General features: G+C 70.1%; 194 protein-coding genes, 3 rRNA genes, 8 pseudogenes and 1 riboswitch (2 of these 206 running past the window's edge). Of the genes and pseudogenes, 129 read left to right on the top strand and 76 right to left on the bottom strand.

What is annotated here, in order from left to right; translation table 11 throughout:
- The 6 genes from dacB to folE all read left to right on the top strand — a co-directional run.
- Positions 1-1,475: the 3' portion of a D-alanyl-D-alanine carboxypeptidase/D-alanyl-D-alanine endopeptidase gene (gene dacB / locus ACSYGN_RS17690; protein WP_460396709.1), read on the top strand. The gene continues 187 nt to the left of window position 1, outside the view; 1,475 of the gene's 1,662 nt are visible here — the last part of the coding sequence; its start codon lies beyond the left edge, outside the window; its stop codon occupies positions 1,473-1,475.
- 243 nt (positions 1,476-1,718) lie between these two features.
- On the top strand, positions 1,719-2,843 hold the full coding sequence (locus tag ACSYGN_RS17685) for a zinc-dependent metalloprotease (protein ID WP_460396707.1): 1,125 nt from the start codon (positions 1,719-1,721) through the stop codon (positions 2,841-2,843).
- A gap of 194 nt (positions 2,844-3,037) precedes the next feature.
- Entirely contained in the window at positions 3,038-4,123 is a 1,086-nt protein-coding gene (gene tilS, locus ACSYGN_RS17680; protein ID WP_460396705.1) for a tRNA lysidine(34) synthetase TilS, read from the top strand.
- 64 nt (positions 4,124-4,187) lie between these two features.
- Positions 4,188-4,748 carry a hypoxanthine phosphoribosyltransferase gene (gene hpt, locus ACSYGN_RS17675; RefSeq protein WP_460396703.1) on the top strand — a complete coding sequence of 187 codons (561 nt, stop codon included), beginning with the start codon at positions 4,188-4,190 and terminating at the stop codon, positions 4,746-4,748.
- Positions 4,749-4,933: 185 nt separating this feature from the next.
- Positions 4,934-6,973: an ATP-dependent zinc metalloprotease FtsH gene (gene ftsH, locus ACSYGN_RS17670; RefSeq protein ID WP_460396701.1), complete on the top strand. Its 2,040-nt coding sequence runs from the start codon at positions 4,934-4,936 to the stop codon at positions 6,971-6,973.
- Between the two features lie 177 nt (positions 6,974-7,150).
- Positions 7,151-7,756, top strand: coding sequence for a GTP cyclohydrolase I FolE (gene folE, locus ACSYGN_RS17665; RefSeq protein WP_460396699.1), 606 nt, complete (start codon positions 7,151-7,153; stop codon positions 7,754-7,756).
- Between the two features lie 92 nt (positions 7,757-7,848).
- Here the strand turns inward: folE and ACSYGN_RS17660 are convergent, their stop codons facing one another.
- The 6 genes from ACSYGN_RS17660 to ACSYGN_RS17635 form a co-directional block, all read right to left on the bottom strand.
- Positions 7,849-8,337, bottom strand: a complete 489-nt coding sequence (locus tag ACSYGN_RS17660; protein WP_460396697.1) for a DUF3180 domain-containing protein — start codon at positions 8,335-8,337, stop codon at positions 7,849-7,851.
- Between the two features lie 95 nt (positions 8,338-8,432).
- The gene (gene folK, locus ACSYGN_RS17655; RefSeq protein WP_460396695.1) at positions 8,433-9,044 is read right to left on the bottom strand and encodes a 2-amino-4-hydroxy-6-hydroxymethyldihydropteridine diphosphokinase; all 612 of its coding nucleotides are present in this window, start codon (positions 9,042-9,044) and stop codon (positions 8,433-8,435) included.
- Positions 9,041-9,400 (bottom strand): dihydroneopterin aldolase, encoded by a 360-nt coding sequence (gene folB, locus ACSYGN_RS17650; RefSeq protein WP_460396693.1) that lies wholly within the window; start codon positions 9,398-9,400, stop codon positions 9,041-9,043. The genes folK and folB overlap by 4 nt, the downstream gene beginning before the upstream one ends.
- Positions 9,401-9,723: 323 nt before the next feature.
- Positions 9,724-10,227: a nuclear transport factor 2 family protein gene (locus ACSYGN_RS17645; protein ID WP_460396691.1), complete on the bottom strand. Its 504-nt coding sequence runs from the start codon at positions 10,225-10,227 to the stop codon at positions 9,724-9,726.
- Complete coding sequence (folP, locus tag ACSYGN_RS17640; RefSeq protein WP_460396689.1) at positions 10,224-11,177, bottom strand: dihydropteroate synthase; 954 nt, start codon at positions 11,175-11,177, stop codon at positions 10,224-10,226. The genes ACSYGN_RS17645 and folP overlap by 4 nt, the downstream gene beginning before the upstream one ends.
- A gap of 163 nt (positions 11,178-11,340) precedes the next feature.
- The gene (locus ACSYGN_RS17635; protein ID WP_460396687.1) at positions 11,341-13,119 is read right to left on the bottom strand and encodes a phosphatidylglycerol lysyltransferase domain-containing protein; all 1,779 of its coding nucleotides are present in this window, start codon (positions 13,117-13,119) and stop codon (positions 11,341-11,343) included.
- A gap of 261 nt (positions 13,120-13,380) precedes the next feature.
- Between ACSYGN_RS17635 and ACSYGN_RS17630 the strand changes: the two genes are divergently transcribed.
- Both ACSYGN_RS17630 and ACSYGN_RS17625 read left to right on the top strand, forming a co-directional pair.
- Positions 13,381-14,508: an alpha/beta hydrolase gene (locus tag ACSYGN_RS17630; protein WP_460396685.1), complete on the top strand. Its 1,128-nt coding sequence runs from the start codon at positions 13,381-13,383 to the stop codon at positions 14,506-14,508.
- Between the two features lie 144 nt (positions 14,509-14,652).
- Positions 14,653-16,062: a hypothetical protein gene (locus ACSYGN_RS17625; protein WP_460396683.1), complete on the top strand. Its 1,410-nt coding sequence runs from the start codon at positions 14,653-14,655 to the stop codon at positions 16,060-16,062.
- A gap of 174 nt (positions 16,063-16,236) precedes the next feature.
- On the opposite strand, the gene ACSYGN_RS17620 is transcribed toward ACSYGN_RS17625, so the two are convergent.
- Both ACSYGN_RS17620 and ACSYGN_RS17615 read right to left on the bottom strand, forming a co-directional pair.
- A complete protein-coding gene (locus tag ACSYGN_RS17620) occupies positions 16,237-17,559 on the bottom strand; it encodes a PH domain-containing protein (RefSeq protein ID WP_460403535.1) in 1,323 nt (440 codons plus the stop codon).
- A 41-nt stretch (positions 17,560-17,600) separates the two neighbouring features.
- Positions 17,601-18,209: a PH domain-containing protein gene (locus ACSYGN_RS17615; RefSeq protein WP_460396681.1), complete on the bottom strand. Its 609-nt coding sequence runs from the start codon at positions 18,207-18,209 to the stop codon at positions 17,601-17,603.
- A 31-nt stretch (positions 18,210-18,240) separates the two neighbouring features.
- Here ACSYGN_RS17615 and ACSYGN_RS17610 point away from each other — a divergent pair, with 31 nt between their 5' ends.
- Entirely contained in the window at positions 18,241-19,392 is a 1,152-nt protein-coding gene (locus tag ACSYGN_RS17610) for an NADH-quinone oxidoreductase subunit D (RefSeq protein ID WP_460396679.1), read from the top strand.
- A gap of 31 nt (positions 19,393-19,423) precedes the next feature.
- Here the strand turns inward: ACSYGN_RS17610 and ACSYGN_RS17605 are convergent, their stop codons facing one another.
- Positions 19,424-20,560, bottom strand: coding sequence for an SAM-dependent methyltransferase (locus tag ACSYGN_RS17605; protein ID WP_460396677.1), 1,137 nt, complete (start codon positions 20,558-20,560; stop codon positions 19,424-19,426).
- Between the two features lie 118 nt (positions 20,561-20,678).
- Here ACSYGN_RS17605 and ACSYGN_RS17600 point away from each other — a divergent pair, with 118 nt between their 5' ends.
- Together ACSYGN_RS17600 and ACSYGN_RS17595 are read left to right on the top strand one after the other, a co-directional pair.
- Positions 20,679-21,884, top strand: a complete 1,206-nt coding sequence (locus ACSYGN_RS17600) for a sensor histidine kinase (protein ID WP_460396675.1) — start codon at positions 20,679-20,681, stop codon at positions 21,882-21,884.
- A gap of 138 nt (positions 21,885-22,022) precedes the next feature.
- Positions 22,023-22,697: a response regulator transcription factor gene (locus ACSYGN_RS17595; protein ID WP_460396673.1), complete on the top strand. Its 675-nt coding sequence runs from the start codon at positions 22,023-22,025 to the stop codon at positions 22,695-22,697.
- A 69-nt stretch (positions 22,698-22,766) separates the two neighbouring features.
- Here ACSYGN_RS17595 and ACSYGN_RS17590 read toward each other — a convergent pair whose 3' ends face one another.
- A complete protein-coding gene (locus ACSYGN_RS17590) occupies positions 22,767-24,056 on the bottom strand; it encodes a threonine aldolase family protein (protein ID WP_460396671.1) in 1,290 nt (429 codons plus the stop codon).
- A 531-nt stretch (positions 24,057-24,587) separates the two neighbouring features.
- Between ACSYGN_RS17590 and ACSYGN_RS17585 the strand changes: the two genes are divergently transcribed.
- The 11 genes from ACSYGN_RS17585 to ACSYGN_RS17535 all read left to right on the top strand — a co-directional run bounded on the left by ACSYGN_RS17585 (position 24,588) and on the right by ACSYGN_RS17535 (position 37,448).
- Positions 24,588-25,610, top strand: coding sequence for a Rossmann-like and DUF2520 domain-containing protein (locus ACSYGN_RS17585; protein WP_460396669.1), 1,023 nt, complete (start codon positions 24,588-24,590; stop codon positions 25,608-25,610).
- Positions 25,607-26,608 carry a pantoate--beta-alanine ligase gene (gene panC, locus ACSYGN_RS17580; protein ID WP_460396667.1) on the top strand — a complete coding sequence of 334 codons (1,002 nt, stop codon included), beginning with the start codon at positions 25,607-25,609 and terminating at the stop codon, positions 26,606-26,608. Before ACSYGN_RS17585 ends, panC begins: the two co-directional genes overlap by 4 nt.
- Positions 26,605-28,323: an L-aspartate oxidase gene (locus ACSYGN_RS17575; protein ID WP_460396665.1), complete on the top strand. Its 1,719-nt coding sequence runs from the start codon at positions 26,605-26,607 to the stop codon at positions 28,321-28,323. Before panC ends, ACSYGN_RS17575 begins: the two co-directional genes overlap by 4 nt.
- A gap of 5 nt (positions 28,324-28,328) precedes the next feature.
- Positions 28,329-29,333: a carboxylating nicotinate-nucleotide diphosphorylase gene (gene nadC, locus ACSYGN_RS17570; RefSeq protein WP_460396663.1), complete on the top strand. Its 1,005-nt coding sequence runs from the start codon at positions 28,329-28,331 to the stop codon at positions 29,331-29,333.
- Between the two features lie 5 nt (positions 29,334-29,338).
- On the top strand, positions 29,339-30,136 hold the full coding sequence (locus tag ACSYGN_RS17565; protein ID WP_460396661.1) for a type III pantothenate kinase: 798 nt from the start codon (positions 29,339-29,341) through the stop codon (positions 30,134-30,136).
- 737 nt (positions 30,137-30,873) lie between these two features.
- Complete coding sequence (locus tag ACSYGN_RS17560; protein WP_460403533.1) at positions 30,874-31,662, top strand: hypothetical protein; 789 nt, start codon at positions 30,874-30,876, stop codon at positions 31,660-31,662.
- 289 nt (positions 31,663-31,951) lie between these two features.
- Complete coding sequence (locus ACSYGN_RS17555; protein WP_460396659.1) at positions 31,952-32,116, top strand: hypothetical protein; 165 nt, start codon at positions 31,952-31,954, stop codon at positions 32,114-32,116.
- Between the two features lie 184 nt (positions 32,117-32,300).
- Entirely contained in the window at positions 32,301-32,678 is a 378-nt protein-coding gene (locus ACSYGN_RS17550) for a BlaI/MecI/CopY family transcriptional regulator (RefSeq protein ID WP_460396657.1), read from the top strand.
- 9 nt (positions 32,679-32,687) lie between these two features.
- The gene (locus tag ACSYGN_RS17545; protein WP_460396655.1) at positions 32,688-33,221 is read left to right on the top strand and encodes an amino-acid N-acetyltransferase; all 534 of its coding nucleotides are present in this window, start codon (positions 32,688-32,690) and stop codon (positions 33,219-33,221) included.
- Positions 33,222-33,527: 306 nt separating this feature from the next.
- Entirely contained in the window at positions 33,528-33,863 is a 336-nt protein-coding gene (locus ACSYGN_RS17540) for a histone-like nucleoid-structuring protein Lsr2 (RefSeq protein ID WP_460396653.1), read from the top strand.
- A gap of 1,059 nt (positions 33,864-34,922) precedes the next feature.
- Positions 34,923-37,448 carry an ATP-dependent Clp protease ATP-binding subunit gene (locus ACSYGN_RS17535; protein ID WP_460396651.1) on the top strand — a complete coding sequence of 842 codons (2,526 nt, stop codon included), beginning with the start codon at positions 34,923-34,925 and terminating at the stop codon, positions 37,446-37,448.
- Positions 37,449-37,546: 98 nt separating this feature from the next.
- Here the strand turns inward: ACSYGN_RS17535 and ACSYGN_RS17530 are convergent, their stop codons facing one another.
- Positions 37,547-38,230 carry an HAD family acid phosphatase gene (locus tag ACSYGN_RS17530; protein ID WP_460396649.1) on the bottom strand — a complete coding sequence of 228 codons (684 nt, stop codon included), beginning with the start codon at positions 38,228-38,230 and terminating at the stop codon, positions 37,547-37,549.
- 141 nt (positions 38,231-38,371) lie between these two features.
- Complete coding sequence (locus ACSYGN_RS17525) at positions 38,372-38,971, bottom strand: TetR/AcrR family transcriptional regulator (RefSeq protein ID WP_460396647.1); 600 nt, start codon at positions 38,969-38,971, stop codon at positions 38,372-38,374.
- Between the two features lie 149 nt (positions 38,972-39,120).
- Here ACSYGN_RS17525 and ACSYGN_RS17520 point away from each other — a divergent pair, with 149 nt between their 5' ends.
- On the top strand, positions 39,121-40,737 hold the full coding sequence (locus tag ACSYGN_RS17520) for an MDR family MFS transporter (RefSeq protein ID WP_460396645.1): 1,617 nt from the start codon (positions 39,121-39,123) through the stop codon (positions 40,735-40,737).
- Between the two features lie 309 nt (positions 40,738-41,046).
- Here the strand turns inward: ACSYGN_RS17520 and cseC are convergent, their stop codons facing one another.
- The 5 genes from cseC to ACSYGN_RS17495 form a co-directional block, all read right to left on the bottom strand.
- Positions 41,047-42,414 carry a two-component system sensor histidine kinase CseC gene (gene cseC / locus ACSYGN_RS17515; protein ID WP_460396643.1) on the bottom strand — a complete coding sequence of 456 codons (1,368 nt, stop codon included), beginning with the start codon at positions 42,412-42,414 and terminating at the stop codon, positions 41,047-41,049.
- A gap of 16 nt (positions 42,415-42,430) precedes the next feature.
- Entirely contained in the window at positions 42,431-43,132 is a 702-nt protein-coding gene (cseB, locus tag ACSYGN_RS17510) for a two-component system response regulator CseB (protein ID WP_460396641.1), read from the bottom strand.
- A 176-nt stretch (positions 43,133-43,308) separates the two neighbouring features.
- Entirely contained in the window at positions 43,309-43,971 is a 663-nt protein-coding gene (locus ACSYGN_RS17505) for a hypothetical protein (RefSeq protein WP_460396639.1), read from the bottom strand.
- The gene (locus ACSYGN_RS17500) at positions 43,959-44,498 is read right to left on the bottom strand and encodes a SigE family RNA polymerase sigma factor (RefSeq protein ID WP_460396637.1); all 540 of its coding nucleotides are present in this window, start codon (positions 44,496-44,498) and stop codon (positions 43,959-43,961) included. Before ACSYGN_RS17500 ends, ACSYGN_RS17505 begins: the two co-directional genes overlap by 13 nt.
- Positions 44,499-45,043: 545 nt before the next feature.
- Positions 45,044-45,976: an HhH-GPD family protein gene (locus tag ACSYGN_RS17495; RefSeq protein WP_460396635.1), complete on the bottom strand. Its 933-nt coding sequence runs from the start codon at positions 45,974-45,976 to the stop codon at positions 45,044-45,046.
- A gap of 359 nt (positions 45,977-46,335) precedes the next feature.
- On the opposite strand from ACSYGN_RS17495, the gene ACSYGN_RS17490 reads away from it, so the two are divergent.
- Positions 46,336-47,175, top strand: a complete 840-nt coding sequence (locus ACSYGN_RS17490; protein WP_460396633.1) for a hypothetical protein — start codon at positions 46,336-46,338, stop codon at positions 47,173-47,175.
- A gap of 216 nt (positions 47,176-47,391) precedes the next feature.
- On the opposite strand, the gene disA is transcribed toward ACSYGN_RS17490, so the two are convergent.
- Together disA and radA are read right to left on the bottom strand one after the other, a co-directional pair.
- Positions 47,392-48,516, bottom strand: a complete 1,125-nt coding sequence (gene disA / locus ACSYGN_RS17485; RefSeq protein WP_460396631.1) for a DNA integrity scanning diadenylate cyclase DisA — start codon at positions 48,514-48,516, stop codon at positions 47,392-47,394.
- Positions 48,517-48,596: 80 nt separating this feature from the next.
- On the bottom strand, positions 48,597-50,006 hold the full coding sequence (radA, locus tag ACSYGN_RS17480) for a DNA repair protein RadA (protein ID WP_460396629.1): 1,410 nt from the start codon (positions 50,004-50,006) through the stop codon (positions 48,597-48,599).
- 638 nt (positions 50,007-50,644) lie between these two features.
- On the opposite strand from radA, the gene ACSYGN_RS17475 reads away from it, so the two are divergent.
- Complete coding sequence (locus tag ACSYGN_RS17475; RefSeq protein WP_460396627.1) at positions 50,645-52,378, top strand: BACON domain-containing protein; 1,734 nt, start codon at positions 50,645-50,647, stop codon at positions 52,376-52,378.
- A gap of 365 nt (positions 52,379-52,743) precedes the next feature.
- Here ACSYGN_RS17475 and ACSYGN_RS17470 read toward each other — a convergent pair whose 3' ends face one another.
- Positions 52,744-53,577 (bottom strand): hypothetical protein, encoded by an 834-nt coding sequence (locus ACSYGN_RS17470; RefSeq protein WP_460396625.1) that lies wholly within the window; start codon positions 53,575-53,577, stop codon positions 52,744-52,746.
- Positions 53,578-53,661: 84 nt separating this feature from the next.
- Between ACSYGN_RS17470 and ACSYGN_RS17465 the strand changes: the two genes are divergently transcribed.
- From ACSYGN_RS17465 to ilvD, 4 genes are all read left to right on the top strand, one after another.
- The gene (locus ACSYGN_RS17465) at positions 53,662-54,621 is read left to right on the top strand and encodes a Ppx/GppA family phosphatase (protein ID WP_460396623.1); all 960 of its coding nucleotides are present in this window, start codon (positions 53,662-53,664) and stop codon (positions 54,619-54,621) included.
- Positions 54,622-55,085: 464 nt separating this feature from the next.
- A complete protein-coding gene (locus ACSYGN_RS17460) occupies positions 55,086-55,916 on the top strand; it encodes a sugar phosphate isomerase/epimerase family protein (protein ID WP_460396621.1) in 831 nt (276 codons plus the stop codon).
- Positions 55,913-56,518, top strand: a complete 606-nt coding sequence (locus ACSYGN_RS17455; protein WP_460396618.1) for a TetR/AcrR family transcriptional regulator — start codon at positions 55,913-55,915, stop codon at positions 56,516-56,518. The genes ACSYGN_RS17460 and ACSYGN_RS17455 overlap by 4 nt, the downstream gene beginning before the upstream one ends.
- Positions 56,519-56,749: 231 nt before the next feature.
- Positions 56,750-58,603, top strand: coding sequence for a dihydroxy-acid dehydratase (gene ilvD / locus ACSYGN_RS17450; RefSeq protein ID WP_460396616.1), 1,854 nt, complete (start codon positions 56,750-56,752; stop codon positions 58,601-58,603).
- 143 nt (positions 58,604-58,746) lie between these two features.
- Here the strand turns inward: ilvD and ACSYGN_RS17445 are convergent, their stop codons facing one another.
- Positions 58,747-60,873 (bottom strand): serine/threonine-protein kinase, encoded by a 2,127-nt coding sequence (locus ACSYGN_RS17445; protein WP_460396614.1) that lies wholly within the window; start codon positions 60,871-60,873, stop codon positions 58,747-58,749.
- 202 nt (positions 60,874-61,075) lie between these two features.
- Here ACSYGN_RS17445 and ACSYGN_RS17440 point away from each other — a divergent pair, with 202 nt between their 5' ends.
- The 6 genes from ACSYGN_RS17440 (at position 61,076) to proC (ending at position 65,660) form a co-directional block, all read left to right on the top strand.
- Positions 61,076-61,414: an SH3 domain-containing protein gene (locus tag ACSYGN_RS17440; protein WP_460396612.1), complete on the top strand. Its 339-nt coding sequence runs from the start codon at positions 61,076-61,078 to the stop codon at positions 61,412-61,414.
- A 63-nt stretch (positions 61,415-61,477) separates the two neighbouring features.
- Positions 61,478-62,011 carry an EamA/RhaT family transporter gene (locus ACSYGN_RS17435; RefSeq protein ID WP_460396610.1) on the top strand — a complete coding sequence of 178 codons (534 nt, stop codon included), beginning with the start codon at positions 61,478-61,480 and terminating at the stop codon, positions 62,009-62,011.
- 41 nt (positions 62,012-62,052) lie between these two features.
- Positions 62,053-62,967 carry a class I SAM-dependent methyltransferase gene (locus tag ACSYGN_RS17430; protein ID WP_460396608.1) on the top strand — a complete coding sequence of 305 codons (915 nt, stop codon included), beginning with the start codon at positions 62,053-62,055 and terminating at the stop codon, positions 62,965-62,967.
- 87 nt (positions 62,968-63,054) lie between these two features.
- A complete protein-coding gene (locus ACSYGN_RS17425) occupies positions 63,055-63,942 on the top strand; it encodes an ABC transporter ATP-binding protein (protein WP_460396606.1) in 888 nt (295 codons plus the stop codon).
- Positions 63,939-64,676, top strand: a complete 738-nt coding sequence (locus ACSYGN_RS17420; protein WP_460396604.1) for an ABC transporter permease — start codon at positions 63,939-63,941, stop codon at positions 64,674-64,676. Before ACSYGN_RS17425 ends, ACSYGN_RS17420 begins: the two co-directional genes overlap by 4 nt.
- A 171-nt stretch (positions 64,677-64,847) precedes the next feature.
- Positions 64,848-65,660: a pyrroline-5-carboxylate reductase gene (gene proC / locus ACSYGN_RS17415; protein WP_460396602.1), complete on the top strand. Its 813-nt coding sequence runs from the start codon at positions 64,848-64,850 to the stop codon at positions 65,658-65,660.
- Positions 65,661-65,721: 61 nt separating this feature from the next.
- Here proC and trpS read toward each other — a convergent pair whose 3' ends face one another.
- Positions 65,722-66,747, bottom strand: coding sequence for a tryptophan--tRNA ligase (gene trpS, locus ACSYGN_RS17410; RefSeq protein ID WP_460396600.1), 1,026 nt, complete (start codon positions 66,745-66,747; stop codon positions 65,722-65,724).
- A gap of 729 nt (positions 66,748-67,476) precedes the next feature.
- On the opposite strand from trpS, the gene ACSYGN_RS17405 reads away from it, so the two are divergent.
- From ACSYGN_RS17405 to ACSYGN_RS17350, 12 genes and pseudogenes are all read left to right on the top strand, one after another.
- Positions 67,477-69,002, top strand: a 16S ribosomal RNA gene (locus ACSYGN_RS17405).
- A 303-nt stretch (positions 69,003-69,305) separates the two neighbouring features.
- Positions 69,306-72,426: ribosomal RNA gene (locus tag ACSYGN_RS17400) — 23S ribosomal RNA — on the top strand.
- Between the two features lie 88 nt (positions 72,427-72,514).
- A 5S ribosomal RNA gene (rrf, locus tag ACSYGN_RS17395) occupies positions 72,515-72,631 on the top strand.
- Together the 16S, 23S and 5S rRNA genes form the textbook arrangement of a ribosomal RNA operon.
- 73 nt (positions 72,632-72,704) lie before the next feature.
- Positions 72,705-73,349: an HAD family hydrolase gene (locus ACSYGN_RS17390; RefSeq protein WP_460396598.1), complete on the top strand. Its 645-nt coding sequence runs from the start codon at positions 72,705-72,707 to the stop codon at positions 73,347-73,349.
- Between the two features lie 219 nt (positions 73,350-73,568).
- Positions 73,569-74,174, top strand: a complete 606-nt coding sequence (locus tag ACSYGN_RS17385) for a VC0807 family protein (RefSeq protein ID WP_460403531.1) — start codon at positions 73,569-73,571, stop codon at positions 74,172-74,174.
- 120 nt (positions 74,175-74,294) lie between these two features.
- A complete protein-coding gene (locus ACSYGN_RS17380) occupies positions 74,295-75,557 on the top strand; it encodes an MFS transporter (RefSeq protein ID WP_460396596.1) in 1,263 nt (420 codons plus the stop codon).
- Positions 75,508-76,680 (top strand): acetoin utilization protein AcuC, encoded by a 1,173-nt coding sequence (locus ACSYGN_RS17375; protein WP_460396594.1) that lies wholly within the window; start codon positions 75,508-75,510, stop codon positions 76,678-76,680. Before ACSYGN_RS17380 ends, ACSYGN_RS17375 begins: the two co-directional genes overlap by 50 nt.
- A 606-nt stretch (positions 76,681-77,286) precedes the next feature.
- A pseudogene (locus tag ACSYGN_RS17370) lies at positions 77,287-77,676 on the top strand (phosphatase); the annotation flags it as partial.
- Positions 77,677-77,805: 129 nt separating this feature from the next.
- Entirely contained in the window at positions 77,806-78,018 is a 213-nt protein-coding gene (locus ACSYGN_RS17365; protein ID WP_004984898.1) for a helix-turn-helix domain-containing protein, read from the top strand.
- A 239-nt stretch (positions 78,019-78,257) separates the two neighbouring features.
- Positions 78,258-78,356, top strand: coding sequence for a 30S ribosomal protein bS22 (locus tag ACSYGN_RS17360; protein ID WP_003948845.1), 99 nt, complete (start codon positions 78,258-78,260; stop codon positions 78,354-78,356).
- 334 nt (positions 78,357-78,690) lie between these two features.
- Complete coding sequence (locus ACSYGN_RS17355) at positions 78,691-79,755, top strand: NAD-dependent epimerase/dehydratase family protein (protein WP_460396592.1); 1,065 nt, start codon at positions 78,691-78,693, stop codon at positions 79,753-79,755.
- Between the two features lie 14 nt (positions 79,756-79,769).
- Positions 79,770-80,843 (top strand): lysophospholipid acyltransferase family protein, encoded by a 1,074-nt coding sequence (locus tag ACSYGN_RS17350; RefSeq protein WP_460396590.1) that lies wholly within the window; start codon positions 79,770-79,772, stop codon positions 80,841-80,843.
- A gap of 158 nt (positions 80,844-81,001) precedes the next feature.
- Here ACSYGN_RS17350 and ACSYGN_RS17345 read toward each other — a convergent pair whose 3' ends face one another.
- From ACSYGN_RS17345 to ACSYGN_RS17335, 3 genes are all read right to left on the bottom strand, one after another.
- A complete protein-coding gene (locus ACSYGN_RS17345; protein WP_460396588.1) occupies positions 81,002-82,225 on the bottom strand; it encodes a DUF5667 domain-containing protein in 1,224 nt (407 codons plus the stop codon).
- A gap of 248 nt (positions 82,226-82,473) precedes the next feature.
- On the bottom strand, positions 82,474-83,256 hold the full coding sequence (locus ACSYGN_RS17340) for an ECF subfamily RNA polymerase sigma factor, BldN family (protein ID WP_460396586.1): 783 nt from the start codon (positions 83,254-83,256) through the stop codon (positions 82,474-82,476).
- Positions 83,257-83,940: 684 nt separating this feature from the next.
- A complete protein-coding gene (locus tag ACSYGN_RS17335; protein WP_460396584.1) occupies positions 83,941-84,921 on the bottom strand; it encodes an HAD family hydrolase in 981 nt (326 codons plus the stop codon).
- A gap of 392 nt (positions 84,922-85,313) precedes the next feature.
- On the opposite strand from ACSYGN_RS17335, the gene ACSYGN_RS17330 reads away from it, so the two are divergent.
- The 6 genes from ACSYGN_RS17330 to ACSYGN_RS17305 all read left to right on the top strand — a co-directional run bounded on the left by ACSYGN_RS17330 (position 85,314) and on the right by ACSYGN_RS17305 (position 92,926).
- Positions 85,314-86,738, top strand: coding sequence for an IS4 family transposase (locus tag ACSYGN_RS17330; RefSeq protein ID WP_460396581.1), 1,425 nt, complete (start codon positions 85,314-85,316; stop codon positions 86,736-86,738).
- A gap of 200 nt (positions 86,739-86,938) precedes the next feature.
- Complete coding sequence (locus tag ACSYGN_RS17325) at positions 86,939-87,238, top strand: glutaredoxin family protein (protein WP_460396579.1); 300 nt, start codon at positions 86,939-86,941, stop codon at positions 87,236-87,238.
- A 285-nt stretch (positions 87,239-87,523) separates the two neighbouring features.
- Positions 87,524-88,336: a redox-sensing transcriptional repressor Rex gene (locus tag ACSYGN_RS17320; RefSeq protein ID WP_460396577.1), complete on the top strand. Its 813-nt coding sequence runs from the start codon at positions 87,524-87,526 to the stop codon at positions 88,334-88,336.
- On the top strand, positions 88,333-90,198 hold the full coding sequence (locus ACSYGN_RS17315; protein ID WP_460396575.1) for a glutamyl-tRNA reductase: 1,866 nt from the start codon (positions 88,333-88,335) through the stop codon (positions 90,196-90,198). The genes ACSYGN_RS17320 and ACSYGN_RS17315 overlap by 4 nt, the downstream gene beginning before the upstream one ends.
- The gene (gene hemC, locus ACSYGN_RS17310; protein ID WP_460396573.1) at positions 90,195-91,205 is read left to right on the top strand and encodes a hydroxymethylbilane synthase; all 1,011 of its coding nucleotides are present in this window, start codon (positions 90,195-90,197) and stop codon (positions 91,203-91,205) included. Before ACSYGN_RS17315 ends, hemC begins: the two co-directional genes overlap by 4 nt.
- Entirely contained in the window at positions 91,202-92,926 is a 1,725-nt protein-coding gene (locus ACSYGN_RS17305) for a bifunctional uroporphyrinogen-III C-methyltransferase/uroporphyrinogen-III synthase (protein ID WP_460396571.1), read from the top strand. The genes hemC and ACSYGN_RS17305 overlap by 4 nt, the downstream gene beginning before the upstream one ends.
- 53 nt (positions 92,927-92,979) lie before the next feature.
- Here ACSYGN_RS17305 and ACSYGN_RS17300 read toward each other — a convergent pair whose 3' ends face one another.
- Positions 92,980-93,186, bottom strand: a complete 207-nt coding sequence (locus ACSYGN_RS17300; protein ID WP_460396569.1) for a DUF397 domain-containing protein — start codon at positions 93,184-93,186, stop codon at positions 92,980-92,982.
- The gene (locus ACSYGN_RS17295; protein ID WP_460396567.1) at positions 93,183-94,016 is read right to left on the bottom strand and encodes a helix-turn-helix domain-containing protein; all 834 of its coding nucleotides are present in this window, start codon (positions 94,014-94,016) and stop codon (positions 93,183-93,185) included. The genes ACSYGN_RS17300 and ACSYGN_RS17295 overlap by 4 nt, the downstream gene beginning before the upstream one ends.
- 162 nt (positions 94,017-94,178) lie before the next feature.
- Between ACSYGN_RS17295 and ACSYGN_RS17290 the strand changes: the two genes are divergently transcribed.
- A complete protein-coding gene (locus tag ACSYGN_RS17290; protein WP_460396565.1) occupies positions 94,179-94,628 on the top strand; it encodes an ATP-binding protein in 450 nt (149 codons plus the stop codon).
- A gap of 154 nt (positions 94,629-94,782) precedes the next feature.
- Here the strand turns inward: ACSYGN_RS17290 and ACSYGN_RS17285 are convergent, their stop codons facing one another.
- Entirely contained in the window at positions 94,783-95,778 is a 996-nt protein-coding gene (locus tag ACSYGN_RS17285) for a hypothetical protein (protein WP_460396563.1), read from the bottom strand.
- Complete coding sequence (locus ACSYGN_RS17280) at positions 95,778-97,637, bottom strand: DUF6571 family protein (protein ID WP_460396561.1); 1,860 nt, start codon at positions 97,635-97,637, stop codon at positions 95,778-95,780. Before ACSYGN_RS17280 ends, ACSYGN_RS17285 begins: the two co-directional genes overlap by 1 nt.
- A gap of 14 nt (positions 97,638-97,651) precedes the next feature.
- On the opposite strand from ACSYGN_RS17280, the gene ACSYGN_RS17275 reads away from it, so the two are divergent.
- A complete protein-coding gene (locus ACSYGN_RS17275; RefSeq protein ID WP_460396559.1) occupies positions 97,652-98,020 on the top strand; it encodes an ATP-binding protein in 369 nt (122 codons plus the stop codon).
- Here ACSYGN_RS17275 and ACSYGN_RS17270 read toward each other — a convergent pair.
- The gene (locus tag ACSYGN_RS17270) at positions 98,005-98,358 is read right to left on the bottom strand and encodes a hypothetical protein (RefSeq protein WP_460396557.1); all 354 of its coding nucleotides are present in this window, start codon (positions 98,356-98,358) and stop codon (positions 98,005-98,007) included. The two genes, ACSYGN_RS17275 and ACSYGN_RS17270, sit on opposite strands and share 16 nt — an antisense overlap.
- Before the next feature lie 427 nt (positions 98,359-98,785).
- On the opposite strand from ACSYGN_RS17270, the gene ACSYGN_RS17265 reads away from it, so the two are divergent.
- The 3 genes from ACSYGN_RS17265 to aspS all read left to right on the top strand — a co-directional run bounded on the left by ACSYGN_RS17265 (position 98,786) and on the right by aspS (position 101,933).
- A complete protein-coding gene (locus ACSYGN_RS17265; protein ID WP_460396556.1) occupies positions 98,786-99,925 on the top strand; it encodes a helix-turn-helix domain-containing protein in 1,140 nt (379 codons plus the stop codon).
- Positions 99,918-100,292: a hypothetical protein gene (locus tag ACSYGN_RS17260; RefSeq protein WP_460396554.1), complete on the top strand. Its 375-nt coding sequence runs from the start codon at positions 99,918-99,920 to the stop codon at positions 100,290-100,292. Before ACSYGN_RS17265 ends, ACSYGN_RS17260 begins: the two co-directional genes overlap by 8 nt.
- Before the next feature lie 327 nt (positions 100,293-100,619).
- Positions 100,620-101,933, top strand: coding sequence for an aspartate--tRNA(Asn) ligase (gene aspS, locus ACSYGN_RS17255; RefSeq protein WP_460396552.1), 1,314 nt, complete (start codon positions 100,620-100,622; stop codon positions 101,931-101,933).
- Between the two features lie 770 nt (positions 101,934-102,703).
- Here aspS and ACSYGN_RS17250 read toward each other — a convergent pair.
- Positions 102,704-104,317 carry a hypothetical protein gene (locus ACSYGN_RS17250; protein WP_460396550.1) on the bottom strand — a complete coding sequence of 538 codons (1,614 nt, stop codon included), beginning with the start codon at positions 104,315-104,317 and terminating at the stop codon, positions 102,704-102,706.
- A gap of 141 nt (positions 104,318-104,458) precedes the next feature.
- Here ACSYGN_RS17250 and hemB point away from each other — a divergent pair, with 141 nt between their 5' ends.
- Both hemB and ACSYGN_RS17240 read left to right on the top strand, forming a co-directional pair.
- On the top strand, positions 104,459-105,451 hold the full coding sequence (gene hemB / locus ACSYGN_RS17245) for a porphobilinogen synthase (RefSeq protein WP_460396548.1): 993 nt from the start codon (positions 104,459-104,461) through the stop codon (positions 105,449-105,451).
- A gap of 240 nt (positions 105,452-105,691) precedes the next feature.
- Positions 105,692-106,594, top strand: a complete 903-nt coding sequence (locus ACSYGN_RS17240) for an SAM-dependent methyltransferase (RefSeq protein WP_460396546.1) — start codon at positions 105,692-105,694, stop codon at positions 106,592-106,594.
- A 91-nt stretch (positions 106,595-106,685) separates the two neighbouring features.
- Here ACSYGN_RS17240 and argS read toward each other — a convergent pair whose 3' ends face one another.
- Positions 106,686-108,458, bottom strand: coding sequence for an arginine--tRNA ligase (argS, locus tag ACSYGN_RS17235; protein ID WP_460396544.1), 1,773 nt, complete (start codon positions 108,456-108,458; stop codon positions 106,686-106,688).
- 145 nt (positions 108,459-108,603) lie between these two features.
- On the opposite strand from argS, the gene lysS reads away from it, so the two are divergent.
- The gene (lysS, locus tag ACSYGN_RS17230) at positions 108,604-110,355 is read left to right on the top strand and encodes a lysine--tRNA ligase (protein ID WP_460396542.1); all 1,752 of its coding nucleotides are present in this window, start codon (positions 108,604-108,606) and stop codon (positions 110,353-110,355) included.
- A 241-nt stretch (positions 110,356-110,596) separates the two neighbouring features.
- On the opposite strand, the gene ACSYGN_RS17225 is transcribed toward lysS, so the two are convergent.
- The 3 genes from ACSYGN_RS17225 to ACSYGN_RS17215 form a co-directional block, all read right to left on the bottom strand.
- Positions 110,597-112,024 (bottom strand): DUF2637 domain-containing protein, encoded by a 1,428-nt coding sequence (locus tag ACSYGN_RS17225; protein WP_460403529.1) that lies wholly within the window; start codon positions 112,022-112,024, stop codon positions 110,597-110,599.
- Positions 112,025-112,142: 118 nt separating this feature from the next.
- Positions 112,143-113,165, bottom strand: a complete 1,023-nt coding sequence (locus ACSYGN_RS17220; protein ID WP_460396540.1) for a DUF3558 domain-containing protein — start codon at positions 113,163-113,165, stop codon at positions 112,143-112,145.
- Between the two features lie 118 nt (positions 113,166-113,283).
- The gene (locus tag ACSYGN_RS17215) at positions 113,284-114,111 is read right to left on the bottom strand and encodes a DUF3558 domain-containing protein (RefSeq protein ID WP_460396538.1); all 828 of its coding nucleotides are present in this window, start codon (positions 114,109-114,111) and stop codon (positions 113,284-113,286) included.
- Between the two features lie 240 nt (positions 114,112-114,351).
- Here ACSYGN_RS17215 and ACSYGN_RS17210 point away from each other — a divergent pair, with 240 nt between their 5' ends.
- A complete protein-coding gene (locus ACSYGN_RS17210) occupies positions 114,352-115,545 on the top strand; it encodes an RtcB family protein (RefSeq protein WP_460396536.1) in 1,194 nt (397 codons plus the stop codon).
- A 56-nt stretch (positions 115,546-115,601) separates the two neighbouring features.
- Here the strand turns inward: ACSYGN_RS17210 and ACSYGN_RS17205 are convergent, their stop codons facing one another.
- A complete protein-coding gene (locus ACSYGN_RS17205) occupies positions 115,602-116,381 on the bottom strand; it encodes an SDR family NAD(P)-dependent oxidoreductase (protein WP_460396534.1) in 780 nt (259 codons plus the stop codon).
- 94 nt (positions 116,382-116,475) lie between these two features.
- A complete protein-coding gene (locus tag ACSYGN_RS17200) occupies positions 116,476-116,814 on the bottom strand; it encodes a YnfA family protein (protein ID WP_460396532.1) in 339 nt (112 codons plus the stop codon).
- Between ACSYGN_RS17200 and ACSYGN_RS17195 the strand changes: the two genes are divergently transcribed.
- The 4 genes from ACSYGN_RS17195 to ACSYGN_RS17180 all read left to right on the top strand — a co-directional run bounded on the left by ACSYGN_RS17195 (position 116,813) and on the right by ACSYGN_RS17180 (position 121,005).
- Entirely contained in the window at positions 116,813-116,989 is a 177-nt protein-coding gene (locus ACSYGN_RS17195; RefSeq protein ID WP_460396530.1) for a hypothetical protein, read from the top strand. The genes ACSYGN_RS17200 and ACSYGN_RS17195 overlap by 2 nt on opposite strands.
- A 128-nt stretch (positions 116,990-117,117) precedes the next feature.
- A complete protein-coding gene (locus tag ACSYGN_RS17190; RefSeq protein WP_460396528.1) occupies positions 117,118-117,858 on the top strand; it encodes a response regulator transcription factor in 741 nt (246 codons plus the stop codon).
- A 276-nt stretch (positions 117,859-118,134) separates the two neighbouring features.
- The gene (locus ACSYGN_RS17185) at positions 118,135-119,592 is read left to right on the top strand and encodes a sensor histidine kinase (RefSeq protein ID WP_460403528.1); all 1,458 of its coding nucleotides are present in this window, start codon (positions 118,135-118,137) and stop codon (positions 119,590-119,592) included.
- Between the two features lie 108 nt (positions 119,593-119,700).
- Positions 119,701-121,005, top strand: a complete 1,305-nt coding sequence (locus ACSYGN_RS17180; protein WP_460396526.1) for an ArgE/DapE family deacylase — start codon at positions 119,701-119,703, stop codon at positions 121,003-121,005.
- A 197-nt stretch (positions 121,006-121,202) separates the two neighbouring features.
- Here ACSYGN_RS17180 and ACSYGN_RS17175 read toward each other — a convergent pair whose 3' ends face one another.
- The 3 genes and pseudogenes from ACSYGN_RS17175 to ACSYGN_RS17165 form a co-directional block, all read right to left on the bottom strand.
- Positions 121,203-122,174, bottom strand: coding sequence for a M56 family metallopeptidase (locus tag ACSYGN_RS17175; RefSeq protein WP_460396524.1), 972 nt, complete (start codon positions 122,172-122,174; stop codon positions 121,203-121,205).
- Positions 122,175-122,223: 49 nt separating this feature from the next.
- On the bottom strand, positions 122,224-122,637 hold the full coding sequence (locus ACSYGN_RS17170) for a BlaI/MecI/CopY family transcriptional regulator (RefSeq protein WP_460396522.1): 414 nt from the start codon (positions 122,635-122,637) through the stop codon (positions 122,224-122,226).
- Between the two features lie 135 nt (positions 122,638-122,772).
- Positions 122,773-123,950: pseudogene (locus ACSYGN_RS17165) on the bottom strand (RNA-guided endonuclease InsQ/TnpB family protein).
- Between the two features lie 170 nt (positions 123,951-124,120).
- Here ACSYGN_RS17165 and ACSYGN_RS17160 point away from each other — a divergent pair.
- From ACSYGN_RS17160 to ACSYGN_RS17150, 3 genes are all read left to right on the top strand, one after another.
- The gene (locus tag ACSYGN_RS17160; RefSeq protein ID WP_460396520.1) at positions 124,121-124,957 is read left to right on the top strand and encodes an undecaprenyl-diphosphate phosphatase; all 837 of its coding nucleotides are present in this window, start codon (positions 124,121-124,123) and stop codon (positions 124,955-124,957) included.
- Between the two features lie 91 nt (positions 124,958-125,048).
- Complete coding sequence (locus ACSYGN_RS17155; RefSeq protein ID WP_460403526.1) at positions 125,049-126,179, top strand: MFS transporter; 1,131 nt, start codon at positions 125,049-125,051, stop codon at positions 126,177-126,179.
- A 290-nt stretch (positions 126,180-126,469) separates the two neighbouring features.
- Positions 126,470-127,405, top strand: a complete 936-nt coding sequence (locus ACSYGN_RS17150; protein ID WP_460396518.1) for a hypothetical protein — start codon at positions 126,470-126,472, stop codon at positions 127,403-127,405.
- A 15-nt stretch (positions 127,406-127,420) separates the two neighbouring features.
- On the opposite strand, the gene ACSYGN_RS17145 is transcribed toward ACSYGN_RS17150, so the two are convergent.
- Together ACSYGN_RS17145 and ACSYGN_RS17140 are read right to left on the bottom strand one after the other, a co-directional pair.
- A complete protein-coding gene (locus ACSYGN_RS17145; RefSeq protein ID WP_460396516.1) occupies positions 127,421-127,693 on the bottom strand; it encodes a hypothetical protein in 273 nt (90 codons plus the stop codon).
- Positions 127,694-127,718: 25 nt separating this feature from the next.
- Positions 127,719-128,357, bottom strand: coding sequence for a TetR/AcrR family transcriptional regulator (locus ACSYGN_RS17140; protein ID WP_460396514.1), 639 nt, complete (start codon positions 128,355-128,357; stop codon positions 127,719-127,721).
- A gap of 100 nt (positions 128,358-128,457) precedes the next feature.
- Here ACSYGN_RS17140 and ACSYGN_RS17135 point away from each other — a divergent pair, with 100 nt between their 5' ends.
- Positions 128,458-129,120: a class I SAM-dependent methyltransferase gene (locus tag ACSYGN_RS17135; RefSeq protein ID WP_460396512.1), complete on the top strand. Its 663-nt coding sequence runs from the start codon at positions 128,458-128,460 to the stop codon at positions 129,118-129,120.
- 4 nt (positions 129,121-129,124) lie between these two features.
- Here ACSYGN_RS17135 and ACSYGN_RS17130 read toward each other — a convergent pair whose 3' ends face one another.
- Positions 129,125-130,489, bottom strand: a complete 1,365-nt coding sequence (locus ACSYGN_RS17130) for an MFS transporter (RefSeq protein WP_460403524.1) — start codon at positions 130,487-130,489, stop codon at positions 129,125-129,127.
- Between the two features lie 142 nt (positions 130,490-130,631).
- On the opposite strand from ACSYGN_RS17130, the gene ACSYGN_RS17125 reads away from it, so the two are divergent.
- On the top strand, positions 130,632-130,991 hold the full coding sequence (locus ACSYGN_RS17125; protein WP_460396510.1) for an ArsR/SmtB family transcription factor: 360 nt from the start codon (positions 130,632-130,634) through the stop codon (positions 130,989-130,991).
- 140 nt (positions 130,992-131,131) lie between these two features.
- Here the strand turns inward: ACSYGN_RS17125 and ACSYGN_RS17120 are convergent, their stop codons facing one another.
- From ACSYGN_RS17120 to ACSYGN_RS17095, 6 genes are all read right to left on the bottom strand, one after another.
- Complete coding sequence (locus ACSYGN_RS17120) at positions 131,132-131,431, bottom strand: zinc-ribbon domain-containing protein (RefSeq protein WP_460396508.1); 300 nt, start codon at positions 131,429-131,431, stop codon at positions 131,132-131,134.
- Positions 131,432-131,616: 185 nt separating this feature from the next.
- Positions 131,617-133,020, bottom strand: a complete 1,404-nt coding sequence (locus ACSYGN_RS17115) for an isopeptide-forming domain-containing fimbrial protein (protein ID WP_460396506.1) — start codon at positions 133,018-133,020, stop codon at positions 131,617-131,619.
- Between the two features lie 698 nt (positions 133,021-133,718).
- Positions 133,719-134,174 carry a phosphotransferase gene (locus tag ACSYGN_RS17110; RefSeq protein WP_460396504.1) on the bottom strand — a complete coding sequence of 152 codons (456 nt, stop codon included), beginning with the start codon at positions 134,172-134,174 and terminating at the stop codon, positions 133,719-133,721.
- Between the two features lie 101 nt (positions 134,175-134,275).
- A complete protein-coding gene (locus ACSYGN_RS17105) occupies positions 134,276-135,100 on the bottom strand; it encodes a hypothetical protein (RefSeq protein ID WP_460396502.1) in 825 nt (274 codons plus the stop codon).
- 152 nt (positions 135,101-135,252) lie between these two features.
- On the bottom strand, positions 135,253-135,732 hold the full coding sequence (locus tag ACSYGN_RS17100) for a nuclear transport factor 2 family protein (protein WP_460396500.1): 480 nt from the start codon (positions 135,730-135,732) through the stop codon (positions 135,253-135,255).
- Between the two features lie 313 nt (positions 135,733-136,045).
- Positions 136,046-137,056 (bottom strand): NADP-dependent oxidoreductase, encoded by a 1,011-nt coding sequence (locus ACSYGN_RS17095; RefSeq protein WP_460396498.1) that lies wholly within the window; start codon positions 137,054-137,056, stop codon positions 136,046-136,048.
- A gap of 111 nt (positions 137,057-137,167) precedes the next feature.
- Between ACSYGN_RS17095 and ACSYGN_RS17090 the strand changes: the two genes are divergently transcribed.
- The 3 genes from ACSYGN_RS17090 to ACSYGN_RS17080 all read left to right on the top strand — a co-directional run bounded on the left by ACSYGN_RS17090 (position 137,168) and on the right by ACSYGN_RS17080 (position 139,434).
- Positions 137,168-137,734: a TetR/AcrR family transcriptional regulator gene (locus tag ACSYGN_RS17090; RefSeq protein WP_460396496.1), complete on the top strand. Its 567-nt coding sequence runs from the start codon at positions 137,168-137,170 to the stop codon at positions 137,732-137,734.
- 708 nt (positions 137,735-138,442) lie between these two features.
- Entirely contained in the window at positions 138,443-138,919 is a 477-nt protein-coding gene (locus ACSYGN_RS17085) for a hypothetical protein (protein ID WP_460396494.1), read from the top strand.
- Positions 138,920-139,011: 92 nt separating this feature from the next.
- On the top strand, positions 139,012-139,434 hold the full coding sequence (locus ACSYGN_RS17080) for a hypothetical protein (protein ID WP_460396492.1): 423 nt from the start codon (positions 139,012-139,014) through the stop codon (positions 139,432-139,434).
- Positions 139,435-139,535: 101 nt separating this feature from the next.
- Here the strand turns inward: ACSYGN_RS17080 and ACSYGN_RS17075 are convergent, their stop codons facing one another.
- From ACSYGN_RS17075 to ACSYGN_RS17060, 4 genes and pseudogenes are all read right to left on the bottom strand, one after another.
- Complete coding sequence (locus tag ACSYGN_RS17075; RefSeq protein ID WP_460396490.1) at positions 139,536-139,940, bottom strand: hypothetical protein; 405 nt, start codon at positions 139,938-139,940, stop codon at positions 139,536-139,538.
- The gene (locus ACSYGN_RS17070; protein WP_460396487.1) at positions 139,937-140,785 is read right to left on the bottom strand and encodes an IS5 family transposase; all 849 of its coding nucleotides are present in this window, start codon (positions 140,783-140,785) and stop codon (positions 139,937-139,939) included. The genes ACSYGN_RS17075 and ACSYGN_RS17070 overlap by 4 nt, the downstream gene beginning before the upstream one ends.
- 258 nt (positions 140,786-141,043) lie before the next feature.
- Positions 141,044-143,302 (bottom strand): nSTAND3 domain-containing NTPase, encoded by a 2,259-nt coding sequence (locus tag ACSYGN_RS17065; protein WP_460396485.1) that lies wholly within the window; start codon positions 143,300-143,302, stop codon positions 141,044-141,046.
- A 266-nt stretch (positions 143,303-143,568) separates the two neighbouring features.
- Positions 143,569-143,928: pseudogene (locus tag ACSYGN_RS17060) on the bottom strand (hypothetical protein).
- 61 nt (positions 143,929-143,989) lie between these two features.
- Here ACSYGN_RS17060 and ACSYGN_RS17055 point away from each other — a divergent pair.
- Positions 143,990-144,800, top strand: a pseudogene (locus ACSYGN_RS17055) (IS5 family transposase).
- A 47-nt stretch (positions 144,801-144,847) separates the two neighbouring features.
- Positions 144,848-145,117: pseudogene (locus ACSYGN_RS17050) on the top strand (site-specific integrase); the annotation flags it as partial.
- Positions 145,118-145,184: 67 nt separating this feature from the next.
- Here ACSYGN_RS17050 and ACSYGN_RS17045 read toward each other — a convergent pair.
- Positions 145,185-145,814 (bottom strand): hypothetical protein, encoded by a 630-nt coding sequence (locus ACSYGN_RS17045; RefSeq protein WP_460396483.1) that lies wholly within the window; start codon positions 145,812-145,814, stop codon positions 145,185-145,187.
- A gap of 492 nt (positions 145,815-146,306) precedes the next feature.
- Between ACSYGN_RS17045 and hemL the strand changes: the two genes are divergently transcribed.
- The 8 genes from hemL (at position 146,307) to ACSYGN_RS17005 (ending at position 154,979) form a co-directional block, all read left to right on the top strand.
- Positions 146,307-147,623, top strand: a complete 1,317-nt coding sequence (gene hemL, locus ACSYGN_RS17040) for a glutamate-1-semialdehyde 2,1-aminomutase (RefSeq protein WP_460396481.1) — start codon at positions 146,307-146,309, stop codon at positions 147,621-147,623.
- A 50-nt stretch (positions 147,624-147,673) separates the two neighbouring features.
- Positions 147,674-148,321 (top strand): histidine phosphatase family protein, encoded by a 648-nt coding sequence (locus tag ACSYGN_RS17035; protein WP_460403522.1) that lies wholly within the window; start codon positions 147,674-147,676, stop codon positions 148,319-148,321.
- Positions 148,322-148,554: 233 nt separating this feature from the next.
- Complete coding sequence (locus tag ACSYGN_RS17030; protein ID WP_460396479.1) at positions 148,555-149,865, top strand: polysaccharide deacetylase family protein; 1,311 nt, start codon at positions 148,555-148,557, stop codon at positions 149,863-149,865.
- A 76-nt stretch (positions 149,866-149,941) separates the two neighbouring features.
- A complete protein-coding gene (locus ACSYGN_RS17025; protein ID WP_460396477.1) occupies positions 149,942-150,691 on the top strand; it encodes a TlpA family protein disulfide reductase in 750 nt (249 codons plus the stop codon).
- A 10-nt stretch (positions 150,692-150,701) separates the two neighbouring features.
- Entirely contained in the window at positions 150,702-151,475 is a 774-nt protein-coding gene (locus tag ACSYGN_RS17020; RefSeq protein ID WP_460396475.1) for a cytochrome c biogenesis CcdA family protein, read from the top strand.
- A gap of 4 nt (positions 151,476-151,479) precedes the next feature.
- Positions 151,480-153,369: a cytochrome c biogenesis protein ResB gene (gene resB / locus ACSYGN_RS17015; protein ID WP_460396473.1), complete on the top strand. Its 1,890-nt coding sequence runs from the start codon at positions 151,480-151,482 to the stop codon at positions 153,367-153,369.
- On the top strand, positions 153,366-154,499 hold the full coding sequence (gene ccsB, locus ACSYGN_RS17010) for a c-type cytochrome biogenesis protein CcsB (protein ID WP_460396471.1): 1,134 nt from the start codon (positions 153,366-153,368) through the stop codon (positions 154,497-154,499). The genes resB and ccsB overlap by 4 nt, the downstream gene beginning before the upstream one ends.
- A 72-nt stretch (positions 154,500-154,571) precedes the next feature.
- Positions 154,572-154,979 (top strand): SRPBCC family protein, encoded by a 408-nt coding sequence (locus ACSYGN_RS17005; protein WP_460396469.1) that lies wholly within the window; start codon positions 154,572-154,574, stop codon positions 154,977-154,979.
- A 22-nt stretch (positions 154,980-155,001) separates the two neighbouring features.
- Here ACSYGN_RS17005 and ACSYGN_RS17000 read toward each other — a convergent pair whose 3' ends face one another.
- From ACSYGN_RS17000 to ACSYGN_RS16990, 3 genes are all read right to left on the bottom strand, one after another.
- Positions 155,002-156,552: a type 1 periplasmic-binding domain-containing protein gene (locus tag ACSYGN_RS17000; protein ID WP_460396467.1), complete on the bottom strand. Its 1,551-nt coding sequence runs from the start codon at positions 156,550-156,552 to the stop codon at positions 155,002-155,004.
- Between the two features lie 88 nt (positions 156,553-156,640).
- Positions 156,641-158,848, bottom strand: a complete 2,208-nt coding sequence (locus tag ACSYGN_RS16995; RefSeq protein WP_460396465.1) for a hypothetical protein — start codon at positions 158,846-158,848, stop codon at positions 156,641-156,643.
- 144 nt (positions 158,849-158,992) lie between these two features.
- Positions 158,993-160,381, bottom strand: a complete 1,389-nt coding sequence (locus ACSYGN_RS16990; protein ID WP_460396463.1) for a condensation domain-containing protein — start codon at positions 160,379-160,381, stop codon at positions 158,993-158,995.
- A gap of 309 nt (positions 160,382-160,690) precedes the next feature.
- On the opposite strand from ACSYGN_RS16990, the gene ACSYGN_RS16985 reads away from it, so the two are divergent.
- The gene (locus ACSYGN_RS16985; protein WP_460396461.1) at positions 160,691-161,458 is read left to right on the top strand and encodes a CDP-alcohol phosphatidyltransferase family protein; all 768 of its coding nucleotides are present in this window, start codon (positions 160,691-160,693) and stop codon (positions 161,456-161,458) included.
- A gap of 70 nt (positions 161,459-161,528) precedes the next feature.
- Here the strand turns inward: ACSYGN_RS16985 and ACSYGN_RS16980 are convergent, their stop codons facing one another.
- Entirely contained in the window at positions 161,529-162,023 is a 495-nt protein-coding gene (locus ACSYGN_RS16980) for a PLD nuclease N-terminal domain-containing protein (protein WP_460396459.1), read from the bottom strand.
- Positions 162,024-162,112: 89 nt separating this feature from the next.
- Between ACSYGN_RS16980 and ACSYGN_RS16975 the strand changes: the two genes are divergently transcribed.
- From ACSYGN_RS16975 to ACSYGN_RS16940, 8 genes are all read left to right on the top strand, one after another.
- Entirely contained in the window at positions 162,113-163,564 is a 1,452-nt protein-coding gene (locus ACSYGN_RS16975; RefSeq protein ID WP_460396457.1) for a menaquinone biosynthesis decarboxylase, read from the top strand.
- Between the two features lie 106 nt (positions 163,565-163,670).
- The gene (gene mqnP, locus ACSYGN_RS16970; protein WP_460396455.1) at positions 163,671-164,573 is read left to right on the top strand and encodes a menaquinone biosynthesis prenyltransferase MqnP; all 903 of its coding nucleotides are present in this window, start codon (positions 163,671-163,673) and stop codon (positions 164,571-164,573) included.
- A 101-nt stretch (positions 164,574-164,674) separates the two neighbouring features.
- Positions 164,675-165,325 (top strand): UbiX family flavin prenyltransferase, encoded by a 651-nt coding sequence (locus ACSYGN_RS16965; protein ID WP_460403520.1) that lies wholly within the window; start codon positions 164,675-164,677, stop codon positions 165,323-165,325.
- A gap of 188 nt (positions 165,326-165,513) precedes the next feature.
- Positions 165,514-165,969, top strand: a complete 456-nt coding sequence (locus ACSYGN_RS16960; RefSeq protein WP_460396453.1) for an Lrp/AsnC family transcriptional regulator — start codon at positions 165,514-165,516, stop codon at positions 165,967-165,969.
- 38 nt (positions 165,970-166,007) lie between these two features.
- Positions 166,008-167,171, top strand: coding sequence for an aminofutalosine synthase MqnE (gene mqnE / locus ACSYGN_RS16955; RefSeq protein WP_460396451.1), 1,164 nt, complete (start codon positions 166,008-166,010; stop codon positions 167,169-167,171).
- Positions 167,172-167,190: 19 nt separating this feature from the next.
- Positions 167,191-167,712, top strand: coding sequence for a GNAT family N-acetyltransferase (locus ACSYGN_RS16950; RefSeq protein WP_460396449.1), 522 nt, complete (start codon positions 167,191-167,193; stop codon positions 167,710-167,712).
- 169 nt (positions 167,713-167,881) lie between these two features.
- Entirely contained in the window at positions 167,882-168,181 is a 300-nt protein-coding gene (locus ACSYGN_RS16945; RefSeq protein WP_460396447.1) for a DUF4229 domain-containing protein, read from the top strand.
- Positions 168,182-168,235: 54 nt separating this feature from the next.
- Complete coding sequence (locus ACSYGN_RS16940) at positions 168,236-168,880, top strand: TetR/AcrR family transcriptional regulator (protein ID WP_460396444.1); 645 nt, start codon at positions 168,236-168,238, stop codon at positions 168,878-168,880.
- Positions 168,881-168,986: 106 nt separating this feature from the next.
- Here the strand turns inward: ACSYGN_RS16940 and ACSYGN_RS16935 are convergent, their stop codons facing one another.
- The 3 genes and pseudogenes from ACSYGN_RS16935 to ACSYGN_RS16925 form a co-directional block, all read right to left on the bottom strand.
- On the bottom strand, positions 168,987-169,592 hold the full coding sequence (locus ACSYGN_RS16935; RefSeq protein WP_460396442.1) for a hypothetical protein: 606 nt from the start codon (positions 169,590-169,592) through the stop codon (positions 168,987-168,989).
- 162 nt (positions 169,593-169,754) lie between these two features.
- Positions 169,755-171,050: pseudogene (locus ACSYGN_RS16930) on the bottom strand (DUF6716 putative glycosyltransferase).
- Positions 171,051-171,246: 196 nt separating this feature from the next.
- Entirely contained in the window at positions 171,247-172,242 is a 996-nt protein-coding gene (locus tag ACSYGN_RS16925; RefSeq protein ID WP_460396440.1) for a MaoC family dehydratase, read from the bottom strand.
- A 313-nt stretch (positions 172,243-172,555) separates the two neighbouring features.
- Between ACSYGN_RS16925 and ACSYGN_RS16920 the strand changes: the two genes are divergently transcribed.
- Positions 172,556-174,505, top strand: coding sequence for an AMP-dependent synthetase/ligase (locus ACSYGN_RS16920; RefSeq protein WP_460396438.1), 1,950 nt, complete (start codon positions 172,556-172,558; stop codon positions 174,503-174,505).
- A gap of 46 nt (positions 174,506-174,551) precedes the next feature.
- Here the strand turns inward: ACSYGN_RS16920 and ACSYGN_RS16915 are convergent.
- Positions 174,552-174,750 (bottom strand): annotated as a pseudogene (locus ACSYGN_RS16915) (DUF397 domain-containing protein); the annotation flags it as partial.
- Between the two features lie 205 nt (positions 174,751-174,955).
- Here ACSYGN_RS16915 and ACSYGN_RS16910 point away from each other — a divergent pair.
- The 3 genes from ACSYGN_RS16910 to ACSYGN_RS16900 all read left to right on the top strand — a co-directional run bounded on the left by ACSYGN_RS16910 (position 174,956) and on the right by ACSYGN_RS16900 (position 178,403).
- Positions 174,956-175,366: a hypothetical protein gene (locus ACSYGN_RS16910; protein ID WP_460396435.1), complete on the top strand. Its 411-nt coding sequence runs from the start codon at positions 174,956-174,958 to the stop codon at positions 175,364-175,366.
- A 158-nt stretch (positions 175,367-175,524) separates the two neighbouring features.
- Complete coding sequence (locus ACSYGN_RS16905) at positions 175,525-176,118, top strand: ABC transporter ATP-binding protein (protein ID WP_460403518.1); 594 nt, start codon at positions 175,525-175,527, stop codon at positions 176,116-176,118.
- Positions 176,115-178,403, top strand: coding sequence for an FtsX-like permease family protein (locus tag ACSYGN_RS16900; protein WP_460396433.1), 2,289 nt, complete (start codon positions 176,115-176,117; stop codon positions 178,401-178,403). The genes ACSYGN_RS16905 and ACSYGN_RS16900 overlap by 4 nt, the downstream gene beginning before the upstream one ends.
- A 157-nt stretch (positions 178,404-178,560) precedes the next feature.
- Here ACSYGN_RS16900 and ACSYGN_RS16895 read toward each other — a convergent pair whose 3' ends face one another.
- Together ACSYGN_RS16895 and ACSYGN_RS16890 are read right to left on the bottom strand one after the other, a co-directional pair.
- Complete coding sequence (locus tag ACSYGN_RS16895; RefSeq protein WP_460396431.1) at positions 178,561-178,746, bottom strand: DUF397 domain-containing protein; 186 nt, start codon at positions 178,744-178,746, stop codon at positions 178,561-178,563.
- On the bottom strand, positions 178,743-179,600 hold the full coding sequence (locus ACSYGN_RS16890; protein ID WP_460396429.1) for a helix-turn-helix domain-containing protein: 858 nt from the start codon (positions 179,598-179,600) through the stop codon (positions 178,743-178,745). Before ACSYGN_RS16890 ends, ACSYGN_RS16895 begins: the two co-directional genes overlap by 4 nt.
- Positions 179,601-179,733: 133 nt before the next feature.
- Here ACSYGN_RS16890 and ACSYGN_RS16885 point away from each other — a divergent pair, with 133 nt between their 5' ends.
- Both ACSYGN_RS16885 and ACSYGN_RS16880 read left to right on the top strand, forming a co-directional pair.
- Positions 179,734-180,192, top strand: coding sequence for an ATP-binding protein (locus ACSYGN_RS16885; RefSeq protein ID WP_460396427.1), 459 nt, complete (start codon positions 179,734-179,736; stop codon positions 180,190-180,192).
- 74 nt (positions 180,193-180,266) lie between these two features.
- On the top strand, positions 180,267-181,400 hold the full coding sequence (locus tag ACSYGN_RS16880) for a sugar ABC transporter substrate-binding protein (protein ID WP_460396425.1): 1,134 nt from the start codon (positions 180,267-180,269) through the stop codon (positions 181,398-181,400).
- A 400-nt stretch (positions 181,401-181,800) separates the two neighbouring features.
- Here ACSYGN_RS16880 and ACSYGN_RS16875 read toward each other — a convergent pair whose 3' ends face one another.
- Entirely contained in the window at positions 181,801-182,004 is a 204-nt protein-coding gene (locus ACSYGN_RS16875) for a cold-shock protein (RefSeq protein WP_003992177.1), read from the bottom strand.
- 296 nt (positions 182,005-182,300) lie between these two features.
- Here ACSYGN_RS16875 and ACSYGN_RS16870 point away from each other — a divergent pair, with 296 nt between their 5' ends.
- The 5 genes and pseudogenes from ACSYGN_RS16870 (at position 182,301) to ACSYGN_RS16850 (ending at position 187,805) form a co-directional block, all read left to right on the top strand.
- Positions 182,301-183,149: a menaquinone biosynthetic enzyme MqnA/MqnD family protein gene (locus ACSYGN_RS16870; RefSeq protein ID WP_460396422.1), complete on the top strand. Its 849-nt coding sequence runs from the start codon at positions 182,301-182,303 to the stop codon at positions 183,147-183,149.
- 125 nt (positions 183,150-183,274) lie between these two features.
- Positions 183,275-185,122, top strand: a complete 1,848-nt coding sequence (locus ACSYGN_RS16865) for a serine/threonine-protein kinase (protein ID WP_460396420.1) — start codon at positions 183,275-183,277, stop codon at positions 185,120-185,122.
- Between the two features lie 136 nt (positions 185,123-185,258).
- Positions 185,259-186,458 carry a cyclic dehypoxanthinyl futalosine synthase gene (mqnC, locus tag ACSYGN_RS16860; protein WP_460396418.1) on the top strand — a complete coding sequence of 400 codons (1,200 nt, stop codon included), beginning with the start codon at positions 185,259-185,261 and terminating at the stop codon, positions 186,456-186,458.
- 113 nt (positions 186,459-186,571) lie between these two features.
- A pseudogene (locus tag ACSYGN_RS16855) lies at positions 186,572-186,949 on the top strand (acyltransferase family protein); the annotation flags it as partial.
- Positions 186,950-187,109: 160 nt separating this feature from the next.
- The gene (locus ACSYGN_RS16850; RefSeq protein ID WP_460396416.1) at positions 187,110-187,805 is read left to right on the top strand and encodes a demethylmenaquinone methyltransferase; all 696 of its coding nucleotides are present in this window, start codon (positions 187,110-187,112) and stop codon (positions 187,803-187,805) included.
- 84 nt (positions 187,806-187,889) lie between these two features.
- Here the strand turns inward: ACSYGN_RS16850 and ACSYGN_RS16845 are convergent, their stop codons facing one another.
- Both ACSYGN_RS16845 and ACSYGN_RS16840 read right to left on the bottom strand, forming a co-directional pair.
- The gene (locus ACSYGN_RS16845; RefSeq protein WP_460396414.1) at positions 187,890-188,210 is read right to left on the bottom strand and encodes a PASTA domain-containing protein; all 321 of its coding nucleotides are present in this window, start codon (positions 188,208-188,210) and stop codon (positions 187,890-187,892) included.
- Positions 188,211-188,395: 185 nt separating this feature from the next.
- A complete protein-coding gene (locus ACSYGN_RS16840) occupies positions 188,396-188,902 on the bottom strand; it encodes a GNAT family N-acetyltransferase (protein ID WP_460396412.1) in 507 nt (168 codons plus the stop codon).
- Positions 188,903-188,949: 47 nt separating this feature from the next.
- Here ACSYGN_RS16840 and ACSYGN_RS16835 point away from each other — a divergent pair, with 47 nt between their 5' ends.
- On the top strand, positions 188,950-190,320 hold the full coding sequence (locus tag ACSYGN_RS16835) for a geranylgeranyl reductase family protein (protein ID WP_460396410.1): 1,371 nt from the start codon (positions 188,950-188,952) through the stop codon (positions 190,318-190,320).
- A 276-nt stretch (positions 190,321-190,596) separates the two neighbouring features.
- Here ACSYGN_RS16835 and ACSYGN_RS16830 read toward each other — a convergent pair whose 3' ends face one another.
- Positions 190,597-191,403 (bottom strand): C40 family peptidase, encoded by an 807-nt coding sequence (locus tag ACSYGN_RS16830; protein WP_460396408.1) that lies wholly within the window; start codon positions 191,401-191,403, stop codon positions 190,597-190,599.
- A gap of 777 nt (positions 191,404-192,180) precedes the next feature.
- Between ACSYGN_RS16830 and ACSYGN_RS16825 the strand changes: the two genes are divergently transcribed.
- The 14 genes from ACSYGN_RS16825 to nuoN are packed head-to-tail and all read left to right on the top strand — an operon-like array spanning position 192,181 to position 208,144.
- Positions 192,181-192,540: an NADH-quinone oxidoreductase subunit A gene (locus tag ACSYGN_RS16825; protein WP_460396407.1), complete on the top strand. Its 360-nt coding sequence runs from the start codon at positions 192,181-192,183 to the stop codon at positions 192,538-192,540.
- A 13-nt stretch (positions 192,541-192,553) separates the two neighbouring features.
- A complete protein-coding gene (locus ACSYGN_RS16820) occupies positions 192,554-193,108 on the top strand; it encodes a NuoB/complex I 20 kDa subunit family protein (RefSeq protein ID WP_055493096.1) in 555 nt (184 codons plus the stop codon).
- Complete coding sequence (locus tag ACSYGN_RS16815) at positions 193,105-193,887, top strand: NADH-quinone oxidoreductase subunit C (protein ID WP_460396405.1); 783 nt, start codon at positions 193,105-193,107, stop codon at positions 193,885-193,887. The genes ACSYGN_RS16820 and ACSYGN_RS16815 overlap by 4 nt, the downstream gene beginning before the upstream one ends.
- Positions 193,884-195,209, top strand: a complete 1,326-nt coding sequence (locus ACSYGN_RS16810) for an NADH-quinone oxidoreductase subunit D (RefSeq protein WP_460396403.1) — start codon at positions 193,884-193,886, stop codon at positions 195,207-195,209. The genes ACSYGN_RS16815 and ACSYGN_RS16810 overlap by 4 nt, the downstream gene beginning before the upstream one ends.
- Before the next feature lie 32 nt (positions 195,210-195,241).
- Complete coding sequence (gene nuoE, locus ACSYGN_RS16805) at positions 195,242-196,063, top strand: NADH-quinone oxidoreductase subunit NuoE (RefSeq protein WP_460403516.1); 822 nt, start codon at positions 195,242-195,244, stop codon at positions 196,061-196,063.
- Positions 196,063-197,412: an NADH-quinone oxidoreductase subunit NuoF gene (nuoF, locus tag ACSYGN_RS16800; protein ID WP_460396401.1), complete on the top strand. Its 1,350-nt coding sequence runs from the start codon at positions 196,063-196,065 to the stop codon at positions 197,410-197,412. Before nuoE ends, nuoF begins: the two co-directional genes overlap by 1 nt.
- Positions 197,409-199,913 carry an NADH-quinone oxidoreductase subunit G gene (locus ACSYGN_RS16795; protein ID WP_460396399.1) on the top strand — a complete coding sequence of 835 codons (2,505 nt, stop codon included), beginning with the start codon at positions 197,409-197,411 and terminating at the stop codon, positions 199,911-199,913. Before nuoF ends, ACSYGN_RS16795 begins: the two co-directional genes overlap by 4 nt.
- The gene (nuoH, locus tag ACSYGN_RS16790; RefSeq protein WP_460396397.1) at positions 199,910-201,271 is read left to right on the top strand and encodes an NADH-quinone oxidoreductase subunit NuoH; all 1,362 of its coding nucleotides are present in this window, start codon (positions 199,910-199,912) and stop codon (positions 201,269-201,271) included. Before ACSYGN_RS16795 ends, nuoH begins: the two co-directional genes overlap by 4 nt.
- On the top strand, positions 201,264-201,866 hold the full coding sequence (gene nuoI / locus ACSYGN_RS16785) for an NADH-quinone oxidoreductase subunit NuoI (RefSeq protein WP_460396395.1): 603 nt from the start codon (positions 201,264-201,266) through the stop codon (positions 201,864-201,866). The genes nuoH and nuoI overlap by 8 nt, the downstream gene beginning before the upstream one ends.
- Positions 201,863-202,705 (top strand): NADH-quinone oxidoreductase subunit J, encoded by an 843-nt coding sequence (locus ACSYGN_RS16780; protein ID WP_460396393.1) that lies wholly within the window; start codon positions 201,863-201,865, stop codon positions 202,703-202,705. Before nuoI ends, ACSYGN_RS16780 begins: the two co-directional genes overlap by 4 nt.
- Positions 202,702-203,001, top strand: a complete 300-nt coding sequence (gene nuoK, locus ACSYGN_RS16775; RefSeq protein ID WP_460396391.1) for an NADH-quinone oxidoreductase subunit NuoK — start codon at positions 202,702-202,704, stop codon at positions 202,999-203,001. Before ACSYGN_RS16780 ends, nuoK begins: the two co-directional genes overlap by 4 nt.
- Before the next feature lie 14 nt (positions 203,002-203,015).
- On the top strand, positions 203,016-204,911 hold the full coding sequence (nuoL, locus tag ACSYGN_RS16770; RefSeq protein ID WP_460396389.1) for an NADH-quinone oxidoreductase subunit L: 1,896 nt from the start codon (positions 203,016-203,018) through the stop codon (positions 204,909-204,911).
- A 6-nt stretch (positions 204,912-204,917) separates the two neighbouring features.
- Positions 204,918-206,489, top strand: coding sequence for an NADH-quinone oxidoreductase subunit M (locus ACSYGN_RS16765; protein WP_460396387.1), 1,572 nt, complete (start codon positions 204,918-204,920; stop codon positions 206,487-206,489).
- Positions 206,486-208,144: an NADH-quinone oxidoreductase subunit NuoN gene (nuoN, locus tag ACSYGN_RS16760; protein ID WP_460396385.1), complete on the top strand. Its 1,659-nt coding sequence runs from the start codon at positions 206,486-206,488 to the stop codon at positions 208,142-208,144. Before ACSYGN_RS16765 ends, nuoN begins: the two co-directional genes overlap by 4 nt.
- Before the next feature lie 96 nt (positions 208,145-208,240).
- Here the strand turns inward: nuoN and ACSYGN_RS16755 are convergent, their stop codons facing one another.
- Positions 208,241-208,768 carry a hypothetical protein gene (locus ACSYGN_RS16755; protein ID WP_460396383.1) on the bottom strand — a complete coding sequence of 176 codons (528 nt, stop codon included), beginning with the start codon at positions 208,766-208,768 and terminating at the stop codon, positions 208,241-208,243.
- A gap of 349 nt (positions 208,769-209,117) precedes the next feature.
- Here ACSYGN_RS16755 and recQ point away from each other — a divergent pair, with 349 nt between their 5' ends.
- Positions 209,118-211,121, top strand: coding sequence for a DNA helicase RecQ (gene recQ, locus ACSYGN_RS16750; protein WP_460396381.1), 2,004 nt, complete (start codon positions 209,118-209,120; stop codon positions 211,119-211,121).
- Positions 211,122-211,211: 90 nt separating this feature from the next.
- On the opposite strand, the gene ACSYGN_RS16745 is transcribed toward recQ, so the two are convergent.
- Positions 211,212-212,150 (bottom strand): M56 family metallopeptidase, encoded by a 939-nt coding sequence (locus tag ACSYGN_RS16745; RefSeq protein WP_460396379.1) that lies wholly within the window; start codon positions 212,148-212,150, stop codon positions 211,212-211,214.
- Positions 212,151-212,456: 306 nt separating this feature from the next.
- A complete protein-coding gene (fahA, locus tag ACSYGN_RS16740) occupies positions 212,457-213,704 on the bottom strand; it encodes a fumarylacetoacetase (RefSeq protein ID WP_460396377.1) in 1,248 nt (415 codons plus the stop codon).
- A gap of 248 nt (positions 213,705-213,952) precedes the next feature.
- Between fahA and ACSYGN_RS16735 the strand changes: the two genes are divergently transcribed.
- From ACSYGN_RS16735 to ACSYGN_RS16725, 3 genes are all read left to right on the top strand, one after another.
- Positions 213,953-215,197, top strand: coding sequence for a carboxylate--amine ligase (locus tag ACSYGN_RS16735; protein ID WP_460396375.1), 1,245 nt, complete (start codon positions 213,953-213,955; stop codon positions 215,195-215,197).
- A gap of 25 nt (positions 215,198-215,222) precedes the next feature.
- A complete protein-coding gene (locus tag ACSYGN_RS16730; RefSeq protein ID WP_460396373.1) occupies positions 215,223-216,425 on the top strand; it encodes an FAD-dependent oxidoreductase in 1,203 nt (400 codons plus the stop codon).
- A gap of 180 nt (positions 216,426-216,605) precedes the next feature.
- Positions 216,606-217,436 carry an HAD family hydrolase gene (locus ACSYGN_RS16725; protein WP_460396371.1) on the top strand — a complete coding sequence of 277 codons (831 nt, stop codon included), beginning with the start codon at positions 216,606-216,608 and terminating at the stop codon, positions 217,434-217,436.
- 330 nt (positions 217,437-217,766) lie between these two features.
- Here the strand turns inward: ACSYGN_RS16725 and ACSYGN_RS16720 are convergent, their stop codons facing one another.
- On the bottom strand, positions 217,767-218,255 hold the full coding sequence (locus ACSYGN_RS16720; RefSeq protein WP_460396369.1) for a transglycosylase SLT domain-containing protein: 489 nt from the start codon (positions 218,253-218,255) through the stop codon (positions 217,767-217,769).
- A 2-nt stretch (positions 218,256-218,257) separates the two neighbouring features.
- Positions 218,258-218,391, bottom strand: a riboswitch (cyclic di-AMP (ydaO/yuaA leader).
- A gap of 626 nt (positions 218,392-219,017) precedes the next feature.
- Here ACSYGN_RS16720 and ACSYGN_RS16715 point away from each other — a divergent pair.
- The 5 genes from ACSYGN_RS16715 to ACSYGN_RS16695 all read left to right on the top strand — a co-directional run bounded on the left by ACSYGN_RS16715 (position 219,018) and on the right by ACSYGN_RS16695 (position 224,842).
- Positions 219,018-220,028 carry a polyprenyl synthetase family protein gene (locus ACSYGN_RS16715; RefSeq protein ID WP_460396367.1) on the top strand — a complete coding sequence of 337 codons (1,011 nt, stop codon included), beginning with the start codon at positions 219,018-219,020 and terminating at the stop codon, positions 220,026-220,028.
- Positions 220,029-220,177: 149 nt separating this feature from the next.
- Positions 220,178-221,191, top strand: coding sequence for a CHRD domain-containing protein (locus ACSYGN_RS16710; RefSeq protein ID WP_460396363.1), 1,014 nt, complete (start codon positions 220,178-220,180; stop codon positions 221,189-221,191).
- A 373-nt stretch (positions 221,192-221,564) separates the two neighbouring features.
- Entirely contained in the window at positions 221,565-222,836 is a 1,272-nt protein-coding gene (locus tag ACSYGN_RS16705) for a LolA family protein (RefSeq protein ID WP_460396361.1), read from the top strand.
- A gap of 19 nt (positions 222,837-222,855) precedes the next feature.
- On the top strand, positions 222,856-223,896 hold the full coding sequence (locus tag ACSYGN_RS16700) for an ABC transporter ATP-binding protein (RefSeq protein WP_460396359.1): 1,041 nt from the start codon (positions 222,856-222,858) through the stop codon (positions 223,894-223,896).
- Complete coding sequence (locus ACSYGN_RS16695; protein WP_460396357.1) at positions 223,883-224,842, top strand: ABC transporter permease; 960 nt, start codon at positions 223,883-223,885, stop codon at positions 224,840-224,842. Before ACSYGN_RS16700 ends, ACSYGN_RS16695 begins: the two co-directional genes overlap by 14 nt.
- 10 nt (positions 224,843-224,852) lie before the next feature.
- Here the strand turns inward: ACSYGN_RS16695 and ACSYGN_RS16690 are convergent, their stop codons facing one another.
- Both ACSYGN_RS16690 and ACSYGN_RS16685 read right to left on the bottom strand, forming a co-directional pair.
- Entirely contained in the window at positions 224,853-226,013 is a 1,161-nt protein-coding gene (locus ACSYGN_RS16690) for an amidase (protein WP_460403514.1), read from the bottom strand.
- A 74-nt stretch (positions 226,014-226,087) separates the two neighbouring features.
- The gene (locus ACSYGN_RS16685; protein WP_460396355.1) at positions 226,088-226,621 is read right to left on the bottom strand and encodes a DUF6668 family protein; all 534 of its coding nucleotides are present in this window, start codon (positions 226,619-226,621) and stop codon (positions 226,088-226,090) included.
- 220 nt (positions 226,622-226,841) lie between these two features.
- On the opposite strand from ACSYGN_RS16685, the gene ACSYGN_RS16680 reads away from it, so the two are divergent.
- Positions 226,842-228,179 (top strand): tetratricopeptide repeat protein, encoded by a 1,338-nt coding sequence (locus ACSYGN_RS16680; protein WP_460396353.1) that lies wholly within the window; start codon positions 226,842-226,844, stop codon positions 228,177-228,179.
- Positions 228,180-228,198: 19 nt separating this feature from the next.
- Here ACSYGN_RS16680 and ACSYGN_RS16675 read toward each other — a convergent pair whose 3' ends face one another.
- Together ACSYGN_RS16675 and rarD are read right to left on the bottom strand one after the other, a co-directional pair.
- Positions 228,199-228,663: a VOC family protein gene (locus ACSYGN_RS16675; protein ID WP_460396351.1), complete on the bottom strand. Its 465-nt coding sequence runs from the start codon at positions 228,661-228,663 to the stop codon at positions 228,199-228,201.
- A gap of 39 nt (positions 228,664-228,702) precedes the next feature.
- On the bottom strand, positions 228,703-229,657 hold the 3' portion of the coding sequence (gene rarD, locus ACSYGN_RS16670) for an EamA family transporter RarD (protein ID WP_460396349.1). It continues 80 nt past the right edge of the window; only the last 955 of its 1,035 coding nucleotides appear in the window; its start codon lies beyond the right edge, outside the window — the gene reads right to left on this strand; the stop codon is at positions 228,703-228,705.

The following is a 229,657-nucleotide window of genomic DNA, read 5'->3' as shown; positions in this document are numbered from 1 at the left end:
AACCGCAGCTCGCACGGATCACGCGGCCGGCGTCCGTGGGGACCTGGCAGTACACCGCCGGTGCCGCGGCCGCCGGTCTGGTACTGGCCACGGGTGCGGTGTTCGCCGCCGGTCCCTGGGACGCCACCGGCCAGCGTACGGCCGAGCGTGACTGGGCGGATGCCCGGTCCCGGACGGGTGGCACAGATCACGGGCGTAGTTCCGGTACGACAACCGCCGCTCCCCGGCCCGCGCCCAGCGCGGCCTCGGTCCTCACCGGCCTCCGCGGAGCCACGGCCGGCCTGAGGAGCGTGCCCGGCGAGAAGGCACTCTCGGACGTCCTCGGCCCGCTCCTCGCCGACGGCTCGCTCGGCACCGCCCGCGGCGCCGTCGTCGTCGACGTGGTCACCGGCAAGCGGCTGTACGGCGCCGGAGCGGACGACGCGCTGACCCCGGCGTCCACCACCAAGATCGCCACCGCTGTCGCCGCGCTCTCCGCGATGGGCACCGACCACCGCCTCACCACCCGCACCGCCCTCGAACCCGGCGGCAAGGAACTCGTCCTGGTCGGCGGCGGCGACCCCACCCTCACCGCCCGCAAGGACGCCGAGGGCTGGGCCAGCCTGCGCACCCTCGCCGACCGCACCGCCGCCGCCCTGAAGAAGCGCGGCATCAAGGAGATCGGCCTCTCCTACGACATCAGCCTGTACACCGGGCCCGCCCTGCATCCCATCGGCGTCAACGGCAACCTCGCCCCGGTCAGCGCCCTGACCGCCGACGAGGGCCGCACCGACGACTCCGACAGCGGGCCCGCCGCGCGCGTGGCTGACCCTGCCGCCGACGCGGCTGCCCGGTTCGCCGGGTTCCTCGCGGCGGACGGCATCAGGACCACCTCCTCGTCGGCCCCGCAGTCGGCCGAGGCCGGCGCCAAGGCCACCACCGTCGCCACCGTGACCTCCCCGCCGCTGTCCGCCCTGGTCGAGCGGATGCTCACCAACAGCGACAACGACATCGCCGAGGCCCTGGCCCGGCAGACCGCCGTCGCCACCGGCGGGCAGGCGTCCTTCAGCGGGGGCGCCGCCGCCATCAAGGCGCAGTTGCGCAAGCTCGGGCTGCCGCTCGCCGGGGCGCGGTTCAACGACGGCAGCGGGCTGAACCGTGAGGACAAACTGACGGCTGACCTGCTCACGGCCCTGCTCGTCAAGGCGGGCGACTCCGCTCACCCCGAACTGCGGCCCGTCCTCACCGGCCTGCCCGTCGCCGGCTTCACCGGCACGCTGACCGGCCGGTACACCGACGTGTCCGGGGCGGCGGGGATCGTACGCGCCAAGACGGGCACTCTGACGGGCGTCAACACGCTGGCGGGGACCGTCGTCGATCAGGACGGTCGCCTGTTGGCTTTCGCCTTCCTGGCCTCGGGTACCTCCAGCCCTACGGAGGCCATGTCCGCCCTGGACCGTACGGCTACGGCGTTGGCGGGGTGCGGGTGCCGCTGACCTCGGGTTTCGCCCCCGCCGCCCCTTCCCGTTCCCGTCCCTGGGGGCTGCGCCCCCAGACTCCCCTTGTCGGCCCTTCGGGCCTCGTCCTCAAACGCCGGACGGGCTGAAAATCAGCCTCTCCGGCGTTTGAGGAGCGGGGGTACGGGGGCGGAGCCCCCGTGACGGGACGGGAAGGGGCGGCGGGGGCGAGACTCTCCGCGTGGCCTGCCCCCAGTGGGAACGCTCACGTACCGTTGATGCATGACGAGCATCGGTGGTGTGGAGATGGTCGACTGGAATCTCGCGGTGGCGACCGCGACCCGGCTGGTGCGGCCAGGGCCCGAGGTGAGCCGCGACGAGGCCCGGGCTGTCGTGGCGGAGCTGCGCCGGCACGCCAAGGCCGCGGAGGAGCACGTCCGTGGGTTCACCCGGATGGGTGGCGAGGACATCCATGACACCCCTGTGCTGGTGGTCGACCGGCCCGGTTGGGTCCGGGCGAACGTCGCGGGGTTCAGAGAGCTCCTCAAACCGCTGCTCGACAAGATGCAGGAGCGGCGCGGCAGCTCCACCGGCGGTGCGGTGCTCGGCGCCGTCGGCGGCAAGGTGACCGGTGTCGAGCTCGGCATGCTGCTGTCGTTCCTGGCGTCCCGGGTGCTCGGCCAGTACGAGACGTTCGCCCCCGCCACCCGTGAACTGCCCGCGGGTGAGAACGGTGGCGGCCGCCTGCTGCTCGTCGCGCCGAACATCGTGCACGTGGAGCGCGAACTCGACGTCGAACCCCATGACTTCCGCCTCTGGGTGTGTCTGCACGAGGAGACCCACCGCACCCAGTTCGCGGCCGTGCCCTGGCTGCGCGACCACCTGGAGGGCGAGATCCAGTCGTTCCTGGGGGAGACCGACGTCGACCCCATGACCGTCCTGGAACGTATCAGGGAGGCCGCCCAGTCGCTTGCCGGGGGCCGCCCCGAGGGTGAGGAGGAGGACGGCGGACGCTCGTTCGTGGAGCTGGTGCAGACGCCCGTGCAGCGCGAGATCCTCGGCCGCCTCACGGCCGTGATGTCCCTGCTGGAGGGCCACGCGGACTTCGTGATGGACGGGGTCGGGCCCGAGGTGGTGCCTAGCGTCGCGGAGATCCGCGAGAAGTTCCAGCAGCGTCGCGCGCGGGGCGCCTCCCGCCTCGACCTGGCGCTGCGCAAGCTGCTGGGCCTGGACGCCAAGCTGAGGCAGTACCGGGACGGCGAGCGGTTCGTGCGCGCGGTGGTCGACCAGGTTGGCATGGAGGGCTTCAACCGCGTCTGGACCTCCCCGAACACCCTTCCCACCAAGTCGGAGATCGCCAAACCGGCGGACTGGGTCGCGAGGGTGCACCGACGGGCCGAGCCGTGACATCGGGGGAGGGGGGCGTGAAACCAGAACGGCCTACGGCAGACGAACGCCCCCTCAATCACCCGTCCGAGGGACCGTGAGCCATGCATAGGCGTGCAATGCTCGGGGAACCGCCCGTCTCTGTCACCATCTATACACTCTGAGTGACCGGTCTCGGGCTCAACCCCCGACAATTTCATGAAGGGAACCGGACAATGGGTCCCCATCCTGCGGTCGCGGCGATACGCCTGGCGGTCCGCCGCGTCCTCCACGACATCCTCGACGAACACACCACCGACACCACCGACACCACCGGCAAGACCGACAAGACCGACACGGCTGTCACCGCGGACACCGGTGACGGCACCGGCCCGGGCGGGCGCACGCCGTCGCCCCTGGTGCTCGTGGCGTGTTCCGGCGGCGCCGACTCCATGGCGCTGGCCTCCGCCCTCGCCTTCGAGGCGCCCAGGCTCGGCGTCCGCGGCGGTGGCGTCACCGTCGACCACGGTCTCCAGACCGGCTCCGACACCCGTGCCGAGGAAGTCGTCCTGCGGCTGCGCGAGTTCGGTCTCGACCCCGTGGAGTCGGTGGCCGTCACCGTCGGCCGCGCGGGCGGCCCGGAAGCCGCCGCCCGCGACGCGCGCTACGCCGCCCTGGACACCGCGGCCGACCGGTACGGCGCGTCCGCCGTCCTGCTCGGCCACACCCGTGACGACCAGGCCGAGACCGTGCTGCTCGGGCTGGCCCGCGGCTCCGGCACCCGCTCGCTCTCCGGCATGGCCGCGGTCTCGGGGGCCGGCGGCCGTTACCGGCGGCCCTTCCTCGGACTCGACCGGCAGACCGCCCGCAAGGCGTGCATGGTCCAGGCGCTGCCCGTCTGGGACGACCCGCACAACACGGACCCGGCGTACACCCGCTCCCGGCTGCGCCACGAGGGCCTGCCCGCCCTGGAGAAGGCGCTCGGCAAGGGCGTCGTCGAGGCCCTCGCCCGTACGGCCCAGCTCTCCCGCGACGACGCCGACGCCCTGGACGCCTGGGCCGGACAGGCCGACGCCGCGGTCCGTGACGCCACCGGCCTCCTGGAGTGCGCCAAGCTGTACGCACTCCCGCCCGCCGTGCGCCGCCGTGTCCTGCGGCGCGCCGCCATCGAGGCCGGCGCCCCGGCCGGTTCCCTCTCCGCCCGCCACATCGAGGAAGTCGACCGGCTGATCACCGGCTGGCGCGGCCAGGGGGGCATCAATCTCCCGGGCAAAGTCGTGGCCCAGCGGCAGGGTGGCAGACTGGTGATTCGGCGAGGCTGAATCCCGTCCCCTTCGCGGGGGAGGCCGGACGGCCGCAGCCGTCATCGAGGGACGACCGAAAGTGATGCGGGTGGACGCGAAAGACATGGGTGCCGACCTCAAGCAGGTGCTCATCACCAAGGAACAGATCGACGTGAAGCTCACCGAGCTCGCCGCGAAGATCGACGCGGAGTACGCGGGCAAGGACCTGCTGCTCGTCGGCGTGCTCAAGGGCGCGGTGATGGTCATGGCCGACCTCGCCCGGGCGCTGTCCACCCCCGTCACCATGGACTGGATGGCCGTGTCCTCCTACGGCGCGGGCACCCAGTCCTCCGGTGTGGTGCGGATCCTCAAGGACCTCGACACCGACATCAAGGGCAAGCACGTGCTGATCGTCGAGGACATCATCGACTCCGGCCTCACCCTGTCGTGGCTGCTGTCGAACCTCGGCTCCCGCGAGCCCGCCTCCCTCAACGTGTGCACCCTGCTGCGCAAGCCGGAGGCCGCGAAAGTCGCCATCGACGTGGAATGGGTCGGCTTCGACATTCCCAACGAATTCGTGATCGGCTACGGCCTGGACTACGCCGAGAAGTACCGCAATCTGCCGTTCGTCGGTACGCTCGCGCCCCACGTCTACGGCGGCTGAGCCACTCGGCCCAAGCTCCGTAAGACGATCGGGAACCCCGGCGGGTTTCGCGCCGTTGGAGCATGCAGAGACGGGAACCACAGCCGTCCCGGCCGCTTCGGGCAAAATGGCTGGGGTACCGTCAGAAGAACTGTCTTATCAAACTCACTATGGCAGGAGGGACGGGGCGACATCGCTCCGTATGGATGGACGTGAAGCGATACTTCCGTGGGCCGGTCATGTGGATCGTGCTGGCCGTCCTTGCCGTGGTCGTGTTGATGCAGGTCGTCGGCTCGTCCGGCGGCTACAAGACGGTGGACACCGGCCAGGTCGTCGCGGCGATCAACGACAACAAGGTCCAGTCGGCCAAGCTGACGACCGGTGACGAGCAGAGCATCAAGGTCACGCTGAAGGACGGCGTGAAGGTCGACGGCAGCTCGAAGATCCAGGCGAGCTACATCGGCGACCAGGGTGTGACCATCGCCGGCACCCTGCAGAACAAGTACCAGGACAAGCAGATCCCGGACGGTTACACCGTCTCCCCGACGAAGCAGAACGCATTCGTCGGAGTCCTGCTCTCCCTGCTCCCCTTCGTCCTCATCGTGGTCGTCTTCCTGTTCCTGATGAACCAGATGCAGGGCGGCGGCTCCCGGGTCATGAACTTCGGCAAGTCCAAGGCCAAGCTCATCACCAAGGACACCCCGAAGACGACCTTCGCGGACGTCGCGGGCTGCGACGAGGCGGTCGAGGAACTCCAGGAGATCAAGGAATTCCTCCAGGAGCCGGCGAAGTTCCAGGCCGTCGGCGCCAAGATCCCCAAGGGCGTGCTGCTCTACGGCCGTCCCGGCACTGGCAAGACGCTGCTCGCGCGCGCCGTCGCCGGCGAGGCCGGAGTGCCCTTCTACTCGATCTCCGGTTCCGACTTCGTCGAGATGTTCGTCGGTGTCGGCGCCTCCCGTGTCCGCGACCTGTTCGAGCAGGCCAAGGCGAACGCCCCGGCGATCGTCTTCGTCGACGAGATCGACGCGGTCGGCCGCCACCGCGGCGCCGGCCTCGGCGGCGGTCACGACGAGCGTGAGCAGACCCTCAACCAGCTGCTCGTCGAGATGGACGGCTTCGATGTGAAGGGCGGCGTGATCCTCATCGCCGCCACCAACCGGCCCGACATCCTCGACCCGGCCCTGCTGCGCCCCGGCCGCTTCGACCGGCAGATCGCGGTCGACCCGCCGGACCTCCAGGGCCGTCTGGAGATCCTCAAGGTCCACCAGAAGGGCAAGCCGGTCGCGAACGACGTCGACCTCTCGGCGGTCGCCCGCCGCACCCCCGGCTTCACCGGTGCGGACCTGAGCAACGTCCTCAACGAGGCCGCCCTGCTCACCGCCCGCAGCGACAAGAAGCTGATCGACAACAGCATGCTCGACGAGGCCATCGACCGTGTCGTGGCGGGCCCGCAGAAGCGGACCCGGATCATGTCGGACAAGGAGAAGAAGATCACCGCGTACCACGAGGGCGGACACGCCCTGGTCGCGGCGGCCTCCCCGAACTCCGACCCGGTCCACAAGATCACGATCCTGTCCCGTGGCCGTGCCCTCGGCTACACGATGGTCCTGCCCGACGAGGACAAGTACTCCACGACCCGCAACGAGATGCTGGACCAGCTGGGCTACATGCTGGGCGGCCGGGCGGCCGAGGAACTGGTCTTCCACGACCCGACCACGGGCGCGGCGAACGACATCGAGAAGGCGACGGCCACCGCCCGCGCGATGGTCACCCAGTACGGCATGACCGAGCGGCTCGGCGCCATCAAGTTCGGCGGCGACAACACGGAGCCGTTCCTGGGCCGTGAGATGGCCCACCAGCGCGACTACTCGGAAGAGGTCGCCGCCCTGGTGGACGAGGAGGTCAAGAAGCTCATCGAGAACGCGCACAACGAAGCCTGGGAGATCCTGGTGGAGAACCGCGACGTCCTCGACAACCTCGTCCTGGCCCTGCTGGAGAAGGAGACGCTCGGCAAGGAGGAGATCGCGGAGATCTTCGCCACGATCGTCAAGCGCCCGCCGCGGCCCGCCTGGACCGGCTCCTCCCGTCGTACGCCCTCGACCCGCCCGCCGGTGCTCTCCCCCAAGGAGCTGGCACTGACCAACGGGGCGAACGGCGCGACACCGGCGATCAGCACCGTCAAGTCCACCGCCGTCGAGTCCGCCCCGGTGGCGGAGCCGGCGCCGGAGGACAGGCCGGAGGGCTGACCAACCCGGCGGGGCCCCGGCAGGGTCCCACCGGCACCGGAATGGAAGCCGCGTCCCCCAGGTTCTATAGCCTGGGGGACGCGGCATTTCCGCATGCCCGCGGCTGACGACTTACCGGTGATGCCCGGTGATGCCCGGAGACGCCCGCGGCCGACACGTACAGGAACGAGGCGCCAGATGATCGACCCGGTGACGCTGGACGGCGAGGGGCCGACCGGAGAGTTCGATGAGAAGCGCGCGCAGAACGCGGTACGCGAGCTTCTCATCGCGGTCGGCGAGGACCCGGACCGTGAGGGCCTGAGGGAGACCCCGGCGCGGGTGGCGCGGGCGTACCGGGAACTCCTCGCGGGCATGCGTCAGAGTCCCGAGTCCGTCCTGACCACGACCTTCGATCTGGGGCACGACGAGATGGTCCTGGTGAAGGACATCGAGATCGTCAGCCTCTGCGAGCATCATCTGCTGCCGTTCCACGGCGTGGCGCACGTCGGCTACATCCCGGCGGAGAGCGGCAAGATCACCGGTCTGTCGAAGCTGGCCCGCCTCGTCGAGGTGTTCGCTCGGCGCCCGCAGGTGCAGGAACGGCTCACCACGCAGATCGCGGACTCCCTGATGCGGATCCTGGAGGCGCGGGGCGCGATCGTGGTGGTCGAGGCCGAGCACATGTGCATGTCGGTGCGCGGCATCCGCAAGCCGGGTGCCAAGACGACGACCTCGGCCGTGCGCGGTCAGCTGCGGGACGCCACGACCCGCGCGGAGGCGATGAGCCTCATACTGGCGCGCTGACGGGCAGCGGACAGGGGCGGGGAACACGGGTGGGGAACACCGGCTGCGGTGACGGGCAGGGGTGACACACCCCACAGTGTCGTGACGGACCGTCAGGACACCGGTTCGGCGCCCGTCGTGTCGTGGTCGTCGTCCTCCGGGAGCTTGCAGACGCGCTCCAGGAAGAGGGCCGCCGCTATCACGGCGATGCCGGCCAGCACCGAGAGGCCCGCGTAGATCGCCTGGTCGCGGCGGGCGGGCATGTCGAGCAGCTCCAGCAGGAACACACCCGTACCGCCGTACATCCCGGCGACCAGGGCCGCGACCAGTGCGCTGGCCTGCCCGAAGACCACAGCGCGCGCCGCCATCAGCGGGTCGACGCCCTTCGCGCCGGGGCGGCGTTCGCGCTGTGCCTTGAGCCGGGCGCGCAGCGAGAGCGCCGTGGCCAGCAGCACCGCCGCGATCAGGGCGAGGACGATGGGGGCGGCCAGCGGGACGCTGGGGAGGGTCCCCACCGAGTTCCACAGGCGGGCACCCGCCCAGGACAGGACGCCGGCCACGACGAACACGCCGGCCAGCAGCCTGATGCGCAGCTCTCTCACGGTGTTCCTTCAGCTCCCCCGGACGTGTGCGGTCCGACGGCGTGTCCGCCGTCCCGGCCTCTGACCTTACGACCTGCTCTCCAGGCCGTTAACGACTACTCGGGCAGCTGGAGTTCCAGGTCCTGCCGGGGTTCCACACCCGTGCGGGTGACGGTGCCGAGGAGATCGGCGACGGCGCCGCGGCCGGGCAGCTGGGCGGCGGGGTCCACGTCGAGCCAGGGGGCGAGGACGAAGGCCCGTTCGTGGGCGCGGGGGTGAGGGAGGGTGAGCTCCGGGTCGTCGGAGACGACATCGGCATAGGCGACGATGTCCACGTCCAGGGTGCGCGGGCCCCAGCGCTCCTCCCGGACCCGGTGGAACGCCTCCTCCACGGCGTGCGCCCGCTCCAGGAGGGACGACGGGGGCAGCGTGGTCTTGAGGACGACCACCGCGTTGAAGTACGTCGGCTGGCTGCCGGGCGCCACGCCCCACGGCTGGGTCTCGTAGACCGGGGACACCGCCTTGATGCGCACGCCGGGCGTGTCCTCCAGCGCGTCGACCGCGCCCTGGAGCGTCTCCAGGCGGTTGCCGAGGTTGGAGCCGAGGGCGATCACGGCGCGGCGGGGGTTGCTGAGGGTGCTGTCGGCGGCGTCGACCTTCTCGACGACGGACGCCGGCACCGGCTGTACGGTCGGGTCGCTGGACCCCTGCGTGAAGGAGGCGGTCATACTCGGCTCCGGGTGATGGTGACGGTCACGTCGTCGAAGGGGACGGTGATCGGCGCGTCCGGTTTGTGGACGCAGACCTCCACCTCCTGGACCCCTTCGTGCTTGAGACAGGTCTGGGCGATGCGTTCGGCGAGGGTCTCGATCAGATTCACGGGTTCGCCCTCGACGACGGCGACGACTTCCTCGGCCACGATGCCGTAGTGCACGGTCTTCGCCAGGTCGTCGTCGGCCGCGGCCGGGCGGGTGTCGAGGCCCAGGACGAGGTCCACGACGAAGGGCTGGCCCTCCTCGCGCTCCCTGGGGAACACACCATGGTGCCCACGGGCCTTGAGGCCGCGCAGCGCGACACGATCCACGCGCATCACTCCTGAGGTCGTCGTCGGCGGCCGGTCCGCCAGGTCCATCACACCGTCACGCCCGTCACATCTGTCACGTCCGTCACGGGGTACGGGCGGCGCACCGGTCTCGATCGAATCTACCCGCGTGCACTGACAGACCCGGGCCACCCAGGCCCGGGCCGGTGCCGGGACCGGGAGGATTCGTCGTGCGTTTCCCCCGGGATTCCCGGCGGCTCCCGGGTTGGTAGCCGCACCTACCCCGGCCCCGTGATTCCAACCACGTCCCGGTCCCAGCGGGTCCGCGCGGGTCCGTACGGCTCCCTCACGGGGCGGCCACCCGCTCAAGCGGGGGTGTCGTCGTCCTGTTCCTCGTCGGTCTCGGCCAGCACCGGGGACGCGTGGTGCGACCACAGCTTCCAGCCGGTGCGGGTGCGCTGGAAGAGGTTCGTGGCGACGACGAGCTGCCCCACGAGCGGGCCGAGCTCCCCGTCGCCCTCGGGCGCGGGGCCGCCGCTGAGGATGTTCTCCGTACAGCTCACCAGGGCGGTGTCGCCGGTGACGGAGACATGCACATCGGTGAGGATGAACTGGATGTACTCGGTGTTCGCCATGATCAGGGCGTACGACCGCAGGACCTCGCCGCGCCCGGTCAGCACCGGCCAGCCGGGGTGCACGCAGGAGATCACGCCGGCGTCGGCCGGGTCGTGGTACTCCTCGTCGACTCCGAGGTCCGAGGGGGTCAGCCAGAGCCCGGAAAGCTCCTCGAAGTCCCCGCGCTCCACGGCCTCGTAGAAGGCGGTGTTCGCGGCCTCCACCTGCTCGACATCGATGTGCGGGGCGCTCACCGTGCTCCTTCATGGGGGCCGGCGCCCGGCGTGGGCGGCTCGGTGTGCGCGCCCGGCTCCGTAGACGGGTCCTCCGGGTCCTCCGGGTCTTCGCGCGCCGCCTCGATGGCGCGCGCGACGCGCACGGCGTCCGCCGTCGCGCGGACCTCGTGCACGCGCACCGCCCACGCTCCGGCGTGCGCGGCGAGCGCGGAGACGGCGGCCGTCGCGGCGTCGCGCTCGCGCGCGGGCGGCGGCGCGCCCTTTGGCCCGGCCAGTACCCGCCCGAGGAACCGCTTGCGGGAGGCGGCCACCAGCACCGGATGGCCGAGGCGGCGCAGCCGGTCCAGGCGGGCGAGGAGGACCAGGTCGTGCTCGGCCTCCTTGGAGAAGCCGAGGCCCGGGTCGACGACGATGCGGTCGGGTGCGATGCCGCCTTCGAGAACGGCCTCCACGCGCGTGCGGAGCTCGTCGACGACCTCGGTGACGACGTCGTCGTAGACTCCGTGGACGGTGTCTCCCCGGAGGAAGCCGCGCCAGTGCATGACGACGAACGGTGCGCCCGCGGCGGCGACGACGGGGATCATGGCGGGATCGGCGAGACCGCCGCTGACGTCGTTGACGAGGGCGGCGCCCGCCGCGAGAGCCTGTTCGGCGACCGACGCGCGCATGGTGTCGACGGAGACGGTGACGCCCTCGGCGGCCAGTCCGCGTACGACCGGGACGACCCGCCGGAGCTCCTCGGCCTCGTCCACGCGGGTCGCGCCGGGCCGGGTGGACTCGCCGCCCACGTCGACCAGGTCGGCGCCCTCGGCCACCAGATCGAGGCCGTGCTTGATGGCGGCGGTCGTGTCGAACCAGTGGCCTCCGTCTGAGAAGGAGTCGGGCGTCACATTGACGACACCCATGACCGCACAGCGATCCCACTCCGGAAGACCAGTGACGCACCCGCGCCCGTGCACCGTACTCATACCTCCAGCCTAGGCCGTGCCCACCACCACCCGCGGGGCCGGCGAGCCCTGCCCGGTCCGGCCCCTTGGGACCGACCCCTGACGGAGGCGCAGCCCTGCGCCGAAACCCGCGGTCACGGCTCCGGGCGCCGGGTTCGCCCGGAGCAGCGGGCACGCGGTCGCGTCATGCCGCTCGGACGCCCTGTTCCGCGACCGTGTGGGTGCACGGGACCGACACGCGCTTGCGGCGGCGCAGGGCGCGGGGGAGGGGCAGGGCCAGGTCGACGAAGCCCTCGGCCTGCATGGCGGCGAAGCCGATGCGGGGGAGGTCGCCGGAGGCGCGGTAGACCACGAAGCGGGGTTCCCAGCGGGGCTGGAACTTCGCGTTGAACTTGTACAGCGACTCGATCTGGAACCAGCGGGACAGGAACACCAGCAGCCCGCGCCAGGCGCGCAGCACCGGGCCCGCGCCGATCTTCTCGCCGCGTGCCAGGGCGGAGCGGAACATCGCGAAGTTCAGCGACACGCGCGTGATGCCGAGTTTCGGCGCGGCCTGGAGGGCGGCGACGATCAGCAGCTCGTTCATACCGGGGTCGGCGGAGCGGTCGCGTCGCATCAGGTCCAGCGAGACGCCGTCCTTGCCCCAGGGGACGAAGTGCAGCACGGCCTTCAGATCGCCGTACTCGCCGGGCTCGTCGTCCGCCTTGTGCGCGGTGGCTATCAGGCAGTCCCCGTCGGTGGGGTCGCCGATGCGGCCCAGGGCCATGGAGAAGCCGCGCTCGGTGTCGGTGCCGCGCCAGTCCTCCGCGGCGTGCCGGATCCGCTCGAGTTCGGCCTCGCCGAGGTCACGGATGCGCCGTACGCGGGTTTCGTAGCCCGCCCGCTCGATGCGCTTGACCATCTGCCGCACGTTGCGCATCGCGCGGCCGGTGAGGGAGAAATCCGCCACGTCCACCACCGCCTCGTCGCCGAGTTCGAGGGCGTCCAGGCCGGTCTCGCGGGTCCACACCTCGCCGCCGGTCTCCGAGCAGCCCATCACGGCGGGCGTCCAGGAGTGGGCCTTGGCCTCGTCCATGAAGCGCTCGATGGCGCCGGGCCATGCTTCGACGTCCCCGATCGGGTCACCGCTGGCGAGCATCACGCCGGACACCACACGGTACGTCACGGCCGCCTTGCCGCTGGGCGAGAAGACGACGGCCTTGTCGCGGCGCAGTGCGAAGTGGCCCAGGGAGTCACGGGCGCCGTGCCTGGCCAGCAGGGTGCGCAGCCGGGACTCGTCCTCCTCGGTGAGGCGGGCGGCGGGGTGTTCGGGGCGGAAGGCCAGATAGATGGTGGTCACGGCGGTGAGCCAGCCCAGGGCGCCCAGCGAGAAGGCCACCGTCCAGGAGGTGTTGCCCTGGTAGTCGACCGGCCCCTCGAAGCCGAACAGACCGTAGACGACATGGGTCAGCCGATCGGCCAGGCTCGGGTCGCCGACCATGCGGTGCGGGTGGACGCTGACGATGACCATGCCGAGAGCGAGGGAACCGGCGCCCATGAGGACGAAGTTGGCGAGCGCGCGCCACCTGCTGCGCGGGTCGGGCAGCGCCGCGAACTCGTCCCGGTGGCGCAGCAGGGGCACGAGCAGCGCCAGCGAGATGAGTACCCCGGCGAGCGAGTGCCGGTACAGGAACTGCCCGATGGCCCCGGCGGGCAGCAGGGCCACGGCGGCCCGCCACGCCCTGCGTTTGCGCCGTTTGAGCCCGTGCGCGAGCAGGAGCAGCAGAACGCCGGTGCTCAGCGAGAGGGCCGCGGCGAACGGACCGAACGAGCCCGGCAGTACCTCGGCCATGGCGTGCATACGACTGTGACGGAAGCGCGGGAAGGTGCCCCCGGCGATGTCCAGAAGGCCGACGAGCGTCGCCGCCCTGCCGACCAGCGCGGGGACCGCGTCGGCGCGCGGGCCGCGGATCATGTGTGGCATTCGGCCTGATCGACTCGGAACCCCACCCGACAATTCCCCATCTATCCTGACAGACATCGCATCCCGTAGTTCTGCGAGAGACCTTGAATCCGGCGCCGATTCGGGCATCCGGCGACATTGCGCCCTCTAGGACGGTGTCTCGGGGGAAGAGGTTCCTTCCCCCGTGAAAAGCCGGTTCAAAGGTCAAGGAAAGCCTGGGGCAAGCCCTCGCGACGAGAAGTGGCGGCGGCCCCGGCGGAAAGCGCGGACAGGTAACCCCTCATGGGACTCACGAGCAACAATGTGCTGGTAGTCGTCGTTCTGCTCGCCGTATTGCTGTTCGCGGGAACGGTGTGGCTGTGGCCGCGGCTGGCCCGGTCGGGCTGGCGGTCCGTCAGCGGCCGGATAGGTCTGCTGCTGGCCACCCAGCTGGTGCTGTTCGCGTCGGCGGGCATCGCCGCCAACCAGACGTTCGGGTTCTACGCCAGCTGGGCCGACCTGCTCGGCCAGGAGACCGCGCAGGGCGTGGTCGTCGAACACCGCACGCACGGCGCCATGGGCGGGCCGCTGCAGGTGGTCGGCACGGCGCCGCCGCCCGGCGTCCCGGCTGCCCGGCCGAAGGTGGCCGGGCAGGTCCAGAAGGTCGCCATCGTCGGCCGTACGTCCCACATCGCCACGCCCGCCTACGTCTATCTGCCGCCGGAGTACTTCCAGCCGGCCTACCGCGGGCGCACCTTCCCCGCAGCCGTCGTCCTCACCGGCTACCCCGGCACCGCGCGGGCGCTGGTCGACAAGCTGCGCTACCCGCGCACGGCGCTGAAGCTGGCGAAGGACGGCCGTATGCAGCCGATGATCCTGGTGATGATGCGGCCGACCGTGGCGCCGCCGCGCGACACCGAGTGCGTGGACGTTCCGGGCGGACCGCAGACCGAGTCGTTCTTCGCGAAGGATCTGCCCGAGGCTGTCTGGGCCCACTACCGGGTGGGCCGCACGCCCGGCAGCTGGGGCGTCATCGGCGACTCCACGGGCGGCTACTGCGCGCTGAAACTCGCCATGCACCACCCGGACTCCTACGCGGCGGCCGTCGGGCTCTCGCCGTACTACAAGGCGCCGCTCGACCCGACCACCGGCGACCTCTTCGGCGGTGACAAGAGGCTGCGCGACCGGGCCGACCTGTGGTGGTGCCTCAAGCACCTGCCGGCGCCCGACACCTCGCTGCTCGTCACCAGCAGCAAGGCCGGGGAGACGAACTACCGGGCCACACTGAAGTTCGTGGACCAGGTGAGGGCCAAGGGGCTGACCGGGATCGCGTCGATCATCCTCGACAGCGGCGGGCACAACTTCAACACCTGGCGCCGGGAGATCCCGGCGGCGCTCCAGTGGGTGAGCGGCAAGCTGAGCGCCCGCTGAAACGTTCCGGGCGAACACCGGTGGAACGGCACCGGCGGCCGGTGTGACGCGGGGGATTGCTGACGCCCGGTGAAAGCCTCGTTATAGCTTTGTTTTTACGGGGTGGGGCGCGAGGATTCCCCTACGCGCGGTAAGTTTCTGGCCATGCCACCTGGACGTCACCGCCACTCCCCGCCTCTGCACAGGCTGCTGCCTCCCTCGGCGATCGCAGGCGTCTCTCTCATCTGCGCTTTCGGGCCCTGGGTCTTCTCGGAGCCGGCTGTGCTCCGGGTCTTCGCGTCCGTCGCCGCGGCGACCGCGATCGTCGGTGCGGCCGTCATGCGCCGGTGGGACTCGCAGGCCGGGAAACAGGTGGCCGACATCTCCCGCGCGCGCGTGAGTGACGAGTGGCGCCACGAGGAGAAGGCGGCCGAGCTGGAGACCGACCTCGACGAGTCCCGCGAGGTGCGCACCAAGCTGGAGCAGCGGCTGCGTGCCAAGCGCGCCGAGCTCGCGGCCCTGCGCAACGAGCACGCCGCGCTGCTGCGCCGGTACGCCACGGCGGAGACCGAGCGCGCGACGGCGCTGGAGGGCCGGCGGCTGCTGGAGATCGAGGCGGCCGCGCCGTCGCCCGAGGCGGACGACGACGAGGACGGGGCGCCCGTGGAGCGGGCCGGGGCGGAGCCGGAGGCCCCGGAGGCGGAGGCCCCGGAGGCGGAGGCCCCGGAGGCGGAGCAGGACGAGGAACAGGACAAGGAGCGGGCCGAGGAGATCACCACGATCGCGGTGTTCTCGCCGGAGGGCTCCAAGCTGTTTCTGAGGGCGAAGGTGGCGCTGTCCAAACTCGCGGACGACGGCGACGGCGACGGCGACGACGGCGACGACGGCAGCAGGGCGGAGCGGGCCGAGGCGGCGGACGAGACCCCGGAGGCGCAGACCGTGCCCTCCGCCTCGGACGAGGCGCCGTCGGCGGAGGAGCCGCACGGCACGGACTCCGCACAGCAGCCCGCCACCGGGCCGGACGCCGAACAGACCACCGAGGAACCGGCGTCGGAAGCCGCCCAGGATGCCGAGCCCGAGGCCCCGGCTGAGCCCGAGGCCGAGGCCGGTTCCGATGCCGAGGCGGGACGGACGGTGGCCGACGAGCACGAGCACGAGCACGAGCGCGCCGGCGCGGCGTCTACGGCCCCTACGGCGGCTACGCCCGCCACGGCTGACACCCCGGCCAAGCCCGCCCACCCGGTCCAGCAGCCCTCGGGTCACTTCACCGTGCCGACCGCGGTGGCCGTCGTACCGGGCGCGCCCGCCCGGCGCCACTTCGTCGAGGGGGGCTTCGACTTCTTCGGCACGCAGAAGGGGGCCGCGGCGCCGACGCCCGCCATGGAGTCCGCGCAGAACGAGCACCGGGCGGGTGTCGAGGGCCAGGAGGCCCTCGCCGTCCACAAGCCGGAGTCCGAGGCGGCGTACAAGCCCGCCCAGGAGGGCACCCGTGCCGTCGGCCAGGTCATCGACCTCACGGCCCACGACGAGACGGAGCACATCGACCTGAAGGGCCTCAGGACCGCGGCGTCCTGAACGGCCGCACGTCGAGGACGGTGCCCGGCAGCCCCAGGGGCGGCCGGGCACCGTCGCGTTGCGGGCCGGTCGCCAGGGAGTGCGTTGGCTGGGGAAGTGTGTCGGCCAGGTTCCGGGTGAGTGCGGTGGCTTTTCCGTGTCTTGTGGGTGGGGCGTGGTGGTGTTGACGGCGGGTCAGGTCATCCAGCGGTCGGGGTGGGCGGTTCGGCGGCCGGTGCGGGAGTGTTCGGCCTGGCTCCGGAGGAGGGCTGCGGCCTCCTCCGCGTCCCGTAGCCGGGCCGTTACGGTCTTGTCGGCGCCCGTGTCCACATGGACGTCCGCGAGGCGCCACAGGCGCTTCCAGGGGCCCTGGGTCAGCCGGACGCTCTGGACCTTCGCGTGCGGCACCAGGGCGAGCCTGTGCCGCAGCAGGCCCCGGCGGGTGGCGAACACCGTGTCGGTGACCGCGACGCCGTACCCCCGCCACCACAGCGGTGCGCACCACGCCGCCCGGCTCCGCGGCCGGGACAGCACCGGCGGGACCCGTACTCCGGGCAGTATGCGCGCGACGATCGCCTCGGCCCTCTCCCGCGGCGCGACCGGTATCAGGACCGAGTTGGACGAGCCCGCCACATCGAGTTCGACGCGCACCCACCCGTACCGACGCCACAGCAGCGGCTGCACGATCCGTACCGTCTGGATCCGCCCCGGCGGCACCGTCTCGTGGGTGCGGTCGAGGAGCCCGTGGTCGATCCGCAGCCCGTCGGGCGACTCGCCGACCGTCCAGTCGTACTCCGCGACGTACCGTCCCGCACTGGCCGCGCCCGCCGCGCCGAGCAGCGGGACGCCCGCCGCGAGGACCGTCCACAGGCTGTGGGTGGCCGACCACAGCACCGCCGGTACGACGGCGGCGCCGACCAGCGCCGCGAAGGGCGCGCCGGTCAGCAGCAGCGACACCGCGAGCACCCCGGGCGGCACGCTCAGCAGGCGGGTCACCGGTGCCTCGCCGACCTCGTGCGCGGTCTCGGGCGCGAAACCGGCCGCCCGCGCCAGCAGTTCGGCCCGCAGCGCGCGTGCCTCACCCTCACCCAGGAAGGCGAGCTCGTCCTTCTTGTCGATGCCGACGACGTCGATCCGGAGCTTGGCGACGCCCGCCACGCGCGCGAGGAGGGGCCGTTCGACATCGATGGCCTGGATACGTTCCAGCCGCAGATGCGCGGTGCGGCGGAACACCAGCCCGGTGCGGATGCGCAGTTCCGTGTCCGTCACCGCGTAGTGCGTGAACCACCAGCTCAGAAAGCCGTAGAGGGCGGCGGCCGGGACGAGCACCGCGAGGACGACCAGGAGCACCGTCAGGGTCATCCGGGCGAACTGCCGCTGCGCCTGGGCGGGGTCGTGCAGGGCCCACCCGATGACCGCGGCGACCGGCGCCCACGCGCGCCGGAACGGGGTCACGGGATGCAGTCGCTGCTCGGCCGGCGCACGCGGCACGGGCGGTACGGCGGCCTCGCCGGGTATGCCCTCCTCGGCTTCCGGGGCCTGAGGGCTGTCCGGCGCCGTCACAGGCCGGCCGATCGGGCCTCGCCCAGCTCCGTGAGCCGGTCGCGCAGGCGTTCCGCCTCGGCCGGGTCGAGCCCCGGGATCAGCGCGTCGGTCGCGGCGGCCGCGGTGTGCAACTGGACGGAGGCCAGGCCGAAGTACCGCTCCACGGGACCCGAGGTGACCTCCACGAGCTGCATGCGCCCGTACGGCACCACGGTCTCCTCCCGCCACAGCACGCCCCGGCTGATCAGCAGGTCGTCGGCGCGCTCGGCGTAGCGCCAACTGCGCCAGTTGCGGCCGACCAGCACCCAGCCCCAGGCCGCCAGGGCGAGCGGCAGCAGCGCGAACGCCGCCCAGCCGGGTCCGGCGGTCAGCCAGAGCAGCGGCCCCAGGGCGAGGGCCGGCAGGACCGTCCACACCACCAGCAGCAGACGCCGCATCCGCAGCAGCCCCGGCGGCAGCCCGGTCCACACCGGCCCCTCGGCGGTCGTTCCCGGCCCCCCGGTCGTTCCCGGCCCCTCGGCCGTCGTTCCGGGCCCGTCGGCTGTCCCTCTCGGCCCGCCGGCTGTCCCTTCCGGGCCGTCCGGCGCCGCTTCGGGACCGTCCGCCGCGCTGCTGGTTTTCATGAGGTCAGCGTACGTAGGAGAGACTGTGTCCATGACTCCTACGACGGAGACCACGGTCGGGATCGGCGGGGCAGCCGAAAGCACCGACATGGTGCTCAACATCGGACCCCAGCACCCGTCCACGCACGGCGTGCTGCGGCTGCGCATCGTGCTGGACGGCGAGCGCATCGTCCACGCCGAGCCGGTGATCGGCTATATGCACCGCGGCGCGGAGAAACTCTTCGAGGCGCGCGACTACCGTCAGATCATCATGCTGGCCAACCGCCACGACTGGCTCTCCGCCTTCTCCAACGAACTCGGCGTCGTCCTCGCCGTGGAGCGCATGCTCGGCATGGAGGTGCCCGCGCGCGCGGTGTGGATGCGCACGCTGCTGGCCGAGCTGAACCGGGTCCTCAACCATCTGATGTTCCTCGGGTCCTACCCACTGGAGCTCGGCGGGATCACGCCCGTGTTCTACGCGTTCCGGGAGCGCGAGGTCCTCCAGCACGTCATGGAGGAGATCTCCGGCGGGCGCATGCACTACATGTTCAACCGGGTCGGCGGCCTCAAGGAGGACCTCCCGGCCGGGTGGAGCACGCGCGCGCGCGGCGCCGTCGCCGCCGTGCGCTCCCGTATCGACGTCTTCGACGACCTGGTCCTCGGCAACGAGATCTTCCGGGGCCGCACCCGGGGCGTCGGCGTGCTGTCGGCGGCCGCCGTGCACGCGTACGGCGTGAGCGGGCCCATCGCGCGCGCCTCGGGCGTCGACTTCGACCTGCGGCGCGACGAGCCGTATCTGGCGTACGGCGAGCTTCAGGACACCCTGGAGGTGGTGACCCGTCAGGAGGGTGACTGCCTCGCCCGGTTCGAGTGCCTGCTGGGGCAGACTCACAACGCCCTCGACCTCGCCGACGCCTGCCTCGACCGGCTCGCCGAGCTGCCGCCGGGACCCGTCAACCAGCGGCTGCCCAAGGTCCTCAAGGCGCCCGAGGGACACACCTACGCGTGGACCGAGAACCCGCTGGGCATCAACGGCTACTACCTCGTCAGCAAGGGCGAGAAGACCCCGTACCGGCTCAAGCTCCGCTCGGCGTCCTACAACAACATCCAGGCGCTCACCGAACTGCTCCCGGGTGCGCTGGTGGCGGACATGGTGTCGATCCTGGGGTCGATGTTCTTCGTGGTGGGAGACATCGACAAGTAGGCGCGGGGGCGGGGTTCGCGGCGGCCGACGCTCAGTCGCCGACCACGTCCGCAATCCCTACGGACCGCACCAGCCAGCCGAAGTCGCCGAGCCCGCCCGGTGCGGTGAGTTCGGCGGCCTCTCCGGCGCTCGCGAGGGCGCGGACGTACTCCGCGGGGCGGGTGGAGGCCAGGGTGAGCGGGGGGCGCGTGCCCTCGATCCCCAGGGCGTGCAGGGCGGCCCGCTGGGTGAGCAGGCGCCCGCCGGCGGCACAGGCGTCCAGGGCGACGTGCGCGGTGATGTCGCACGAGCCGTCCGGCACGGGCGCCGTCTCTCGTCCCGCGCGGAAACCGGTGAGCGTTCCGAACGGCGGGCGTGAGCCGAGGGCGTGCGCGTAGTCCACGGCGACGGCGAGCCCGCGCGTCACGCACGAGACGGCGGACGCCCAGGCGAGGTCCCTGGGCAGCCCGATCTCCGCGCGGCAGCCCTCCTCGGCCGGCAGCGGCCACCACCGCGCCAGCCACCGTGCGTCGTCGCCGCCGACCGGCGGCCCGAGCCGCTCGGTCCCGTCGTCCCGTACGAGCACCAGCCGGGGTGTGCCCGAGGAGTCCACCTCGGCGACGTCCACGGCTACGTTGTCGAGCCATTCGTTGGCGAACAGCAGCCCGGTGATGTCCTTCGGCGGCTCGCGCAGCCATGTCACGCGCGGATCGAGCCCGGCGGGGCGGTCGGCGATCTCGACGGCGTGTCCGTGCGCGCGGGCGGCCACCTCGGCGGGCAGCGCGGCCAGCACCGCGGTGACCAGTTCGCCCCGCCCGGCCGCCATGTCGACGAAGTCCAGACGCGCGGGCCGCCCCAGAGCCTCGTCGACCCGGCACAGCAGCGCGGCCACCGCGCGGGCGAACAGGGGCGAGGCGTGGACGGACGTACGGAAGTGTCCGGCGGGACCCTCGGCCCGGTGATAGAAGCCGCCGGGCCCGTACAGCGCCGCCTCGGTGGCCGCGCGCCACCCGCGCCATGCGTCGCCGGAGCCGCTCGGGCTCCCGGAGCCGCCGGACCCATGGACGGCATCGGATCCGCCGGAGCCATCGACGGCCTCGGAGCCGCCGAAGCCTCCCGACCTGCCGGAGCCGTCGGCATCCATCCCGCTGCCCGTGCCGCCGTCGTCCTGGCCGGTCTCTTCCGTCACATGGCCAGATTAGGCTCACATCTGATCACGGCATCCACCTTGCGGAGTACTCGCCCCCGGTACGGATCGGCCCTCCGGTTGACCCCTGCGCACATCCCGCTTCAATACTCTGGGTTACGTGCAGCGCCTCTACGACTTCCTCCGCACGCATCCCGCCGGGGTCGACGCCTTCTGGGCCCTCGTCCTGTTCGGGATCGGCGGCGTGAGCATCTCGCATGTGAACGGGATGAGCGACTACCGCGGGTCGCTCGGCGTCGCAGTGGTGCTGTGCGCCGTCATGAGCCTGGTCGTCGCGCTGCGTCGGCGTATGCCGGAGAAGATGCTGCTGCTCGCGATCGCGGGCGGGGTGGCGCAGCTGGTGCTGGACATCGAGCTGACCGCCGCCAATTTCTCGATGCTGGTGATCGTCTACACGGTCGCCGCGACCGGCGCCCGCTGGTCGTCCCGGCTCGCGCTGATCCTCGGGCTGAGTGCCGCGACGATCGCGCAGATACGCTGGCCGGTGCTGGAGGCGAGCCTTCCCGGGCGGGTGGCGATGGTGGTCTTCCAGTCCGTGCCGTTCGCGCTCGCCTGGGTGCTCGGTGACTCCATGCGCACTCGCCGCGCCTACTTCGAGCAGCTGGAGGAGCGTGCCTCCCGGCTGGAGAAGGAGCGCGAGGCGCAGTCCAAGGTCGCGGTGGCCGCCGAACGGGCGCGGATCGCGCGCGAGCTGCACGACGTGGTCGCGCACAACGTGTCCGTGATGGTGGTCCAGGCCGACGGCGCCGCCTACGTCCTCGACGCGGCGCCCGACCAGGCGAAGAAGGCCCTGGAGACGATCTCCTCCACCGGCCGCCAGGCCCTCGCCGAGATGCGCCGTCTGCTGGGCGTGCTGCGTACCGGCGAGCATGTGGAGGCCGGGGAGTACGTGCCGCAGCCCGATGTCGAGCAGATCGAGGAACTGGTCGAGCAGTGCCGCGGTTCGGGCCTGCCCGTCGACTTCAAGGTCGAGGGCACACCGCGCCCGCTGCCGAGCGGGGTGGAGCTGACGGCGTACCGCATCGTGCAGGAGGCCCTCACCAACACCCGCAAGCACGGCGGGCCCAACGCGGGCGCCAGTGTCCGCCTGGTCTACTTCGACGACGGCCTCGGGCTGCTCGTCGAGGACGACGGCAAGGGCGCGCCGCACGAACTGTACGAGGACGGCGGCGTCGACGGCCGCGGGCACGGGCTGATCGGTATGCGCGAACGGGTCGGCATGGTCGGCGGCACGCTGGACACCGGTCCGCGCCCGGGCGGAGGATTCCGCATCAGTGTGCTGCTCCCGCTCAAACCGGCGCACTGACGCGGACGCACGCCCTCCATTGACACGTACCACCCTCGGTGTGACCCGCCCGCCCCCTCCCCGTGACCACGACCCCGCTCGCCCGACCGCGAGCCGACCCCGACCCCGACCCGACGACGCGATACGGAAGAGGCCCCGATGACGATCCGCGTGATGCTCGTCGACGACCAGGTGCTGCTGCGCACCGGGTTCCGGATGGTGCTGGCCGCCCAGCCGGACATGGAGGTCGTCGCCGAGGCGGGGGACGGCGTCGAGGCCCTCCAGGTGCTGCGCGAGACGGCCGTGGACGTCGTCCTGATGGATGTGCGCATGCCCAAGCTGGACGGCGTCGAGGCCACGCGCCGTATCTGCGCGCAGCCCGATCCGCCGAAGGTGCTGATCCTGACCACGTTCGACCTCGACGAGTACGCCTTCTCCGGCCTCAAGGCGGGCGCCTCCGGCTTCATGCTCAAGGACGTGCCGCCCGGTGAGCTCCTGGCCGCGATCCGGTCCGTGCACAGCGGTGACGCCGTCGTCGCCCCGTCCACGACACGCCGGCTCCTCGACCGTTTCGCCCCCATGCTGCCGACGGCCGGGAAGCCGCCCCAGCGCAAGGAGCTGGAGCGGCTCACCGACCGTGAGCGCGAGGTCATGGTGCTGGTCGCGCAGGGCCTGTCGAACGGCGAGATCGCGGCCCGGCTGGTCCTCTCCGAGGCGACCGTGAAGACCCATGTGGGCCGCATCCTCACCAAGCTCGGCCTGCGCGACCGGGTCCAGGTCGTGGTCCTGGCCTACGAGACGGGGCTGGTCCGGGCGGGCGGCGGTCGCGGCTGACCTCCGGCCGGGGCGACGACACCTGTGGCAGCCCTGCGGCCGATGCCCACGGCAGCCTGGCGTCCATGCCTACGGCAGCCTCGCCACGAAGTCCGTGACCGCCTGCTCCACGTCCGCCGCCGTCCACTCCAGGCCCACGGGCCCCACCCGGACCTCCGTGAACGACACGCCAGGGCCCGCGTCGTCCCAGCCGCCGGTGAACAGGGCGGCCTTGGTGTCCTCCACGGCCCTCACCGCGGCTTCGGCGGCCACGTCGGCGTCGTAGGGGAGCCACAACTGGAACTCCTGGGTGTGCGGCTCCTCGGGGTTCACCCGGGCCCACGGCACGCGTGACCCGGCGAACGCCTCGCGCAGCGCGGTGGCCACCACGCGCGCGTGGCGGACGTAATCGGGCAGCCTCGGCAGTTCCCGCTCCAGTCCCGCCAGCGCCGACAGCGCAGCCGGGAACTGCTGGAAGATCAGGCCGCCGTACCGGTGCCGCCAGGTCTTCGCCTCGTCGACCAGGGATTTCGGTCCGGCCAGTGCGGCGCCGCCGAGTCCTTCGAGGGACTTGTAGAACGACACGTACACGCTGTCCGCCAGGTCCGCGATCTCGTCGAGCGGGCGGCCGAAGTGGACGGTGGTCTCCCACAGGCGCGCGCCGTCGAAGTGCACCACCGCGTCCCGTTCGCGGGCCGCCTCCACCACCGCCGACAGCTCCTCCCACGTCGGCAGCACGAAACCGGCGTCCCTGAGGGGAAGTTCGAGCATCAGCGTGCCGAACGGCTCCTCGAAGCCGCTCACCTCGTCGGCGGTCGGCTGCCGGGGTCCGCTCGCGACACGCACCGGGCGCAGCCCGGCCACCTGCGTGAGGGCCTGGCGTTCGTGCACCTCGGGGTGGGCGAGGGCGTGCAGCGCCACCACCGGATTGCCGGTACGGCCCGCCCAGCAGCGCAGGGCGACCTGCTGGGCCATGGTCCCGGTCGGGAAGAACGCCGCGGCCTCCTTGCCGAGTACCCCGGCGACCTTCTCCTCCAGGGCTGCGACGACCCCGTTCCCGTAGAGATCAGCCCGCTCGTCGAGGTCGTAGACCCCGTCGAGATCCCCGAACAGCGCCAGCCGCTCCCGGAGCGTCCCCAGGAACCCCGGCCGCTCCAGCGCCCGTTCGGCAGCACGACAAGCGGCCACCCTCCGCCGGCGGAGCTCTTCCCGCCCGTCTTCGTCCCGGTCTTTCCGCCCGTCCTCCCCGTCTTCGCCCCGGTCTTTCTGCCCGTCCTCGCCGTGTCCCGTGGCCCCTCCTGGGCCCTGCGCCTCGCGCCGTTCCTCGTCCCGAGCTGTGCGCCGTCCGCCGTCCCGGCCCTGTTCCGCCGTATCGCTCATACGCCGGATCATGCCCGCACGGGATCCGACGGGCACCCGCTTTTCCGGGCCCGCACGACGGGCGCCGCCCGGGCCTCCGGCTTGTGGGCCGACCCCTGCCTGCGGCCTTCCGCGGCCCCGGCTTCCGGGTGGAACGGCAGGCCCGGCCTTGCATCCGGTCAGGGGTTCTGGCGTCCTTGCCCGGGCCGCGGCTGACGTCCCTGGCCAGGGTGCCCGGTACCGCCTGACCGCGGGGGCTGTGGGCCACAGCCTCCCGCTCCGGGGTCGGACCTCGGAAACGGCTGACGTCCCCCGGCCAAGGCCCCACCCCGGGCCAGGGCCCCCACCCCCGGTCAGGGCCCCGCCCCCGGCCAGGGCCCCACCCCGGGCCAGGGCCCCACCCCCGGTCAGGGCCCCGCCCCCGGCCAGGGCCCCGTGTGGAGTGACCCACACCCTGTGGACGACCTGGACCGGGGTTCGAGTCGATCGCGTTAACATGACGAGAAATCGTCCGGTACCCAGAGCGGACTGGAACGGGAAGGCCACCCTCGCGTGAGTACAGTCCACCAGCCAGATCCCAAGGACCGCCCCGCGCGGCTCACCGTAGGCGTCGTGGGCGCCGGTCGGGTCGGGCCCGCGCTCGCCGCGTCGCTCCAGCTCGCCGGGCATCGCCCGGTGGCCGTGTCCGCGGTCTCCGACGCGTCCCTGAGGCGGGCCGCAGAGTTGCTGCCCGACGTCCCTGTCGTGCCGCCCGCCGAGGTCCTCCAGCGCGCCGACCTGGTGCTGCTGACCGTCCCCGACGACACCCTGCCCGGCCTGGCCGAGGGGCTCGCCGAGACCGGCGCGGTACGGCCCGGCCAGCTCCTCGTGCACACCTCGGGCCGCTACGGCAGCAAGGTGCTCGACCCCGCCCTGCGCGCGGGCGCGCTGCCGCTGGCGCTGCATCCCGCGATGACCTTCACCGGCACCCCCGTCGACGTACAGCGGCTCGCCGGCTGTTCGTTCGGGGTGACCGCGCCCGAGGAACTGCGGCTGGCCGCCGAGGCGCTGGTCATCGAGATGGGCGGGGAACCGGAGTGGATCGCCGAGGAGTGCCGCCCGCTCTACCACGCGGCCCTCGCCCTGGGCGCCAACCACCTGGTGACCCTGGTCGCCCAGTCCATGGAGCTGCTGCGCGAGGCGGGCGTCACCGCGCCCGACCGGATGCTCGGCCCGCTGCTCGGCGCCGCCCTGGACAACGCCCTGCGCTCCGGCGACGCCGCGCTCACCGGCCCCGTCGCGCGAGGGGACGCGGGCACCGTCGCCGCGCATGTCTCCGAACTGCGCAAGCACGCACCGCAGACCGTCGCCGGGTATCTCGCGATGGCCCGCGCCACCGCCGACCGCGCGCTCGCCCACGGACTGCTCAAGCCCGAACTCGCCGAGGACCTGCTCGGGGTCCTCGCCGACGGGGGCGGGCACGGGATGGGCGCGCCTGGTGCGGCCGATGGGACTGACGGGACCGGCGGGGCCGATGGGCCTGATGGGCCTGATGGGACCGAGGGAACTGAGGGAACCGAGGGGGACGCCCGATGACCGCCGTTCTGCTGAGCACCGCCGCCGAACTGCACGCCCGCGCGCGTGGCGGCCGCCGAGCCGTCGTGATGACCATGGGCGCCCTGCACGAGGGCCACGCGACCCTGATCCGCGCCGCCCGCGAGATCGCCGGCGGCGACGGCGAGGTCGTCGTCACCGTGTTCGTCAACCCGCTCCAGTTCGGCCAGGGGGAGGACCTCGACCGCTATCCGCGCACCCTGGAGGCCGACCTCAAGGTCGCCGAACAGGCCGGTGCCGACGCCGTGTTCGCGCCGTCCGCCGACGAGGTCTACCCCGGCGGCCCGCCCCAGGTGCGGGTCACCGCGGGCCCCATGGGCGAGCGACTGGAGGGCGCCGCGCGGCCCGGCCACTTCGACGGCGTCCTCACGGTCGTCGCCAAGCTGCTGCACCTCACCCGGCCCGACGTCGCCCTGTTCGGCCAGAAGGACGCCCAGCAGCTGGCTCTGATCCGCCGTATGGTGCGCGACCTGAACTTCGGCATGGACATCGTCGCAGTGCCGACCGTGCGCGAGGCCGACGGCCTGGCCCTCTCCAGCCGCAACCGCTATCTGTCCGTCGCCGAGCGGCGCACCGCGCTCGCCCTGTCGCAGTCCCTCTTCGCGGGCGGCGACCGGCATGCCGCGCAGGAGGCGCTGCGCGCGCGGGCCCTCGAAACGCCCTCCACGCGCGCGCGTGCCGAGGCGCTCAGCGCGCTGGGCGAGTCCCGCGCGGCGGCCGACGCCAACGCGGTCGCCAAGGCCGCGCCCGGCGGCCCCGCGGGTGTGCGCGCCGCCGCCCGCCTCGTCCTCGACGAGGCCGCCCACCTCGACCCGCCGCTCGTCCTGGACTATCTGGCCCTGGTCGACCCGGCCGACTTCACCGAGATCACCGACGACTTCACCGGAGAGGCCGTCCTCGCCGTCGCGGCCCGGGTCGGCACGACCCGGCTGATCGACAACCTCCCCCTCACCTTCGGAACACTCGGAGCCGCCTCGTGAGCAGCACAGGCATACGACTGCACGCGCCCGCGCCCGGCTGGTCGCTCTCCGCGGACGTCGTGGTCGTCGGCTCCGGCGTCGCCGGCCTCACCGCGGCCCTGCGCTGCGAGGCGGCCGGTCTCGCCACCGTCGTCGTCACCAAGGCACGCCTCGACGACGGCTCCACGCGCTGGGCGCAGGGCGGCATCGCGGCGGCCCTGGGCGAGGGCGACACCCCCGAACAGCACCTGGACGACACGCTGGTGGCGGGCGCGGGCCTGTGCGACGAGGAGGCCGTACGGATCCTCGTCACCGAAGGCCCCGACGCCGTACGGCGGCTGATCTCCACCGGCGCCCACTTCGACACCGACGACGAGGGCGGCATCGAGCTCACCCGCGAGGGCGGCCACCACCGCCGCCGGATAGCGCACGCGGGCGGCGACGCCACCGGCGCGGAGATCTCCCGGACCCTCGTCGAGGCCGTCCGCGCGCGCGGGCTGCGCACGGTCGAGAACGCGCTGGTGCTGGATCTGCTCACGGACGCGGACGGCCGTACCGCGGGCGTGAGCCTGCATGTCATGGGCGAGGGCCAGCACGACGGCGTGGGCGCCGTGCTCGCCCCCGCGGTGGTCCTCGCGACCGGCGGCATGGGGCAGGTCTTCTCGGCGACCACCAACCCGTCGGTGTCCACCGGCGACGGCGTGGCGCTGGCGCTGCGCGCGGGCGCCGAGGCCTCCGACCTGGAGTTCGTGCAGTTCCACCCGACCGTGCTGTTCCTCGGCGCGGACGCGGAGGGCCAGCAGCCGCTGGTGTCCGAGGCGGTGCGCGGCGAGGGCGCCTATCTGGTCGACGCCGACGGCGTGCGTTTCATGACCGGGCAGCACGAACTGGGCGAGCTGGCGCCCAGGGACATCGTCGCCAAGGGCATCACGCGGCGTATGCAGGAGCAGGACGCCGAGCACATGTTCCTGGACGCCCGGCACTTCGGCGCGGACATGTGGGAGCACCGCTTCCCCACGATCCTGGCCGCCTGCCGCGCCAATGGCATCGACCCCGTCCACGAACCCGTCCCGGTCGCCCCGGCCGCCCACTACGCGTCCGGCGGCGTACGCACCGACGCACAGGGCCGTACGACCGTGCCGGGCCTGTACGCGTGCGGGGAGGTCGCCTGCACCGGCGTCCACGGTGCCAACCGGCTCGCCTCCAACTCCCTGCTCGAAGGGCTCGTCTACGCCGAGCGGATCGCCGCCGACATCGCCGACGGCCGGGCCGCGAACGGCCTGCACGCGCGCGTGCCCGCGCCGGTCGAGCGGCCCGAGACGCCCGAGCACCCCCTCCTCGCCCCCGAGGCGCGCTTCGCGATCCAGCGGATCATGAGCGAGGGCGCGGGCGTGCTCCGCTCGGCGGACTCGCTCGTCAAGGCCGCAGACCAGCTCGACCGGCTCCACAAGGAGGCGCGCGACGCGCTCGCCGAGAACGGCAAGACCGCCGAGCCCGGCACCGACACCTGGGAGGCCACCAACCTCCTGTGCGTGGCCCGCGTCCTGGTCGCCGCCGCGCGGCGCCGCGAGGAGACCCGCGGCTGCCACTGGCGCGAGGACCACGCCGGGCGCGACGACACGAACTGGCGGCGTCATATCGTCGTACGGCTGAATCCGGATCGCTCGCTGGCCGTGCACACCACGGACACCGCAGACTTCCCCCCGACCCTCGCACCCCGTTCCCAGGAGCAGTGACACAAGTGAGCATCCCCGAACTTCCCCTCGCCTCCTCCGGCGGCTGCGGCGGCTGCGGCGACGGCTGTGCCTGCGGGGCGGGCCCCGACGAGGGCCACGAGGGACACGAGGCATACCTGGAGTGCGGGCTCGACCCCGCGCTCGCCCAGCTCCTGGCCGACGCCGGACTCGACCCAGTGGAGGTCGAGGACATCGCCCATGTCGCCATCCAGGAGGACCTGGCCGGCGGCGCGGACGTGACCACGGTCGCGACGATCCCCGAGGACGCCGTCGCCACCGGTGACTTCACCGCGCGCGAGGCGGGCGTCGCGGCGGGCCTGCGGATGGCCGAGGCGGTGCTGTCCGTGGTCTGCGCGGACGAGTTCGAGGTCGAACGGCACGTCGAGGACGGCGAGCGGGTGGCGGCGGGGCAGACGCTCCTGTCGGTCACCACGCGCACCCGCGACCTGCTCACCGCCGAGCGCAGCGCCCTCAACATCCTGTGCCGCCTCTCCGGCATCGCGACCGTCACGCGCGCGTGGGCGGACACGCTGGAGGGCAGCAAGGCAAAGGTGAGGGACACACGCAAGACGACGCCGGGGCTGCGCGCCCTGGAGAAGTACGCGGTGCGGTGCGGCGGCGGCGTCAACCACCGTATGTCGCTGTCGGACGCCGCACTCGTCAAGGACAACCATGTGGTCGCCGCGGGCGGCGTCGCCCAGGCGTTCAAGGCCGTGCGGGAGGCCTTCCCGGAGGTGCCCATCGAGGTCGAGGTCGACACGCTCCACCAGCTCCGCGAGGTCGTGGACGCGGGCGCCGACCTGATCCTCCTGGACAACTTCACCCCCGGCGAGTGCGAGGAGGCCGTCGCGATCGTCGGTGGACGCGCGCTCCTGGAGGCGTCCGGAAGGCTCACCCTGGACAACGCCGCCGCCTACGCCGCCACCGGCGTCGACTTCCTCGCCGTGGGCGCCCTGACCCATTCCTCGCCCATCCTGGACATCGGGCTCGACCTGCGCGGGGCGGAGTAGACGCCATGCTCCTGACGATCGACGTGGGCAACACGCAGACGGTCCTCGGCCTCTTCGACGGCGAGGACATCGTCGAGCACTGGCGCATCTCCACGGACCCGCGCCGCACCGCCGACGAGCTCGCGGTGCTGCTGCAGGGCCTCATGGGCATGCACCCGCTGCTCGGCGAGGAACTGGGCGACGGCATCGACGGCATCGCGATCTGCGCGACCGTGCCGTCGGTGCTGCACGAACTGCGCGAGGTGACGCGGCGCTACTACGGCGATGTGCCCGCGGTCCTCGTCGAACCGGGCGTCAAGACCGGCGTGCCGATCCTCACCGACAACCCCAAGGAGGTCGGCGCGGACCGCATCATCAACGCGGTCGCCGCCGTCGAGCTCTACGGCGGCCCCGCGATCGTCGTCGACTTCGGCACGGCGACGACGTTCGACGCGGTCAGCGCGCGCGGGGAGTACGTCGGCGGGGTCATCGCGCCCGGCATCGAGATCTCCGTCGAGGCCCTCGGCGTCAAGGGCGCCCAGCTGCGCAAGATCGAGGTGGCCCGGCCGCGCAGCGTCATCGGCAAGAACACCGTCGAGGCCATGCAGTCCGGCATCGTGTTCGGCTTCGCCGGCCAGGTCGACGGCGTGGTCAGCCGCATGGCCCGCGAACTCGCCGACGACCCGGAAGACGTCCGCGTGATCGCGACCGGCGGCCTGGCCCCCATGGTCCTCGGCGAGGCCTCCGTGATCGACGAACACGAACCCTGGCTGACCCTGATCGGCCTCCGCCTGGTCTACGAACGCAACGTCTCCCGCATGTGACCTGGGGCGCCCCTGCTGCGGGCGGGATGCCACCTGCCCGGCCTTTCACGGGGGCCGGGTCCAGGGGCCTTGGGTGGCTTGCGCGGATGTGGCCGTGCCCGGGTGCGTGTCTGTTCCGGGCCCGGTCGATCCGTGGGCGGGACTGCGGGGGCGTGGTCGGGGGTTTTCGCGTGTGGCGCGTCGTGCTCCTCCCTGCGGGCGGGATGTCGCCTGTCCGGCTCTTCACGGGGGCCGGGTCCAGGGGCCTTGGGCGGTGGCTTGCGCCGATGTGGCCGCGCCCGGCGGGTGGCTCGTCTCAGACCCGGCCGACCCTGGTCGGCACCTGGGTGGGGCGCCCACAAGCCCTTCGCCGGGGCAGGTTCCGGCCTCCGGTGGCCTGGGCGGACAGCCGGGCCGGACACGGCCGTCACCCAGGTGGGCGTCCGTGGGCGTCCGTGGGCGTCCGGCTCGGTCTTGGTCGATCCGTGGTTGGCACGCCGGGGGCGTGGTCGGGGGTTTCGCGTGTGGCGCGTCGGGCTGCTGTTGGGGGTGGGGCGCCCACCGGATTCCTCATCGGGGCCTTGCCCAAGGGCCTCCCGACGGCTTGCGCCGACAATTGGTCCGGCGTGTGGGCCTCGGTGTGGGCGTTCCGGCCGGGTGGGTGGTGAGCGCCGCGCCACACCCGTGCCTTATGTCGAGTTTGTCTGATTAGCGCGTATCGTCGCCGCATGCCCACGCCATACGGATCCCGCGGCGGCATGGCGTTCGGTGCGGCGGAGCTGCGTGTGCTCCGCCGTGCTCTCGCCCTCGCCCTCCACCCCGGCCCCGCCTCGGCCGAGGACGTCCAGGACTGTCTCCGGCTCGCCGAGTCCCTCGACGAGGCGATGAGCGAGAGCACCCGGCTGCGCGCCTTCCTGCTGGCCGACCTCGCCCGGTACCGCGCCGCCCTGCCGGGTACCGCCGCTGGGTATTTCACGCTCCTGGAGGAGGCCCTCGGCGCCGGGTACCGCCCGGAGCCCGACGATCTTGCCGCCCTCCGTGCCCTGCGCGGCAACCCGGTCGCCGCCGTACTCCTGGACCGCTGCCGGCTCCTCGCGGAGCAGGACGTGCGGGCCCGCCTCGTCCGGGGCCGGCGGCGCCCAGCCGACGCGGCCGACGCGGTCACCGTGACCGTCCCGGCCTCCCGGACCCGCCTGCTGGCCATCCCGGGGGGCCGTGAGCCACTGGCGGCCAGTGAGCCCGGGACGGCGGAGGGGGCTGAGAAGTCGCCCCGGAAGGCGCCCGGCGGGCAGCCCGCCCAGTCGCCCGGGCAGCCGCCGAGCCGTAGCCCTGAACACAAGCCCGGGGAAAAGCCCGCGCCCAAGCCGGCGCCCAAGCCCGCTGAGAAGCCGGCCGACAAACCCGCCGACAAGCCCGCCGAGCGCCCCAGCCGTCCCGCTCCCGCTCCGCAGCCCTCCCGTCCCGTTCCGACCCCCGGCGAGGTCTTCCCCCGCCGCAAGCCCACCCCGCCGTCCCAGGGCGCACCCCGGCAGCTGGCCGTGGGCTGACACCGGCGAGCCCGCAGGGCGCGCGGCCCGGCCGTGGATGCGAGGCGGCCGTGGATGCGGGGCGGCCAGGGAGCGGCCCGGACCGGGTGAGCGCGCCGCGGCGGTCGGCTGCGGGCCGCTGGAGGTGAGGCGGCCGGCACCCCCGCCCCGCCGGTGCGGCCCGGCTCCGTCGGTGCGGCCCGGCTCCGTCGGCGGCCCTCCACGCCCCTGCGCCCCGGGCCGGCGCCGTGCCGAGCCCGGCCCGGGCCCCCGCCGCCACCCGCCGTACCCCCCTGGCTACCCTGGACGCATGGACTACGTCTCCGCGCTCGTGCCCCCGGTCGTCATGGCCGTGTTCTTCATCGGTGTGGTCAGGGTGATCGTGAAGACCCAGGGCGGTGCCGCCAAGGCCAAGGAGGACGCGGCCGTCGATGCCGCCCTCGCGCGCGCGGAGCGCGCCGATCGCGACGTCTGACGTCGTACCGGCGCTGGCCTTCCCGGCGTGTGTCCCGGCGGTGCGGAGCAGTCCGCACCGCCGGGACACACGCCCTTTTTGTTCCGTTCGTCGGTGAAGCGCACGTCCGCCACGCCATTGGCGGGATCTCCCACTATTGTTCTGAGCTGTGCCTCGCCCATTGGGAGAACTCGAAGACGCGGTCATGACGCGGGTGTGGAAGTGGAACCGCCCGGTGACCGTTCGAGAAGTCCTCGAAGACCTTCAGCAGGAACGGTCCATCGCCTACACCACGGTGATGACCGTTTTGGACAATCTCCATCAGAAGGGCTGGGTGCGCCGCGAGGCGGAAGGCCGCGCCTATCGATATGAGGCGGTCTCCACCCGCGCCGCCTACGCCGCGGCACTGATGAACGACGCCTGGGCGCAGAGCGACAACCCCGCCGCCGCACTCGTCGCCTTCTTCGGCATGATGAGCGACGAACAGCGTCACGCGCTCAGGGACGCCGTACGCATCGTCCAGGGTCCGGAAACGCCCGAAGACGAGAACCCCGGCTCGGCTGCGGGTGACGGCGGGCGATAGCGTCCGCTCATGTCAGCAGAGAGCCCCGAGGCCACCGCAAAAGCCATCACCGTCCGGAGGGCCAGGACCTCCGATGTCCCGGCGGTGCGCAGCCTCCTCGACACCTACGTGCGCCGGCGCATCCTGCTCGACAAAGCCACGGTGACACTTTACGAGGACATCCAGGAGTTCTGGGTCGCCGAACGGGACGACAACGCGGACGTGGTGGGCTGCGGCGCACTGCATGTGATGTGGGAAGACCTCGCCGAAGTCCGCACTCTCGCGGTCGAGCCGGGGCTGAAGGGTGCGGGGGTCGGGCACCGTCTGCTGGAGAAGTTGCTGCACACCGCGCGTTGGCTCGGCGTTCGCCGGGTTTTCTGTCTGACCTTCGAAGTGGACTTCTTCGGCAAGCACGGCTTCGTGGAGATCGGCGAGACACCCGTCGACCGGGATGTCTACGCGGAGCTGATGCGTTCCTATGACGAGGGCGTCGCGGAGTTCCTCGGTCTCGAACGAGTGAAACCGAACACCTTGGGCAACAGCCGGATGCTTCTGCATCTGTGATCGTCGGGTATGGGTATGCCGGGATGTCGGGATGCGGGGTTGTCATGAGTGCGGCGTTGTCGCGATGGGGATGCCGCGATGCCGGTTGCCGGTATTCGGGCCGCGCGGGCATGACGAGGGGTCCTATGTCCGAAACGCCATGTTTCCGGACCGGGGTCGACCCTGAGTCTCTCCCGGGGGTTTGTGTTTTTCAAGCAAAAGCGGTTTGCTTTCCGACGTACTGCAGTACTGCATATAACAGGGGGCGGCGAAACGGCGGACGCCGCGGACCCCCCGGCCCTCGAGTCATGAATGAAAGGAAATCCGGTGGCACAGAAGGTTCAGGTCCTTCTTGTCGATGACATCGACGGCGGCGAGGCGGACGAGACCGTCACGTTCGCGTTGGACGGCAAGACGTACGAGATCGATCTCACCACTGGCAATGCGGACAAGCTGCGCGGCCTTCTCGACCCCTATGTGAAGGGCGGTCGTCGGACCGGAGGCCGGGCCGCGGGCGGTCGCGGAAAGGCGCGTGCCGCTGTCGGCGGCAGCGAGGACACCGCGAAGATCCGCGCCTGGGCGAAGGAGAACGGCTACGAGGTCAACGACCGCGGCCGTGTTCCCGCGCAGATCCGCGAGGCCTACGAGCGGGAAAACGGCTGACGTCCAGCCCGAATACGACATCACTGACGAGTCGAGCGGCGACGGTACCGACGGCAGCGTCGACTCCGGTCCCGCACAAGGCTCCCTGCCCGCGATTGCGGTACGGCGGTCGGTGACTCGGCCCGTAGGGCGGCGGCTCGGACGGCGCGGCCGCCGGTCTCAGGGCGGGCGCGCAGGCGGCGAACGCGCGCACACGAGTCGTACGAGATCAGGGGCGTTTTCCGCGCCCCTGAAACCGGCACAGCCGGCGGCCGGCCGCTAGAGGCGGCAGAGGCACAGCGCCGGTAGAGCCGGCAGAACCGGTAGAGCCGGCAGAGCCGGTTGGCGCCGAGGGTCCGTCCTCGCGCCCACAACCCAGGCCCAGGGGGGCCGCGTCCACATGGCGGCCCCTCCATGGGCCTTGCATGGGCCTGCAGCGGTTTGTAGGGGTCCCTGTTCGCCTTCAGCGCCCACCGGCGGCGTTATCCGGCCCCTCATCCCCCCGAGTCCCCCCAGCGCCCCCTCGGCGGCATTCACCCCCTGTCTTCGGCTGTCTCCAGCTGTCTCGGGCGAGCCCGCTCCAGGCACTTCCGACTACCCCTGGACCCGGCCGTAGCCCCTGCCGTCGCCCCCCTCCCGGCTCGATCGGGCCACCCCTTCCCTCCCGGCACCCCTGGGATTACTCTGAGTATCCGCACAAGCGCACAGAGTCCCGAAAATCGTGGCGCGCTGCCCCCCCGTCACGGCGCAAGGTTGTTCGCCCATAGCGGAGCGGACGGGTGTGCGTGGCATGGAGTGTCAGTCCGTGCGGGTAAGACATGCCTAGTGGGAGGGGGCGACACGCAGGGCAGGCCGTCTCACGTTCGCCATCGGCGTAGTGACAGTGGGGGTAACTGTCTGGCCTGCGGGAACATCGTCTCGCACCATCGGGTTGGGACAGATGTCGGCGTTCGGGGTCAGGAGGGCCAAGAACGGTGTCGGCAGTTGGAATGAGCGGTCCCCGCTTGCGGGACTAAGCTGCGGAAGGACAGGGAGGGGAAGTTCCCCCCACTGCCTGACCGCTCTGAGGAGCGATTAACGATGTTCGAGAGGTTCACCGACCGCGCGCGGCGGGTTGTCGTCCTGGCTCAGGAAGAAGCCCGGATGCTCAACCACAACTACATCGGCACCGAGCACATCCTCCTGGGCCTGATCCACGAGGGTGAGGGTGTCGCCGCCAAGGCCCTTGAGAGCCTCGGGATTTCGCTCGAGGCGGTCCGCCAGCAGGTGGAGGAGATCATCGGCCAGGGCCAGCAGGCCCCCTCGGGCCACATTCCCTTCACCCCCCGTGCCAAGAAGGTCCTGGAGCTGTCGCTCCGTGAGGCCCTTCAGCTGGGGCACAACTACATCGGCACGGAGCACATCCTGCTCGGCCTGATCCGCGAGGGCGAGGGCGTCGCCGCCCAGGTCCTGGTCAAGCTGGGCGCTGATCTCAACCGGGTGCGGCAGCAGGTCATCCAGCTGCTCTCCGGTTACCAGGGCAAGGAGACCGCCGCCGCCGGCGGCCCCGCCGAGGGCACGCCCTCGACGTCCCTGGTGCTCGACCAGTTCGGCCGGAACCTCACCCAGGCCGCCCGTGAGACCAAGCTCGACCCGGTCATCGGGCGCGAGAAGGAGATCGAGCGGGTCATGCAGGTGCTGTCCCGCCGCACCAAGAACAACCCGGTGCTGATCGGTGAGCCCGGCGTCGGCAAGACCGCCGTCGTCGAGGGCCTCGCCCAGGCCATCGTCAAGGGCGAGGTGCCCGAGACCCTCAAGGACAAGCACCTCTACACCCTGGACCTCGGCGCCCTGGTCGCCGGCTCCCGCTACCGCGGTGACTTCGAGGAGCGCCTGAAGAAGGTCCTCAAGGAGATCCGCACCCGCGGCGACATCATCCTGTTCATCGACGAGCTGCACACGCTGGTCGGTGCGGGTGCCGCCGAGGGCGCCATCGACGCCGCGAGCATCCTCAAGCCGATGCTGGCCCGCGGTGAGCTCCAGACCATCGGTGCGACGACGCTGGACGAGTACCGCAAGCACCTGGAGAAGGACGCCGCCCTGGAGCGCCGCTTCCAGCCCATCCAGGTCGCCGAGCCGTCCCTGCCGCACACCATCGAGATCCTCAAGGGCCTGCGCGACCGCTACGAGGCCCACCACCGGGTCTCCATCACGGACGAGGCACTGGTCCAGGCCGCCACCCTGGCCGACCGCTACATCTCGGACCGCTTCCTGCCGGACAAGGCGATCGACCTGATCGACGAGGCCGGTTCCCGGATGCGTATCCGCCGGATGACCGCGCCGCCGGACCTGCGCGAGTTCGACGAGAAGATCGCCGCCGTCCGCCGGGACAAGGAGTCCGCGATCGACTCGCAGGACTTCGAGAAGGCCGCCTCGCTGCGCGACAAGGAGAAGCAGCTCCTGTCCGCGAAGACCAAGCGGGAGAAGGAATGGAAGGCCGGCGACATGGACGTCGTCGCCGAGGTCGACGGCGACCTGATCGCCGAGGTCCTCGCCACGGCCACCGGCATCCCGGTCTTCAAGCTGACCGAGGAGGAGTCCTCGCGTCTGCTGCGCATGGAGGACGAGCTCCACAAGCGGGTCATCGGCCAGGTCGACGCAGTCAAGGCGCTGTCCAAGGCGATCCGGCGTACGCGTGCGGGCCTCAAGGACCCGAAGCGCCCCGGCGGTTCGTTCATCTTCGCCGGCCCGTCCGGCGTCGGTAAGACCGAACTGTCCAAGGCCCTCGCCGAGTTCCTCTTCGGTGACGAGGACGCGCTGATCTCCCTCGACATGTCGGAGTTCAGCGAGAAGCACACGGTCTCCCGGCTCTTCGGTTCGCCCCCCGGCTACGTGGGCTACGAGGAGGGCGGCCAGCTGACCGAGAAGGTGCGCCGCAAGCCGTTCTCCGTCGTCCTGTTCGACGAGGTGGAGAAGGCCCACCCGGACATCTTCAACTCGCTGCTGCAGATCCTGGAGGACGGTCGTCTGACCGACTCCCAGGGCCGGGTCGTGGACTTCAAGAACACGGTCATCATCATGACGACCAACCTCGGCACCCGGGACATCTCCAAGGGCTTCAACCTGGGCTTCGCGGCCACGGGTGACACCAAGTCCAACTACGAGCGCATGAAGAACAAGGTCCAGGACGAGCTCAAGCAGCACTTCCGCCCCGAGTTCCTCAACCGCGTCGACGACGTGGTCGTCTTCCCGCAGCTGACCGAGGACGACATCCTCAAGATCGTCGACCTCATGGTCGGCAAGGTGGACGAGCGCCTCAAGGACCGGGACATGGGCATCGAACTGGCCCAGTCCGCCAAGGAACTGCTGGCCCAGAAGGGCTACGACCCCGTGATGGGCGCGCGTCCGCTGCGCCGCACCATTCAGCGTGAGATCGAGGACTCGCTGTCGGAGAAGATCCTCTTCGGCGAGCTGCGCCCCGGTCACATCGTGGTCGTCGAAACGGAGGGCGAGGGCGACTCCAAGACCTTCACCTTCCGCGGCGAGGAGAAGTCCGCCCTGCCGGACGCCCCGCCGATCGAGCAGGCGGCCGGCGGCGCCGGTCCCAACCTGAGCAAGGAGGCGTGACCCTCCGGGGGTTCGCCCAGCAGTGAGGTTCACCCAGCGGTGAGAAGGGGGGTGGCCCCGGGACTTCAAGTCCCGGGGCCACCCCCCTTCTCGTGCCTTCAGGACAACTGGCCGTCGTAGTCCGGCAGTTTGAAGGTCTTCTCGGCGTGGCCGCCCGAGAGGTCGGAGGCGCTGTTGCCGATGTTCGCGATGATCGTGTAGCCCTTCGACTCGATGTCGGCGCGCTGCGCGGTCTTGTAGGCGGCGATGTCCTTGAACAGGTCGAGCAGACCGCGGACATAGAGACCGGAGACGTCGTAGCCGTCGTACTCGAGGTTGTACTCGGTGGGCCAGGCGATGATGCCCGGGCGGGCGGTGACGAAGAAGAGGTCGACGCCGTGCTCCTGGGCGTACTTCGCGACGTTCAGCACCGGCTTGTTGGCCGGCTGCGGGTAGCTGAAGCCGAAGTCGGTCTCCAGGGTGGTGTTGTCGATGTCGAAGACGATCGCCGGCTTCTCACCCGGCTTCACGGCGGCGATCCGGTCCTTCAGATACGGCAGTGCCTGGTCCATGACGGCCTGGCAGTCCTTCTGCCAGGTGGCGTAGTCGACCGCGGTGGCAGCGCTCGCCGATGAGCTCGCCGACGTGCTCACGGACGTGGTGACGGACGCGGTGGTGGACGCGACGGATGCGGTGCCGGTGGCCGTCGCGGCCTGGGCGCCGACCGGGACCGCCAGCGCGGTCACGGCGGCCGTGGCCGCGAACGTCAGGGCTGCGCGGCGTGTCCAGGTGCCTCTGCTCATGGGTGTGGGGGTCCTCTCGCGTACGAGTGCTGCCTGTACCGGCAAAGATGTCAGGGGCATGCTCGTCCACGGGAGTGGCCTGAGGGGAACAAGTAGGTTACTAAGCGGTAGTCCGTGGTCCGATCACTCGGCTTACTCGGGTTACTCGGCGGCGGTTCGCCCGCGGTGCGCCTGGGTGACCAGGCCGATGGCGACCTCCATGACCGCCTTTTGGCGCTCCTCCGGGTCGGCCTCGATGTCCTGCATCACGAACATCCCGGCGTGCAGCGTGAACAGTGCGCTGACGCAGCGGATCTGGTCGACCAGCTCGGCGTCCGGGTCGATGATGAGGTCCCGCATCCCCTTCATCCGCTCCTTGAACGCATCGCCGATCTGCAGATCGCGGATGGTGGCCTGGTTCTCCTGCATGAACCGGAAGAGCGGTGCCGCGTCGGTGAGCGCCTGGCCGTAGCGGCGCAGCAGCTCCAGCTTGGTCTCCAGGGTGTGGGGCTGGTCCTTGCCCCACTCGATCAGGTCCTCGATCGGCTGTGTCAGGTCCTCGAAGAGGCTGACGATGATCTGTTCCTTGGTCTTGAAGTGGTAGTACAGCGCGGCCTTCGTGACATCGAGGTGCTCGGCGATCTCCCGCAGGGAGGTCTTCTCGTACCCGTGCTCCGCGAAGAGTTCGAGTGCCACGTCCTGGATGCGCTGGCGGGTGTTGCCGCGGCGCCGTTGCCTGATGCCGTCCATCGTGACGCCCATCCTCGTACTCCTCGCGCTCCCGCGGAAACTTGCTTGCCGGCCGACTAGATAAACTTACTTGACGCCCGGCTAGTTCCGGGTCTACCTTCCGAGTGTAGCCACTAGCCGGGCGGCAAGTAAGTAGCAGCCGCAGGGGGAGAGAGAAAGTCATGGCGGACACACAGACAGCCGGAGCGGAGCCGACCGCGTCCGGGAAGCGCCAGAGGAGCGTGCGGGTCGTCATACTCGCGCTCATGATCGCGATGATGCTCGCGATGCTGGACAACATGATCGTGGGCACCGCGATGCCGACGATCGTCGGTGACCTGGGCGGCCTCGAACACCTCTCGTGGGTGGTCACCGGGTACACCCTCGCGACCGCCGCGGCCACCCCGATCTGGGGCAAGCTCGGCGACATGTACGGCCGTAAGGCCACCTTCATGACCTCGATCGTGATCTTCCTGATCGGGTCGGCGCTCAGCGGCATGGCCCAGAACATGGGCGAGCTGATCGGCTTCCGCGCCGTGCAGGGCCTCGGCGCCGGCGGACTGATGGTCGGTGTCATGGCGATCATCGGCGACCTCGTCCCGCCGCGGGAGCGCGGCAAGTACCAGGGCATGATGGCCGGCGTCATGGCGCTCGCGATGATCGGCGGCCCGCTGGTCGGCGGCACCATCACCGACAACTGGGGCTGGCGCTGGTCCTTCTACATCAACCTGCCGCTCGGCGCGTTCGCGCTCGCGCTGATCAGCGTGGTGCTGCACCTGCCGAAGAAGCGCTCCAAGGCGGGTATCGACTACCTCGGCGTCATCCTGCTCACCGTCGGCATCACCTCCATCGTGCTCGTCACCACCTGGGGCGGCAGCGAGTACGCCTGGACGTCCGCGCGGATCATGGAGCTCACCGCCATAGGCGTCGCCTCGCTGGTCGGCTTCGTGTTCTGGCAGACCAAGGCCGCCGAGCCGGTCGTACCGCTGCACATCTTCCGCAGCCGCAACTTCACCCTGATGTCCGTCATCGGCTTCATCACCGGCTTCGTGATGTTCGGTGCGACGCTGTTCCTGCCGCTGTACCAGCAGTCCGTGCAGGGCGCCTCCGCGACCAACTCCGGTCTGCTGCTCCTGCCGATGCTCGGCGCGATGCTCGTGACCTCGATGATCGCGGGCCGGGTCACCACCAGCACCGGCCGCTACAAGGTCTTCCCGATCGCCGGCGGCGTGCTGATGATCACCGGGCTGTATCTGCTGTCGCTGATGGACACCGGGACCACGCGGTTCACGTCGGGTGTGTACATGGCCGTCCTCGGCGCCGGCATGGGCTGCCTGATGCAGATCACCATGCTGGTCGCGCAGAACAGCGTGCAGATGAAGGACATGGGCGTCGCGTCCTCCTCCACCACCCTGTTCCGTACGCTCGGTTCGTCCTTCGGCGTGGCCATCATGGGCGCCCTGTTCAACCACCGTGTCCAGGACGTCATGGCCGAGCGGGCCGGTGCGCTGGGCTCGAAGCTCACCGAGCAGTCCGCACAGCTCGACGCGGCCAGCCTGGCCAAGCTGCCCGCCGCGGCCCGGGAGGCGTACCAGCACGCGGTGTCCGCCGGTACCCACTCGGCCTTCCTGCTCGGCTCCGTGATCGCGGTGCTCGTGCTGGTGATGGCTCTGTTCGTCAAGGAGGTCCCGCTGAAGGGTGCGGCCTCGAAGCCGGAGGCCGAGGGTGGGCCCGGCGGGGCGGCGGCGACCGCCCAGGTCGGTGACCAGGCATCGGCGCCGGTCACCGAAGCAGTCTGACGCACGGCCCCGGCCCCTGGCCCGAGCCGACCGAAGGCCCCCGGAGGGTGTCCGCCCCGGGGGCCTTCGGCATGTCCGCGACGGCGCGGCCGAGGGTTCTTCGCCCCCGCCGCCCCTTCCCGTTCCCGTCCCTGGGGGCTGCGCCCCCAGACCCCCCATATCGGCCCTTCGGGCCTCGTCCTCAAACGCCGGACGGGCTGAAATTCAGCCCCTCCGGCGTTTGAGGAGCGGGGGTTCGGGGGCGGAGCCCACGGGTCGGGTCGGGAAGGGGCGGCGGGGGCGAAACCCCTCTACGCCGGCGACGCGCCCCTACACCCCCGCAGAGCCCGGAAGCATCGGGTAGCTGCCGGTGCTGGTCGGGGCGTGTTCCGGGAGCCACAGGACGGCCACCGCGCCCTCCGCTGGTATGTAATCCGGTGCTCCCGCGGGGCGGATGTTACGGAAGGTGAGGCGGGCGCCCAGGACCCGGGCCTGGCCCGCCGCGATGGTCAGCCCGAGGCCGTGGCCGTGCCCGGCACGGTCCGTGCTGCCGGTGCGGAACCGGCTGGGTCCCTGAGCGAGCAGGTCCAGCGGGAACCCGGGACCGTGGTCGCGGACCCGGATGACCCGGCCCTCGACGGTGACCTCGATGGGAGGCTTGCCGTGCCGTCCGGCGTTGGCGAGCAGATTGAACAGCACCCGCTCCAGCCGCCGGGGATCGGTGGTGACCTCCGACTCGTGCACCACACGCACCTCGACGTCGGGGTCCCGGGCCGCCACCCGCCGGGTGACGAACTCGCCCAGCATGATGTCCTGGAGCTCGGCCCGCTCCGAGGCGCTGTCCAGGCGGGCCACCTCCAGCACGTCCTCGACGAGCTTGCGCATCGCCTTGGCGCGGTCCAGGACCAGCTCGGTGGGGCGGCCCGGCGGCAGCAGTTCGGCGGCCGTCAGCAGTCCGGTCACCGGGGTGCGCAGCTCGTGCGCGATGTCCGCGGTGACCCGGCGCTCGGCCTCCAGCCGCTGCTGGAGCGCGTCCGCCATGGCGTCCACCGCGCGTGCGAGATCGTCGGTCTCGTCCCGTACGACACCGCCGATGGCCTTCCGCACCCGCACGTCGGTCTTGCCCTTGGCGACCTGGTTGGCCGCGCTGGCGGCCTTGCGCAGCCGCCGTGACAACTGCCCGCCGATGAGCACGCCGAGCGCGCTGCCGCCGAGGACGACCGCGATGGAGCCGATGACCAGGGCCTGGTCGAGGTCCTTCATCACGTCCGTGCTGCGGTCGGTGAGATGGGTGTGCAGGGACAGCACATGCCCGTCCTTGAGCGGTACGGCGGCCCAGATGTCCGGCACATCGCCGTGCTCGGTGACGAACGTGCCCACCCGCCCGTGCTCGACCTTCTCGTGCAGCGCCCGCGGCAGCCACGGGTCGTCGAGCTCGATCTTGGGGAAGTTGGGCCGCTTGCTCTGCTCGTAGTTGCGCTGGCCGATCTGGAGGCGCTCGACGGCCAGGTCGCGGGCGTTGTCGAGCATCGAGACACGGGCCGCGTTGTGCACGACCAGGCTGAGCGCGATCGCCACCAGCGCCCCCACCAGCGCGATCGCCGCGCTGAGCTTCCACCGCAGTCCCGTGCGGATCCCCACGTGTGCCAGATGCCGCTCCAGCCGTTCCGGGACCAGCCGCCGGATCGAACGTCTCATCTCCGTGCCGCCCCGCTCACGCCTTCAGTTTGTAGCCGAAGCCACGGACCGTCTCGATCCGGTCCTGGCCGATCTTCGTCCGCAGCCGCTGCACATGGACGTCGACGACCCGGGTGTCGCCGCCCCAGCCGTAGTCCCACACCCGCTCCAGCAGCTTGTCCCGGGACAGCACCGTGCCGGGCGCGGCGGAGAACTCCAGGAGCAGCCGCATCTCGGTGGGGGTGAGCGCCACCGGCTGCCCGGCCCGGCGCACCTCCATGCCCTCCGTGTCGACCTCCAGCTCGCCGAAGGTGAGGGTGCCGCCGCCGACCGGCGCCGCGGACTCATCGGCGCGGTCACCGCCCGCGTGCCCGAAGCGGCGCAGCACCGCGCGGATACGGGCGACGAGGACGGCGCCGTCGAACGGCTTGGTCACATAGTCGTCGGCGCCGGCCTCCAGGCCCAGCACGACATCGATGGCGTCCGCGCGGGCGGACAGCATGATGACGGGCACGGTCGACTCGTCGCGGATCCGGCGGCACAGGCTGACGCCGTCCAGCCCCGGGACCATCACGTCCAGGAGCGCGATGTCGGGGCGGTCGGCCCGGAACGACTCCAGACCCGACAGCCCGTCGGGCATGGCGGTGACCGCGAAGCCGTTTCGCTCCAGGGCGAGTTGGGTCGCCTCGCGGATGACGTCGTCGTCCTCTACGAACAGGACATGGGTCTGCTCTGCCATCCCGCTGCTCTCAGTCCTCGTGTTGTCTTGTCTCGTCGTCCGGCCGTCGGCCCCGGCCCGCTGCAGCGTAGGCCGCGTGGGCCGTACGGCAGCCGGGCCACAGTCGCCCTGTACATGATCGGTCCACCTCCGGGCCGTGCTGCCCCGGGCCATGACCCGGGCCGCCACCCGGGCCGTCATTTGCCGGTCGCCGGGGCCGCGGTCGGGTCGCCGCCCACGGCGTTGCTGTACTCGTTGTGGTGGAAGTCGGTCTGTGCGAACCGGCCCTCGGACCATGCGTAGGTGATCACGTTCTCGCCGGAGGGGTTCGACACCGGGTCGCCCTTCTCGTACACCTGCTTCGTCACCACCAGATCGCCGCGGTCGATCTCCGCGTAGACCGGGGACACCTCGGCGCTGAACACGTTCTCGTACCTGCCTGCCTCCCGGCGGTACACATACGATCCGACACCCACCGCGTCCCCGCAGGTCAGCACGTTCACCACCACGTCTTCGGCCGTCCCGCGGGTCAGTTTGCCGTACGACACGTCGATCGGGTACTCGTCGGCGACACACGGTTCCAGGTCGCGTTTCACCGCGGCCGAGACCTTCGGGTCGTCCTTGACGAGGGCCACCGCGTCCACGCGGTTGTAGGTCTGGGCGGTGCTGGGTGAGGGTGACGGCGACCGCGCCCCGACCACCGGGGCGGCGTGCGCGGGGCCCTCGTCACGGGCTCCCGTGCCGCCGGTGCCGCAGGCGGACACGAAAAGGGCGAGGGCGGCGACCCCGGCCGCCGCCGTGATCGCCGCCTGTAGTTCCGCCCGGGTCTCTGAGGACCCTGTGCCGGTCAGGCCGCGCAACGCTCCCGCTCCTCACGCTCCAGCGCGCGTGCGTCCAGATCGCGGGCCTCCAGCTCCTCGCGGAGCCGGGCGAGCGCCCGGTGCAGCGTGCTCTTGACCGTTCCGGCCGACATGCCGAGGGCCGCGGCGGTCTCCTCCGTGGACATCTGCTCCCAGTGTCGCAGGACGACGACACTGCGCTGCTTGGGAGCGAGGACTTTCATCACATCCATGAGGAGGGCGCGGTCGGCGTGCTGCTCGGTGGCGTCGTCCACGCTGTTGTCCGGAAGCTGCTCGGTCGGGACCTCCTCCAGCTTCCTGGCCCGCCACCACTCGGTACGGGTGTTGATCATCACCCGGCGCAGATAGGCGTCGGCCAGCCGTTTGTCGGCGATGCCGTCCCAGCGGCCGTAGGTGCGGGCCAGGGCGGTCTGGAGCAGGTCCTGGGCGTCCACCGGGTCGGGCACCAGACGTCGGGCGCTGCGCAGCAGCGCGTCCTGCCGGGTCCGCACGTACTCCTCGAAGCCGAGCACCTCGCCCTGCGCCATTTCCGACCGCCTCCGATCCCCGTAAGTCTCCGGCCGTGATGCGGCCCGTTTCTGTCGCCCCGTGGTCAATCGGGGTACGGAAATGAACCTACGGAGGCGTTGTCACGGCGCTGTCCGAGGGAGCCTGCGGGTAGCAATCGGCTGTCCGTCGGTTGTGTAACGGAAAGAGGTTCTGGGTAAGGAGGTTGGGGTTATTGCGGCGGTATATGGCGATTTGGTGGGCGAGTTGGGGCGTCACAAAGCCGCCGGGTCTGTGAGGCGTCTGTGTGTCGGCTCGGCATAGGCCTGGCGTCGGCCGTGTATCAGTGGCCGTGCGATGTCTGGTGACCGCGGGCCGGTGAGCCGCTGAGCCGGTGTGGTGCGGATCGGGGGGCGGGGGCCGTGCCAGCGGCTGCGGACCGGTGGCGGCGGCTGCCCCGCCGGAGCCCGCCGGAACCCGTTGGAACTCGCCGGAGCCCGCCGGAGCTACGGCGGTGCTGTCCGCGTCGGCCGCGCCCCTGCCGTGGGCAGCCGATGCGTCGGCTGGGCCAGCCGAGTCAGCCGGGTCAGCCGCGCGGCAGCCGGTAGAGCCCGCCCGCGAGCGGTTCGACGAGGCCGTCGGAGACCAGGCCGTCCAGGGCCCGGGCCCGCTGGACCGGCTCGTGCCACACCCGGTCGAGCACCGCCTGCGGCACCGGTACGTGCGCCTCGCGCAGCACGGCGAGCAGCTTGCCGCGCACCTGACGGTCCGTACCGGCGTAGGTCTGCCCGCGGCGCGGCGGCCCCTGGTGCTCCGGCTTGCCCGCGAGCCGCCAAGCGCACAGCGCGGCGATCGGGCAGCGGTGGCAGCCCTCGTTCTTCGCCGTGCAGACCAGTGCGCCCAGTTCCATCGACGCGGCGGCCCAGCGGGACGCCGTGCGCTCGTCCCCGGGCAGCAGGGCGCGGGCCAGTTTGCGCTCGGCGGCGGTCGTCGCGTTGGGCGGGAACTGCACCCCGGTCACCGCGCGCGCGAACACCCGGCGGACGTTGGTGTCCAGCACCGGGTGCCGCTGACCGTAGGCGAACGACGCCACCGCGGCGGCCGTGTACTCGCCGATCCCGGGCAGGGCCAGCAGATGCGCGTGATCCGTCGGTACGTCGCCGCCGTGCCGTTCCGTTATGGCCCCCGCGGCCCGGTGCAGCCGCAGAGCACGGCGCGGGTAGCCGAGCCGGCCCCACGCACGGACCGCCTCGCCGGGGGCCTCCGCGGCGAGGTCGGCGGGGCGCGGCCAGCGCGCCATCCACTGCTCGTAGACGGGCAGGACACGGGTGACCGGCGTCTGCTGGAGCATGAACTCGCTGACCATCACACCCCAGGCCCCGGCTTCCGGGCGCCGCCAGGGCAGATCGCGGGCGTGTTCGTCGAACCAGTCGATGACAGGGGCGTGGAACGGCTCGCCGGGGTGCTCGGCTCGCGGGTCGGCGGGGCTGCTGTGAGGGGGCTTCGTGGGCGCAGTCATGTCCCTACCGATCCTGCCATGGGAGGGCGGGCCGGGGTCCTTGGCGTGGCCGGGCGGTGGGGTGGTCCGGGGACGGGCCGGGCGGTCGGGCGACGGGCAAGGGCGGTCGTGCGACGGGCCGGGCGGTCGGGCTTCGGGGGCCGATGCCGCGGGTCGCGGCGTCCGACACGCCGGGCGCAGATGGGCTGAGCTGCGAGGGAGCCGGCCTGCCGAGGACACCGGCGGCCGGAGCCGGGCGTCGCGGTCCGATCAAGTACGGTTGCGGTGCCTCCAGTTGCAGAAATGATGATCCGGAAAAGTTGTCGTCGTGACGGCGGGTGACGCAGGCAAGCGGGGTGATCTCTCGTAAAGTTTGCGCCGTGGGATCTCTGCGCAATCCGATCGGGCCGCTCCCCTCCACCATCTACTGGCGCCGGAGGGTCGTCCTGCTGTCCGTGATCGCCCTGCTGGCGCTGCTGATCACCTGGATCGTCACGTCGGGCGGTGGCGGCGGGAAGAACGGCGCGGGCGGGTCCAACGGCAAGAATCCCGTGGAGTCCATCACGCCCGGTCCGTCCGGCTCCGGGCCCGCCATAAGCCAACACCCGGGCGGGCGCGACGAGTCCAGCGGCAGCAGCAGCGGCTCCGGCGACGGGTCGGGGTCCTCGGCCGGGTCCGGTTCCGGCGGCACCGGCGGTACGGGTTCCGCTGGCAGCTCCGGCGCGGCGGGCGGAGACGGCTCCACCGGCGGGTCCGGTGACGGCACCTCGGGCGGCGGCGGTACGGGCACCACGCTCCCCGCCGGATCCACGCTCCCCGTCTGCACGGCGAGCAATGTGAAGCTGAGCCTGCGCAGCCTCCACAACTCCTACGGCCCCGACCAGACGCCGACGTTCGTGCTGACCGCGAAGAACTCCGCCGCGAACGACTGCAAGATCGACCTCGGTCCGAAGAACACGGTGGTGACCGTCACCAAGGCCGGTGCCGGTGACGAGTACTGGTCCTCGGAGGACTGCCCCAAGGGCTCGGCGAACCTGTACTACCGGGTGCCCGGCGGCGGCAGTGCGGTCACCTATCCGGTGAAGTGGGACCGGAAGCCGAGTGCGCCGCAGTGCGCTACGCCTACGGCGGGGTCGGCTGGTTCGGGTACGTATCTGGTCGAGGCCAAGGCGCCCGGGTATCCGAAGCTTCAGAGCTCGTTCGTGTTGTCCGAGGACTGATGTCCGGCTGACGCCGGGCCGCCTTGGCTTCGCCTTCGGCGGTTTGGGTTCCCACCCGCACCGCCCGTGCGGGTCTCGTGGTCGGGTGCGGGTGGCCCCCTGTGGGGGGTGCTCGCCGTCGGCGGCCGACGGCCGACGGCCAGTGGCTGGCGGGTCGGGGGGCTCGGGGGCTTGGGGTTCGAGCCGTCGGCTTTGAACGAACCGCCGGACCGGCGGCTAGACGTACCGTTCCAGGATCGACGACTCCGCCAGGCGGGACAGGCCCTCTCGGACGCTGCGGGCGCGGGCCTCTCCGACGCCGTCCACCGTCTGGAGGTCGTCGACGCTCGCGGCGAGCAGCTTCTGGAGTCCGCCGAAGTGCTCCACCAGCCGGTCGATGATCGCGCCCGGCAGCCGGGGGACCTTGGCCAGCAGCCGGAAGCCGCGCGGCGACACCGCGGAGTCCAGCGCCTCGGGGGAGCCGGTGTAACCCAGCGCCCGTGCCACCGTGGGCAGTTCGAGGAGTTCCGCGTGGCTGAGCGCGTCGAGTTCGGCGAGGGCCTCGTCGACGGTGCGGGAACGCTTGGCGGTGGGCTCGGGGACGTAGTCCCGCACCACCAGTTCGCGCTCCGGCTCCACACCGGCGATCAACTCGTCGAGCTGGAGGGCCAGGAGACGGCCGTCGGTGCCCAGCTCCACCACGTACTCGGCGATCTCGGTGGCGATACGCCGCACCATCTCCAGGCGCTGCGCCACCGCCGTGACGTCGCGGACCGTCACCAGGTCCTCGATCTCCAGCGCGGACAGCGTGCCCGCGACCTCGTCGAGCCGGAGCTTGTAGCGCTCCAGAGTCGCGAGGGCCTGGTTGGCGCGGGACAGGATCGCCGCCGAGTCCTCCAGGACACGGCGATGGCCGTCGACGTAGAGGGCGATCAGACGCATCGACTGGGAGACCGACACCACCGGAAAGCCGACCTGCTTGGAGACCCGGTCCGCGGTGCGGTGGCGGGTGCCGGTCTCCTCGGTGGGGATCGTGGGGTCGGGCACCAGCTGGACGCCCGCGCGCAGGATCTTCGACAGATCGCTGGACAGCACGATGCCGCCGTCCAGCTTGCACAGCTCACGCAGCCGGGTGGCGGTGAACTCCACGTCCAGCACGAAACCGCCGGTGCACATGGCCTCGACGGTCTTGTCGGAGCCGAGCACGATCAGCCCGCCGGTGTTGCCGCGCAGCACCCGCTCAAGGCCGTCGCGCAGGGCCGTGCCGGGTGCCACGGCGCTCAGTGAGGAGCGCATCATGCCATCGGCACCGGAACTCCCGCCGGACTTTCCGGGAGCTGCCGCCCGGTCGTTGGCTGCCACTGCACTCCTCCGGTCGCAGGTTCTGGGGCGCCCCGTTTCGCGCACAGGGTTCGTACGGACGGGCGAGACCAGGGCAAAGTCTACCGGCGGTCCTCGTCGTCCCGTGGGGCCTCTCTGCGACGCGAGCGCGGAAGCACCCGCAGCGCGTCCCCTATGTCCGCCACTTCCAGCACCCGCATCCCCGGTGGGACCTTGCCCGGATCGCCCGGGACAAGCGCGTGGGTGAAGCCCAGCCGGTGCGCCTCGGAGAGCCTGCGCTGGACGCCGGTGACCCTTCTGACCTCGCCCGCGAGGCCCACCTCGCCGATCGCGACGAGGTTCTTGGGCAGCGGGGTGTCGCTCGCCGCCGACGCCAGGGCGAGGGCGACGGCGAGGTCGGCGGCGGGCTCGGAGAGCTTCACCCCGCCGACCGTCGCGGAGTAGATGTCGCGCTTGCCGAGGGCGCTGATCCGGCCGCGCTGCTCCAGTACGGCCAGCATCATCGAGACCCGGGAGGTCTCCAGGCCGGAGGTGGTGCGCCGCGGGGAGGGGATCTGCGAGTCGACGGTGAGCGCCTGGACCTCGGCGACCAGCGGGCGGCGGCCCTCCAGGGTGACGGTCAGACAGGTGCCGGGCACCGGTTCGGCACGCCGGGTCAGGAACAGGCCGCTGGGGTCGGCGAGGCCCGTGATGCCCTCGTCGTGCAGTTCGAAGCAGCCGACCTCGTCCGTGGCGCCGTAGCGGTTCTTGACGCCCCGTACGAGGCGCAGACGCGCGTGCCGGTCGCCCTCGAAGTGCAGGACCACGTCCACGAGGTGTTCGAGGAGACGGGGTCCGGCGATGGCGCCGTCCTTGGTGACATGGCCCACCAGCAGCGTGGACATACCGCGTTCCTTGGAGGCCCGGATCAGGGCGCCGGCCACCTCGCGCACCTGGGCCATACCGCCGGGCGCGCCGTCGATCTCGGGGGAGGCCACCGTCTGCACCGAGTCGAGGATCAGCAGGGACGGCTTCACCGCGTCCAAGTGGCCGAGGACGGCGGCCAGATCGGTCTCGGCGGCGAGATACAGATGGTCGTCGATGGCGTGGATCCGGTCGGCGCGCAGCCGGACCTGGCTCGCCGACTCCTCACCCGTGACATACAGCGTGCGGTGCTCGTCGCTCGCGGACTTGGCGGCCACGTCGAGCAGCAGCGTCGACTTGCCGACGCCCGGCTCGCCCGCCAGCAGCACCACCGCGCCGGGCACCAGGCCCCCGCCGAGCACCCGGTCCAGCTCGGGCACACCGGTCGGCCGGGCGGTGGCCTGACGGCCGTCGACCTGCCCGATCGGCACCGCGGAGGTCGTGACGCGCCCCGGCGTCGTGGTCCGCACCGCGGGCGTGCCGTACTCGTCGATCGTGCCCCACGCCTGGCATTCGGGACACCGCCCGAGCCACTTGGCCGTCTGCCAGCCGCACTCGGTGCAGCGGTAGGACGGACGCTCCTTGGCGGTCTTGGTACGGGTGGCCATGCGCAAACCGTATCCGCCTCCACTGACAACCCCACCCACCCCGCCCACAGCTCCGGGACGACGGCCCGGTGCACACGGAGTGCGAACGGCGCGTGGAGCGCGTGAGCGGGGTGTGGGGAGCACCGTCGGAGCGGTGGTGGCGTGGGCGGCGCGTCGGAGCGGGACGCGGGTGATGTCGGCCACGGCATGGGGCGGTCCGTGAGCCGGGCCGGGGCCGCAGCGCGGTGCCCCGCGGTCAGGGGCGGGGGGAACTGCGCGACGAACCACGACGCACCCGCAGCCCGAAGAACCGAGGGGAAACACCCCAAGGGGCGCGGGGAACTGCGCGACACGCCACGACGTACCCGCAGCCGAAGAACCGGCCGAAGCCCCGCAGTACACCGGCACGCGCGCGTGGGCGTGGGCCGGGGGCGTGGGAAACGGGTGGTGTCCGCCGTTGGTGCGCCGTGGTCCTGGCGGGGGTGGGGTGGTAGGGACGGGTGTCTTTCGGGGGCATGGGTATAGGGGGGTTTGTGGCGTGATCGGGCGCTGAGTCGGGGTTTAGTGTCCCCTTATGAGGGATCGTTTCACCCGTAAGGATTAAATGTGCTCAAGGTGGAGGAACAGGTCGTCCTGCGGCCCTTACGGTCGCACGGGTGATGAGCACCAGCCCGGAGATCTCGACCCGCACCACCGGCGTACACCGAGCGCACCGGGAGGCACGTGACCGCGCCGCGGCGCGCACGCTGGCGCAGTCCCCACCCGCGCGCTACGAGCCGTATCTGGACGGTCTGTTCACGTACTGCCTGTCGGTGCTGTGCGACCATGACGCGGCCACCGCGGCCGTCGGTGACGTCCTCGCCCTCGCCGAGCGGCGCGCCCGCCGCGGCCCCGAGGCCGCAGACGACCGCAGGGCCTGGCTGTACGCCCTCGCGCGCTGGGCGTGTCTCCGCAAGCTCACCGAGGCCAAACAGAAACGTCAAGGCAGCCATGCCGCGGGCCGCGGCGCCGTGGCGAGGTCCGCCGTCGCGGCACCGGGAGCCGCCGCCCGGGAGGCCGATGCCGCGCCGGTCTCCGAGGAGGCCCGGCAGCGCCGCCGCCGCGAACTCGCCCTGCTGGCCTGGCCGGAGGCCGCCGGTACCAGCCCGGAGCAGCGCGAGGCGCTCGAACTCGCCGTACGCCACCGGCTCGCCGCCCACGAGGTCGCCGCGGTGCTCGGCATGGACCGCATCGCCGCGCGCGAGCTGCTCGCCGCCGCCGCCTGTGAGGTGGAACGCACGCGCGCCGCCCTCGCCGTCGTGGAGACCGGCACCTGCCCCGGCGTCGCCCTGCTCACCGGCGACAACCAACTGGTCCTCAGCACCGCCCTGCGCCATGAACTGGTCCGGCACGTCGACGGCTGCCCCCGCTGCCGCCGCACCGCCGAGCGCGCCGTCCCCGGCCGCTGGCCGGGCGCCACCGTCACGCCCGCCGAACTGCCCGTCCTGGCGGCACCTCGCGCGGACCTGCACACGGCGCTGACGCACCACCCGCGCGCGCGGGGTGCCGCCGCGCCGCGCTTCGACCGGCGCGGCTTCCCCATGGACCCCAAGGACCGCGCCGCACGACGGGAACGGCTGCGCGCGCGTGCCGTCACCACGACCGTCGTCGCCACCGTCGTCGCCGCCCCGGTGTTCGCCCTGTGGGCCGCCTACCGGGGCGCACCGCTCGAAGGGGGCGCCGACGGGCGCGCACCCGGTACCAGCGGCGCGCACGACACCGGCGCCGACGGGGAGGCGGGCGGCCACGGCTACCAGAACGCGGGGAACGCGCATGCGGGCCCCGGCCCCGGCACCGGCGGGCACCACGGGTCCGACGTGTCTGTCGAGGTTCTCAGCGTCGCGGGCGCGGGCCGCAAGGGCGCCGGGCATCTGGAGGTGCATGCCGAGAACAGCGGCACGACCACGCTCATCACGCTGACCGCGTCAGGACCGGACCCGGTGCGCTGGTCGGCGACGACCCGCGCCTCCTGGCTGTACCTCAGCCGCTCGTCGGGAACCCTGGCACCGGGCGAATCGTTGACGATCAAGGTGTACGTGGACCATCTGCGCGAGCCGTCCGGCCACTGGAGCGCACAGGTGGCGATCGCACCCGTGGGCGCCGTCGTCACGATCGACGGCTACGGCGCCGCGCCCGCCCCTGCCGACCCGCACCCCGGCAGACCCGCCGACCCACCCTCCCCCGACCCCGACCCGACCCCCACCCCGTCCGCACCCTCCGACCCCGCACCGGGCGGCTCTCCCACCTCCCCCACCTCGCAGCCCACCCCCACCGACCCGACCCCGACCACCCCACCGGACCCGCCACCCCCACCAGGCGGCTCCGCCACCGACCCGGCTCCGGCGACGCCGTAGGTCGGAGGGTCGGCGACCGTGCCCGGCCGGGGGCCGGCCGAGGGGATCCGCGCGTCTGCGCGCTCAGGGGTTCCGCTGATGCCAGCCGACGGGGATGCACCGGATGTGGCGCCAGCAGCGGCGAAGGCGGCGCATCCGCCGGACCGGGCACCTTCGCCCGCCCCCGCCCCCGCACCCGCCCCCGCCGCCCGGCAGCCACGGCACGCCCACCGCGCGGCACAGCCACCGACCCGGCCCCGGCGACGCTGGACGACGGGTCGGCGACCGTGCCCAGCCGGGGCCGACAGACGAGATCGATCCGCGGGCGCAGGCGCGGGCGGAAGCGCGGGATGTCAGCCGACCAGATCCGCCGGATGCGCGCGGTGTCAGCCGACCGGATCCGCCGGATGCGGTGCCAGCAGCGGTAGCTGGGCCGCCAGCCGTGCCTCGCACAGTTCGGCCAGCCGGTCGTAGCCGGCCTTGCCCATCAGCTCGGTCAGCTCGGCCCGGTAGGAGACGTACACCGGCTCTCCCGAACCGTGCGCCGACGTCGCCGACGTGCACCACCAGTGCAGATCGTGGCCGCCGGGACCCCAGCCCCGGCGGTCGTACTCACCGATGGACACCTGGAGCACGCGCGTGTCGTCGGGGCGGTCGATCCAGTCGTAGGTGCGGCGGATCGGCAGCTGCCAGCAGACGTCAGGCTTGGTCTCCAGCGGCTCGCGCCCCTCCTGCAGCGCCAGGATGTGCAGCGAGCAGCCCGCGCCCCCCGCGAACCCGGGGCGGTTCTGGAAGATGCAGGAGCCCTGATAGGGGCGGGTCTGCCGGGAGCCCTCCTCGTCCTCCGAGACCCAGCCGTGCTCCATGCCCTCGTCGTGGTGCTGCCAGATCTCCGGCGTGAGCCTGGCCACATGCCCGGCGACGCGCTTCTCGTCGTCCTCGTCGGAGAAGTGCGCGCCCAGCGTGCAGCAGCCGTCGTCCGCGCGCCCCTCGTGGATGCCCTGGCAGCCGCGGCCGAAGATGCAGTTCCAGCGGGATGTCAGCCAGGTCAGATCGCACCGGAAGACCTGCTCTTCGTCCGCCGGATCAGGGAATTCCACCCATGCGCGCGCGAAGTCCAGCCCCTTCTCGTCGCCCTTGGGAGCCTCTGCGGCGGCCCCGACGATCTCTGGGGAGGATTTGCCGTTCTTCGCCTTCTTCGCCTTTTTCGTCTTTGGCACGGATCAAGGGTATGCCGCCGGATGTGTCTTCCGGCACCGCTCGAGGGGACAGCCGAAGGCGCTGGTGGCAGTAGCGTTCCGTTCATGAGACTCGGTGTCCTCGACGTGGGATCGAACACGGTGCATCTGCTGGTCGTGGATGCGCACCCGGGCGCGCGTCCGCTGCCCGCTCACTCGCACAAGGCGGAGCTGCGCCTGGCCCAGCTTCTCGAGGCGGACGGGTCGATAGGGGCGGACGGCGTGGACCGGCTGATCGCCGTGATCAAGGACGCCCTCCAGGCCGCCGAGGACAAGGGCGTGGAGGACGTCCTGCCCTTCGCGACCTCCGCCGTGCGCGAGGCCAGCAACGCCGACGACGTCCTCGCGCGCGTACGGGACGAGACCGGCGTCGAGCTCCAGGTCCTCACCGGTGCCGAGGAAGCCCGTCTCACCTTCCTCGCCGTACGCCGCTGGTTCGGCTGGTCGGCCGGAAAGCTCCTGGTCCTGGACATCGGCGGCGGCTCGCTGGAGATCGCGTACGGCATCGACGAGGAGCCCGACGCCGCGGTGTCGCTGCCGCTCGGGGCGGGGCGGCTCACGGCGGGCTGGCTGCCAGGCGACCCGCCCGACCCGAACGACATCCGCGCGCTGCGCCGCCATGTCCGCGCCCAGATCGCGCGCACAGTGGGTGAGTTCAGCCGCTTCGGCGCCCCCGACCATGTGGTCGCCACCTCCAAGACCTTCCGCCAGCTGGCCCGTATCACCGGCGCGGCCCGCTCCGCCGACGGCCTCTACGTCCAGCGCGAGCTGAAGCGCGGGTCCCTGGAGTCCTGGGTCCCCCGCATCGCCGGCATGACCTCGGCCCAGCGCGCCGAACTCCCCGGCGTCTCCGAGGGCCGCTCCGGCCAGCTGGTCGCCGGCGCCCTGGTCGCAGAGGGCGCGATGGACCTCTTCGGCGTCGAGGCCCTGGAGGTCTGCCCCTGGGCTCTGCGAGAGGGCGTCATCCTCCGCCGCCTGGACCACATGGACAACCAACTGAACCACCACACCGCGAGAGCCTCCTGAAACCGCCCTCACGGGGAAGCAGGGGGGTCGGTTCCCGGAGCGGGGGGCCACACCAGCGCCCCCAAAGGGGGCGCGGGGCCGTGCCGATAGGCGGCTCCGCCGCGTGGGCGCGACCAGCCACCCACAACGCGCACGGCCTGAGGGCATCCCGCGGCGAGCCCTGAACGCACCAGGGCAATACAGCAGACCCCCGCACAACCCCCCCAAAGGGGCGCGGGGCTGTGCCGATAGGCGGCTCCGCCGAGTGGGCGCGACCAGCCACGAACAACCCGCACCTGCTCCGCGGCGCAAGCCCAGCGGTGCCGAACCGAACCCCGCCCCCTGGGCGACCCCAGCGGGGCTGAACCCCGCCCCCTGGGCGACCCCAGCGAAGCTGATCCGCCCATCGGGCAAAGCCATGCAAATCGCCACAACCCCCGGAGGGACCCCCCACGCCCGCCAACCCACCCCGTACCCTTGCCCCCGTGGCAGAACCAAGGGACGTGGTCCGCATCCCGGATGCGAAGGTCGCCCTGTCGACGGCCTCCGTCTACCCGGAGTCGACGGCGACGGCCTTCGAGATCGCCGCACGCCTCGGCTACGACGGCGTGGAGGTGATGGTGTGGACGGACCCCGTCAGCCAGGACATCGAGGCCCTGCGCAGACTCAGCGACTACCACCGCATCCCGATCCTCGCCGTGCACGCCCCCTGCCTGCTCATCACCCAGCGCGTCTGGTCCACCGACCCGTGGACCAAGCTCCAGCGCGCCCAGGCGGCCGCCGAGAAGCTCGGCGCGAGCACGGTCGTCGTGCACCCGCCCTTCCGCTGGCAGCGCCAGTACGCGCGTGACTTCGTGGCCGGGATCTGGCGGATGGCGAACGAGACGGACGTACGGTTCGCGGTGGAAAACATGTACCCCTGGCGATACCGCGACCGCGAGATGCTGGCGTACGCCCCCGACTGGGACGTCACCAAGGACGACTACCGGCACTTCACGATCGACCTCAGCCACGCCGCGACGTCCCGCACCGACGCCATCCAGCTGGTCGACCGTATGGCCGAGCGCCTGGGCCATGTCCACCTGGGCGACGGCTCCGGCTCCGCCAAGGACGAGCACCTGGTCCCCGGCCGCGGCAATCAGCCCTGCGCCGAACTGCTGGAGCGCCTGGCGCTCACCGGTTTCGACGGCCATGTCGTCATCGAGGTCAACACGCGCCGCGCGATGTCCAGCGCCGAGCGCGAGGCGGACCTGGCGGAGGCCCTGGCCTTCACCCGGCTGCATCTGGCCTCCCCGCTCAAGGCGCACCGGCGGTGACCGGCGCCACGGCCCGGCGCCGGGGCCGTCCCCCGCGCACGGAGTCCACCGACACCCGTGACCGCATCCTGGCGGTGGCCCGCGAGGAGTTCTCCAAGCGCGGCTACGAGCAGACCTCGGTACGGGGCATCGCCAAGGCCGCCGGGGTGGACTCGGCCCTGGTGCACCACTACTTCGGCACCAAGGACCAGGTCTTCGAGGCGGCCATCGCCCTCGCGTTCGCACCCGCCCTCGACGCGCCGAACGCCGTCATCGACGCCCCGCTGAGCGAGGTCGGCGAACGGCTCGCCCGGTTCATCTTCGGCGTCTGGGAGAACCCGGTGACCCGCGCCCCGGTGCTGGCGATCGTGCGCTCGGCGGTGAACAACGACGCCGCGGCCACCGTCTTCCGGCGGCTGATCGTCAGCCAGCTGCTGCGCCGTATCGCGGGCAAGCTGGCCCTGCCGGACGCGGAACTGCGCTGCGAACTGGCGGCGGCGCAGCTCGTGGGGTGCGCGATGCTGCGGTACGTGATCAAGGTGGAACCGCTGGCCTCGGTGGACCCGGAGGAGATCATCGCGAGGGTGGCACCGGTGGTCCAGCAGCATCTGACCGGCCCCTGACGGACGACGTAGGCGTACGGCCTCCCGAGCGAGACACCCGAGCGAGACACCCGTCCCGCATTCCGGACACACCGTCCCGCCCCCTGGATGTCCGGCGTACGCTCGGCAAGAGTCACAGAGTCAGAAGTCTCACCAGCCCTCGACGACCGTCACCGAAAGAGCGCCTGTCCGGCCGGAAGGCACGCCGGACGGTGGACGGGCTGACGGACGTCCCCGAAGGAGCGAGCGACGATGCCCGAGCTGAGGTCCCGCACAGTCACTCACGGCCGCAACATGGCGGGCGCCCGCGCCCTGATGCGCGCCTCCGGTGTACCCGGTGCGGACATCGGCCGGAAGCCCGTCATCGCCGTCGCCAACAGCTTCACCGAGTTCGTGCCGGGCCACACCCACCTCCAGCCGGTCGGCAGGATCGTCAGCGAGGCGATCACCGAGGCCGGTGGCATCCCGCGCGAGTTCAACACGATCGCCGTGGACGACGGCATCGCCATGGGCCACGGCGGCATGCTCTACAGCCTGCCCTCCCGCGATCTGATCGCCGACTCGGTCGAGTACATGGTCGAGGCGCACTGCGCCGACGCCCTGGTCTGCATCTCCAACTGCGACAAGATCACCCCGGGCATGCTGCTGGCCGCCCTGCGCCTGAACATCCCGGCGGTGTTCGTCTCCGGCGGCCCGATGGAGGCCGGACGGGCCACCCTGGTCGACGGCACGGTCCGTACGCTCGACCTGGTCGACGCGATCTCCGACGCCGTGAACGACAAGATCTCCGACGAGGACATCCTCCGTATCGAGGAGAACGCCTGCCCGACCTGCGGCAGCTGTTCCGGCATGTTCACCGCCAACTCGATGAACTGCCTCACGGAGGCCATCGGCCTGTCCCTCCCCGGCAACGGCTCGGTCCTCGCCACCCACACGGCCCGTAAGCAGCTGTACACCGACGCGGCCCGCACGGTCATGGACATCACCCGCCGCTACTACGACCAGGACGACGACTCGGTCCTGCCGCGCTCCGTCGCGACCTTCGCGGCGTTCGAGAACGCCATGGCGCTCGACATCGCGATGGGCGGCTCCACGAACACGATCCTGCACCTGCTGGCCGCCGCCCAGGAGGCGGGTGTCCCGTTCGGCCTGGAGCAGATCGACGCGGTGTCCCGGCGGGTGCCGTGCCTGGCGAAGGTGGCCCCCAACGTCGCCAAGAACCGCACGTACTACATGGAGGACGTGCACCGCGCGGGCGGCATCCCCGCCCTCCTCGGCGAACTGCACCGGGCGGGCCTGCTCAACGAGGACGTGCACGCCGTCCACAGCCCGTCCCTCGCGGACTGGCTGAAGACCTGGGACGTGCGCGCCGGCTCGCCCTCCCCGGAGGCCGTCGAGCTGTGGCACGCGGCGCCCGGCTGTGTCCGCTCGGCGCAGGCGTTCTCCCAGTGCGAGCGCTGGGAGGCCCTCGACGACGACGCGGAGGGCGGCTGCATCCGCAGCGCCGAGCACGCGTACTCCAAGGACGGCGGCCTGGCCGTCCTCAAGGGCAACCTCGCCGTCGACGGCTGCGTGGTGAAGACCGCCGGTGTCGACGAGTCCATCTGGACCTTCGAGGGCCCGGCGGTCGTCTGCGAGTCGCAGGAAGAGGCCGTCGAAAAGATCCTCGCCAAGCAGATCACCACCGGCGACGTCGTGGTCATCCGCTACGAGGGCCCCAGGGGCGGCCCCGGTATGCAGGAGATGCTCTACCCGACGTCCTTCCTCAAGGGCCGCGGCCTCGGCAAGAGCTGCGCGCTGATCACCGACGGCCGTTTCTCCGGCGGCACCTCCGGCCTCTCCATCGGCCACGCCTCCCCGGAGGCCGCGTCGGGCGGCACGATCGCCCTGGTCGAGGACGGCGACCGCATCCGCATCGACATCCCGAACCGCACGATCGACCTCCTCGTCGACGACACCGAGCTCGCCCGCCGCGAGCAGGTGCTCGACGGGGCGTACGCCCCCCGCGCCCGCGACCGCAAGATCTCCGCCGCGCTGCGCGCCTACGCCGCGATGGCCACCAGCGCCGACAAGGGCGCGGTCCGCGACGTGACCAAGCTGGGCTGAACCTGCCGCCGGGCTGACCCTGCCGCCGACGGCGCCGGACCCGCCTTCCACCCAGGAGGCGGGTCCGGCGCCGTCGCGCGTGCGATGCGGTGCAGCGGGCGGAAGGCACCCGGCGCGCGGTACCAGGCGGACGGATTGCGCCGCTACCAGGCGGACGGATCGCGCCCGTCGACGGCGAAGACGGTGCCGTCGGGGGCGGCGCCGTAGATGTGCCCGTGGGCGGCGACGGGGTGGGGCAGGACCGCCACGACCTCGCCGGAGTCCGCCCCCAGCCGCGCCGGGGTCTGCCCGACGAGCTTCCCCGAGCCGGCGTCGGCGGCGAGAAGGCGTCCGTCGGCGGCGGAGACATACACATGACCGTCCGCGACGACCGGCGCCGAACCCCGGCTCACGGAGGTCTCCAGGTGCCACCGCCGCTTGCCCGAGTCGAGGTCGACCGCTTCCAGCGAACCGGCGGCGGCCAGGATGTAGACGACGTTCCCTGCCACGGTGGCCTGCGCGTCCTCCCGTACGACGGGCAGTGCCACGCGGTGCGTCGCGCCGGACGCCGGGCTGTAGCGCACGACGGCGTCGGCATACCCGAACCCGGTGTCCAGGGAGAGGAAGTCGACGGACCCGTCGCGCGAGGCGATCGGCTCCAGGGTCCCCTTCAGACGCGCGTCCCATCGCACGGCCCCGGTGCCGGGGTCCACCGCCGTGACCCGCGTGCTCGATCCGTCGGTGGACACTGTGGTCGCGTAGGCGGGTGTGCTCCCGCCGAACCAGGCGAACCGCGGTGACGTGTGGCCCGGTACGCGTTTGTGCCATGCCGTTCGCCCCGTCGCGTCGGCCACGGCGGTGACGGTTCCGTCGGCGCCGGAGAGCAGCAGCATGCCGCCGGCCCGCTGCACCCCGCTGTACGCGGGCACGGTCCGCTGCCAGTGGGGCTTGCCCGTCGCGGGATCGAGGGCTTCGAGGTGTCGCCCGCTGTCCGAGAGGGGTTGCACGAGACCGCCCGACACGACGGGCGGCCCGCTCCAGCGTGTCTTGGCCACGGAACGCCGCCACAGCAAGGAGCCGTCGGACGGATCGAGGGCGAACAGCACGTCCGACTGGGCGCAGAGCAACGTTCCTGCACCATAGGAGCACTGCGGGACGCCCTTGCTGCCCGCGGCGGGCCGCGCCTCCCACGCCTGGAAGGCGGCCGGTGCGGCAGGGGGCGTCGTCGGGGTGGCGCGCGGCTCGTCGCCCCCGGACAGCAGCACCCCGGCCAGTCCGCCGCCCGCCACGAGGCCGAACGCGCCCGCCGCGAGGGCCGCTCGGCGCAGCCGCGGCCGTTTCCCCAGGGTGACGGCGCGCCGCCGTTTGGGCTTTCCGGCGTCGACCGGCTCCGCAACGACCGGCTCCGGCAGCCGGCCGCCACCGGTCCGCTGCGTCGGTATGAACGCCTGCGTGTCGTACGAGGCCGCCACCGACCGGAGTTCGCGCATCAGCTCGTCCGGGGTGGGCCGGTCCTCGGGCTCCTTGGCCAGACAGCTCCGCACCAGCGGGGCGAGACCGTCGGGCAGACCGGTGAGGTCGGGCTCGTCGTGCACGACCTGGTAGGCGACGACATACGGGCTGTCGGAGTCGAACGGCCCGCGTCCGGTGGCCGCGTGCACCAGTACGGAACCGAGCGCGAAGATGTCCGCGGCCGGTCCGACCTCCCGGGGCCGCCGGAACTGCTCGGGCGCCATGAACGGCGGTGTGCCGATCAGCTTCCCGGTCTCCGTGCGCAACTCACTGTCCTTCGGCCGGGAGATACCGAAGTCGATGACCTTCGGACCGTCCTCGGCCAGCAGCACATTGCTCGGCTTCAGATCCCGGTGGACCACTCCCACGCGATGGATGTCGCGCAGCGCCTCCGCGAGCCCGGCCATCAGCCGGCGCAACTGGGCGGCGTCCATGGCTCCGTTCCGCTTCACATGGTCGGAGAGCGTGGGGCCGGGGATGAACAGGGTGGCCATCCAGGGCCGCTCGGCATCGGGATCGGCGTCGACGACGGGTGCGGTGAACGCCCCGCTCACCCTGCGGGCCGCCGCCACCTCCTGCCGGAACCGCCCTCTGAACTCGGGGTCCTTGGCGTAGGCGGCGTGTACGACCTTCACCGCGAGCTTCAGGCCCGAGGTGCTGCGGGCCAGGTGTACGACACCCATCCCGCCCGATCCGAGGCTCTCCTCAAGTCGGTAGTGACCGGCGTACTCGGGAAGTTCCGCTTCCGCGCCCGCTCCGGCGTCCCTGTGTGGCGCCATGGAACCACCCCCGTGCTGTTCGTCCGCGCGCGCGACGCATCGGAGCCTAGTCGAAGAGTCGTACGAGACGTAGGAGGCTTGCTAGCCTCCGAGTGCAAATCGAACGCTGTGTTGCGCTGTGTCTCGCTGTGTTTCATGGCGCGTTCTATGGGAATCACCGGGACCCCATGACATTCATGGGGTCCGACGGGGGAGGTTTTTCATGTCTGTCGACCACACCGAGGAGACCGAGGGCGTCGAGAGCGTCGCGAACGCGGACGCGAAGGACGCCGTCGCGGCGACGGCCACCGCGCTGCACTACTACGCGGTCGCGCCCGGCGTCCGTCTCAATGTCCGCAGCGGTCCCGGCACGGGCTACAGCCTCGTCCGCACCCTCGCCGAGGGTGCGTCCGTGCCGATCTACTGCCAGACCCCGGGGACGACGGTGTCCGGTTACTACGGCACCTCGAACATCTGGGACAACATCAGCAACGGGGAGTTCGTCTCGGACACCTATGTCCACACGGGGGCCGACGGCTACGTGGCCAGCCGCTGCGGCTGATCTCACAGTCGCTCCAGGAGCCCGCGGAGAAGGACCGTCCGGAATCGGCGCCATAATCGTCGCGTGAGCAGAGACGAGATCGGCACCCCGGACACCCCCGCGGGCTCTCCGGACACCCCTGCGGGCTCCAAGGCCGCCCCCGCCGGTGGCGGGCCCCGGCCCGAGCCCCTGCGTTTCTTCGGCACCACCTGGGTGGCGCACGACGACGGCTACCTCCTGCGCCGCGTCGGCGTGTCCGCCGGCTCGCTCGCCGCGGTGATCGTGTCCGCTCTGGTGCTCCGGTTCGCCTACCAGGGTCTGGAGATCGCCGGCGTCGGCGCCTTCGTGAACATCCTGGTCGTCGTGATGTTCGCCGTCTGCAGCGCGCTGGCGTTCGGCCACAGCTGGGAAGGGTTCGGCAAGCGCCCGGACGCGGACCGTACGGCGAACATGCGCGGCCTGCTGGCCATCGGCTTCGTCGGCACGCTCGCCGCGTACTTCGTCCGCTCCCTGGTCGAGGCCCCGGGCGAGAAGCTCCAGCGCGCGGAGTACGAGACGGCACGCAAGCAGTACGAACGCCGGTCGGGCAACCCGGCCAAGAAGCGCCGCCGCGGCTGAGGGCCCTCCCGCCGTAGAGCATGCCCGGCCACCATGGCCGTATGAGCGTCTCCTCACAGCCGTACCCCTCCCGGGCCGCCGATCCCTCCCGGACCGTCGATCCCTCCCGGGCCGCAGACCCCTCCCGGACCGTCGACGCCGCCCGCGCCGCCCGCGCCCGTTCCTTCGACGCGGCCGCGGCACAGTACGCGGCCAACCGCCCCTCCTACCCGCCCGCGCTCCTAGATGCGATCGAGGAACTCACCGCACGCCCCCTCTCCGGCGCCCGTGCGGTGGACGTGGGCGCCGGTACCGGCATCGCGACCGCCCTGCTCAAAGCCCGCGGCGCCGAGGTGATCGCGGTGGAACCCGGCGACGGCATGGCGGCCGAGTTCCGCGCCACGCTCCCGGCCATCCCGGTCGTACGCGGCACCGGCGACGCCCTCCCCCTGGCCGACGACTGCGCCGACCTCGTCACCTACGCCCAGTCCTGGCACTGGACCGACCCCGCCCGCTCCTTCCCGGAGGCGGCCCGGGTGCTGCGGCCGGGCGGGGCGCTGGCGCTGTGGTGGAACACCGATGCCGAGGGCGTGGCGTGGATCGCCGAGCAGAACGAGCGCATCAGACGCCACTTCGGAGCCCATCCTGCCGTAGGGCGTGAAGGCAGTGGAGCCCGCGCCGTCCGGACGGGCCGCACCCACGGTTTCCGCTTCACCCGCCGCCGGATCCGCTGGAGCCGCCGGGTGCCGATGGACACCCACCTCGCCAACATCGGCAGCCACTCGATCTTCCTGGTCCAGGAGGAGCGGGCCCGCACGGCCTTCCTCACCGAGGAGCGCGCCCGCCTCCTCGGCCGCTTCCCGGACGGCACGGTCGAGGAGGCCTACGACACGGAACTCCTCGTCGCTCCGGCACCCGAACCGGCACCCGAACCGGCGTCGGCACCCGCGCCGACAACGGCGCCCGCACGGACGTAGTCACGCTCATGGCCACCTCCACAGCAGTCCCCGAGCAGAGCCCCTCGGCACTTGACGCACCCCCCTGCCCGGAGCATTATTCATCACATGATGAATTACTTGCCCGACCGGACCGCCCCCGAGGCGGCCCCCGCTGTCCGGGCCGCTGGGCTGCGTGTCGTGCGCGGCACCCGCCAGGTCCTCAGGGGCCTCGACTTCACCGTGCCGCACGGCCAGGTCACCGGCCTGCTCGGCCCCTCCGGCTGCGGCAAGACCACCCTGATGCGTGCGATCGTCGGCACCCAGGCCAAGGTCACCGGAACCCTCGACGTACTCGGCCTCCCCGCGGGCGACGCCGCCCTGCGCTCCCGGATCGGCTACGTCACCCAGGACCCGTCCGTCTACGACGACCTGACGATCCACCAGAACCTCGCCTACTTCGCGGCGATCCTCGACCCTGGCCGCGCCGCCGCCGCACGCCGCCACGAGAACGTCGTCCGCGCCATCGCCGACGTCGACCTCACCTCCCACGCCGACTCCCTCGCCGGCAACCTCTCCGGCGGCCAGCGCAGCCGGGTCTCTCTCGCGGTCGCACTGCTCGGCAGTCCCGAGCTGCTGGTCCTCGACGAGCCCACCGTCGGCCTCGACCCCGTGCTGCGCCGCGACCTGTGGAACCTCTTCCACTCCCTCGCCTCCGACCGCGGCGCCACCCTGCTCGTCTCCTCCCACGTCATGGACGAGGCCGAGCGCTGCCACCGGCTGCTGCTCATGCGCGAGGGCGAGATCCTCGCCGACGACACCCCGGACGCGCTGCGCACCCGCACCGGCTCCGAGACCGTCGAAGCAGCCTTCCTCCACCTCGTCGACGAGGCGGCCGCCGCAGCCTCGGCCCCCACCACGACCGGAACCGAGCACACCTCCGGAACCGAGACCGAGACCGGGACCGGGACCGGGACCGGGACCGGGACCGGCGACCGCAAGGAGACCGTCCGATGAACGCCTCCCGCACCCTCGCCACCGCGGCCCGCGTACTGCGCCAGCTCCGCCACGACCCCCGGACCATCGCCCTGCTGCTCCTGGTCCCGTGCCTGATGCTCGTCCTGCTCCGCTACGTCTACGACGGCAGCCCGCTGATCTTCGACAACATCGGCGCATCGCTGCTCGGCATCTTCCCGCTGATCACGATGTTCCTGGTGACGTCCATCGCCACCCTGCGCGAACGCACCTCCGGCACCCTCGAACGGCTCCTCGCCATGCCCCTCGGCAAAGGCGACCTGATCGGCGGCTACGCGCTGGCCTTCGGCGCCCTCGCCGTCCTCCAGTCCGCCCTCGCCACCGGCCTCGCCCTCTGGGTCCTCGGCCTCGATGTGATCGGCAGCCCCTGGCTGCTCCTCCTCATCGCCCTGCTCGACGCCCTCCTCGGCACGGCCCTCGGACTCTTCGTCTCGGCCTTCGCGGCCTCCGAGTTCCAGGCGGTCCAGTTCATGCCCGCGGTGATCTTCCCCCAGCTCCTGCTGTGCGGCCTGCTCACGCCGCGCGCCAACATGCATCCCATCCTCGAAGGCATCTCCGATGCGCTCCCGATGTCGTACGCCGTCGAAGGCATGAACGAGGTGCTGCGCCACACGGAGGTGACGACCACCTTCGTCAGGGACGTCCTCATCGTGGCGGGCTGTGCCGTACTGGTCCTGAGCCTGGGCGCGGCGACCCTGCGCCGCAGGACGGCATGACGCCGACGGCCTTACGGACCACCCGGCCGCCCGCCATATATCCGCCACGGCCCGCCATCGCCCGCATCGCCCGCATCCGACCCGTCCGCCCTCCGGACAGGGCGCCCGCCCGGCACCGCCCGGTGAAAGGATGAATCCGGACGACGCACCCCCCCGGAGGGCACCCCAGCCATGACCCAGAAAGTCGCAGTCCTCGGCACCGGAAAGATCGGCGAGGCCCTGCTCAGCGGAATGATCCGAGCCGGCTGGGCACCCGCCGACCTCCTGGTCACCGCCCGCCGCGCGGAGCGCGCCGAGGAACTCCGCGCCCGCTACGGCGTCACCCCGGTCAGCAACCCGGAAGCCGCCAAGACCGCCGACACGCTGATCCTCACGGTCAAGCCGCAGGACATGGGCACCCTCCTCGACGAGCTGGCGCCGCACATCCCCGCCGACCGCCTCGTCATCAGCGGCGCGGCGGGCATCACGACCGCGTCCATCGAGGAACGCCTCACCGCCGGCACCCCGGTCGTCCGCGTCATGACGAACACCCCGGCCCTCGTCGACGAGGCGATGTCCGTCATCTCCGGCGGCAGCCACGCCACCCCCGAGCACCTCGCCCACGCCGAGGAGATCTTCGGCGCCGTCGGCAAGACCCTGCGCGTGCCGGAGTCCCAGCAGGACGCCTGCACCGCGCTCTCCGGCTCGGGCCCGGCCTACTTCTTCTACCTCGTCGAGGCCATGACCGACGCCGGCATCCTTCTCGGTCTGCCCCGCGACAAGGCCCACGATCTGATCGTCCAGTCCGCGATCGGCGCCGCGGTGATGCTCCGCGACAGCGGTGAACACCCCGTCAAGCTCCGCGAGAACGTCACCTCTCCCGCGGGCACCACCATCAGCGCCATCCGCGAACTGGAGAACCACGGCGTGCGGGCCGCCCTCATCGCCGCCCTCGAAGCCGCCCGCGACCGCAGCCGCGAACTGGCGGCGGGCCGGAAGGACTGACCCGCACCCCGCGCATCGCACCCCGCACCGCGTGCCTCGCTCGTCGGGTACGGACCCGCGCCTACCGGACCGCGTCCACGACCTCCTCGGCGGGTGCGGGCAGCAGCCCGATCGCCCGGTAGGCGGCGTCCACGACCGGCCGCGCCATGGCACGGGCCCGCGCGGCCCCGTCCCGCAGCACCGAATCCACATACACGGGATCCGCACAGAGCGCGTGATGCCGCTCCTGGAGAGGCCTGAGCGTCTCGACCACCGCGTCCGCCGTGTCCTTCTTCAGCGCCCCGTACGAGGAGTACGACGCGCTCAGCGTCTCCGGGTCCCCGCCCACGCAGCCGGCGAGGATCTCCAGCAGATTGGCCAGGCCCGGCCGGGTCTCACGGTCGTAGACGACCTCGCTCCCGCTGTCGGTCACCGCCTGCATCACCTTGCGGCGCACCACGTCGGGCTCGTCGAGCAGATAGACGATCCCCGGCCCGGAATCGTCCGACTTCCCCATTTTCGACGTGGGGTCCTGAAGGCTCATCACCCGCGCGGCCACCTCGGGACGCGTGGCCCGCGGCACCACGAAGGTGTGCCCGTAGCGCTGGTTGAAGCGCACGGCCAGATCCCGGGCCAGCTCGACATGCTGTGTCTGGTCGTCGCCCACCGGTACCTCGTCCGCCGCGTACGCCAGGATGTCCGCCGCCATCAGCGCCGGATAGGTCAGCAGCGACAGCCGTACGCTGCCGCCCCGCTCACGCTCCCGTGCGGACTTCTCGCGGTACTGGATCATCCGCCGCATCTCACCGTCGGTGGCGACGCACTCCATCACCCAGGTCAGCCGGGCGTGCTCGTCGACATGGCTCTGCACGAACACCGTGCACAGCTCCGGATCCAGACCCGAGGCCAGCAGCAGGGTCGCCCCCTGCCGGGTCAGCCGGCGCAGCCGGGCGGGATCGTGGTCCACGGTCATGCCGTGCAGATCGACGATGCAGAACAACGCGTCCGCTCGGTGCTGTTCCACCGCGGCCCACTGCCGCATGGCTCCCAGGTAGTTGCCCAGCGTCAGGTGCCCGGTCGGCTTGACGCCGCTGAAGACCCGAGTCATCTCCACTCCACTTCGTCCCGTCGGGGCCGCCGCTCTCTGCGGCCGCTCCTTCCGGGTTCGGGAGGGAGAAACGCGAACGGCCGCCGAAGCGGCGGCCGTTGATTACGTACGTGAGCGCGGCCGCCGTCAGGCGGCCCACCAGAACTGGGTACACGTACGCGTCGTCATGCCGATCAGACTACGCCCTCCGGCCCCGGGTTGACATGCCGCGACGTGATCCGTAACGTTCTCCGGGCTGTCCGACGTGAGCGTCGACTCCGGTCGGTCCCCGGACGGCCATTCCACAAGTACCAACCTCTACTCGGCTGCTGTCGATCCGGCTGCTGTCGTGTAATTGGCGTGCGTATTTGCGAAATGAGGAATCCGCGTTCGAAAGGGCGCAGACCCCCGATTAGCGCGGGGGGCGGGAATCCGCTAAAGTCTCACTCGTCGGAAGGGCCGAGAGGCCCGGAAGACAACCCCCTCCGACGGGGAATCGGACGCCGAAAGGATCTGATAGAGTCGGAAACACCGAAGGGAAGCCCGGAGGAAAGCCCGAGAGGGTGAGTACGAAGGAAGCGTCCGTTCCTTGAGAACTCAACAGCGTGCCAAAAGTCAACGCCAGATATGTTGATACCCCGTCTCTGGCCGGATCTCCGGTCGGGACGTGGTTCCTTTGAAGAAAAATACAGCGAGGACGCTGTGTACGAGGGGACTATTCCTCCTCTCGTACCGCTCCCGTGAAAAGCATTCACGGAGAGTTTGATCCTGGCTCAGGACGAACGCTGGCGGCGTGCTTAACACATGCAAGTCGAACGATGAACCACTTCGGTGGGGATTAGTGGCGAACGGGTGAGTAACACGTGGGCAATCTGCCCTGCACTCTGGGACAAGCCCTGGAAACGGGGTCTAATACCGGATACGACCTGCCGAGGCATCTCGGCGGGTGGAAAGCTCCGGCGGTGCAGGATGAGCCCGCGGCCTATCAGCTTGTTGGTGAGGTAGTGGCTCACCAAGGCGACGACGGGTAGCCGGCCTGAGAGGGCGACCGGCCACACTGGGACTGAGACACGGCCCAGACTCCTACGGGAGGCAGCAGTGGGGAATATTGCACAATGGGCGAAAGCCTGATGCAGCGACGCCGCGTGAGGGATGACGGCCTTCGGGTTGTAAACCTCTTTCAGCAGGGAAGAAGCGAGAGTGACGGTACCTGCAGAAGAAGCGCCGGCTAACTACGTGCCAGCAGCCGCGGTAATACGTAGGGCGCAAGCGTTGTCCGGAATTATTGGGCGTAAAGAGCTCGTAGGCGGCTTGTCGCGTCGGTTGTGAAAGCCCGGGGCTCAACCCCGGGTCTGCAGTCGATACGGGCAGGCTAGAGTGTGGTAGGGGAGATCGGAATTCCTGGTGTAGCGGTGAAATGCGCAGATATCAGGAGGAACACCGGTGGCGAAGGCGGATCTCTGGGCCATTACTGACGCTGAGGAGCGAAAGCGTGGGGAGCGAACAGGATTAGATACCCTGGTAGTCCACGCCGTAAACGGTGGGAACTAGGTGTTGGCGACATTCCACGTCGTCGGTGCCGCAGCTAACGCATTAAGTTCCCCGCCTGGGGAGTACGGCCGCAAGGCTAAAACTCAAAGGAATTGACGGGGGCCCGCACAAGCAGCGGAGCATGTGGCTTAATTCGACGCAACGCGAAGAACCTTACCAAGGCTTGACATACGCCGGAAAACCCTGGAGACAGGGTCCCCCTTGTGGTCGGTGTACAGGTGGTGCATGGCTGTCGTCAGCTCGTGTCGTGAGATGTTGGGTTAAGTCCCGCAACGAGCGCAACCCTTGTTCTGTGTTGCCAGCATGCCCTTCGGGGTGATGGGGACTCACAGGAGACTGCCGGGGTCAACTCGGAGGAAGGTGGGGACGACGTCAAGTCATCATGCCCCTTATGTCTTGGGCTGCACACGTGCTACAATGGCAGGTACAATGAGCTGCGATGCCGTGAGGCTGAGCGAATCTCAAAAAGCCTGTCTCAGTTCGGATTGGGGTCTGCAACTCGACCCCATGAAGTCGGAGTTGCTAGTAATCGCAGATCAGCATTGCTGCGGTGAATACGTTCCCGGGCCTTGTACACACCGCCCGTCACGTCACGAAAGTCGGTAACACCCGAAGCCGGTGGCCCAACCCCTTGTGGGAGGGAGCTGTCGAAGGTGGGACTGGCGATTGGGACGAAGTCGTAACAAGGTAGCCGTACCGGAAGGTGCGGCTGGATCACCTCCTTTCTAAGGAGCATCTAGCTGCCGTCAGGCAGCCAGAGCCACTACGCCGGCGAATGTCCGGCGGTGGTCAGCTCATGGGTGGAACGTTGACTACTCGGCACGATCTTGATGCTCCCTGTTAGTACTGCTTCGGCGTGGAACACAGTGAGAGCGGAAGGGACGTGTCGGGCACGCTGTTGGGTGTCTGAGGGTGCGAGCGCTGCTCGCCCTTCGGCATGCCGGTCCCAGTGAACTCGCGCGTGTTGGTGCGGGGTGGTGGGTGGCTGGTCGTTGTTTGAGAACTGCACAGTGGACGCGAGCATCTGTGGCCAAGTTTTTAAGGGCGCACGGTGGATGCCTTGGCACCAGGAACCGATGAAGGACGTGGGAGGCCACGATAGTCCCCGGGGAGTCGTCAACCAGGCTTTGATCCGGGGGTTTCCGAATGGGGAAACCCGGCAGTCGTCATGGGCTGTCACCCGCTGCTGAACACATAGGCAGTGTGGAGGGAACGAGGGGAAGTGAAACATCTCAGTACCCTCAGGAAGAGAAAACAACCGTGATTCCGGGAGTAGTGGCGAGCGAAACCGGATGAGGCCAAACCGTATGCGTGTGAGACCCGGCAGGGGTTGCGCATGCGGGGTTGTGGGATCTCTCTTCTGCTGTCTGCCGGCAGCAGGACGAGTCAGAAACCGTTGATGTAGGCGAAGGACATGCGAAAGGTCCGGCGTAGAGGGTAAGACCCCCGTAGCTGAAACGTCAGCGGCTCGTTTGAGAGACACCCAAGTAGCACGGGGCCCGAGAAATCCCGTGTGAATCTGGCGGGACCACCCGCTAAGCCTAAATATTCCCTGGTGACCGATAGCGGATAGTACCGTGAGGGAATGGTGAAAAGTACCCCGGGAGGGGAGTGAAATAGTACCTGAAACCGTGTGCCTACAAGCCGTGGGAGCGTCGGAGTGTGCTTGCACACTCTCGTGACTGCGTGCCTTTTGAAGAATGAGCCTGCGAGTTTGCGGTGTGTTGCGAGGTTAACCCGGGTGGGGTAGCCGTAGCGAAAGCGAGTCCGAAGAGGGCGTTTTAGTAGCATGCTCAAGACCCGAAGCGGAGTGATCTAGCCATGGGCAGGTTGAAGCGGAGGTAAGACTTCGTGGAGGACCGAACCCACCAGGGTTGAAAACCTGGGGGATGACCTGTGGTTAGGGGTGAAAGGCCAATCAAACTCCGTGATAGCTGGTTCTCCCCGAAATGCATTTAGGTGCAGCGTCGTGTGTTTCTTGCCGGAGGTAGAGCACTGGATAGGCGATGGGCCCTACCGGGTTACTGACCTTAGCCAAACTCCGAATGCCGGTAAGTGAGAGCACGGCAGTGAGACTGTGGGGGATAAGCTCCATGGTCGAGAGGGAAACAGCCCAGAGCATCGACTAAGGCCCCTAAGCGTACGCTAAGTGGGAAAGGATGTGGAGTCGCAGAGACAACCAGGAGGTTGGCTTAGAAGCAGCCACCCTTGAAAGAGTGCGTAATAGCTCACTGGTCTAGTGATTCCGCGCCGACAATGTAGCGGGGCTCAAGCGTACCGCCGAAGTCGTGTCATTGCAGTACATACTCCCAACGGAGACTGTGATGGGTAGGGGAGCGTCGTCTGCCGGGTGAAGCAGCCGCGGAAGCGAGTTGTGGACGGTTGACGAGTGAGAATGCAGGCATGAGTAGCGATTCACACGTGAGAAACGTGTGCGCCGATTGACCAAGGGTTCCTGGGTCAAGCTGATCTGCCCAGGGTAAGTCGGGACCTAAGGCGAGGCCGACAGGCGTAGTCGATGGATAACCGGTTGATATTCCGGTACCCGCTGTGACGCGAAAAGCATCGAATCCGGTGATGCTAAGCCCGTGAAGCCGTTCCCTTTCGGTTTACCGTTGGGGAAAGTGGTGGAGCCGGTGATCCGAGCTGGTAGTAGGTGAGCGATGGGGTGACGCAGGAAGGTAGTCCATCCCGGGCGGTGGTTGTCCCGGGGTAAGGGTGTAGGACGAGTGGTAGGTAAATCCGCCGCTCATGTGTCTGAGACCTGATGCCGAGCCGATTGTGGTGAAGTGGATGATCCTATGCTGTCGAGAAAAGCCTCTAGCGAGTTTCATGGCGGCCCGTACCCTAAACCGACTCAGGTGGTCTGGTAGAGAATACCGAGGCGTTCGGGTGAACTATGGTTAAGGAACTCGGCAAAATGCCCCCGTAACTTCGGGAGAAGGGGGGCCACGCCTGGTGAGGGGATTTTCTCCCTGAGCTGGGGGTGGCCGCAGAGACCAGCGAGAAGCGACTGTTTACTAAAAACACAGGTCCGTGCGAAGCCGTAAGGCGATGTATACGGACTGACGCCTGCCCGGTGCTGGAACGTTAAGGGGACCGGTTAGCTCCATTTCGGTGGGGCGAAGCTGAGAACTTAAGCGCCAGTAAACGGCGGTGGTAACTATAACCATCCTAAGGTAGCGAAATTCCTTGTCGGGTAAGTTCCGACCTGCACGAATGGCGTAACGACTTCTCGACTGTCTCAACCATAGGCCCGGTGAAATTGCACTACGAGTAAAGATGCTCGTTTCGCGCAGCAGGACGGAAAGACCCCGGGACCTTTACTACAGTTTGATATTGGTGTTCGGTTCGGCTTGTGTAGGATAGCTGGGAGACTGTGAAACTGCCACGCCAGTGGTGGTGGAGTCGTCGTTGAAATACCAGTCTGGTCGTGCTGGATGTCTAACCTGGGTCCGTGATCCGGATCAGGGACAGTGTCTGATGGGTAGTTTAACTGGGGCGGTTGCCTCCTAAAGAGTAACGGAGGCGCCCAAAGGTTCCCTCAGCCTGGTTGGCAATCAGGTGTTGAGTGTAAGTGCACAAGGGAGCTTGACTGTGAGACCGACGGGTCGAGCAGGGACGAAAGTCGGGACTAGTGATCCGGCGGTGGCTTGTGGAAGCGCCGTCGCTCAACGGATAAAAGGTACCCCGGGGATAACAGGCTGATCTTCCCCAAGAGTCCATATCGACGGGATGGTTTGGCACCTCGATGTCGGCTCGTCGCATCCTGGGGCTGGAGTCGGTCCCAAGGGTTGGGCTGTTCGCCCATTAAAGCGGTACGCGAGCTGGGTTTAGAACGTCGTGAGACAGTTCGGTCCCTATCCGCTGCGCGCGCAGGAGTCTTGAGAAGGGCTGTCCCTAGTACGAGAGGACCGGGACGGACGAACCTCTGGTGTGCCAGTTGTTCTGCCAAGGGCATGGCTGGTTGGCTACGTTCGGGAGGGATAACCGCTGAAAGCATCTAAGCGGGAAGCCTGCTTCGAGATGAGGACTCCCACCCACTTGATGGGGTAAGGCTCCCAGTAGACGACTGGGTTGATAGGCCGGATCTGGAAGCCAGGTAACTGGTGGAGGTGACCGGTACTAATAGGCCGAGGGCTTGTCCTCAGTTGCTCGCGTCCACTGTGTTGGTTCTGAAACCACGAACAGCCCCACGTGCTTTATTGCGTGGTGCGGCTGGACAGTTTCATAGTGTTTCGGTGGTCATAGCGTGAGGGAAACGCCCGGTTACATTCCGAACCCGGAAGCTAAGCCTCACAGCGCCGATGGTACTGCAGGGGGGACCCTGTGGGAGAGTAGGACACCGCCGAACAAGTTTTGATGAAGGGGAAGCCCCCGCACACCATGTGCGGGGGCTTCTCTGTTTGTCGGCTAGGGTCTTGGCCATGCGCTATGACCTGGTCATCTTCGACAACGACGGTGTGCTCGTCGACAGCGAGCTCATCTCCAACCGGCATCTGGCCGGCTACCTCACCGAACTCGGGCACCCCACCTCCCTGGAAGACTCCCTGCGTGACTACAAGGGAGCGGCGGTGCATCGCGTCCACGACCTGGTTATGGAGCGGTCCGGGCAGCGGCTGCCGGAGGATTTCAACGAGGTCTGGGAGTCCCGCGTCCTCGCCTCTTTCGCGCAGGAGTTGGAGCCCATACCCGGGGTCGTCGACGTCCTGGAGAAGCTGACCGCGAACGGGATGCCGTACTGCGTGGCCTCCTCCGCGACCCACGATCGGATCCGCGGAGCGCACCGGAAGACCGGCCTGGACCGGTGGTTCGACGCCTCCCGTTCCTTCAGCGCGCAGGACGTGCGGCGCGGCAAGCCCGCCCCCGATCTCTTCCTCCACGCGGCCGAGCGGATGGGCGTCCCGCCGGAGCGGTGTGTCGTCGTCGAGGACTCCCCGCTCGGCGTCCGAGCGGGCGTGGCGGCCGGGATGAAGGTTCTCGGGTTCACCAACATGACGCCGCCCGAGCAACTGCCCGGCGCCAGTCACTACTTCGCGGACTTCAAGGACCTGGCCGACCTGCTGATATGACCCGTGTCGGGGGACCGACGCTGACATTTGTCATGCCGAGCTGCGGACGATCGTTCCTACTGCCGGACCCGCTCCAGCCGCGAAGCTGAGGGCATGACGACGCAGACGCACATCGAGCAGCAGAACAGCCGCCAGGAGAACGGTTGCCAGGAGAAGGTCCGGCAGGAGAACAGCCAGCAGGTCCAGAAGCCCAGCGTCCGCAAGAACTTCGGGCCCGTCCTGCTGGACGTCGCGGTGCCGATAGGCGCGTACTACCTCCTCAAGGACGCCCTCGGGACGAGCACCTTCGCCGCTCTCGCCTGGAGCAGTCTGGTCCCCGCCGTGCGGACCGCTTGGAGCGTGGTGAAGGAGCGGAAGGCCAACGGGCTGGCTGCCCTCATCCTCGTCGTGAACGTGGTCTCCCTGACGCTCAGTTTCGTCTCCGGCGACCCGCGGCTGATGCTCGCCAAGGACAGCGCGGTCAGCAGCACCATCGGGATCGGGATCCTGGTGTCCGTGGCGCTCGGCAGGCCCATGATGACCGCCGGGCTCAAGCCGTTCGTCGTTCGGGGCGACGAGGCCCGTGAAGCCGCCTGGGAGCGGCTGGCGGGCGGTGCGGCGGAGCGGTCCGCGGCCTTCCTGCGGCTGGAGCGGGTCTTCTCCCTGGTGTGGGGTGCGGTGCTGCTCGCGGAGTGCGTGGTGCGGGTGATCGGCGCCTACACGGTGCCGGTGGACACCATGGTGTGGCTCGGGTCCGTCATCATGATCGCCGCGATGAGCCTCGGCATGGTGGTCGGCGGCGCGGTCGCCGCCAAGCCGATGGCTCGTCTGGTCGCCGCCGCCTGAGTGACGGGAGAGATGCTCGGTGCAGCCGAGCACCTCTCGCACACCCGAAGGTAAAACTGAAGGAAATTCATCTTTGATCGGATCTACCCAGCAGTAGCACGGGGCCCTACGCTCGCCGCCATGACAGATGTGCTGCGGCGCGGCAGGGCCTCGCTGGCGTTCAGCTTCTTCGCCCAGGGCGTTGCGTTCGCTCTCCTCGTGACGCGCATTCCGGCCATCCAGGACCGGTACGGCGTCTCCGACGCGCTGCTGCCCCTCGTCCTCGCCGCCGTGCCGATCCTGGCCGGGGTCGGGAGCGTCACCACGGAGCACTTGGTGAAGCGGGTCCGGCCCAGCCGGCTGCTGCGCTGGTCCCAGCCCGTCGTCCTGCTCGCGCTGGTCGGTGTCGGCTCGGGCGATCGGCTGACCGAACTGGCCCCGGCCCTGGCCGTGTTCGGGCTCACCGTCGGCGCGCTGGACGCCTCGATGAACATGCTCGGGGTGAGCCTGCAGCGGACGTACGGGCGCAGCATCATGCTCAGCTTCCATGCCGCCTACAGCCTGGGCGGGATCCTGGGCGCGTCGCTGGCGTGGGCGGGGGCGCACTGGCATCTGACGCTGTGGGTGTCGTACCTGCCCGTCGTCGTCGTGCTCCTGCCCGCCACCCTCATCGGCAGCCGGTGGTACGTCGACGGAGCGGGAGCGCTGGCGGCCGGAGCGGGAGCGGTGGCGGCCGGGCCCCAGGAGACGCACCCCGAGGCCGTGGGCGGGGGCATACCCGGTGGAGGCATCGTCTTCAAGCTGCTGATGCCTCTCTGCCTCGTCATGACCTTCGCCTACATCGGTGACTCCACCGTCTCCAACTGGAGTGCCAAGTACCTCCAGGACACCCTCGGCAGTTCCGAGCAGCTCGCGACGCTGCCGTACAACGTGTACATGGTGACCACGCTGCTGGGGCGCACCATCGGGGACCTCGGGGTGCGGCGCTTCGGTGCGGTGGCCGTCGTACGGCTGGGGGCGCTGGTGGCGGCGCTGGGGTTCGGGGTGGTGGCCACGGCGCCCGGGCCGTGGGTCGGGATGCTCGGGTTCACACTGCTGGGCCTGGGGCTGTGCGTCCTGGTGCCGCAGACCTTCGCGGCGGCCGGGCGGCTGTTCCCGCAGGCCTCGGACGCGGCGATCGCGCGGCTCAACATCTTCAACTACGTCGGTTTCCTGGTCGGCTCGCCCCTCGTCGGCACGCTGGGGGACGTCTGGAGCTACCGCGGAGCCATGCTGGTACCGATGGTGCTCGTGCTGGCGACGTTGGCCTATGCCCACTCGTTCGCGGCGCGAGGGGAAAGATACGGTGAAGGCCATGAGCGGCCGCACACAGCTGATGTGGGACGAGGCAGTAACCGGCTATGACTTCGGCCGGGACCATCCGATGGACCCGGTCCGGCTCGCGCTGACCCGGGGCCTGGTGGACGCCCTCGGGCTGGACCGCGCGGTCGAGGTGGTGACCGCCAAGCCCGCCGGCGAGTCCACGCTGCGCTTGGTGCACCGGCAGGACTACATCGACGCGGTGAAGGCCGCGTCGGCGGATCCGCGCACGGCGGACCCGTCGTACGGGCTCGGGACGATGGACGATCCGGCGTTCGCCGGGATGCACGACGTGTCCGCGCTGATCGCCGGTCAGTCGGTGGGCGCGGCCGAGTCGGTGTGGCGCGGGGACGCGCTGCACGCGGTGAACTTCGCGGGCGGCCTGCACCACGCGATGCCGGGCGGCGCCTCGGGGTTCTGCATCTACAACGACGCCGCCCTCGCCATCGCCCGGCTGCTGGAGCTGGGCGTGCAGCGGGTCGCGTACGTGGATGTCGACGTGCATCACGGGGACGGGGTGCAGGCGGCGTTCTGGGAGGACCCGCGCGTTCTGACGATCTCCCTGCATGAGCACCCGCGGACCTTGTTCCCGCAGACCGGGTGGCCGGAGGAGACCGGCGCGGAGGCCGCCGAGGGCGCGGCGGTCAATCTGGCGCTGCCGGCCGGGACCGGGGATGCGGGGTGGCTGCGGGCCTTCCACGCGGTGGTGCCCGAGCTGCTCGCCGACTTCCGGCCACAGGTGCTGGTCACCCAGCACGGCGCCGACACCCACTTCGAGGACCCGCTGGCCCACCTGGCGGTGTCGCTGGACGCCCAGCGGGCGGTGCAGGTGGCCTGCCACGAGCTGGCCCACGAGCACGCCGACGGGAAGTGGATCGCGCTGGGCGGCGGCGGATACGCGGTGGTGGAGGTCGTACCGCGGTCGTGGACGCATCTGGTGGGGATCGCGGCGGGGCGGCCGGTCTCGCCGGAGACGGTGATCCCGGAGAGCTGGCGGCAGGAGGCGTACGCGCTGACGAGGCAGCTGGGGCCTATGCGGATGACCGACGGGCGGTGGCCGGTGCGGTGGGCCGAGTGGGAGGCGGGGTACGACCCTGCGGATCGGATCGATCAGGCGGTGCTGGCTACTCGGCGGGCGGTATTTCCGCTGCGGGGGTTGTTGCCGTAGCACTGCCGCAGCCGTAGCACTGCCGCAGCCGTACGACGGCGGGCCTCGACGAGGTCGGCGTGCGCCGTGCTGATCGATCTCGGGTCGGAACGGGCATGTCGTCTGCGGGACTTGCTCTGAATCGTGACCGGTGGGTGTGCGGTTTCGGTCGTTTCGCGGGCGGGTTCGGGCCATGATGTGAGTGCTGCCGTCCGGCGGGTGGCGTCTGGCGAGGGTGCTGGGTGCGGCCGTGGGGGCGGTGGGCCGGGATCTGAGGGCGCCCGGCGCTGTGGGCTGTGCCCACCCGTTCCTCCCCCAAGCTCTTCGAGCAGGGGGGACCCCCGTGCGGAACGATTGCCCACAGCGGGGCCTGCGGCGGGGGCGGATGCCCACAGCGGGGCCTGCGGCGGGGGCGGATGCCCACAGCGGGGCCTGCGGCGGGGGCGGATGCCCACAGCGGGGTCCGTGGCGGGGGCCGTGGCGTGGGCCGGTGGCCGCAGCTGGGTCCGTGGCGGGGGCCGGTGGCCACTGCGGGGCAGGGGGCGGGCAAGGGTGGCGGGGTGTCTGGTGGTCGCGGGGTCGGCGGTATGTGTGGGCTGGCTGCGCTTGGCGTAGGGTCGTTGTGTCGACAAAACGACCCGGTTCGGTCTACGTCTGCGCAACCGTGATGACGTACGAGGAGTCCCGCCCGTCCGCGCGGGTGGGGCGGAACGCACCGGTTGTGAGACCGGCGCACATGGTTCGGCGCCGGTCCCGGTTCGCGCCGCGCGCGGCAGGTTCGCCACCGGGTGCGGATCGTCGTCCGGGGCGGCCGGCGGAGGGTGCGGCTGGGGGTGCGGAGCAGGTCAGGCGGGGTGTGGGGCAGGCGAGCCGGGTGGCACCGGCGGTCCCGGGCCGGTCCTGGGTGGGAGGGAGGGGCGCGTGTCCGTCGCCGTTCCACTTGATGACGGGGTGTGGTTCACTCACCGTCTGTCGCTGACCCGCTACGTACTCAATCGAGCGTGTCTGTCACAGTAGGCCGCCGATGGGTGCACCTCTTCCCCACTCGCATCACCCGCCCCTACATTGGGGAGTGAGCACGCAACGACGAAGAGTCACCGGAAGGGGAAGCCGGTGGCCGTCGAGTGCGGAAGGTTCAGGTGTGTCATGGCTGCAGCTGGCGAGAGGCCTCTGAACGAGGTTCAGTTCCTTACCGTGGCGGAAGTCGCCTCGGTGATGCGAGTGTCGAAGATGACCGTGTACCGGTTGGTGCACAGCGGTCATCTGCCCGCGATCCGGGTGGGGCGGTCCTTCCGCGTCCCCGAGCAAGCGGTTCACGAATACCTCCGTGAGAGCTACGTGGGGGTGGAAACCGCCTGACGACAGCACAGAGCCAGGAGGGTCGGGAAGTTGGGGGGCCGGGGGGCCGGTCAAGTCTGGCCTGCCGGGGGATCCGGGGTCCGTGTGCCGGGCCCGAACAGAGGCGCTACCGGGTATTTCTGGATCCCCGGCCCCTCGATTTCAAGCGCGATGCATCGGCGGGGTAGGCTAGCCCCTCGTAGGTCGTGTGGGCCCATGGCGCCCAAACACCGAGTGATGAGAAGTGAGCGAGGGTTGTCGTGGGCTCTGTGATCAAGAAGCGGCGGAAGCGGATGGCGAAGAAGAAGCACCGCAAGCTGCTCAAGCGCACGCGCGTTCAGCGTCGCAACAAGAAGTGAGTCGCCAGCCGTAGGCGGCGCGGCCGGTGTGTTCCGGCTCCGCGGTACGCCGTACGGCCGACTCGGCGCGACGCGAGCGTGTCTGTGGCCCTCCACCGCACCGGTGGGGGGCCACACGCGTGTCCTGACAGCCCTGTTGGACCCATTGCCGTGCTGGTAAGTGTTGCGGTTACGTCGTGCGTCCGGGGGTCATCACGGCGCAACATCGACCCGCTAACTTGGCCCGGGGCGGGGGAACACGGCAGGGTACGAACGTGGGAACGACAAGGGCGGCAGCTTCCGCACCATCCGTACCACCCGCATCATCCGTACCGGCTGAAGGAAGGCGCTGATCGTGGGCAAGGTCGTGCTCGTGACCGGAGTGGCCCGTCAACTGGGTGGCCGCTTCGTACGCCGGATCCAGCGTGACCCCCAGGTCGACCGGGTGATCGCCGTGGACGCGGTGCAGCCCGAGCACCACCTGGGCGGCGCCGACTTCATCCGCGCCGACATCCGCCAGCCCACCATCGGGCGGGTGCTCGCCGAGACGGGCGCCGACACGGTCGTCCACATGGACGTCACGGGGATGGCGCTGGGCAGCGGCAGCCGGACCACGGTCAAGGAGACCAACGTCATCGGGACGATGCAGCTCCTCGGCGCCTGCCAGAAGTCCCCGAACGTGAAGCGGCTGGTGGTGAAGTCCAGCACCAATGTCTACGGGTCGGCGTCGCGCGATCCGGCCGTGTTCACCGAGACCACCGCGCCCAAATCGCTGCCCAGCGGCGGCTTCGCCAAGGACACGGTCGAGGTCGAGGGCTATGTGCGCGGCTTCGCCCGGCGGCGGCCGGACGTGGCGGTGTGCGTGCTGCGCTTCGCCAACATCCTGGGGCCCACCGCCGACACCCCGCTCGCCTCGTACTTCTCACTGCCCGTCCTGCCGACCGTCTTCGGCTACGACCCGCGGCTCCAGTTCGTGCACGAGGACGATGTGATCGAGGTGATGCGGATCGGCTCCCACGAGCCGGTGCGCGGCACACTCAACAGCGGCACCTTCAACATCGCCGGCGACGGCGTCCTGCTGCTCTCCCAGTGCTCCCGGCGGCTCGGCCGCCCCACGGTCCCGCTGCTGCTGCCCGCCGTCACCTGGGCCGGTTCCATGGTGCGTACGCTGGGCATGACGGATTTCTCGCCCGAGCAGATCCGGCTGCTCACCCATGGCCGGGTCGTCGCCACGGACCAGATGCGCGAGACGCTGGGATTCAGGCCGAAGTACACCACCGCGGAGACGTTCGCGGACTTCGCACGCAGCCGGGGCCCGGGGCTGCTGCCCCCTCAGGCCCTCGCGGGGGCCGTCGACCGGATCGCCGCGCTGGCCGTACGGGGCAGCGGTGGCCACGCCCCGACGCAGAGCGCCAACTGAGGAGCGCATCAACGATGGCGGACGCCAAGGTCATTCCGTTCGACGACGATCGGTCCCGCGGAAGTGCCGCGCCGCGGCCGTCCCGGCGCCGCGGCGCGTTCAGCCGCCGAAAGGGCGGCGATGCGGCGACGGTGCGCGAGGTCCAGCCGCTGCCGGGCAGCGGGCAGGATGATGTTCCTGTGACCCGTGAGGAACCCGAGCAGCAGCCGTCCGAGCAGCCGGAGGATTCCGGCACCGGCACCGGTGACGGCGGCCTGGAGCGCCGTATCGCCGGTGGTCTGGCCTTCCTGCGCCGCCGCCTCACCGGGGACTACGACGTCGACGACTTCGGTTACGACGAGGAGCTCACCGACCAGGTCCTGATGTCGGTGCTGCGCCCGGTGTACGAGAAGTACTTCCGGGTCGAGGTGAAGGGCGTCGAGAACATCCCGGCCGAGGGCGGCGCGCTGATCGTCGCCAACCACTCCGGGACGATGCCGCTGGACGGTCTGATGATGCAGGTCGCCGTGCACGACCATCATCCCGCGGGGCGTCATCTGCGACTGCTGGCGGCCGACTTGGTGTTCGTCCTGCCGGTGGTCAACGAACTCGCCCGCAAGCTGGGCCACACCCTCGCCTGCACTGAGGACGCCGAGCGGCTGCTGGGGCAGGGCGAGCTCGTCGGGGTGATGCCGGAGGGCTTCAAGGGCATCGGGAAACCGTTCGGCGACCGCTACAAGCTCCAGCGCTTCGGGCGCGGCGGCTTTGTGTCGACGGCGCTGCGGCAGGGCGCCCCGATCGTGCCGTGCTCGATCGTCGGGGCCGAGGAGATCTACCCGATGATCGGCAACGCCAAGACGCTGGCGCGGCTGCTGGGCTTCCCGTACTTCCCGCTCACGCCCACCTTCCCCTGGCTCGGCCCGCTGGGCGCGATTCCGCTGCCGACGAAGTGGACCATCCAGTTCGGTGAGCCGATCCGCACGGACGGCTATCCGCCGGAGGCGGCGGACGACCCGATGCTGATGTTCAACCTGACCGACCAGGTGCGCGAGCAGATCCAGCACACGCTGTACAAGCTGCTGGTGCAGCGCCGGTCGGTGTTCTTCTGAGGGCCGTCCGGTACGCGGTTCTACCGGTCGTTCCGGTCGTTCCGGTACGTGGTTCTACGGCGCTGGGGTGCGCCCCAGCGCCGTAGAACCGTACGGCCGTACGCGGACCGTACGGCCGTACGCGGACCGTACGGCCGTACTCGGAGTGCTGCTGCTCCCTAGTTGGCCCCGTCGCTGTCGATCCCCAGCCCTGGGAGCAGGCCCGGGAGGAGGGGCGGGAGGGTGACGTCGGGGGCGTTCGGGCTGCTGGCCGACGGGGAGGCGCTGCCCGTCGACTTGGGCGGGTCGAGCAGACCGCCCGTGCTGCCGCCGAGCAGTCCGTCGCCGGAGCCACGGGTGGACGTGGCGCTGGGGCTGCCCTTGCCCGTGTGGCTGCCGGACGACGAGCCGCTGCTGGGCTCGGTCGAGCGGTGAGCGCCGCCGGACGGGGTGGAACCCTGTGACGCACCGGAGTCCGTGGGCCCGCCCGTGCTGCCGCCCCCGGCAGGGGTCTGCGGGAGCAGCGACTGGAGGGGCGCGACCTCCTGGTCTATGGCGTCGAACACCGACGACACCTGTCGGCTGACGTCGCCGAGCTGTACGGGCAGTCGGTCGCGCAGCGCGCCCCAGGCCTCGCGGTGGGACTGCGAGAAGGCGGACAGCGCCTGGATGGGGCCCAGGGAGTCGGGGTTGCGCTCGTAGGCCTCGTGGAGCAGCCGGTGGCCCTCGGAGACATCGCGCTGCATCCCGGTCAGAGTGCGGCGGATCTCGCCCACCGACTCATGGTCGAGGTGTCCGCCGCGGCCCCGCTCCATCAGCCGCCGGGCCTCGCTGAGCCGGGTCGACGCCTGGTCGAGATAGGTCCGGCCGCGCTCGTCGTTGCCGTCGGACAGATAGTTGAGCTTGAAGTCCTCGATGCCCCGCTTGAGGCCGTAGAGCGAATCACCGGGCAGGGCGCTGGAGCTGGCAGCGGCGACTCCGCCGAATGCGCTCGCCGCGACCCCGACACTGAGCCCGCCCGCGGCGAGGCCCTTGGTCAGCCGGGAGCGCGGCCGGAGCTTTCCCAGGCCGGTGGCCCGGTGGGCGGCTCTGCGGTGGGAGCGCTGCCCGGGCAGCACGGCCTCCGCCGCCTCGCCCTCGGCGGTGCCCTTCAGCATGGCCTCCATGGCGGCCACGAGCTGGGCCCGCTGGACGACCTTGACCTCCGGGTCGAACTCCGGTCCGGGCAGCTCGGTGAGACCTCTGGCGAGGGCCAGCAGCCGGCCCTGCTCGGTCCGCTCCGCAGCGGCCGGGGCCGGTGCCGATCCTTCGTCCTGCTCGGCCGCCGGGCCCCGGTCGGACTCGTCTTCCAGGGCCTGGGCGAAGGCGTTCGCCCGCCGGTGCGCCGATACGTTCGCGATCACTGGCGGCACCTCCTCTCGTCATGACGGTCGACTCCCCGGGGTTTCTCGGGGTTGCACGCCGCGCACCGCGGCCACCCGATCGAGTGATCGGCGGCGGTCACGACGTGACCATAGGGAGCCTGTATCCCGCACAACGACTGGCGCGGCACTTGGGTTACGGACGCGGGGGCAACGGATCCGGAAGTCAACGGGCCTTCACTGAAGGTGAGTTGAGAACTACTGAAAGTGATCGTCGGTCGTCGGGTGGTTCAGCGGGCGTCGTCGGGCAGCAGCCGGGCCAACGAGCGGACGGCGCGGTACTGGAGGGTCTTGATGGCGCCCTCGTTCTTGCCCATCACCCGGGCCGTCTCGGCGACGGAGAACCCCTGGAGGAAGCGGAGTGTCACGCACTCCTGCTGCTGCGGGTTGAGCTGCCGTACGGCGTCGAGGAGGGCGTCGTTGGAGAGCGACTCCAGGACGGAGTCCTCCGGGGAGCGCGCGACCTCGTTGGCGTCGAGCATCTCGCCGGTGGTCACCTCCAGCCGGAAGCGGCTGGACTTGAAGTGGTCGGCGACCAGATTGCGGGCGATGGTGACCAGCCAGGCCCCGAAGTCGCGGCCCTGCCAGGTGAAGGTGCCGATACGGCGCAGCGCCCGCAGGAACGTCTCACTGGTGAGGTCCTCGGCGGTCGCCTTGCTGTTCACCCGGTAGTAGATGAACCGGTAGACGGTGTCGCTGTACTGGTCGTAGAGGCGGCCGAAGGCTTCGGCCTCACCGGCCTGGGCGCGCTCCACGAGGTCCATCATGCGGGCGCTGTCGCTGTCGGCGGCCGGGCGGCGCGCGGCGGCGGCCTGGCCGGTGGTGCGGCCCCGCCTGCCGACGGTGGCGCCGCCCTCCGCCAGTGCGTAGCACGGGCCGGCCGGTGCGGGGGCGACGAAGGCGGGGACGCCGTACGCGGTGGGGACGCAGCCGCGCAACAGATGCTGCAGCGTCGCGACCCTTGCGCGCAGCGTAGCCAGGCCCGAGGCGTCAACCCCGACGTGTGGGTACACGGGACTCCCAGAGGCAGAGCTTCCATCACGTGCAGTACGGGACCATTCACCCGTCGTAGCGACGGAGGGGTACCGGTTTGCGTCTGAGGAGAATAACGCTTAGTACAGGCGCTGCTACACCCAGTTGCTCAAACAATCGATTACGTCGCTTCTGGTGCGGATTGGTGTCTGATCAAGTGGTGTGACATGACCGTTTGTTGATTGATTCAGATCGTGTTGCGCTCGCTGTGGGGCGTGTTATGGCCGCGTACCGTCAACGAGACTGGTCCAGGGCATAGCGGCGCACGCCCGACGGATCGGGCGTGTCCGGTGTGTGAAGTCTGTGACGATCAGCACCGATCGACGCGGGCGACCACGCCCTGAGCACGCGGCACCCAGCCCCGCCCAGCCGTGGGCAGCTGCGCCCAGCCTCGCCCAGCCGCGATCCGGGCCGATCCGCGGGCAGCCGCCGCCCAGCCGCGGGCAGTCGTGCCGCTGCGGGGGTCCCCCCTGCTCGAAGAGCTTGGGGGAGGCACGGGTGGGCGCGGGCGGCAACCCGACAGCGCCGGGCAGCGCGACCTCCCCCCGCAGTACCCCATGGGCGCCGGGCAAGCGCGACCCACCCCCGGCCACCGGCAACCCCGGTCGCCACCCCGTCACGGCCGCCTGCGGCTGAGGCGCTGGCACCGACCCGCGAGCGTCAGCTCACCGCCGCCGCCGGCTGATGGCGATAGCCGCAGCCGTGCCCCCGGCAACCGCACCCACGCCCGCCGCAGCCGGAATCCCGACCTTCGCCGCCTTCCGCGCCGTGCGATAGTCCCGCAACCGCCAGTCCTTGTCCCGAGCGTGCTTACGCAACTTGGTGTCCGGGTTGATGGCGTAAGGGTGCCCCACCAGCGAGAGCATCGGAATGTCATTGTGCGAGTCGCTGTACGCGGCGCAGCGCGTGAGATCCAGCCCCTCCGCGGCAGCCAGCGCACGGACCGCCTCCGCCTTGGCGGGCCCGTGCAGCGGCTCGCCGACCAGCTTGCCGGTGTAGACACCATCGACCGACTCCGCGACCGTGCCGAGCGCGCCGGTGAGTCCCAGGCGGCGGGCGATGACCTGGGCGATCTCCACGGGGGCGGCGGTGACGAGCCACACCTTCTGACCGGCGTCGAGGTGGGCCTGGGCGAGGGCGCGGGTGCCGGGCCAGATCCGCTCGGCCATGTACTCGTCGTAGATCTCCTCGCCGATGGACTTCAGCTCGGCGACGCGGTGGCCCTGGACGATGGACAGCGCGGAGTCCCTGGCCTCCTGCATGTGCTCGGGGTCCTCGATCCCGGCCAGCCGGAACCATGCCTGCTGCCAGGCGAACTTGGCGAGGTCGCGGGTCTCGAAGAACTTCCGCTTGTAGAGGCCTCGGCCGAAGTGGAACAGCGCGGCGCCCTGCATGACGGTGTTGTCCAGGTCGAAGAAGGCGGCGGCCTTGTCGTCGCCGGGCACCGGGAACTCGGGTTCGGCCCGGGCCTCTTCCCTCTCCGGGGCCTCCTGGCCTTCCTGGCGTTCCTGGGCTTCCAGAACCTCCTGGGCCACCTGGGCTTCCTGGGAGGATTTGCGCGCTGCCTCCGCCGAGGCCTCGCCTGCCAACACGCTCCGCGCCGTGGCGGAGCGCCTACGGGGAGTGAGCCATCCTAGAGCGGCCATGGCGTGAGCATAGCCAGTCTGCCCGGCAGTTCCGGAGCCGCCAGGTACGAACGCTGTGAACTCTCCGCGACTGGGCCGTTAAAGAGGTCATACGACGAGGGCGCCGCCCGCCGAGGTCGCGTCCCGCGAGGTGGTGCAAGCGATCACGCGCTGCGCCCTCCGGTACCTGGCTCGCAATGGTCTCCCCGTCGGCGCGGCACGCGAAGTGGCCCGGTCAAGCGCCAGGAGTGGCCCAGCCGGTCGAAGCATCCGGCGTGACCAGCGAGTTCCGGTCCCTTGATCGGCTGCACCACCCGGCGGCAACACCGTTGCGTTTGGCCGATGGGTGGGTCTGTCAAGGGGGCGAACACGAGGGCGGGACCCCGGGTAGGTCCCTTGGTGTCGAGCCAGGGATGAGCAACCCGGAGGTCCCGTTGTTACGGAAGTCTGCCAGCGTCCGGTGCCCAGCGACAGATCCGGACCTGTACGCGCCCGGCCACCTCGGCGAGCTGACCCGGATCATCGATCCCGTCCTCGTCGATGCGGTGATCGAGGAGACCGCTGCGCGGGAACAGCGGCTGCGTCTGCTGCCGGCGCGGGTCGTGGTGTACTTCGTCCTCGCCCTGGCCTTCTTCGAGCGGTCCTCCTACCAGGCGGTCTGGGGCAAGCTCACCGCGGGCCTCGCCCACACCGCCGTGGCACGGCCGTGTGCCTCGTCCCTGTCCCGTGCCCGCCGCAGGGTGGGCGTCGCACCGCTGCGTGCCCTGTTCACAGTCCTGGCGGGGCCGGTGGCCACCCCCGTGCAGTCCTGCGCCTTCTACCGCGGGCGTCGCGTGGTCGCCATCGACGGCACCACGCTGAACGCCCCCGACGAGACGGCGGTGACCTCGCGGTATCCCAAGCACGTCGGCCGCGTGCGTGAATTCGGATACCCGATCGTGCGCCTGGTGGCCCTGGTCGAGTGCGGCACCCGTGCCCTCCTCGACGCGGTCTTCGGCCCGGACCGGATCGGGGAGATCTCCTACGCCCACCGCCTGCTCGGCCGTCTGGACGCCTCGATGCTGCTGCTGGCCGACGCCTACTACGACGCGGTCGGCTTCCTGACCGCGGTCTCCGACACCGGCGCGGCCTTCCTGCTGCGTTCCACCCGCAAGCGGCGCCCGACCGTCCGGCACCCGCTGTCCGACGGCTCCTACCGGACCTTCATCCAGTCCAACAACTACCGGGCAGGCCACGGCTACGGCCAGCGCCTGGAGGTCAGGGTGATCGAAGCGTGGGTGACCGTCACTCTCGCAGACGGGACCCGACGCACCGAGCTGTGGCGCCTGCTCACCACGCTCCTGGATGCCGAACGCCACCCGGCCACGGAGCTGATCGAGCTCTACCACCGGCGCTGGCAGGCGGAGACCTGCTACTTCTCGCTGAAGTCCACCATCCTCGACGGCCGGGTCCTGCGCTCACGGACGGTCCCCGGCCTCGAGCAGGAGATCTACGCCCTGCTGACCGTCTACCAGGCACTGATCAGGACGGCCGACGACCTCACCACCGTGCACCCGCAGCTGTCCGCGCACCGCGTGAGCTTCACCGTCCTGCTGCAGGCCGCCGCCGACCAGATCGTGACCGCAGCAGGCATCGCCCCGGCCGAACCGGTAACGCTGGTGGGCGCGATCGGCCGCGCCGCCCTGGCGAACCTGATCCCGCAGCAACGCCGGTGGCGAATGAAGTCACGGATGCTGAAGAGATACAGCAAGTACCCCTTCAACCGGAACCGCCACCCGAGAACGGCGCAGAAATACACCATTCACACCGAAGTGATCGCCGACGGATGGACCCCTTGACAGCAACGCCGCCCGCCAAACGCAACGGTGTTGCACCCGGCGGGACGCCATCCCCGCCGACCCGCGAAGCCCCCACGAAGCGCGCGCGAGGCACTCACTCAGCCCCCACTGGATCCCCGGCTCGACGTCGGCTCGACCCCCGGCCGATACCCGACCCAACCCGCACCGCCCCCGGGCGGAGCCCCGCCGCAGGCGGGACAATGGCCGGTATGACTCCCCTCTTCCGCCGGGAATCCCCGGCGCCTCAGGCCCGGCCCGACCGACTCGTCACTCTCGTCAGCAAGCCGGGCTGCCATCTGTGCGACGACGCGCGGATAGTGGTGGAGAAGGTGTGCGACGAGCTGGGTGTGACGTGGGAGCGCAAGGACATCAGCGAAGACCGGCAACTGCACGATCTCTACTGGGAGCAGATTCCAGTCGTCCTCATCGACGGGGCGCAACACACGTTCTGGAGGGTGAACGAACAGCGGCTGCGCAAGGCCCTGACCGGCACTGACTGACCGGTACAACTGGCCTACCGGTTGGCTTAGGATCGATGGGCAAATGGGGCTCGGGGGCGGGATTCATGAGGAGAGTGGGCGGTTTTGCCCCGGTTGAGAAAGGGGCCTAGGGGCCTAGGGGCTGGTTCCTTGCCATGGCCGGGAGCCTGCGTGACCCCGGTCACGTTCGACGGGCAAATCGGACACCATCTTTGTGCACGCGTTCACAAAGACATAGCCTGCTTTCGACGGGGCGGTCTGGGGACACGTGACCGCCTTCAGCCCCGCTCTACCCGCAGGAGCACCGTGGCAACTGGCCGACCTAACAGACCGGCGACCCGCAGCCGAGGCATCCCCGAGGCCACTGTCGCCCGTCTCCCGCTGTACCTCAGGGCACTCACCACACTCTCGGAGCGATCCGTACCCACGGTCTCCTCGGAGGAACTGGCGGCAGCGGCGGGGGTCAACTCCGCGAAGCTGCGCAAGGACTTCTCGTATCTGGGCTCCTACGGGACGCGGGGCGTCGGCTACGACGTCGAGTATCTCGTGTACCAGATCTCCCGCGAGCTGGGGCTCACACAGGACTGGCCGGTTGTGATCGTCGGCATCGGAAACCTGGGTGCCGCGCTCGCCAACTACGGCGGTTTCGCCTCCCGCGGGTTCCGGGTCGCCGCGCTGATAGACGCCGACCCCGCGATGGCCGGGAAGCCGGTCGGCGGGATCCCGGTGCAGCACACCGACGACCTTGAGCGGATCATCCAGGCCAACGGCGTGTCGATCGGCGTGATCGCGACCCCCGCGGGCGCCGCCCAGCAGGTCTGCGACCGCCTGGTGACCGCCGGAGTCACCTCCATCCTCAACTTCGCGCCGATCGTGCTGGCCGTGCCGGACGGGGTGGACGTGCGCAAGGTGGACCTGTCCATCGAGCTCCAGATCCTCGCTTTCCACGAGCAGCGCAAGGCCGGCGAGGAGGCCGCGCACAGCGCCGCCGCTGCTGCCGCAGGTACCGCTGCCGCAGGTGCCGCCGGAGACGGTGCTGCCGTACCGCCCGCCGCGACCCGCGGCGAGTCCGCCGATCAGGGGCCAGAGGGGGACGTACCCGCTGTGATGCCCGCATGAGTCTTCTCGTCGTGGGGCTGAGCCACCGCAGCGCGCCGGTGAGCGTGCTGGAACGGGCCGCGCTGACCGCGGACGCCCAGGCGAAGCTGCTGCAGGACACGGTCGCCGCCGAACCGGCCGCCGAGGCCGCGGTGCTGGCCACCTGCAACCGCATCGAGCTGTACGCCGACGTGGACAAGTTCCACGCCGGGGTCGCCGAGCTGTCCACGCTGCTCGCCCAGCACAGCGGCGTCGGCCTGGACGAGCTCACGCCGTATCTCTACGTCCACTACGAGGACCGGGCCGTCCACCATCTGTTCTCGGTGGCCTGCGGACTCGACTCGATGGTCGTCGGCGAGGGCCAGATCCTCGGTCAGATCAAGGACTCCCTGGCCCGCGCCCAGGACCAGCACACCGCCGGACGGCTGCTGAACGACCTGTTCCAGCAGGCTCTCAGGGTCGGCAAGCGCGCCCACTCCGAGACCGGCATCGACCGCGCCGGGCAGTCCCTGGTCACCTTCGGCCTGGAGCAGCTCGCCGCGGGCACCCCGGTCACCGACTGGGCGCGCGGCAAGCGGGCCCTGGTGATCGGCGCCGGTTCGATGTCCTCGCTGGCCGCGGCGACGCTCGCGCGGGCCGGGATCGCCGAGGTCGTGGTCGCCAACCGCACGCAGGACCGCGCCGAGCGCCTGGTGACCCTCCTGGAGGAGCAGTACGGAGCGCGCCCCGTCGGGGCCGACGAGCCGGACGTGCTGGCCCGCGCGGTACCGATGGAATCGGTGCCGGTCGAGCTGACACGTGCCGACGTCGCCGTCTCCTGTACGGGCGCCACGGGCCTGGTCCTGACGGCGACCGCGGTCGCGACGGCCGCGGAGTACCGTACGGCGCGACCGGTCGTCGTAGAAGACCTGCCGCACCTGCCGCCCACCAGCCTCGGCACCGAAGAGGGCTGCCCGCTCGACCTGCCGACGGCGGAAGGCACCCGGCGCGCCGCCGCCACGAACGGCTTCTCCGTGATGGGGGACGCCGCGGTGGCCGGCATCGACGCGGCGACCCTGGAGCAGCACGCAGCCTGGGTCGGCAACGGCACGGTGGACCGCCGGGAGGCGGCCCGCCACGCGTCGGACGAGACCGCAGTCAATGACACCGACGAGGTCACCGAGGACGCCGAGCTGATCGCCGCGCTCGCCGCGACCGCCGCCGCCGTGGGCCGTATCCCCGAACTGCGCAGGCCCGAGCCGCTGACCGCACGGGTCCGCCGCGAGCCCGCGCTGCACCTGCTCGACCTCGCCATGCCGCGCGACATCGACCCGGCCGTGCACCGCCTCGCCGGGGTGCGGCTGGTGGACATCGAGTCGCTCGCCGACGCGTCCGCTGACGCCCCGATGGCGGCCGACGTCGACCAGGTGCGCCGTATCGTCGCCGACGAGGTCGAGGCGTTCGGCGCGGCGCAGCGGGCTGCGCACATCACGCCGACGGTGGTCGCGCTGCGCGCCATGGCCGCCGATGTGGTGGCCGGTGAGATCGCCCGCCTGGAGGGCAGGCTGCCGGGCCTCGACGACAGGCACCGGGCCGAGATCTCCCAGACCGTGCGCCGCGTCGTCGACAAGCTGCTGCACGCGCCGACGGTACGGGTCAAACAGCTCGCGGCCGAACCGGGCGGAGCGGGGTACGCGGATGCCCTGCGGACCCTGTTCGACCTCGACCAGGAGACGGTGGCCGCCGTGTCCCGGGCGGTGGACGACGCGGGCCGGACGGACGGCGCCGCGGGCAGGGCAGCGGACGACGGGGGCAGGACGGCGGGCGACGGGGGCAGGACGGACGTCATCGGGACGGACGCCGCAGACGTCGAAACGAACAGCAAGAACCGAGGGCCAGCATGAGTGTGCCGAGAGAACCGCGGGCTGTGGTGCCCCGCCGGCGAAGGACGCCGGACGACGGGACGCTGCGGCTCGGGACGAGGCGGAGCAAGCTCGCCATGGCCCAGTCCGGGCTGGTGGCGCAGGCCGTACGGCAGGCGACCGGGCGGCCCGTCGAACTCGTCGAGATCACCACGTACGGCGACACCTCGCGCGAACATCTCGCGCAGATCGGCGGCACCGGCGTCTTCGTGGCCGCCCTGCGGGAGGCGCTGCTGCGCGGCGACGTCGACTTCGCCGTGCACTCGCTCAAGGACCTGCCGACCGCGCAGCCCGAGGGGCTGACGCTGGCGGCTGTGCCGCTGCGCGAGGACCCGCGCGACGCGATCGTCGCCCGGGACGCGCTGAAGTTCACCGACCTCCCCAGCGGGGCGCGCATCGGCACCGGTTCGCCGCGCCGGGCGGCGCAGTTGAACGCGTACGCCCGCACGCACGGGCTGGACATCGAGACGGTGCCGATACGCGGCAACGTCGACACCCGGATCCGGTACGTCCACAACGGCGAACTGGACGCGGTCGTCCTCGCCGCCGCCGGTCTGAACCGGATGGGCCGCGCCGACGAGGTGACGGACTTCCTGTCGGTCGACACGATGCTGCCGGCGCCCGGCCAGGGCGCGCTGGCGATCGAGTGCGCCGCGGACGATCCGGAGCTGATCGCCGCCCTCGCCGAACTGGACGACCCGTTCACCCGGGTCGCCGTGACCGCCGAGCGGTCCCTGCTCGCCGCCCTGGAAGCCGGTTGCAGCGCCCCCGTGGGCGCGCTGGCCGACCTGCTGGACAGTGGGCAGATTGTCAAGGAGATGCGCCTGCGGGGCGTCGTCGGGTCGACCGACGGCGCGACGCTGGTGCAGCTGTCCACCACCGGTCCTGTGCCCGGGACGCACGAGCAGGCGATGACGCTCGGGCGCGTCCTCGCCGCCGAGATGCTCGCCCAGGGCGCGGCCGGTCTGATGGGGGAGCGAGCGCAGTGAGCCCCACCACCTTCCCTGCCGCCGGACCTGAACACGGGCACGTCACCTTCCTGGGTGCCGGACCCGGGGATCCGGGACTGCTGACTCTCCGCGCCGTGGAGGCGCTGGCGAGCGCGGACGTTCTGGTCGCCGAGCACGAGGTGCTCGACGTCGTACGGACCCATGCCAGACCGGGCGTGACGTTCGTACCCACGGACAAGGATCCTGCGGGTCCCTCTCCTTCTTCTGAACCGAATCCGGGCACGGGCGCACCCCAGCTGACGGTTGTCGACAGTGCGTCAGCAACCGCTGGGTCCCCGTCTGTGCGGGACGCCACACATCTTGTCATGGAGGCTGTGCGGGGTGGACGGCGGGTCGTCCGTGCGGTGTCCGGTGACCCTGGCCTGGACGTTTACGCCGCCGGAGAGATGCTGGCGTGCGCCTCGGCGGGGATCCCGTTCGAGGTCGTCCCCGGCATCGCGGCCGCCGTCGGAGTCCCCGCCTACGCCGGAATCCCCCTCCGCGACGCCCACGGCGCCGATGTCCGCTTCGTGGACGCCCGTACGGCCTCGGAGCGCTGCTGGACCGAGGTCGGCGCGTCGGACGGCACGGTGGTCGTCTCGACGACGCTGGACTCGGTAGCGGCGGCGGCGGGCGAACTCGTCGCGGCCGGCCGCAGGCCGGACACCCCGATGACGGTGACGGTCGAGGGCACCACGACCCGCCAGCGCACGTGGACGGCGACGCTGGGCACGATCGCCCAGACCTTCAAACAGGGCAAGGTCCTGCCCTCCCCGGACGGCTCCCGCTCGGTGATAGCGGTGGTGGGCGAGAAGTCGACCGTCGCACGGCGCCACGACCTGGCGTGGTTCGAGTCGAAGCCGCTGTTCGGCTGGAAGGTCCTGGTCCCGCGCACCAAGGAGCAAGCAGCCTCCCTGTCCGAGCAACTGCGCTCCTACGGCGCGGTCCCGCACGAGGTCCCGACCATCGCGGTGGAACCGCCCCGCACACCGCAGCAGATGGAGCGGGCGGTGCACGGCCTGGTGACGGGCCGCTACGAGTGGATTGCGTTCACGTCGGTCAACGCGGTGAAGGCGGTCAGGGAAAAGTTCGAGGAGTACGGCCTCGACGCCCGCGCCTTCGCGGGCATAAAGGTGGCGGCGGTAGGCGACCAGACGGCCAAGGCCCTGATCGAGTTCGGCGTGAAGCCGGACCTGATCCCGAGCGGCGAACAGTCGGCGGCGGGCCTCCTGGAGGACTGGCCCCCGTACGACCCGGTCTTCGACCCGATCGACCGAGTGTTCCTCCCGCGAGCGGACATCGCCACGGAGACGCTGGTGGCGGGCCTGATCGAGTTGGGCTGGGAGGTGGACGACGTCACGGCCTACCGCACGGTCCGCGCCTCGCCCCCGCCCGCCGAAACCCGTGAGGCCATCAAGGGCGGCGGCTTCGACGCGGTCCTGTTCACCTCCTCCTCCACGGTCCGGAACCTGGTGGGCATCGCTGGCAAGCCGCACAACGTGACGGTGATCGCCTGCATCGGCCCGGCCACGGCAAAGACGGCGGAGGAACACGGCCTACGGGTCGACGTCATGGCCCCGGAACCGTCGGTCCACAAACTGGCGGAGGCACTGGCGGACTTCGGCCTCAAGCGGCGCGCGGCGGCGGTTGAGGCGGGGGATCCGGTGACCCGTCCGAGCGAGCGGCGCCCGGGGGCGCGGAGGCGGCGGTCTACGACGTGAGGTGGTAGCCGACGTGAGGGGCGGGGGAGCACCCCCGCCCCTCTTTGCTTTCGTCAGGTGCGGGCGGCGTAGGGGAGGAAAGCGGCCCAGGTGGTGGGGGTGAGGGCGAGGCGGGGGCCGGTGGGGGTCTTGGAGTCGCGGACGTGGATGGTGCCGGGGACGGTGGCTACCTCGACGCAAGAGGGCGTGTCCGCCCCGCTGTAGCTGCTTTTTATCCACCGCAGCTTGGTGTCGACTCCGGAAGCGGGCTTGATGCTCATGGATCTCCCAGCAGTTTCTCGATGAAGGCCAGCGACTCTTGAGGGTTGAGCGCCTGGGACCGGATGATCCCGTAGCGAATGTCGAGGATCTGAACGAGCTTCGGCTCAGCGATGGCACGGCTGATCAGCTGTACCTCGTTGTACCCGATGGTGCTGCCGTCCTGGAGCCTGAGCACCCGGAACGGGCCGTCGACCCCTGCGTTCCCCTCACGCTCCAAAGGCATGATCTGAAGGTCAACGTTCCGCAACTGGCTGAGCTGCAAGAGTCGTTCGAGTTGTGCTCGCATCACCATTCTGCCCCCATACGGGCGACGCAGCGTTGACTCGCACTGGACGAAGCTGAGTACTGGGAGCGCAGCGGAGTCGTCGATGATCGCCTGTCGGGCCAACCGCGCTGCGACCTGCTGCTCCAGCTCATCCTTGGTGAACTGAGGACGTCGGGAGCTGAACACCGCCTCCGCGTACTCCTTGGTCTGCAGGAGACCGTCGATGACCGAGTTGTTGTAGGAGCAGATCTCGACGGCCTCGGCCTCCAACTTCTTTACGTCCCGCACCTTTTTGGGGTACCGGGCCTCGGCCACGTCCTCCTTCATCGCGGAGATCTTGCCGTTGGCGCCAACCGCCAGGTCCGCTGCGTCGAGGTACTCGGGGCGGGGGATACGGCGGCACCGCTCGACGGACGACACCAGCTCGTGCCCGTAGCCGATGGCCGTCGCGAACTCCGGCTGCGTCATACCGGCGGACTCGCGCCACATCTTGAGCTGCCGGACCACCGTGCGCATCACGGCACCGGACTCGTCGTCTTCGTCGTCCGAGTTCCACTTGTGCATGTTCGGTCACCACCCTTCGCTGAACCTGTGTGTCCAACTCCGGCCGTGGGTCTGGCGTCACTGTGGACGTGCCGGACGCAAGCCGGGCAGAGCCCGGACGCTCACGCTCCGCACGGACCGGGCCTCTTCACAGAGTAGGCGCGAACGAACACTCTGAGTGACGTGACAGAAGAAATCACCCGAACCAGAACTTCCGTTTCTGAACTGCGCTTCTCCGTACCGCTGTCGGCAACAAGGCGAGGAGCCCGCTTGGCAAGGCTGCTGGCGACGGAGCAACTGCGCACGTGGGACGTACCGCTGGACCCGGCAAGACTGATCGTGGCGGAACTGGCGACGAACGCCGCGCTGCACGCGCGAGTCCCAGGCCGAAGCTTCCGCCTGACCCTGATCCTCACGGACCGGACAACCCTCCGTATCGAGGTGAGGGACGCACGAGGCGACCGCAGCCCGGAACACCAGGAACCGCAGGAGGGCCCACTTCGTGAATCCGGCTACGGCCTGCTGCTGGTAAGGGAGTTGTCCGACCGCTGGGGCGTACAAAGCGGCCCGGTGCCGTGCAAGACGGTGTGGTCGGAACTCGACCTCCGACGGCGCGCGGACGGTCAGCCGTAGATCCGCGCCGCGACGGCCGTGCCCACCCCTGGCCGGGCGGGCGCGGTGCAAAGGGCGCTCTGCTGTCTGCGGAACGACGAAGCCCGTGGTCAGCTCAACAAGCTGACCCCGCACGGACCTTAAACGCCAAGCTCAGCTGTGGCTGACTATCTGTTCACGAGTTCTTTGGGCTGTTACATCCGTGCCGCTTGGCTGACTGCGTGGCGAAGGTGATGAGCGCCTGGTGCTCGGAGATGCTGGCTTTGGCGTGGGAGGTGAGGGGCTCGAACGTGTACAGCGCCGAGCCGGTGGGACACGAGGCGGTCGTCCAGGACTTGCCTTCGTTGCTGCCTGACGTGCCGAGATAGTCGTCGGGGCTGCGGTAGGGATTGTGGCGGGGTGCGTTCGTGTAGGGGCCGTAGTAGGCCGCTATGCGGAAGGTCGGTTCGCCGTTGTTCGTGGCCAAGAAGCACTGCTCGATCGGGGCGGCCGGATCCGGCTGAGCTTCGTACGAGGCGGAGTTCACGCCCTGGCAGGTTCCGGTTGCCGCACCGGACTTCTTCAACTTGTCGAAGGTACCGGTAGAGGTCGCGGCGGTCACCTTCTTGGTGTCGGGCAGCGCACACCCCTGATCCTTGGCCGCACGCTTGAGAGCCCGGGTGATCATGACGGCCATACCGTTACGTCGCTTCTGCGGGTCGGCCGCGGCATTGGCGTTGGCTACACCCATGATCAGGACGAGGTCGTCGTTCGCGTTCTTGCCGCACGGTAGGTACGCGGTGGCGTAGGGCTTGGTTCTCGTCCCGGATGAGACCAGGGCCGGCCAGCCGTTGCCCACGGGCACGAGGGCCTGTTCCCAGTCCGCGAGGATTTCGGCAGGGTTCGCGCGAATCTGCGCAGCAGCGTCCTGACCACGCTGCACCATGATGACCAGCTCCGTGTTCGTGTCCCCCGGGTCATACACCCTGCAGCCCGGACGGCCGATCGCCTTGCCGCTGACCCGGTCCATACCCAGGGCCTTGCGTGCCTCCGCGGCGCTGACCAACCCCTTGCACGCGTCGTCCAGCGCCCGCCCGTCACGCCAGGAGTCATAGGCCCCCGACGCGTAGACGACACCACCAACGGCCACGATGACGGCGGCCACGATCATGGCGGCGACGGACTTTTTCATCAGGACAGTCCCCTGTGCAGGTCGGCGAGGGCTTGGTTGCGGGAACTGCTGTAGTGCAGATCCATGTAGTCCGAAAGATAGTTCGGTCTGGACGCGGTCTTGTCCAGCCCCCTGTCCAGGTACCACTGGTCGAGGAGGTCGTGCGCACCTTGCGAGTTGGCCCTCGTCACCTGGCCAACTTTGATGTTGGCCAACTGGTCTGCTTCGGCCTTCACGTCCTTGGACCACTCATAGGTCGCGCCGTCCACCATGCGTTGTGCTGTGTCGCCGACGCCGGGGATGAGCGTGAGGGGTGCGCCCCCAGCGTGGTAGGAGTACCGGGCCACGTCGTCGATCCACGCCTTGCGGGCGTCGCGGTCGTCGAGGATGGCGTCCGCGCCGATGGCGTTGAAGACACCAGCCCCCATGCCCACGTCGGCGACCCGGTTCTCCCAGTCCTTGTTGTCGCTGTACGTCGCGTTGGCCCCGGCCAGCGTGTGGGCGGCTTGGGCTCGTTCGGCGTCGTAGAGGTGGGCGAAGTTCTGCGGGTTGTCAGAAACACCGCGTAGCACCCTTGTCAGGGAGTCCTGCGCCACATTGAGGTGGCCTCCCGCACTGTCGTCGATGACTGAGCCACCGTGTATGTAGCCGTAGCTGGGGTCGTGGGTCAGGGTCCTGTGGGTGTCCGGGGCGTAGTCCACCAGGGCTCGGGCGATCGGGTCGCGTAGGTTGGCGGTGATGCTGTCGTCCTTTGTGTCCTGGTCGAGGAGGTTCACCGTCCGCTGCATGATGCGGGCTTCGGCAGGGCTGTGCCTTCCGTCGCTCTGCTGGGACGTGTCGTCGGCGGGATGCCCGGTGGCTCCCGCCTCGATCGCGGCACCGAGCCCCATGCGATTGTCGCCGTCGACGGTGTCGGCCGAGTCGATTTCCCGCTCACCCTGCCACTCAGTGGTGCTGACGACGTTCCAGTCCCGTTGCTTGAGGAGGTAGTGGAGACGGTCCTCGGTGCCACCAGCGTGCGGATCGAGATAGCCGGTGGCCGCCTCCGGGTCACGGCCCATGATGCCCAGGGCACCGTCAACCGGGTCATTGGCGAACCAGCCGTCGCCGTTCTTGCCGTCGAACTTGCCGTGGAGGTCCCAGACGTTCGGGTGGTCCTTCTCCGCGGCGATCGCGCCGTCGGTGACGTCGGAGAGGAACTGTGGTGAGTAGCCATGTCCCTGCTGCATCAGCGTGACCAGGCTCTGGTAGCCGCGCACCTGCTGGCCGTGTCCCTTGGCAATCGTGTTGACCTTGTCCCCGGCAGCCTTGAGGTCGTACTCGTCAGTGCCGTGTTCCCGCAGGTCGTTGGCCCACTTGGTGTAGAACTGGGCGTCGTCGGTCCGCAGCCAGTTGCCGAAGGCGTCGTTGTACCCCTTTGACCCGAAGGGCAGATGTCTGCCGTTCGCGTCCTTGAAGTCGGGGACGCGGGTGGCAGTCGCCAGCGAGTCGGCTATGCCTCCGTTGATCTGGAGGTAGGCGTTCTTGTCCTTGGTGTCGTCGAAGTACGCCAGGTCGTCGATCTTGTTGGTGAGCTTGAGCGTCTTGTCCGCGCCGAGCGAGTTGAGGAGGGTCTGGCTGAAGGCCTTGTCGTGGGAGTTGTCGCGCATGAGGCGCTGCCACTCCTTCAGGTCGTCGCCTTGCAGCTTGTCGCCGTTCAGGATCTGGTTCGCATACTGCTTGGCTTCGCGGGCCTCGTACACCTCGATGTCGCCGACGGCGGAGCCGTTGAAGGTGTGGCCGCTCTGCCCCATCGCCTGGTCGAACGCGCGCTGGGTCCAGCTCTTGATGCCCGCCGCTTCGTGGAGAGCGAGCTTGACGCCCTGGTCGGTCGGCAACATGGCGAGGAGCCCGCTTGGCAAGGCTCCTGGCAACAGAGCAACTGCGCACGTGGGACGTACCCCTGGACCCGGCACGACTGATCGTCGCGGAACTGGCCACGAACGCCGTGCTGCACGCCCGAATCCCGGGCCGAAGCTTCCGCCTGACCCTGACACTCACGGCTGGGACAACCCTCCGTATCGAGGTGAGGGACGCACGAGGAGACCGCTGCCCGGAACGCCCGGAACCCCAGGACGGCCCACCCCGCGAATCCGGCTACGGCCTGCTGCTGGTACGGGAGCTGTCGGACCGCTGGGGCGTACGCAACGGCCCGGTGCCGTGCAAGACCGTGTGGGCGGAACTCGACCTGTGCGTGGTCCTCGTGGCTCAGCGGAACTCGTGAACCACCTGGATCTTGCCGACGATGTGAGCGTTGAACTCGTCGAGTTCCTCGGCCGGTACCCACAGTTCGAGGATGGTCTGTCCGCCTGCCTGCTGGACCGGGTACCTGCGCAGGAACTCGGGCTCGACGTCGAACCGCGTGACGAAGCCGGCGCCGTCGTACTTGACGTTCCAGTCTCGCGCGATCCTGACGGCGTAGTCCTCGTTGAGGACGGGGTAGAAGATCGGCTGCTCGGGAAGCCGGGGCGGCCAGGCACGCCAGTCCAGCTCACGCACCAGCTCCAGCTCCTTGGGGCCGGTGGGACGCCACAGGGTCGTCGTTGCGTGCTGGCTGTTCACGGGAACCGCTCTCCGAGAAGAAGCAACCGCCGATGCGGCTGTCCGGGGGCAGACGGTACCGACAGCTCAAGCGCGGGAGCCACTGAATTTCACACAGTCATATCGGGATTGTTTGTCAGCCCGGACTGCCGGTGCCCAGGAAGGGGTGTCCCGGTTGTCCTTGGGCCGGAGCCGCTGGCGGTCAAGGAATTAAAGAAATTCGGGGGAAAGAACCTTCCCAACCAACCAAACCTCGCGTACGTCACTCGCAGGAGTGAAACAGGCCGAACTGGCTGGCGCGTTGGTGGCTTGGGGAGGCAGTCTCAGCTTCAGGCAGCGACGTCCCTACGACGCCTCGCCCGCCCATGACCCACACATGCATCGGCCCCCGCCGGGACTGCAATCCCAGTGCGAGGGCCTGACCAAGCAAGGAAGCAGAACCTTCCCCATGGCTGAGACGAAGCTTAGTGCGCTCGCGCGCCGGAATCAGGGCGTTCCGAGCACTTCCACCCAGTCCGGTGTCATCCACATCAAGGAATTCCAGCCCGACCGGTACTCGATCGTCGGCAACCACCTCTCCCAGCACGGCGAGTTGTCCCTGACCGCGATCGGACTCGGCGTCCACATCCTGTCGCTGCCCGAGGGCGCGCCCGTCGACATCCGCTCCCTCGCCGCCCGCTTCACCGAGGGCCGCGACCGCATCGCCTCCGCCCTCCGTGAGCTGGAGGCCGGCGGCTATGTGGAGCGGGTGCGGGAACGGGTTGCCGGTGGACACGTGATCACTCGTACGTACGCGTACAACGCGCCCGAGATCACCAGGGCGCGGGACTCCTTTCCCCAGCCTGTGGACGGCGAAGGCCCTTCGGCATCCGCCCCCGACTCCGTACCCGAACCGGCTGCCGAGGTCGTGCTCACGGTGGTTCCCGACCCGTCCCCGGACCCCGACCCCGTGCCGGAACCTCCCCGCGGTGAACACCACGACAAGGCCGAGGCCCTCCTGGTCGGCCTCCGCCGCACGGACTCCCGGCTCATGCTGTCCAGCGCGGATGTACGACGCCTGACGCCCGCGGCCGTCGCGTGGTTCGAGAACGGCGTCGGCAGGGCCGACCTGCTGTACGCGTTGACCTACGATCTGCCTCCGGTGCTGAAGCACCCGGCCGGATTCCTCGCCTACCGCCTCCGGGAACAACTCCCGCCACCCCCGCTGCCCCTGCCGACCTCGCCGGACGTCCCCGCCGAGCCGACCGCCGACACCGAGCCGACCCCTTCGTACGCCATCGTCGACTGCTCGGGCTGGTGCAATCGCGTCATCCGCGGCCCCGAGGGCGCGCTTTGCAGCGACTGCCGGAAGCTCGCCGCAGCGATGCCTCTTCCGCCGGTGCCCCACCAGCCGAAGGTGGCCCACATGAGGCGCCCGACGGCACTGGGCACGGCTCAGGCTGCTCATGACCGACCGCAGGACGCGGGGCGGGCAGAGCTGACGATCCGACCGCTCCACAGCGCCGTACGCCCATCGGTCTCAGCCGGGACACGGAAAACCCGGTGTGAGGACCCTGCCATCAAGGAAGAAGCGTCTCCACATGGTTGAGAACAACTCCAAGCCCGCTCCGCGTCCGCATCATGATCTCCGGCGGAGCGACACCCACTCGGGCGTCGTTCACGTCCGTGCGTACCCGTCCGGTCAGTACGTGGTCGTGGGCAGCCACCTCGCCCAGCACCGTGACTTGTCACTGACGGCCATCGGTCTGGCGACCCACATCCTCTCGGTTCCGGAGGGCACACCGGTCGACATCCGCAGCCTCACCGACCGGTTTCCCGAGGAGCGCGACCGGATCGCCTCGGCACTGCGCGAACTGGAGAGGCACGGCTACCTGAAGCGGATTCGCGAGCACACGGAGAAGGGCCGTCTGGTCACACACACGTATGCGCACCACGCTCCGACGACCAACCCCTGAGGGATCGTGGTGTTACTCGGTGGCGGTCCCCGACGCTGTGTCCCTATTCTTCTGGGCACAGCGTTGACGGAGACGAGTAGCCAGGGATCACGCGAGCCGAGAGAGCCGCCGGTAGCTGCGAAGGCGGTCTCGTGCCCCGAGGTGAAGACCCTCCTGAGCGCGGGGAGGAACGGCCCGGCCCGTGGTCCAATGCCCCGCCGGCTGACCCCCGTCACCGGGTCCGAATGAGGCCGTCACTCCGTGGCGGCGAAGGTGCGGTGGAACCGCGAGTCGCCCTTCTCGCCCGCACCCCCAAGGGATCATGCTGATGTCCTTCGGAGGACCGCAATGATCCACAGCCGTGTGCAGGTCTCCGACCTGCGAGAACACATCGGCCGTATGGTAACCGTCTGCGGATGGGTGAACACCCTTCGCCTGCTGAGCAAGGTGCAGTTCGTCATCGTCCGGGACTGTAGTGGTCTCGTGCAGGTGACCCACAGACGTGACGGCGGCGGGCCGATGGAGGCCCAGTTCCAAGCGCTCACCCCGGAGTCCGCCGTCAGGATCACCGGCCGGGTCGTCGACGCGGCCCAGGTGAAACTCGGCGGCTTGGAGATCCTCCCGGAAGCGGTCGAGGTGCTGAACCCGGCCGCCACGCCGCTGCCGATCGACGAACGGACCGGTCTCGAGCACCGGCTGGACTGGCGCTTTCTCGACGTACGTCGCCGTCCCGCTGCTCAGCTGATGTTCGCCGTGCAGACCACCCTGGAGCAGGGCCTGCGTGAGTACGCCTACGCGCAGGGTGCCACCGAGATGCACACCCCCAAGCTCATGGGCACCGCCTCGGAGTCCGGCGCCGAAGTCTTCGAGCTGGGCTACTTCGGCCGTAGCGCCTACCTGGCGCAGTCGCCGCAGTTCTACAAGCAGATGGCGATCTCGGCGGGCGTCGAGAAGGTCTTCGAGATCGGGCCGGTCTTCCGAGCTGAGCCGTCGCTGACCACCCGGCATGCCACCGAGTTCACCGGGGTCGATGTCGAACTGGCGTGGATCGAGGACGTCGAGGACGTCATGGCGTTCGAGGAGCAAATGCTCGCCCATGCCCTCGCCAAGGTCGCCGACATTCACGGAGCGGAGATCCGGGAACACTTCGGCGCGGAGATCATCGTCCCTACGACGCCCTTCCCCCGTATCACCATGGCCGAGGCGCACGACGTCCTGCGCGGGGGAGGCTGGGACCCCGAAGAGATCAAGGAGGACCTGGGCCCGGAGGGCGAGCGGAGGATCAGCGCCCATGTCCACGAGACCACCGGGCACGAGTTCGTGTTCATCACGCACTACCCGGTGGGCATCCGGCCCTTCTACCACATGCGATCGGCCCACGACCCGGGCGTGACCCTGAGCTTCGACCTCCTCTGGAAGGGCCTGGAGATCACCACCGGCGCCCAGCGCGAGCACCGCTACGACATCCTGCTGGCCCAGGCCGCCGAGAAGGGCCTGCGCCCGGAGCCTATGCGGGACTACTTGAATGCCTTCCGCTACGGCTGCCCGCCCCACGGCGGCCTGGGCATGGGCCTGGGCCGGGTACTGATGGCGATGCTCGGCCTGGATTCGATCCGCGAGGCCACCTTCCTGTTCCGGGGCCCGAACCGGCTCACTCCGTGACCCCATTGGTAGGTGGCTGCGTCCCACGGCACGAGGCCGATGGGCGGTGGGGGAGCGACGTGCTGCCGCGCTGGAGGCGAGGGACCCGGTGACCCGACCAAGTGAGTGGCGACCGGGAGGTTCGGCGGCGCCGTACGACCTGACGGTCCGGGGCCGACACTGCGGTGAGGGTGACGGTCCTGGTGACCGCCGTCCTCCGCGCGCCCATGTACTTGGGCCCTTCACAGTCTGTCAAGTTACCCTCACGTCATGTCCATGCTGCGACCGGCGTGGGTGTGAGGTGAGGGAGGGGTTTATGAGCCACGGGGGCTTACCGCTCGACGAGATAGTCGCGGGGCATCGTGCGAGCGCGCGCATGCTGGTCCGGCTCAGTCCGCGCCTGCGGCAGGTGGCCGAGCTGGTGGCAGGCGGGCTGAGCGATTCGGATTCGCCGACCGGTTGTTCAAGAAAGGCCGACAACGAGCTGGGGCCTATGGGTGTTGCTGGGCGGTCCAGCGGGCGAGGATCCTCTTGTGAGCCAGCCCATGCCGTAGTTGCCGAAGCCCGAGTGCGTCTTGATCCCCGTCGAGGCCCTACCCGAGGTGTCCACACAGATGGCTGTCGGTCTCGGGGAGGCCGGCATCCCTGCCGGGTTGATCGGTTACGCCCCCACCGGTGGTAGCCCGGGAGTGATCCCGGTCGGTCATGGCCAGTCATGGCCAGTCATGGAATGTGGGTGTTGGCGGTACGAACGCTGTGCCACCGATTTCGTCGCCAAGTGGATCGTTGCCTCATGAGGCGGGATGCCTGATGCCCAGGTGGAAGCGCAGCAGGCGGAGCTGGTCGGGGGTCAGTACGGGTTCCGCGTTGGTGAGTTGTCTGGTGAGGGCCTCCGCGGTGGGGCCCCGTGGCATCGAGTAGGTGGTGGCGGCTTCGCGGGTGAGCCAGTTCTTGAGGTCGCTGCGGGCTCCGTTGCGCAGCATGGGGGAGGGGTCGGTGAAGAGTTCCAGATCGGTGAGCAGTCGCGTCCAGACGTCCCTCTCGTGCAGCAGCCGGTAGGCGGCCATGCGGATGTGCTGTGCGTTGCTCTGGGCGAGGAGGGCCTGGAGGTGTCGCAGGTCCAGGCGGGACGCCCAGGGGAGCAGGGCCCTGGTGACCTGCCGAGTGACCGCGCCGGACGGGTCCGTGAGGAGGGTGGTGACGGTGTCCGGGCCGGCCGCGCCCAGACGGCGCAGTGCTCGTACTGCCTCTGCTCGTCCCCGGGGGCGCGGGTGATCGAGCCAGGGGAGGACGAGTGCCGCGTCGTCCGCCGCTCCGGTTTCGCCGAGGCCCGCTATGGCTCCCGGGGCGGGGAGAGGGGGGACCACGAGGCGCCTGTAGTTCTCAGCCGGGAATGATCCGGCGCGGCGCAGTGCGGCCTGGGCGACCGCCCGTACCGTAGGGCTGCGGTCGGCGAGCGCGGTGACAGCGGGGGTGATGTCTCCTGCTCGGGCCAGCGCGTGTACCGCCTCAGCGCGCACAGCCGCCGTACCGCTCGTCAGCAAGGGACGGACAGCGTCGACGCTTCCGGCAGCGGACGCCTTCCTCACCGCGGCCTCCGCGCACCGGGTCCGGGTCAGCGGGTCGTCGTCGTACTCGGCGGCGCGGAGCAGTTGCGGCAGATCGAGACGGTCGGCGGCGAGTCCCGTCAGGTACGCGATGCGTCGTGTGCGCCGGTCGGGGGCTGCCAGGGCTGCGGCCAGTGACTCGATCGGGCCCTCGCGGAACGCCGACTCGACGCGGTCCGCCAGCCAGCGGCCCTCACGTCGTTCGCTCAGGGCCAGGGCGACCGGCGCGACCGCGAGGAGGGTCGCGGCGGAGGGCTCGGCGAGTTGTTGTTCGAGTGACTTCCGGGCTCGGTCACGGACCTGTGGCACCCAGTCCGCCGCCCGCAGGGCCAGCGAGGGCATCGCCAGGGGGCCGTTGAGTTCCGCCAGACGCGCCACCGCTGCCTCGCGGACCCGGCCGTCGGGGTGGCACGCGGTGGTCGCGAGCCCCAGATAGGAGGATTCGCCCTGCGCCAGCCGCTGTATCGCGGTCGCCGACCAGTGCGGAGCAGGCCACCATGCCCGGCGGGTCGTCGTATCGAGCAGGAACCATACCCGGGGGCCCGCCCGCAGCAGGAGCTGTGCGGTCGCGGCGAGCAGCTCGGGGTCGCCGTCCCGGTCCACGGCGAGGAGCAGCCGTGCCAGTTCATCGGCGTCGTTGTCCTGCGGGGCCTCGGCAGCGGATATAGCGTCGCCGAGTTGCCGCTCGGTCGGTCGGACGGGCAGGCGGTCTTCGGGCAACTGCGGTACGGCGTCCTGTACGTCGGCTCGCGCGCGCCGCCAGTGCCGTAGCAGCTTTCGCCGGAGGCTGCGGGGCACGGCGCTCTCCTTCCGGAGCAGAGGCCGACCGATTGTGCGGCCGAGGTTCGATGATCCTCTTCGTCCGGCCTGATGCGCGAGCGAGTTTTCGCCCGACAATGCGTCGGCAAACCCCCTCACCCGCGGGCGTAGCTTAGGCCTATGACGAAGTACGGATCCTTTCCCGGTACGCGTCCCCGGCGGCTGCGGACCACTCCCGTGATGCGGCGCATGGTCGCCGAGACCCGGTTGCATCCCGCCGATTTCATCCTGCCTGCCTTTGTGCGCGAAGGCGTCACCGAACCCGTGCCCATCGCCGCCATGCCCGGTGTCGTCCAGCACACCCGCGACAGTCTCAAGAAGGCCGCCGTCGAAGCCGTCGAGGCCGGGATCTCCGGGATCATGCTCTTCGGGGTGCCGGAGGAGGGGAAGAAGGACGCCTTCGGGACTCCCGGTACCGATCCCGACGGAATTCTTCAGGTCGCCATCCGTGATGTGCGGGCCGAGGTCGGGGACGAGCTTCTTGTGATGTCCGATCTCTGTCTCGACGAGACCACCGATCACGGGCATTGCGGGGTGCTCGACGCCGAGGGGCGCGTCGACAACGACGCCACCCTTGAGCGGTACGCCGAGATGGCCCAGGTGCAGGCCGACGCCGGGGCGCATGTGCTCGGGCCCAGCGGGATGATGGACGGGCAGATCGGCGTCGTCCGTGACGCCCTCGATCAGATCGGGCGTGAGGATGTCGCCATCCTCGCCTACACCGCGAAGTACGCCTCCGCTTTCTACGGGCCCTTCCGGGAGGCCGTGGGGTCCTCGCTGAAGGGTGATCGCAAGACCTACCAGCAGGACCCTGCCAACGCGCGCGAGTCCCTGCGGGAGTTGGCCCTCGACCTCGAAGAGGGCGCCGACATGGTCATGGTCAAGCCGGCCGGGCCCTACCTCGACATCCTTGCGCGGGTCGCCGACTCCGTCGACGTGCCTGTCGTGGCCTACCAGATCTCCGGGGAGTACTCGATGGTCGAGGCCGCCGCGGAGAAGGGGTGGATCGACCGGGAGCGGGCCGTCCTGGAGACGCTCACCGGGATCCGGCGGGCCGGGGCGCAGAACATCCTCACCTATTGGGCCGTCGAGGCCGCGCGGATGCTTCGCTGAGGGGCGAGTTCTTGGGTGCGGGTGCGTGGGGGCTGGTCGCGCAGTTCCCCGCGCTCCTTACGGGGTTGCGCTGAGGCGGTTGCAAGGTTCCCCTGGCAGCAGTCCCATCGGGGCACCTTGCCGTGTACGGGTGCGAGGTGCCTGGACTGGGCCCCGGTCCTGGGAACCTGCAAGTCCCGCCAGAAGTTAGGTTGTTGACCAACCCAAAGCGAAACACACACCCCCCCAGGGAGTTGCCCCATGCCCGGCGATGCTCTCAGCCAGGACCCCGCGGAGCTGAGAAGGAGGATCGACACCAGCAAGGCGCACCCCGCCCGGGTGTACGACGTCTTCCTCGGCGGCAAGGACAACTACCCCATGGACCGCGCCGCCGCGGCCGCCGCCCTCTCCGCCAACCCCCGCGGGTATCTCGACGTTCGCCACAACCGCGACTTCATGCGCCGCGCCGTCACCCGGCTCGCCCAGCACGACGGCATACGGCAGTTCCTCGACATCGGCACCGGGCTGCCCACGGGCGACAACGTCCACCAGATCGCCCAGCGGGTCATTCCCGACGCGAGGGTCGTCTACGTCGACAACGACCCGGTTGTTCTCGCGCACGCCCGTGCTCTGCTCACCAGCGGGCCCGAGGGACGTACCAACTACATCGACGCGGACTTCCGCCACCCCAAGTCCATCCTCGAACAGGCCGCCGAGACCATCGACTTCGGGCAGCCCGTCGCCCTCGTCCTCGCCGCCATCCTGCACTTCGTGGAGGACGACGAGGCCTACTCGGTGGTCCGGGGGCTCATGGACGCCCTGCCGTCGGGGTCCCGTCTCGTGCTCAGTCATCTCACCGACGAGATTCACCCCGTGCCGACCCGCGCCGTCCAACGGACCTACACCGAGCGCGGGTTCACCTTCGTGTTCCGGTCCAAGGACGAGGTCGAGCGGTTCTTCACGGACACCCCCGGGCTCACCCTCGACGAACCCGGTGTCGTGCCCGTCCACCAGTGGCACCCGGACCCGGCGCCCCTCCCGCCCGCCATCGACCCCGCCGACTTCGACGCCCTCGACGACATCGAGAAGATCCGCTACCGCGACATCAACGACGTCACCGACGACGACATCAATGTCTACGGGGCGAGTGGTCGTAAGGCCTGACAGCAGAGAGAGTGACAGCAGACATAGGGGAGGGGCTGTGCGCGGGAACCCGCGCACAGCCCCTCCCCTATGTCTCCGAGGGCTCAGAGACTCAGAGCCGTTCCGGCGTCCTGATGCCCAGCAGCGCCATGCCCTTGTGCAGCGTCCGCGCCGTGATGTCCACCAGGAACAGACGGTTCTCCACGACCTCCGGGGCGTTGTCCGCCGAGAGGACCTGGCACTGGTCGTAGAACGTCGTCAGCAGCGTGGCCAGGTGGTAGAGGTACGCCGCCATCTTGTGGGGTTCGTACGCCGCCGCGACCTCCCGGACCGTCTCCGCGAACTGGTCCAGGTACAGGCCCAGGGCGCGTTCGGCGGGGGCGAGGGGGAGCTCCGGGTGGGGGACCGGGCGAGCCTCGCCCGCCTTGCGGAGGATCGACTGGATACGGGCGTACGCGTACTGGAGGTACACCGACGTGTCGCCGTTCAGCGACACCATCTGGTCCAGGTCGAACTTGTAGTCCCGCACCGCCGATGTCGACAGGTCCGCGTACTTCACGGCGCCGATGCCGACCCACCGGCCGTTCTCGGTGATCTCCTGCTCGCTCAGGCCCACCTTCTCGGCCTTCTCCCGCACCACGGCCGTGGCCCGCTCGACCGCCTCGTCGAGGAGGTCCTCCAGCCGTACCGTCTCGCCCTCACGCGTCTTGAACGGCCGGCCGTCCTTGCCGAGCACCGTGCCGAACGCCAGATGCAGCGCCGTCGCGTCGCCGTTCAGCCAGCCCGCCCTGCGTGCCGTCTCGTAGACCATCTTGAAGTGCAGCGACTGGCGCACGTCGACGACGTACAGCAGCGTCGACGCCTTCAGGTTGAACACCCGGTCGCGGATCGCCGACAGGTCGGTCGCCGCGTAGCCGAAGCCGCCGTCGGACTTCTGGACGATCAGCGGGACCGGGTTGCCGTCGGCGCCCTTGATGTCGTCGAAGAACACGCACAGCGCGCCCTCCGAGCGCACCGCGATGCCCGACTCCTCCAGCATCCGGCAGGTCTCCGCCAGCATGTCGTTGTACCCGGACTCGCCGACGATGTCGGGGTCCCGGATCTCCATGTCCAGCTTCTCGAAGACCGAGTAGAAGTAGATCTTCGACTCGTCGACGAACTTCTGCCAGGTGGCGAGGGTGTGCGGCTCACCGGCCTGGAGGTCGACCACCCTGCGCCGCGCCCGCGTCTTGAAGTCCTCGTCGAAGTCGAAGAGGGACCGCGCCGCCTTGTACAGGTGGTTCAGGTTGGACATCGCCTCCTCGCCGCTCGCCGCACCGGTCCGGTGGTCCAGCTCGTGCGGGTGCTCGTCCAGGTACTGGATGAGCATGCCGAACTGGGTGCCCCAGTCGCCGATGTGGTGGCGCCGTACGACCGTCTCGCCCGTGAACTCCAGCAGCTGCACCACCGCGTCGCCGATCACCGCCGACCGCAGATGCCCGACGTGCATCTCCTTCGCCACGTTCGGCTGGGCGTAGTCGATGACCGTCGTGCCCGCGTTCGCGTTGTACGGCACGCCGAGGCGGCCCGTGTCGTCCGCGTACCGCGCCGCCAGGTTCCCGGTGATCGCCTTGTCGGCGATCGTGAGGTTCAGGAAGCCGGGACCGGACACCTCGACGTCCGCGATCACATCACCGGTGGTCACCTGCGACACGACCTGCGCCGCCAGCTCCCGCGGGTTCGCCTTCGCCCGCTTGGCGAGGGCCAGGATGCCGTTGGCCTGATAGTCGGCCCGGTCGCTTCGTCGCAGCAGCGGGTCCGCACCGGCGGCCTCCGGCAGGGTGGCCGAGAGGGCGGACGCGAGCTGCTGCTGGACGGAATCGCTGAGGGACGTGACCGAGGCCATGGGAGGTGCCGTTCTCCTCGAGGAATGGAAAGCCACGCCCAGTATCCCACGGGGGGTAAAGCGGTTTTCTCCGCCGGGAGGCCGTCTGTGAGAATGGGGTGTCACCCGTGTCACCCCTCTGTTCATCCCGCTCAGGAAGAAGGACGTGCCGATCGTGGCTCAGAGCACCGAGACCACCGACTGGGTCTCCCGTTTCGCGGACGAGGTCATCGAGGAGTCGGAGCGTCGGTCCCCGGGCAAACCGGTCGTCGTCGCGTCCGGACTCTCCCCCTCAGGTCCCATCCACCTGGGCAACCTCCGCGAGGTCATGACCCCGCACCTGGTCGCCGACGAGATCCGCCGCCGCGGTCGCGAGGTGCGCCACCTGATCTCGTGGGACGACTACGACCGCTACCGCAAGGTCCCCTTCGGCGTCCCCGGCACCGACGAGTCCTGGGCCGAGCACATCGGAAAGCCCCTGACCGCCGTCCCGGCCCCCGAGGGCTCGCCCTACCCGAACTGGGCCGAGCACTTCAAGGCCGCGATGATCGAGTCGCTCGCCGAGCTGGGCGTCGAGTTCGACGGCATCAGCCAGACCGCGCAGTACACCTCCGGCGTCTACCGCGAGCAGATCCTGCACGCCATGAAGCACCGGCAGGACATCGACGCCGTCCTCGCCCAGTACCGCACCAAGGCCAAGCCCGCCCATCCCGCCAAGAAGCAGCAGCAGAAGGCCGTCGACGAGGCCGAGCTGGAGGCCGAGGAGGGCTCCGGCGCCGCGTCCGAGGACGACGGCAGCTCCGGCTCCGCCGGGTACTTCCCGTACAAGCCGTACTGCGGCACCTGCGAGAAGGACCTCACCACCGTCACCTCCTACGACGACGACACCACCGAGCTCGCCTACGTCTGCACCGCGTGCGGCTTCACCGAGACCGTCCGGCTCAGCGAGTTCAACCGCGGCAAGCTGGTCTGGAAGGTCGACTGGCCGATGCGCTGGGCCTACGAGGGCGTGATCTTCGAGCCCAGCGGCGTCGACCACTCCTCGCCCGGCTCCAGCTTCCAGGTCGGCGGTGAGATCGTCGGCATCTTCGGCGGCACCCGGCCCATCGGGCCCATGTACGCCTTCGTCGGCATCTCCGGCATGGCCAAGATGTCGTCCTCGCGCGGCGGTGTGCCGACCCCGGGCGACGCCCTGAAGATCATGGAACCCCAGCTGCTGCGCTGGCTCTACGCCCGCCGCCGCCCCAACCAGTCCTTCAAGATCGCCTTCGACCAGGAGATCCAGCGGCTCTACGACGAGTGGGACAAGCTCGCCGCCAAGGTCGACGACGGCTCCGCCCTCCCCGGCGACATCGCCGCCTACACCCGTGCCGTCGGCACAGCGGGCGCCGAGCTGCCGAGGACGGCCCGCCCGCTGCCGTACCGCACGCTGGCCTCCGTCGCCGACATCACCGCGGGCCACCAGGACCAGGCGCTGCGCATCCTCTCCGACCTCGACCCCGCCCACCCGCTCGGCTCCCTCGACGAGGCCCGCCCGCGGTACGACAAGGCCGAGGCCTGGATCAACACGCACGTCCCGGCCGACCAGCGCACCATCGTCCGCGACGAACCCGACGCCGAGCTGCTGAAGTCCCTCGACGAGGCCGACCGGCAGTCCCTGCGGCTGCTGCTCGACGGGCTCGCCGCGAACTGGTCCCTCGACGGGCTCACCCATCTCGTCTACGGCGTCCCCAAGGTCCAGGCCGGCTTCGCCGCCGACGCCACGCCCAAGGAGCTGCCGCCGGAGATCAAGACCGCCCAGCGGACCTTCTTCGCCCTGCTCTACCACCTGCTCGTCGGCCGCGACACCGGCCCCCGGCTGCCCACGCTGCTGCTGGCGGTCGGGCAGGAGCGGGTGCGGGGGCTGCTCGGGGAGTGAGCCGACGCTGCGCGCTCCGCGGGATGCGCCGCGATTGGCCGTCGATCGTCTGCGGGCCCGTCGTGGCTGGTCGCGCCCGCGCGGCGGAGCCGCAGATCGGTACAGCCCCGCGCCCCTATGGGGCGCTGCCGAACCGTATAGCCGACTTCGCCGGGGCCGCTGAGCGGACATGCGCGATGCACAAGGAGGGGGCCCCACGCCAGGCGTGGGGCCCCCTCCTCATGTACGTCCACACCACTCGCTACGCGATGTGGTCCTCCTCCAGCTCCGCGTTGTAGCGGTTCGTGAAGCGGTTCACCATGCGCTTGGCCTCGTCCGGCGCGAGCTGGATGCTGAACTCCGCCTCCACGTTCTCGCCGAACTCCCGCGGGGTGGGGTAGCTGCCGTTTATCGACTGCTTGAACACGCCGTAGTACGAGTCCTCGTCCGGTTCAGGGGAGCCGCCCCCCTCGCCCAGCTCACGGGTGCGGTTGCCGGACACCGGGATCGGGAAGCTGCCGGTCTCCTCCATGGACGACTCCATGGGCGACGGCTCCGTCGCCACCGGCACACCGCCCTCGGCGTACTGGCCCTCGTACGGGCCCTCGTACGGGCCTCCGTACTGCTGCTGGAACTGCTCGCGGAACTGCCGCTGGAACTGGCGGTCCCGGAGCTGCTGCTCCTGGAACTGCTCCGGCTGCTGCTGGTCCTCGTACCACTCCTCGTACTGCTCCTCCGGGACGTACTGGAGGTCGTAGGCGGGGTCGTACGCGGGGTCGTAACCACCCTGGTAGCCGGCCTGCTGCGGCGGCGTGCCGTTGAACCAGGGGCTCTGCTCCTCCCCCTGCGACCCCTGCGAGCCCTGGGGCCCCTGCTGGGGGCCGGTGCCGGGCGGCGCGGTCCGCTGGTGCGGGAGACTGACCTGCTGCTGGACTGCGGCAGGACCCCCGGGACCCCCAGGCAGCTGCGGCTGCTGCTGGACCTGCTGTTGAAGCTGCTGCGGTGCCTGGGCGGGGACCACCACCGGCTCGATGCCCGCCGCGGCGAGCCCCGCACCGGCGGTCTCCGCGAGCGGGACGCCGTAGCGGGCCAGCCGCAGCGGCATCAGGGACTCCACCGGGGCCTTGCGGCGCCAGGCGCGGCCGAAGCGGGAGCGCAGGCGGGCCTGGTAGACGAGTCGTTCCTGCTCCAGCTTGATGACCTGCTCGTACGACCGCAGCTCCCACAGCTTCATCCGGCGCCACAGCAGGAAGGTCGGCACGGGCGAGAGCAGCCAGCGGGTGAGGCGGACGCCCTCCATGTGCTTGTCGGCGGTGATGTCCGCGATCCGGCCGATGGCGTGCCGGGCGGCCTCGACGGAGACCACGAACAGCACCGGGATCACCGCGTGCATGCCCACGCCCAGCGGGTCCGGCCAGGCGGCGGCGCCGTTGAAGGCGATGGTCGCCGCGGTCAGCAGCCAGGCCGTCTGCCGCAGCAGCGGGAACGGGATACGGATCCACGTCAGCAGCAGGTCGAGCGCGAGCAGCACACAGATGCCCGCGTCGATGCCGATCGGGAAGACATAGGAGAAGCTGCCGAAGCCCTTGCGCAGGGCGAGGGTACGGACCGCCGCGTAGGAACCGGTGAAGCCGATCCCGGCGATGATCACGGCGCCGGTCACGACCACGCCGATGAGAACGCGGTGCATCCGAGTCAGCTGCAGTGGCGCGGCCACCCGTACTCCCCTCCCAAAGCGTGTTGTTGCGCGCAACAGGGTGGCACATGTGTGCGGCGCGCGCGTGGCCGGTACATCAGCACACCTATGATCAGCTCTTCGAGGAGGTCTTGGAAGCCGACGAAGAGGCCGACGCCGTAGGCGACTTGGACGCGGACCTGGACGCCGACTTCGAGGGGGACGCGCTCGCGCTGCTGCCGCCGGACGACCCCGACGACCCCGACGACGATCCGTCGCCGTTGGCCGAGGACACCGTGGCGACGACCTCCTTGACCGCCTTCTCCGCCGCCTTCGCGAGGTCGTCGGCGTCCGGCGTCTTGTCGCCCGCGAGACCGGCGCCGTTGTAGTCGAGGGTGACGACGACGTTCTGGACGCGGGCCACGACCGTCTGCTGCTTGAAGGCGCCTTCCTTCTTCTTCAGGTCGTAGCGCACCAGCGTCGCCTGGTCGCCCGCCTGCGCGACCGCCTCGGTCTTCACGTTCCTGGCGCCCGTCACCGCCTTGGCGTCCGAGACCTGCTTGGCGAAGTACGCCTCGGCCTGGGCGTTGCCCGAGCCGCGGTTGGCATCGGAGTCGAAGCGCAGCAGGGCCACATTGAGCCAGCGGAACTGGGAGCCCTTCACACCGTTGTTGTCCAGGCTGCTCCAGTTGCAGCCGGCCCGTGTCACCGGGTCGTCCGAGGAGGCCTTCTTGGCCGACTTCACGCCCTCGGGGACCAGTTCGCCCAGCGTCTTCTTCGTCAGCACGGCGCAGGCCTCGGGCAGCTTGGCGTAGGCGGCCGCCTGCACGGTCGGCGAGGCCGACTCCGTGGCGCCGTCGCTCTTGCCGCCGTCGCCGCCCTGGCTGCTGCCGCTGCTGTCCGCCGTGGCCTTGGCGTCGCCGCCCGAGTCGGAGCCGGAGTCCGAGCATCCGGCGGCGAGGAACAGCACCGGGACGGCGGCCGCGCAGACCACGGCGCGGTGCAGACGCCGCGGACGGCGGGCGCCCGGCTGTCCCTCCCTGCCGGAAAGGCCGTCCAGTACGTCGCGGTTGTCCCGCTCGCCCTGGACGTGTCGGTGGTGTCGCTCGTCTCGGTCGTCTCGCTGGGCTGCTCGGTGCATGCTTCCTTCACTCATGACGCTCGTGGTTCCTGCGGTCGGATCGGGTCCGAGTGGCCACCGTACGCGGTGAGAAAGCTGTGCGGTTCCGGTTCAAGGGCTTTGCGCACCGCCGCCCGGGGCGGTGCGGGGAGCCTCAACTGCTCAGCGATCCGGCCAGTTGTGCGGCCAGTTTCCTGGCCTTGTCCTGCATTTCCTGGCTGTCCGGCACGGCCGTGACGGTGGCGGGCTGCTCGGCGTACTCGATGGTGACGATCACATTGGACGTGCGGAACACCACAGTCACCGTTCGCTGCTTGGCCGTCGAGCCGGAGCTGGAGAGGGTGTCGTCGAGGTACGCCTCGTCGCCGAGATCGGTCAGCGGGCGGGAGCGGAGGTCGCTCGGGGTCGTGGTGGGGGACCCGGAGGCGGAGGTGGAGGCGGAGGCGGTGGCGGTCGGGGAGGCGGTGGACGCGGAGGCGGTCGCGGTGCCCATCGGTTCGGTGCCGGAGCTGGCGGAACCCGAGGTGGTGGGCGCGGGCAGACCGGCGCCGGTCTGCTTGCCGGCGAAGATCTTCTCGGCCTGGCTGTCGTCGCTCACGCTGTTGTCGTAGGACACCACGCGTTCGAGGTCGACGAAGAGATGGTCGGTGGCGTTCGCCGAGGCGACCTTCCAGCGGCAGCCGGCCTTGCGGTCCGTGTCGTACGTCAGCGTGGCGTCGCCCTCGTACGCCTGCGCGCGCTGGGTCTCGTCGGCGATCTGGGGGATGCCGGGGAGGAGGGAGTCCAGGGTGTCGTGGCTGACGGCACCGCACGGCTCGGGCAGCGTGTCGTACTTGCCGGGCTGGGCGGCCACGGTGGCCGTACCGGCGTCGCCCGGATTGGAGTTGTCGGTCGACGTGCCGCTTCCGGAACTGCTGGTGCAGCCGGTCAGCAGCACTGCGAGGAGCGCGGCGGTGCCGGTTACGTATGCCTTCCGCTGCACGGTGAGGCTCCTCTCGACGTTCTCGGCAGCCCTCTGCGGTGCGGCCGCCGGTGTGCCGTGACGATGATCGTCCTTCTGTGTCCCCGCAGGTTAATCGTTTGCCGCGTGGGGGTGCCCGCTGGAGACAATGTGTATCGCACGCAAAGCCGTTGACGCCGGTTGGTTGACCCGTTTCACCGACCTTGGCGCCGTTTTTGTGCTTTGAATCTTTTCTTTGCCTATCGGGGGAATGAGGACGATATGTCGTACGTGGAGATACCGGGCGCGCAGATACCGATCCGGATGTGGGCCGACCCCGCCTTGGTGGAGGACGGCGCGATGCAGCAACTGCGCAATGTCGCGACCCTGCCCTGGATCAAGGGCCTCGCCGTCATGCCCGATGTGCACTACGGCAAGGGCGCCACGGTCGGCTCGGTCATCGCCATGCAGGGTGCGGTCTGCCCGGCGGCGGTGGGTGTGGACATCGGCTGTGGAATGTCGGCGGTGAAGACGTCCCTGACGGCCAATGACCTCCCGGGCGACCTCTCCCGCGTGCGCTCGAAGATCGAGCAGGCGATTCCGGTGGGGCGCGGGATGCACGACGACCCGGTGGACCCGTCCCATATGCACGGCTTCGCCACCGCGGGGTGGGACGACTTCTGGAAGCGGTTCGATGATGTGGCGGAAGCGGTCAAGTTCCGTACCGAACGCGCCACGAAGCAGATGGGTTCGCTCGGATCCGGCAACCACTTCATCGAAGTCTGCACGGACACGACCGGTTCCGTCTGGCTGATGCTCCACTCCGGTTCCCGCAACATCGGCAAGGAACTCGCCGACCACCACATCGGGGTGGCGCAGCAACTGCCGCACAACCAGGGCCTGGTCGACCGCGATCTCGCGGTGTTCATCGCGGACACCCCGCAGATGGCGGCGTACCGTAACGACCTGTTCTGGGCGCAGGAGTACGCCAAGTACAACCGCACCATCATGATGGCGCTGGTGAAGGACGTGATCCGCAAAGAGTTCAAGAAGGCGAAGCCGGTCTTCGAGCCGGAGATCTCCTGCCACCACAACTATGTGGCCGAGGAGCGGTACCAGGGTATGGACCTGCTGGTCACCCGTAAGGGCGCGATCCGCGCGGGCTCCGGCGAATACGGCATCATCCCCGGCTCCATGGGGACGGGCTCGTACATCGTGCGGGGTCTCGGGAACGCCCTGTCCTTCAACTCCGCGTCGCACGGCGCGGGTCGGCGCATGAGCCGCAACGCGGCGAAGCGGCGCTTCACGGCGCAGGACCTGGCGGAGCAGACCCAGGGCGTGGAATGCCGCAAGGACTCCGGCGTGGTGGACGAGATCCCGGCCGCGTACAAGCCGATCGAGCAGGTCATCGACCAGCAGCGGGACCTCGTCGAGGTCGTCGCGAAGCTCAAGCAGGTGGTGTGTGTGAAGGGCTGACGGCGGCCAGGTCGCCGCGCGTCAGTCTTCATACGCCGGGCTGTGCGGGTCGGTGGTCAGAGCTCCCGGTGGACCTTGGTGTTGGAGGCCTGGGCGCGGGGGCGGAGGACCAGGAGGTCCACGTTGACGTGGGACGGGCGGGTGATCGCCCAGGTGATGGTGTCGGCCACGTCGTCGGCGGTGAGGGGTTCGGCGACGCCGGCGTAGACCTTCGCCGCCTTCTCCTCGTCGCCGCCGAAGCGGGTCAGGGCGAACTCGTCCGTCTTGACCATGCCCGGTGCGATCTCGATCACCCGCACCGGCCTGCCCACGATCTCCAGACGCAGCGTCTCGGCGAGGACGTGCGCGCCGTGCTTCGCGGCGACATAGCCCGCGCCGCCCTCGTAGGTCGCGTGGCCCGCCGTCGACGACACGATCACCACCGTGCCGTCCCCGCTCGCCTCCAGCTTCGGCAGCAGCGCCTGCGTCAGATTCAGGGTGCCGATGACGTTCGTCTCGTACATCGTGCGCCAGGCGGCCGGGTCGCCCGTCGCCACCGGGTCCGCGCCCAGCGCGCCGCCCGCGTTGTTCACCAGCACCCCGATCGTGCGGAACGCCGTGGCGAACTCGTCCACCGCCGCCCGGTCCGTCACGTCCAGCTGGTACGCCGTCGCCGCGTGCCCCGCCGCGTTGATCTCCGCCGCGACCGCCTCGATACGGTCCTTGCGGCGCGCCGTCAGCACCACCCGGTAACCGGCCTCGGCGAGCTGCCGTGCCGTGGCCGCCCCGATTCCGCTGCTCGCTCCCGTGACGACGGCTATACGGGATACGGCGGGCGGACGTGCGGGGGTGGCCATGGCTGCTCCAGGGGAGTGGGGAGGACCGATCACGGGTGGTCGGGGAGGGCACTGCTCTTGCTTTTGCTCAGCGTAGGTGAGGCCGTGAAGCCGTTCAGCCGCCGTTCCGCGGCGCCCACATGATGACCGCCATCCCGGCCAGGCAGATCAGCGCGCCCAGCACGTCCCACCGGTCCGGCCGGAAGCCGTCGGCCACCATCCCCCACACGATCGACCCGGCGACGAAGATGCCTCCGTAGGCCGCCAGGATCCGCCCGAAGTGGGCGTCCGGCTGGAAGGTCGCCACGAAGCCGTACGCGCCCAGGGCCACGATCCCCGCCCCGATCCACGGCCAGCCACGGTGCTCCCGCACGCCCTGCCACACCAGCCACGCCCCGCCGATCTCGAACACCGCGGCGACGACGAACAGGGCTGCTGAGCGGAGGACCGACATGCGAGCAGCTTCGCACGGCCGCCGGGCGGGTCGTCCGCCGGTGATCGAGACGGTGATCGAGGCCCTGATCGAGCCGGTGGTCGAGGCCCCGATCGAGCCGGTGGTCGAGGCCCCGATCGAGGCGGTGATCCAGACCGTGTTCCAGACCATGATCCAACCGTGTTCCAGACCGTGATCCGGATGGTGAGAGGACGGTAGGGGAGCGGGCCTGGTTGCAGCTCGGCGGTGAGATCCAAGTAAGAAGGCCCGGCGGAGCACAGCTCATCAGCTCGTACGACTCCGAAAACTTGGCAAACTGGACGAGTGCCCAACACTGTGTTGCTCGCCGAAGACGACCGTGCGATCCGCCATGCCCTGGAGCGGGCCCTGACGCTCGAAGGCTACGAGGTGACCGCGGTCGCCGATGGCGTCGAGGCGCTGGCGCAGGCCCATCGCACCCCACCCGACGTGCTCGTCCTGGATGTGATGATGCCCGGCATCGACGGGCTCCAGGTGTGCCGGGTGCTGCGCGCCGAGGGCGACCGCACCCCGATCCTCATGCTCACCGCGCTCGTCGAGACCGCCGACCGCATCGCGGGCCTGGACGCGGGCGCCGACGACTACGTCGTGAAGCCGTTCGACGTGGAGGAGGTCTTCGCCCGGCTGCGCGCCCTGCTGCGCCGCACCAGCATCCCCGCCACCGTCCCCGCGAGCGGCGCCGCGGCCGGGGACGGGCACGGGCCGCGCGACCCGCAGATCTCCGACCGGCTGCTGGAGGCGGCCGGGCTGCGCATGGACCTCCAGGCCCGCCGGGTGTGGCGCGGCTCGCGCGAGCTGGAGCTGACCCGCACCGAGTTCGAGCTGCTGGAGCTGCTGGTCCGCAACGCGGGCATCGTCCTCGACCACTCCACCATCTACGACCGTATCTGGGGCTACGACTTCGGCCCCGGCTCGAAGAACCTCGCCGTCTACGTCGGCTATCTGCGCCGCAAGCTCGACGAGCCCGGCGCCCCGCAGCTGATCCACACCGTCCGTGGAGTGGGTTACGTGTTGCGGGAGGACTGAGTGCGCCACCTCCGGCGAGCGGCCGACGCCGGGCGGTCGTCGCACGTCCCGCTGACGCAAGTGTCCGGTGACCCGCACGGTGACCCGCACGGTGACCCGCACGGTGACCCGCACGGTGACCCGCACGGTGACCCGCACGGTAGCCCGCATGGCGGCCCGCGTGGTGGCTCGTCCGGCGGCTCGTCCGGTGGCCCGTCCGGTGGCCCGTCCGGCGGTCTGCCCGGCGGCCCGTCCGGCGGTCTGCCCGGTGGCCCGCCCGGCGGTCTTCCCCGCGCGCTGCCCGGCGGACTGCGGAGGCGGCTTCGGGGCCGGCTGCGCGGCGGGCTGAAGCTGCTGTCCCTGCGCACCACCTTCGCCGTGTCCTTCGCGGCCGTCACCGCCGCCGTCACGGTCGTCGTCGGCATCCTGTCGTACAACGCGGCGGCCCGGCTGGTGCGGGTGGACCAGCAGTCGGTATTCGCCGAGGTCGTGCAGGACCTGCGCGACGAGGTGCGCCAGCACCAGATGGTCCCGGACGACTTCTCCTCCTCCGCGCCCGGCCACGACATCGTGCGGCCTTCCCGCACCGACGTACAGGTGCTGGGCCCGGACGGCGCCGTCCGCGACAGCGGCAGCCCCGGCCTCCCGGTCACTGCCCGTGACCTGAAGATCGCCGCGGCCTTCACGGCCGGGAAAATGGTCGAGCACAAGGACGTCGCCGTCGACGAAGGGGTGTACCGCATCGCCACGGTGGCGCTCGGCGACGGGCGGGGCGCGGTGCAGGTGGCGCAGGAGTTCAGCGACACCGAGGATCTGCTGCGCGCCCTCCAGCAGCGCACGCTGCTGATGATGCTGATCGTGGTGACCGCCGCCGGGCTGTTCGGCTGGTGGCTGGCCAAGCGCATCACCCGCCGCCTCGTGATTCTCACCTCCGCCGCCGAGAACGTCGCCCGCACCCGGCAGCTGGGCGTCGAGGTGCCCGTCACCGGCTATGACGAGGTGGGCCGCCTCGGCCGCTCCTTCGACCGCATGCTCGGCCGGCTCGCCCAGTCGGAGGAGGACCAGCGCCGGCTGGTCCAGGACGCGGGGCACGAACTGCGCACCCCGCTGACCTCGCTGCGCACCAACATCTCCCTGCTGCGCCGTATCGACGAACTGCCGCCCGCCACCCGGGAGGAACTGGTCGCCGACCTCACCCAGGAGGCCCGTGAGCTGACCGACCTGGTCAACGAACTGGTCGACCTCGCGGCCGGGCAGTCCGACGCCGAGCCCCCGCAGCATGTCGACCTGGCCGACATCGCCGAGGACGTCGCCGGGCTCGCACGGCGCCGTACCGGCCGGCAGATCGTGCTGCGCGCGAGCGGCGACACGACCACCGACGGCCGCCCTGCCATGCTCCAGCGCGCGATGTCCAACCTGGTGGAGAACGCAGCCAAGTTCGACCGCGGCGGCGCGGCGCCCATCGAGATCAGCGTGTGCGGTCCGGCGCGGCCGGGGACCGTGCGGGTGGAGGTGCTCGACCGGGGGCCCGGGATCGCCGAGGAGGATCTGATCCGGGTCTTCGACCGTTTCTACCGCGCCGCCGACGCCCGTTCGCTGCCCGGCTCCGGCCTCGGCCTCTCGATCGTGCGGGAGGTGGCCCTCGCGCACGGCGGGGCGCCGTACGCACGGCACCGGGAGGGCGGCGGGACGGTGATCGGTTTCACGGTCGGCGGCGCCGAGGAGGAGACGGCGGCGGGCATACGGTCGTCGTGACGCGGACGACACGCTGCGGTCTGCGGCGGTCTGTGGCGGTCGGGGGCGGTCTGCGGCGGGGTGCGTGACGGTGACCGGCGGCTCCGCCCACCAGGGAGGGAGGCCCGGATGCCGGGAGACGTGGGATCGACGGTTGGATCGACGGAGTCGGCCGAGGCCGCCGCGCTGGACGCGATCGACGAGGCGGCCGCGGCCCGCACGCTGCTGGAGCTGATCGCGGTGCCCAGCGTCAGCGGCAGCCCGGCGGAGTCGGAGCTCCAGCACCTGCTGGCCGCCCGGCTCGACCGGCTCGGCATGGAGACCGACCTGTGGTCGATGGATCTGCCCGAGCTCTACGCCGACCCCGGCTTCCCCGGCCTGGAGGCGCCGCGCGAGGAGGCGTGGGGCCTGGTCGGCCGGACCCCGGACACCGGCGGCGACGGGCCCGAACTGGTCCTCCAGGGCCATGTGGACGTCGTCCCGCCCGGCGACCTCGCCGCCTGGTCCGGCGATCCCTTCACACCCCGGGGGACCGGTGACGTCGTACACGGGCGCGGCGCCTGCGACATGAAGGCCGGGCTGGTCGCGCACCTCACCGCGCTGGAGGCGATCCGGGCGGCGGGCCTGCGGCTGCGCGGGCGGGTCGCGGCGCACTTCGTCGTCGGCGAGGAGGACGGCGGGCTCGGCGCCTTCGGCACCCTGCGGCGCGGCTACGGCGGTGACGCCTGTGTCATCACCGAACCGACCGGCGGCACGCTCATCACCGCCAACGCGGGTGCCCTCACCTTCCGGCTCACGGTGCCGGGCCTGGCGGCGCACGCCAGCTCACGGGACGCCGGGGTCAGCGCGATCGACGCCTATCTGCCGCTGCACCGGGCGCTGGCCGCGCTGGAGACCGAGCGCAACCGTGACGTGTCACCGCTGATGGCCGAGTACCCCATCCCGTACGCGCTGTCCGTCGGCACCGTGCGCTCCGGCGACTGGGCCAGCAGCGTGCCCGACCTCCTCGTCGCCGAGGGCCGGCTGGGCGTACGGCTCGACGAGGACCCGGTGGACGCACGGGCCGCGCTGGAGCAGCGGATCGCCGAGACCTGCGCCGCCGATCCCTGGCTGCGGGAGCATCCGGCGGTGGTGAGCTGGCCGGGCGGGCAGTTCGCGAGCGGACGGCTGGCGGCCGGGCATCCACTACGGGAGGTGGTGCGGGGCGCGGCGGCCGACGCGGCCGGGGGCGGCACCGGGCCGCGGGAGCGCGGGGCGCCGTACGGCAGTGATCTGCGGCTGTACTCCGGGGCGGGCGTGCCGACGCTGCAGTACGGGCCGGGTGACGTCCGGGTTGCGCACAGCGCGCGGGAGCGGGTGTCGGTGCGTGAGGTGACGGAGGTGGCGCGGGCGCTGGTGCTGACGGTGCTGCGGACGGTGGGCGTGGCGGACTGAGCGCCCCCGCCGCCCCTTCCCGTTCCCGTCCCTGGCTGCTGCGCCCCCAGACCCCGCTTTGTCGGCCCTTCGGGCCTCGTCCTCAAACGCCGGACGGGCTGAAATTCAGCCCGTCCGGCGTTTGAGGAGCGGGGGTACGGGGGCGGCGCCCCCGTGACGGGACGGGAAGGGGCGGCGGGGGCGAAACCCAGGTGGTGTCATGAGGCGCCGATGTGTTCCAGCAGGGCGTGGAGGTCGTGGCCGGCCTCGGCCGTGGCGAGGGTTGCGGTGGCCAGGACTGCCAGCGTCGTGAGGGCGAAGGCGGGATTCCGGCCGAGCGGCGGGGCGAGCAGCGCGGCGACCCGGCGCGGGACCGGTCCGGCTCCGGCGAGGGGGCCGCGGCGGCCGGGGAACGGGACGCGTTCGCGGGTGATCCCGAGGAACCCGAACACCGCGCCCGCCGCCCGCGCCAGGGCCGGGGTGCGATGAGCGGCCAGCGCCGCCTTGCCGACGGTACGGGCCACCTGGCGGCGGTCGCCGGTGGAGGCCGCCGCCGACTCGTCCGCCCAGCGCTCGATGGTGTACGTCACCGCCGTGGCGAACGGCCGCAGGAACGGGTTGGCGGCCGCGCCGAGCTGGGCTAGGGCCACGAACGCGTAGTGGTGGGCGGTGAGATGGGCGCGCTCGTGGGCGAGCAGGATGTCGTGCTCGGATTCGTGCAGCGTGTCCAGCATCCCCGTGGAGACCACGATCCGGCCGGGCAGCCCCGGCAGAGCGTAGGCGTCGGGGGCGGTGTCCTCGACGACGACCAGTCCGTCCTGGGCGGGCATACAGGCGGCGTCCAGAGCGGCGGCGGCCAGGGTGCCGGCGCGGCGCCAGAGCATCCGGGCGGCGGTGAGCACGGCGCCGCCGAGCAGCAGCCCCGCCGCCAGGGCGACGGAGAGCTCGGCGGGGTCGGTGGTGCTCGCCGTACCGGCCGACCAGTGGCCGAGCGCGGCCAGCTGCGGCACGCGTACCAGTCCGGTGACGGCCAGCAGAGCCAGGGCGATCGTGCTCGCGGTGCCCAGGATGAGCGAGGAGGCGGTGAGCAGCCAGGTGGCCAGCCGGGGTTCGCAGCGCTCGGACAGCGGCCGCGCGCCGAGCGGGGCGATGAGCGACAGCAGCAGGGGCACGTAGACGGCGATGCGCATGCGCGGATCTCTCTGGCGGTCTGGCGGTGGGGACGACCGGTGGTGCGGATCAGCGGCCGGGGCTGTCGTGGGTGTCGTCGTGGGCGTCGTCGTCGGGGCCGAGCAGCTGGCGCAGCAGTTCGGCGTCCGAGTCGGACAGCTCGTCGGCGAAGCGGGCGAGGACGGCCTCGCGGTCGGGGCGTTCCTCCAGCACGGTACGCATCCGGCGGGCGGCGAAACCGGCGTCGTCGGTGACGGGGGCGTAGGCGTACGCCCGTCCGCGCGCGGTGCGGGAGAGCAGTCCCTTGGTGTGCATACGGGTGAGGATCGTTACGACGCTGCTGTACGACAGTCCGTCGCCGAGGCGTTCGGTCACCTCACCGGGGGTCAGCGCGTTTCCGGCCCGCTGGAGCAGGCCGAGGATCTGCGCCTCACGGGCTCCGTTGGCCCGCTTGGGGCCGCGGCGGTGCGTGTCGGGTGCCATGGCGTTTGTCGTTCTCCCGGTCGTCTTCTACAGTCGTGTAGAACTTCTACGCCCGTGTAAAAGTTACTCCGTCCCAGACGAGTGTGCCATTGGACCGCCCTTGACTTCCTCTCCCTCGGTGAACGAGGGGGGTTCCTACGGCTTGCGCCGTGGGGTTTCCTGCTTCGTCGCCGACTGCCCGCCCGGAGTTCTCCGTTGAGGTCTTACACCGGCTCCACAGGCCGACACCGCCAGCCCGGCGGCCAGAAGGTTGTTCGCCGCGTTCACGTCCCGGTCGTGGACCGTGCCGCATTCGCACGTCCAGGTGCGGACGTGCAGCGGCATGCTCTTGGCGAGGGCGCCGCAGTGGGAGCACAGTCGGGAGGAGGGGAAGAAGCGGTCGACCGCGATCACGTCCCGCCCGTACCAGGCGGCCTTGTACTCCAGCATGCTCCGGAACTCGGCCCACGCCGCGTCCGAGATGGCGCGGGCGAGGTTCCGGTTCCTGACCATGTTGCGCACCGTCAGGTCCTCGATCACGAGCGTTTGGTTCTCACGCACGAGTCGAGTGGTCAGCTTGTGCAGATGATCGCGCCTGCGGTCGGTGATCCGGGCGTGCACGCGGGCCACCTTCCGGCGCGCCTTCTCCCGGTTCGCCGAGCCCTTCTGCTTGCGGGACAGCTCCCGCTGGGCGCGGGCGAGCCGGGTGCGGTCGCGGCGCTCGTGCCGGGGGTTGGCGATCTTCTCCCCGGTGGACAGGGTCAGCAGGTGGTCCAGGCCGACATCGATGCCGATTGCTGTGTCGGTGGCGGGAAGCGGCCCGACCGACGGGTCCTCGCACAGCATGGAGACGAACCAGCGGCCGGCCGCATCCTGGGACACGGTCACCGTGGACGGCGATGCTCCCTCGGGCAGGGGCCGGGACCAGACGATGTCCAGCGGGTCCGCCATCTTCGCCAGCGTCAGCTCCCCGTCGTGGAAGCGGAAGGCGCTGGTGGTGTACTCGGCGGACTTCCGGGACTTCTTCCGGCTCTTGAAGCGCGGGTACTTCGCCCGCCTGCCGAAGAAGCCGGTGAACGCCGCCTGCAGGTGCCGCAGCGCCTGCTGGAGCGGGACGGAGGAGACTCGTTGAGGTAGGCCAGTTCCCCGGTCTTCTTCCACGCCGTCAGCATCGCCGACGTCTGGTTGTAGTTGACCCGCTCCTGCCGCGCCCACGCCTCCGTGCGGGCCGCGAGCGCCATGTTGTAGACCTTCCGGACGCACCCGAACGTGCGCGACAGCTCAGCCGCCTGCGCATCGGTCGGATGGAAGCGGTACTTGAACGCCCGCTTCACGCCGTTGGTCGTTACATCTCACAAAATATCATGTCAGATTGTGGGCTCCTGCGGGCGGTTGACGGGCGGACGATGAATTGCTTCGCGGCGATTCGTCTTCTCCTGCCAGCTCCGCAGAGGCTCCGTTTCCTCCCCCGCCGGAAGGCGGGGGTATTCACGGAGGAATCCCGATGAGCGCTATCAGCATCGGCCAGGCCGTCGTCCTGGGAGTCGTCGAGGGGGTGACCGAGTTCCTGCCCGTCTCCTCAACCGGCCATCTGAAGATCACCGAGGGGCTGATGGACATCCCGGTCGACGACACTTCGGTGGTGGCCTTCACCGCCGTCATCCAGGTCGGCGCCATCGCCGCCGTGCTGCTGTACTTCTTCAAGGACATCGTGCGGATCGTCTCCGCCTGGTTCCGCGGGCTGCGGCACCGCGAGGAGCGGTACCACCACGACTACAAGTTCGCCTGGTGGGTCATCTACGCCACCATCCCGATCGTCGTCGTGGGCCTCGCCGCCAAGCCGCTCATCGAGGGCCCGCTGGCCTCCCTGTGGGTGGTCGCCGGGTCGCTGATCGTCGGGTCGGGTGCGATGTGGGCGGCGGACCAGATGGGCCGCCACAAGCGGGGCGAGGACGACACCACCCTCAAGGACGCCATGTGGGTGGGTAGTTCGCAGATCCTTGCCCTCCTCCTCCCCGGCTTCTCCCGCTCCGGCGCCACCATGTCCACGGCACTGGTCCTGGACCTCGACCGCGTCGCCGCCACCCGTCTCTCCTTCTTCCTCGGCATCCCCGCCCTGACCGGCGCCGGTCTCTACGAGCTGAAGGACGCCGTCGGCGCCGGGGTCGGCGCGGTCCCGCTGGCCGTCGGCACGGCGGTGTCCTTCGTCGTCGCCTACGCCTCGATCGCCTGGCTTCTGAAGTTCGTCGCCAAGCACTCCTTCAATGCCTTCGTGATCTACCGCATCATCATCGGCGTCGCCCTGCTGGGCCTGCTGGCGACGGGGACGCTGAACGCGTAAGACTTGGTGAGTGACGAACGGCGGGGGCGAGGTACAGAAGGGCCCGGCGGGGGCGGTGCGTGCGCCGGAACCGGCAGCGTCCGCGCGGCGGATGTGGCCCTTGTACGCCGCCGGGTTCACCACCGCGTTCGGGGCGCACGGCATCGCCGCCAATCTCGGGGCGGCCTCCCATGACGCCGTGACCTCGTTGCTGGTGCTCGGTGGGCTGCTCGCCCTCTATGACGGTGCCGAGGTGGTCCTCAAGCCGGTGTTCGGCACCCTCGCCGACCGTATCGGCGCCCGTCCCGTGCTGCTCGGCGGGCTCGTCGCCTTCGCGGTGGCGTCCGCCCTGTACGTCCTGGCGGACAGTCCCGGCTGGCTGTGGGCGGCGCGGCTCGGCCAGGGCGCCGCCGCCTCCGCCTTCTCGCCGTCCGCGTCCGCACTGGTCGCCCGCCTGAACCCGGCCGCCCAGCACGGCCGCGCCTTCGGGAGCTACGGCTTCTACAAGAGCGTCGGATACACCCTCGGCCCCCTGCTGGGCGGCGTGCTCGTCTGGGTCGGCGGGCTGCCGCTGCTGTTCACCGTCCTCGCCGTGCTCGGCGCCGCGGTGGCCTGCTGGGCCGCGCTCGCCGTCCCCGTCGTACCGCCGCTGCCGAAGGCCCGGCAGACCGTGCTCGACCTGGCCCGGCGGCTCGCCGACCCCGTCTTCCTCGCCCCGACCGCCGCACTGGCCGCCGCGACCGCCGCCCTCTCGGTGGGCGTCGGTTTCCTGCCCGTCTCGGGCCGCGCGGCGGGCCTCGGCACCGTGGCCACCGGTGCGGCGGTGTCCGTGCTCGCCGCCTGCGCCGCCGTCGTCCAGCCGCGCACCGGGCGGGCCCTGGACGAGGGGCGCCTGAGGACCCGTAGCGGACTCACCGCCGGACTCGCCCTCACCGCTGCCGGGCTCGCCTGCGCCATGCTGCCCGGCCTCACCGGCATCCTCACCGGCGCGGCGCTGATCGGCGCCGGAACCGGAGTCGTCACCCCGCTGGGCTTCGCCGCCCTCGCCTCCGCCACCCCCCGGGAACGGCTGGGCCAGACCATGGGCGCCGCCGAACTCGGGCGCGAACTCGCCGACGCGGGTGGGCCGTTGCTGGTCGCGGGGGTCGCCTCGGCCGCCACGCTCACCTGGGGGTTCGGGGTGCTCGCGGTACTCACGGGGGCGGGGGCGGGGATCGCCTTCGCGGGGCGGCGGGGCGGCTGACCGTCGCTGCGGGTCGGCAGGGCAGGGCGAGCGTGAGGCGGCCACCGCGCTCACGAAGGCCAGACCGAGCCCCGAGCCGTCTCCGGTACGGCCCCTCGGCGGGGGCGAAACGGTCGAATGCCCCGGGGCAGGAAGCCCGGCGGGAAGCCGGGCCCCGCGTCAGGGAACAGACCGAACGCACCCTGGGGCTTGCGCGTCACAGGAGCGGCACGACGGACGGTGGTAGCCGGACCGGAAGGCCGAAGGCCGCCTTCGGCGCACTCGCTCACGACCCCTGGGGTGACCCGTCCATGCACACGAGCCCGACCCCCACAGCCAAGCTGCTCACCACAGCCCTGCTGCTGTTCACCACCGCGGCCGTGACCGCAGGCTGCGGCAGCGACAAACCTGGCGCCCCCGGACCGAGGACCCGCGAGTCGGCCGTGGCGCCCCCGCAAGCCCAGGCCCGTGCCCGCCAGGTCGCCGACGCTTGGGACGGCTCCCACGTCGCGGCCACCTGGCTCCGGGGCTACCACCCGCTGGCGCCCGCGCTCCAGCCGCCGACGACCCCGCCCCGCAACGACTCGGACAGACACGCTTACGAAATAGGCGACTTCGACGTGCGCGGCAACTTTCCCACCGCTCCGTCCAAGGACGCGCAGGTGACCTGGCCGCGCGGTGGAGCCCTCACCCTGCCGGTGCTGGGCGCGGGGGAGGCGTACCGGTCTTTCGACCGCGCCACCACTCCCGGACCGCACCTCATCGTGACGGGAGCCAAGCTCGGCACGATGACCTTGGCCACCAGCCGGGGACCGGCGAACGTCTCGGCCTGGCTGTTCACCATCAAGGGCTACGACACTCCGTTGAAGCGGGCGGCCGTACGCCCCTCCACGCTCCCCGAGTCGCCGATCGGCCCGGCCAGGAATCTCCCGAGCGACGTGCTCTCGCCGCTCGGTGGACTGTCGGAGGTGTCCGGCGACGGCCGTACGGTCACCGTCAGCGCCGGCCACGGATCGTGCGACGACGGCCCGGCAGTACACGCGCTGGAGACGAACGGCAGCGTGGTGCTCGCGGCCTATGTCGTCGGCTCCACGGACGGCGCCTGCACGAGCGATCTGCGCGTCGAGGAGGTGACGGTGAGACTGGCCCGGCCCCTCACCGGCCGGATCCTCCTGGACGCCTCCACCGGCCGCCCGGTGGAGTACGGCGACGGGCCCGGCAACTCGAGCCCGGCACGCTGGGGTTGAGCGGCGAGTACAGGCTCAGACGTGGACCTGGACCTCATACTGCCGCCGCTGCCTGCGTCGGCGCCGTCGGTTCGTGAGCGCCGTGACCATCACGACGTACGTCGCCAGCGCCACGGGCAGAGTCCCGGAGCCTTCCGCCCACGCCCACGCCAGCAGGGCGACCGACACGACGGGATGGAGGAGCAGCAAGTCGAAGGGAAACGCGCCCTGCCTCCGCTCCCGCAGCCTTGAAGCGAAATCGACGGCCAGCGCGAGGGCCATGCCCACGGTGACGAAGACGATGTCCATCAAGTGGATCTCTCCTCCAGGGGTGTTACGAACCGCCAGTGGTTTCCGGCAGCAGTGATCGCAGTGCCATTGTCGTCAACTCGGCCTCCACCGCGTCCCGGTCGGGGACGACCGCCGCGCGGAAGGAGCGTCCGGCCAGGAGGGAGACGAGCCACCAGGCGGCCGTGTGGGGGTCGATGCCGGGCCGGATGTCGCCCGCCGACTGGCCTCGGTGGATCAACTCGGCCAGCGTGTCCGCGAAGTGGCGGTGGACCTGGCGCAGGGCCTCGGCGAGGTCCGGGTCGTGGGCCAGGGTGGTGGCGTCGGCGAACAGGAAACCGTGGGCGCCGGGCCGGTGGAAGCGGTCCATATGGGCGGGGTCGAGGAAGGCCGCCAGCACCTCTGGCACCGGCTTTCCCGTGTCCGCGGCCCGGTGCAGAAGCGCGGAGACGCCGTCGGTGGCGTGGTCGAGGGCCGCCCGGTACAGCGCCGACTTGGAACCGAAGTTCTGGAAGACCACCGGCTCGGTGACGCCGACCTTCCTGGCGATGTCGGAGACCTTGCCGCGCTGGTAGCCGGTCTCGGAGAAGACCTCCGTGGCGGCGGCGAGGATCGATGCCCGCCGCTCGGCGGCGGGCAGCCGGGTGCGCGTGCGGGGGCGGGGGTGAGGGCGGGGCTCGGTCACAGCGGTCATCGTATGCCGCCCCTTGCCAGATTTCTTAGTCGTGACTAAGTTATAGGCCGTCGGTACTTAGTCACGACTAAGTTATGGAGAGGGCAGGCCCATGAACCTCGGACACCTCATGCAGGGCGAACCCCACGCGGACACCCCCGGCGTGACGATCGCAACCCCTCGCGCCTACGAACTCTTCGGCGACGTCTGCTTCGCCGGCCGCCGGGGCCGCGCCTTCCGCCGCCTCGCCGCACTCAGCGGAGCCGAGCCGGGCGACCGCGTGCTCGACGTCGGCTGCGGCACCGGCTACCTCACCCGGTACATGGCCGCCCAGGTCGGCCCGGACGGTGCGGTGACCGGCGTGGACCCGTCGCCGCCGGTCCTGGACTACGCCCGCCGCAGGAAGCAGCGCCCCGGCAGCGCCCCCTGCAGCTATCGTCAGGGCATCGCCGAAGCCCTCGACCTGCCGGACGCGTCCTTCGACACCGTCGTCACCAGCCTGATGCTGCACCACCTTCCCGAGGAACTCCGCCCCGCGGCCCTGCGTGAGATGCACCGCGTCCTGCGGCCGGGCGGGCGGCTGCTGGTCGTGGAGTTCCGGCCGCCGAAGAGCCGGCTGGGCCGCCACCTGGTGCACGGCGGAGCAGGCCACGCCATGGCGCACAACCGCGTCGATCTGCTGGGCGGCCTGATCGCCGACGCCGGTTTCGAGGTCGGCGGGCATGGCGACGTACGGCCCTGGCTGTTCTACGTGCAGGCGACGCGGGCGCGGTAGCGGGTTATGGACGGACGTGCAGGCCGTCCACGACGAGGGCGTGGCTGTGCCGCCAACCGCCCCCGATCCGTACGGCGTTCACCAGGTGCGGATGGCCGTCGTGGAGTCCGCAGTGCTCGTGCTCGTACGCGTGCTCGTGCTCGACGGGCGCCAGCTCCTGCGACGGGGACGGCCACAGCCGCACCGCGACCACCCCTGCGGCCAGGGTGATGGCACCAAGGGTGACGACCGCCGACCCCAGACCCGCCCACGCGCCCAGCCACCCGGCCAGCGGGTACGTCAGCAGCCAGCAGCCGTGTGAGAGGGAGAACTGGGCGGCGAACGCGGACGTGCGCTCCTCGGGCGGCGCCGAGCGGCGGATCAGCCGTCCGGTCGGCGTCAGTACCATCGAGCACGCGGCGCCGAACGCGGCCCAGACCAGCAGCAGCGCGGGCCAGCGCCAGCCGCCGCTGCCCACCGCCGTGAGGGCGGCGAGCCCGGCGAAGACCCCGGCCAGGGCGAGGCCACCGGACAGCATCACCGTACGGTCCGCCGCCCGGTCGAGTACCCGGGGCAGCAGCAGGGCCACGACCATCGAACCCCCGCCGTACGCCCCGAGCGCCAGCGACACATCCGCCGCGCCCAGCCCCAGCCGGTCGCGGACGTACACCACGCTGTTGACCGTGACCATCGCGCTCGCGGCTGCCACCGCCAGGTTGAGGACGAGCAGGGCGCGCAGCTGCCGGTTCGCGAGGAAGAGGCGGGTGCCCGCGGTGGCATGGGCGTACGCCCTGCCGCCACGTGCCCCGCCGAAACCGACCGGCTTCGGCAGAACCGCGGACACCACCAGCGCCGCCGAGGCCAGGAAGCCGGCCACGGTGCCGAGGAACAGCCAGTTGTAGGCGACCAGGGACAGCAGCGCGGCGGCGAGGGCGGGGCTGAACAGGCTCTCCAGGTCGTACGCGAGGCGGGACAGCGACAGCGCCTGCGTGTAGTCGCGCTCGGCGGGCAACACATCAGGGACGACCGCCTGGAAAGTCGGTGTGAACGCGGCGGACGCCGACTGGAGAAGGAAGATCAGGAGGTAGACCTGCCAGACCTGGTCCACGAACGGCAGGGTCAGCGCCACCGTGGCCCGGATCAGGTCCGCGCCGACCATGAGTGTCCGCCGCGGCAGCCGGTCGGCGACCGCTCCGACGGCCGGTGCGATCGCCACGTACGCCACCATCTTGATCGCGAGCGCGGTGCCGAGCACCGAACCGGCGTCGGCGCCCGCGATGTCGTACGCGAGCAGCCCGAGCGCGACGGTGGCGAGACCGGTGCCGGTCAAGGCGATGACCTGGGCGGCGAAGAGGTGCCGATAGGTGCGGTTGCGCAGGACGGAGAGCATACGGCGGTCCCGGGGCCGGAAACGGTTGGTGGAACTGGCGACTGCCCTCACTGTATCCATAAGTGCGCACCTGTGCACATGTTGACGGGGTGGGCCCCGAAAGCAGGGACGTCGGCCCGCCCGGCCCCTCTACGCTGTCTTCATGCCTGCTCGCGAGCCCTTGTCAACTGCACCTGGTGTGCATCTGCGCCCCCCGGACAGCGCGCGCCTCACCGAGGCGACCGAGGTGTTCGCGCTGCTGTCCGACGCGACCCGGCTGCACCTGCTGTGGCTGATCGCGCAGGGGGAGTCGGACGTCGGCTCCCTGACCGAGCGCTGCGACGCATCCCGGACGGCGGTCAGCCAGCACCTGGCGAAGCTACGACTAGCGGGCCTGGTGGAGACGCGCCGCGAGGGCCGCCACGTCTACTACAGCCTCCGCGACGGACACCTGCGCCGCCTGGTGATCGAAGCCCTGAGCCACGCCGACCACCGCATCACCGGCCAGGCGCCGCACGACTGACGCGGTGCAGACGCAGCTGTGGGGCCGAAGGTTTACTCCTTCAAGTGACTCCGAAGTTACTAACTCTGATGTTACTGACATTGGAGTTAGTGACTGCCGGTACCTTCTCGGAGCGTGGCCCGGCGGATGACGACCCGGGCTCAGTGCTGGTACGGCTGCTGGTAAGGCTGCTGCGGCTGCCCGTACATCGGCGCTCCCTGCACGGCGGCGGCCTGCGCCTGGAGTTGCTCCGCCTGTTCCTTGGCTATCTTCTGCTCCAGGCCGCAGAACGTGCACTGGGTCGCGTACTTCACGGCGAGCGGGAACAACGGCACGAAGAACAGCGTGAACTTGGTGACGCGCTTGCGGAGCGTGTGCGCGGCGGGGTTTCCGCACCGGCCGCATACGAGCGTGAGCACGGCGAGCTGGTAGAGATATCCCTTGGTGCCGAAGATGATCATCCGGGAGGATCCTTTCCGGGGCGAAACCTGTCGGCACAGGCTACGACGGCCGCTGTCGCCCAGAGGTTTCCCGGGGTTCCTGGGCCTCCCCGGGTTCCCGGGAGGCCGACCTGTCGCTCACGTGCTGTTCGGCCTGTTCAGCCTGTTCGGCCTGTTCGGCTCACGGCCGAACGAAGCGGTACCGCCTACTTCTGGGTGGAGCAGGGGTCGCAGCAGGAGGGGGCCGGTTCGACGCAGACGGTGACGGTGTCGGTGTTGTTGGTGGTGTCGGGGTCCTTTTCGTTGCCGGTGGCGGCAGCGGTGTTGCTGACACGGCCGGCCTTGGTGGCCTTGGCCCGCAGCACGAGGGTGGCGGTGGCACCGACGGCCAGGTCACCCACGGACCACTGCCCCGTGGCCGGGTCGTAGCCTCCGGATGTCGCGTCGGCCGACAGGAAGGCGAGGCCGTCCGGGAGTTGGTCGGTGACGGTGACGCCGGTGGCATCGTTCGGGCCGGTGTTGTGCACGGCGATGCGATATGTGACGGTCTGGCCCACCGTGACGGTGGTGGTGTCCGCCGCCTTCGTCACGGTCAGGTCGGCAGCCGGTTTGACCTGCGTGACCTGCTCGTTGGAGGTGGACGTCAAAGACTCCGGCCTGTCGCCGAGCTGGTTCTCGTAGGAGGCGGTTGCGGTGTTGCTGATCTGCTTGCCGCCGCTGGCCCGGTCGATGGTGACCCGGTATTCCACCGTGGTCCCCGTCGGCAGGGTCTCGGTGCTGGGCAGGCTGCCGCCCTTCACACCGGAAGCGCCGTTGCCGAGATGGAAGACAACCTTGTTCGCCCCGGCGTCGTAGTACGCCTGGTCGTCTCCTTGCGCGTCGGTCTTCGCTCCGGCATTCGGGCCGTCAACGATGCGCAGGGAGTTGGGCAGATACGTGGTGCCCTGCGGGACGGCATCGGTCAGGATCAACTTCTCCGCTGCGCCGCCGCCTTCGTTCTTGGCGGTGATGCGGTAGGTGACGACGTCGCCCACGTCCAGCGGCCCGGCGGGAATTGCGGTCTTGGTGAGCACCACGTAGGGAGCGGTGCCGAAGAAGATGCCGTCCAGGAAGTTGCCGATGGCGCGGTTGCCGCCGGCGGCGGAGATGGAGCGGAAGGCGAAGCGAGTCAGCGTCTGGCCGTTCGGGACGACATAGGTGCCCGTGTAGTAGCCCCAGGCGGTGTTGCCGTCGGTGAAGCGCCTCTGCTCCACCTTCGAGCCCGGCGCGCCGATGTCCAGCGCCATGGTGTCGTCACCCTGGCGGCCGCGGTGGTACAAACGCCAGTACAGCTTCGTACCGGGCGTGGTCGGCAGATCCTGGTAGAGCGTGGAAACCTCGTTCGCGTTGAGCTCGGCGAACTGGGCGCCGTCGGCTGCCGGTACGCCCAGGAAGCCCGAGTGCCACAGCTCGATCCCGTGGTCGGAGGCGGTGGTGAGCCAGCCGGGGACCCGCTTGGACGCCTGTGTCTGTGAGGCGTCCGGCAGGATCTCGTAGTCGGTCACGGTCGGCTGTTCGAAGCTGCCGTTCGCCAGGGCAACCCGGAGCGGAGCAGCAGGGGGTGTGGTCATGGTTCTTCCCTCGAGTCGATGCCGCTGGAACGCGCCGCGGACCGGCCGCGCATCTGCGCGCCGTGGCGGAGCGGAACACCCGGTAGCGCATCGCACTCGAATGAATACGTAAAGTGACATGTGAAACGGACTGGTCAGTACTGCGCGGCAGGTTTGCGAACCCCTCCCCGGACACCCCACGGCACGCCGTGACTCATGCCGCCGCCGGCAGACCACTCCCGCCACGCCTGCCTCTCAGCTATCTCCCGCACACTCCTGCCGCGACTGAAAACTTCCGTTGTGCCCCCACCGCTCACCCCTGCTCAGGATGAATCAGCCATTAGCGAAGTTGACGTTCCTGGCAGCGGGCGCGGTGGGACACCGCGTACGGGTACATCCTTCTGTCGGATGCGGCGACCCGGAAGGATGGGACCCGCGCTGTACCCGGGAGGGGCGTTCAGCGGTGTGACAGGGCGCGCCCCAGCGCGAAGGAACGACGCTGCTGATCTGCGCTCACACCGACGTCTCCGACAGCGTGGCAGTCGCCGCCCTCGCCGACGCGGCGGCTGAACTGGGCCCCGTCACCCAGGTCGTGCACACCGCGGGTGTTTCACCCGTCCAGGCGCCGACGGAGCGGGTCCTGCACGTCGATCTGCTCGGTACCGCACTGGTCCTCGACGAGTTCGCGCGCGTCATCGTCCCCGGTGGCGCCGACGTCGTCATCTCCAGCATGGCGGGCCACATGCAAAGCCCGTACGCACCCGGGATCGAGCACGCGCTCGCCAACGCCGAGACCGCGGAGCTGCTCTCCCCTTGCCGTTCCTGCAGCCCGGTGGGCAACTCCGGTGCGGCGCCCCTTCTGCAGTCACGGCGCAGTTGCTGCCCCAGGCATCCCCGTGGATCACGTATTGCGGGCGCCCGATCGGAAGGTGGGCCCATTGTTGTTTGAGTTCGTCGAGCCGGTTGAGGAGCCACGTCCGGTCGTCGTCGTTCGCCGAGCGCGCGGCAGCGAGACGTTCGGCAACACGAACGAACGGCTGCAGCCGGCCAATGGGGAAACTGGGCTTGGGCAGTTGATGCATTTGGCGCAGAAGCGGCGCAAGGTCAGCTTCGGTGCCGTGCCCGTGGGGAGGCAGGAGCTCCCAGAACGTGGCGGCTCGGCCTCCGGCGCGCACGGGTTGATCCCGCTGTATGGGGCGCTCCCTGGTTGCCTGACGGTGCCTTCCGGCACATGATGCGCCCTCGGCGACTGGTGCCGCTGCAGGCTGGCAGCAGATCAGTCGGTAACGATGTTGGCCGTGAGGGCACAGACGGCTTCGCGAGTGCTGTCTGCTGCGAAGCGGACCTCTCGTACCTCCTGGAGCGGCTTCCCAGGCTTGGGCGCCACAGGGTACGGCTCGCGCAACTTGACGCTGAGCGTGGTGGAGTCGCCGATCGGCATCGCCAGGACGCCGTCATCGATCTGGACGGCCCTGCGATAGCCGCCGTGACGGGTCGTGTGGACCGATTCGACGAGGTCGAGCGGAATCGAGATCTGCGTGAAGTGGGCGAAGCGCAGCACGATTTTGCCGTCGCCGACGGTATGCGGACGGATGGACAGTGCCGCGATGAAGCCGAGCACCCAGAGGGTTCCGTAGACGGAGACCACCAGCAAGATGATGCGCACCACGGACCAGGGAACGAGGAACTCGAAGGCGAGGATCTCCAAAGGCGCGAGAAACACCATCACCCACATGATGGGCTTGATTTCCGAGCCGTAGGTCAGGGCCTGGTGCCCTTCCGGTGCATCCGGCTTGCGGCGGATCCAACGCCAAAGAGCTCGAAAAAGGCCGAATTCCAACCCCATCGCCTTGGCGACAGGGGCGGGGAGCACGGCGGACAGCGCCTGGTTGAGCGCCTCCTGCCCGTCGACTCCCCGGCTCCGCGAGGTCTTGTAGGTCCGTGCGGCAAAGGTGAATTCGGTGATGACGATCCCGGCCAGGAGAAGTTCGAGCAGCAGCCCGACCGCCACCGCCTCGCCGAGGCTGAACACACCGGTCCATACAAGGCAGACCTCGGCGAGGACAACGGTAGGCGCCGCCCATCGGGCGGTGGTCGCCACGAACCCCCGCAACGTCAACCACCTTTCCTCTCGTGGGTGTCAGGTACACCGGCCATTGTCCCCACCCGTTGTTCGCGGCTGAGCGACGCGAAGGTCCGCACTGGCTGCTTTTTTCGCAGGCGCGGGCCGTAGAGACAAGTCGCCTGGCTTCACTAGGAGTTGTCCAGACCAACAAACAGCCTCGCGATACGCCACTCGCCTTCGGCGTGCTGCAGCGTGGACGTGTAGAAGCCGGTCGCGATCACGGTCGGGCTCCCGCCCGCGTTCGACGTCAGCATCAGATAGGTCCACACCACTGCTGTGTCGGCGTCCGCACGGTGGAAGACCGTGTTGATGAGGTTGTGCCTTCGCTGCTCGGTTTGCGCTTCCGTTGCCTCTCGCACCAGGTCGACAATCGCCGTGCGTCCGATGAACGGGCCCTGATCGACCTCACCGGCAATCGAGGCCGTCCAAGTGGCGTCCTCGGTCAGGACACCCTCCAACGCCACCAGATCTCCGTGATCCAGGGCAAAGGCGTAGCGCGCCAGCGTCTGTTGGACGGCGAGCTGCTCTGCAGGGTCGAGATTCACCTCCCCCGCAGGCGTTGCGGTGAGGTAGCTGCTTCCCCAGCCGAAAGCCGCAGTTGTCGTCATATCAGTCCTCGCTCTGCTCGGTTGCCGGGTGAAAGATCGGGCGCGCACAGCGGCAGCAGGGACCCGGCGTGGGCTGAGAGGGCGGAGCGCGGGACGGCTGGTGATGCACGGACACCTCCAGCATCGGGAATGCAACCCCTTCGGCGATCTCCTGCGGCGAACCGAGCCGACAGCACGGGTCCACTCGGTTCGCCGCAGCGAGAATCGCAGCCGTTTGGGGTGCCACACGCGCCCCAAGCTCTCCGCGTCGGCGTCTCGATGGCCACCGGTATCCCGAGGACAAGCGCCGGACACGTGGTGAAACGGCTTGTTCCTAAGCGACCGTGAGCACGATCTTGCCCTGGATGTGCCCCCGGGCGGCGCGTTCGTGCGCTGCTCGGGCGTCCGCGAGCGCAAATGTGCTGTCGATCGCGACGCGGACCGTGCCCGCATCGAGCAGGCGTCCCAGTTCGGCGAGCTGAGCGCCATTCGAGCGGACCTGGGTGCCCGTGACCGTGACACCCAGCCCGGCGGTCTCTTCTTCGTCGAATTCGCCGAAGAATACGGGGAACTGGGAGCCGCCGCGCTTGAGCGTGCGAAGGAATCGCTTGCTGCCGGGGCCGCCGACGGTGTCGAGAACGAGGTCGACGCCGTGTACGAGTTCCTCGGGGCGATTCTTGGTGTAGTCGATGAACTCATCGGCGCCGAGCTCGCTCAGGAACGATTCATGCGCGCCCGATGCCACCGCGATGACATGTGCGCCCTTCCACTTGGCCAGTTGTAGCGCGAAGTGCCCCACCCCACCCGCGGCACCGTTGATAAGCACCGTCACGTTGGCGTCGAGTGGCACCGGACGATGCTTCGCCGCCTGGAAGGGCGACGGGTGATCGTGTCCGAGTTCGATCAGGAACTGCCACGCGGTGAGCCCGGCCATGGGGGCCCCGGCGGCGTGCACGTGATCGATGCCGACCGGCTTGAGTGCGAGGTCCGACGCAGGCGCGGCCACGTACTCGGCATATGCGTTGCCGTCGAAGCTGGGGAAGCGAAGGAGACCGAAGACTTCATCGCCGACGGAGAAGCCGTCCACATCAGCGGCGACGGCCTCGACGACGCCCGACAGGTCCGTCCCCGGAATCACGGGTAAGTCGAACTTCGGCCTCGTCTCCGGAGGGAGGTTGGACATGCCGTCGCGCAGGTACCAGTCGGGGGGATTGATGCCGACCGCGTGCACGCGAACGAGCACCTCACCCGGCCCCGGCTCAGGAATGGGCACCTCGTCGTACCGCAGAACCTCAGGGCCGCCGTGCTCATGGAGCCGGATCGCCCTCATCGTGTGTGTCGGCATCGGTTTCTCCTGCCCGCACCGCGGGATAGGCTCAATCGGATCAGCGATCCATATATCCGGACCACTGATCCGAATATATGGATCACTGATCCGGATAGTCAAGAGGGGCAGATGCGGGCCGACGCCAGAAAGAATCACGACCACCTGCTCGCAGTAGCGGGCGCCGCCATCACCGAGCAAGGCGTCGACGTATCACTGCGCGACATCGCACGCAGGGCGGGCGTTGGACTCGCCACGCTGCTCCGCCACTTCCCGACGCGCGAGGCACTGCTCGATGCCTTGCTCCGCACACGCTTCGACGAGCTGACGGCAAGGGCGGGCGAGCTCGAGACGTCGAACTCGCCCGAAGACTCACTCGTTTCGTGGCTACGCGACTGCGTCGCGTGCGCACATGAGTACCGTGGCGTGACAGCGCTGATGACAGCCGCCATCGAGGACACCGAGTCCGCACTCCACGCTTCGTGCGTCACCATGCGCGCAGCCGGCGCGCGGCTCCTCACCCGCGCTCAAGCAGCGGGCACAGCGCGGACCGACATTGATGGCACCGATCTGTTCGCGCTGGTCGCGGCGCTCGCGTGGCTCAGCGATCAACCCTCGCTCGCGCCACGCGCCGACCACCTCTTCGATGTCGTCGCCGGCGCGATTCTGACGAGCGCAGGGAACAGCGAGAAGCCGTAGCGTCAGGGCCACACCAGGCAGTACGGCTGATGCCCCGCCTCATGCGGCCGATGCGAGAAGTCCTGCCACTCGTGCAGCGATTGGGGGTGGGAGGGCGCTGACCTGGTGCTTCGCAAGGAAATGGGCGTTTACCTGGGAAAACTCCTCTCGGTAGTTCTCACGGGTCAACGCCGTTTCCCGGGCTCATGTGCCCTGGATGTGCCCTGGGACCTTTCGCCAGGCGGCGCCTTGTCCGGTGGGTCGCAGGCGTAGCCTCTTCGGATTCCTCGTAGCGGTGAGATTCGGCCAAAGAACCCAGGATTCCCTCCGGTTGAGCGCATTGTCGTGTTTGTGCTCTAGCGCTTTGCCTGTCGTGCAGTGAAGATGCCCGCCGTACTGAGAACCGGGGGGCGGTTAATGGGGTTCGGGTGGGGATCGCGTGTTCGGGAGCGGGCCGGAGAAGAGCTGTCCGACGGGCCCGAAGTGCCGGTCCAGACCGGTCCTCCGACGGTCGGGGACAGACGGTCCGATGCTGGGGACCCGACTTCTTCGGAAGTGACTGGGTTGCTGTGCCAGGCCGTGTACACGCGTCCTGACCGCATCGGGGCTGTCAAAGCATGGTGGCGCAAGGTACGCGGCAAGGGTGGCAAGGCCGACAAGCCGCGGCGTAGTACGCGTCGGCGTATCTATCTGGAGGGGAGTGACGACTGCCCTCCACTGGGCGAACCGATGGCGCGCTGGGTGATGGATCACGTTCTGCATGGGCCGCCGCTGGCTGTCCCGTCGTACGGGTTCGACCTGGTGCCGGTGGTGGCGCACAGCCTGCGCGCACGAAGGCGCTGGTTGGTGCGAAGGCTTGGCGTGCTGCTGGTGGCTGTGGTCCTGGCATACCTGACACCACGAGCCGGCGTGGTGTGGGTCGTTGCAGTCCTCGTGGCCCTGTTGATGCGGTGGGTTGCACTGCGGGCGCAGAGAAAGCCGAAGAAGTCACGGCTGGCGGTCTCTCCCCGGTCGGCGTATCTCGTGCTGTGCGTGCCGTGGGTGCTCGCGGTTGTGCCTTATGAGCCGACCGGCGCTGAGGTGGTGGGCCTGCGGGTCGGCCTGGTCGTCCTGCCGTTCGCGCTGCTGGTGGGGGCCGCGCTGGTGTATGCCGGTGACCGGTTCGTGGCTCGGGCTGCTCTGAGAGGTCGTTTTGAGAGCATTTGACGGGGAGGCGGTAGACGCTTGAGTCTCGCGGACCTTCATCGGCTATCACTCCCACCACGTTGTACGAGAGAGCGTTACGCGATACTCGTCCTGTGGAGTGGTTCGAGCGGGCCCGGGCAGCGGAACAGCTCCGGGATTGGGATGCGGCCATCGCGCTGGTAAGCGCCCGCGCCGAGTGCTACTCCACCGATCACTACATGCACAACAACCACCTGTGGCACATGGATTTGCTCGTCCGTGCGGGGCGGTTCTCGGAGCTCAAGGAACTCGCTCTCACGGATGTCCATGCGCGTCGGAGGCTCAACAGATCGCTTCGCGAGCAGGGGATGGAGGCGGCGCTTCGCAGCCGCGCGCAAGGTGGTGACCGCGACGCTCTGTACGTCTTTGTTCGGCTGCTGTGCGAGACAGAACGGGCCCAGGAGGCCCATCGAGCGGTCCAGGACCTCGGCCCGGAGGATCAGTACGCACACCAGATCGTGGCCCGCTTTCGATCGCCGTCAAGCGGTGCGCAGTGACGCTCGACACCCGCCTTGTCCGACCTGTCAGGAGGCCGTTCGTGGAGTGTCTCGTTCGTGGGTGAGACAAAGGCAGGGCCGCAGGTCGCGGCGCTCATCGGTTACTGCTTCCTGGCGAAGCTGCCAGCCTCGTCCTCGGTGATGATGTCGAGCTTGACCAGGCGTTTCAGCTTGGCGCGGGTGCCTTCGATCTTCTTCGGCAGTGGTTCGTGGTCGAGGGCTTCGCAGACGTCGCGGGCCCGGAGAGGGCTGGCGGCCTCGTTGAAGACGGCGAGGATGCGGGGGTAGTCCGGGTGCTCGGGCAGGTCCGGCGAGTCGTTCCGGGCGGGGATCCGGTCGGCGAGGGCCGTGACGGTCTTCCTGGTGATCGCCAGGTGTTCGAGGTGGGTCTCGGCCTCCCCCAGCCGGGTTTGAAGTTCGTCGATCTGGGTGCGGAGGTCGTCGGCCAGGGACCGGGCGGCATCCTCCTGGATGCCGAGCGCGTCGAGCAGGGGCTGGACGTTCATACGGGCACCGCCTGCGGGTCGCGCCAGGTGAGGGTGTTCGCGCCGGTGAGGCGACGGACCATGACGTGAGTCATCGCCCAGTAGACGCGGGAGGCGGAGGATGACGGGCGGTGCTCGTAATCACGGACCAGGCGCCGGCGCAGTATGAGGATCCCGTAGGTCTGCTCGACCCTCCACCGCTTCGGCTGCGGGACGAACCCCTTGTCCTGCGGGTTGCGTTCTACGATCTCGACGTCGATGTCCAGGCGGGTGCCGTGGACGACGACCTGGTTCTTGAAGCCCTGGTCGACCAGGGCCTTCTCGACGGTTCCGCCGGCGTGCTCGCCGACCTGGTCCAGCAGGGCGATGCCCGCGGCGTTGTCGTGCGTGTTCGCGGCAAGAACGGCGACGGCGATGACTAGGCCCAGCACGTCGACAGCCAGGCCCCGCTTGCGGCCCGGCACCCGTTTCGCCGGATCCCGGCCGGTCGTGGAGGCGGGGACCCCGGCGGCCACGTGGACACTCTGCGTGTCCAGCACGACCAGGGTCGGGTCCTCTAATCGGCGGGCCCTCTCACGGACCTGGCAGCGCAGGAGCTCGTGGATGACCTGGTCGGTTCCGTCGTCCCGCCAAGCGGCAAAGTAGTAGTACGTCGCGCTCTTCGGCGGCAGGTTGTGCGGGAGGTATGCCCACTGGCAGCCGGTCCGGCCCTGGTAGAGGATCGAGTTCACGATCTCCCGCATCTCATAGGCCCCCTGGTGGCCGCTCACCGAGCGGTGCCGGTCCTTCCACGCCGTGATCACCGGCTCGATCAACGACCACTGCCTGTCCGACAAGTCACTTGGATACGGCTTGCGTTCACTCACCCCGCCACCCCAACAGACCACCGGCCGTGGAACAGCAGAATCCGCCCCCGCCCACACCATCAGGCGATGACAGAACCGCTCAAAGATTCACGAACCGCCCTCTCAGAAAGAACTTCGGCATCGGCACACTATCGAGTGGCCTTGACGTCGTGAAACGGCCCTTCCGGCGTGGCTTGGTCATCGCAACACCCTCAGGGGCTGGTGTTGCAAAGACCTGTTAGCGGGGCAGGGGTGTGACGGACGTGGGAGGGCAACTGTTCAGCCCGCGCCGTCCGACTCCGCGTTGCCGAGGCCGCTCATGAACTCCGCGACGACGGCCTGCTCATGACGGGAGTCGGGTGGCAGCTTGACCGGTCGGCCTCGGTCCGGTGAGCGCTCCGCCAGGGAGCGCCATGCAGCCTCCCGCGCCTGGGTTAGCTGCTCCCGCACCCGGTCGACGGCCCGGAACTCCTCATCGTGCAGCAGGTGGGCGTCGTTGTCGGTAAGGAAGCTCAGCAGCGCTTCGAGGTAGTTGATGCTTGTCTCGCTGAGGTCCCCGGGGTCGGCGGCGAGTTCACGCAGTTTCTCCAAGGCGCACTCCACCATGTCGTCCAGCAGCGTTCCCTCGGCGAACCATCCGATCGGCTCGTCAAGATACGCATACCAGTTGTTCACCTGGACCCAGCCGGCGGCCACACGCTCCGAGATCTGGCTGCTGACATGTTCGTCGACCAGGGAGCGGAACTCGGCGGAGACCTCCTGCGTAATCAGTCGGCTGCCGTCCAGCGAGTTCGCGAGCCGGAGCAGATCCTTCGTGTTCTCCGACCACCGCGGCAGCTCCCGGGCCCGGTGCGCCACATAGTCCGCCAGTGACGAGGAGCCGATGGTCTCCGCGGTGTCGAGGGCCCACTCAAGGTGAACCTCTCTGTTGTCATCCACCGTGTCTTCTGCCCCGAGTACCGCGGAGGTCAACGACTGCTTGAGCTCTATCAGTTGTGCGAGAATGCCGCCGCCGTCTGCCAACCGTCCGGCATCCACGAGGCGTTCGACCTGCCGCATATCGCCGCAGGAGGCGAGCAATGCACCCAAATGCCCCCGGCCGGCGTTGAGGTGGAAGCGGATGTAGTCGGCAATCGACGGGTTATGGAAGGAGACGGCACCTTCGTCGATGACGACCATGGTTCCGTCGAGCACCTGGAGCGCGTGACGGAAGCGGCGGCCGTCCGCCTCTCGGTCCAATTCCTTGCGATACCAGGTCCAAGTCTCCTCCAGTTCGACGAGTCCGACGGACTCGTACGTGAAGAGGATCTCCAGCAAGTGCACGGCTTCGTCGGTGAGTTCGTTCTCGACGATGCGTTCCCATATCCGCCGGGGATTGTCCAGGTTGGCGACCATGGCGGTGGCGACGTCCGGTTCGCGCTTCAGGTCGATGCGCAGAGTCTCCTCGATCAGGCGCGGGCTGAAGTTGCGGTGGCGAACCACGGGCAGCCAGGCGTCGCGAGCGGCGAACTGCCGTTTCTGTCGCGGTCCGAGAGCCGAGCGGTGGACGTGGTTGTAGAGGATCCGCCCGCGGGTCAGCAGGTCCAGGTCGGTGAGGCGAATGCCGGTGAGAGCGTCCCGTACATCTTCGGCGGCCAGCCGATCGTGCTTGCGGCGGGCCTCCTCCAGGATGTAGTCGCGGGTCGTCATGACCAAGGCCTTGTCTGGCGCGTCTCGTATCGCGCGCATCACGGACAGCAGGCGCGTGTCCTCGTTCTTGCCGAACTGGGGCAGCAGTGTGGTCTGGCCCAGGAAGTCGTCGTAGAGGAAGAGTTGGGGCACGTCGTCGCGCCAGAGTTCTGTGACCTCGTCGATGTCCTGGCTGACCTCGTGCACCTCCCAGCCGTGGCCCATCCGCCAGGCGGCGAGCATACGCGCGACTGTGGTCTTCCCGACGCCGGGGATGCCGGTCACGATGCACACGTGCTGCTCGTCGAGAAGCTGCCGGGCACGCGCGAAGCCCTCGTGCGGGACGAACGTCTGAGCCACCTTCGCCAGCTCGCGCCGCAGCCAGTCGGAGCGCAACAGCGGGCCCTTGTGTAGCAGCGCGCCAAGTGCCGCCGTACCGCTGAGCCAGAGCCGGAAGTGCCGCTCCACCAGCTGCGGTCGCTCCCGCAGGGCAGCCACGATGTCATCCACGCCGTGGATGTCCTCGGTGGACCGGATGTGGGGGGCGAAGGCGGCGCGCAGCTTCTCCTTGGCGTCGACGGTCAACCCGACGGTGGTGGCGAGAACATAGCGGTCCGGCTTTAGCGCGGCGACCTTGGGGACCTCCTCGTCGGTCAGGTGGGCCAGGAGTTTCGCGCGGCCGCTGCGGTACCAATGCTTGCACTGGACAATCGTGCAAGGACCGTCTTCCGGGTCATGGCGCAGGTCGACGCCCCGGTCCCGGCCGCGCGGAAAGATCTCCAGCGGCACGCCCAGGAGCTCCGTGAACAGGTCCCGGCACACCTCCTCGAAGTCGTGGTCTGTCAGCCGCCCCAGCTCAAAGGAATCCATGCCGCCTTCGCCCGTGCATCCCGGTACCCCTCGGTCCTCCCGCGGGGCTCGATCGGACCCATTCTCCACGACGCGGCCTTAGCGTTGGCTGTTCCGCCCGTCAGCGGCAAGATCCCGGAGCTGGTGACACTCAGGGGGGGGAGCACTACTGATGATCTTTGCGTGATGTCTCGCTAGAGCCGACGAACGTCCCAGTTCAGGCACACTCCGTCTGCGACATCACGCGTGGAATCTCAGTAACTAATCGATTCGGATTGGGACGGCCTTCAGTCGTCGAGGAGTTGAAGGACCTGGGTGAACTCGCCGGTATCGATCAGACCGGCGAGGACCCGGGTCATGTTGCTGATGCCGCGTCACGGACGATGAGCCCATCCGCGCACCAGAAGTAGCGGCCTGCGAGGGCCTCCCCGCTGGTGGCCCATCGGCTCATGCGGATCTCGACCTGAGCCAGGGTGATGATGGTCGCGCTTCACCGGGAACCATCCTTGATATGCACGAAGACATCGACGTTGTCAACGGCCCTCCACGTCCTCGCCGGCATTCGGCAGGAACGCGGCCTCGAACTGCTCGGTGTGGACGCGGTACCAGGGTTCGTCCCAGCTGCCCGATGTTGTGCTGTCGCTCATCGGGAGAATGTGCCCGGCCCATCCGCCCTCCTCAACTGCTTTGTTCTGGCACGCTTCCGGTGTGAACAGCGATCTTGTGCCCAACGACCTATGGGAGCGGATAGCCCTGCTAATCCCGGCCCGGCCGCTGCGGCGGCACCGGTTTCCTGGACGCAAGCCAGTCGACGACCGGACTGCGCTGGCCGGGATCGTGTATGTCCTGCGCAAGGGCGTGTCCTAGGCAGACGTCCCGGCTGAACGGATCGGCTGCTCTGGGGTCACCTGCTGGCGGCGACTACGAGACTGGACGGAGACGGGGGTATGGCCCCGCCTGCACGAGGCCCTGCTCGTTGAGCTGCGACATGCCAGCCTGCTGAGTATGAACGACTGCGCGATCGACGGCTCACACGTCAGGGCCCTCAAAGGAGGGGGCTCACATCGGGCCTTCACCAGTCGACCGCAGCCGCCCGGGCAGCAAGCACCATGAGATCGTCGACCACCGCGGCACCCCGCTCGCCGTCTCGCTGGCCGACGGCAACCGGCACGACGTCACCCAGCTCATCCCGCTCTCGGATGCGATTCCGCGTATCCGGGGCCTGCGCGGCCGTCCCCGCCACAAGCCGAAGCGCCTGTACGCCGACCGAGGCTACGACTTCTGCAAGTACCGCCGACTTGTGTGGGCCCGCGGTATCGTCCCGAAGATCGCCCGGCGTGGCGCCCCGCACGGCTCCGGCCTGGGCAAGACCCGCTGAGTCGTAGAACGCACGTTCGCGTGGCTGCACCAGTTCAAACGCCTACGCATCCGCTACGAGATACGCGCCGACCTACACCACGGACTCCTCCAACTCGCCTGCGCCATCATCTGCTTGAGGCGGCTACGGAGCGCATTCTGAAACGATCAGTAAGCCGATGCCCTCCGCGACGGCGGACTTTCTACTCAGGCGTGCGCGCCCTCCGGCACGCCTACGCCTCCGTACTCCTGGACGCGGGGGAGAGCACCAAGGCGCTCTCCGAGTACCTCGGCCACTCGGACCCGGGCTTCACGCTGCGGACGTACACGCACCTGCGCCCGTCCAGCGAGACCCGCACCCGCAAAGCGATCGACGACGCCTTCACGGACGCCCAGGAGCCCGAAGCTCAGGGCACATCCATGCCCCCGGAAGTGCCCCCAACGAAACCCATGTGCCCTCAATGTGCCCTGGCCGCCTGACGGCCTCTCTCCGCACATGACGAGGGCGGGGTCCGAAACCCCGCCCAAAAACCACTCAAACCCCAGCTCAGGGCCACACCAAGCAATAAGGCTGGTGCCCCGCTTCATGCAACCGATGGCTGAAGTCCTGCCACTCGTGCAGCAACTGGTACACATCGAACGCGTCGCGCGGGCCGCCCCGGTCGGGGACCGTCGACCAGATGAACGCCGCCGCGCCCACCGCTTCCTCGCCGATGTCGCGGAGGGGGTCGACCACCGTCATCGGGAGTTTGACGACCGCGTAGTCCGGGTGCAGGACCACGAGTTCCAGGGGCGGGACCTTGGACAGGGGGACGCCCTCGATGCCCGTGAGGACCATGGCCGCCATCGTCTCGGGCTTGATCTTGGTGAACATGCCGTTCATGCCGAGCTCGTCGCCGCCGAGTTCCTCGGGGCGCATCGAGATCGGGACGCGGGCCGCGGTCGCGCCGTCGGGCGCGCCGAAGTATTTGTACGTCACCCCCACCCGACCACCATTCCTGCTCCCCGCCCCGATCCGGTCGACCCGGCGTTCGGGTCTCTCGGGCTCGATCGGTACTCCGTGCCCATGCTGCCGTACTTCGGCGGCCTCCTCCGCGTCGCGCCGGTGCCTTCCCCGCCGGGCACGTCGAGGACCCAGGTCATCGGTCCCCTCGCCCAGTCCGCCACCGCGATGCATATCTCCACCCGACTGCTTTTCTAGGACGCGCGGCCCCCGCAGCGCAACCCGATCATCGTGTCAGTGACCTCCCCCACGGCTGCTCGCCGAAACGTACGGGGCAGAACACTCCGTGGGTACTCCTGCTTCATCGATTGCTTCACTGATTGGTACACCGATCAATACGCCCGTGAGGGCCGTGCGTATCAGCTCCCGGCCGGACTGTGTGTATCAGGTCCTAGTTTCGCAGATCACAGGGGGCGGTCCAGCGGATTGCGGGGTGGTGCGCGTGTGCCGTACGGCCCCTCGGCGGCCCACCGGGCGGCGTGCGCCGGGCATGAGGCCCCCGTGGGGGCGGGAGGAGCGTTGTGGTGGCGCGCCCATGGTCACCCCGCGCCCCGCCCGGGACGGTGCCCGGCGGCCACCCGCGCCCCCCGGGCGCCGCGCGCCCCTGGCCTACCCTGGGGTGGTCACCCACCAGCGGAGTGCGAGAGGTCGGAGAAGTCGCAGGTCATGAGTGAACTGCCCTATTCATACGATGCGCCTGTCTCACAGGCCCTGTTCGACCGTGCGGCCGTCGTCACACCCGGCGGCGTGAACTCCCCGGTGCGCGCCTTCCGCGCCGTCGGCGGCACGCCCCGCTTCATGGTGTCCGGCCGCGGCCCCTACCTCACGGACGCCGACGGGCGCGAGTACGTCGACCTGGTGTGCTCCTGGGGGCCCATGATCCTCGGGCACGCCCACCCCGAGGTCATCGCCGCCGTCCAGGAAGCCGTCTCCCGCGGTACCTCCTTCGGCACGCCCGGTGAGGGCGAGGTCGCCCTCGCCGAGGAGATCGTCGCCCGTGTCGAGCCCGTTGAGCAGGTCCGGCTCGTCTCCAGCGGCACCGAGGCCACCATGTCGGCCATCCGGCTCGCCCGCGGGTTCACCCAGCGGCCCAAGGTGATCAAGTTCGCCGGCTGCTATCACGGGCATGTCGACTCGCTTCTTGCCGCGGCGGGGAGCGGGGTCGCGACCTTCGCGCTCCCTGACACCCCGGGTGTCACCGGGGCCCAGGCCGGCGACACCGTCGTCCTCCCCTACAACGACCTCGAAGCCGTTCAGGAGGCCTTCCACCGCCACCCAGGCGAGATCGCCTGCGTCATCACCGAGGCCTCCCCCGGCAACATGGGCGTCGTCCCGCCGCTGCCCGGCTTCAACCAGGGGCTCAAGGACACCTGCCGCGCCAACGGCGCCCTCTACATCTCCGACGAGGTCATGACCGGCTTCCGTACCAGCCGCGCCGGCTGGTACGGCGTCGACGGCGTCCGGCCTGACCTCATGACCTTCGGCAAGGTCATGGGCGGCGGCTTCCCCGCGGCGGCGTTCGGCGGGCGCGCCGACGTCATGGCCCACCTCGCCCCCGCCGGGCCCGTCTACCAGGCCGGCACCCTCTCCGGGAACCCCGTCGCCACCGCCGCCGGACTCGCCCAGCTCCGGCTGCTCGACGACGCCTCCTACGGCGTCCTCGACCGCGTCTCCACCCAGATCCAGGAACTGATCACCAGCGCGCTCACCAAGGAGGGCGTCGCGCACACCGTGCAGCGCGCCTCCAGCATGTTCTCCGTCTTCTTCACGGACCGGCCCGTCCGCACCTACGAGGACGCCAAGGCGCAGGAGTCCTTCCGCTACACCGCCTTCTTCCACTCCCTCCTCTCCCACGGCGTCTATCTGCCGCCGTCGTCCTTCGAGTCCTGGTTCGTCTCCACCGCCCACGACGAGCGGGCCGTCCAGAAGATCGCCGACGCCCTCCCGGCGGCGGCCCGAGCGGCCGCGGAGGCCACCGCGTGAACAGCGACAACCACAACACGAGCAGTGGTGACATCACCGTCGTCCATCTCATGCGGCACGGTGAGGTCGACAACCCCGATGGTGTGCTGTACGGGCGGCTGCCCGGCTACCACCTCTCCGAGCTCGGCCGCCGGATGGCCGACCGCGTCGCCGAGCACCTCGCCGAACGCGATGTCACCCAGGTCATCGCCTCCCCGCTGGAGCGCGCCCAGGAGACCGCGACCCCTATCGCCAAGGCGCACGGGCTCGACATCGGCGCCGACGCCCGGCTGATCGAGGCCGACAACGTCTTCCAGGGCAAGACCTTCGGCGTCGGTGACGGCGCCCTGCGCAACCCCGGGAACTGGAAGTACCTCACCAACCCGTTCAAGCCGTCCTGGGGCGAGCCGTACGTCGACATCGTCGTACGGATGATGCAGGCGCTGGACGCGGCGAGGGACCGGGCGCGCGGGCACGAGGCCGTGCTGGTGAGTCATCAGCTGCCGATCTGGATCGTCCGCTCGTACGTCGAGCGGCGCCGGCTGTGGCACGACCCGCGCAGGCGGCAGTGCACGCTCGCCTCGCTGACGTCCTTCACCTACCGCGGCGACAGGATCGTCTCCGTCGGTTACAGCGAGCCCGCCCGCGATCTCGTCCCCGCCCACCTCCTCTCCGGCGCCAAGCCGGTCAAGGGACAGAGCAAGGCCTTCGGCGCCTGAGGATTCGTAAAAACTGCGTAGTGGCTGCGGCAAGACTCCGTAGCGGCTCCCGGCGCCCGAAACCGCTTGTGAGGCCGTCCACTTGGGACGGCCTCACGCACACGGCCCGACGTTAATACGAATTCGTGACGTACGTTGCCAACCCCGTACCCAACCCCGGAACCTTCCCGATCGTCACGTCCTCTCAATGGGTGACCACAGCGAACTCAGAGAACGTGACGAATCGGGGAACAATGCGCACGCTCACCCGCAGGGGAATGCTCGGGCTCGGTGCCACCGCCGCGGCCGCCGTCGGACTCGCGGCGTGCGGCACCCAGTCCGGCGGCAGTTCCCCGAGCCCCGACGGAAAGAACGACGGCGGTGACGGCAAGAAGTCCGGCCGGCAGTTGTCGAAGCCGATCGGCGACGGCTCCACCGCCTACACCGGCAAGCAGCCCCTCCAGCCCGCCGCCCCCGTGCCGCTGGAGCCGGGTCAGACCCCGCCGCAGTTCGTCGTGTTCTCCTGGGACGGTGCCGGAGAGGTCGGCAACGGGCTCTTCCCGCGCTTCCTGGACCTCGCCAAGGAGCACGGTGCCCATATGACCTTCTTCCTCTCCGGGCTGTATCTGCTGCCCGAGTCGAAGAAGCGCCTCTACAACCCCCCGAACAACCCGCGCGGCGCCTCCGCCATCGGCTATCTCGCCGACGACCACGTCAAGTCCACGCTCACCAACGTCCGCCGTGCCTGGCTGGAGGGCCATGAGATAGGCACCCACTTCAACGGCCACTTCTGCGCCGGCTCCGGCACCGTCGGCAACTGGACGCCCCAGCAGTGGCGCAGCGAGATCGAGCAGGCCAAGTCCTTCGTCAAGAAGTGGCGCACCAACACCGGCTGGACCGAACTGCCGTCGCTGCCCTTCGACTACGACAAGGAACTGGTCGGAGGCCGTACGCCCTGTCTCCTCGGCCAGGACCGGCTGCTGCCCACCGCCCGCTCCCTCGGCTGGCGCTACGACGCCTCCTCGCCCGGCGGCCGTCAGGTCTGGCCGGTGAAGCGGCAGGGGCTCTGGGACTTCCCGCTCCAGCAGGTGCCGTTCCCCGGGCACTCCTTCGAGGTGCTGTCCATGGACTACAACATGCTGGCCAACCAGTCCGTCAACTCCACCAAGGCGCCCGCCTACAACTACCCGGGCTGGCGTACGCAGGCCGCGCAGGCGTACATCTCCGGCTTCCGGCGGGCGTACGAGTCGAACCGGGCGCCGTTCTTCATAGGCAACCACTTCGAGAAGTGGAACGGCGGCATCTACATGGACGCCGTGGAGCAGGCGTTCAAGCACATCGCCCGGGAGAAGGAGAAGGGCGCCGACGTGCGGCTGGTCTCCTTCCGGCAGTTCACCGACTGGATCGACGCGCAGAAGCCGGAGGTGCTGGCCAAGCTGCGCACCCTGGACGTGGGACAGCAGCCCGCCGGGGGCTGGAAGACCTTCCTCGCCGGCACCAAGGCCACGGCCGGCACCGGTACCGGCACCGGTACCGCGAGCTCTGGCACCGGGCAGGGCACCTGACGTGCGGTTTCCGGTGGGTGGGGGCGGGTGAGGGGGGTGCCCAAGATCCGCAGAAGGGGCATGCGAAACTTTTCACATGAGTGCCGCCTGCCGCGCCCCCCTGCGCTCGACCCGCTCGAACTCTGCCGACCACCCCACACACTCCGCACACCCCGAACACCCCGAACACTTCAACCGCACGACCCGCACGACCCGCACGACCCGCACGACCCGCACCGGACGTATCGGCCGGTCCGGCCGCCGTCTCCGCCGCACCGCCCTGCTCGGGGCCGGTGCCGCGCTCGCCGCTCTGGTGCTGTCCGCCTGCGGTTCCGGCGGTGTGTCCGGCGGCGGCGGTGACACCCACTTCGTCACCGGCACCAACGGCGTCGACACCGTCGCGCGCGCCAAGCGGACCGCGGTGCCCGACCTGTCCGGCAAGACCATCGACGGCAAGAGCGCGGACGTCGCCGACTACAAGGGCAAGGTCGTCGTCATCAACGTATGGGGCTCCTGGTGCAGCCCCTGTCGGGCGGAGGGGCCGAACTTCGCGAAGGTCTCCAAGGCGTACGCGGGTCAGGACGTGCAGTTCCTCGGCATCAACACCCGGGACGGCAGCACCACCCCCGCCGTCAACTTCGAGAAGCAGTTCGGCATCACCTACCCGAGCCTCTACGACCCGACCGGCAGGCTGATGCTCCGCTTCGCCAAGGGCACCCTCAACCCGCAGCTCATCCCCTCCACCCTGGTCATCGACCGGAACGGGAAGATCGCGGCGCGAGCCCTGGAGGCGCTCAGCGAGGAGAACCTGGTCAAGATGATCAAACCCGTCCTCGCGGAGAAGTGAGAGACCTGACGTGAGCGCCCTGATGACGCTCGCCGCGGTGACGGGCCGGAACGAGACGGTCTTCAGCGGCGCGCTGCTGCTCGCCCTGCCGGTCGCCGTGCTCGGCGGCCTGGTCTCCTTCTTCTCCCCGTGCGTGCTGCCGCTGGTCCCCGGCTATCTCTCCTACGTCACCGGTGTCACCGGCACCGACCTGGGCGAGGCCCGGCGCGGCCGGATGGTCGCGGGGGCCTCCCTCTTCGTGCTCGGCTTCACCGCCGTCTTCGTCTCCGGCGGCGCGCTGTTCGGCTACTTCGGTGCCACGCTCCAGGAGGAACAGGGCGTCCTGTCCAAGGTGCTCGGCGTCCTGATGATCCTGCTGGGCGTCTTCTTCATGGGGCTGATGCCCTGGCTCACCCAGCGCGAGTTCCGCTTCCACCGGCGGCCGGCGACCGGCCTGGCCGGGGCGCCGGTGCTGGGCGCGCTGTTCGGGATCGGCTGGACGCCCTGCATCGGTCCGACCCTGGCCTCGGTGAACGCGCTCGCGATGAACCAGTCGAGTGCCGGTCGCGGGGCCGTTCTGACCGTCGCCTACTGTGTCGGACTGGGCGTTCCGTTCGTGCTCGCCGCTGTCGCCTTCCGCAAGGCGCTCGGCGCGTTCGGCTGGGTCAAGCGCCACTACGTGTGGGTCATGCGGGCGGGCGGCACGATGATGATCGTCACCGGGCTGCTGCTGCTGACCGGTGCGTGGGATCGACTGGTTCAGGAGATGCAGACCTGGTCCACCGGCTTCACTGTGGGGATCTGACGCGATGACGATGACATCAAGGGGCGACGGCAGCCCGGCAGGGACGGAGACCCCGTCGGCGACGCAGGGGACCCCGCAGGCCGCGGAAACCGTAGAGGCCGTAGAGGTGGCCATAGAGGCCGTAGGGACAGCGGAAGCCACGGCAACACCGCCCGCCCCCGACGACGCCGACCTCGGCGCCGCCGCCTCCCAGCTCTCCACCGCCCCCGATGACGAGCCGCCGAATCTCCCCGCCCTCGGAGTGATCGGCTGGGCCCGCTGGTTCTGGCGGCAGCTCACCTCCATGCGGGTCGCGCTGCTGCTGCTCCTGCTGCTGTCCCTCGCCGCGATCCCCGGCTCCCTGATCCCGCAGACCGGTGCCGACCCCGCCAAGGTCGCCGCCTTCCGCAGCGCCCACAGCACCCTCGCGCCGGTCTACGACAAGCTCGGCATGTTCCACGTCTACAGCTCGGTGTGGTTCTCGGCGATCTACATCCTGCTGTTCGTCTCCCTGATCGGCTGCATCATCCCCCGCGCCTGGCAGTTCACCGGCCAGCTGCGCGGCCGTCCGCCCGCCGCGCCCCGCCGGCTGACCCGGCTGCCCGCCTACACCACCTGGCGCACCGAGGCCGACCCCGAGCAGGTCCGGGAGGCCGCGCTGGCGCTGCTGAAGAAGCGCCGCTTCCGCGCTCATGTCACCGGGGACGCCGTCGCCGCCGAGAAGGGCTATGTCCGCGAACTCGGCAACCTGGTCTTCCACATCGCGCTGATCGTGCTGCTGGTCGCCTTCGCCTGGGGGCAGTTGTACAAGTCCGACGGCAACAAGCTGATCGTCGAGGGCGGCGGCTTCGCCGACACCATCACCCAGTACGACGACTTCAAGTCCGGCAGCCTCTTCACCACCGACGACCTGGTGCCCTTCAGCTTCACCCTGAAGGACTTCAAGGCGACGTACGAGCTGACCGGACCCAACCGCGGCACCCCGCGTACCTTCCAGGCGAGGCTCGCCTACACCAAGGGCGCGTACGGCAAGGCGAAGACCACCACCATCAAGGTCAACGAGCCGCTGAAGATCGGCGACGCCAAGGTCTACCTGGTCAGCCACGGCTACGCCCCCGTCGTCACCGTCCGGGACGGCAAGGGCAAGGTGGTCTACCACGACGCCGTGCCCCTGCTGCCGCTCGACGGCAACGTCACCTCCAACGGCGTGATCAAGGTGATGGACGGCTACAAGGACGCGAAGGGCACGAGCGAACAGCTGGGTGTCCAGGCGTTCTTCCTGCCGACCTACGGCGAAGGCGCCTCGGTGCTGTCGGTGTTCCCCTCGCTGCTCAACCCGGTGCTCAACCTGGCGCCGTACCACGGCGATCTCGGGGTCGACTCCGGTATCCCGCAGAGCGTGTACCAGCTCGACAAGTCGCATCTGAAGTTCTTCGAGAAGTCCGACGGCAGCCAGCTCCGCAAGAACCTCAAGCCCGGCCAGACCCTGACGCTGCCGAACGGCGCCGGTTCGATCACCTTCGAGAAGGAGATCAAGGAATGGGCCGGCTTCGAGATCGTCCAGGAGCCCGGCAGTGAGTGGGCGCTCGCCGGTGCCGTCGCCGCGATCCTCGGCCTGGCGGCGTCCCTGTTCATCCAGCGCCGCCGGGTGTGGGTGCGCGCGCTGCCCGGCCCCGACGGCGTGACCGTCGTCGAGATGGCAGGACTCGGCCGCAGCGAGTCCGCCAAGGTGCCCGAGGAACTGGGTGAGCTCGCGGGAATCCTCTACGACCGGGCACCGGGGGCTCCCGACCCCGCCCCGGAACCCGCCCCGGACCCCACCCCCGACGCCGCCCCTACCCCCGACGACGAACCCGCACCGTCGTCCCCCGACCCCGCGCCCGGAGTCGTACCTGCCGAAGGGACTGAGAAATGACCCTCGCCGCCGCCACCTCTCCAGCGGCCGTGACCGATCTCGCCGCCGCCACCAACGAGCATCTCGCGAGCATCAGCAACACGCTGATCTACTCCGCGATGGCCGTCTACACGCTGGCGTTCTTCGCGTACATCGCGGAGTGGCTGCTCGGCAGCCGCAGCAAGGTCGGCCGCACGGCCGCCGCACTCACCGCCGCACCGAAGAAGGCCGGAGCCGGAACGGCCGCCGGACCGGTTGTCACCGTGCGCAAGGAGGGCGGCGCCACCACCGTCCTGGAGCGGCCCAAGGTGGTCGTGCGCTCGGCGGCCGGCGCCCGTGACGTGCCGGACGGTCCCGGTGCCCACGGCGGCGACGAGCAGGGCGATCTGTACGGGCGGATCGCGGTGTCCCTCACCGTGCTCGCGTTCCTGGTGGAGCTGGGCGGCGTCGTCGCCCGCGCGGCCTCCGTGGAGCGGGCGCCGTGGGGCAACATGTACGAGTTCAACGTCACGTTCTCCACGGTCGCCGTCGGCGTCTATCTCGGGCTGCTCGCGCTGAAGAAGAACGTCCGCTGGCTCGGCCTGTTCCTCATCACCACGGTCCTGCTCGACCTGGGCCTCGCGGTCACCGTCCTCTACACGGCGAGCGACCAGCTCGTCCCGGCGCTGCACTCGTACTGGCTCTACATCCACGTCTCCACCGCGATCTTCTGCGGCGCGGTGTTCTACGTCGGCGCGGTCGCCACGATCCTCTACCTCTTCAAGGACTCGTACGAGACCAAGCTGATCGGCGGCGGCAAGCCCGGCGCCTTCGCGACCTCGGTCCTGGAGCGGCTGCCCGCCTCCGCCTCCCTCGACAAGTTCGCCTACCGCGTCAACGCCGCCGTCTTCCCGCTGTGGACGTTCACGATCATCGCGGGCGCCATCTGGGCGGGCGACGCCTGGGGCCGGTACTGGAACTGGGACCCCAAGGAGACCTGGTCCTTCATCACCTGGGTCGCCTACGCCGGGTATCTGCACGCCCGCGCCACGGCCGGCTGGAAGGGCCGCAAGGCCGCCTACCTCGCGATGATCGCGTTCGGCTGCTGGCTGTTCAACTACTACGGCGTCAACATCTTCGTCTCCGGCAAGCACTCCTACGCGGGCGTCTGACCAGCACCGGAGCCGCGCGGGCCGGTGCCCGGGCGGCGTGCGGAACGCTGCGCCACGGGTCACGCTGGTGTCATGACCGGTTCCATCGAGCAGGGCAGCAGCCAGACCCACGGCAACACGCACATCCTGCATTTCCTGGTGCGGCTGCCCGAGTCCATGGAGGAGGTCTGGCCCGCCCTGGCCACCCCGGCGGGCCTGGCGGGCTGGTTCACCCCGGCCGACGTCCTCGAACCCCGGCTCGGCGGCGCGGTCACCCTGCGGGGACTGGGCAGCGGGCACATCACGGCGTGGGACGTGGAGCGGATCGCCGAGTACACCGTGGACGACGGCGGACGCGTCCGTTTCCATCTGGAGCGGGACGGGGACAGGGCGTGCGTCCTGCGGTTCACCCATGAGTTCCAGGGCGAGGGGGAGTCGGAGTCGAGGTGGAGGGCGCGATTCGAACGCCTGATCGATAGCATGGAGGATCAGGAGGACTAGGAGGACCAGGGGGAGTAGGGGACTAGGACGGCGGCAGGCAGGACTTCCCCGGTGGCTTCCCCTCCGGCCAGGCGATCCGTACGAAGCGTGCGCCGCCCTCCGGGGTCAGCTCCACGATCGGCACCGCCTTGTCGTACGGGTTGCCGTACGTGTCCAGACAGATCCAGCCGCTCGCCCCGTTCACCCGCTGCTGCGACCCATTGATGTGCGGCCACTCGTGGCCGACGTCCGCCAGCAACGGGATCTTCCGCCCCTCCGGCACCGCCTCCCGGATGCCTTGCACGGCCAGTTGGAGGGCGTCGTAGCCGATGATCAGCTGTCCGTCGTCCAGGGCGGTCGTACCGATCGGCCCGACCGGCGTGCGCCCGCTCCTCGCCACCAGCCCCAGCAGCACCTGGGCGTCCGCCGCCGAGCCGCCGGTGGGCGCGGGGTCCTTTGCCCAGGCGTCGGGGTGGGCGAGCGACGCGTAGCGGACGGTGAGGTTGCGGCGCAGGGCGCTGCGGTGCAGGTTCTTGTCCTCGGTCAGGTACGAGCCGGTGTCCCCGGCAAGCACGGTGAACTTCCGCTCCTGGCAGCCTCGTTCGCCCAGCTCGTTGAGGAACTGCACCAGCTGGGTGTGCCGTCCCGCGAACAGGATGGTGTCGGTGTCCGGTGAGGTGTCGCACGCCACATGCGTGATCTGCCGGAAGATGTTCGCGGTGGTGCCGAGCAGATTGCGGTCGGCGGGCGGTGTGAAGGGCTGCGAGAAGCCGGGCGACCCCTTGAGCACCGTGGCGAACGCCTTCTGGAGCGTACGGGTGTACGGGTCGCCGGGCTTGTCGTACACCAGCAGCGCCTTGCCCTTGCCGACTCCGGCGAACGAGGTGAGCGCGCGGGCGAGGTCGGTGTTGGTCGGGGCGACCCTGGCGAGACCGGGGTAAGAGTCCTTGCCGCCCTGTCCGTTGGCCAGGTCGTCCGCGGTGATGGAGGAGCCGACCACCGGGATGCCCAGCCGGGTCAGCTCCTTGACCGCCTTCTTGTTGTTGTCGGTGCTGAGCGCGATCCCCGCGACCGCCCGCAGCCGGTCCCCGCTCTTCGTCATCCCGGCCAGCTGCTCGACCGTCTGCTGCCAATAGTCGCTGGTCGCGCCCGGGTTGGCCAACACCAGCCGGATCGCCGGGGATTCCCCGTTGCCGTCATGGTTGGCGTGGTACTGCCCGAGATAGGCGCCCTGGAGTCCGTGCAGCACATCGCTCACACTGGCCGGGGCGGTGGAGGTGTACGGCAGCATCACGGCGACCGTGACATAACTTCCGGGCACCAGGCGGGCGTTCTCCCCGGTGATCGCGCGCACGGTGTCCCGCAGCTTCGGGTTGCCGAAGTCGTAGTCCGTCGCCGAGACGCCCACGCACTCGGAGCTGCCCGCGGGCCGGTTCACCCCGGGCGCGCAGGACCGGTCGTCGTGCGTGAGCCGCATGGTCAGGACGACGATCCCGGCCACCGCCACAGCCGTTGCCGCCAGGACGAACAGGCGGCGCAGCGGGGTCGCCCAGACGCCCTCGCGCAGCCAAGTCCCCAAGCTCCTGCGTGCCATCACGCCTCCCCCGCTCGCGGTGTTCCGTGGTGTCCGGCCGGTGCCGGGTCGGTGCTGGGCCGGTGCTGGGCCGGTGCTGGGCCGGTGTCTAGCCGTCCGCTCCGTCGTCGCTCTCGTCGTCCTCGTCGTCGTCCCCGTCGTCCCCGTCGTCCCCGTCGTCCCTCTCGTCCAGAGTGTTCGGGTCCGGCAGCGGGCGTCCGGCGAGTGCCGCCTCGTACCAGTCCCGCGAGGCCCGCCACAGCACCGCGTTGCCCGCGGGCCGCAGATTGGAGAGCTGCTCCAGCTCGAAGCGCAGCCGGTCGGCGACCTTCGGGTCGGGCAGCACCAGTGGGTCGGACAGCTGCCACATCGCGTACAGCAACCGCCTTACCCGGCGATGCAGTTCGGCGTCGGCCTCGGTGTCGATGTCGTTCGGCAGCGGCAGCCGGGCGTCGGTCCGGCCGAGCGCCACGGCGGTCCGCCGGTCGCCCCGGCCCGCGAAGTCGTGGCCCTCGTCGTCGTGGGCATGGATGTACGGCGCCGACGCCACGAACCGCAGGGTGCGCAGCCAGGCCCGGGCGTCCAGGGTGTGGAAGGTGGCGCGCAGCCGGGCGACCGCGGACTCCGTGCGGCCCAAGGCGAGTTCATGGTGCAGCCGGAACGCGTCCGAGGCGTCCGGCGGCCCGTCGGACGGCGCATAGTGCGCGATCAGCGTCTCGTGGGCGGTGCGCCAGCGCGCGTGGTCCGTGTCGGCGAGGTGCAGCCTCAGCAGCAGCAGGGTCCGTACGAAGGGATCGCCGACGAACTGGCCCGGGGCGCCCGGCAGTCCCTCCTGGGCGAGCCGGTTCTGGACGGCCCGCACCGCCGCCGGGCCGAAGTCGTCGGGGAGCAGCGCGGCGGCCAACGCGCGGGCAGAGCCGTGGTCGTGGGCGGCGGCCAGCACGGTCAGCTCGTCGAGCCGGTCGGCGGGCACCAGTCTGCCGAGGAGTTCGGCGTAGGCGGGGGAGCCCTCGTGGTCCCGGTCGTCCCCGTCGTCACCGTCATCCCTGCGGTCGTCGCTCGGGCGTAAGCGCGCGGTGAGCAGGTCGCCCAGGGTGGCCGCCCTCGGCAGGTGCTGGGCCGCGGACTCGGCGAGCAGGACGATGCCGAGCGGGCTGCCGCCGGTCAGCCGGTGGACGGCGTGCGGGAGTTGGGGTGGTACCAGGACACCGGCGCAGATGGCACCGACGATGTGCAGGGTGTCGTCGGGGGTCAGCGGCGGCAGCGACACGAGCAGGGCGCGGGAGAACGGCTCGGCGGCGTCGGGTCTCCAGCGGGTCTGCCGGGCCACCTCGGGCAGGGTGCGGCGGGCGGCGCCGCGCAGCAGGGTCCGTCCGTCGCCGCGCAGTGCCGCGACGAAGGCCGTCCGGTCGGTGATCCCGTCGGCGCGGTCGCGCAGTACGGCCGTCATGAACCCGCGCCCGGCGGGGGCCTGTACGTCGTCGAGGAGGACAAGGGGCCGCCCGAGCCGCCGCATCCGGGGCAGTACCCCGGTGTAGGCGTCCGTGAGGTCGGTGAGCAGGGCCCGCACCAGATACCGCTCGGCGTGCTCCCGGGACGGGCCGTCGGCCCGGAAGTGGGCGGAGAGCAGGAGCAGCCCGCGCTGCGCGTGGTCGCCGGCGTTGGGATAGGTCCGGTACCAGACCGACGCCTTCTGGTGGCGCCGGTTCGTGAAGCCCTCGGCGACCGACTCCAGGGTCGCCTCGATCGCCCCGGCCAGGAACGGTCCGCTGCCGGTCGCCGCCGCGACCACCTTGGCGGCCACCTTCCCGGCCCACCGCCCGGCGAAGCCGATGCGTGTGCCGCCCTCGTTCAGCAGCAGGATCCGCTGGACCTCGCGCCGGATCCGCTCCGAGTCGGCGTCGCCCCAGCCGCCCGCCGCCACCGCCACCAGCCCCGTCATCAGCCGCGGGAAGACGATCCGACCGGCTCCGGTCACCGGTTCCGCGAGTTGCTCGGCGAGCACCAGCAGCGCCTGCGCCACCGGCGACCAGGACTCGGCGGGCCGGTCGGCGGGCGGCGCCGCGAACTGCCCGTCCGCACAGTCGATCAGGGCGACCGGGGTGTGCCCCTCGTAGGCGGCCCGCAGCTCCCGGAGCACCGCGCTCTTGCCGAGTCCGCGTGCCCCGGTCAGCACGACGAACGGCGGCTCCTCGGGGGGCTTGTGCTCCAGCGGATGCTCGCGGTGCTGGTACGGGCGCAGGCCCACCAGCCGTGGCGCGAGACCCGCCGGGTCCGTATCGAAGAGAGCCCCCCGTCCGTGCAGCTGTCTGTCCAACGCAGCCCCCCTCGACCTCAGTGTAGGAAGAGGGGAGTTGTTCCGGAACGTAGCGGATGGTGTCCGTTGTGTTACGAACACGTTGTGGCGACGGGCGTCACCGTTCCGCGTCAACTCCTGTGTGCTGCAAGGAAATTGGCGGTGTCAGGGCTTCGCCTGCCCCGGCGTGGAGAGGATCATGTCCCGTAGCTGCTCCGCGTACAGCCGCATGCTCTTGAGCGCGGCGTCGTTGAGCGGGTAGCGGCAGGCGAACCACAGGCCCTCGTGGACCCGGTTGACCCATACGCATACCTGGTCGCCGTACGACACCCGGACCACGCCGTAGGTCTTGAGGTCGGTCCACTCCCGCGAGCCCGGCAGATCGCGGGCGTCGAGGTAGGAGACGATCGAGTACAGGTCGGGCGAGGTGGGGCGAAAGTCCGTGCCGAGCAGCCGCAGCACCCGGCCCAGCGGCATGCGCGCGAGCAGCCGGTTGGCCTTCAGCTCGGCGCGTACGGTGCGCATCGCGGTGGGGAGGTCGGGCGCGGCCGGGATCTCGATCGGGGCGCCGCCGACGTACCAGCCCACCGAGTCCGTCCAGCGCGACTTGACCCGGGTGTGGAACGGCACCACCGTGCGGTACACGGGTGCGCCGCCGATCCGGTTCACGATGAGGCTGGTCGCGGCCAGCACCCCGACCTGGCTGCCGCCGTAGGGGCGGCAGAACTCCTCGAAGGCGGCAGCGGCGTCGGCGTCCACCAGCATGTGGTGCATCACGCCCTGCTGGGGCAGCGGACCGCCCGGCTCCAGACCGAGGTCGACGGGGAAGGCCGGCAGCCGTCCGTCGTTGCGGAGGATGAACTCCCGCCAGTGGGCGATGATTTCGTGGTCCTCGTCGATGGCGTCCGCGTCCGTCCGCTCCAGATCGGCGAAGTCGACGTAGCTGGCCACCGGCGGCTGAGTCACGGAGACCCCGCCGGCGTGGGCGTCGTAGCGCTCGCGGATCTCGGCGGGCAGCCGCTGGAGGGAGTACGCGTCGACGTTGCTGTGGTCGAAGGCGAGGTACACGCTGGCGCTGTCGTCCCGGACGACCACCGTGTAGAGGTAGTTGGGCCAGTCGAGGGCGCTCGCCGCCACGTCGAACCGGTCCTGGAGGTACTGGACCAGCTCAGCGGCGTCGGTGAACTCGCCGACCTCGGTGCGTTTCAGGGTCACCGCGTCCGCGTCCAGGGTGAACCGGCTCATCTCGTCCCCGGTCCAGCGGAAGCCGCTGCGCAGCGTCTCGTGGCGGACGGTCCAGTCGAACAGCGCCCGCTCCAGCGCGTCGAGGTCGACCCGCCCCGGGATGTCGAAGCACACCGCGAGCCAGGTCGGCACGACCAGGCCGTCCTCGTGGACCGACCGGGCGGTCCTGATGTGCGATTCCTGGATGTACGCGGGAGGCCGCGTGTCGGCGGGCAGGTGTTCGGCCGTGGCGACGGACGCCGGACTCAGTGCCCATTCGACCAGCGTCCCGGGCCGGACTTCGCAGCTCTGGATATCGGTCATTCGCATACGGAGCCTCCGTCGGCAAACGGGACGTAGTCGATCAAACGTAAGCATCGTTACTAAACGGGGATATTCAGGGACCCGATATCTACGCCGTTCGGGTGATTCCTCAGACGATTACTCGAATATGGGAGCGAATGAGGGAGTGAACAGGGGGCGAGGACGGGGCGAGGATGGGACTGATCAATTGGCCCTGCGTCAGAGGGGCGATCGGGGCGATCGGCGGGCGCCCGTAAGTGATTCGGTCTGATCATTCCTCGGTACGCTGGCCCGATCACCGGACCAGTCAGGCCCGGGCGGGTGGGAGGAACGGTCATGGTTGCCGCACCGGTTCTGGAGGAGCTTCGGGAGGTCTGCCAGCCGCAGGCCAAGCTGGCGAGCCGCAACGGCGAGCACTGGGCGGGACGCCTCTACATGCGCCGTATCTCCCTCCGCCTCACCCGCCAGCTCGTGCGCACCCCGGTCACCCCGGACCAGCTGACCTGGACCATGGTGGTGTGCGGGATCGCCGCGGGCGCCGCCCTGATGATCCCGGGCCTCGCGGGCGCCGTGCTCGCCGTGGTCCTGATGCAGCTCTTCCTGCTCTTCGACTGCGTGGACGGCGAAGTCGCCCGCTGGAAGGGCCAGAACAGCGCGACCGGCATCTATGTCGACCGCCTCGGCGCCTACTTGGCCGACGCGGCGCTCCTCGTCGGCGCCGGATTCCGCGCGGCCCACCCCGGATACGGCGGCTGGCTGTCGCTCGGCATCGCCACCGCGCTCGGCGTCGTCCTGCTGAAGGCGTCGACCGACCTCGTCGACGTGGCCCGGGCCCGCCGCGGTCTCGGTGTCGCCGACGACGAGGCCACCCGCCCGCGCTCCGAGGGCGTGGCGACCGTGCGGAAGCTCGCGGCGGCCTTCAAGATCCACCGGGTGACCAACGGCATCGAGGCGTCACTCGTCCTCCTCGCGGCCGCGATCGCCGACACCGCGACCGGCGGCATCGACCCGACCCGCTGGGCCCTGGCCGCACTGGCCGCCATCACCTGGGTGATGGTCCCGGCCCACCTGCTGTCGATCCTGTCGTCGTCCCGGCTCCGCTGAACCCTTCGGACCCCGCCGAGCTCAGGGCGAGTGGCGAGTGGAGGCCGGGGCGAGTGGCGAGTGGAGGCCGTCAGGAATCGCCGGGCCCGTCTCCCCGCTCCCGGCGGCGCAGTTCCTCCTCGCGGCGGCGCAGGTCGGCCTCCCACTCCTTGAGCATGGCCTCGTCCTGCGTGGCTTCCGTGGCGTCCCCGGCCTGCGTGGGGTCCTCGTCCGCCTCGGCGGGGCCCTTGCCGGGGCCGTCGACCGGGCCGTCGATGGGGCCCTTGTCGGCCTTGAGGGACTTCAGGAACTCCGGATTGTCGTCAGGCGCGATCCAGTTCGTACCCGCGCCGGAACCGGGAGTTCCGGCCTGGCCACCGGACTGGACACCGTCCGCCGGGACGGCGCGGCGGCCCAGGAACAGCCAGGCGAGCGGCCCGACGATGATCTCGCCGAACACCAGGATGATGACGATCCAGACCATCTTCGGCAGCCCCCGCACCTCTTCCTCAGGAGTGTTGAGGCAGTCCACGAGGGCGTAGATCATCAACGCCAGGACCAGCAGGACGGGCAGAATCCTCAGCATGGCCGTGCAATCCCCCCAGGGGTGGGCGACGGGGCGTGGGACGGCCCCGGTGACAAGCCAAGGTTAGTGGCTGACAGATACTGGACGACATGGCTTACGACGATCTTCGCGCCCTGCTCAGGGCGCTGGAGCGCGAGGGAGACCTCAAGCGCATCAAGGCCGAGGTGGACCCGTACCTGGAGGTCGGGGAGATCGTCGACCGGGTGCAGAAATCCGGCGGTCCCGCGCTGCTCTTCGAAAACGTGAAGGGCTCCGCGATGCCCCTCGCGATGAATGTCTTCGGCACCGACCGCCGCCTGCTCAAGGCGCTCGGCCTCACCTCGTACGGCGACATCAGCGAGAAGATCGGCGGGCTGCTGCGCCCCGAACTGCCGCACGGCTTCGTCGGGGTGCGCGAGGCGTTCGGCAAGCTCGGCGCGATGGCGCACGTACCGCCGAGGAAGGTCAAGGACGCCCCGGTGCAGGAAGTCGTCCTGCACGGCGACGACGTGGACCTCCACCAGCTCCCCGCGCTGTTCACCTGGCCGCAGGACGGCGGCTCGTTCTTCAACCTCGGGCTCACCCACACCAAGGACCCGGAGAGCGGGATCCGCAACCTCGGCCTCTACCGGCTCCAGCGGCACGACCGCCGCACCATCGGCATGCACTGGCAGATCCACAAGGACAGCCGCAACCACTACCAGGTCGCCGCCCGGCGCGGGGAGCGGCTGCCCGTCGCGATCGCCTTCGGCTGCCCGCCCGCTGTGACATACGCCTCCACCGCCCCTCTCCCCGGCGACATCGACGAGTACCTGTTCGCCGGTTTCATCGCGGGCAAGCGCATCGAGATGGTCGACTGCAAGACCGTGCCGCTCCAGGTCCCGGCCAACGCCGAGGTCGTGCTGGAGGGCTGGCTGGAGCCCGGCGAGATGCGCCCGGAGGGGCCCTTCGGCGACCACACCGGGTTCTACACACCCCAGGAGCCGTTCCCCGCGCTGACCATCGACTGCGTGACCATGCGGAAGCGGCCGCTGCTCCAGTCGATCGTGGTCGGCCGCCCGCCGACCGAGGACGGCCCGCTGGGCCGCGCCACCGAGCGGTTCTTCCTCCCCCTCCTCAAGATCATCGTGCCGGACATCGTGGACTACCACCTCCCCGAGGCCGGCGGCTTCCACAACTGCGCGATCGTGTCGATCGAGAAGAAGTACCCCAAGCACGCCCAGAAGGTGATGCACGCCGTCTGGGGGGCGCACATGATGTCCCTGACCAAGCTGATCGTCGTCGTCGACTCCGACTGCGACGTCCACGATCTGCACGAGGTCGCCTGGCGCGCGCTCGGCAACACGGACTACGCCCGCGACCTCTCGGTCGTGGAAGGCCCCGTCGACCATCTCGACCACGCCTCCTACCAGCAGTTCTGGGGCGGCAAGGCGGGCATCGACGCGACGAGGAAGTGGCCCGAGGAGGGGTACACACGGGACGGCGGCTGGCCCGACATGGTGCTGTCCGACCCGGAGACGGCGGCGACGGTCGACCGCCGGTGGAAGGAGTACGGCCTGTGAACGGAGTACGGGCTTTGAACGCGCACGTTGTGACGACGGCGCCGTACGGCGCGGAGGCGGGCGTAGCGTACCGCCACGGGACCAGGACGGAGCAGGAGCACAACCGGTGACCAGCGCATCCGCGGCGATCCCGCAGCCAGGACGCACCAAGGCCTTCCTCCGCCTGGTGATGATCGAGCACTCCGTCTTCGCGCTGCCCTTCGCCTACATCGCGGCGCTGACCGCGATGTTCCAGAAAGACGGCAACATCCACTGGGGCCGGCTGCTGCTGGTCACCGTCTGCATGGTGGGCCTGCGTACCTTCGCGATGGCCGTCAACCGCATCATCGACCGCGAGATCGACGCCCGTAACCCCCGCACCGCGCACCGCGAACTGGTCACCGGCGCCATGTCCGTACGGCACGCCTGGACCGGCGCGCTGATCGCGGTCGTGATCTTCCTGGGCTCGGCGGCGCTGCTCAACCCGCTGTGCCTGGCCCTGGCCCCCGTCGCCGTGATCCCCATGGTGATCTACCCGTACGGCAAGCGGTTCACCAACTACCCGCAGGCCATCCTCGGTCTCGCCCAGGCCATGGGCCCGGTCGGCGGCTGGCTGGCGATCACCGGGGAGTGGTCCTGGGACGCGGTGATCCTGGGGCTGGCCGTGGGCATATGGATCGGCGGCTTCGATCTGATCTACGCCTGCCAGGACGTCGAGACCGACCGGGCGATCGGCGTCATGTCGGTCCCGGCCCGCTTCGGCATCCCGGCGGCGATCCGCGCGGCGCGCGTGTGCCACGTGATCACCACGGCCCTGTTCGTCTGGTACGCCCTCGCCACCGGCGCCGGTACCTTCTTCTGGCTGGGCCTGGTGATCGTCGCGGCGGCATTCGGCTACGAGCACTCGATCGTCCGCCCGCACGACCTGTCACGCCTGAACAGGGCGTTCTTCAGCGTCAACGGCTTCATCGGCATCGCGCTTTTCGTCTGCGCCCTGCTGGACCTGCTGGTGAGGGGCCTGACGATGTGAGGGCGCACCGTATGCCCTCTTGTGCCCGGGGAGCCGACTGTCCTGAACACTCTCCGTGTCCCCGGTAGGCTCAAGGTGTGAACGCAGGAGAAAAGCAGCGCGTGCCTTGGATCGTGGGGGTGTCCGGGGCGTCCGGGACGCCCTATGCCGCCGCCGTCCTGCGTGCGCTGCTCGACGCCGGGGAGGGCGTCGACCTGGTGGTCAGCCGGGCCTCGCGGCTCACCCTGCTCGACGAGACATGCATCTCCTTCCGGGACGCCCACTGGCGGGAGGACCTGGGGGAGTGGCTGGCGCGCGGCGCGGACGGCAAGCCGGGGACCTACGACCCGGACCTCACCGGCGTGCGCTACTGGAACGCCGGTGACCTGGCCGCCGGGCCGTCCTCGGGGTCGTACCCCACCAAAGGCATGCTGATCGTGCCCGCCTCCACGGCCTGCGTGGCCGGGGTCGCGCTGGGGCTCTCCAAGGATCTGCTCCAGCGGGTCGCGAGTGTGACCCTCAAGGAGGGCCGCAAGCTCGTGGTCGCCGTACGGGAGACCCCGCTGAACGGCCAGACGCTACGGCACCTGGTGGCGCTGGACGACGCCGGTGCGACCGTGCTGCCCGCCTCGCCGGGGTTCTACGCGGGCGCCACACACATCCAGGACCTTGTCGACTTCGTCGCCGGACGTGTCCTCGACGCGGTGGGCGTACCGCACCGGCTCTACCACCGCTGGGAGGGGGAACTCGGCGGCGGGTCCGGCCCGTCCTGAGAACCCGTTCGGCGTTCCCCGTAGCTCCTCGTTCCTCGCACCTCGCACCTCGCTCCACGTTCCACGTTCTCTGGCTCTTCGCTCTTCGCACCTCGCACCTCGCTGTACGTACTTCGTTCCTTTGTCAGACCCCGCAGACTCGTGGAGATCCGTCGGGATCTCCCTCTTCACCGGAAGGCTTCGATCGCATGGACGCGGTGGACAGGCAGCTCATCCAGGCCCTGAGGGAGAACGGCCGGGCCTCCTACGCGGAGCTGGGACGCCTCGTCGGCCTGTCGGGCCCCAGCGTCACCGACCGCATCAACCGGCTGGAGGCGGCCGGTGTCATCACCGGCTACCGGGCCACGGTGGACGCGGCCACGCTCGGTCTGGGCGTGACCGCCCTGATCGGCATCTCGCTCTCGGACGCCGTCGACCACGAGGACGTGGCGCACCGCCTCAGGGATCTGCCCGAGATCGAGGACTGCTGGTTCATCGCCGGCGACGACTCGTTCATGCTCAAGGTGCGCGCGGCGGACGTCGACGGCCTGGAGCGGATCATCCGGCGCCTGAGCGGTACCAAGGGCGTCTCCCGGACCCGTACCACGATCGTGTTGTCAACGAAGTGGGAGAACAGGGTGGGGGAGCTGCCCGAGGAGGCGTAGGCGTTACGGTGGGGCGGTTGTCGGAGAAAGGTGCGGGCATGGACGTCGGGCTCAAGCGCGAGCTGGAGGAGAAGGTCAGGGCGGGTGTCCGGCTGACCCGTGAGGACGGCATCGCGCTGTACGAGTCGGACGACCTGGCCTGGCTCGGCGGCCTCGCGCACGAGGTGCGCACGCGGATGAACGGCGACGTCGTCCACTTCAACGTCAACCGCCACCTCAACATGACCAATGTGTGCACGGCCTCCTGCGCCTACTGCTCCTTCCAGCGCAAGCCGGGTGAGAAGGACGCGTACACGATGCGCATCGAGGAGGCCGTGCGGCTGGCCGGGGAGATGAAGGCGGACGGGCTCACCGAGCTGCACATCGTCAACGGCCTGCACCCGAACCTGCCGTGGCGCTATTACCCGCGCTCGCTGCGGGAGCTGAAGGCCGCGCTGCCCGGGGTGTCGCTGAAGGCGTTCACGGCGACCGAGATCCACCACTTCGAGACCATCTCCGGGCTGTCCGCCTCCGAGATCCTGGACGAACTGATGGACGCGGGGCTGGAGTCGCTGACCGGCGGCGGCGCGGAGATCTTCGACTGGGAGGTGCGGCAGCACATCGTGGACCACCGCACCCACTGGGAGGACTGGTCCCGTATCCACCGCCTGGCGCACGAGAAGGGCCTCAAGACGCCCTGCACCATGCTCTACGGCCACATCGAGGAGCCCCGCCACCGGGTCGACCACGTCCTGCGGCTGCGTGAACTCCAGGACGAGACCGGCGGGTTCCAGGTCTTCATCCCGCTGCGCTACCAGCACGACTTCGTCGACATGAAGGACGGCAAGGTCCGCAACAGGCTCCAGGCGCGGACGCAGATGGCGACCGGCGCCGAGGCGCTGAAGACCTTCGCGGTCTCCCGGCTCCTCTTCGACAACGTGCCTCACGTCAAGGTCTTCTGGGTGATGCACGGCCTCCAGACCGCCCAACTGGCGCTCCAGTTCGGTGCGGACGACATGGACGGCTCGGTCGTCGAGTACAAGATCACCCACGACGCGGACGACTTCGGCACGCCGAACAAGCTGACCCGCGAGGACCTGCTGGAACTGATCCGCGACGCCGGCTTCCGTCCGATGGAGCGGAACACGCACTACGAGATCATCCGCGAGTACGACGGCCCCGACCCGGCCCGCCGCGACGAGCCGCAGCCGATGCGGGTCTGAGGAGCGCGGAATCCGCCCCATGGCACTCGCCTTCGAACTCGACCCCGCCATGACCCCCGCCCTCTGCGACGGCGTCCTCACCCTGTGGACGGACGTCTCCAACGCGGGCGGGGCCGTCGGCTACGTTCCGCCGGTCAGTCGCGAGGACATCCGGCCCGGCCTGGTCAAACACCTCGCCGGGATGGCGGACGGCCGCATCCGGCTGCTCGTCGGACGGGACACCGCCGGCGAGGTCGCCGCCACCGCCTTCTTCGGGTTCAACACGCACCGGCTGATGACCCACTGGGTGTGGCTCTACACGGTCATGCTCCACCCCCGTCACCAGGGCGGCGGCCACGGCCGCGACCTGCTCGCCGCCGCCGCGGAGGCCGCCCGCGGCTTCGAGGGGATCGACGCCATACGCCTCACCTGCCGCGGCGGCCTCGGCCTGGAGCACTTCTACGGCTCCTGCGGCTACAAGGAGGTCGGCCGGGTGCCCGGCGCGATCCGGGTGGCGCCGGGGGACGACCGGGACGACATCACCATGCTGCTCACGTTGTAGAGGACCGCTGCGGACGGACCGCCGCTGCGGAAGACGGCGGCGGAAGTCCGCCGACCCGCCGCCAAGATCGGTAACCCGGCGTGCTTCACTGGACGATGCCGTCCGGGAAGGCCGGGGCCACAGGGCTCCGGGGGACCGGGATCGTTCGGAAACGGAAGTGCGGGTTGAGATGCTCCGCTACACGCTGATGCGCCTCGGGGTCTTCGCGGGCTGCCTCGTGGTCGTCTGGGGCCTCGTCTACACGGGCGTCGTGCCGCGCGGCCTAGGTGCCTCCAACGGCCTGTGGGTCGTCCTGCTCTCCATGGTGATCTCCGCGCCGGTCAGCTTCATCGTGCTGCGCAAGGAACGGGACCGGGCGTCCGAGCAGATCGTGGAGCGGGTCGACCGGGCCAAGGCCAACCTGGAGGCGAACCGGCGCCAGGAGGACGTGGCGGACGACGTGGCGCGGGCGCAGGGGCAGACGTCCTAGCGTCGCCTCTTCTGGCTGGGGCCCGGGTTCATCCATCCCAACTACCCTGGCCCCATGGGTGGCGTGAAGACCAAACGGATGCCGCGTGCGGTACGGGAGCGGCAGATGCTGGACGCTGCCGTACGGACCTTCGGGCAACGCGGCTATATGGCCGCGTCGATGGACGAGATCGCCGAACTGGCGGGCGTGTCCAAGCCGTTGGTCTATCTCTACCTGAACTCCAAGGAAGACCTCTTCACCGCCTGCATCCGCCGCGAGGCCGAGGCGCTGACCGCGGCCGTACGCGCCGGGGTACGGCCGGGGCTCCCCGCGGACCGGCAACTGTGGGACGGGCTGCTGGCGTTCTTCACGCACACCGCGCGGTACCCGGACGGGTGGTCGGTGCTGCATCTCCAGGCGCGTACGCATGGTGAGCCGTTCGCGGCGCAGGTACGGGCGATGCGGGAGGAGATCGTCGCCTTCGTGACCCAGCTGATCGCGGAGGCCGCACGGGAGGCGCACCGCAACCCGGATCTCCCCGAAGCCGAGGTGGCGGGCCTGGCGGAGGCACTGGTGGGCGCGGCGGAGTCGCTGGCGGCCTGGGCGAACACCGTCCCGGACACCACAGCCCGCCAGACGACGGCCACCTTGATGAACTTCGCCTGGGCAGGCCTGGGCAACCTGATGCAGGGCCGCCGTTGGGTTCCGCCCCAGCAGTGACCACCGCGGACCGCCGCACCGTGGTGCGGCGGCGGGAACGCGCAAGGGCCGCCGCACCACGCGGGTGCGGCGGTCCCCTGCGGCGCCGCGGTTCTGCCGGGGCCGACTAGTCGGCTCTGACTAGGTATTGGACGGAATCCACCACGAACTCGCCGTAGTGGAGGGCCGCCCCGATGGCCTCCAGCCGGGCGTACTGATCCGGAGTCAGCCACCTGTCACGGGCGACCACCATGGCCCGCATCAACAACCGGAAGGCCAGATCCGGGGTGCAGCGGCGGGCGCAGTCGACGAGCGCCGCCCGCACCTCGGCCTCCAGGAACCGCGCTTCCCTGATCTCGGCGACGATCGCGTCCAACTGGGCCGCACCGTCTTCCACGTCCGCCCCGGTGAGGGGACGTACGTCCGCTTTCGCGGACAATCGGGCGTCGCACAGCTCGACGACCGTGCGCGTCCACTCGGCTCCGCCCCCGATCAGCTCGAAGCTCGGCAGGCAATACGCCCCGGCATCCCACAGCACCTCCAGGGTCTTGGAGGGGAGGTTGTCGAAGAGCGTACGGGCATCGCGCCGGACGGCCAGGACATACTCGTCGTCCACGTCGGCAAGGTTTTTGGCGACGACGGCCGCCGCTGTGGGCCCGTCGTGGCACCAGTCGTGGTGGAAGAACTCCGTCACCCACGAGACACCGAAGTCGAACTCTGTGAACCGCTGCACCGCTTGTCACCTCCCTCAGATCCCCGGGCAACATCCTGGCGAACCCCGGGCACTTGACCCTCACCACCTTAAGATCCCCGATAGAGTCAAGCTAAGCGGCGCGGGGAACTGCGCGACAAGCCACCACGCACCCCCATACAAGAACCGCCCCCCGCCGGAGGCCTACGCCGCGCCCCACTTCCGCAGCGCGGGTGCAACCCGCTGGTATCCCACCCGGTACAGCCGTTTGGCCCCCCGCCGGGCCACCCGCTTCACAGCCATCCGCATGCGCCCAGCCTCCGCACCCAGCGGATCCGGCAACGGCCGCCCCGCAAGATCAAGCCCGTGCCGCCGCAGCAGATCCCCCAGATAGATGCTGGCCCGCTGCGGCGTGTATTACGGCCGCAGCGCAGGCAGCGGGGCCGCGCGCAGCGCGGCGACGCGGGCCCGCGCCGCGGCGTAAGGGTCGGTCTTCCCGATGCCCTGCGCAGCCGCCCACTCCGACCGAGCCCGCGGCAGCGCCCCCGCGTCGATGTCGTCCCACGACGCCAGACACCCCGAGTGGATGAAGTAGTGGTTGCCGTGCGCCTCACGGACGCCGAAGTCGGTGAGGATGGCGGTGGGGATGCCCCGGTGCATGGACTCCAGCGCGGCGGTGGAGCTGACGGTGACCAGCAGGTCGGTGCGGTCGAGGACCTCGCCCATGTGGCCGTAGACCAACTGGAGGTTGGCGGGGGCGGGTTCGGCGAGTTCGTCGACGAGGAGCTGGTACGGGTCGGCCTCGACGTGCGTGGTGTGCTCACCCGGCATGCTGCGCAGCTTGATCAGCACCTGCCGGTCGGGATGGGCGCGGGCGTGCCGCGCGGCCCGCTCCAGCAGTAGCAGCCGCTGCGACTTGCCCTTCGGCACGGACGGCTGGATGGCGAAGGTGAGGGTGAACGGCCGCTCGGCGGACGGCTCGTAGGGGGCGCCGTCCAGAAAGGGCAGCGCGCACTCCACGACCGACGCGGGGTCGACGCCCACGCTGGCGAACGCCTCGCCGAACCGCTCCGCGTCGTAGGCGGAGTTGGCGAGGACGACATCGGTGCCGGCGCGGGTCATGAGCCCGTCGACCATCTTCTCGTAGACCACACCGACGTAGCCGCTGACGGTGATCGGCCGCTGCTCCCGTCCGTCCCAGGCCAGCCCCAGGCTGTGCGTCAGGGTGAGGACCGTGCCGCCCACGACGGCCAGCACGACGATGTCGGCCTCGGCCAGTTCCTCGCTCTCGACGAGGTCGGCGGCCCGCAACTCGCGCCGTGAGTCGGGCTCGATGCCGATCTCGGCGAGCTGGCGCTCGGTCGGGGTGGAGCGGCCGATCAGGAAGTAGGCGTCCAGGGCGTGCCCGGGAGCGAGCTGCCGGGCCACGGAGGCACCCCACTTCCAACGGGTGTCCGAGTCGGCGATGACGGCGATGCGCGGTCTGGTGCTGGGTGGCATGGCCAGAAGGTAAGAATGCGATCTGAGGGCTGGATGAGTGCTCCCTTAAAGCATCTTGGGGAGTCTGGGAGGTGCCTGTGAGGGCGCGGCCTTTACGGGGTCATTGCCCTTGTGGGAGGGGGATTCGGCGAACGCCTCCTGCCTCGGGGTCACCGGTTGTTCGTCGAGTGTTCATGTGTGCGGGGCGGGTCTCCGGCTATCCGGAGGGGTTCAGCCGCGTCAGCTCGCCGGTGAGATGCACCCGTTCACCCGTTGCGTCGCGCAGCTCGAAGCGTCCGGTGCCGTCGGTCCGTTCGCGGTCCGTCGGATCTGTGCGGTCCGCGCCGTAGATCACCGTGCCGGGCAGCGGGACCGGTGCCCGGAAGGCGGCCCGGACCCGTGCGGCGGTGGTCTGCGGGGTGCCGTGGGCGGCGAGGCAGCGGGCCACGGTCCACATGCCGTGCGCGATGGCGCGCGGGAAGCCGAAGAGGCGGGCGGTGAGCGGGTGGAGGTGGATGGGGTTGCGGTCGCCGGAGACGGTGCCGTAGCGCCGTCCGATGTCGTCGGCGAGGTGCCATTCGGCGACGGCGGGAAGGGGATCGGGCGCTTGGCGGCTCTGCGGATCGGGGGTCTGTGGATGCGCCTGCGTCCGCGCTGCCGAATCGGGCGCGGTCCGGGCGCGGTGGCGGGCCAGGTAGGTGCTGGTCGACTCCCATACGACGACGGCGGTCCCAGCGCCCGCCGCTGCCTCGCCGTCCGTCCGCAACTCGGTGCGTACGACCGCCTCCGTGCCGCGCCGGTGCGGGGCCAACCCGGCGATGTGGACGGCGAGTTCGTACCTGCCGTGGGCGGGGAGCGGGGCATGGTGGGTGATCTCGATCGAGGTGTGGACGAGCCCGAGCAGCGGCAGCGGGAAGCCCGGCCCGCTCATCAGCCGCATGGCCAGCGGGAAGCCCAGCACGTGCGGATACGTCACCGGCAGCGCGTCCTCGCCGGTGGCGAAGCCGCAGACGCGCTCGTAGTTGCACAGCCGCGCGAGATCGATGCGCAGACCCGGCAGCGCCAGGCGGGCGGTGGGGTGGGCGGCGTCGGGGGAGGGGCGCCGGAAGGGGGAGCGCAGTGCGCCGCGGAGGAGGAGGGGGGTGAGGGCGGGGGTGCGGGTGAGGACGACCGGTGAGGCGGGACCTGACGACGTGCCTACGGCCATGTCCATGTGTGTCCCCGCTTCTTACTCTAAAGTAAGGTTACCGCGGGTAAGTCTAGGTCATGGGGGAGGGAAGGTCGATGGAGTCGATAGAGGGGACTGCACAGCCCCGGCTCCGGACGGTCCCGGAACCCGCCCCGAACCCGCACGAGCCCCCCATGTGGTCGCCGTAGCATCGCGATCATGACCGGCGCGGCAGGGGAACGAGCCGCAAACCCCACCCGACGGCCGGTGAACAACCCGGTACGCCCGGCGCGTACCCCCGTGCAGCGGAGCGGTACCCAGCTACCAGCCACCCGGCTGCAAGGCCCCAGGAGCTGCCATGCCCATCTCGTACTCGTCCACGCCCGTCCCCCCGCCCGCCGCCCAGACGGACCTCGACCACGACGGCGGCCCGGTGCTCGTGGAACCGGAGACACGGCGCCTGGACGGCGAGGTGCGGGAGGTGTCGATGCCCCCGCTGGTGCCGGAGGTCACGCACGGCTCGCTGGCAGATCTCCCCTTCGAGAACGCCGCGGTGGACCCGGACCGCCCGGTCATCAGCCGACGTGAGGCGGACGGTGGCGGCTGGACGGACCTGACGGCGACTGAGTTCGCGGCGGAGGTCCTTGCGGTGGCCAAGGGCCTGATCGCGGAGGGCCTGGCGCCGGGCGACCGTATCGCGGTGATGGCCCGCACCCGCTACGAGTGGACGCTGCTGGACTTCGCGGCGTGGGCGGCGGGCTTGGTGACGGTCCCCGTCTATCCGACCTCCTCCCTCTTCCAGACGCGCTGGATCCTCCAGGACGCGGGCGCGGTGGCCCTGGTCACGGAGACGGCGGCGCAGGCGGCGTCACTCCGCCCGGAGCGCGAACGGCTGCCGGATCTGCGGCGCGTGTGGGTGATAGACAAGGGGCATGTGGACCGGCTGAGGGAGCTCGGGGAGTCGGCGGTGCCGGACCAGGAGGTGGAGGTACGGCGCGGGATGCTGGGCCCGGGCACCCTGGCGACGCTGATCTACACCTCGGGCACGACGGGCCGCCCGAAGGGCTGTGCGCTGACGCACGCCAACTTCCTGGCCGAGGTGGACAACGCGGTCGAGCTGCTCTACCCGGTCTTCAGGGCGAAGGAAGCCGTGGAGCCCGCGACCCTCCTCTTCCTCCCCCTCTCCCACGTCTTCGGCCGCATGGTGTCGGTGGCGTGTGTGCGGGCGAGGGTACGGCTGGGCCACGCGCCGAGCCTGAAGGCGGACGACCTGCTGGCGGACCTGGCGAGCTTCCGCCCGACGTTCCTGCTGGCGATCCCGTACATGCTGGAGAAGATCTACAACAACGCGCGGGCGAAGGCGGAGAAGGCGGGCAGGGCGGCGTCGTTCGACCGGGCGGCGGGGGTCGCACGCCGCTACGGCGAGGCCCAGGAGGCGAGACAGGCGGACACCGGCCCAGGCCCGAGCGCGTCCCTCAAGGCGGCCCGCACGCTCTACGACCCCCTGGTCTACCGCCGCATCCGCAACGCCCTGGGCGGCCGCCTCCGTTACCTGATCTGCGGCGGCTCCCCGCTCGGCCGCCCCCTGGCCGCGTTCTACGCGGGAGCGGGCATCCAGATCTTCGAGGGCTACGGCCTCACGGAGACGACGGGTGCGGCTACGGTGACGCCCCCGTTGAGACCCCGGCTGGGCACGGTGGGCTGGCCGCTGCCCGGCATGAAGGTGCGTATAGCGGCCGACGGCGAGATCCTGCTCTCCGGCGGCCCGGTGTTCCGGGGCTACTGGGACCCGAACGCGGGTGGAGTCGTTCCCGCGGCGCCGGAGGGCTGGTTCCCGACCGGTGACATCGGCCGGCTGGACGACGAGGGCTATCTGACGATCACCGGCCGCAAGAAGGAGATCCTGATCACGGCGGGCGGCAAGAACGTGGCCCCGGCCCCCTTGGAGAACTGGCTCCGCGCCCACCCCCTGATCTCCCAGTGCCTGGTCGTCGGCGACCGCCGCCCCTTCGTCGCCGCCTTGATCACCCTGGACATGGACGGCATCACCCACTGGCGCCAGATGAACGGCAGACACCCGGTCCCCGCGGAACTCCTTCTCGACGACCCGGACCTCCGGGCGGTCCTCCAGCGAGCGGTGGACGAGGCCAACAAGATGGTCTCCCGCCCGGAGTCGATCAGAAAGTTCGCGATCCTCCCGACAGACTTCAGCGAACTGGCCGGCCACCTGACTCCGTCGATGAAGCTCCGCCGGGCGGCGATCCTGCGGGACTTCTCAGGGGTGGTGGAGGAGCTGTACGACCGCTAGGCACCTTCGCTGGTGGACAGCGCCAGGCGCTCCCGCTGAGGGACAGCGCCAGGAAGGCCGACCAGGTGGTGGGGAGAGGGTCGCGTGGGGGCCGGTGGGGTTCTTGGAGTCGCGGATGTGGATGGTGCGGGGGCACGGACAACCTCTACACAGTTGCCGCCCTCGCCGTCGCTGTAGGTCAACTTGCACCAGTCGTAAGCGACTTCGAGGCACCGACCACCTTCTCCGCTGGATGCGGCTCGTTTCGTGGGATGGGGTGGCCGTCGCCACCATGGTCAAGTAATCGTCATTCAAAGGCTAAGCAGCGGCAAAGAATCCCGGCCGGAAACATGATCGAAAGTGGACAGACGTGAACTGATCATGCCCATGCTCTCTTTCTCTCCTGTTAGTGTCCCGGACGGTTCCGGACCTGACCATCCGGGGCTCAGCAGAACAAACGGGTGGACCATCATGCGCAAGCTGGCAGTCGGCGCGATCGCTGCGGACCTGTTCGCCGTCAGTGCGGGGACGGCCGTCCCCGTCTCGTGGCACGACATTCCGAAGCTCTCCACCGGCGGCGCCTCGTTCACGAAGGGTCAGTACACCTTCTGGCCCTCGAACCAGAACCACGGCGCCTTCGAGTGGTCGGGCAACCTGAACGACGAGGACGACAACGACGGTCACAACGTCTACATGCAGGTTCGTGTCGAGGGCTACGACTGGAACCGCTACAACGGCAAGCAGAAGCAGAACGTCCCGCTCGACAAGCTGAACTGGGACGGCGCCGCCCTGCACACCGACGACGCCTACATACGCGTCTGCCGTGACAAGGGCTCGCTCAACCCTGACAACTGCTCGCCGACGAAGCACTACCAGAGGTAGGCAGCGCTCCGGCAGGACCTCGGGCCCAGGGGCACTCGCCCCTGGGCCCGCATGCTTCTTTGGGGGAAGCCATCAGCACGTCAGACATACTCTCCGCCATAGGAGTCGACCTCTCCTATGGCAGTCAGCCGGCCGTCCGCGACGCCTACCTCTCGGTCATGCCGGGCGAGGTCGTGGCCATCACCGGGCAGAGCGGCTCCGGCAAGTCCTCACTGCTCTACTGCCTGGCCGGCGTCCTGCCCACCACCCGCGGTGAGGTCCGCTTCGAAGGGCGCTCGCTCGGCGACCTCTCCGACGACGACATCAGCACCCTGCGCCGGGAACGCTTCGGCTTCGTCTTCCAGTACGGCGAACTGCTCCCGGAGCTGACCATCGAGGAGAACACCGCGCTGCCGCTGCGCCTGGCCGGACAGCGCAAGCGCCCCGCCCTCGCCAGAGCGGGCGAAGTGCTCGAGCGGCTCGGCCTCGGCGAGCTGCGCGAGCGTCGGCCGTCACAGGTCTCGGGCGGGCAGAGCCAGCGCGTCGCCGTGGCGCGGGCCCTGGTCCACCGGCCTGCGGTCGTCTTCGCGGACGAGCCGACAGGGTCCCTGGACAGCGCCAACGCGTCCGCCGTGCTCAAGGAGTTCCTGGGCCTCGCCCGCTCGCAGGGCACCGCGGTCATCCTGGTGACGCACGATCACGGGGTAGCCGCACAGGCCGACACCCGGTACACGATGGCCGACGGAGTCCTCACGCCCCGAGGTGCGGTGTGACGGAGTTCCTGCTCGGTCTACGGCTGCTCTTCGGCGCGGGCCGGGGCAACCGCGTACGGTTCTTCCTGATGGCGGTGGGCGGCTCCGTCGGAGTGTGCTGTCTGGCCCTGGTGCTCACCATTCCGGCGATCCTCCACGCCCACGACGGCCGTGCCGCCGCACGGCAGCCCGTCACCTCCGCCAAGGGTCCTGCGCACGGCACTCTCGTCGTCCAGCGCGACGACGCCTACGGATCCCGGTCATTCACCCGCGTGTTCATCGCCCGGGGCACCCAGGGCACACAGTCGCCCCCGCCCGGTCTGACCCGGCTCCCCGCCCCCGGTGAGGTGTTCGTCTCACCACGCGTCCATGACCTTCTGCGTGAGGCGCCTGCCGTCAAGGGCCTGCTGCCGGGAGACGAAAAGGGAGTCATCAGCAGGGCCGGGCTCGCGCACCCCGACGAGTTGTACGCGTATGTCGGCACCACCCGTGCCCGGATCTCCGACGAGGGCCGAACCCTGAAGGGATTCGGGTACGGCTACGCCCCGTTCCCAGCCGTGGAGCCGTCCACCCTGACGGACGTGCGGTTCGCCCTGGCCACCCTGGTCCTCCTGCCCTTGGCCATCTTCTTGTCCGTCTGCGCCCGTCTGTCGGCCGCCAGCCGCATGCGTCGCCTGGCGGCGCTCCGGCTGCTGGGCCTGAGCGTCAAGGGCACCCAGCGCGTGAACGCCGCCGAGACCGTGGTCGCCGCGCTGCTCGGTGCGGTGCTCGGCCTGGGCGAGTACTGGGTGCTCAACCAGGTGATGTCGAGGACGGGACTGCCCGCGCTGCGGTGGTATCCGGCCGACGGCGCGCTGTCGCCGACCACCATCGCCGTGTGCCTGATCGGCTGCCCGGCGCTGGCCTGGTTCGTGGGCCGGAAGAGCGCGCGGGAAGCCGCCGCCAATCCGCTCGCGGTCCGGCGTACGGCGGTCCCGCGGCCACCGTCCAAGTGGGGCGGCCTCCTCCTGGTCCCCGGCATGGGCATCGTGTCCGGCTTCTGCGTGAGCGGACTGCTGGGGCATCCCGCGTCGAGCGTCGGCGTAAACGCGCTGCTCGTCGTCGGCGGCGTGGTGCTGACCGGAGTCGGGCTCGTGCTGACGCTCCCGTTGATCTCATACGAGCTGGCCCGCCGGGTGGCGCGGTCCACCCAGTCCATCACGCTCAATCTGGCGATGCGGCGCAACGAAGCCGAGCCCGGCAGCACGATGCGGGTCGTCACGAGCCTCGTACTCCTCGTCTACGCCGCCTCCCTCGCCCAGGGTGTCCTCATCCAGCTGGAGCAGGTCACCCGCCCGGATGGCCCCGTGCAGGACTACTCCCTCTCCCTTTCCCACGTCACCGAGCAACAGCAGCGAGAGCTCGGCGACGTGGCCGGAGTCCGCGCCCACGCGCTCGTGATGGACTCCTGGGGCGACCGCGACAGAATGAGTCCCGCAGAGGCGATCGCGTCGTCGACCACCGCTCTGGTCGCCACCTGCGCCCAACTGGACCGGATGGTCCAGCGCTCCGAGGGCTGCGTGGACGGCAAGGTGATGCGGCTCATCAATGTCCAGAGCGCGGGGTCCGACCTGAAGCCGGGCACCACCTTCCACTTTCGCGTCTCGGGGAGCAAGTCCGATCATCTGGACATCGCTCTGCCCGCCGGGCAGATTGTCTACGGCGGGTACTCCGGGTCTTCCTCCGTCGGATTCGCCGAAATCCTGGTTCCGCCGTCGGCGTTGCCCGCACACACGCGGCCGCGCGGCGCACAACTCCTGCTCAGCAGCAGCTCGGAGCCCGGCCAGGTCCGCAAGGTCCTCGACGGCATCGGGGCAATCTCTCCTCTCGCCGACGTGGAGCCGGTCGGACTGAATGTCCAAGGCCTCGAACAGATCTCGGTCGTCGAAACCCTGCTGGCCCTCGGCATGATCATGGGGCTGGTCATCGGCGTCGCCGCCTTCCTGGTGTCCGTGACCGACCGTGCGGTCGAACGCCGCGCGCAGGTCACCGCCGTCACCCTGATCGGCGCGCGGGCGCGGACCATGCGGGCCGTGCAGTGCCTCCAAGTGGTACTGCCTCTCGGCATCGGCCTCGTCCTGGCAGTCGTCACCGGCAAGCTCGCCGAATCCAGCTACCTGATCACCGGCGGCGGCACGATCCGCTGGGACGTCGCCGGCGTCCCCCTACTGACCCTGGCGGCGGCCGGAGTGGTGGCGGCCGCGGCAGCGGGCTCGCTCCCGCTGGTCGGCCGCCGGATCGATCCGGAACTGATCCGCCGGGACTGACGGGCGAGCGGGCGGCCTGCGGGCCTGTCGGCTGCTGGCGCAGGCACGTGACGGGCCCGACCGGGAGAACCGGTCGGGCCCGTCGTGCATCGCGCAGCCGCTTCGAGGCAGTCCCCGCCTTCGCCGCTGCTGTGGCTGGACTTGAACCGAGTGAGGCTCATTGGGCACCCATGGGAGCCAGGAAGGCCGACCAAGTGGTGGGGGAGAGGGTGAGGTGGGGGGCGGTGGGGTTCTTGGAGTCGCGGATGTGGATGGTGTGGGGGCTGAGGGCGACTTCGAGGCACTGGCCGCCTTCGCCGTCGCTGTAGCTCGACTTGAACCAACTCAGCTGCTCTATGGTCATAGCTCCTTCAGAGTCTTCTCGATCAAGTCCAAGGACTCGTAGGGGTTCAGCGCCTGCGCGCGGATGATCCCATAGCGCGCGTTGAGGATGCGTACCTCTTCTCGGTCAGTGATGAGACGTGGATACCCCTGGGTCTCCATGTACCCAACTTGCTCCTGCCCCTTGGGGATGAGCAGAGTGAACGAGCCGCCCAGACAGGGGTGTTCATTGCGCCTCATAGGCATCACCTGCACGTGTACGTTGCGCATGCCTCCGATGCGCATCAGTTGTCGCAGCTGATTTGCATGCACCTCGACGCCACCGATCGTCCGCCTGAGCACAGACTCCTCGATCACGAAGCTGCAATCGACTTGTGGCCATCGGTCAAACAGCTCCTGGCGTGAGATACGGTCCGCCACGCGCTTCTCGATCGTTTCCTCGGAGAGTGGCGGGAACCGTTGGGTGAACACCGCCCGGGCGTGGTCCTCGGTCTGGAGGAGCCCCAACACGCCCGTCGCGCTGTAGTCGAGCAGGGACACGGCTTGGCCCTCCAAAGCCGCATAGCCTCGATACCACTCGGGATGCCGCGTACGCGCCCTCTTCATCGCCTTCCGGACCTCGGGGATCGGCGCCAGCAACAGCCCCTCCGCGTCCAGCAGTTCGTTCGCCTGCTCCAGCAGCTCCGGCCGGGGGACCCGTACGCCGCGTTCGATCGCGGAGATCGCGTCCGGGCCGTAGCCCACCAGTTGGCCGAATTCCCTCTGGGTCAGGCCCTTGCGTTCGCGCAGGATTCTGATCTGCTTGCCCAAGGCCACGAAGAGGTCTGTCGTTCCGTCCGCCTCCGCCGGAGTCTCCGGCCTCCGCTCCTCTGTCATGTTCGTCACCCGTCTGCCCGTCGTTGTGGTCACGGCCGACGAACCGACGGTCGACACAAAGCAGCCGTACGGCTACCCACCGTCGCCGGTTCGCACCTGGTCAGAGTAGGGACAAGCCAGCACGCTGAGTCACGTGAACTTCCAAATCTCCACCCGGATCTCCACCCAGCGGGTGACCCCCACCGCCGAACTCGCCCGGTGTTTCCCGTCCACGCCCCGGGGTGCCCGACTCGCCCGGCACTGGGCGGGGTGCCAACTCGGTGACTGGGGATACCCGCAGGACGGCGACGTCAACGACACCGCGCAGCACCTCGTCGCGGAGCTCGCGGCGAATGCGGCGACCCATGGGCGCGTGCCCGGAAGGGACTTCGAAGTGCGACTGCTCCTCCTCCCGGAGGGCATGCTGCGGATCGAGGTGAGCGACGCGCGGGGTGACCGTCCGTTGCGTTTCGAGGAGGCGCCGGACGGCGAGAGCGGGCGCGGGCTGGTGCTCGTGGCGCTGCTCTCGAACAGGTGGGGCGTCACGGAGCGCAAGATCGGCAAAACCGTTTGGACGGAAGTCAGTTGTGGTCCCGTTACGACAAAATCTTGACGGGAGATGGCCACTCACAGTTTGCTGTCCGTCACTTGGGAGCGCAGTCGCTCCCCAGTTCGGAAGGCCCCTTTGTGAAACCTGCTACCACAAGCCGAGCCACCGCGCGCAGAACCACCACCGCACTGGTCGTCTCGGTCTGCTCCCTCTCACTCGCCGCATGCGCCGCCATCACCGATGCCGGTTCGGGAAGCTCTGCTTCCCCGACCAAGCGCGACGACATCACCGTTGGGCTTCTGCTGCCCGACAGTGACACCGCGCGCTATGCGAGATTCGACTACCCCGTCATCAAGGAGGAGGTCGACTCCCTCACCAACCACAAGGGCAAGGTCGTCTACTACAACGCCGAGGCGAGCGTCACCAAGCAGAGCCACCAGTTCCAGCAACTGATCGACCAGAAGGTCGACGTCGTGGTGGTGGACGCGTTGGACGCCGAGAAGATCGCCCCGGATGTGAAGAAGGCCAAGGCGGCCGGTATACCGGTGATCGCCTACGACCGTCTCGCCCAGGGGCCGATCGACGCGTACATCTCGCACGACAACGAACTCGTCGGCGAGGTGCAGGGCCGGAGCCTGCTGGTGGCGCTGGGCTCGAAGGCGGCCACCAGCAAGATCGTCATGATGAACGGCGACCCCGCCGACCCGAACACGGGACGGTTCAAGGCCGGTGCGATCAGCCAGCTCAACGGCAAGGTCAACGTCCTCAAGGAGTACGACACCGAGAAGTGGTCGCCCGCCGCCGCCAAGGCCAACATGCGCAAGGCCATCCAGACGTACGGGCTGTCCAACATCGCCGCCGTCTACTCCGCGAACGACGGCATGGCCGGTGCGGTCATCGACGCGCTGAAGGCCGCCGGTGCGGACAAGATCCCGCCGGTGACCGGTCAGGACGCCAACCTGGACGCCGTGCAGCGGATCGTCGCCGGCACCCAGTACATGACGGTCTACAAGCCGTTCGCGCAGGAGGCGTCCAACGCCGCGAAGATGGCGGTGGCGAAGGTCCAGGGGCACACCATCGAGTTCGACGCGCTGACCCGCGACCGGGTCAGCAGCCCGACCGACTCGAAGATCCCCGCGATGCTGGTGCCGGTGATCGCGGTCACCAAGGACAACATCAAGGACACGCTGATCGAGGACGACGTCTACAAGGCCGGCGACATCTGCACCGCCGCCTACGCCTCCGCCTGCGCGGCGATCGGCCTGAAGTGATCTCCGAGTGATCCACGAGTGATCCCCGAGTGCTGCTCTGGCGATCCCCGAGTGACCCTCGGCTGACCTGATCACCCGAACATCACCCGAACGCACCACGCATCCGACACGCGGCCCGCGGGTCCAGCCTCTGCGCTGCCCGCGGGCCGCGTCCGATTTCGGCGCGATGTCGTGCGCCGAACGAGTGAGGGACAGGTGCGGGAGCGGTGAGAATTTTCTGGGAATTCATCAGATGCTGAACGGAAAGATCACTCGGTTGGTGTAGTCCGTCCAGGTGAGAGGTCATCAAAGTAAAGGTTGTGCGAAAAAGGCAGGAGCCCCGTCGCTGGAAAGCGCGGGGCTCCTTGGGTACTGCAATCGAATGACGTCGTACGACGCCGGATGACGACTTACGTCGCGATCAGACGGGGGTGACGTTCTCCGCCTGCGGACCCTTCGGGCCCTGCGTCACGTCAAAGCTCACCTGCTGGTTCTCCTCAAGGGAGCGGAAGCCGGAGGCGTTGATCGCGGAGTAGTGCACGAAGACGTCGGGGCCGCCGCCCTCCTGGGCGATGAAGCCAAAGCCCTTTTCGGCGTTGAACCACTTAACGGTTCCGGTAGCCATAAGCCCTCCTTGGGCTCACAAAGGGTTGCCCTGCTCCAGAACCTGCCAGTGTGAACGAGCGCCGCACTAGTGCAATTGTCTGAAAACGACGAGAGCCCGCGGTCACATGCTCCGCAGGCTCTGTACTGCAAGGGAAACCAAACTGCAACTTGAGGCGAGCCTAGCACGCGGGCAGCAGAAAGCAATAGAGCCCAAGATCACGTCACTCAGACGTTTGAACCCCGACCCGCGAGGCTGGCCACGGGCCGGACCGGCCCGTTGACCGCACCGTACCGCATGGGGTCTAGTCTCGCGATGTGGACAATTCTCGCACCCGGCCCCGCGTGGGTCACATCCAGTTCCTGAACTGCCTGCCCCTCTACTGGGGGCTCGCGAGAACCGGCACCCTACTCGACTTCGAGCTCACCAAGGACACCCCTGAGAAGCTCAGCGAGCAGCTGGTGCGGGGCGACCTCGACATCGGTCCGATCACCCTCGTCGAGTTCCTCAAGCACGCCGACGACCTGGTCGCCTTCCCTGACATCGCTGTCGGCTGCGACGGCCCGGTCATGTCCTGCGTGATCGTCTCCCAGGTCCCCCTGGACCGGCTCGACGGCGCCCGTGTCGCCCTCGGCTCCACCTCCCGCACCTCCGTGCGCCTCGCCCAGCTCCTGCTGGCCGACCGCTACGGCGTACGGCCCGAGTACTACGCCTGCCCGCCCGACCTCAGCCTGATGATGCAGGAGGCCGACGCCGCCGTACTCATCGGTGACGCCGCCCTGCGCGCCAACCTCCACGACGGGCCCCGCTACGGCCTCGACGTGCACGACCTCGGCGCGCTGTGGAAGGAGTGGACCGGCCTGCCCTTCGTCTTCGCCGTCTGGGCCGCCCGGCGCGACTACCTGGAGCGCGAGCCCGTCATCACCCGCCGGGTGCACGAGGCCTTCCTCGCCTCCCGCAACCTCTCCCTGGAGGAGGTCGGCAAGGTCGCCGAACAGGCCGCCCGCTGGGAGTCGTTCGACGAGCAGGTCCTGGAGCGCTACTTCAACACCCTCGACTTCAGCTTCGGCGCCCCGCAGCTCGCCGCCGTCGCCGAGTTCGCCCGACGCGTCGGCCCGACCACCGGTTTCCCCGCGGACGTGGAGGTGGAACTCCTTCGGCCGTAGCCTGCGTCTCAGACCTGCGTCTCAGACCTGCGCCGGACGGTCCCTCCCGGACTGTCCGGACGCTTTCCGGGGATGTTTTCGGGGGACGTTTTCTGGGACTTTTCTGGTGAGGGGGAGTGGCCGTCATGCAGCCGCTGGGAGCGGACGAACCCACCGTCGTGGGGCCCTACCGGCTGCTCGGCCGGCTCGGCTCCGGCGGGATGGGCCGCGTCTACCTGGGCCGTAGCGCGGGCGGTCGTACCGTCGCGGTGAAGATCGTGCACCCGCACTTCGCCCTCGACGAGGAGTTCCGCACCCGCTTCCGCCGTGAGGTCGAGGCCGCGCGGCGGGTCGGCGGCGCCTGGACCGCGCCGGTTCTCGACGCCGACCCCGAGGCCCCCGTGCCCTGGGTCGCCACCGCCTACGCCGCCGGTCCCTCCCTCGCCCAGGCCCTCTCCGACGGCGGCCCGCTGCCCCCGGCGACCGTACGGGCGCTCGGCGCCGGTCTCGCGGAGGCGCTGGCCGCCGTGCACGAACTCGGGCTCGTCCACCGCGACGTGAAGCCCTCCAACGTGCTCCTCACCCTCGACGGCCCCCTCCTCATCGACTTCGGCATCGCCCGCGCCATGGAAGGCACCGCCTCCCTCACCTCTACCGGCGTCTCCATCGGTTCCCCCGGCTACATGGCGCCCGAGCAGATCCTCGGCAAGGGCGTCTCCGGCGCCGCCGATGTCTTCTCCCTCGGCGCGGTCCTCGTGTACGCCGCCACCGGCGAGCCGCCCTTCCCCGGGGACTCCTCGGCCTCGCTGCTCTACAAGGTCGTCCACGAGGAACCGGTGCTCGGCGCGCTCGGCGGGGAGGTACGGGAGCTGGCCGCGGCCTGCCTGGCGAAGGACCCCGGCGAGCGGCCCACGCCGGGCGAGGTGGCCCGGCGGCTCGCTCCCGACGGCGCCGCCCGGCTGGTGGCGGGCGGCTGGCTGCCGGGGGCGCTGGTGGAGCAGGTCAGCCGGAGTGCGGTGCGGTTGCTGAACCTGGAGGCGGGGGCGACTTCAGCGGGTTCAGCGGGTTCAGCGGGTTCGGAGGGGTCGGGGCCGGTGGGGTTCAGCCGGGTGTCGGTGGGGGAGCAGCAGACCGGGGCGGGTGGGCAGCCGTCGGGGACGGGGGCTTTCGGGCCTGCGCCTGTGATGCCCGCCGGGTCGCCGGACCGGGCCATGGCACCGGCCCAGGACCAGGCCCAGGCTCCGATTCCGGTTCAGGCCGTCCCGTCCGACGCCCATGCCGCCGTAGTGCCTGCCGCAGAGGCTTCCGCAGCGCCCGCCGTGCTGCCGCCGCAGGACGCGCCGCCGTACGACGCGACCGTCCCGCCCTCCCCCGGTGAGTGGCCCGGCAAGGTGTCCGTGTCCCTCGCGGCGACCTCCGTGCCCGGTATCGACGGGCGGGGGCGGCGGGTGAGCTGCACCCTGGCGCTCGCCGTCGCCGGGGCGCTCGCGGCGGTGACCGTGGGGACGGTCTTCGTGGTCCGCATGCTGCCCAGCGGCGGTAGCGACGACTCGGCCAGCAGCGGCGCCGCTTCCAAGTCCTCGGCCCCGGCCCCCGCCGAGCCCTCCGACGGATACAGCGCCGCCGACGGCGGCGAGGGCGCCGTACCCGCGCGCTACCTCGGTACCTGGGAGGGGGAGGGCACCGGGCTCGGCGGGACCGTGCCCATGGGCACTTTCCGGGTCACGCTCCACCAGGCCCGGATCGGCGGGGAGCTGGGCCGGGTCCGTAATACCGACCCCCTCGGCACCAGCGTCTGCATCGACGTCCTCACCCTGAAGAAGGCATCGAAGGACCAGCTCGTCGCGCGCGCCGTGGGCGCCGCCACCAACCCCAGCACCTGCGTGGCGGACCCCAGCACAGTACGGCTCACACCGACCGGCGACGGGCTCAAGTACGCGTCGGACAGCTCGGGTTCGGGCAAGCCGGTGGCGCGGCTGGCCCGGCTCAGGTGAGCCGGACGGGTACCTCTGACGTGCCCGGCGCGGCCTCTGCGGCCGTCCTGGCGACCCCCGCCCGTATCCGGCGCGGGGAGGCCGCTGGCGTAGGCTGGCCGGGTCCGTCCACAACCCTTGACGAAAGGGACGCCCGGTGACCGAGAAGGCCGACCTTCAGTCCGTGCTCGACCGTGCCGCCGACGGTGGGCGGATCACGCCGGAGGAGGCGCTCGTCCTCTACCGTGACGCCCCGCTGCACGCCCTCGGCGCCGCCGCCGACACCGTGCGCCGCCGCCGGTACGCGGGTAGCGAGCACATCGCGACGTACATCATCGAGCGGAACATCAACTACACCAACGTGTGCGTCACCGCGTGCAAGTTCTGCGCCTTCTACGCCGCTCCCAAGGACACCGCCAAGGGCTGGAGCCGCGACCTGGACGACATCCTGCGCCGCTGCGCGGAGACCGTCGAACTCGGCGGCACCCAGATCATGTTCCAGGGCGGCCACCACCCCGACTACGGCGTCGAGTACTACGAGAAGAACTTCTCCGCCATCAAGAAGAACTTCCCCCAGCTGGTCATCCACTCCCTCGGCGCCTCCGAGGTCGAGCACATGGCCCGTATCTCCGGAGTGTCGGTCGAGGAGGCCATCTCCCGTATCCACGCCGCCGGTCTGGACTCCTTCGCGGGCGCGGGCGCCGAACTCCTGCCCGCCCGGCCGCGGAAGGCGATCGCGCCGCTGAAGGAGAGCGGGGAGCGCTGGCTGGAGATCATGGAGATCGCCCACAACCTCGGCGTCGAGTCCACGACCACGATGCTGATGGGCACCGGCGAGACCAACGCCGAACGCATCGAGCACCTGCGGATGATCCGCGATGTGCAGGACCGCACGGGCGGCTTCCGCGCGTTCATCCCGTACACGTACCAGCCGGAGAACAACCACCTCAAGGGCCGCACCCAGGCGACCGTCTTCGAGTACCTGCGGATGATCGCCGTCGCCCGCCTCTTCCTCGACAACATCCAGCACATCCAGGGGTCTTGGCTGACGACCGGCAAGGACGTGGGCCAACTGACGCTCCACTACGGCGCGGACGACCTCGGGTCGATCATGCTGGAGGAGAACGTGGTCTCCTCCGCCGGTGCCAAGCACCGCTCCAACCGGCTGGAGATCATCGAACTGATCAGGAACGCGGGCCGGGTGCCCGCCCAGCGCTCCACGACGTACGAGTACCTCGCCGTGCACGACGACCCGGCGAACGACCCCGTCGACGAGCGCGTGATGTCGCACATCTCCTCCACGGCGATCGAAGGCGGCACCGCCCACCCCGAGTTGACGATCCTCGCCGCCAACTGACCCGCGTCCGCCGGACAGGGGGCCCTGTAGGGCAGGGGGGCCTGTCGGACAGGGGCCTGTCGGACGGGGGCCTGTTGGACAGGGGGCCTTCGGGTCGCTGCGGACGGATCGGGATGCCTCCGGTCGTCGTCTTCCGGACCGTGACGCCGTATTCGTACGAGCCGGAGCCCCAGGCCGCCGACGCGGCGCAGCCCACCCGCTCCCGGTGGCCCCCCGGACGGGACCGCTACTTCGACAGCCTCCGAGCCGTCGCCCTCATCCGTGTCGTCACGTACCACGCCTTCGGCTGGCCCTGGGCGAGTCTGGTCCTCCCCTCCATGGGGATCATGTTCGGCCTGGCCGACACCCTGATGGCGAAGTCGCTGGAGCGGCCAGCGCCCAAGGTGCTCACGAGCCGGATGCGTCGGCTGCTGCCCCCGTTCTGGTTCTGGGGCGTGTTCGTGGTGCCGGCGATGCTGATCCACGGCTGGATGCCGGGCCGGCAGATCGTGTGCGGTACCTGCCGCTGGAAAGCCAGTGGTCCTGTTCGGCGCCGGCTGGGGGCTGATCGCCGGGTTCGTCGTGCTGTGCGGCTGGGTCGAGGACGTCGCGGCGAAGCAGAAGCCGAGGCTGCTGCCGTGATGCCGTACCGCGTGCTGACACAATGGGCGGGTGACCCGCGCATCCCTGGACAAGCAGCCGCACGAAGTCGCCTCGATGTTCGACAAGGTGGCGGCACGGTACGACCTCACCAACGACGTGCTGTCCCTCGGGCAGGACCGGCGCTGGCGCAAGGAGGTCGCGAGAGCGGTCGACGCCCGCCCCGCGCAGAAGGTCCTGGACCTCGCTGCCGGTACGGCGACCTCCTCGCTGCCCTTCGCACAGACCGGTGCCTACGTCGTCCCCTGTGACTTCTCGCTGGGCATGCTCCAGGTCGGCAAGCAGCGCAACTCCTGGCTGCCGTTCACGGCGGGCGATGCGACGAGGCTGCCGTTCAAGGACGACACCTTCGACGCCGTGACCATCTCCTTCGGGCTGCGCAATGTGCAGGACACCGACGCGGCGCTGCGTGAGATGTACCGGGTGACCCGGCCCGGCGGGCGCGTGGTGATCTGCGAGTTCTCGCATCCGACCTGGGCGCCGTTCCGGACCGTCTACACCGAGTACCTGATGCGCGCCCTGCCGCCGGTCGCGCGCGCGGTGTCTTCCAGCCCGGACGCCTATGTCTATCTCGCCGAGTCCATCCGCGCCTGGCCCGACCAGCCCGCGCTGGCCGAGCGGCTGATCAAGGCGGGCTGGTCGAAGGTGGCCTGGCGCAACCTCTCCGGCGGCATCGTGTCCCTGCACCGCGGCTTCAAGCAGGGCTGAGCCGGTTCCGGCATCCGGCAGGGCTGAGCCGGAGTCCGGCAGGACTGAACCGGTTCCGGCAGGGCTGAGCCGTGCCGCTGCGGCTCAGCGTCCGCCGATGCCGCCGATGGTCTCGACCGCGTCCCCGGGCTCGTCCAGCTCGCGTTGCAGCCCGCCGGCAGGCGGTCTCGGGACGCGCGGCTCGCGCATGCCACCGCCGCCGTCCCCGTCGTTGAAGCCGAACCACACGTACACCATCGAGTCCCGCGGCACCTCGGCGCCGGGCTGCGGGTACTGGCGCACGACATAGTCGACGACGACCAGATGGAAGTCCGGACGGTCCGGCGCGTTGATGAACAGGCCTTGTGCCTGCGCCGTTTCACGTGCGTCGATGGCCATCAGACCGACAAGCCTGGGCACACGCACTTCGGGTGTTTTTTGCGTTATGCGCACAGATGTCACCCCCAGCGATACTGGAAGGGTAACCGCCTGGGGGCGCAGTTCGGAAGCGCCATATGCCTATCTGTGACAGATCGTTACTGAGCGTGACGCAATCGGACTGATGTCATCCGTATGGCAAGGGCGGCCTGATGGCTATGGCTGGAGGGGGCTCATAGATCGAGCCGGTAGCAGTGGGCTTCCCGCTCCGACCGAGGGATCGCGAAGGTCTCGGCGAGCCGCATGCCCAGCCGCCCGGTCACCGCGATGGACCGCTCGTTGCGGGCGTCGACCATCGCCACCACTTTCCCCACCCCCGCCGTCCGCAGCCGTTCCAGCGTCCGCTCGGCCGCCTCGGTCGCGTACCCCTTGCCCCAGTGCTCACGGCCGAGCCGCCAGCCGATCTCCAGCTCTCCGGTGGGGCCCCAGTCCCGGTCCCAGGGCTGGGCGCCCGTGAAGCCGAGGACGCGGTCGTCCTCGTCGGTCAGCGTCCACAGACAGAAACCGAGTTCGGCGTCGTGCCGGCGTTGGCGAGCGGTGAGCTCCTCGTAGACCGACAGCTCCGCCGATCGGCCGCCGTGGAACTCCATGACGTCCGGATCGTCGAACACCCGGTGCCAGGCGAAGGCGTCCTCGTGGGTGGGGACACGGAGCCGTACGACAGGGAGAGCACGGGTCACGGGACAGCCCTTCAGCCGGGTGATCAATTCTGCTGCATAGACTGCCCATGTCCAGTGCCGGTCGGCACTCCGATTCCGAACCTTGGGGAGATCCCGCCGTGACCGAGCCCCACTCCGAGCCCTTCTCTAAGCCCTTCTCTGAGCCCTTCTCCGAGAACACCGCCGATGTCATCGTCGTGGGCGCGGGCCCGGCCGGCTCGACGACCGCGTACCACCTCGCCCGCGCCGGACTCGACGTGCTGCTGCTGGAGAAGACCGAGTTCCCGCGCGAGAAGGTCTGCGGCGACGGTCTCACCCCGCGCGCGGTCAAGCAGCTCGTGGCGATGGGCATCGACATCTCCGAGGAGGCCGGCTGGCTGCGCAACAAGGGCCTGCGCGTCATCGGCGGCGGTGTCCGTCTCCAGCTGGACTGGCCGGATCTCGCCTCCTTCCCGGACTTCGGTCTGGTCCGGCGGCGCGACGACTTCGACGAGCAGCTCGCCCGGCAGGCCCAGAAGGCGGGCGCCCGGCTCTTCGAGCGCTGCAACGTCGGCGCCCCCGTCCTCGACGACCGGACCGGCCGCATCACCGGTGTCACGGCCAAGATGGGCGAGGAGAAGCGCGAAGTCACCTTCCGCGCGCCGCTGGTGGTGGCAGCCGACGGCAACTCCTCCCGCCTATCTCTCGCGATGGGCCTGCACCGCCGTGAGGACCGCCCGATGGGCGTGGCCGTCCGGACGTACTTCAACTCCCCGCGCCATGAGGACGACTACCTGGAGTCCTGGCTGGAGCTGTGGGACCGCCGTGGAGCCCAGGACCGTCTGCTGCCGGGCTACGGCTGGATCTTCGGCATGGGCGACGGCACCTCGAACGTCGGCCTCGGCGTCCTCAACACCTCCGCCTCCTTCAAGGAACTGGACTGGCGCGAGGTCCTGAAGGCGTGGTGCGCGTCCATGCCCGAGGACTGGGGCTACGTCCCCGAGAACATGACCTGCCCGATCCGCGGCGCCGCCCTGCCGATGGCCTTCAACCGCCAGCCCCACTACACCAAGGGCCTGCTGCTCGTCGGCGACGCGGGCGGCCTGGTGAACCCCTTCAACGGCGAGGGCATCGCCTACGCCATGGAGTCCGGCAGCCTCGCCGCCGACGTCATGGTCCAGGCGCACGCCCGGTCCACCCCGGCCCAGCGCGAACTCGCCCTGCGCAACTACCCGCGCATTCTCAAGGACACCTACGGCGGCTACTACACGCTGGGCCGCGCCTTCGTGAAGCTCATCGGCAACCCGAAGGTCATGCAGCTCGCCACCCAGCGCGGCCTCTCCCACCCGCTGCTGATGAAGTTCACCATGAAGCTCCTGGCCAACCTCACCGACCCGACGGGCGGCGACGCCATGGACCGTGTCATCAACGCCCTGACAAAGGTGACCCCGAAGTCCTGACCCGACCGAGGCCCTGACGGCGCCCGCGAGCGGCCGCGGCGGGGACTGCGGCCCCTCGCGGGCGCCGCGGCCACCATGCCCGGGGCGGGCGGGCGGGCGGGTCGTGGAGGCGTCGGGTTCCGAAAGGCCCGGAGAACCCCGAAAGGCCCGGAGGACGCCGAAAGACCCGGAGGACGCCGAAAGGGCCGGAGGACGCCGAAAGGGCCGCGCGCCCCCCGGAGGGGGCTGCTGCGGCCCTTGTGCGGCTGCCGGGAGAGGCTCGGCTGCCGGGGAGGCTCAGAGCACTCGTACCGCGCCGGTGGGCGGGTCGTAGGAGAGGGGCTTCTCCACGATGCCCGTGGAGGGGTTCTGCGCGCCGACGAACATGCCGCCGCCCACGTACACCGCGACGTGGTACGCGCTGCCCGCGCTGCCCCAGTACAGGATGTCGCCCACCTGGAGGTTGCTCAGCGAGACCTGGGTGCCGGCCGTCGACTGGGACTCGGAGACCCGCGGCAGGCTGACACCGATCTGCTTGAAGGCGGCCTGGACGAGGCCGGAGCAGTCGTAGGCGCTGGGGCCCGAGGCGCCCAGCACATAGCTCTTGCCGATCTGCGCCTTCACGAAGGCCACGACGGCCGCGGCCGAACCCGTCGCCGTGGACGAGCCCGTGGAGCTGCTGCTCGTCGTGCTGGTGAGGGTGGTCCGCTCGGCCGTGCGGGAGGCGCGTGCCGCGGCGGCCCGGCGCGCGTCCTGCTCGGCCTTCTTCTTGGCCTCCGCCTTCTTCGCGTCCGCGAGGTCCGACTTGGCCTGCTTCGCGGCCTTCGCGGCGGCGGCGTCACGCTCGGCCTGGAGCTGGTAGTTCGCGGCGGCCTGCTGTGTGGCGTCCGCGGACTGGGCGATCTGCTCGGCCACGTCGGCGGTCAGAGTGGGCAGTTCGAGCGTCTGGGTCACCGGCTCGGCGGCGTTCGCCGAGTAGGCCGACGCGCCTGCCACTGCCAGGCTGCCGATGACACCACCGGCGACTCCCGCCCGCATCGCGATCGTCTGCGACGCGTTGCGGCGGGGCTTTCGGTGGCTGCGTATGAGAGCGGTCTGGGACATGGGTACAACGGGTATCAGGGGCTCCTCCATACCCACAAGGAACGTGTGCTGCGCCACAGTTGCTCAATCGGAGCCCCAAATCCCGGGCGTGTCGTTCTTTATTGACGCCGTAACGGACATTGCGGACTCACGTGATCATGCCTGTGATCTTGCCCTTTCGTCGGTTCGTCCGGATTGCCCGCGGCCTACCATCGGTGGGGACGGTTGGCCAAGCCCGGTTCTCATGGGTCTCTCATCGATGTGGTGGAGGTCACGGAACGGTTACCGAAAATGCGATGTCTCGCGCGCGGGTCGAGTTAGTGAACTCGTGCATGACTTAGTGAACTAGTGATCCCGACTTGGTGAACTAGTGCACGTGTCCACACTGCTCCGGACTTCTCCTTCTGAAGTGTGAATGGGATCCACTATCAGCGCTCGTAGTCCACTGCCAATTTTGATGCACGGGAACTCACTTGATATCGAGGCCCCCCTCCGGCCTGCGAAGACGACTGGGAATGTTACTTCTTGGCGTCTCTTTGACCCCCTCATGGCGAAGATCAACCGACATATGACAGCATGATCGTTCGTCAGGTGGTAGAGATCACAAAGGTAGTCGAATACCCCGTGTCGCAGATCACAGATGGTCGGGCATAGGATGCGTGGCAGTTAGGGCTTGTGACCGGCTTCACATGTTCTCGATCTTGGTCGGGACGGGCGTGGCTCGAGGGGTATGTGAGGCGGTGGTGAGTCCGTCACATACACACCACAGTCAGTGCCGACTGAGAGGAGCGAGGAGCGGTGAACGCCTATGCGCCCATCCTCGTACTGGGAGCCCTCGGGGCAGCCTTTGCGATCTTCTCCGTGATCGCGGCCACGTTGATCGGGCCGAAGCGTTACAACCGCGCGAAGCTCGATGCCTACGAGTGCGGGATCGAGCCGACCCCCACGCCGGTCGGCGGAGGCCGCTTCCCCATCAAGTACTACCTGACGGCGATGCTCTTCATCGTCTTCGACATCGAGATCGTCTTCCTCTACCCCTGGGCCGTCACCTTCGACGCCCTGGGGATCTTCGGGCTCGTGGAGATGCTGCTCTTCGTGCTCACCGTCTTCGTCGCCTACGCCTACGTCTGGCGCCGCGGCGGCCTGGAATGGGACTGAGGGGCCTTACACCATGGGACTCGAAGAAAAACTGCCGAGCGGCTTCCTGCTCACCACCGTGGAGCAGGCGGCCGGCTGGGTCCGCAAGGCGTCCGTCTTCCCGGCCACCTTCGGACTCGCCTGCTGCGCCATCGAGATGATGACCACCGGCGCCGGCCGCTACGACCTGGCGCGCTTCGGCATGGAGGTCTTCCGCGGCTCCCCGCGGCAGGCCGACCTGATGATCGTCGCCGGGCGTGTGAGCCAGAAGATGGCCCCGGTGCTGAGGCAGGTCTACGACCAGATGCCCAGCCCCAAGTGGGTCATCTCGATGGGCGTCTGCGCCTCCTCGGGAGGCATGTTCAACAACTACGCGATCGTCCAGGGCGTGGACCACATCGTCCCCGTCGACATCTACCTCCCCGGCTGTCCGCCGCGGCCCGAGATGCTGATGGACGCCATCCTCAAGCTCCACCACAAGATCCAGACCTCCAAGCTCGGCGTGAACGCCGAGGAGGCGGCGCGTGAGGCCGAGGAAGCCGCGCTGAAGGCCCTCCCCACGATCGAGATGAAGGGGCTGCTGCGGTGAGCGACGCGAACGGCACCGGCGCGCAGGGAACGAACGGGGCCAACCCCGAGAAGGACCTCTCCGCCGCCAACCTCCCCGGCCGGCGCGGCCAGGGCGGCGAGGAGATCCGCGTCCAGCGCGGCATGTTCGGCGCCAACAACGGCGGCGACACCACCGGCTACGGCGGCCTGGTCCGCTCGGTCCGGCTCCCGGGACCGGCGACCCGGCCCTACGGCGGCCCACGCGGCGGAGACGCATACGGAGACTTCGACGAGGTCGCCGACGAGTTCGAGGGCGCCCTGGAGGAACAGGGTCTGCTGCCCGAGAACGCCATCGAGAAGACGGTCGTCGACCGCGGCGAACTCACCTTCCACATCGAGCGGGAGCACCTGGTCCGCGTCGCCCGTGTGCTGCGCGACGACCCGGCGCTGCGCTTCGAGATGGCCACCGGGGTCAGCGGCGTCCACTACCCGCACGACAAGGGCCGCGAGCTGCACGCCGTCTACCACCTGCGCTCGATCACCCACAACCGGCTGATCCGCCTGGAGGTGAGCGCCCCCGACGCCGACCCGCACATCCCGTCGCTGGTCTCCGTCTACCCGACCTGTGACTGGCACGAGCGCGAGACGTACGACTTCTTCGGGATCGTCTTCGACGGCCACCCCGCCCTGACGCGGATCATGATGCCGGACGACTGGCAGGGCCATCCGCAGCGCAAGGACTACCCCCTCGGCGGCATCCCCGTCGAGTACAAGGGTGCCCAGATCCCGGCTCCCGACCAGCGGAGGTCGTACTCGTGAGCAGTACCCAGTCAGCATCCGCCCGGGAAACCACCGAGGGCACCGTCTACACGGTGACCGGTGGCGACTGGGACGAGGTCGTCCAGTCCGCGGCCCGGGCCGACGACGAGCGCATCGTCGTCAACATGGGCCCCCAGCACCCGTCCACCCACGGCGTGCTGCGCCTCATCCTGGAGATCGACGGCGAGACCGTCACCGAGGCCCGCTGCGGCATCGGCTATCTCCACACCGGTATCGAGAAGAACCTCGAGTACCGCACGTGGACGCAGGGCACCACGTACGTGACGCGCATGGACTACCTGACGTCCTTCTTCAACGAGGCCGCCTACTGTCTGTCCGTCGAGCGGCTCCTCGGCATCGAGGACCAGATCACCGAGCGCGCCAAGATCATCCGTGTGCTCCTCATGGAGCTCAACCGCCTCTCCTCCCACCTGGTGGCCATCGCCACCGGCGGCATGGAGCTCGGCGCCACCACGATCATGATCTACGGCTTCCGTGACCGCGAGCTGGTCCTCGACATCAACGAGCTGGTCACCGGCCTCAGGATGAACCACGCGTACATCCGCCCCGGCGGTCTCGCCCAGGACCTGCCGCCCGGCGCGGTCGACCACATCCGCGAGTTCGTGAAGAAGATGACGAAGAACCTCCCGGAGTACGACAAGCTCGCCACCGGGAACCCCATCTTCAAGGCCCGTATGCAGAACGTCGGCTATCTCGACCTCGCCGGCTGCATGGCCCTCGGCGTCACCGGCCCGATGCTGCGCGCCACCGGCCTGCCGCACGACCTGCGCAAGGCACAGCCGTACTCCGGCTACGAGACCTACGACTTCGATGTGCCGACCGCCGACACCTGCGACGCCTACGGCCGCTTCCTGATCCGCCTGGAGGAGATGCGCCAGTCGCTCAGGATCGTCGAGCAGTGCCTGGACCGGCTCGAGCCCGGCCCGGTCATGGTCGCCGACAAGAAGATCGCCTGGCCCGCCCAGCTCGCCCTGGGACCGGACGGACTGGGCAACTCCCTCGACCACATCAAGAAGATCATGGGCACCTCCATGGAGTCCCTGATCCACCACTTCAAGCTGGTCACCGAGGGCTTCCGGGTACCGGCCGGACAGGCGTACGTCGCCGTCGAGTCGCCCAAGGGCGAACTCGGGGCGCATGTCGTCTCCGACGGCGGCACCCGGCCCTACCGGGTCCACTTCCGTGACCCGTCCTTCACCAACCTTCAGGCCGTGGCGGCGCTGTGCGAAGGCGGCCAGGTCGCCGACGTCATCGTCGCCGTCGCGTCCATCGACCCCGTGATGGGAGGCGTCGACCGGTGACCACCACTCCTGAAGAGGGCGTCAGCCTGGGCATGCCGCAACTGCCCGCCGCCGGCTACCCGGACGACGTCCGGGCCCGCCTGGAGACCGACGCTCGCGCGATCATCGCCCGCTACCCCGGCGCGCGTTCCGCCCTGCTGCCGATGCTGCACCTCGTGCAGTCGGAGGAGGGCTACGTCACCCGCACCGGCATGCAGTTCTGCGCCGAGATGCTGGACCTGACCACGGCCGAGGTCACCGCGGTCGCCACCTTCTACACCATGTACCGGCGCAAGCCCTCCGGTGACTACCAGGTGGGCGTGTGCACCAACACGCTGTGCGCGGTGATGGGCGGCGACGCCATCTACGAGAAGCTCCAGGAGCATCTCGACCTAGGCAACAACGAGACCACCGACGACGGAAAGGTCACCCTCGAGCACATCGAGTGCAACGCGGGCTGCGACTACGCCCCGGTCGTCATGGTCAACTGGGAGTTCTTCGACAACCAGACCCCTCAGAGCGCCACCGCTCTCGTCGACGACCTGCGCGCGGGACGGCCGGTGGAGCCGACGCGTGGTGCCCATCTGTGCACCTTCAAGGAGACCGCCCGGATCCTGGCGGGCTTCCCCGACGAGCGCCCCGGCGCAGCAGACGAGAGCGTCGGTGCCGGACCCGCGTCGCTGCGGGGCCTGCGCCTGGCCAAGGGCGAGGCACCGGCCCCGCGCGTGGTCCACCCGCGGGACGGCGCACCGCAGGGCGCACCGGCGGACGGACAGGCACCGGCCGGACACCGCAGCTCGCACGACGCGCCGCAGCAGACCTCGGCCTCCGACCCGGCACACCCGGCGGGACCCGTCGTCGAGGAGGGGGAGTGATGACATTGGCACCCGAGATGCAGGACACCAGCCCCGAGAAGCTGCTCGCGCCCGTGCTGTCGGCGTTCTGGGACGAGGACAGGTCCTGGACGCTGGACGTCTACCGGCGGCACGACGGATACGAGGGCCTGCGCAAGGCGCTCGCCATGTCGCCGGACGAGGTGATCGCGTACGTCAAGGAATCCGGTCTGCGCGGCCGCGGCGGCGCCGGATTCCCGACGGGAATGAAGTGGCAGTTCATCCCCCAGGGTGATGGGAAACCGCACTATCTAGTTGTCAACGCTGACGAATCGGAGCCCGGGACGTGCAAGGACATCCCGCTCCTGTTCGCCAATCCGCACAGCCTCATCGAGGGCATCGTCATCGCGTGCCATGCCATCAGGTCGCAGCACGCTTTCATCTATCTGCGTGGTGAAGTCGTCCCCGTTCTGCGGCGGTTGCACTCGGCCGTACGAGAGGCCTATGAGGCCGGCTACCTCGGCAAGAACATCCTCGGCAGCGGTCTCGACCTCGAACTCACCGTGCACGCGGGCGCGGGCGCGTACATCTGCGGTGAGGAGACCGCGCTGCTCGACTCGCTCGAGGGCCGCCGTGGTCAACCGCGGCTCCGTCCTCCCTTCCCTGCCGTCGCGGGCCTCTACGCGTGCCCGACTGTGGTGAACAACGTCGAGTCGATCGCTTCGGTTCCCTCGATCCTGCACCGGGGCAAAGAATGGTTCCGCTCGATGGGGAGCGAGAAGTCCCCCGGCTTCACGCTCTATTCCCTCAGCGGGCATGTCTCCAACCCCGGCCAGTACGAGGCGCCGCTCGGCATCACCCTGCGCCAGCTCCTCGACATGAGCGGCGGGATGCGGCCGGGCCACCGGCTCAAGTTCTGGACACCGGGCGGCTCCTCGACGCCGATGTTCACCGACGAGCACCTCGACGTCCCTCTTGATTACGAAGGAGTGGCCGCCGCGGGTTCCATGCTCGGCACAAAAGCCCTCCAGTGCTTCGACGAGACCACCTGCGTCGTACGTGCCGTCACCCGCTGGACCGAGTTCTACGCCCACGAGTCCTGCGGCAAGTGCACCCCCTGCCGGGAGGGCACGTACTGGCTGGTGCAGCTGATGCGGGACATCGAGGCGGGCAAGGGCCGCATGAGCGATCTCGACAAGCTGTACGACGTGGCCGACAACATCAACGGCAAGGCCTTCTGCGCCCTCGGCGACGGTGCCGCCAGCCCCATCTTCTCCTCGCTCAAGTACTTCCGCGAGGAGTACGAGCAGCACATCACGGGCCGGGGCTGTCCCTTCGACCCGGCCAAGTCCACGGCATGGGCGGACAAGCCCGCGGAGGTGAACGCATGACCATCTCGACCAACGCTTCCGCCGGAGGCGGTGAGGCGGCGGTCCCGCCGGAAGATCTCGTGACGCTGACCATCGACGGCGCCGAGCTCAGCGTGCCCAAGGGCACGCTGATCATCCGGGCCGCCGAACAGCTCGGTGTAGAGGTCCCCCGGTTCTGCGACCACCCCCTCCTCGAACCCGTCGGCGCCTGCCGCCAGTGCATGGTCGAGGTCGAGGGGCAGCGCAAGCCGATGGCGTCGTGCACCACCACGTGCACCGACGGCATGGTGGTCAAGACCCAGCTCACCTCCCCCGTGGCCGAGAAGGCCCAGCACGGTGTGATGGAGTTCCTGCTCATCAACCACCCGCTGGACTGCCCCGTCTGTGACAAGGGCGGCGAGTGCCCCCTGCAGAACCAGGCCATGTCGCACGGCCACGCCGAGTCCCGCTTCGACGGGACGAAGCGCACGTACGAGAAGCCGATCCCGATCTCCACCCAGGTGCTGCTCGACCGCGAGCGGTGCGTGCTGTGCGCCCGGTGCACCCGCTTCTCCAACCAGATCGCCGGTGACCCGATCATCGACCTGATCGAACGCGGTGCGCTCCAGCAGGTGGGCATCGGAGCGGGCGACCCGTTCGAGTCGTACTTCTCCGGCAACACCATCCAGATCTGCCCGGTCGGCGCGCTGACGTCGGCGGCGTACCGCTTCCGCGCCCGCCCGTTCGACCTGGTCTCCTCGCCCTCCGTGTGCGAGCACTGCTCCGGCGGCTGCGCCACCCGCACCGACCACCGGCGCGGCAAGGTCATGAGGCGCCTGGCGGCCAACGACCCCCAGGTCAACGAGGAGTGGATCTGCGACAAGGGACGCTTCGCGTTCCGGTACGCGCAGGCCAAGGACCGCCTGACCACGCCCCTGGTGCGCAACCCTGAGGGCGAACTCGTCCCGGCATCCTGGCCCGAGGCGCTGGAGATCGCCGCCCAGGGCCTGCTGGCTTCGCGTGGCCGGACCGGCGTGCTGACCGGCGGACGCCTCACCGTCGAGGACGCCTACGCCTACAGCAAGTTCGCGCGCGTGGCGCTCGGCACCCACGACATCGACTTCCGCGCGCGCGTGCACAGCGCCGAGGAGGCCGACTTCCTGGCCGCCTGCGTCGCCGGACGCGGTGTCGACCTGGACGGCACGGGTGTCACGTACACCTCCCTGGAGAAGGCGCCCGCCGTCCTGCTGGTCGGGTTCGAGTCCGAGGAGGAGGCGCCCGGCGTCTTCCTGCGGCTGCGCAAGGCGTGGCGCAAGCGCGGACAGAAGGTGTTCGCGCTGGCCACGCACGCCACCCGCGGCCTGGAGAAGGCGGGCGGCACCCTGCTGCCGGCCGCACCCGGCACCGAGACCGAATGGCTGGACGCGCTCGCGGGCGGCGTCGGCCTGGAGGAGGCGGGCCAGAAGGCCGCCGAGGCCATGCGCGCCGAAGGCACCGTGATCGTCGTCGGCGAGCGCCTCGCCGCGGTCCCCGGCGGCCTCACCGCCGCGGTACGGGCCGCGGCCGCGACCGGATCCGACCTGGTGTGGATCCCGCGCCGGGCCGGGGAGCGCGGCGCCGTCGAGGCGGGCGCGCTGCCGTCGCTGCTGCCCGGCGGACGCCCGGTCACCGACCCGCGCGCGCGTGAGGAGGTCGCCGCGGCCTGGGGCCTCGCCGAACTCCCGGGCGGCTACGGCCGTGACACCGCGCAGATCGTCGAGGCCGCGGCCGGTGGCGAACTCCAGGCTCTGGTGGTCGCCGGCGTCGAGGTCGCCGACCTGCCCGACCCGGCACGCGCGCTGGAGGCCCTCGACGAGGTCGGTTTCCTCGTGTCGCTGGAACTGCGGCCCGGCCCGGTCACCGAGCGGGCCGACATCGTCCTGCCCGTCGCCGCCGTCGCCGAGAAGCCCGGCACCTTCCTCAACTGGGAGGGCAGGGCGCGGATGTTCGACGCCGCGCTGAAGCCCGAGCAGATGACACGCCGCCTGGCGCCCACCGACGCGCGGGTGCTGCAGATGCTGGCCGACGCCATGGACGTGCATCTGGGCCTGCCGGATCTGCGCACCGTGCGTGCGGAGATCGACCGGCTCGGTGCCTGGGAGGGCACGCGGCCCGCGGCCCCGCTGGAGAAGGCGGGCACACCCCCGCGGCCCGCCGCAGGGGAGGCCGTGCTCGCCGGGCACCGGCTCCTCCTCGACCAGGGCGTCCTCCAGGAGGGCGACGACGCGCTCGCCGGCACCCGGCACGCCGCACGCGCGCGCGTGTCGGCCGCCACCGCCGCCGAGGCGGGCGTCAAGAACGGCGACGTCCTCGCCGTGAGCAGTACCGCAGGAACCGTCGAACTCCCGCTGGAGGTCACCGCGATGCCCGACCGTGTGGTCTGGCTCCCGCTGAACTCCACGGGCGGGGGCGTCGCCTCCGACACCGGGGCGCTGCCCGGCTCCCTGGTCCGCATCGGCCCGGCGAAGCCCGTCGGCGAGGCCCCCCAGGAGGTGGAGGCATGAACACGTACCTCGCCGCGTCAGACCTCTCGCTGTTCGGCCACGACCCCTGGTGGCTCGTCGTCGTCAAGGCGGTGTTCTGCTTCGCCTACGTGATGCTGACCGTGCTGTTCTCCATCGTGTGGGAGCGCAAGGTCGTCGCCTGGATGCAGCTGCGCATCGGCCCGAACCGGCACGGCCCCTGGGGCATGCTCCAGTCGCTCGCCGACGGCGTGAAGCTGATGCTCAAGGAAGACGTCATCGTCAAGCGCGCGGACAAGGTGGTCTACCTCATCGCGCCGATCGTCGCGGCCGTCCCGGCCTTCATGGCGATCGCGGTGATCCCCTTCGGCCCGGCGGACAACGAGATCTCGATCTTCGGCACCCGCACCACGATGCAGCTGACCGACCTGCCGATCGCGATGCTCTACATCCTCGCGGTCGCCTCCGTCGGCATCTACGGCATCGTGCTGGCGGGCTGGAGCTCCGGCTCCACCTACCCGCTGCTCGGCGGTCTGCGCTCCTGCGCGCAGATGATCTCCTACGAGATCGCCATGGGCGCCGCGTTCGCCTCGGTGTTCCTCTACTCGGGCTCGATGTCGACGTCGACGATCGTCGAGCAGCAGCAGGGCCGCTGGTACATCCTGCTGCTGCCGGTGTCGTTCATCCTCTACATCGTCACGATGGTCGGCGAGACCAACCGCGCACCCTTCGACATGCCGGAGTCCGAGGGCGACCTGGTCGGCGGCTTCAACACCGAGTACTCGTCGATCAAGTTCGCGCTGTTCATGCTCGCCGAGTACGTCAACATGGTGACCGTCTCGGCCGTGTCGACCACGCTCTTCCTGGGTGGCTGGCGGGCCCCGTGGCCCATCAGCACCGTCTGGGAGGGCGCGAACCACGGCTGGTGGCCGCTGCTCTGGTTCACGATCAAGGTGCAGCTGCTGCTGTTCGGCTTCATCTGGCTGCGCGGCACGCTCCCGCGCGTGCGCTACGACCAGCTGATGAAGCTCGGCTGGAAGGTGCTCATCCCGGTCTCCGTGGTCTGGCTGATGCTCGTCGCCACCGTCCGGGCCCTGCGCAACGAGAACTACGGCTTCGCCGACATCGCCCTCTACATCGGCGGCGGCGTCCTCGCCCTGCTGCTTCTGTCCTTCGTCTACGACATGTTCCGCGAGAAGGCGAAGGCCGCCGAACCGCCCGCCGAACCGGCCGGCTTCGACCCGATGGCGGGCGGGTTCCCCGTGCCGCCGCTGCCGGGACAGGAACTCCCGCCGGTGCCGCGGCGCCGTCCGCGGCGGGACGGGGAGCTCGTTGTCAGTGGCGGAGTGGACACTGTGAGTGACGGATCTCTGGATGGAAAGGAGGCGTCCGATGGCTGAGGAGCCCAAGGAGACCAAGCCCGGTTTCATGAACCCCGTGGCCGGCTTCGGCGTGACCTTCAAGGCCATGTTCAAGAAGCGGCTCACCGAGCAGTACCCGGAGCAGAAGAAGACCACGGCTCCGCGGTTCCACGGCAGGCACCAGCTCAACCGTCATCCGGACGGCCTCGAGAAGTGCGTCGGCTGTGAACTGTGCGCCTGGGCCTGCCCCGCGGACGCCATCTATGTGGAGGGCGCCGACAACACCGACGAGGAGCGCTACTCGCCGGGCGAGCGGTACGGCCGCGTCTACCAGATCAACTACGCCCGCTGCATCCTGTGCGGGCTGTGCATCGAGGCGTGCCCCACGCGCGCGCTGACGATGACGAACGAGTTCGAACTGGCCGACTCCAGCCGCGCCAACCTCATCTACACCAAGGAACAGCTGCTGGCCGGCCTCGAAGAGGGCATGGTCGACAGCCCGCACGCGATCTATCCGGGTATGGACGAACAGGACTACTACCGGGGCCTGGTGACGGAGGCCGCACCCGGCACCGTGCGCCAGGTCGCCGTCACCAAGGGCGAGAAGCCGGCCGAAGAGGAGGTGGACGCATGAGCGCGCAGCTCGCCGCCTACACCACCTCCAACGGTGAGGCGATCCAGTTCTGGGTCCTGGGCACGGTGGCCGTGCTCGGCGCCCTGGGCACCGTCTTCATGAAGAGGGCCGTGCACAGCGCGCTGAGCCTCGCCGGGACGATGATCGTCCTGGCGGTGTTCTACCTCGCCAACGGGGCCTACTTCCTGGGCATCGTGCAGATCGTCGTCTACACCGGCGCGATCATGATGCTGTTCCTGTTCGTGGTGATGCTCGTCGGTGTCACCGCGGCGGACTCCCTGAAGGAGACCATCAAGGGCCAGCGGTGGCTGGCCCTGCTCTCCGGGGTCGGCTTCGGGGTCCTGCTGATCGGAGGGATCGGCAACGCCTCCCTCAAGGACTTCGACGGCCTCGGCCAGGCGAACGCGCACGGCAATGTGGAGGGCCTCGCCGCCCTCATCTTCACCAAGTACGTGTTCGCGTTCGAAATCACCGGCGCCCTGCTCATCACGGCCGCCGTCGGCGCCATGGTGCTCACGCACCGCGAGCGCACCGAGCGGGCCAAGACCCAGCGCGAACTGTCCGAGCAGCGCGTGCGCGAGGGCACGTACGTACCGCCGCTGCCCGCGCCCGGCGTGTACGCCCGGCACAACGCGGTCGACATCGCGGGCCTGCTGCCCGACGGCACCCCGTCCGACCTCACGGTCAACAAGACGCTGCGCGCCCGCGGCCAGATCCGTGACGTGTCGGTCGAGGCGCTCAACGATCTGCGGGCCCTCGAACAGCGTGCCGAAGAGCGCCTGGAGCGGACCGGGATCGAGGCCGCGAACTTCAAGCGGCCCGAGGAGGCGTCGAAGTGAACCCCGTCAACTACCTCTACCTCGCCGCCCTGCTGTTCACCATCGGCGCGACCGGGGTGCTCATCCGGCGCAACGCGATCGTCGTGTTCATGTGCATCGAGCTGATGCTCAACGCCTGCAACCTCGCGTTCGTCGTCTTCTCCCGTCTGCACGGCAATCTCGACGGCCAGATCATCGCCTTCTTCACGATGGTCGTCGCCGCCGCGGAGGTCGTGGTCGGGCTCGCGATCATCGTGTCGCTGTTCCGTTCCCGCCACTCGGCCTCGGTCGACGACGCCAGCCTGATGAAGCTGTAAGGGGTCGCTGAATCGTGGAGAACCTGATTGCGCTGCTGATCGCGGCGCCTCTGCTCGGAGCTGCCGTCCTGCTGGTCGGCGGGCGGTACCTCGATGCCGTCGGCCACTGGATCGGCACGCTCCTGTCGACGACCTCGTTCGTGCTCGGTGTGATCCTCTTCGCCGATCTGCTCGGCAAGAACGCCGAGCACCGCACCCTGACCGACCATCTGTACACATGGATCTCGGTCGGGAGCTTCCAGGCGGACATCACCTTCCGCCTCGACCAGTTGTCGATGACCTTCGTCCTGCTGATCACCGGCGTCGGCTCGCTCATTCATCTGTACTCGGTCGGGTACATGGAGCACGACGAGCGCCGCCGCCGTTTCTTCGGTTATCTCAACCTGTTCCTCGCGGCGATGCTCATCCTCGTCCTCGCCGACAACTACCTCCTGCTGTACGTCGGCTGGGAGGGCGTGGGTCTCGCGTCCTACCTGCTGATCGGTTTCTGGCAGCACAAGCCCAGCGCCGCCACGGCCGCCAAGAAGGCGTTCCTGGTCAACCGGGTCGGCGACATGGGCCTGTCGATCGCGATCATGCTGATGTTCACGACGTTCGGCACCTTCGCCTTCACCCCGGTCTTCGACAGTGTCGGCGGCGCGTCCGAGGGCAAGCTCACCGCCATCGGCCTGATGCTGCTGCTCGCGGCGTGCGGCAAGTCCGCACAGGTACCGCTGCAGTCCTGGCTCGGTGACGCGATGGAGGGCCCGACCCCGGTCTCCGCCCTCATCCACGCCGCCACGATGGTGACCGCGGGTGTCTATCTGATCGTCCGCTCCGCCGCGATCTTCAACGCCGCCCCCGACGCGCAGCTCGCCGTCACGGTGGTCGGCGCCGTCACGCTGCTGTTCGGTGCGATCGTCGGTTGCGCCAAGGACGACATCAAGAAGGCACTGGCCGGCTCGACCATGTCGCAGATCGGCTACATGATCCTCGCGGCGGGCCTCGGCCCGATCGGCTACGTCTTCGCGATCATGCACCTGGTGACGCACGGCTTCTTCAAGGCCGGACTGTTCCTCGGCGCCGGTTCGGTCATGCACGGCATGAACGACGAGGTCGACATGCGCAGGTACGGCGGCCTGCGCACGTACATGCCGATCACCTTCGCCACCTTCGGCCTCGGCTACCTCGCCATCATCGGCTTCCCGGGTCTGTCCGGCTTCTTCTCCAAGGACGCCATCATCGAGGCCGCCTTCGCCAAGGGCGGCACCCAGGGCTGGATCCTCGGGAGCGTGGCCCTGCTCGGCGCGGCGATCACCGCGTTCTACATGACCCGCGTGATGCTGATGACGTTCTTCGGCGAGAAGCGCTGGCAGCCCGACGAGAACGGCAACGAGCCGCACCCGCACGAGTCGCCCAGCGTCATGACGATCCCGATGATCGTGCTGGCCTTCGGCTCGGTCTTCGCCGGTGGCTTCTTCAAGCTCGGCGACCATTTCCTGCACTGGCTGGAGCCGGTCACCGGGCACAGCGAGGGCGATTCCCCCCTCAGCGCCGGAGTCGTCACCGCCGCCACCATGGTGTGCCTGGTCATCGGCGTCGGCATCGCCTACGCCCAGTACGGCCGCAAGCCGGTCCCGGTCGTCGCCCCGCGCGGTTCGCTGCTCACCAGGGCCGCCCGCCGCGACCTGTACCAGGACGACTTCAACCACGTCGTCCTGGTCCGCGGCGGCGAGCACCTGACGCGGTCCCTGGTCTACGTCGACCACACCCTGGTCGACGGCGTCGTCAACGGCACGGCAGCCACGTTCGGCGGCCTGTCCGGGCGGCTGCGCCGCCTGCAGAACGGCTTCGTGCGCTCGTACGCGGTCTCGATGTTCGGCGGTGCGGCGCTCCTGGTCGCCGCGACCCTGCTGATGAGGGCGGTCTGATATCCGATGTCCTTTCCTCTGCTGACAGCGACGGCGGCGCTCCCGGCCGTGGGGGCCGTCGCCACGGCCGCCGTCCCGGCCGCGCGGCGCACCGCCGCGAAATGGCTGGCGCTGCTGGTCTCCCTCGGCACCCTGGGGCTGGCGATCGCCGTCCTGGTGCGCTTCGACCCGGACGGCTCCCGCTACCAGCTCACCGAGTCCCACGACTGGATCAAGGCGTTCGGGGTCAGGTACGAACTGGGAGTGGACGGCATCGGGGTCGCGCTCATCGCGATGACCGCCGTGCTGATGCCGTTCATCCTCCTGGCGAGCTGGCACGACGCCGACCAACTGGACGACGGAACCCGCCGCTGGCGGCCCACACAGGGCTTCTTCGCCCTGCTGCTGGCCGTCGAGGCGATGGTCCTCATCTCGTTCGAGGCCACCGACGTCTTCCTCTTCTACATCTTCTTCGAAGCCATGCTGATCCCGATGTACTTCCTCATCGGCGGCTTCGGCGACCATGCCCACGAGCACGGTGAGGAAGTGGCGTCGACCCAGCGGTCGTACGCCGCGGTGAAGTTCCTGCTCTACAACCTGGCCGGCGGTCTGATCATGCTGGCCGCGGTGATCGGCCTCTTCGTCGTCACCAAGAACTTCAGCCTCCAGGAGATCGTCCAGGCCCGCGCCAACGGCTCGCTCCACATGGCGACCAGCACCGAACGCTGGCTGTTCCTCGGCTTCTTCTTCGCGTTCGCGGTGAAGGCGCCGCTGTGGCCGGTGCACACCTGGCTGCCCAACGCCATGGGCGAGTCCACCGCGCCGGTCGCCGTGCTCATCACGGCGGTCGTCGACAAGGTGGGCACCTTCGCGATGCTCCGCTTCTGCCTCCAGCTCTTCCCGGAGGCCAGCAAGTGGGCCACGCCCGCCATCCTGGTCCTCGCCCTGATCAGCATCATCTACGGCGCGCTGCTCGCCGTGGGCCAGCGGGACATCAAGCGGCTGATCGCGTACGCGTCGATCTCGCACTTCGGCTTCATCGTGATGGGCATCTTCGCGATGACCAGCCAGGGCCAGTCCGGCGCGACGCTCTACATGGTCAACCACGGCATCGCCACGGCCGCGCTGATGCTGGTCGCCGGCTTCCTGATCTCGCGCCGCGGCTCCCGGCTCATCGCCGACTACGGCGGTGTCCAGAAGGTGGCCCCGGTGCTCGCCGGCACCTTCCTGATCGGCAGCCTCGCGACGCTGTCGCTGCCGGGCCTCGCGCCCTTCGTGAGCGAGTTCCTGGTCCTGGTCGGCACCTTCACCCGGCACACCACGATCGGGGTGATCGCCACCTTCGGCATCGTCCTCGGCGCGCTCTACAGCCTCGTCCTCTACCAGCGGACGATGACGGGCCCGGTGAAGTCCGAGGTCACCGCGATGCCCGACCTCAAGGCGCGTGAACTGGTCGTGGTCGCCCCGCTGATCGTGCTGCTGATCCTGCTGGGCGTCTACCCGAAGCCGGTGACGGACGTCGTCAACCCGGCTGTCAAACACACCATGTCGGACGTACAGAAGACCGACCCCAAGCCCGATGTGGAGGCGGCCAAGTGAGCGCAAGCGCCGTCCACAGCCTGTGGACAACAGCGGCGACGGCCGCTCAGCCGATCGGGAAGATCGACGCACCCAAGATCGAATACGCCCAGCTCTCCCCGACCCTGATCGTCGTGGGCGCGGCGCTCGTCGGGGTGCTCGTCGAGGCGTTCGTCCCGCGCAAGTGGCGCTACTACGCGCAGGTGTTCGTGTGCGCCGTGGCGTTCGTCTCCGCCTTCGCCGCGGTCGTGGCGCTGGCGGCCGGCGGGTACGGCACGACGAAGGCGCACATCGCGGCCATGGGCGCCATCGCGGTCGACGGCCCCGCGCTGTTCCTCCAGGGCACCATCCTGCTGACCGCGCTGGTCGCCCTGTTCACCTTCGCGGAGCGGCGCCTCGACCCGGAGGCGCACGGCAACCGCGTCGACTCGTTCGCGGCGCAGGCCGCGTCCGTACCGGGCAGCGACAGCGAGAAGGCCGCCGTCAAGGCCGGCTTCACCACGACCGAGGTGTTCCCGCTGCTGCTCTTCGCGGTCGCGGGCATGCTGGTCTTCCCCGCGGCCAACGACCTGCTGACGCTGTTCGTGGCACTGGAGGTCTTCTCCCTGCCGCTCTACCTGATGTGCGCGCTGGCCCGCCGCAAGCGGCTCATCTCGCAGGAGGCGGCGGTCAAGTACTTCCTGCTCGGCGCGTTCGCCTCCGCGTTCACCCTGTTCGGCATCGCCATGCTGTACGGCTACGCCGGCTCGGTGTCGTACGGCACGATCGCGCGGGTCGTCGACGGCACCGTGACCAGCGTCGACCCGGCGCTGGCCGGCACCATGGGCAACGACGCGCTGCTGCTGCTCGGCGCCGCGCTGCTGGGCATGGGCCTGCTGTTCAAGGTGGGCGCGGTCCCGTTCCACATGTGGACGCCGGACGTCTACCAGGGCGCTCCGACCCCGGTGACCGGCTTCATGGCGGCGGCGACGAAGGTCGCCGCGTTCGGCGCGCTGCTGCGCGTGCTGTACGTCGTGCTGCCGGGCATGCGCTGGGACTGGCGGCCGGTCATGTGGGGCGTGGCGATCATCACCATGGTGGCCGGTTCGATCATCGCGATCACCCAGACCGACATCAAGCGGCTGCTGGCGTACTCGTCGATCGCGCACGCGGGATTCATCCTCGCGGGTGTCATCGCGACCACCAAGGACGGCGTGTCGTCGGTCCTCTTCTACCTGGGCGCGTACTCGTTCGTGACGATCGGCGCGTTCGCCGTGGTCACCCTGGTGCGTGACGCGGGCGGTGAGGCGACCCATCTGTCCAAGTGGGCCGGGCTCGGCCGCAGGTCGCCGCTGGTGGCCGGCGTGTTCGCGGTCTTCCTGCTGGCCTTCGCGGGCATCCCGCTGACCTCCGGCTTCGCCGGGAAGTTCGCGGTGTTCAAGGCGGCGGCGGAGGGCGGCGCGGCCCCGCTGGTCGTGGTCGGTGTGATCTCCTCGGCGATCGCGGCGTTCTTCTACATCCGGGTGATCGTGCTGATGTTCTTCAGCGAGCCGCGGCCGGAAGGCCCGACGGTCGCCGTGCCCTCGCCGCTGACCATCGCGGCGATCGGGGTGGGCGTGGCCGTCACGGTCGTGCTCGGTGTGGCGCCGCAGTACTTCCTCGACCTGGCGAACCAGGCGGGCGTCTTCGTCCGCTGACCGGACGCGCGGGCCCCGGTTTCCCTGAGGGGAGCCGGGGCCTTCGTGTGCGTACGGCGGCGCGTGCGGACCGGCGTCTCTGTGCCGTAGGACGGCTCAGGAGGCCGGGCACTTCACGGTGGGGTTCCACTGGGCGAAGAGGCCGCTCGGGTTGTTCTTGTAGAGCCAGACGTGCAGGTCGTAGTGGGTGGGCATACCGGGGTAGTGGCCCGCCATGGGGCCCTGGAAGTCCTGCCCGAACAACCGGGGCCGGGCCGTCTTGGTGCCGGTCACCGGCACGACCCACTCCACGCCGACGAGCCTGCGCCGCCCGTCGTCCCCGGCCTCGTAGAGGAGTCCGGCAGGCTTGGTCGGGTCGAGGGAGCCGAACCGCGACTCGTTGAAGTAGTGGAAGCCCATGCCGCCCGCGCTGCGGGCCAGACACATATGGGCGTCGTAGCCGTCGGCGGTGGCGAACGGCAGGAAGCGGTACTTCGCCGTCGCCTCGCGGGCGGTGGCGAGCTGTCGGGTGACGACGGGGTCCCGGTGCGAGGCGTGGGCGGGTGCGGCGGCCGTGGCGAGGGTGAGGGCCGTGGTGAGGGCGGAGGCGAGGGCGACGGCGGCTCTGGCCAGGCGAGCGGTCATGACATGCAGCTCCTTGGGGTGTCGAACGGGCGGATCGTCGAGCAGGTGGGACGCCGAACGGGCGGATCGCTGAACAGGCGGATCGCCGAACGGACGGATCGCCGAACGGGCGGATGGCTGAAGGGACGAATGGCTGAAGGGGCGGACAGGTGGGCGGGCGCTCCGGGCGTCCGGCCGCTCGGGCCCCGCCCTCGGCAGCCTGTCCCGGACGGCATGCGGCGGCCACCCGGAGACGCCCGATGGACTGATACGACAAGTAGCCGCAGGGTGTGGACAACTCGGGACGCTGTCGGCGCGGCCCCCTATCGTGGAGGCAGTGGTCGGGAGACGACCCACGGGGGACAGGACTATGCACGGGACGGGCGGGATCAGCGAGATGCCAGGGGCAGAGATGCCAGGGGTGACGGACAGCGAGGCGCTGGCCGCACTGCACCGGGTCTTCGGGTACGAGACCTTCCGCGGCGAACAGGAAGCGATCATCGAGCATGTGATCGCGGGCGGCGACGCCGTGGTCCTCATGCCGACCGGCGGCGGCAAGTCGCTGTGCTACCAGATCCCGGCACTGGTCAGACCCGGCACCGGGGTCGTGGTCTCCCCGTTGATCGCGCTCATGCAGGACCAGGTGGATGCGCTGCGCGCGCTCGGGGTGCGCGCCGGGTTCGTCAACTCCACACAGGATTTCGACGAGCGCCGCACGGTGGAGGCGGAGTTCCTCGCCGGGGAGCTGGACCTGCTCTATCTCGCACCCGAGCGGCTGCGTCTGGACGCCACCCGCGACCTCCTCTCACGGGGCAAGATCTCGGTCTTCGCCATCGACGAGGCGCACTGTGTGTCCCAGTGGGGCCACGACTTCCGCCCCGACTACCTCTCCCTGTCCGTGCTGGGCGAGCGCTGGCCGGACGTCCCGCGGATCGCCCTCACGGCGACGGCCACGCACGCGACGCACGAGGAGCTCACCCAGCGGCTCGGGATGCCTGCCGCACGCCACTTCGTGGCGAGCTTCGACCGACCCAACATCCAGTACCGCATCGTGCCCAAGGCCGACCCGAAGAAGCAGCTGCTGGCCTTCCTGCGCGAGGAGCACCAGGGCGACGCCGGCATCGTCTACTGCCTGTCGCGCAACTCGGTGGAGCGGACGGCGGAGTTCCTCACCGCCAACGGCATAGCTGCGGTGCCCTACCACGCGGGCCTGGACGGGGGCATGCGCGCGGCGCACCAGTCCCGGTTCCTGCGGGAGGACGGCGTGGTCGTGGTGGCGACCATCGCCTTCGGCATGGGCATCGACAAGCCCGACGTACGGTTCGTGGCCCACCTCGACCTGCCCAAGTCGGTGGAGGGCTACTACCAGGAGACGGGCCGCGCGGGCCGTGACGGACAGCCCTCCACGGCCTGGATGGCCTACGGCCTCAACGACGTCATACAGCAGCGCAAGCTCATCCAGTCCGGCGAGGGCGACGAGGCGTTCCGCCGCCGTGCCGCCGCCCATCTGGACGCCATGCTGGCCCTCTGCGAGACGGCCCGCTGCCGGCGCGGACAGCTGCTGGCCTACTTCGGCCAGGAACCGGACGCGGTGGGCTGCGGCAACTGCGACACCTGCCTCACGCCGCCCGAGACCTGGGACGGCACGATCGCCGCGCAGAAGGTGCTCTCCACGGTGGTGCGGCTCCAGCGGGAGCGGGGCCAGAAGTTCGGCGCTGTGCAGATCGTCGACATCCTGCTCGGGCGGCGCACGGCCAAGGTGATCCAGTTCGACCACGACCAGTTGTCCGTGTTCGGCATCGGAGAGGGGCTGACCGAGGGCGAATGGCGGGGTGTGGTGCGGCAGTTGCTCGCCCAGGGGCTGCTCGCGGTCGAGGGCGAGTACGGCACGCTGGTGCTGACCGAGGCCAGCGGCTCGGTGCTGCGGCGCGAGCGGGAAGTACCGCTGCGCAAGGAGCCGAAGAAACCAGCGACGGCACGCTCGTCGTCGTCCGGCAAGGGTGAGCGCAAGTCCAAGACGGCCGCGGCCGAGCTGCCCGGGGAACTCCTCCCGGCCTTCGAGGCGCTGCGCGCCTGGCGTGCCGAACAGGCCCGTGAGCAGGGCGTCCCGGCATATGTCATCTTCCACGACGCGACGCTCCGGGAGATCGTCACCGTCCGGCCCACGTCGGTCGCCGAGCTCGGCACCGTCGGCGGGGTCGGCGAGAAGAAGCTGGCGACCTATGGCGAGGGCGTGCTCGGGGTGCTGGCCGCCCTTGCCGCCGAATCCGCCGGAGCCCAGGATCCGGCGGGCGGCGGTACCCAGGACGACGACTGGCCCGAGCCGGAGGACGGCGACCCAGGACCGGAGCCGGACTCGGACGACTGGATATAGAGGGCGGGACAGCCGCGGGACAACGGCGGGGCGCAGGGACCAGGGGGTCCCTCCGTGAACATCCCCGTCCGCGCCGCGCCCGCTCCCGGCTCAGCCCAGCGCCGTCAGCCCCGGGGTGAAGGTGATCAGCAGCGGGATCAGCGGTACCAGGGCGGCTGCCGTGGTTGTGAGCGCCCGGCGCCGCCGGTCCAGCCGGGGCGGCGGCTGGAGGAGACGGTCGACGCGCTCGCCGAGGAGACGGCGGCTGGAGGAGCAGGACAGCACGCCCCGGTGCTGGTTCAGCTCGATCAGCGCCAGGGCCGTGGTCAGGTGGCCGCAGCGGCGGGACGCGGTGTCGTCGGCGGCCAGCTCGACCAGCCGGTACGTCTGGTCGCAGAAGTGCGTGAAGACGGGGACACGCGGGAAGCCGGTGGCGAGCGCGGTCGACAGATGCAGCAGCCAGTCGTGGTGGGCGCGGGCGTGGTTGCGCTCATGGGTGAGCACGGCGTCCAGCTGGTGGTCGGTCAGCCGGTGCAGAGCGCCGGTGGTGACGATCAGCTGGGGCGGATGACCGGGCAGCCACCAGGCGTCGGGGTACTCGTCCTCCAGCACCAGCATGGCCCCGCGGCTGACGGGCAGTCCGGCGGGCAGTTCGGGGGCGCGTTCCCGCAGGTGCGCGCGCTTCAGGCCGCGGCGTCGGCGGGCGTCGACCGCCTCGCGGGCCAGCATCGCGGTCGTCCACCCGGCGCCGCAGGCCAGCAGCAGGGTGAGGGCGCTGGCCCAGGGGGCCGCGGCGGACAGGTCGTAGGCGGCGGTCACGGCGGGTGGTGCGGGTGCGAAGACCTGGTCACGGACCGTCTGGAAGACGGCGGCGGCGCCCAGCACGAGCGCGGCCAGACAACACAGCAGAACGGTCGCGACCAGGCACTGCCACACCCACAGGGCGACGACGGGTTCCCGCTCGGGCCATACGGCCGCGGTCAGCGCGCGCGGCGCCGGCACGGCCGCCGAGAGGGCGACGACGCTCAGCAGGAGCAGGCAGAAGGTCATACCGGGAACTCCGGTTCCGGGTCGAAGGCAGGTGCGGGAGCTGCGGGAGCCACGGGAGCTACGGGAGGTGCGATAACCACGAGAAGTACGGACACGGGCCGGACGGCGTGGTGATGAGGTGTCGGGAGCATTCGGTGTGGAACGGCTGGAATGGATGGCACGGAGGGCACGGATGAAACGTGGCGGAAGGAGGACGGCGGGTCTGCGGCTGCCGCCCGCCGCCCAGTATGACGGCGACGGGCGGCCGGAGTCAGGAGTCGGACACGAAGAGAATCAAGCTCATCGGGCTTGTCGCGCGTGTCGGGCTCACCGCGAGACCACCCGCCCCGTCACCTCGCCCAGACCCACCCGGGCGCCGCCCGCTCCCGGCGCCCACGCGGTCAGGGTCACCGTGTCGCCGTCCTCCAGGAACGCCCGCTTGCCCTCGGGGAGTTCGAGCGGTTCGCGCCCGTTCCACGTCAGCTCCAGCAGCGAGCCGCGCTGCCCGGGCTCCGGCCCGCTCACCGTGCCCGAGGCGTACAGGTCGCCGGTGCGCAGCGAGGCGCCGTTGACCGTCAGATGGGCGAGTTGCTGGGCGGCGGTCCAGTACATGGCGGAGAAGGGAGGCTCGGAGACGACCTGACCGTTGATCTCGACGCTCAGATGCAGGTCGTAGCCGCCGGGCTCGGTGCCGGGGGCGGAGTCGTCGAGATAGGGGAGCAGGGGGTGCGTGCGCGCAGGGGGCGTGGTCCGGGCCTCGTCGAGCGCCTCCAGGGGCGTGATCCAGGCGGAGACGGAGGTGGCGAAGGACTTGCCGAGGAACGGGCCGAGGGGGACGTACTCCCAGGCCTGGATGTCGCGGGCCGACCAGTCGTTGAGGAGGCACAGCCCGAAGACGTGCTCGCGGAAGTCGGCCAGCGGGACCGGGGTGCCCAGGCGCGAGGGCACCCCGACCACGAAGCCGACCTCGGCCTCGATGTCCAGACGGACCGACGGGCCGAACACCGGTGCCGGGTCGGCGGGGGCCTTGCGCTGGCCCGAGGGGCGGACGACGTCCGTTCCCGACACCACGACCGTGCCCGAGCGGCCGTGGTAACCGATGGGCAGATGTTTCCAGTTGGGGGTGAGGGAGTCGGCGGCGTCCGGGCGGAACATCCGGCCGACGTTCCGGGCGTGGTGCTCGGAGGAGTAGAAGTCGACGTAGTCGGCGACGTCGAAGGGCAGATGCAGGGTCACCGACGACAGGGGGTGGAACAGCGGCTCGATCGTCTCCCGGTGGGAGGGCACGGTCAGCCAGGCCGTCAGCGCCCGCCGTACGTCCGACCAGACGGTGCGGCCCGCCGCGAGGAGCGGTGTCAGGGACGGCTGGGAGAGCAGGGCGGCGTACGGCGAGCCGAATGCGCGGGCGGCCGCGCCGGCGTCCAGGACATGGCCGCCGAGCCGGACACCGACCCTGCGCCCGGTGCCGGGACCGGTGGGACCAGTGGGATCGGTGGGCCCGGCGGGGGAGAATACGCCGTAGGGAAGGTTGTGCGGGCCGAAGGGGTCGCCCTCGGGGACGTCGAACGGGGGCATCGGTGCTGCCTCGCTTTCGTGCACATCGGTTGTGCCTCGGTCACGGGACGGGTGCCGTGCGGTCCATGGGTCGGGCCACACGTTACGGGTGGATTGCCTGTCCGGGCAGTGCCTAAAGAGATTGCAATGTCCGCTTTGGTCTTGTCGGAGGCTTAGGTTCCGGCTTAGCGTCCTTCGGGGGACGCGGACGGGGTGGGTCCGCTCCGTAGGGGGGACACGTGGGGGGACCCGTGGCCAGGAACACCGGTGTGCCGTTCGCAGCGGACCGTGACGTGCCGGGCCTGATCGTCAAGTTCGGCGACTACCCGTTGCATCACGGGGGTGTCGGCGCGATCCGCAGCCTGGGGCGGCTCGGCGTCCCCATGTACGCGATCACCGAGGACCGCTGCACACCGGCGGCCGTCTCCCGGTATCTGGAGCGGGCGTTCGTCTGGCCGACAACCGGCACGGAGGACCAGGACCACCTGATCGAGGGACTGCTGCGCATCGGGCGCCGTATCGGCTGCCCCACCGTCCTCGTCCCGACCGACGAGGAGGCCGCGGTTCTGATCGCCGAGCACCAGGAGGCGCTGAAGGAACGCTTCCTGTTCCCGCGGGTCGAACCGGCGCTGCCGCGCCGGCTGGCCAGCAAGCAGGGGCTGCACGAACTGTGCGTGGAGCACGGCATACCCAGCCCCGTGGCAGCCTTCCCGCGGTCGTACGACGACATCGTGGCGTTCGCGGAGAAGGCGCGCTTCCCGGTGGTGGCGAAGAACCGGGAGGCGTTCGTCAGGCGGGAGCGGCCCGCCGTCAATGGCACCACCCGGATCACCACCCGGGAGGGACTGCTCGCCCTGGCCCGTGACTGGGGCGAGCGGCCCGGGGTGATCCTCCAGGAGTATCTGCCGAGGGAGGAGGCCGAGGACTGGATCGTGCACGCCTACATCGGCCGGGACTCCACGCCGCTCGCCCTGTTCACCGGCGTCAAGGTGCGCTCCTGGCCGCCGCACGCGGGGATGACGGCGAACGCGTACGTCGTCGACAACCCGGAACTCGCGGACCTCGCCGCACGTTTCGTCAAACAGATCGGCTTCACCGGCATCGTCGACCTCGACCTGCGCTTCGACCGCCGTGACGGCCGCTACAAGCTGCTCGACTTCAACCCGCGCATGGGGGCGCAGTTCCGGCTCTTCGAGAACGAGTCGGGGGTGGACGTGGTCCGCGCCATGCACCTCGATCTGACCGGCCGCGCCGTCCCCGAGGGCGAACAGCGGTCCGGCCACCGCTACGTCGTGGAGAACATCGACCTGCCCGCTCTCCTCGCCTACCGCCGCAGCGGCTACACCACGCCGCACGCCCCGGCCCGGCCGAGCGGGACGGAACTGGCCTGGCTCGCGGGTGACGACCCGTTGCCCTTCTTCACGATGCTCGCGCGCTTCGTGCGGCCGGGCGCGAAGCATCTCTATCAGCTGTGGCGGACCAACCGCCGCGGCGGCAGCACCGCCACGAAGTAGGCAAGTCGTCCTGGGGAGGGACTTCGTGATCCAACCGGTAGCAGTCATCGGCGCCGGCCCCTTCGGCCTTTCCACCGCCGCGCATCTCACGGCGCGCGGCATACCGGTGCGTGTCTTCGGCGAGCCGATGGTCAGCTGGCGCGACCACATGCCCGAAGGCATGATCCTCAAGTCCACCCCGACCGCCTCCAGCATCGACGCGCCCCAGCCCGGCCACACCCTCGCCGACCACTGCGACGCGGCGGGCGTCCGGCGCCTGGTGACCGACGAGGACCTCATCCCGGTGGAGACGTTCATCGCCTACGGCGAGTGGTTCCAGCAGCGGCTGGTGCCGGAGCTGGAGCGGGTGCGGGTGGTGTCGGTGGACCGCCGGAAGGGCGGTGGCTTCGATCTGAAGCTGGACTCGGGCGAGTCGTTCGCGGCCCGCGCGGTCGTGGTGGCGACGGGCCTGTCGGGACTCGCCCACCTCCCGCCGGAACTGGCCGTCGCAGGGACCGGCGGACCCACCCCCGCCGGACCGGTCTCGCACAGCTCCCAGCACCACGACCTGACCCCGTTCGCGGGCCGGGACCTCATCGTCGTCGGCGCGGGCCAGTCCGCGCTGGAGACCGCGGCGCTCGCGGCGGAGGCCGGCGCCCAGGTGAGGGTCGTCTCCCGCGGCCGGGGAAAGGTCGACTTCGGCGCCGCCCCGTGGGACCAGCCCAGGCTGCGCCCCGAGTCGCCCTTCGGCCGCGCCTGGTCCCTCTGGGCGTTCAGCTACTACCCGCATCCCTACCGCTTCCTCCCCGCCCGGCTGCGCCACCACCTGGTGCGCCGCGTCCTCGGCCCGCTCGGGGCCTGGTGGCTGCGCGACCGCTTCGAGGACAAGGTGACGGTGGAGGAGGTCGAAAGGGTGACGGGGACGGACGCCCCGGACGGCACCCCGCGGCTCACCGTCCGCACCCTCGACGGCGGCACCCGCGAGCTCACCGCCGACCATGTGATCGCCGCGACCGGCTACCGCGTCGACCTGGCCTCGATGGACTTCCTGGGCGACGGACTGCGCACCTCGGTCGCGGTCAGCCGGGGCACCCCCAAGCTGGGCGCGGGATTCGTCTCCTCGCTTCCCGGCCTCTACTTCACGGGCCTGCCCGCAGCCGCCTCCTACGGCCCGGCGATGCGCTTCGTGTGCGGCACGGAGTTCGCCTCCCCGAGGCTCGCCGGGCACCTTGCGACAGCGCACGGCTGACCGGCATTCGGCACCCGGCCCGCCACGTCGTGAAGATCACATGAACGTCCTGTGTGACCGAAGAAGCCACATCAGCAAGGGAGTTGACATGGGCGGCAGCGTGCGGCGGGCCGGTGCGGCCGGGTAACGCCGGGCCCCGCGCGTCCGATCGGCGCGCCGGACGATCCGTATTCTCTGATCATGCCCGCACCCATCGCGCCTGCCGACCGTCCCCCGTACTCCCTCATCGCCACCGACCTGGACGGGACGCTGCTGCGCGGCGACGACACCCTCTCCGACCGGTCGCTCGCCGCGCTCGCCCGGGTGGCGGCGGCCGGCGCACGGCATCTGGTGGTGACCGGACGCCCGGCGCCCAGGGTGCGGCCGCTGCTGGAGGACCTGGGCGGCAGGGGGCTCGCGGTGTGCGCGCAGGGCGCCCAGCTGTACGACGCCGGCGCGGACCGGCTGCTGTGGTCCGTCACCCTGGACCGGGAACTGGCCGAGACCGCGCTCGGCAAGATCGAGGCCGAGGTGGGGGAGGTGTACGCGGCCGTCGACCAGGACGGCGTGGACGGGCTCACGCTGATAGAGCCCGGTTATCTGATGCCGCACCCCACCCTGCCGGCGGTACGGGTACGGCACCGCGACGACCTGTGGTGCGAGCCCATCAGCAAGGTCCTGCTGCGCCATCCCGCCCTGTCCGACGACGAGTTGGCGGCGACGGCGCGCGGGGCGATCGGTTCCCTGGCCACGGTCACCATGTCGGGCCCGGGAACGGTGGAACTCCAGCCGTGCGGCATCACCAAGGCGACGGGCCTGGCCCTGGCAGCCGAACACCTCGGCGTGAGCTCCGCCCGCACCATCGCCTTCGGCGACATGCCCAACGACATCCCCATGTTCGACTGGGCCGCCTACGGAGTGGCCATGGCCAACGCCCACCCCGAACTCAAGGCAGTGGCAGACGAAATCACCCTGTCCAACGAGAACGACGGCATCGCCGAAACCCTGGACCGCCTCTTCCCAAGCCTCTAGGCCCCGCACCCAAAGAACCCGCCCCGCCCCCCGAAGGGGCGCGGGGAACGGCGCGCCAAGCCCCCACCGTCCCGCACCCAATGACTCGACCGGCCCCCCCGAAGGGGCGCGGGGAACTGCGCGCCAAGCCCCCACCGGCCCGTCGGCAAAAGAACTCGACCAGCCACCTCCAAGGGGCGCGGGGAACGGCGCGACCACCCCCCACCGGCCTGCCGGCCAAAGAGCCCACCGGCCCTCCAAGGGGCGCGGGGAACTGCGCGACCACCCCCCACCGGCCCGGCGGCCAAAACCCCACCACCCCCCGAGGAATACCAGCCGACCCAGCGGGAGCTAATACGCTCCGTTGACGTTGTCGATCGACCCATAAACCGCCGCAGCGTAATTGCACGCAGCGGTGATGTTCGCCACCGGATCGAACGGGTTGTACGACGTCCCGGCCACGTGGTACGCGAGGAACGTCGGGTCGATCACCTGGAGCAGCCCCTTGGACGGAGTCCCCTTCGCGGCGTTGGAGTCCCAGAGGTTGATGGCGTTGGGGTTGCCCGACGACTCGCGTATGACGTTGCGGTAGATGCCGTTGTACGTCCCCGGGATGCCCTTCTGCGCCATGATCGCGAGGGACTCGCGGATCCAGCCGTCGAGGGTGTTCGGGTACCCGGCGAGGGTGGTGGAGGCGGACGTCACCGGGGTGGCCGCGGACGCGCTGGTCGCGCCGACGATCGGGAGCGCGAGCACGGCCGCGCCGGTGACGGCGACGGTGAGCGTGCGCAGGACGCGCGAGGTGCGGAAGGCATGGCGAAGCTGGCCCGTTGCAGGCATGGCAAGTTCCTCTCCGTCGCCTGCGAGGTGAGCTGTCGGGTTCGGGCGGGAGCTGCCCGGCCGGGCCACCGTACGGCGGTCCGATTTCACCCCGAGCCGGCCCCGGCGCACTGTCCGGTCCCGGCGTTCTACCTGGGTCCCCCGCTCCTGCCGTGGTGAGTGGTCGTTGGCCGTCGGGCGGCGGCAGGATTCGGCGTTCCGCTCGACTGGCCGGGAACGTATGCGAGAGCAGATGTCCAGAACAAGTCACGGAGGCGGGTATCGCACCAGTTGACCTTGGTGTGAGGTGTATGGGGTACTTGATCCTTTGCGTCCGGGAAGCGTCAACTGGCCCCCAGGGGGAAGGGGATGTGCAGAGAAGGAGGGGGAGGCGGACCAGGGTGGACGGCTGTGCCGAGTGAGACAATTCACGGCTTTCAGCAACTGCGACTAATCGGGCAATATGCCCAACCATGGGCAGTCGGGGCGCAATTCGGCGGGCAGTCTGCGAGGAACCTCTCGCGCGGTTCCGGTCGTTGTTGTGGTGACGGTGTGCGATCGCCTGATGCGCGATAGACGGTAATAATTCCTATTAAGTCAATCAATGTCCGTTCATATTGTTTGATCGACGACATAACGGTCGTGATCCAATAGCACCCCTCCTGTGACGGTGGGCGCTATCGGTGATCGAAAGCTGACCGGATACGCTGACTTGAGTGATGGCAGCGACCTATCGACAAACCGTGTAATCGCCGGTAGACGCCAGCAGACAGGAGAACCCTCGTGACCGTCGTCGGGCCGTTCGGGCTGAGCGTGCGGGACCAGGCTCTGGAAGCCGATGTCCAGGCCGGTATGGCGGCTGTCGAGGAAGGGTTGCTCGAGGCCACCAAGAGTGAGGTTCCCTTCATCACCGAGGCGGCCCAGCACCTGGTGCGGGCGGGCGGCAAGCGGTTCCGGCCGCTGCTGGTGATGCTTGCGGCGCAGTTCGGCGACCCGTACGCGCCCGGTGTCGTGCCGTCGGCGGTGGTCGTGGAGCTGACCCATCTGGCCACGCTGTACCACGACGACGTCATGGACGAGGCCGCGGTGCGCCGCGGCGTGCCCAGCGCCAACGCCCGCTGGGGCAACTCGGTGGCCGTCCTGACCGGCGACTTCCTGTTCGCCCGTGCCTCGCACATCCTGGCCGACCTGGGCCCGGAGGCGGTGCGGGTGCAGGCCGAGGCGTTCGAGCGGCTGGTCACCGGCCAGATCCTGGAGACGGCGGGCCCGGCCGACGGCCGCGACCCGGTCGAGCACTATCTGGACGTGCTCGGCGGCAAGACGGGCTCGCTGGTCGCGGTGGCCTGCCGGTTCGGGGCCATGATGTCCGGCGCCGACGAGACGGTCGTCGATGTGCTCACCCAGTACGGTGAGCGGCTCGGTGTCGCCTTCCAGCTCGCCGACGACGTCCTGGACATCGCCTCCGACTCCCACGAGTCCGGCAAGACCCCGGGCACCGACCTCCGCGAGGGCATCGCGACCATGCCGGTGCTGCGCCTGCAGGAGATGGCGGCACGCCACGGCAGGGCGGAGGACATCGCGCTGTGCGAGCTGCTCGCCTCCGACCTCGCCGACGACGCGCGCCACACGGAGGCGCTGGCGGCGCTGCGGGCGCACGCCGCGCTGCAGCAGGCCCGCCGTGACACCGTGCGGTACGCGCAGGACGCCCGTGCCACGCTGGCCCCGCTGCGGGACTGCGACGCGAAGGCGGCCCTGGTGGAGCTGTGCGACGCGGTGGTGCACCGCGCGGGCTGAACCCCCGCTCGCGCACCGCTCCGCCCTCACTCCAACGCCTGTGACCCGTGTCACACTCCTGGGGTGAGTCCGGCCACGGGACCGGCCGTATTCATGCCCGGGACCCGGCGCAGGGGGCGCCGGGCGGGATACGGGGAGCACTCACCACCATGGGCATCAGCGCAGCACGCACCATGCGCCGTAGGACCCTGATCGCCACCGGCGCCGCCCTGGCCGCGGCCGCCGGCGTGGCCGCCGGGACGATCCCGGCGGTCGCAGTCGGCCGAACCACCGGAACCACCACGAGCACCACCGCGAGCACCAGCGAGGCCATGGCCACGGCCGAAACCGAGCCCACGACCACCACCGTCCTCGCCACCGTCCTCCGCGACGCCAACGAGGTTCCCGTCGCGGGCGGACCGGCCACCGGGGACGAGAACGGCTCGGCGCTGGAGTTCATCAAGATCGAGGGTGACAGGGTGTCCGTCGCCGTCACCTGGCAGGGCACCGGCCGCCCGACCGCACTGCACCTCCACCGGGGCGCCAAGGGCACATCCGGCGATGTCGTCGTCGACCTCTCCCGGGTGCTGCGGCACGCCCGGCACGCCCGGCACCACAGCGTCACCGGCACCGTCGAGGTGAAGGACCCGACGCTGCTGAGCGCGCTCACCAACGACCCCGGTTCGTTCTACGCCAATCTGCACACCAGGGCGTTCCCCGGGGGCGCCGTCCGAGGACAGCTCCACAAGGTCACCGTCGATGTCGACTTCCGGCACGCGCTGCGCGGCTTCCGTGCGTCCGTCGTCCAGGGGAAGCAGATCTACGAGTGCAAGGCGACCGGTACCGGCGGTTACGCCTTCGCCCAGCGCGATGTGAGTGCCCGCTTGGAGCACGGCATCCGGCACTCTTTCGTGGCCCCGAACTCCGGTACCCCGCAGTGGGTCGCGCCCGACGGCAGCGCGGTCACCGGAGCCGTACTGAGCCGGACCCCGAACGGCGACGGCAACATCCCCGAACTCGACCTCAAGGCCACGCAGTCCGGCGAGGGCCGCGGTCTGCTCGCCGGCACCGTGGAGGTCCTGCGCCTGAACACCGCGGGCGGCACGGCTCCGGCCGGCTCCTGCACATCCGGCGACATCGTCGAGGTGCCGTACCACGCGGACTACGTCTTCGTGCAGGGCTGACTCACCACGCCGACACTGCACGCCGACACTGCACGCCGACACTGCACGCTGACGCCCCACGCCGACGCCCCACTTGGGCGATGGTCTGACTGACGGCTGAGTGATGGCTGAGCGATGGCGGCGTCTCCGCCCCCGGGACCCCGACCGTTCCGGTCCCGACCCCTACGGGTAGGGCGGAGGCGCCGCCCTCGTGTGTCATACCGCAGTCGTACACAGAGTTGAGCCCGCGGTCTGACGATTCCGCTCTGCCGATTTGGTGAGATGGACACCACGGAAAACACCACTCCTCACCGATTCGGGTGAGAATGGCGGCTCGGGGTGGACAGACTCGCAGCATCGAAAGCCGCCGCCGACGACGGAGGTAGGGCACACAATGGCACCGTACGAATCCGACGACAGCAGGGACATCGCTGGGACCGCGGAGGCCGACGACATGCGTGGCGGCCGTCGCAGGGCCGCGCGGTATGTCGTCCCGGTCGCGGTGGTGGGGGTGGCCGCGGCGACCATCGGCCTGGTGCCGGCACTCGCCGACTCCGGTGACCCCGACCTGCCGAAGATCACCGCCCAGCAACTCATCGACAAGATGGCCAAGTCGGACGTGGAGCAGCTGTCCGGCACCGTGAAGATCACCACCGATCTGGGCCTGCCCGACCTCGGTGGCCTCGCGAGCAGCCTCGCCTCGGCCGCCGGGCAGCAGGCGAGCGGCAGCGGCTCGACCGCCGACCCGAGCTCCAAGCTGATGGAACTGGTGTCCGGCACGCACACGCTGCGCGTCGCGGCGGACGGCCCCCAGCGGCAGAAGCTGTCGCTGATGGAGAACGCCGCCGAGTACAGCCTCATCCACAACGGCACGGACGTGTGGGGCTACGACAGTTCGTCCAACGAGGTCTACCACGGCACCTCGGCCAAGGACGAGCAGCCGCAGGAGCGTCCCACCACACCGAAGGGCTTCGCCGACGAGGCCCTGAAGTCGGTCGACGACACGACCTCGGTCACGGTCGACGGCACCGCGCACGTCGCGGGCCGGGATGCGTACAAGCTGGTGATCAAGCCGAAGCAGTCCGGCACGACCGTCGGCGTGATCAGCATCGCGGTGGACGCGAAGACATGGATGCCGCTGAAGTTCACGCTGACCCCGGCGAGCGGGGGCGCGGCCGTGGTCGACGCGGGCTTCACCCAGGTGTCCTTCGCCAAGCCGTCCGCGTCCACCTTCGACTTCACGGCGCCCAAGGGCGCGAAGGTCACCGAGGAGGGCTCCGAGACCACCGACGCCAAGCCGAGCAAGGACGCCTCGAAGTCGGCGGACGAGCTGCTCAAGAACCTCGGTGAGAAGCCCGGCAGCGACAAGAAGAACGCCGACGGCCTCGCGGGCGAACTCGGCGACGGCTACAAGGTCCTCGGCAAGGGCTGGACCGCCATCGCGGTCCTCGACTCGGGCAGCGGCAGCAAGAGCAGCGGTGACAGCACCGGCAGCGCTGACATCAGCGGCGTTCTCGGCTCGTTCGGCGACAAGGTGAAGGGCAAGTTCGGCTCGGGCACGGTCTTCTCGACCCGCCTTATCAACGCGCTGGTCACCGACGACGGCAAGATGTACGTCGGCGCCGTCACCAAGGGCGCGCTGCTGAAGGCGGCCGACGCCGGCTGACGACGAATCGAGGGAGCCGATGGCCGAGCCGCCCGCCGCGGACGAGACCGCGGACGAGAACGCGGACGACAACGCGGACGACAACGCGGAAGAGGGCGCGGAAGGGCGCACCGACGGGAGCGCGGGCGTCATCGCCACCCGCGCCCTCACCAAGCGCTACCGCGGCGGGCAGCTCGCCGTGGACGGTCTCGATCTGACCGTCCCGGCGGGCAGCGTCTTCGGCTTCCTCGGCCCGAACGGCTCGGGCAAGACCACCACCATCCGCATGCTGATGGGCCTGATCGAGCCCACCTCCGGCACGGCCCGCGTCCTCGGGTACCCCATGCCCCGCTCGGCGCGCGCCGTGCTGCCGCACGTCGGCGCCCTGATCGAGGGCCCGGCCCTCTACGGCTTCCTCTCCGGCCGCGACAATCTGCTGCGCTACGACGCCGCCGACCCGACCGCCGATCCGCGCACCCGGCGTGCCCGCGCCGCCACGGCGCTGGACCGGGTGGGGCTGACGGCGGCCGCGGGCAAGAAGGCGAAGGCGTACTCGCTGGGCATGAAGCAGCGGCTGGGCCTGGCCGCCGCGCTGCTCCAGCCGCGCAGGCTGCTGGTCCTGGACGAGCCGACCAACGGCCTCGACCCGCAGGGCATGCGGGAGATCCGCACCCTGGTGCGGGAACTGGCCTCCGACGGCACGACCGTGTTCCTCTCCTCCCACCTCCTCGACGAGATCGAGCAGGTGTGTACGCATGTGGCCGTGATGGCCCGGGGCAGGCTGCTGACCCAGGGTCCGGTGGCGCAGCTCGCGGCCGGGGCGCGCGGCAGGCTGGTCGTGAGCACCCCCGACGCGGGCGACGCCGCCCGGGTACTGAAGGAACGGGGGCTCGCCGACATCGTGGCCGACGGGGACCGGGTGACCGCCGAGCCGCCGGACCCGGATGTCACCGACCTCGCCGATCTCAACGCTGCGCTGGTGACGGCGGGCGTGCGGGTGCGCGGCTTCGGAGTGGAACGGGCCTCGCTGGAGGACGCGTTCGTGGCACTGACGGGGGAGGGCTTCGATGTCGCGGGCTGAGACGGCCAAGACGGCGGCCACTACGGCGGCTACGACGGCAGCCACGACGACGGCCACGAAGGCGGCCACGCGGAGTCGGTCCGAAACGCCGACGCGTCGCCCGAACCCCCTCTGGACGCTGGGACTCCTGCGCAGCGAACTGCTCACCACCTTCCGCCGCTGGCGCACCCTGGCCCTGCTCGGCGTCCTCGCTGCCGTGCCGGTGCTCGTCGGGATCGCGGTCAAACTGGAGACCCGCGACGGCGGCACGGCGGGACCCCGCGACCCGGGAGCCGGACCGGCGTTCATCGCGCAGGTCACCAACAACGGCCTGTTCCTGGTGTTCACGGCGCTCGCCGCGACCCTGCCCTTCTTCCTGCCGGTGGCGATCGGCGTCGTGGCGGGCGACGCGATCGCGGGCGAGGCGAACTCCGGAACCCTCCGCTACCTCCTGGTCGCCCCCGCGGGCCGCACCCGACTGCTGCTCACCAAGTACGCCACCGCACTGACGTTCTGTCTGGTCGCCACCCTCGTGGTCGCCGTCTCCGCGCTCACCGTCGGCGCCCTGCTCTTCCCGCTCGGCGACGTGACGACGATCTCCGGCACCCGCATCACCTTCGCCGACGGACTGCTGAGGGCCCTGCTGATCGCTCTGGTGGTCGCGGCGTCCCTGGTCGGCGTGGCGGCGCTGGGGCTGTTCGTGTCCACGCTGACCAGCAGCGGCATCGCGGCGATGGCGACGACGGTGGGCCTGCTGATCACGGTCCAGATCGTCGACCAGATCCCTCAGCTCCACGCGATCCAGCCGTATCTCTTCCCGCACTACTGGCTGTCCTTCGCCGACCTGATGCGCGAACCGGTCTACTGGACCGACATCACCAAGGACCTCGAACTCCAGACCCTGTACGCGGCCGTGTTCGGCTCGGCGGCCTGGGCCCGCTTCACGACGCGGGACATCACGGCGTAGCGCCGGGACATCACGGCGTAGCGCTGGCGGGCGTCGCCGCACGCAACCCCGCCCGGGTCTCGGCGGCCTGAGCCATCCGCAGCAGCAGTGCCTCCCGCCCGCGCGCCGCGACGAGTTGGAGCCCCACCGGGCAGCCGTCCGCCCCGAACCCGGCCGGGAGGGTGAGCGCCGGATGGCCGCTGAGGTTGAACGCCCAGGTGAGCGCCGTGGAGTAGCGCGGGCCCGGGCCCTCGTGGCCGTGCGGGGCGTTCGGCGTCGTCGGGGTCAGCAGCAGGTCGGCCCCGGTGAAGAGGGCGGTGAGGCGTTCGTCGTTCGCGGTGCGGAGCCGGTGGGCGGGGGCGGGGGAGGGATCGGCGCCGGGGGTGCGCAGGGCGAGCCAGGCGGGGGACGGGTCGTGCAGGCGGAGGGGTGTGCCGGGCGGCCGGACGAACCGTACGACGCCGGTGTCCGCGAGCCGGAGCGCGGCGCCACGGGCCACGGCCACCTGGTCCGGGTCGGGGTCGGCGAAGCCCAGGTCGGCGGACCAGACGGCGCGCACCGGCGCCTCCGGCCCCGCCTCACCCGGCAAGCCGTCACCCGGCAAGACTCCGCCCGACCCGACCTCGTCCGCCACGACCTCGCCCGACACCACCCGCCAGTAAGCCGCCGCGTCCGAGGCACACCGGGCCAGCACCCCGGCCGCCGCCAGACCCGTACGGTCCGGGGACGGCAGCCGCCCGTTGGTGGTCTTCAGCCCCACCACCCCGCACCACGCCGCCGGGATCCGTACCGACCCGGCCCCGTCGCTCCCGGTCGCCAGCGGCACCAGCCCCGCCGCGACCGCCGCTGCGGAACCCGCCGACGAGCCTCCCGGAGTGCGGTCGGCCCGCCAGGGGTTGACGGTACGGCCGCCCGCCCCGAGTCCCCAGGTCTGCCAAGGAGTTCCGGGACCGGGCACGGCGGTCGCGCCGACCGGGACGCATCCGGCGTCCACCAGTGCGCCGACGACCGCCGAACGCAGCGCGCCGCGCCGTCCCTTCACACCGAGCGGCACCCCGGCCAGCGGCAGCCGCTCGCCCGCCGCGATCCGCCTGTCCACCTCGGCGGCCCGGCGCAGCGCGTCCGCGTCCCACACCTCGGCGAAGGCGTGCAGCGCGGGCTCGGCCCGCTCGATCCGGGAGAGGGCCGCCATGACGACGTCCACGGCACGCAGACGACCGGACCGTACGGCGGCGGCGAGGCCGCAGGCCGACGGGTGAGCCCTGTTCAGCGGCCTGCCGTGCCGGTCGCGCCCGTCAGCCGGGCCAGCGGGGCGGCCTCGCGGGGTGGGCGGCCGGTGAGGTCGCCGAGGCGCCACGCGGGGACCCAGGGCACCTGGTAGACGTCGATGACCGACTCCAGCAGCCTGACGCGCTGGGCGAGGGGACGCGGCAGCCGCCCCGGGGCGTCCGCGACCAGCACCACCGCGTCCAGGTCGAGACCGGAGGGCGCCGTACCGCGACGGAAGACCTCCAGGGCACGGGTCGCGGCCTCCAGACCGCTCGCGTGGGTACGGGCCACCAGCAGTACGGAGGGCGGGTCGGCGGGGCCCGGCCAGTCCCGGCCGCAGTCGTGGCCGCCGTAGACGGCCGCGAGGGTGGTGGCACCGGCGCCGCCGTGGGTGGCCAGCCAGGAGAAGCGCCGTGGGGTGACCGTGCCGAACCCGGGCGTGCCGTGCTCCCGTGCGGCCGGCAGCCGTTCGGCGCCGTCCACCGGACCGCGCAGCCAGATCTCCGGTCCCTGCGGCACGCCCGTCTGCATGACCGTTTCCTCTCTGGCGGGGGCTCTGGGACGAGCCTGTGACGCCATGGTGACCCGGGAAGGGGAGCAAGCGGAGAGACTCGACGGTAAGCGTACGAGTCAAACGTGCCCGGACGAACCGGCCTTGAGCCGGTGAGCCCACGCCGGACGGCTGGGGGAGCACCATGGAACCCGCACGCGCCGTCCGCCGACTCGCCCACGTCACCGAGTGAGGGAACGCATGACTCGACTCAGCCGCGAGAAGAAGCGGGAACACCAGCGCGCCGTGCCCCCGCACGCCCCCGCGGCGGTCCCGATCGACATCCGCGTGTCCGCCACCGACGGCGGAGCCTCCGCAAGCGCTACGGCCGTCGCGACCATCGGAGGTGTCCCCGTCACCGCCGCGCCCGGTGAGGAGATCCAGCAGACCGTCCTCGACCATCTGCACCGCATCGCCCTCGCCACCGGCCGGTCCGTCGTCGCCACCGTCCACGACGACCGCATCGGTTACGTCATCCCCCTCCAGGTGGGCACCGACGGCGCGAGCAGCTTCGCGGGCGAGCCGCTGCGGCTGCCGCTGCCGGGAGCGCTTCCGCTACCGGGTGCGCTGCCGGGGGCCGGGGCCGGGCACGACACCGCCATACGCCGTGACAAGCCCACGCACGACCTGCGCCAGGTCCCCGGCCCCGACCCCGACCCTGACCCCGTCACTCCGGGGCCGGTGCGTGACGCCGTACCGACCTTCCCCCTCCACGCCGTCCCGGAGCCGCTGCCGCTCGGCCGTACGACACCGACGTTCCCGCTGCGCGCCGTACCCGAGCCCGCCGTACCCGAACCCGCGGCATTCGCAGATCCCGTACCCCCCGTACCCCCCACGCCCGCCCCCGGCACCGTCCTCCCGCCGACCGGCGTGTTCGGCCCGCCGCCCACGATGGACGCGCCGCCCGGGACCGCCCCGGCGGCGCTCGCCCCCCTGACCGAACCGGAGCTCGAGCCGGAGCCGGAGTACGACCCGGACCCCCGTCCCACCCCTGCCCGGGGTTTCGACGCCGTGGCCGAAGCCGTGCTGTTCGACACCCCGCCGCCCGCCCCCGGCGAGGCACCGGCGCGGCTCGCCGAGCCGGTGGCGCGGATCAACGAGGCCGTCAAGGCGGGCCGGATCGACACCGCGGCGGAGCTGGCCGGGCGGACCGTCACCGAGGCCACGGCCACGCTCGGCGCGGAGCACCCGGAGGTGCTGCGGCTGCGTGAACTGACCGCCTACATCGCCTATCTGGCGGGGGAACCGGTGCGGTCCTTCCGGCTCTCCGTCGAACTGGCCCGTGTCCGCCGCGCCGGTCACGACGCAGAGGGCGCCTACGGCAGTGTGCAGAGCGCCGCCACCGCCTGGCGCGCCGTACGCGACCCGGAGCAGGGCCTCGGCCTCGGCCGCGACCTGATCGGCCTGTGGGCCGAACTCGCCGCCGAGGAGGGCCCGGCCGCCGACGACATCGAGGAACTGGAGTCGGCCCGCGCCCGGATGGGCCGCCTCACCGAGCGCGCCGCCCGCGGCCGGAGCGGGGCACCGGCCCGCGACTGACCTGCGGCCGCCGGGTGCCTCACTGCACGCAGAACTCGTTGCCCTCGGGGTCGGTCATCACCACCCACTCCCCGGCGGGCTCGCTCACCCGCCGCAGCACGCTGGCCCCGAGTGCGTGCAACCGCTCCACCTCGGCCGCCCGCCGTCCCTCGCCGGGATGCAGGTCGAGGTGGAGCCGGTTCTTGACGGTCTTCGGCTCCGGTACCCGCTGGAACAGCAGCCGTCGCCCGAGCCCGGTGCCGCGCTCCCCGTCGTACGGGTCGTCAGGATGCCGTACGGCGATGAGGTCCCGGAATGCCGGGCGCCCGTGGTGCTCCACGACGGCCGCGCCGGGCAGCGCCCCGAGTTCCAGCAGCCGTTCGACGAACGCGCTGTTGTCTTCGACCTCGTAGTGCAGCGCGGCCGCCCAGAAATCGGCCTGCGCGTGCGGGTCCGCGGCGTCGACGACGAGCTTCCAGTGCAGAGGTGCGGTGGTGGACGTCATGGGCACCACTTATAGCCGCCCACGGGGCCGGAACGCCCGTTATGCGTCCACCGGAGCAGCGGCCGTACCGGGCGCCGTGCCGGGAGCCGTACCGGGAGCCGTACCGCCACCCGTGTCGGCTGCCGTGCCGGGCGCCGCCGCCCCCGGAACCCGTATGGCCGCCGGCTCCACCAGCGCCCGCTGCCGCCGCGCCACCCGCAGCGCGTCCCCGGTCAGCAGCACCAGCGCCAGCCACACCAGGGCGAACCCGGCCCACCGCTCCGGCGGCATCGCCTCGTGGAAGTAGAGGATGCCGCACAGGAACTGGAAGACCGGCGCCAGATACTGGAGCAGCCCCAGCGTCGACAGCGGCACGCGGATCGCGGCGGCCCCGAAGCACACCAGCGGCACCGCGGTGACCAGGCCGGTCGAGGCGAGCAGGGCCGCGTGGCCCGGGGTGCCGGTGACGAAGGTCGAGTCGCCGTGCGCGGTCAGCCACAGCAGATAGCCGAGGGCGGGCAGGAACTGGATCGCGGTCTCGGCGGCCAGTGACTCGACGCCGCCCAGGTTGACCTTCTTCTTCACCAGCCCGTACGTGGCGAAGGAGAAGGCGAGACAGAGGGAGATCCACGGCGGGCGGCCGTAGCCGATCGTCAGGACGAGCACCGCGGCGAGGCCCACGCCGACCGCCGCCCACTGCACGGGCCGCAGCCGTTCCTTGAGGATCAGCACGCCCATCGCGATGGTGACCAGCGGGTTGATGAAGTAGCCGAGGGACGCCTCGACGACATGGCCGGTGTTCACGGCCCAGATGTAGACGCCCCAGTTGACGGTGATGACGGCTGCGGCGACCACTATCAGCCCCAGCCTGCGCGGCTGCCGTATCAGCTCACCGGCCCAGGCCCAGCGCCGTACGAAGAGCAGGGCGAGTGTGACGAAGGCGAGGGACCACACCATCCGGTTGGCGAGGATCTCCACCGCCCCGGCGGGCTTGAGCAGCGGCCAGTACAGCGGG

Source organism: Streptomyces sp. YIM S03343 (assembly GCF_054729195.1).
This window is presented reverse-complemented; position numbering and strand designations above follow the sequence as displayed.

Excerpts from the sequence above, each read along its gene's own strand:
- ACSYGN_RS17330 (WP_460396581.1), top strand. The coding sequence starts at position 85,314 with ATGAGCAACCCGGAGGTCCCGTTGTTACGGAAGTCTGCCAGCGTCCGG.
- ACSYGN_RS17300 (WP_460396569.1), bottom strand. The coding sequence starts at position 93,186 with ATGAGCATCAAGCCCGCTTCCGGAGTCGACACCAAGCTGCGGTGGATA.
- ACSYGN_RS16745 (WP_460396379.1), bottom strand. The coding sequence starts at position 212,150 with ATGACCTTCTGCCTGCTCCTGCTGAGCGTCGTCGCCCTCTCGGCGGCC.
- ACSYGN_RS17205 (WP_460396534.1), bottom strand. The coding sequence starts at position 116,381 with ATGGCCACCCCCGCACGTCCGCCCGCCGTATCCCGTATAGCCGTCGTC.
- ACSYGN_RS16865 (WP_460396420.1), top strand. The coding sequence starts at position 183,275 with ATGCAGCCGCTGGGAGCGGACGAACCCACCGTCGTGGGGCCCTACCGG.
- ACSYGN_RS16765 (WP_460396387.1), top strand. The coding sequence starts at position 204,918 with ATGTCCTTTCCTCTGCTGACAGCGACGGCGGCGCTCCCGGCCGTGGGG.
- ccsB (WP_460396471.1), top strand. The coding sequence starts at position 153,366 with ATGACCCTCGCCGCCGCCACCTCTCCAGCGGCCGTGACCGATCTCGCC.
- ACSYGN_RS17145 (WP_460396516.1), bottom strand. The coding sequence starts at position 127,693 with ATGGACATCGTCTTCGTCACCGTGGGCATGGCCCTCGCGCTGGCCGTC.
- ACSYGN_RS17375 (WP_460396594.1), top strand. The coding sequence starts at position 75,508 with ATGAGCGGCCGCACACAGCTGATGTGGGACGAGGCAGTAACCGGCTAT.
- ACSYGN_RS17260 (WP_460396554.1), top strand. The coding sequence starts at position 99,918 with ATGGTTGAGAACAACTCCAAGCCCGCTCCGCGTCCGCATCATGATCTC.
- ACSYGN_RS16795 (WP_460396399.1), top strand. The coding sequence starts at position 197,409 with ATGACCATCTCGACCAACGCTTCCGCCGGAGGCGGTGAGGCGGCGGTC.
- ACSYGN_RS17125 (WP_460396510.1), top strand. The coding sequence starts at position 130,632 with ATGCCTGCTCGCGAGCCCTTGTCAACTGCACCTGGTGTGCATCTGCGC.
- ACSYGN_RS17335 (WP_460396584.1), bottom strand. The coding sequence starts at position 84,921 with ATGGCCGCTCTAGGATGGCTCACTCCCCGTAGGCGCTCCGCCACGGCG.
- hemC (WP_460396573.1), top strand. The coding sequence starts at position 90,195 with ATGAGTGTGCCGAGAGAACCGCGGGCTGTGGTGCCCCGCCGGCGAAGG.
- ACSYGN_RS17030 (WP_460396479.1), top strand. The coding sequence starts at position 148,555 with ATGCGCACGCTCACCCGCAGGGGAATGCTCGGGCTCGGTGCCACCGCC.
- ACSYGN_RS16695 (WP_460396357.1), top strand. The coding sequence starts at position 223,883 with ATGTCGCGGGCTGAGACGGCCAAGACGGCGGCCACTACGGCGGCTACG.
- ACSYGN_RS16990 (WP_460396463.1), bottom strand. The coding sequence starts at position 160,381 with ATGCGAATGACCGATATCCAGAGCTGCGAAGTCCGGCCCGGGACGCTG.
- ACSYGN_RS17380 (WP_460396596.1), top strand. The coding sequence starts at position 74,295 with ATGACAGATGTGCTGCGGCGCGGCAGGGCCTCGCTGGCGTTCAGCTTC.
- ACSYGN_RS17175 (WP_460396524.1), bottom strand. The coding sequence starts at position 122,174 with ATGCGCATCGCCGTCTACGTGCCCCTGCTGCTGTCGCTCATCGCCCCG.
- ACSYGN_RS17545 (WP_460396655.1), top strand. The coding sequence starts at position 32,688 with ATGTCAGCAGAGAGCCCCGAGGCCACCGCAAAAGCCATCACCGTCCGG.
- ACSYGN_RS17595 (WP_460396673.1), top strand. The coding sequence starts at position 22,023 with ATGACGATCCGCGTGATGCTCGTCGACGACCAGGTGCTGCTGCGCACC.
- tilS (WP_460396705.1), top strand. The coding sequence starts at position 3,038 with ATGGGTCCCCATCCTGCGGTCGCGGCGATACGCCTGGCGGTCCGCCGC.
- ACSYGN_RS16960 (WP_460396453.1), top strand. The coding sequence starts at position 165,514 with ATGGACGCGGTGGACAGGCAGCTCATCCAGGCCCTGAGGGAGAACGGC.
- nuoE (WP_460403516.1), top strand. The coding sequence starts at position 195,242 with ATGCCGCAACTGCCCGCCGCCGGCTACCCGGACGACGTCCGGGCCCGC.
- ACSYGN_RS17425 (WP_460396606.1), top strand. The coding sequence starts at position 63,055 with ATGATGAATTACTTGCCCGACCGGACCGCCCCCGAGGCGGCCCCCGCT.
- ilvD (WP_460396616.1), top strand. The coding sequence starts at position 56,750 with ATGCCCGAGCTGAGGTCCCGCACAGTCACTCACGGCCGCAACATGGCG.
- ftsH (WP_460396701.1), top strand. The coding sequence starts at position 4,934 with ATGGACGTGAAGCGATACTTCCGTGGGCCGGTCATGTGGATCGTGCTG.
- ACSYGN_RS17160 (WP_460396520.1), top strand. The coding sequence starts at position 124,121 with ATGAGCGCTATCAGCATCGGCCAGGCCGTCGTCCTGGGAGTCGTCGAG.
- ACSYGN_RS16905 (WP_460403518.1), top strand. The coding sequence starts at position 175,525 with ATGCCGGGCGAGGTCGTGGCCATCACCGGGCAGAGCGGCTCCGGCAAG.
- folP (WP_460396689.1), bottom strand. The coding sequence starts at position 11,177 with ATGAGTACGGTGCACGGGCGCGGGTGCGTCACTGGTCTTCCGGAGTGG.
- ACSYGN_RS17130 (WP_460403524.1), bottom strand. The coding sequence starts at position 130,489 with ATGCTCTCCGTCCTGCGCAACCGCACCTATCGGCACCTCTTCGCCGCC.
- aspS (WP_460396552.1), top strand. The coding sequence starts at position 100,620 with ATGATCCACAGCCGTGTGCAGGTCTCCGACCTGCGAGAACACATCGGC.
- ACSYGN_RS17555 (WP_460396659.1), top strand. The coding sequence starts at position 31,952 with ATGGACTACGTCTCCGCGCTCGTGCCCCCGGTCGTCATGGCCGTGTTC.
- ACSYGN_RS17500 (WP_460396637.1), bottom strand. The coding sequence starts at position 44,498 with ATGGCGCAGGGCGAGGTGCTCGGCTTCGAGGAGTACGTGCGGACCCGG.
- ACSYGN_RS17535 (WP_460396651.1), top strand. The coding sequence starts at position 34,923 with ATGTTCGAGAGGTTCACCGACCGCGCGCGGCGGGTTGTCGTCCTGGCT.
- fahA (WP_460396377.1), bottom strand. The coding sequence starts at position 213,704 with ATGCCCCCGTTCGACGTCCCCGAGGGCGACCCCTTCGGCCCGCACAAC.
- ACSYGN_RS17045 (WP_460396483.1), bottom strand. The coding sequence starts at position 145,814 with ATGCATCGCGGTGGCGGACTGGGCGAGGGGACCGATGACCTGGGTCCT.
- ACSYGN_RS16685 (WP_460396355.1), bottom strand. The coding sequence starts at position 226,621 with ATGCAGACGGGCGTGCCGCAGGGACCGGAGATCTGGCTGCGCGGTCCG.
- ACSYGN_RS17210 (WP_460396536.1), top strand. The coding sequence starts at position 114,352 with ATGTCGTACGTGGAGATACCGGGCGCGCAGATACCGATCCGGATGTGG.
- ACSYGN_RS16720 (WP_460396369.1), bottom strand. The coding sequence starts at position 218,255 with ATGCCTGCAACGGGCCAGCTTCGCCATGCCTTCCGCACCTCGCGCGTC.
- ACSYGN_RS17170 (WP_460396522.1), bottom strand. The coding sequence starts at position 122,637 with ATGGCACCCGACACGCACCGCCGCGGCCCCAAGCGGGCCAACGGAGCC.
- ACSYGN_RS16940 (WP_460396444.1), top strand. The coding sequence starts at position 168,236 with ATGGGTGGCGTGAAGACCAAACGGATGCCGCGTGCGGTACGGGAGCGG.
- ACSYGN_RS16895 (WP_460396431.1), bottom strand. The coding sequence starts at position 178,746 with ATGACCATAGAGCAGCTGAGTTGGTTCAAGTCGAGCTACAGCGACGGC.
- ACSYGN_RS17530 (WP_460396649.1), bottom strand. The coding sequence starts at position 38,230 with ATGAGCAGAGGCACCTGGACACGCCGCGCAGCCCTGACGTTCGCGGCC.
- ACSYGN_RS16780 (WP_460396393.1), top strand. The coding sequence starts at position 201,863 with ATGAGCGCGCAGCTCGCCGCCTACACCACCTCCAACGGTGAGGCGATC.
- ACSYGN_RS17565 (WP_460396661.1), top strand. The coding sequence starts at position 29,339 with ATGCTCCTGACGATCGACGTGGGCAACACGCAGACGGTCCTCGGCCTC.
- ACSYGN_RS17100 (WP_460396500.1), bottom strand. The coding sequence starts at position 135,732 with ATGACGACAACTGCGGCTTTCGGCTGGGGAAGCAGCTACCTCACCGCA.
- ACSYGN_RS17495 (WP_460396635.1), bottom strand. The coding sequence starts at position 45,976 with ATGACTGCGCCCACGAAGCCCCCTCACAGCAGCCCCGCCGACCCGCGA.
- ACSYGN_RS17065 (WP_460396485.1), bottom strand. The coding sequence starts at position 143,302 with ATGGATTCCTTTGAGCTGGGGCGGCTGACAGACCACGACTTCGAGGAG.
- ACSYGN_RS16700 (WP_460396359.1), top strand. The coding sequence starts at position 222,856 with ATGGCCGAGCCGCCCGCCGCGGACGAGACCGCGGACGAGAACGCGGAC.
- ACSYGN_RS17625 (WP_460396683.1), top strand. The coding sequence starts at position 14,653 with ATGCCACCTGGACGTCACCGCCACTCCCCGCCTCTGCACAGGCTGCTG.
- ACSYGN_RS16975 (WP_460396457.1), top strand. The coding sequence starts at position 162,113 with ATGGCTTACGACGATCTTCGCGCCCTGCTCAGGGCGCTGGAGCGCGAG.
- ACSYGN_RS17200 (WP_460396532.1), bottom strand. The coding sequence starts at position 116,814 with ATGTCGGTCCTCCGCTCAGCAGCCCTGTTCGTCGTCGCCGCGGTGTTC.
- ACSYGN_RS17365 (WP_004984898.1), top strand. The coding sequence starts at position 77,806 with ATGGCTGCAGCTGGCGAGAGGCCTCTGAACGAGGTTCAGTTCCTTACC.
- ACSYGN_RS16830 (WP_460396408.1), bottom strand. The coding sequence starts at position 191,403 with ATGTCCCAGACCGCTCTCATACGCAGCCACCGAAAGCCCCGCCGCAAC.
- ACSYGN_RS17525 (WP_460396647.1), bottom strand. The coding sequence starts at position 38,971 with ATGGGCGTCACGATGGACGGCATCAGGCAACGGCGCCGCGGCAACACC.
- hemB (WP_460396548.1), top strand. The coding sequence starts at position 104,459 with ATGACGAAGTACGGATCCTTTCCCGGTACGCGTCCCCGGCGGCTGCGG.
- cseB (WP_460396641.1), bottom strand. The coding sequence starts at position 43,132 with ATGGCAGAGCAGACCCATGTCCTGTTCGTAGAGGACGACGACGTCATC.
- ACSYGN_RS17180 (WP_460396526.1), top strand. The coding sequence starts at position 119,701 with ATGCCGGGAGACGTGGGATCGACGGTTGGATCGACGGAGTCGGCCGAG.
- ACSYGN_RS16680 (WP_460396353.1), top strand. The coding sequence starts at position 226,842 with ATGACTCGACTCAGCCGCGAGAAGAAGCGGGAACACCAGCGCGCCGTG.
- ACSYGN_RS17095 (WP_460396498.1), bottom strand. The coding sequence starts at position 137,056 with ATGCCGACACACACGATGAGGGCGATCCGGCTCCATGAGCACGGCGGC.
- ACSYGN_RS16705 (WP_460396361.1), top strand. The coding sequence starts at position 221,565 with ATGGCACCGTACGAATCCGACGACAGCAGGGACATCGCTGGGACCGCG.
- ACSYGN_RS17590 (WP_460396671.1), bottom strand. The coding sequence starts at position 24,056 with ATGAGCGATACGGCGGAACAGGGCCGGGACGGCGGACGGCGCACAGCT.
- ACSYGN_RS16835 (WP_460396410.1), top strand. The coding sequence starts at position 188,950 with ATGTCCAGTGCCGGTCGGCACTCCGATTCCGAACCTTGGGGAGATCCC.
- ACSYGN_RS16725 (WP_460396371.1), top strand. The coding sequence starts at position 216,606 with ATGCCCGCACCCATCGCGCCTGCCGACCGTCCCCCGTACTCCCTCATC.
- nuoI (WP_460396395.1), top strand. The coding sequence starts at position 201,264 with ATGGCTGAGGAGCCCAAGGAGACCAAGCCCGGTTTCATGAACCCCGTG.
- ACSYGN_RS16890 (WP_460396429.1), bottom strand. The coding sequence starts at position 179,600 with ATGACAGAGGAGCGGAGGCCGGAGACTCCGGCGGAGGCGGACGGAACG.
- ACSYGN_RS17150 (WP_460396518.1), top strand. The coding sequence starts at position 126,470 with ATGCACACGAGCCCGACCCCCACAGCCAAGCTGCTCACCACAGCCCTG.
- ACSYGN_RS17390 (WP_460396598.1), top strand. The coding sequence starts at position 72,705 with ATGCGCTATGACCTGGTCATCTTCGACAACGACGGTGTGCTCGTCGAC.
- ACSYGN_RS17420 (WP_460396604.1), top strand. The coding sequence starts at position 63,939 with ATGAACGCCTCCCGCACCCTCGCCACCGCGGCCCGCGTACTGCGCCAG.
- ACSYGN_RS17195 (WP_460396530.1), top strand. The coding sequence starts at position 116,813 with ATGCGAGCAGCTTCGCACGGCCGCCGGGCGGGTCGTCCGCCGGTGATC.
- hpt (WP_460396703.1), top strand. The coding sequence starts at position 4,188 with ATGCGGGTGGACGCGAAAGACATGGGTGCCGACCTCAAGCAGGTGCTC.
- ACSYGN_RS17475 (WP_460396627.1), top strand. The coding sequence starts at position 50,645 with ATGAGCACCAGCCCGGAGATCTCGACCCGCACCACCGGCGTACACCGA.
- ACSYGN_RS17225 (WP_460403529.1), bottom strand. The coding sequence starts at position 112,024 with ATGCACCGCGTTCTCATCGGCGTGGTCGTGACCGGCGCCGTGATCATC.
- ACSYGN_RS17630 (WP_460396685.1), top strand. The coding sequence starts at position 13,381 with ATGGGACTCACGAGCAACAATGTGCTGGTAGTCGTCGTTCTGCTCGCC.
- ACSYGN_RS17220 (WP_460396540.1), bottom strand. The coding sequence starts at position 113,165 with ATGAGTGAAGGAAGCATGCACCGAGCAGCCCAGCGAGACGACCGAGAC.
- ACSYGN_RS17350 (WP_460396590.1), top strand. The coding sequence starts at position 79,770 with ATGGCGGACGCCAAGGTCATTCCGTTCGACGACGATCGGTCCCGCGGA.
- mqnE (WP_460396451.1), top strand. The coding sequence starts at position 166,008 with ATGGACGTCGGGCTCAAGCGCGAGCTGGAGGAGAAGGTCAGGGCGGGT.
- ACSYGN_RS16945 (WP_460396447.1), top strand. The coding sequence starts at position 167,882 with ATGCTCCGCTACACGCTGATGCGCCTCGGGGTCTTCGCGGGCTGCCTC.
- ACSYGN_RS17075 (WP_460396490.1), bottom strand. The coding sequence starts at position 139,940 with ATGAACGTCCAGCCCCTGCTCGACGCGCTCGGCATCCAGGAGGATGCC.
- ACSYGN_RS17265 (WP_460396556.1), top strand. The coding sequence starts at position 98,786 with ATGGCTGAGACGAAGCTTAGTGCGCTCGCGCGCCGGAATCAGGGCGTT.
- ACSYGN_RS17685 (WP_460396707.1), top strand. The coding sequence starts at position 1,719 with ATGACGAGCATCGGTGGTGTGGAGATGGTCGACTGGAATCTCGCGGTG.
- hemL (WP_460396481.1), top strand. The coding sequence starts at position 146,307 with ATGAGTGAACTGCCCTATTCATACGATGCGCCTGTCTCACAGGCCCTG.
- folE (WP_460396699.1), top strand. The coding sequence starts at position 7,151 with ATGATCGACCCGGTGACGCTGGACGGCGAGGGGCCGACCGGAGAGTTC.
- ACSYGN_RS16980 (WP_460396459.1), bottom strand. The coding sequence starts at position 162,023 with ATGCTGAGGATTCTGCCCGTCCTGCTGGTCCTGGCGTTGATGATCTAC.
- ACSYGN_RS16920 (WP_460396438.1), top strand. The coding sequence starts at position 172,556 with ATGCCCATCTCGTACTCGTCCACGCCCGTCCCCCCGCCCGCCGCCCAG.
- ACSYGN_RS16690 (WP_460403514.1), bottom strand. The coding sequence starts at position 226,013 with ATGGCGGCCCTCTCCCGGATCGAGCGGGCCGAGCCCGCGCTGCACGCC.
- ACSYGN_RS16910 (WP_460396435.1), top strand. The coding sequence starts at position 174,956 with ATGCGCAAGCTGGCAGTCGGCGCGATCGCTGCGGACCTGTTCGCCGTC.
- ACSYGN_RS17115 (WP_460396506.1), bottom strand. The coding sequence starts at position 133,020 with ATGACCACACCCCCTGCTGCTCCGCTCCGGGTTGCCCTGGCGAACGGC.
- ACSYGN_RS17000 (WP_460396467.1), bottom strand. The coding sequence starts at position 156,552 with ATGGCACGCAGGAGCTTGGGGACTTGGCTGCGCGAGGGCGTCTGGGCG.
- ACSYGN_RS17120 (WP_460396508.1), bottom strand. The coding sequence starts at position 131,431 with ATGATCATCTTCGGCACCAAGGGATATCTCTACCAGCTCGCCGTGCTC.
- cseC (WP_460396643.1), bottom strand. The coding sequence starts at position 42,414 with ATGAGACGTTCGATCCGGCGGCTGGTCCCGGAACGGCTGGAGCGGCAT.
- ACSYGN_RS17520 (WP_460396645.1), top strand. The coding sequence starts at position 39,121 with ATGGCGGACACACAGACAGCCGGAGCGGAGCCGACCGCGTCCGGGAAG.
- ACSYGN_RS16710 (WP_460396363.1), top strand. The coding sequence starts at position 220,178 with ATGGGCATCAGCGCAGCACGCACCATGCGCCGTAGGACCCTGATCGCC.
- panC (WP_460396667.1), top strand. The coding sequence starts at position 25,607 with ATGACCGCCGTTCTGCTGAGCACCGCCGCCGAACTGCACGCCCGCGCG.
- radA (WP_460396629.1), bottom strand. The coding sequence starts at position 50,006 with ATGGCCACCCGTACCAAGACCGCCAAGGAGCGTCCGTCCTACCGCTGC.
- ACSYGN_RS17135 (WP_460396512.1), top strand. The coding sequence starts at position 128,458 with ATGAACCTCGGACACCTCATGCAGGGCGAACCCCACGCGGACACCCCC.
- ACSYGN_RS17635 (WP_460396687.1), bottom strand. The coding sequence starts at position 13,119 with ATGCCACACATGATCCGCGGCCCGCGCGCCGACGCGGTCCCCGCGCTG.
- ACSYGN_RS17280 (WP_460396561.1), bottom strand. The coding sequence starts at position 97,637 with ATGTTGCCGACCGACCAGGGCGTCAAGCTCGCTCTCCACGAAGCGGCG.
- ACSYGN_RS16820 (WP_055493096.1), top strand. The coding sequence starts at position 192,554 with ATGGGACTCGAAGAAAAACTGCCGAGCGGCTTCCTGCTCACCACCGTG.
- ACSYGN_RS17315 (WP_460396575.1), top strand. The coding sequence starts at position 88,333 with ATGAGTCTTCTCGTCGTGGGGCTGAGCCACCGCAGCGCGCCGGTGAGC.
- ACSYGN_RS17295 (WP_460396567.1), bottom strand. The coding sequence starts at position 94,016 with ATGCACAAGTGGAACTCGGACGACGAAGACGACGAGTCCGGTGCCGTG.
- ACSYGN_RS16875 (WP_003992177.1), bottom strand. The coding sequence starts at position 182,004 with ATGGCTACCGGAACCGTTAAGTGGTTCAACGCCGAAAAGGGCTTTGGC.
- ACSYGN_RS17085 (WP_460396494.1), top strand. The coding sequence starts at position 138,443 with ATGGCGCGCTGGGTGATGGATCACGTTCTGCATGGGCCGCCGCTGGCT.
- argS (WP_460396544.1), bottom strand. The coding sequence starts at position 108,458 with ATGGCCTCGGTCACGTCCCTCAGCGATTCCGTCCAGCAGCAGCTCGCG.
- ACSYGN_RS17610 (WP_460396679.1), top strand. The coding sequence starts at position 18,241 with ATGACTCCTACGACGGAGACCACGGTCGGGATCGGCGGGGCAGCCGAA.
- trpS (WP_460396600.1), bottom strand. The coding sequence starts at position 66,747 with ATGACTCGGGTCTTCAGCGGCGTCAAGCCGACCGGGCACCTGACGCTG.
- ACSYGN_RS16985 (WP_460396461.1), top strand. The coding sequence starts at position 160,691 with ATGGTTGCCGCACCGGTTCTGGAGGAGCTTCGGGAGGTCTGCCAGCCG.
- ACSYGN_RS17465 (WP_460396623.1), top strand. The coding sequence starts at position 53,662 with ATGAGACTCGGTGTCCTCGACGTGGGATCGAACACGGTGCATCTGCTG.
- ACSYGN_RS16950 (WP_460396449.1), top strand. The coding sequence starts at position 167,191 with ATGGCACTCGCCTTCGAACTCGACCCCGCCATGACCCCCGCCCTCTGC.
- resB (WP_460396473.1), top strand. The coding sequence starts at position 151,480 with ATGACGATGACATCAAGGGGCGACGGCAGCCCGGCAGGGACGGAGACC.
- ACSYGN_RS17550 (WP_460396657.1), top strand. The coding sequence starts at position 32,301 with ATGACGCGGGTGTGGAAGTGGAACCGCCCGGTGACCGTTCGAGAAGTC.
- ACSYGN_RS16755 (WP_460396383.1), bottom strand. The coding sequence starts at position 208,768 with ATGACCGCTCGCCTGGCCAGAGCCGCCGTCGCCCTCGCCTCCGCCCTC.
- ACSYGN_RS17035 (WP_460403522.1), top strand. The coding sequence starts at position 147,674 with ATGCGGCACGGTGAGGTCGACAACCCCGATGGTGTGCTGTACGGGCGG.
- ACSYGN_RS17285 (WP_460396563.1), bottom strand. The coding sequence starts at position 95,778 with ATGAAAAAGTCCGTCGCCGCCATGATCGTGGCCGCCGTCATCGTGGCC.
- ACSYGN_RS17240 (WP_460396546.1), top strand. The coding sequence starts at position 105,692 with ATGCCCGGCGATGCTCTCAGCCAGGACCCCGCGGAGCTGAGAAGGAGG.
- folK (WP_460396695.1), bottom strand. The coding sequence starts at position 9,044 with ATGACCGCCTCCTTCACGCAGGGGTCCAGCGACCCGACCGTACAGCCG.
- ACSYGN_RS17025 (WP_460396477.1), top strand. The coding sequence starts at position 149,942 with ATGAGTGCCGCCTGCCGCGCCCCCCTGCGCTCGACCCGCTCGAACTCT.
- ACSYGN_RS17005 (WP_460396469.1), top strand. The coding sequence starts at position 154,572 with ATGACCGGTTCCATCGAGCAGGGCAGCAGCCAGACCCACGGCAACACG.
- proC (WP_460396602.1), top strand. The coding sequence starts at position 64,848 with ATGACCCAGAAAGTCGCAGTCCTCGGCACCGGAAAGATCGGCGAGGCC.
- ACSYGN_RS17155 (WP_460403526.1), top strand. The coding sequence starts at position 125,049 with ATGTGGCCCTTGTACGCCGCCGGGTTCACCACCGCGTTCGGGGCGCAC.
- nuoF (WP_460396401.1), top strand. The coding sequence starts at position 196,063 with ATGACATTGGCACCCGAGATGCAGGACACCAGCCCCGAGAAGCTGCTC.
- ACSYGN_RS16675 (WP_460396351.1), bottom strand. The coding sequence starts at position 228,663 with ATGACGTCCACCACCGCACCTCTGCACTGGAAGCTCGTCGTCGACGCC.
- ACSYGN_RS17560 (WP_460403533.1), top strand. The coding sequence starts at position 30,874 with ATGGCGTTCGGTGCGGCGGAGCTGCGTGTGCTCCGCCGTGCTCTCGCC.
- recQ (WP_460396381.1), top strand. The coding sequence starts at position 209,118 with ATGCACGGGACGGGCGGGATCAGCGAGATGCCAGGGGCAGAGATGCCA.
- ACSYGN_RS17615 (WP_460396681.1), bottom strand. The coding sequence starts at position 18,209 with ATGAAAACCAGCAGCGCGGCGGACGGTCCCGAAGCGGCGCCGGACGGC.
- ACSYGN_RS17325 (WP_460396579.1), top strand. The coding sequence starts at position 86,939 with ATGGCCGGTATGACTCCCCTCTTCCGCCGGGAATCCCCGGCGCCTCAG.
- nuoH (WP_460396397.1), top strand. The coding sequence starts at position 199,910 with ATGAACACGTACCTCGCCGCGTCAGACCTCTCGCTGTTCGGCCACGAC.
- ACSYGN_RS17445 (WP_460396614.1), bottom strand. The coding sequence starts at position 60,873 with ATGGCGCCACACAGGGACGCCGGAGCGGGCGCGGAAGCGGAACTTCCC.
- ACSYGN_RS17430 (WP_460396608.1), top strand. The coding sequence starts at position 62,053 with ATGAGCGTCTCCTCACAGCCGTACCCCTCCCGGGCCGCCGATCCCTCC.
- ACSYGN_RS17090 (WP_460396496.1), top strand. The coding sequence starts at position 137,168 with ATGCGGGCCGACGCCAGAAAGAATCACGACCACCTGCTCGCAGTAGCG.
- ACSYGN_RS17440 (WP_460396612.1), top strand. The coding sequence starts at position 61,076 with ATGTCTGTCGACCACACCGAGGAGACCGAGGGCGTCGAGAGCGTCGCG.
- ACSYGN_RS16925 (WP_460396440.1), bottom strand. The coding sequence starts at position 172,242 with ATGGACATGGCCGTAGGCACGTCGTCAGGTCCCGCCTCACCGGTCGTC.